Source organism: Streptomyces daliensis (assembly GCF_054782395.1).
In genome coordinates this window covers 202,804-433,489 of sequence record NZ_BAAGSO010000088.1, presented here as the reverse complement: position 1 = coordinate 433,489, position 230,686 = coordinate 202,804, and the positions used below count along the sequence as shown (strand labels likewise).

The following is a 230,686-nucleotide window of genomic DNA, read 5'->3' as shown; positions in this document are numbered from 1 at the left end:
CAGCTCGGCGTCGTCGGTCACCTCCAGGCGCAGCGGGAGGGTGTTGAGGCAGAGTCCGACGACGCGTTCGGCGTCCGGCACCTCGTCGGGCCGCAGCGACATCACCACGCCGAGGACCACATCGTCCCCTGCGGCGCGCTGCCGCAGCAGCACCGCCCACGCGGCGAGCACCAGGCTGTGCAGCGTGACGCGGTGGCGTTCCGCGATGGCCGCGAGGTCAGCGGTGTGCCGCTCGGACAGGTCCGCGACGACGGTGTGCGCTGTCGTGTCCGGGGCGCCGTGTGCCGTGGGGGCGGCGAGGCCGCCGCCGGTGGCACGTCCGGTGCCGGTGCCCGCGAGCGCGCGGGTGCCGGTGCCGGTGGCGGTGTCCGGCTCCGGTGCGAGGTGGGCGCGCCAGAACTCGGCGCCCGCCTCGGTGTCCCGTCCGGCGAGCCAGCGCAGGTAGTCGGCGTAGCGGGGTCCTGGCGGACGTTGCCAGGGGCGGCCCGCGTGCCGGGCCGCGCAGGCGTCGGCGACGTCGCCGAGTACCAGCGGCAGGCTCCAGCCGTCGAGCAGGATGTGGTGGTGGCTCCACAGCAGCCAGCGGCCCGCGTCCCCCGCGTCCAGCCAGTGCCAGCGCAGTGCTCCGGGCCGTGCGAGGTCGAACGGTTCGGCGCGGTCCTCGGCCAGCAGGCGCTCCAGTCGCTCCAGCGCCGCTTCCCTGGTCACGCCGGTCGGCTCGTGCCGCCGCCAGTCCAGTGCGGCGGCGCCGCGCGGATCGGGGGCCGTGACGACCTGCACGGGCGCGTCGAGTTCACCGGCCACGAAGGCCGTACGGAGCACGTCGTGCGCGGCGACCGCAGCGGCCCAGCCCTCCCTCAGCAGTTCCTCGCCGAGTGCGCCCTCGACCTCGAACAGCATCTGGGTGTGGTAGGCGCCCCCGCCCTGCCGGGCCAACTGCCAGGCCAGCATGCCCTGTTGGGCCGGGGCGAGCGGCAGCACATCGGTGGCTCCGGGGTAGCGGGTGAGCAGCGTGCCCAACTGCTCCTGGCTGAGGGTGACATCGGGGAAGTCGCCGGGTACGGCCGTGGCCTCGCGTCCCTCGTCGAGGACGGAGGTCAGGGCTGTCAGGGTCCGGTGGGTGTCACGCATCAGCGCTTCGACGGTGCGGCGCGCGAAGCGGCCGGTGTCCCACTCCCACTCCGTCCACAGTCCCCGCTCGTCCAGCCCCGCGGTGACCTCGATGGCGGGCCCGTCGGTGCGGTGCCGGGGCGCCGCGTACGCGCCGAGCGACTGGTGGGAGGCGCGGGGGAAGAGTCCGGTGTCCTCGGTGTCTCCGGGCGCGGCCCGGTGCGGACCCGTGGTGGCGCCCAGGTAGTTGACGGAGATCTCCGGCTCGGCGCCACCCCGCAGCGCCGGGTCGTCAGCGGACCGCAGCAGCCCGTATCCGGTGCCGCCGTACGGCACCGCGCGCAGTGCCGACCGGCAGGCGCGGAGCGACGCGGCGAGACCGGTGCTGGCGTCGGGGTCGGTGCCGGTGGGGCGGGCCGGGGGCTCCGGCGCTTCCGGCAGGGTCACCGCCAGGGGGAAGACGGAGCTGAGCCAGCCGACGGTCCCCGTCACATCCGCGCGGCCCGGCAGCGGCTCCCTGCCGTGGGTCTCGCGGAGGAAGGTGACGCTGCGGTCCCCCGTCCAGCGGGCCACGGCGCGGGCGACGGCGGTCAGCAGCAGCTCGTCGACGCGCATACCGTGCCGGGCGGTCCCCGTGACCAGGGCCCGCGCCGTCTCCTCGCCGGTCGCGGCGGTCAGCGGGGGCGGCGCGGTGCCGCCGTCCGGGGTGTCCGGGGTGCCCGGGGCATCAGGGGCATCCGGGGCGTCCTCGGGGAGCGGCCTGACCGCGTCCAGTTGCTCCCGCCAGTACGCGCGCTGCCGTACGGTCTCCGCGCGACGGGCCAGCGTCGGCATGCTCCGCGCGAGTTCGCCGAACGGCACCTCCGAGGGAGGGAGCGCGGCGGGCAGGCCCTCGGCGATCCGCTGGTACGCGGTTTCCAGCCCGGCCAGGACGGTCTCCCACGACGCGGTGTCGACGGCGAGATGGTGGGCGGCGAGGAGCAGCACCGGGGTGCCGTCGTCCCGTCGGGCCAGCAGCCCCGCGAGGAGCGGTCCGGTCCGCGGGTCGAGCCCTTCGTGCACGGGCCGGAGCAGTTCGGCCCACTCCTCGGGACGCTCCTCGGGGTGCACCGTCGTTCCGGCGGGGGCGACGGTGAGGGAGGCGAGCTGTTCGCCGGGGGTGCCGGGCGGCAGCAGCGAGAACCGGGGGCCGCCGGGCGCCGCGGCCTCGCCGGTCGCCCCGCCCGTCGCCTCGCCCTCATCCCGCGCACCGGCCAGCCGCAGCCGGAACGCGTCGTGGTGGGAGGCGACGGCGCGCAGCGCGGCAGCGAGCGCCGCCGGGTCGGGGGCGGTGCGGGGCGCGAGGAGCACCGCCTGGTTGAAGTGCGCCGGACCGGCCGGGGTTTCGCACGCGCCCGCACGGGTGAGGAAGGCGTGCTGCGCCGGGGTGGGCCACAGCCCGTCCGCGCCTCCGACGCCGTCCGGCGCGCCCGTCGTCAGGTCCGATAGGTCCGTGGCTCCGACCGGGACGGCGGCTGCCGCGGCGTCCGCGAGTGTGCTCGTCCGCAGCACCTGGGCGATGCTCAGCCGCAGTCCGGCGGCGCGGGCGCGGGCGACGACGCGGATGGCGGTCACCGAGTCCCCGCCGAGGTCGAAGAAGTTGTCGTGCGGGCCGACCGCGCGTGCGACCGGCAGCACCTGTCCCCAGACCGCTGCGAGCCGCCGTTCCGTGTCCGTACGGGGCTCGGCGCCGTCCGTGCCTCCGGTGCCGTCGGAAGAGGCAACGTCAGGCGTCGGCAGTGCTGCGGTGTCCAGCTTGCCGTTGGCGGTCACGGGCAGCGCGGGCAGGGTGACGAAGGAACGGGGCACCATCGCCTGCGGCAGCCGCTCGCCCAGATGGGCGGTCAGCTCGGCCGCACCGGGTGCGGCGGGGCCGCGGGGAACGACGTAGCCGACGAGCACGGTGCGTCGTCCCCCGGTCTCGCGGGGCAGCACCGCGCAGGCTGCGACCCCGGGGTGGGCGGCCAGCGCGTTCTCCACCTCGCGCGGTTCGACGCGGACCCCGCCGATCTTGAGCTGCCGGTCGGCGCGCCCGACGAATTCGAGGGTCCCGTCGGTCCGCAGCCTGGCCAGGTCCCCGGTGCGGTACATCCGCGCTCCGGGACGCGCGGAGTGGGGATCGGGCACGAAGCTCGCCGCGGTCGCTCCGGGGCGCCCCAGGTAGCCGCGCGCCAGCACGTCCCCCGCGACGACGAGTTCGCCGGTCACTCCGACGGGCACCGGCTCGCCGCCCGCGTCCAGCACATACAGCCGTACACCGTCGACCGGGCCGCCCAGTGGCGGCGCTGCCCCCTCACCGGGGCCGGAGGCGGCGAGTTCCGGGGGTACCGCCCAGTGGGTGACGATGATGGACGCCTCGGTCGGCCCGTATGTGTGGTGGAGGCGGGCCCCGGTACCGCGCGAGGTGAAGCGTTCCGGGAGACCCGCGGGCACCCGTTCGCCACCGCACAGCACCGTTCGCAGTCCGGGCGCCGTCATGGCCCCGGTCTCCTCGACGAACCCTTCCAGCAGGGTGGGTACGAGGTGCAGCGCTGTGATGTCCTCCCGTACGACGGCGTCCGCGACGGCGGAGACGTCGCCGTGCGCGGCGTCGTCCAGCACCACCAGCCGGGCGCCGGAGGTGAGGGGGTGGAACATCTCCCAGAGCGAGATGTCGAAGCCCGTCGCGGCGACCTGCAACAGGCTCTCCCCAGGGCGCAGCGGATAGCCGCGCCGCGACCAGCGCAGTTGGTTGGCGAACCCGCCGTGTGTGCAGAGCACACCCCTCGGTTCCCCGGTGGAACCCGAGGTGTAGGTCAGATAGGCGAGCCGGTCCGCCGGGTCCGAGGACGCGGGCACGGATACGGATACGGACGCGGAAGGGGCGGGGAGCGTGGGGAGCGCTGACAGGTCCAGCACCGGGACACCGCGCGTCCCGGAACCGTCCGCCGCACCCGGCCCCGGCCCCGCCGGGCCCCCGGTGATGAGCGCGGCGGGCGCGCAGTCGGCGAGCACAGCGCGGGTGCGGGCCGCCGGGTTGCGCGGGTCGAGCGGTACGTACGCGCAGCCCGCCTGCCAGATGCCCAGGATTACGGCCGGTAGTTCGGCGCACCGTCCGGTGCGTACCGCGACGGGCGACTCGGGGCCCGCGTGTGCCACCGTGCGCAGCCAGTGCGCCACCCGCTGGGCGAGGCCTGCGGTCTGCCGGTAGGTGAGGGACCGTCCGCCGCCGGTCACCGCCACCGCGTCCGGGCGGGCAGCGGTGTGCCCGGCGAACAGTGCGAGCACTCCGGGCGCGGGGTCCGCCGTGCGGCCCGCGCGGACGGTGCGGATCGTGTGGTCCGTGTGATCCGTACGGCCGGTGCGGTCCAGTGCCGCCGTCAGGCGCCGCCGCTCGGCGGGTCCGGTCAGTGGCAGCTCCGCCACCCGGGTGTCCGGGCGGCGCGCCACATGGTCCAGGACGTGCGCCAGCGAGGCCGCGAGATGTTCCACGGCGCCCGGCTCGAACAGGCCCCGCGCGCCGCGCAGTTCGAGCACGAGCCCGCCGTCTCCCCCACCGCCGTCGCCGTTGCCGCTGCCGTCCGCGCGGGCTGTCAGCTCCAGGTCGAAGACGCCCACGGACGGCGCCGGGTTCAGTGCCTCGGCCGTGAGACCGCCCCCGAACGGCGGGGTGTGCAGCGCGTCCTCGTCCTCCAGGTCGAAGACGGCCCGTACCAGCGTCCGCTGCCGGGCCCGCTCCCCCGCCGCGTACTGCTCCAGGATCCGCTGCGCGGGCACGTCCTTGTGCTGGAAGACATCGAGGACGGCGGCACGGGTACGGTCCACCTGCTCGGCGAACGTCGCGTCGCCGGGCACGGGGGTGCGTACCGGCAGCACGTCCACCAGCGGGCCCACCACCGAGGCGTGGGAGGGCGTGTCGCGGTCGGCGACGGGGGTGCCCGTCACGATGTCGTCCTGGCGGCAGCAGCGGGCCAGCCAGACGTGCACGGCGGACAGCAGCACCATGAACAGCGTGGCCTGCCGCGCCCTGCCCAGTCGCCGCAGGGCTTCGGCGGTCGCGGACGGCACCGGTACCCGGCAGGTGTGCCGCCCCGGCCCGGGTCCCGGTCCCGGCCCGGGTCCCGGTCCCGGCCCGGGTCCCGGTCCCGGCTCGGCGCCGGGACGGTGCGGTCCGGTGGGCAGCTCCAGTCGCGCGGGAGCCCCTTCGAGGTGCTCCCGCCAGAAGCGGAGCCCGTCCTCGTCGGGCTGCCGCGCTGCGGACGCGGTGGCGAGCGCGCGGAAGCTGCCCGGCGCGGGCAGCGGGACGGCGGCGCCCTGCGCGGAGGTCTCCGCCGCGTAGAGGGCGGCGAGTTCGCGCTGGAGCAGCCGCGCTGACCAGCCGTCGGCGGCGATGTGGTGCAGCACCAGCGCGCACACGTGGTCGTCGTCCGCGAGCCGGACCAGCACCGCCCGTACCGGAGGTTCGCGCAGCAGGTCGAAGGGCCGGTCCACGATGCCGCGCAGCAGCTCAGCCAGTGCTCCGGGCCGGTCGGTGAGGCCGTCGCCGCGGTGGTCGGCGGTGGTCGGCCGTGGGAGCGCGTCGGACGGCAGCAGGCGGAAGACGGGGGCCTCGCCGGAGGCGTCGAGCACCCCGCGCAGCGCGTCGTGCCGCTCCAGCAGTCGCGGCACGGCGCGTTCGAGCGCCGCCCTGTCCAGGGCGCCGCGCAGCCGCAGCAGCACCGGGGTGTGGAAGGGGAGGCCGGGTTCGGCCTCGGTGCGCAGCCAGATCGCCAGTTGCGCCGCGGTGAGCGGCACCGTCCCGCCCGCCCGGTCGGCGCCGTCGGTGGCGGCGGCCTCCTCCCCTGCCTCCACAGTGCCGTCGGCACACACGCCCGCGTCCGCCTCCGTGACCGGGAAGCGGGCGAGCAGTCCTGCGACGGTGGGCGCGTCGAAGAGTGTCCGCACCGTCACCTCGGGCAGCACGTCCCGCCGCATGTGCCGTACGAGTTCCATCGCGAGGAGGGAGTTGCCGCCCAGGTCGAAGAAGTCGCTGTGCGGGCCGACTTCGGCGGTCCGGAGCGTCGCGGCCCACAGCGCGCACAGCCGCCGCTCCCGCCAGGTGCGGGGCACGTTGTCGGCTGCGGAGACCGCTGCCCCGTCCCGGACGCCGGTCTCCTCCGTGCCGGGCGGCGACTCGGCGGCCAGGGCGCGGTGGTCGGTCTTGCCCGCCGGGGTGCGCGGCAGCCGGTCCCGTACGACGAACGCCGACGGTGTCATGAAGGCGGGCAGCCGCGCGGTGAGGTGGGCACGCAGTCCGGCGGCGGTGACACCGTCGCGCGCGGCGACGTACGCGACGAGCCTCGGCGCGGCGGACGCGACGGTACCGTCCGCCCCGTCGAGCGCGCCCGACCCGTCGGAGCGGACCAGCACGGCGGCCTCGTCCACGGCAGGGTGCGCGGTGAGCACCCGTTCCACCTCGTCGGGTTCGATGCGGAACCCCCGGACCTTCACCTGCCGGTCGGCGCGCCCCAGAAAGTACAGTTCGCCGTCCACCCGCCTGGCCAGGTCCCCGGTGCGGAACATCCGTCCGCCCGGCACCGGCGAGTACGGGTCGGGCAGGAAGCGCGCCGCGGTCAGCGCGGGCCGGTGGGCGTAGCCGCGGGCGAGGCCGGGACCGGCCAGGTGCACCTCGCCTGTGGTGCCGTCCGGCACCGGATGGCCGTACCGGTCCAGGAGATGGATGCGGGTCCGCGCGGTGGGGGCGCCGACCGGTATCGCGGCCGGGAGGACGGGACGCGCCGCGGGGCCGAGTTCGGCGGCGGTGACACCGATGGTGACCTCGGTCGGCCCGTACGCGTTGACCAGCCGCAGCGCGGGCCGGTCCGCGTTGCAGGCCCGCCAGCGCGCGACCGTGGCCGCGCCCGCCTGCTCACCGCCGATGACGCAGAGCCGGATCTCCTCCGGGAGCCGCGCGCTCTCCTCGGCGAGCAGGCCGGTCAGCTCCGTCCAGTATCCGGTGGGCAGATTGACCACCGTCACGCCCGTGCGCGCGCACTGGGCCAGGCACTCCTGCGGGGACAGCGCGGCCTCCGCCGAGCGCAGCACGAGGGTGGCACCCGCGCGGAGGGTGGGGAACACCTCCTCCGCCATCACGTCGAAGGTCGGCGAGGCGAACTGGAGCACCCGGTCGCGCGGTGTCAGCGCGAACGCCTCGCACGCCCAGCGGACGTGGTCGGCCAGTGCCCCGTGCTCCACGACCACGCCCTTGGGTTCGCCCGTGGAGCCGGAGGTGAAGATGGTGTACGCGGGATCGTGGGCAGCGGGGGCCGGGCCGGGGTCCTGTGAGGACCGGTCGTGCTCCGGAGCCGGGTCACCGGCCGCCGGTGCCGGGTCACCGGCCGCCGGACCCTGCGCTGGGCAGCCGTCGGCGTCCACGGTGAGGACGGCGGCGCCGGGTACGGCGAACCGCTCGGTGTGCGCGGCGGCGGTGACCGTCAGCCGGGTTCCGCTGATCTCCAGTTGCCTGTGTACGCGCTCGTCCGGCTCCGCCGGGTCGAGCGGCAGATAGGCGGCGCCGGCGCGCAGCACCCCCAGCAGCACCGCGAACAGCGCGGCGGACCGGGGCAGGCACACGGCGACGGTGTCCCCGGCACCGCAGCCCTCCGCGCGCAGACGGGCCGCCACCTGGTCTGCGCGGCGCTGGAGCTGCGCGTAGCCGACCTCGGTGTCACCGTCGACGAGGGCCACGCCGCCCGGGTTCCGCCGCACCGCCTCGGCGATCATCTCCGTCACCGGGAGGAGCGGCGCGGTATCCGCCGCCTCCGGCGCGGGCAGCCCGTACGAGTGTGGGGGGACGTGCGGCGTGGCGAGCGGGACGTCGCCGATGCGTGCGCTGCCGCCGTCCGCGGTGAACGCGTCCAGCAGCGTGCCGAAGGCTTCCGCGAGCACCCCGGCCGCCGCCTCGTCGAACAGGTCGCGGCTGAACTCCAGCTCCAGCGCGAGGCTGTCGGGCAGTTCGCGTGCGACCAGGGTCAGGTCGTAGGCGGTGACCGGTGCGGGCGGCCTGACGGGTTCGGCGGTGCAGCCGGGCAGCGCCGCCTCCACGCCCGCCGACTCCTCCCACGCCAGCATGAACTGCACCAGCGGGTGGTGGCCGGCGCTGCGGTGCTGGCCGAGCGCGGCGGCGAGCCGTTCCACGGGAACCGCGTGGTGCTCGTACGCCTCCAGGACCCGGCCGCGGGTCTCCGTCAGCAGCTCGGCGAAGCGCGGGTTGCCGCGCAGATCGGCGCGCAGCGGCACCGTGTTGACGAGCATGCCGACCACCCCGTCGGACTCCGACAGGTCGCGGTCGGCGACGGGGGCGCCGACCACCAGATCGTCGGCGGTGGAGAAGCGGTGCAGCAGCACCTGGAACGCGGCGAGCAGGAAGACGAACGGGGTGACGCCCCGTGCCACGCAGGCCGCGCGCAGCGCCGCGGCCCGTTCCGGAGCGAGCTGCCAGGCGACGAGCCCGGCGCGGTGCGCGGGCTCGGCGGGCCGGTGCCCGCCGACCAGCAGCTCGATGTCGAACTCCGCGCCGTCCAGGCGCCGCCGCCAGTGCTCGACCTCGGCCGCGGCCCGCTCCTCCTGGCGCCGCACGGCCGCCGCGTGCCCCAGGTGGGCCGCTCCGGTGTCCGGCAGCACCGCGGCCCGGCCCTCCAGCGCTGCGGTGTACAGCTCCCGCAGCTCCCGGAACAGCACCTCGACGGACCAGCGGTCGCAGACGATGTGGTGCAGTACGAGCACGAAGACGTGGTCGTGAGGAGAGAGCCGCAGCAGGCGCGCCCGCAGCAGCGGTGCGGAGGCCAGGTCGAAGGGGTCGGCCAGCAGTTCCGCCAGCCGTGCGGCGAGGCGTTCCTCGCCCGGCAGGCCGTGGGAGCCGGAGGCGTCAGCCGAGGGCACGGTGTCCGGTCCGGGCGAGGGGGCGGTCAGGTCCTCCACCGCGAAGGGCAGCGGCACCTCCACCGCAGGGAGGATCCGCAGCCGGGCCGTGTCGTGCTCGACAGCGCCGCACAGCATCGCATGACGGTGTGTCAGCTCCACCAGCGCGTCCCGCAGCACCTCCGCGTCCAGCGGGCCGCGCCACCGGGTGGCCACGGGGACGTTGAAGGCGCCTGCGCCCAGGAACTCCTCCTCGAACAGCACCCGTTGCTGCGCGTTCGACAGCGGCAGCCACTCCGGCGCGGTGGCAGATGCGTCGGTGTCAGGTGCGTCGGCGCCGCTGAGCGTCCCGCCCGTGCCGGGCTGCGTGACGGGCTCCGTCCCGGCCGCCGGTGCCGCCGCCCGCATCGCCTCGATCCGGCGGGCCAGTTCGGCGACGGTACGGCCTTCCATCACGTCGGCGAGCCTGAGCAGCACACCGTGGTCGCGCCAGACAGCGGTGAGGGTGCGGGTGGCGACGAGGGAGTGGCCGCCGAGGGCGAAGAAGTCGTCGTCCGGCGACACGCGGTCGACGTCGAGCAGTTCCTCCCACAGCGTGCACAGCGCGCGTTCCAGCGCGCCGTTCCCCGTACGGCGGTCCCCGCTCCCGTCCCCGCCCCCGTTCCCCGTACCTGACGTGTCGGTGTCCGCCGGGTGTACGGCCGCAGCGCGCGATGTCTCCGCGCGCAGTGCGCCGGTACGGAGTGCCTCCGTGCGCAGCGCCTCGCGGTCGGTCTTGCCCGCGGGCCCGAGCGGGAAGGTCTCCCGCACCACCCAGCGGGTCGGCACGACGGGGCGGGGCAGGCGGACCGCGAGGTAGGCGCGAAGGTCACCGCGGAGCGCGCCCGCCCAGCTCTCGTCGGCCGCCTGTTCGCCCGCCGCCACGAACGCGACCACGGCGGGCCGTCCCGCGCGGTCGTCGAGCAGTTGGACCGAGGCGCGCCGTACGGCGGGGTGCCGGTGCAGCAGGCCCTCGATCTCCGCGGGGTCCACCCGATGCCCGTGGATCTTGAACTCCTCGTCGGCGCGGCCGAGGAACTCCAGCCTCCCGTCGGGCAGATAGCGGGCCCTGTCCCCCGTCCGGTACAGCCGTTCCCCGGCGTCGCCGCCGTGCCCGCCGTCGCCGTCCGGTACGGGGCCGAAGCGGGATGCCGTACGGCCCGGGGCCCCGTGGTAGCCGCGGGCCAGCGGGTCGCCGCCGAGGGCGATCTCGCCGGGGCTGCCGACCGGGACGCGTCGGCCGTCGGGGCCGAGGAGGACGACGGTGGTGTTGCTCAGCGGCCTGCCGAGCGGCACGCCCCCCTCCGGCCCGCCGCCCGGGTCCGGGTCCGGGGCCGGGTCCGGGGCCGGGGCCGGGGCCGGGCCCGTGTCCCGTACGGCTGCCGCGTCGCACACGTCGTGCAGCACGGTGATGGTGGCCTCCGTCGGCCCGTACGCGTGCACCAGGGTGCCAGGACAGCAGGCCAGGAAGGCGTCGCGCAGCGCCGGGCTGACGGCCTCGCCGCCGCAGACGGCGAGGCGGAGCGGCAGTTGCTCTCCGGGGCCGCAGGCGCGGGTGAGTTCGCCCAGTACGGACGGGACGAAGTGGGCGACGGTGACGCCCTGGGCGCGCAGCAGCCTGGGCAGGTAGGGCACGATCCCGTGCTCCCGGTGCTCGGCGACGACGAGCCTGGCCCCGGCCAGGGGCGCGGCGAGAAGCTCCCAGAGTGAGATGTCGAAGCCGGGTGACGCGCACTGGAGCAGCACGTCGTCCGGGTGGAGCGGATGGTTCTCCTGCCACCACGTCATGCGGTTGACCAGGCCCCGGTGGGTGACGACGACGCCCTTGGCGGGGCCGGCCGAGCCGGAGGTGTAGAAGACGCAGGCGGCCCGGTCCGCCGTGGCGGCTCCGGCCTCCCGCTGTCCCTCCGCGCCCTCGAACGGCCAGGGTTCGGCACGGCCCCCTCCGGCCGGATTACGGGAGCCGGTGCCCTCGGCGTCTCCCCCGGACCCGTCGAAGCCGTCAAGGCCGTCAGGGCCGTCAGGGCCGTCGGAGCCCGCGCCGTCCTTCAGGATGAGGAGCGGTCCGTCCCAGCGGATGTCCGTTCCTGCCGCGGCCAGCACGGCAACGGGCCGTACGTCGTCGAGGATCGCCGCCGTCCGTTCCGGGGGCCACTCGGGGTCGAGGGGCACGTACACGCCGCCCGCCCGGAACACCGCCAGGCAGGCCACGAGGAGTTCGGCCGAAGCGGGCACCGACACCGCGACGGGCGTCTCCGCGGTGGCCCCGGCCGCCCGCAGCGCGCGGGCGAGGGCCGCGGTGCGGGCGTCCAGTTCGCGGTAGGAGAGGGCACGGTCGGCGCACACCACGGCGGTACGGTCCCCGCCGGTGCGCAGCTGGCCGGCCAGGGCGCCCCACAGATCCGCCGGGTTCCGCGCGATCCGCGGACCGCGTTCCCAGCGCCGCAGCGCCGCACCCGCCGCGCTGGCGGCCACGGCGGCGGGCGCGCCGGGGTCGAGGCAGACCGCCACCGCCGCGCCGAGGCCGTCGGCGATCTCACGGAGCGCCGCGTCGTCGTAGACGGGTTCGCCGCCGCCAGCGCTGGAGTGCAGTCGCAGCGTTCCCGCCGACGCGTCCCACACCACGGTCAGTGGACGCGGGCCCGCCAGCAGCCGGGGGGTGACCGGTTCGCCGTCGGTGAGCAGCACTTCGACGGGGAGCGGGCGGGGCGGCGGGGTGAGCAGGTGCCGCCCCGGCAGGTCGTGCGGCCGTACGCCCCTGCGCAGGGCACCGGGGGTGCGGCGGCCGACGTCCCTGACGACGTCGCCGACGGTGTCGTCCGGCCCGGGCGCGAGCGTGAACGGCACGCCGTCGGTGAGGAACGCCTCAAGACCGGCCACGCGCCGCCGCGTCGCGGTGCTGGACAGGGCCACGGACACGGGGGTGCGTGTGCTGCCCTGGCCGAGGTGGAGCAGCAGCGCGGCGAGCACCAGGTCCCGGGCGGCGTGTGCGCCGGTTCCGTGCCGACGCGCTGCGGTGCGGGCGAGGTCCGCGGGCAGAGGTACGGGCACCCCGGCGGGGGCGCCGGGCGACGCACCGTAGCGCGCGGCGACGGGCGGGTAGGCGGCTACGGCGCGGCCGAGCTGCCGTACGCAGTACGCCTCGTGGGGTGCGGCCTCCGTGACGGCCGCGGCGAGGCGGGCGCGTAACGCCTCGTCCGGCGCGGGAAGCACGTCGCCGGGGGCGAGTCCCGCCGCCGCGAGCACGTCGGCGGCCGTGTGCCGGGTGCCGGAGTGAGCGGTCAGGGTGTGCACCCGGATGTCCTGGCCCGCCGTCGCGATATCGGCGCACCCGGCGGGACGGGCGCACCCGGCAGGACCGGCGGAAAGGGCAGCGCCGGACGTCTCCCCGACGGCCAGCAGGGTTCCGGCGGGCCGTCCGGAGCGCCCCGGGAGTACCTCGATCTCCTCCACGGTCCAGGAAGTGTCCCCGCCGAACCACGCCTTCGCGGTGCCGAAGGTGTTCACGACCGGCCCGAAGTGGTGGGCGCGTACCGTGCGGGCGAGTTCCCGCGCGTCGGCCGTCCAGGTCAGCAGCCCGCCGCCGGGGGCGCGGCGGTCGCGTCCGAAGTACGTGCGACGCGTGGCGTCCTGGGGGCGCGGCGCGGGACCGTCGCCGCCGTCGCCGAGGTCCGCGATCAGTTCGCGGAAGAGGGTGAGGGCCAGTTCGTGGCAGGCGAGGTTGACCTGGTAGGCGGTGTCGTCCGGGCCGACGGGGAAGGTCGCCTGTTTCAGGATGCCGCCCGCGTCGACGTCCTCGGCCATCAGATGCCAGGTCACGCCGTGGGACGTGGCCCCGTCCAGCAGTGCCCAGGACGTGGCGTGCACCCCGGCGTACCGGGGAAGCGGCGCGTCGTGGAAGTTGACGGCGAGCTTCCTCGGCAGCGCCAGCACCTCGGGCGGGAGGACGGTGCCGTTCACCACACTCACCAGGTGGTCGAAGCGGGCCTCCTCGGAGTCGCGGTCGAGCGCGGCGAAGTCCGGCAGCGCCGCGATGCCGTGCTCCTGGGCCCACGCCCTTACCTCGGGGCTGGACGACACCACGCAGGCGACACCGTCGCCGCGCTCCAGCACCGCCTCAGCGCAGCGCATGGTGAGCACGGCGGTTCCGACCAGGCAGTAACGCGGACGGGAAGCGTCACGGGACACGAGGCACCTCGCCCTCTCGGCACACGGACGCCGCCCTCCCACGGGGCGACGGTGGAACGGACGGATCTGGCGCTGGGCCCGCGGATCCGCTGAGCTGACGGGCGGGCGGGCCCTGGTGGCGCGGAGCTGCCGGAACCGGGCCTGGCCCGGGGTCTCGGAGCGGCATGTCGTGGCAGGGCACGGACCGGCGCGAAGCGGGCGGCTCGGAGGAGGCGAAGGAAGCGGAGGAGGAGGAAGGCGCGGCCGGGGTCTTGAGGGGGGTGCGGGTGCCGCTAAGGCCGGGGGCCGATCTGCCCCCCGTTCTCGACCTCGACCACGGTGATCGCCATCGTCTGGCAGAGGTCCGCCGCGTCGAGCGCGGCCTCGTCCGGTTCCACGTCGGCGGCCACCACCTCCGCGGTGTCGCCTTCCAGACGGAACAGATGAGGGGCGATCCCCGCGCACACCCCGGAGGCGGCGCAGGAGTCCGGATCGACCTCGACGTGCCAGCTCATGGGGTCACCATCCGATCGGCATGACGCGCGGTCCGCGTACCAGCATCTTGGTTTTCCAGGTGATGTCGCCCGCGAGGCGGAGACCGGGCATCCGGTCCAGCATCACCCGCAGGGTCTCCTGGAGTTCGACCCGGGCCAGGGCCGCGCCCAGGCAGTGGTGCACACCGTGGCCGAAGCCCACGTGGTGCCGGTCGTTGCGGTCCAGGACGAGGGCGTCGGGGTCCTCGAAGCGTTCCGCGTCGCGGTTGGCGGCGCCGAACGCGACCAGGACGGGCTCTCCCGCGCGCACGCGCGTGCCGCCGACCTCGACGTCCTCGGTGGCGTACCGCACGCGCCCGCCTCCCGAGCCCGTCGAGACGTAGCGCAGCAGTTCCTCGACGGCCGCAGGTATCAGACCGGGGTCGGCGCGCAGCCGCTCCCACTGCTCGGGTTCCTCGATCAGGACGTAGAGGAAGTTGGAGATCTGCGACGCGGTGGTCTCGTGTCCTGCGACCAGCAGGCTCACCCCCAGGTCGAGGAGTTCCTCCTCGCTGAGCCTGTCGTCGTCCACGCGGACGGCGATGAGCGCGCTCACCAGATCGTCGCGTGGTGCGGCGCGGCGCTTGTCGTACAGCTCGGTCATGTAGGACTGGAGGCCGGTCCTGCTGGCCTCGAATTCCTCCTTGCTGAGCCGGTTGGTGGAGAGCGCGTCGTCGCTCCACTGCCGGAACCTGGGCCTGTCCTCCAGCGGCACGCCGAGCAGTTCGCAGATGACCGAGACCGGCAGCGCGAGCGCGTAATGCTCGACGAGATCCACCGGCGGGCCCATCGCGAGCATCGCCCCGACCAGTTCCTCCGCCCTGGCGCGGATCGCGGGCCGCATCTCCTCCACCCTGCGCGGCGTGAACGCCTTCGCGATCAGGTTCCGGATGCGGGTGTGGTGCGGCGGGTCGGAGGAGAGGATCCCGGGCGGCGGCTGGACGGGCTGGGTGCGCGGGGCATCGTGACGCGCCGCCTCCTCCCGGCTGAAGCGCGGATCGCCCAGCACCGCCCGTACGTCGGCGAACCGAGTGGCGAGCCAGGCGGGTTCGCCGTAGGGCAGGCGTACCCGGGTCAGCCGGGGGTGCGCCAGGGCATCGCGGTAGCGCTCGTGCAGTGTCAACCCCTGCGGATCGTTGAAGGGGTATGCCAGCGGGGCTAATCGAGCGTCCGCCACAATCGTCCTCCCCCATCTCACGTCTTACGTGATTGAACGATTCCTGACGCTAAGCTCGGCGCTCCCCGGCGTCAATATGCCTTCGCGTTCCGGAGCCGTCGAAGGTGCGATTCCGCAGGTCGGCCCGAGAGGCGAGGAGTCCCGAAGACGCCGCGAGTCGAAATACTCCGTTCACATTCCCCGGCGCTCCCGACGGGGATTCCCGCTGCCCTACGAGGCACCGGCGGAGGAATTCCCGGACGGCGGAGAAGACGCCCATGAGGAGTCCCCCAATGTGAGTTGACGTGGGCTTATGCCATCCGGCCCGCTTCCGCGACGTCCCCCGGGAACACCTTTCCTCCTCCCTCCGGAGACGGCGCCGGCCCCTCCCCCACGGGCGGGACGACAGCGCACCACGGAAATAATTCCGGGCGGCCGGTTCGCTGGGAACGAGGGTGAGACATAAAGCAATAAGAGGAGCGAGAAAAGAAGAGTGAAATGAAATAGGGGTACGGATTGATAGGGGTCGCGACAGAACAGGGGGAGGGCACCGGGGTGTGCGGGCACGGATCGGCGACGCCCCCCGGCCTCCTGGCGATGACGGGCACACCCATCGTCCGTGACGGCTGGGACGACCCGAGGAAGCCCGTCGGCACCGGCCCGTTCCGGTTCGCCTCCTGCACGGCCGGACGCAGCTTCACCGGCCGCCGCTTCGACGACCGGCGCACCGTCCTCGAACAGGTCGCCCGCACCGCCGTACAGCTGCGCGGCCTCACCGCGCGGGAGGCCGAGCGGCAGGCCCGGCACCTGTGGGAGCGGCTCGGACTCACGTCGGAGCACACGACGCGGCACGCCGCCGCGCTGTCCAGCGGCGAGCTGCAACGTGCGGCGCCGTCGAGGCCGTAGCAGGCCGAGCAACCCGGCGCCAGAGGGTGTCTTCACAGCCCCTGGAAGGTCGGGCGACGGCCCTCGCGACATGATTTTGGGCCCGGGCGCCGTGCTCTGCACGGCGCCCGGGGCCCTCCCCCGTGTGTCCCGCTGCGGCCTCCGACGGCCGGGTACCGGCCGCTCCCCCGAAGTGGCCCGGCCAGATGGCCGGTCCGCGAGCCTTGAAGGGATCACTGGTAGGGACAGTAACGAGAGTGCCGTCCGGCCGTATTGGAAAAATGTGACCTGCCGGAGCGCCCCGTTCAGCGGGCCAGCGCGCCCTCCGCCCAGCGGGCCGCCGCCACCTGCCCTGGGGTGGTCTCGGCGAGTGCGCGGAACTCGCGGTTGAGGTGGGCCTGGTCGTAGAACCCGCAGGCAGCCGCGACCGCGGTGGGGTGCGTGTCCTGGGCGGTGAGCAGTCCCACCGCGCGGTGGAAGCGCAGCACCCGTGCGGCGGCCTTCGGCGCGAGGCCGATCTGCTGGGTGAACCGCCGCACCAGATAGCTCTGGCTCCAGCCGACCTCGGCGGCGATCCGGGAGACGGGCACCGTTCCGCCCGCGCCGACGAGCAGCCGCCAGGCGTGGCGCACCTCGGGCGCGGGGTCGGGGCCCTGCTCCAGGCGGGCCAGCAGGGCACGGTCCAGCAGGTCGAACCGGGTGGTCCAGTCCTCGGTTTCCGCCAGCCGCTCCACCAGCAGGCGGGAGCCGGGGCCGAGTACGTCGTCGAGTTCGACCACGCGGTTGGTCAACTCGCTCATGGGCAAGGCGAAGAGCCGGTACGCGCCGATCGGCGTCAGCTCCAGGCGGATCGCCTCCTGGCCGCCGGGGTGGGACAGCACCCGCGGCCCGTCCTCCAGTCCCGCGATCAGCGAGCCGACGGCGCCGCCGCTCCTGCTCTCCTCGTGCAGCCTGCGCACATGCGCGAAGGGCTCCCGCAGGTTGATCACCACCACGGCCCGCCCGGTGGGGACGAGCCGTACCTGGTACGGGAGGGGTCGGTCCGCCTCCCAGTAGCCGACGTAGCTGTGCAGGTACGGGCGCAGCCAGGGCGGCCAGGGCCGCGTCACCCGCCACCTGCCGCCGACCCAGGTGATCCGCAGTCCTCCGATTCCGGCACCCGACACGGATCTCTCCTCCGCTGGCGACAGGGCCCGGCGGTGTGAACGCCGGGCTTGGTGATGCTCGTTGGATCAGCCTTCACCAGCGTAACGTCCCCGCGAGCCGCCGCAGTTCACCTGCCCGGCCCGTGATCCATACAGCTAGTCTCCGGTTCCATGCGGCTGGCCTCCGGATCCATGCGGCTGGTCTCCGGCGGACGCCCAGAAGGACGCGGGCAACGCCTCCGCCTCGACGGCGGCCTGCCGCAGTTCCGCGGCCATCGGCTCCAGCGCGGTGTAGACCGGGTCACCGTCGGCTGCCAGGTGCTCGATGACGGCGGCGTTGGTACGGGCCCGCGCGGGCACCACGCCGGCGAACGCCGTGCGGTCGCCGTCGTAGCCGTACGCGTCGAGCAGCAGGTGCAGCCGTCGGCGGCGGTCCTCGAACGCGGTGAACCCCGTCCGCTCGGCCCATCGACGGGCGTGCAACGGCACCCAGGTCAGCGCGACGAACGCCAGCTCGAACTCGCGCGACGAAGGCCCGGCCGTGTCCCAGTCGAAGAACCCGGCCAGCTCGCCCTCGTGCCACACCGCGTTCCACGGGGCGGCGTCGTGGTGCCCGATGATCAGGCCAGGCTGCCATGTCTGTCCGGCGAGCCATCGCGCTTCGGGCGGCGGTACGAAGGATTCCGTCGCGTCGTGCAGCCGACGGACCCATCTGCCCACGCTCGTCAGCGCGGCGTCCGAGTACACCCACGCGGGCCAGGGAAGGTCCTCGCCCGCGGTCTCGCCCGCGAGATGCGACAGGATCTCGCGCCCCTGCTCGTCCGTCCCCAGGACCCGGGGCGCGCCGCGGAATCCCACGGCCTCCAGATGGCGCAGCGCCGCGTGCACGGCGGGCGTCCACGGCTGTACGGGGCGGTGGACGGCGTCGCCGATGCGCACCGCGCCCACGGTACGGCCGCCGGGCAGCCGCTGTTCCTCCATGACACGGTTGTACCGCTCGTCGAGCCGCCGCGCCTGCACACGTTCCGGCCACTGTGCGGACGTACGGACGCGCGGACGTTCTCAGCTCGTCAGCTCACCAGCTCGGGTGCGAAGTAGTCGCGCAGCCGGGCGATCTTCCCGTCCCGCATGCGGAAGATCTGCACCAGCGCGACCGCCACGTCCTCCTCGGTCCTCCCGTCTCCGTCGAAGACCGTGTCGATCTCGGCGATGAACACGTCGGGATCCAAGGTGGTGTGCAGTACATATCCGGACTTATCAAGGTTCGGCGCGCGGTCGTCCCCGGTCTGTCGCGCGTAGTACGCCGCCATCGCGCGACGGATCTCCTCACGCCCCACCAGCCTCCTGGGGAAGGCGGCGCCGACGGGCATGAGCGGTGCCTCGAAGACACCGTCCTCGGTGAACTGCTCGGCGAGGGCATCGGCGTTCCGGGAGATCGTCCCGGCGTAGAGGTAGCTCTCGAAGATCTCCCGCGGTGTTCGCGACATGACGGCCTCCCAAGGGTCGGACGCGGAAGGCCACCACACCACAGCGCGGCTCGCGGGAGGGCGGTTTCCGTGAACGACCGCGGTGCTCCGCCCGGCCCGCAAGGCTCTGACGGGCACTGATACGCGTGTCCGATCGTTCAGGTGTCGAGTGTGTATTCGAAATGCCGGTGAGCCGCGGCCTACAGAAGGAGGACACGTTGTCGTATCCGGAAGACCCCTATCCGCCCGCACAGGGCCGGAGCCGTAAGGGCAGACGGTGGGCGTTCGGCGTCCTCGCCCTCGTCGTGTTCGTGGCGGGCGGCGGCTACGCGGGTTATCGCTTCCTCGCCGGCGGGGGCACCGATCCCCGCGTCACCGAGGCCACGGACCGTCTGGAGCCGTTCCTGCAAGCGTGGGAGAAGGGGCAGGCGGAGGAGGCGAGCACCTACACCGACAGCCCGGACGCCGCCGAGTCGCTTCTGACGTCGGTGACGACCAACCTCGACCCGTCCCGGACGAAGATCACCACCGGAGAAGGCGAGCTGCGGGGCGAGGACGAGGTGCGGGTGCCCTTCAAGGTGTCGATGCGCATACCGGGCGTCGGCACATACGCCTGGGACTCCCGGGCACGGCTGAGCGAGCGGGCCGGGGAGTGGACGGTGCTGTTCTCGACGCCGACGGTCCATCCGAAGCTGCGGTCGGGCCAGACACTCGCGCTCAGCAGCCAGGGCAACAGGGGGAAGATCCTCGACCGCGACGGCGGCGAACTGGAGGCCGCCTCGCTCACCGGCACGGTCGACCCGGAGAGCGGCAAGGGCGTCTCCGGACTCCAGTCCCGCTACGACGAACGGCTCGCCGGGGGCGACGGTCCGCGGAAGGCGGTGGTGGCCGCCGACCGGCAGAGCGGGGAAGCCGTGCGGACGCTCTCCGGCCCGAAGGGCAGCAAGGGGGACAAAGGCAACAAGGGCGGCAAGGACAGCGAGAGCGGCAAGGGCCGGTCGGTGCGCACGACGATCGATCCGAAGGTGCAGCGCGCCGCGGCCGACGCCCTGTCCGGGGTGGAGAAGACGGCGGCGATCGTCGCCGTCGATCCCAGTAACGGGCACATACTGGCCGCCGCCAACAAGCCCGGCGGCATGAACCGGGCGCTGACCGGCCGCTATCCGCCCGGCTCCACCTTCAAGGTCGTCACCACCGCCGCACTGCTGGAACAGGGGCTGCGGCCCGACGATCCCGCGCCCTGCCCGAAGTACACCAGCGTCGACGGCCAGCGCTTCGAGAACCAGGACGAGTTCGCGCTGGCGGAGGGCTCGACGTTCCGGGAGGTGTTCGCGCGGTCCTGCAACACCTACTTCGTCGGCGCCCGCGGCAAGCTCGCCGACTCCGCGCTGCGCGACACCGCCCGTGCGTTCGGCATCGGCGGCGAGTGGGACGTGGGCGCCACCACCTACGACGGCGAGGTCCCGGTCAACACGAGCGACAACGACAAGGCCGCCGCCGTCATCGGCCAGGCGCGGGTGCAGGCATCCCCGCTGGTGATGGCCTCCCTCGCGGCCACCGTCAAGAAGGGCACGTTCGCCCAGCCGGTGCTGGTGCCGGACGGGGTGCGCGAGAAGTACCGGGCGCCAGAGAACCTCAGCCCCGAAGTGATCGCCGACCTCCGCTCGTTGATGCGCTCGACGGTGACGTCGGGTTCTGGCCACGCCCTCAAGGGCCTGCCGGGAGAGCCGCACGCCAAGACCGGCACGGCCGAGTTCGGCACCGAGGACCCGCCCCGTACCCACGCCTGGATGATCGGCTACCAGGGCGGGGACGACCTGGCCTGGGCCGTGCTCCTGGAGGACGGCGGATCCGGCGGCTCAGACGCCGGGCCCGTGGCGGCCCGGTTCCTCAAGAACCTGGGCTCCTGAAGAACCCCGGCTTCTGAAGCCGCCGCTAAGATCCCGCCAAGATCCCGTCGGGCCCCCGCCGGGCCCGGGCCCGGCCGTGCCGCACGACGCGCTCAACCCGCCCGGAACGGCACCCGACGAGGAAAGAAACACAACAAGGAACAGGAACGAGAACAACCGTGAGTCTCAGCACCACCGCACAAACCCGCCCCTCCCGCCGCAGGCTCCTAGCCCTCGGCGCGGGAACGGCCCTGGCCACCCTGGTACCCGCCGCGCACACCACGGCGTCCGCCGCCGCGCCGGGCGGAAAGCTCTCCGGCCAACTGCACGCTCTGGAGGAGGAGTACGCCGCTCGGCTGGGCGTCTTCGCCCTCGACACCGCCTCGGGCGCGACGGTGTCCTACCGCGCCGGCGAACTCTTCCCGATGTGCTCCGTGTTCAAGGCCCTCACCGCCGCGGCCGTCCTGCGAGACGTGGACCAGCACGGCGAGTTCCTCGCCCGGCGCATCCACTACACCGAGAAGTTCGTCAAGGACTCGGGCTACATACCGGTCACCGGGAAGCCGGAGAACATCGCCCAGGGCATGACCGGCGCCGAGCTGTGCGCGGCGGCCGTCAGTGAGAGCGACAACGGCGCCGCTAACCTGCTGCTGCGCGAGCTGGGCGGCCCCACCGCCATCACCCGCTTCTGCCGCTCCCTCGGGGACGACACGACCCGCCTCGACCGCTGGGAGCCGGACCTGAACAGCGCCGAGCCCTGGCGGACCGAGGACACCACCAGCCCGGAGGCCGTCGGCAGGACCTTCGGCCGTCTCCTCGTCGGCCGCGCGCTCGCGCCCCAGGACCGGGAACGGCTGCGGGACTGGCTGATCGCGAACACCACCAACACCGAGCGCTTCCGCGCGGGGCTGCCCGACGACTGGATCCTGGCGGACAAGACGGGCGGTGGCGCGCAGTACGGCGTGGCCAACGACGTGGGCGTCGTCCAGCCGCCCGGGCGTGCCCCGCTGGTGCTCTCGATCCTCTCGACGAAGTACGACCCGCAGGGTCCGACGGACAACCCGCTGGTGGCCAGGGCCGCCGCCCTCGTGGCCGCCGAACTCACCTAAGGAGCCCGGCGCCCGCACCGCCCCGGCACCCCGGCGCGCTGACGGCCGGGGCGGTGCGGGGCGAGGCTGTGCGGGCGCGGCCCTGTGCGGAACTCGCGGGTCGCACCGTGTGCGGTGTGGGTCAGGGCCGACGTGCCCACGGCGACCCGGATGCTCAGCGAGGGCCTGGAGGCGTGGCTGCGCGAGCTGAAGTCCGCCGCCGAAGCCCGCGCCCACGGCCCGTCGCACCGACCCGCGAACCGGCCCCGCGGGCTCGGGCGTCGGGCGCCATGCGGTCTCGCGGTGCGGCCACCACCGGTCCGCCGGCCCCCCGTCACCGGATGAGGCCGAGCTCCGTTGCGGCGGCGACGGCGGCGGTGCGGGAGGCGACGCCCAGCTTGGCGTAGACGCGGACGAGATGGGACTTGACGGTGCCCTCCGTGAGGTGGAGCCGGGCACCGACGGCCTGGTTGGACAGGCCCTCGGCGACGAGCGCGAGCACCTCGCTCTCGCGCCGGGTGAGGGCGGTGCCGGGGGCTCGCAGCCGGTGCATCAGCCGGTCGGCGACGGCCGGTGCCAGCGTGGTGCGGCCCACGGCGGCGCTGCGCACGGCCGCGGCCAGGTCCTCCGGCGGCGCGTCCTTGAGGAGGTAGCCGGTGGCACCCGCTTCGATGGCGGGGAGGGTGTCGGCGTCGGTGTCGTAGGTGGTGACGATCAGCACGCGGGGTGCGCCGGGGCGCGCTGTGACGGCCGCGGTGGCCTCGGCGCCGTTCATTCCGCCGCCGAACTGGAGGTCCATGAGGACGACGTCGATACCGCCCCGCGCCGCGCGGACGACGGCCTCCTCGGCGGTGGCGGCCTCGGCCACCACATCGATGCCCTCCTCGGTCTCCAGCACGGCGCGCAGCCCCGCCCGCACGACGGGGTGGTCGTCCGCGAGCAGCAGGCGGATCGGGGCGGGGGGTTCGGTCACGGGCGGGCCTCGGTCATCGGGTCGGCGGCGGGCGTGTGCAGGGGCAGCCGGACGGCCAGGGCGGTGCCGTGGCCGGGCACCGACTCGACGGTGAGGGTGCCGCCGAGGGCGTGGGCGCGGTCGCGCATGGCGGCCAGCCCGAACCCGTAGTCCCGGGCGCCGGGCAGGCGGCGGGGGTCGAAGCCGTGTCCGTCGTCGGCGACGTCCATGGCGACGTGGTCACCGAGATAGCTGAGGGCGACCTCCGCAGTGGTGGCCCCCGCGTGCTGGACCGTGTTGGCGAGGGCCGACTGGGCGATGCGCAGCAGCGCGATCTCGTGCGCGGTCGGCAGCGGTACGGGGTCGCCGGCGAGGCGGAAGCGGGCGGTGAGCCGGTGGTCGGCACCGGTGCTCGCGCACAGCCGTTCCAGCGCGTCGACGAGGGTGGTGTCCTCCAGCGCGGGCGGGGCGAGCGCCGCGACGAAGCGGCGGGCCTCGGCGAGATTGTCGACGGCGGCCCGTCGCGCCTGGCCGACGTGGCGTCCCGCGCTCTCCGGCGCGTGTGGCAGTGCGCGCTCGGCGGCGCGCAGCAGGAGCTGGATGCTGGACAGGCCCTGGGCGAGGGTGTCGTGGATCTCGCGGGCCAGGCGCTGCCTCTCGGCCAGCACACCGGCCGTGTGCTGGGCCCTGGCCAGGTCGGCGCGGGTGGCGGTGAGCTGCTCGATCAGGCGCCTGCGCTCCTCGCTCTCCCGGTACAGGGCCTGGTACCCCCACACCACGGCCACCGCCACGGCGGCACCGAGCGCGGGGCCGATCACCATCGCCGCGCCGATAGTGCCCCGGTGGGCGGCGAACCCCGCGATCGCCACCGCCGCGGTGGCCGCCACGGTGGCCGGTGCGGCGCGGCGGGGCAGCAGATGGAGCTGGAGGAAGTAGAGGGGGAACGCCACCCACACCCCGTCGGCGGTGAGTGCCAGCAGCACCAGCCACGCGGCGCCCACGGCCGCCAGCCACAGCGCGGCGGCCCGCCACGAGCGGCGCACTCGCGGCAGCACGGGGCCGACCGCGTAGACCAGACCGCATCCGACGGCCGCGACGACGACCCGTCCGGCGTGCGCGCCGCCCTCGGCGACGGCCCGGCCGGCGGCCAGCACGAGCAGGCCGATGACCAGCAGGTGCAGGCACCAGGTCAAGGCACGTGTGGTGGGGGTCAGTGGTGTGCCGGGGGCCGGGGCGGGGGCGGTGGTGTTCACAGTCCCTCCACCCTAGGGAAAGGTCCCCGGCGCGGCCTCCATCGAAAGTTGCAACCGGCGGGCCCCCTTTCGACGCGCCAAGTGCGGCCCTGCGCCAGATGCCCGCGCGGGCACCGGCGGCGACGGTGGAGAGGTACCACTTCCACCCATGAAATGGCAGGTCAACGCCGTGTTCGTCGCCTGGAGAGACGTGAGGTTCGCCAAGGGGCGCTTCGCCCTGATGGGAACCGTCGTCGTACTGATCACCCTGCTGGTCGGGCTGCTGTCCGGGCTGACCGCCGGGCTGGGGCAGCAGAACGTCTCCGCGATCACGGGGCTGCCCGCGAGCCGGATCGCTTTCGGCGCGCCGGGCGAGCGCGTAAGCGGGGACGGGGGCGGAAGCGGCGACGGGGGCGAGGAGCTTTCGTACGCGAACTCGGCCGTCACCGAGAAGCAGTGGCGGCGCTGGGCCGAGGTCCCCGGCGTGCGCGGCGCCGAGCCGCTGGGCATCACCACCACGAGGGCCACCGCCGGGCAGAGGAGCGCCGGGGTGTCCGCTTTCGGCGTCCGGCCCGGTTCCGCGCTCGCCCCCTCCCCCGGCGGCGGCGCGATCGACGACCGCTCGGTGGTGCTGTCCGCGACCGCCGCCGACGAGCTCGGCGTCGGGACGGGCGACACCCTCGCGCTCGCCGGGCGCAAGGTGACCGTCGCGGCCGTGAGCGGTGACGCCTCCTTCAGCCACACCCCGGTCGTGTGGACCAGCCTCGGCACCTGGCGAAGCACCGCGCCCCCCACTCACCAGGCCACCCGTGAAGCCACCCGCCAGGCCGACGGTGAGGACGGGGCGACCGCCACCGTCATCGCCCTGAACCCCTCCCCCGGCACCGACATCGCGGCCGCCGACCGGGCGGCGGGCACCGTGACGGTCTCCAAGGAGGACTCGCTGTCCGCGATCGGCTCCTACACCTCCGAGAACGGCTCTCTCCAGCTCATGCGCGGTTTCCTGTTCGCGATCTCGGCGCTGGTCGTCGGCGCCTTCTTCACCGTGTGGACCGTCCAGCGCAGCGGCGACATCGCCGTCCTCAAAGCGCTGGGCGCCTCGACCGCCGACCTGCTCAAGGACGCGCTCGGCCAGGCCGTCGTCCTGCTGACCGTGGGCACCCTGCTCGGCACGGGCGTCGCCGCCGGGCTCGGTGCGCTGCTCGCCGGTGGCGCGGTGCCGTTCCTCCTGACCCCCGCCACCGTCCTCGTCCCGGCGGCCGTGATGGTCGCCCTCGGCGCGCTCGGTGCCGCCCTGTCCGTCCGCCGCATCACCTCCGTCGACCCGCTGACCGCGCTGGGGAGCGCCCGATGAGCCTGCACCTGAGCGACATCACCCTCACCTACCCGGACGGCGACTCCCGCCTGACCGCGCTCGACCATGTCTCCCTCCATGTCCCCGAAGGCAGCCTGACCGCCGTCGTCGGGCCCTCGGGGTCGGGCAAGTCCAGCCTCCTCGCGGTCGCCGCCACCCTCATCGCCCCGGACGCCGGTACCGTCACCGTCGACGGCACACCCACCACCGGCATGACGCGCGCCGAACTCACCGCCTTGCGCCGCCGCACGGTCGGCATCGTCTTCCAGCAGCCCAACCTGCTGCCTTCCCTCACCGCCGTCGAACAGCTCCAGGTCATGGCGCGGATCGACGGGCGGAAGCCGCGCGGCGCCCGCGAGCGGGCCATGGAGCTGCTGGACACCGTCGGCCTGGCCGACCAGGCGGGGCGGCGCCCCCACCAGCTCTCCGGCGGCCAGCGCCAGCGGGTCAACATCGCCCGCGCGCTGATGAACGACCCCACCGTGCTCCTCGTCGACGAACCGACCAGCGCCCTCGACCACGAGCGCGGCGCCGCCGTCGTCGGCCTGATCGCCCGGCTCACGCACGCGCGTGCCGTCGCGACCGTCCTGGTCACCCACGACCGCGCCCACCTCGCCTCGGCCGACCGGATCGCCGAGGTCCACGACGGGCGTCTCCGCCGCACCGCCACGGTGCCGTGACCCGCCGCCCCGCCCGTCCGCCCTGCCGGAGGCGGAGAATGCCGGTGACCGACGGAACGGCGGCCGACGGAGGGGGTTCGGGATGCGGGCGGACGAAACGGTGGTGCCGGGCCGGAGGCACTGGCCCGGCGGGTAGCCGCGTGGCACGCGCTCTGCCGGGACTTCGGGGTGCCGCCGAAGGCGGCGGCCGTCCGGTTCCCCTTCGGCCACCCCTCGGTGGCCTGCGTCGTGGTCGGGGCACGGACGCCCGACGAGGTCGAGGACACCGTCCGCATGCTCGCCCACCCCGTACCGGGCGCGTTCTGGGCCGCCGCGCGGAAGGCGGGGCTGCTGCCAGCCGGGGTGCCCCTTCCCGCGGAGTGACCGGGGTCCGCGGCGAACGGATCCGCAGTGGGCGGCTGCGGTGAGGGGGCGAGGGGCGGGGTTGCGGCTCAGACCGTGCCGGTACCGGCGGCGGTCTCCCGCAGCAGGTCCATCACCGCCCGGGCACGGGCCGTGTGGGTCATGCCTCCCACGGAGGCGATCTTGACTTCGAGCGGGGGCCCGCCGTCCCGCAGCTCCAGCTCCGCGACCTCGCCGCCGCCGTAGGTCTGGCCCGTCGCGGGACGCTGATTGAGCACGGAGTACCCGAGCCCGCGTGCCACCAGTGAGCGCACGGTCTCATAGCTCTGGGTTCGGTAGCGGACGTCGGGCGCGGTTCCGGTGGCGGCCACCAGCGAGTGGAAGTAGTCGCGGCTGTGGGGCAGGTCCAGCAGCACGAGCGGTTCAGCGGACAGTTCGCTCAGCTCCACGCTGCCCCGCGCGGCCAGCGGATGACCGGCCGCGACGATGACGTAGGCGGGGGCGATGGCGATCGTCTCGGTGTGCAGGTTCTGCTCGGCCGTCAGCCCGAGGCCGTAGGTGAGGGCGAAGTCGACGCGTCCCGCTGTCAGCGCCTGGACGAGCTGGTCCGTCTCCGCCTCGACCACGCCGATCTCGACGTCAGGAAAGCGCGCGGTGCACTCGCTGAACAGGGGCGGCAGGTAGTAGGGGGCCAGGGTCACGAAGCAGCCGACGGTCACAGGGCCCGAGAGGGTCCCGCCGTCCCCTCGCGCCTCCTGCTCGACCTCGCGGGCGCGGGCCAGCAGGTCCCTGGCCTGCTGCCGCAGCCGCTCCCCCGCAGGGGTCAGGGTCAGCCCCCGGCCCCTGCGGCGGATGAACAACTGCACCTGGAGGTCCCGCTCCAGGCTGTGCACGGCGGCGGACACGGCCGACTGCGCGATGTGGAGTTCCAGCGACGCCTCCGTCATCGAGCCGCGCTCGGCCGCTGCCAGGAAGTAGCGGAGCTGTACGAGGGTGAAACCCGACGGTGACGTCATACGAGACCTTCGTGCCAGATGAACCGTGTCCGCGCCCGACCCTATGCGGAGGAGGGTGAGGAGGGTGGTGTGCCGGGCACGTCCTCGGGGCGCAGCAGTGCGGAACCGGCGGTCTCCTTCAGGGACAGGGCCGCGACGAGGCCGACCACGGCGAACACCATCAGATACGGTCCTGGCACCAGTGTGCTGCCCGTCGCGGAGATGAGCACGGTCATCAGATAGGGCACGGTGCCGGCGAACAGCGCGGCGGTGATGTTGTAGGCGACGGACAGTCCGCTCTGCCGGGTGCGGGTGGGGAAGACCTCGGCCGACCACACCGCGTAGGTGCCGAGGATCGCCGCCAGGATCACGCCGAGCAGCAGACCGGCGGCCCACGTTCCGGCGAGCCCGGTCCGCATCAGCAGGAACGCCGGGGTGGAGACGAGCAGCAGGGCCACCGTCGCTCCGATGAACACGGGCTTGCGGCCCACGCGGTCGGAGAGGGTGCCGAACAGCGGCACGAGCACCAGGCCCAGCAGGGAGATGACGGTGGACAGCAGCGCCGCGCTGTCGGCCGAGTGGCCCAGGTGGTCGGTCTCGTAGGTGACGAGGTAGGTGAGCACCGCGTAGAAGGGGACGTGCATGGCCGCCATCAGGCCGGCCGCCTGGAGCAACTGCCGCTTGTGGGAGCGGAGCAGTTCGCGCGCCGGACTGTGCGGGACGGTGTCGTTGGCTTCGAGCGCCCGGTACTCCGGCGTGTCCTCGATCTTGTTGCGGATGATGAAGCCGATGACGCCGAGCGGCCCGGCGACGAGGAAGGGAACACGCCAGCCCCAGGAGGTGAGCTGCTGCTCGTCGAGCCCGGTGGACAGCAGCAGGAAGACGAAGGACCCGGCGAGGAAGCCGACCAGGGAGCCGACCTCCAGCCAGCTCACGCCGAACCCGCGACGGCGCCGGGGCGCGCTCTCGGCGAGGAAGCTGGCCGCGCTGCCGAACTCGCCGCCCGCCGCGAAGCCCTGGACCAGGCGCAGGACCACCAGGAGTACGGGCGCCGCGATCCCTATCGACGCGTAGCCGGGGAGCAGGCCGATGGCCAGGGTGGCGCCGGACATCGTGAAGATGACCAGGGACAGGGTGCGTTTGCGGCCGATTCTGTCGCCGAGCGGTCCGAAGACCAGGGCTCCGATGGGCCGGATGCCGAACGAGACGGCGAACACGCCGAACACGGCGAGCAGCCCGCTCGTGCTGTCCTCGGCCGGGAAGAAGACGGTCGCGACGGTACCGGCGAGATAGGCGTAGGCGGCCCAGTCGAACCAGTGGACGAACACGCCGATGGCGCCCGCGGCGACGTTCCTGCGCAGGGCGACCGCGTCGACGGCCGCCTCGGTCCCAGGCTCGGTCCCGGCCTCGGGCTCGGCCTCGGCAGTCGTCGTGGCGCCGCTCTTACGGGTGGGCATACGCGCCTCCTTGTGGGGATGGGTGGAGTGGCCGGAGCTGTGCGGGTGCCGTCGGCCGCCGTGTCCTCAGTGCGCGCGCCGACCGGCCGACGCGCCGGGGCCCACGTCGCCGCCCGGGCCCACGTCGCCGCCCGGGCCCACGTCGCCGCCCGGATCCACGCCGCTCCGGTCCACGCCGGTCCAGGCCAGCGCGGTCGCCCCGTCGAGCAGGGCACGCTGGGCCGTCCCGCCCACGCAGTACGCGGCGAACTCGTGCTGGTGGTTGGTGGCGGGCAGGGAGCCGATGCCGATGTAGGGGTGGATGGCGGGCACCACCTGCGAGACGTTGCCCATGTCGGTGGAGGCGCGGTTCATCCGCGCCGCCTGGCCGGGCGGCGCGAACTCACGTCCCAGGGCGAGGGCGTTCGCCCGGTAGTGCCCGAGCGCGGTCTCGTCCGTGCGGAACTCCGCGTACGGCTTGCTCTCCGGCTCGATCACCAGGTCGCAGCCGGTGGCGAGTGCCCCCGCCTCGAAGGCCCGCATGACGCGCGGCTCCAGCTCGGCCAGTTCGGCGAGCGTCTCGGCCCTGACGTACCAGCGCCCCGACGACCGTTCCGGGATGGCGTTCGGCGCGTCCCCCGCGTGGGTCACCACGCCGTGCACCCTCGCCGAGGACGGCAGTTGCTGGCGCAGCAGCCCGATGGCGACCTGGGCCACGGTGAAGGCGTCGGCGGCGTTGACCCCGGACTCGGGGTAGGCGGCGGCGTGCGCCGACCTCCCGGTGTAGGAGACCTTGGAGTGGCTGACCGCGAACGGGCGGGCCTCGGCGACGTCGACCGGCGCCGGGTGCACCATCATCGCGAGGTCGGCCCCGGCGAAGGCACCGCGCTCCAGCATCTCGATCTTGCCGCCGCCGCCCTCCTCGGCCGGGGTGCCGTAGACCTCCACGGTGAGTCCGGCGTCGTCGGCGACGGCGGCCAGGCCGAGCGCGGCGCCGACCGCGCTCGCCGCGATGAGGTTGTGCCCGCACGCGTGCCCCAGCCCCGGCAACGCGTCGTACTCGGCGCACAGCGCGATCCGGACGGGCCCGCTGCCGAACCGGGCGCGGAACGCGGTGTCCAGGCCCAGATAGGACGAGGTGACGTCGAATCCGGCGCGGTCCAGCAGTTCCGGTACGCGCGCCGCCGCCCGGTGCTCCTCCCAGGCGGTCTCCGGGTCGGCGTGCAGCCCCTCGGAGAGGCCGGTCAGCTCCGCTGCCCGGCGGGCGATCGCCTGCCGTGCCGCCTCCTTCAGCGCGCTCATCACAGGTCTCCCGGGACGCCGTACGAGGGGGAGGACGCGGGGTCGAGCCCGCGCCGGACATAGTCGTCCCGCTGCGGCAGCCACACGTCGAGGAGTTCGCCGAGCCGGTCCAGGGGGTCCTCGGCCCAGTCCACCCGCAGGTCGGTCACCCGCCAGCCCACGTCCGCGACGACCGCCAGCCCCGCCGAGTACACCGGGCCCTCCTCGCCGCCCGCCGCGACGGCGGCCTTCATCGCGGTCACCAGCCGCTCTTCCAGCTCCCCCGTGGCGGCGGCGTAGGCGTCGAGGAGGACGCCGGGGATGTGCTCGCCGGAGAGCATGTTGCCCGCCGCCACGGCGCCGTCCGCCGTGGCCGAGGCGTGTGTGCCCAGCGTCCGCGGTCCGCTGTAGGCGTGGCCCGGCCCGGACCGGCCGAGCGCGGTGAGCTGGCGGTAGGCGATGGTCTTGGCATTCCGCTCCGCGCCGGTGACGTCCGCGAGGGCCCGGCGCGCGTCGCCGTGGTCCGCCAGTCCGTCGAGCAGATCGGTGCCGAGCGTGGGGTCGGTGATGTTCTGCGACGTGGCCGCGCCGGTTCCGGGCCGCAGATGGACGACTCGCGCCGCGACCGCCGGGCTCGACGAGCTGGCCGCGATGCCGAACCGTTCGCCGTCCCGTACCACCAGGGAGAACGTCATGCCCGGTCCTCCTTGGGGAGCACGGCCACGGCGTCGATCTCGCACAGCCACTCCGGACGTGCCAAGGCCGACACCACAAGACCGGTGGAGATCGGGTGGACGCCCTTGGTCCAGCGGCCCACGGTGCGGTAGACCGCCTCCCGGTAGCGGGGGTCGACGAGATAGATGGTCAGCTTGACCAGGTGCTCCATCCGGCTGCCCGCCTCTTCGAGCAGCATGCTGATGTTCGCCATGGCCCGCTCGGCCTGCGCCTCTGCGTCACCGATGCCGACGGACTCGCTGGTGTCGAGGTCCTGGCCGATCTGGCCCCTGACGTACACCGTGTCGCCCGCGACGACGGCCTGGCACAGGTCGTTGTCGAGGTTCTGCTCGGGATAGGTGTCGCGGGTGTTGAACGGACGGATCCGGGTGTGCCCGCCCGCGACGATCGGGGCCCTCGCCGGGCGGCCTTCGCTGGTGGAGGTCATCATCCGCTCCTTTCCTCAGTTCTTCGACGACGCTCGCGCGGCGCCGGACGGGTCGGTGGTGCTGCCCGGATCGGTGGTCCCGGTCAGGCCGGGGGTCCCGGGCAGGTCCGTGGTGCCGTACGCGAGGTAGCCGCGCCGGGTCGCGATGTGGTCGGCGACGTACCTGGCGTCGTGCCAGACACCCCAGATGAAGCTCGACCCGCGGCGCGACAGCCAGGGCAGGCCGAGGAAGTAGACGCCGGGCTCGCGGGACACTCCCCGCCGCTGGTCGGGGCGGCCGTTCTCGTCGAACGCGTCGACGTCGAGCCAGCCGTAGTCGGCGGCGAAGCCCGTCGCCCAGACGATCGAGGTGACCCCTGCCCCGGCCAGGTCCAGCTCCAGCCTGGGATCGGTCACACACTCCGGGTCGGGCCCGAGGACGTGTGCCTCCGGCTCCTCGGGGAGGTCGAGCCCGTTGCGCTCGACGTACGTGTCGGCGGCGCGGAGGAGGTCGAGGTACTTGGTGTCGCCGAGCGCGATGTTCGCCGCGAGGTCGGGTGCGAAGCGCAGTACGCCGTCGTCGCAGGACGCGGTCATGCCGACGAGTTCGATGCCGTCGGCGGCCAGGGCGCGGAAGTCCACGGTGTGGCCGCCACGCGCTCCGCTGACCGCGATGGTGACATGTGCGGCGCCCTGGGGCGGCGTCTCCGCGTCCCACAGCCCGAGCACACCGAGCCACCAGCAGAAGTCACGTCCGCGGTATGTGCGCGGAGGACGGTCGTGCGGGCCGACGGAGAGGAGGACCCGACGCCCTGAACGGCGCAGCTCGTCGGCGATCTGGACACCGGACGAACCGGCCCCGACCACCAGGACCGTGCCCTCGGGCAGTTGCTCCGGGTTGCGGTACCCGCTGGAGTGCAGCTGCACGGGGACGGCGCCGTCCGGGACGAGCGGCGGGATCACGGGCCGCTGGAACGGCCCGGTCGCGGCCACCACGAACCGTGCGTCGAGGGAGCCCTCCGACGTCTCGACCCGGAAACCGGGCCGTCCGGTGTGCCTGCGCACCGAGGTCACCTCGACACCGCACCGGACAGGGGCGCCGATCTTCTCGGCGTAGGCGACGAAGTAGTCCGCGACCTGTTCCTTCGAGGCGAAGGCGTCGGGCGCGACGTCCTGGAACTCCAGCCCCGGGAACCGGTCGTGCCATGCGGGACCGTTCGCGACCAGGGAGTCCCACCGCTCCGAGCGCCACCGCTCGGCGATGCGGTGCCTCTCCAGGACGACGTGCGGTACGCCGTGGGCGCCCAGGTGCTCGCTCATCGCCACACCGGCCTGACCGGCGCCGACGACGACCACTTCGGTCTCTTCACTCGACAATGTCCACCTCCACTCAGGCGGTGGCAGGCCCGTGCTGCGTCGGCCTTGCCACCGCACGAGACATCCTTGAGTGCGGGTGGAGTTCTGTCGAACAGATGTTTCCGTTGTGAGCGATCTGATTTTCCGATGCGGGCGCGTGCGCGCGGGACCGCGACCGGAATGGGCGGCCGGTCGCGGCCCCGTGCACCTCGGCCGACGGTCAGCTCCGGCCGGGTCAGGTCAGGTCAGGTCAGGTCAGGTCAGCCGATGTTCACGTTCGAGGAGAAGGAGTCCACCGCGAGCCCCGTGCCGTTCTGCCACGGCTCGAAGCCCGCCTGAATGCTCGTCAGATACCAGGACGACTGCGCGAGGCCGCGGGCCACGGCCTGGTCGACGAAGTCCATGACATCGAAGTTCCAGGCGGATATCGCCGAGGGCGCCACGAAGGAGATGACGTTGTTGGAGCCGTTGTTGCCGGTCCACACCTCCCAGTTCCGCCCCGCCACGCTGGCGGTCCCGGCCTGCGAACCCACCGGCTGGACGGGCCCGACCCTGTTGAACCAGATCATGATCTCGGTCTGGTTCACACCGTCGGTCTTCGGTTGCGGGTCCAGCCAGATGTCGTACGAGGCGTTGTAGACCGCGTCGCCGACGTACCGGTACGAGATACCGCTCGGCGCCGAAGCGATCGAGCCGATCCGCGCCGGCAGCGCCGTACCGGGCGAACACCGGGTGTAGTGGCAGCCGTTGAAGATCGACGGATACGACTTGGGCGCGCCCGTCGTCGGCACGGAGCCGTCGGCACGGGTGACCTGGAACCCCGTCGACGTGGTGTTGACGCACTGCGGCTGGCTCGTGCCCCAGCGGTTGTTCTGGACGATGTAGCGGCCCTGCACGGTGGCCGCGCCGTACTGGTCGCAGATCTCGGCGGCGTGCGCTGCGGGTGCCGTCGTGAGCGCCATCGTCGACGAACCCACGAGTGCAAGCAGGATCATGACAATGCGGGAGGTGCGGCGGGGGCGTAACGGGAACGGACGCATGGGGCATCCCTCCGGGGTGGGGGTGGGCGGACACACTGGGAGCGCTCCCACTAGCACCCGGACTGTAGAAGCGCGTTCAGAACCTGACAAGACTCACGGCAAGAGCTGTTTCCTGCCTTCCGAGAGTGAACGCAACCGCCGCCGTCGTGCGCGGACCACGCGAAGTCACTCTTCGGCAGCCCCCGTGGAGCGGCCCAGATAGGTGAGGGGGCCGGGGTCGGCGACGGGGAGGACGTGGAAGCCGAGCCGGTCGTAGAAGGCACGGGCCGCGGCGTTGGCGGTGACCATGCCGAGGTGCACCCTCGGCACGCCCGCGTCGGCCAGCGCCCGCAGGAAGCGGTGCATCAGGGCGCGTCCCAGGCCGGAACGCTGGTGGGAGGGGAGCAGGTCGATGTGCAGATGCGCTGGGTGCCCCGCGAGTTCGGGCAGGACCATCCGCTCGGGGTGGTGCATCAGCGCGACCATCTCGTCGTGCGGTGTCCAGGTCGCGGGCGTGGACGCGGGCCCTGCCCCGGACCCGGGCCCGGACGTGGGCGCCGGGTAGCGGTCGGCGAACCGGGGCAGCCACTCGGCGCGGTAGCGCTCGACGAACCGCGCGGTGTCGGCGGTGCCGAGCACGTACCCCACGGCGCGCCCGCCGTCCTCCACGACGAACGCCAGCTCCGGTTCCAGACGCAGATACGGCCCGGCGAAGATGCTGGGCAGCAGTTCCGGGTCGGGGTACAGGTCGCGGGAGTCGCCGCCCTCGTGCCCGGTGCGTACGCACACGTCGTACACCGCGGCACGGTCGCCGGGCCTGTAGGGCCTCACGCGCGGCGCGGACGGGGCGGATAAGGCGGACGGGGCGGCCTGGACGGACGAGGCGGCCGAGCCGGAAGGCTCACCCGGAACGGAAGAGGCCGACGAAGCAGGCGAGAGCGCGGACATGGACCGCACCCTGCCGTACGTGAGAGCGCTCCCACAATGCCCGCGCGCCCTCCACCTCGGCGGAACACCGCGAACACCCCATCGGAGAACCGCGGAACACGATGAGGCCGGTCCGGGCTCTTGACGGACGGAGTCCCCGTTGCCACTCTGCTCACCGAATTCGTCAACGCACTGAACGTATTCCTCCTGTGCCGGTTCACCCCGCTGCCGCCCGCACCCGCAGAGAGGCCATGCGCCATGCCCGAACGGTTCGACAGACGCAGCTTTCTGACGAGCGCCACGGCGGTCGCCGCGACCGCAGCCCTGCACACCTCCTTGCCGGGCACCACGCAGGCCGCCCACGCCGCGCACCCCGCGGCCTCCGGAAGTGCCACGGACCCCACGGACCCGGCGCATCCCGGCACCACACTGCCCGGTGACACCTACATCAGCCACCGTCCGGGCCCCGGTCGCTTCCCGCTCACCGCCGACGGCGAGGCCCCGCCGCTGCTGGTCCACGAGGACGACCACTCCGGCGTCGTGCGGGTGGCCGGGGACCTGCGCGACGATCTGGAGCGGGTCACCGGTGTGCGGCCCCGCGTACGGGAACTGACCGGTCCCGGCCCGCGCGCGGCGGACGCGGAGACCGTGGTGCTCATCGGCACCCTCGGGCGCAGTCCGCTGATCGACGCGCTGGCCGACCAGGGCCGCATCGACGTCTCGGAGGTCGAGGGCCGGTGGGAGACCTCGCTGCAACAGGTCGTCGAGGATCCGCTGCCCGGAGTGCGTCAGGCCCTGGTGATCGCCGGAAGCGACCCGCGCGGCACCATCTTCGGTGTCTACGACGTGTCCCGGCGCATCGGTGTCTCCCCCTGGTACTGGTGGGCCGACGTGCCCGCGCGGCGCAGCGAGGCGCTGTACGTGCTGCCCGGACGGCACACCCAGGGCACCCCCGTGGTCAAGTACCGGGGCTTCTTCATCAACGACGAGAACCCCGCGCTGGGCGACTGGGCCCCCGCCTACTTCGGCCCCGGCGAGGCGGAGGGCTACCCCGGCGGGCTGACCAGCGCCTTCTACGCCCGTGTCTTCGAGGTCCTGCTGCGGCTGAAGGCCAACTACCTGTGGCCCGCCGTGTGGGGCCGCGCCTTCGCCGAGGACGACCCGGACAACCACGCCACGGCACGGCGCTACGGCATCGTCATGGGCACATCGCACGAGGCCCCCATGATGCGCGGGATCGAGGAGTGGAACCGGCACGCGGTGCCCGCCAAGCGGGACGAGAACGGGGAGATCACCGAGCCGGGCCGGGACCCGTACGGCGGCACGGGCGAGTGGAGCTTCGTGCGCAACCGGCGTGCCATCGAGGCGTATTGGGCCGACGGCATCGAGCGGATGGTGCGCGAGGACTTCGAGGGTGTGGTCACCCTCGGCATGCGCGGCAACGGCGACGTGAGTCTCCCGGACGGCGACGGCATCGAGCTGATGCGGGAGATCATCGCCTCCGAGCGCGAGGTACTGGCCCGGGTCACCGGCGAGCGCCCTGAGACGGTGCCGCAGGTGTGGACGCTCTACAAGGAGGTGCAGCGCTACTGGGACAAGGGGCTGCGCCCGCCCGAGGACGTCACCGTCGTCGTGCCCGACGACAACTGGGGCAACCTGTGCAAGCTGCCCGACCCGGTGCGCGACGCCAGGACCGGCGGCTTCGGCCTCTACTACCACTTCGACTACGTCGGCGACGGGCGCAACTACAAGTGGGTGGACACCAACCCGCTGCCCAACATCCGCGACCAGCTCCACCAGGCCCACGCCTACGGCGTCGACCGGCTGTGGGTGGTCAACGCGGGCGATCTGAAGGAGATGGAGCGCCCCGTGCAGTTCTTCCTGGACTGCGCCTGGGACCCCGCGCGCTGGGAAGCCGACCGCCTGGAGGCGTGGGACCGCGCCTTCGCCACCGAGAACTTCGGCCCCCGCCACGCGCACACCCTCGCCGCGATCCTCGACGGGTACACCGCGCTCCAGTCGCGTCGCAAACCGGAACTGCTCAACCGCCGCATCACCGTGGACCCCGACAAGGACCTGTCCACCGACGAAAGCGCCGTGCTCTACGACGACACCGCCAGCCCGTTCAGCCTCACCAGCTACCGGGAGATCGAACGCGTCACCCAGGAGTGGCGGGAACTCGGTCGGCGCGCCGAGCGCCTGGGCGCCGTGCTGCCCGGCGCCGACCAGGACGCCTACTACCAGTTGGTGCTGTACCGGGTGAAGGCCGGCGCCAACCTGTACGCGCTGCGCGAGGCGCAGTTCACGCATCTGCTCTACGCCGAGCAGGGGCGGGCCGCCACCCGCGCCTACGCCGACCGCACCCGCGCCCTCTTCGCCGCCGACCAGGCACTCTCCGACCGCTACAACAACACCGTCTCCGGCGGGAAGTGGCGCGGCTTCCAGAGCCAGCCGAAGATCGGTTACGGGGACGTGGAGCGGTACGGGCCCGACGCCGGATGGCAGCAGCCGCAGACCCCGGACCATGTCGCCCTGCCCGACGCCCTCTACCCCCACCTGCGCGACGTCCCCCTGCCGCGGGAGGCCGCGCTGGGCGTCTCCGTCGACGGCTCCGCCTCCTCGTGGCCCCGGGACGGCGCCGAGCAGGCGGTGCTGCCCGAGTTCAGTCCCTACCAGAACCGGCCGGCGCAGTACCTGGAGGTCTTCAACCGCGGTACCGCGCCCCTCACCTGGCGCGTGACCTCCGCCGAGCCGTTCGTCACCGCCACCCCGGACCGGGGCACCCTCTCCGGGGACGGCGACGGCTCGCAGACGCGGGTGCTCCTGCGGGTGGACTGGCGCCGCGTGCCCAAGGGCACCACCCGGGTCCCCCTCACCGTCACGGGCGGCGACGGCACCCGCCTCGACGTCACCGCCGTACTCCAGCAGCCCGGACTGCCCCGCCGCCGTCGCAAAGGCTTCCTGGAAGCGGGCGGCTATGTCTCACTCCCCGCCGTCGGCCACACCCGCGCCACCAGCACCGACACGGCACGGTGGCGGCGCGTGCCCGGCATCGGCAGGACCGGCGACGGCATGGAGCCCTTCCCCGTCACCGCCCCTTCCCAGCGCCCCGGCGCCGGGCCCTGCCTGGAGTACGAGGTCACCCTCGTCACCCACGGCACCGTCGAGGTGACCGCCCACCTCTCCCCCAGGAACGCCGCCCTCCCCGGCCCGGACCAGCGCGACGGGCTGCGCTACGCCATCTCCTTCGACGGCCAGCGCCCCCAGACCGTCAACATCACCCGCGCCACGGGCTCCGATCCCGTCATCCTCAACCGCCAGTGGGAACGCAACACGTCCGACAACGTCAACCGCACCACCACGCGCCACACCCTGCCGTCGGCGGGAACCCACACACTGAAACTGTGGATGATCGACCCCACCGTCGTCGTCCAGCACCTCGTCATCGACACCGGCGGCCTCCAGCCCTCATACCTCCCCCCGCCCCCGAGCCTCCGCCGCACCTGACGCGGACCCCGGGCCCGGCCGCCTCCCCCGACTCCGGCTGCGCGCGGACTCCACGGGCCCGGCCCGCGAAGGTCGCAGGCCGGGCCCGTGGAGTCGTCGCGCGGTGGTGGAGATCAGGCGGTGCCGTCGGCCCGCTTCAGGCGCAGCGCGGAGACGAGGAAGAAGACACCCCCGAGAAAGGCGTACCCGGCGAGAGCGCCCAGCGAGGCGTCGTCGCCGCCCGCCTGTGCGAAGAACGAGGCGCCGGCGAGGGTGGAGATGGCACCGCTGGCGATCATCGGCCACTGGCCGCCGATCCGGCGCCGCAGGGCGCCGACGACGAGCTGGACCACTCCCGCGGTGACGGCCCAGACACCCCAGACGCGCAGGACGGCGGGCACGCCGGACGTGGCGGCGACGGCCAGACCGAGGGCGGCCAGCGCACTGAGCGCGATGTTGGCGTACAGGCCCCGGAGCGGACCGCCGTTCGCCCTGGCGGACCGCACGTCGACGATCGCGGCCGCCACGTCGAACAAGGGATAGACCACGAGCAGCGTCGCGCTGAGCGGGCCGACCTCGGAGGCGGTCGCGAACAGCAGCGCTGCCCATGCGGCGGCGAAGGCGAAGCGCAGGAAGTACAGCTTGCGCAGGGCAGCGGGGGCCACGGGGGTGCCGGTGGTGGCGGGAGCGACGAGAGTGTCCACGGAAGTGCCTTTCGGGCTTGGGGCGGTGGGGCGCGGGAACGGGAACGGAACGGGAAAGCGAGAGGGAGAACGTTCGGTCTCGTTGAGATGATGCGCAGGGTGACCGCCCTGCGTCAAGACCGATCGTTCTGTCTCGCGTACGGGTAGGGTGAGGGCATGACGACGCGGACGACGACGGAGAGCGGCAGCGACAGGACCTCACCGGCGCGCATGCGGCTGCTCACCACGGCGACGCGGATCTTCTACGCGGAAGGAATCCACTCCGTCGGCGTCGACCGGATCATCGCCGAGGCGCAGGTGACCCGCGCGACGCTCTACCGGCACTTCTCCGGCAAGGAAGATCTCGTCCTCGCCTATCTCGACCAGGCCGACCAGGCGATCCGCCGGCAGGCAGCCGATGCCCAGGCGGACGCCGCCAGCGCCGCCGAAGCCGTGCGCGCCGTGGGCAGATCCATCGCCGAGGGCATTCGGAGCGAGGGCTTCCGAGGGTGTGCCTTCCTCAACGCGGTGGCCGAATACCCCGACCCGGCCCATCCGGTGCACCAGGCCGTCCTCGCGCACCGGCAGTGGTTCCTGGAGACCGTCACCGGCCTGCTGGCGCGCATCGGCGACACACCCGCCGACGCCGACGGGCGGCACCTGGTGATGCTGCGGGACGGCGCCATGGCCGCCGGATGCCTCTTCGACCCGGAACTGATCTGCGACACCTTCCTGCAAGGTCTCGAAGACGTGGTGCGGACCCGCACACGGGCATCGACTCCGGGGAGCGACCCGGGCCCGAGCTGAACCACCGGATTTCCCCGGCCGGTTCCGGAGCCATGTCCCGACGGCCGCCGGAGGGCGTGCTCCGGCGACTCAGGACCGGACCGGTGGGCGGTGGCAAGTGCGCGGCCGTCGCGCCGCATCGGCGCGGCCCCGGAACGGGTATACCGCAAGGGAGCGGCACTTCCCGCCGCCGCGACCGGGGGGTTCGCACCATGGCAGAAGGCGCCGTCGTTCCGCGCGCGGCCACGGCGTCGCCGCGTGAGCACCGCGGCCGCATAACAATTTCCCGTTTTTCTCCCCGTACGCGAAGATGCCACAGGGCCCCCTGCGGGGGCCCTTATCCGCGGCCGAGGCCATACGACACTTCTGCGAGGTACCCACCACCATGAACGACGCTGTGCACGCCGCGGCTGCGGCTCCCGAGCGCGGCCACGCGCCACCACGAGCGCCCATGCTCATCGGTGTGCTGGTCGTCTCGGCCTTCGTGATGATCCTGAACGAGACGATATTGAGCGTCGCGCTGCGCGACCTCAGTCTCGACCTCGGCATATCCACCACCACCGTGCAGTGGCTGACCAGCGGGTTCCTGCTGACCATGGCCGTGGTCATCCCGACCACCGGCTTCCTGCTGGAGCGCTTCACCGCCCGCCAGGTCTTCCTGGCCTCACTGGCGCTCTTCAGCACGGGCACCCTCCTGAGCGCCCTGGCCCCCGGGTTCGGGGTGCTGATGACCGGACGCGTGATACAGGCGGGCGGCACCGCCGTGATGCTGCCGCTGCTGATGACCTCGGTGATGCGCCTGGTGCCCGCCGAGAAGCGCGGCGCGACGATGGGCACGATCGGCATCGTCATCGCGGTCGCCCCGGCGCTGGGTCCGACGATAGGCGGCGCGGTGCTGGCCCAGCTCGGCTGGCGCTGGATGTTCTGGTTCGTGCTGCCGCTGTCCGTCGCCGCGCTCGTCCTCGGCGCGGTCTGGATGCGCCTGGACAGCCGGACGCGGAAGGTGCCGCTGGACGTGCTGTCGGTGCTGCTGTCGGCCGTCGGCTTCGGTGGCGTCCTCTACGGTCTCGCGTCCGTCGGCGAGTCCGGCGGCGGGGAGCACGCGGTCGCCCCCTGGATGCCCGTCGTGGTCGGCCTCGTCGCGCTCGCGGTGTTCGTCGCCCGTCAGCTGCGGCTGCAACGCGCCGAGCGGGCACTGCTGGACCTGCGTCCCGTCACCATCCGGCCCTTCCTCGTCGCGCTGATTCTCTCGGCGCTGCTGTTCATGTGCCTGCTGGGCGTGGGGTCGATCCTGCTGCCCCTCTATCTCCAGACCGTGCTGGACACCAGCACCTTCGTCAGCGGCCTGGCCGTCCTGCCCGGCGGGCTGGTACTCGGGCTGCTCGGGCGCCCGGTCGGGCGGCTCTACGACCGCGTCGGCGCGCGCCCGCTGGTGATTCCCGGCGCGCTGGCCATGGCGGTGTCGCTCGGGCTGTTCGCCGTTCTCGGCGAGGGCTCGCCGCTGGCCGCCGTCGTCGCCATCCACATCCTGCTCATGGCGGGTCTCGGGCTGATGATGACGCCGCTGATGACCGAGTCCCTCGGCTCACTGCCCGACCACCTCTACTCCCACGGCAGCGCGATCCTCTCCACGCTCCAGCAGGTCGCGGGGGCGCTGGGCACTGCCCTGTTCGTCACCGTCGCCTCCGTGAGCGCCGCCGACTCCTCCGCCGGGCCCGACGCGACGGGGCTGCGCGCCGCGTTCGTCGTCGCCGCGGTCATCGGCGCGCTCGCGCTGGCCGCCTCCCTGTTCGTCGGCCGCACCCCGCGCGCTGCCGGTCTTCCCGTGGCCGCCACGGCGACGACCGGCGACGACGCCGACACCGCGGCGGAGGCGGAGACCGAAGCCGGCCCGGAGAGCGACGACGCGCCCCGGGCCGCCGTCTCCGGCACGACTCCCCGGCCGTGAGCGGGGCGGTGGCCGGGGCGCGACGCGCGCGCTGCCCCGGCCACCGGCCGTCGGCTACCGGTCGGCGGACTCCTCGGCGTACGAGGCAAGACCGTCGGCCATCCGCTGCATGAAGCGCGTCAGGTACCACCGCCAGAACGGCCCCGAGAAGCGCAGTTTCGGCTCGAAGGACCCCGTCCAGGTGATGTCGGTGCCGCCCTGCGGTGCCTCGGTCAGTTCGACGGTGCCCAGGTAGGAGCGGAACAGGTCGCCGGTGTTCTCGTACACGAAGCGCCGGTCGGTGACCAGCTCGACGATGCGTTCTCTGGCCATTCCCCGGCCGGTGCGGAAGATCCGGGTGTCGCCGACCTGCTGCCACTCGTCCGGATCGCCGCCGCCCTCGATCTCGGCGGCGTCGATCGGCGACCACGAAGGCCAGGTCCCGGCCCGGACGAGCAACGAGAACAGTGCTCCCGGGCTCGCCGGGGAATGTGCGGTGACGGTGTAGGTGTACGGCATCCCGCCACGCTAGGCCGCCCCGCCCACGCGGGACATGCGCGCGATTGCGCTTCTGTCGGTCACTTCTTGCGGTACGCCGACGGCCGCAGGCCGACGTGCGTGAGGAACGCGGAGGAGAGGCTTCCGGGGCTGGCGAAGCCGCAGCGTGCGGCGATCTGCCCGACGGTGAGCGCGGTGCCGGTGAGCAGTCGCCGCGCCTCCTCGATCCGCAGCCGGGTCAGGAACCGGTGCGGTGTCTCACCGGTGGCGTCGCGGAAGACGCGGATGAAGTGGTAGACGCTCAGCCGCGCTTCGGCGGCGAGGTCGGCGACCGTCAGCGGGTCGGCCAGCCGCTCCCGCATGACGGCGACGGCTCTGTCGACCGCCGCGTGCTCGGGGCCCGGCGAACGCCGCTCACGCCCGCGGGTCAGCAGGTGCGTCACCAGGAAGGCCGCGGCCGACTCCGCGTACAGATCGGGCGCGTTCCCGGCGGCGGGCAGCGCGCGCATGACGTGTTCGACGGCCGCGTCCCCCGTGCCCAGGCCCGCGGCGAGCGCCTCGAAGTCCGGTGCGGGACCGCCCATTTCGACCGCCGCACGCTCGACCACGGCCCGGGGTATGTGCACCTGGACGCTGCGCATCGTCGACGTCGTGCGGTAGCTGCGCACCGTCGGGCGGCCGGGGACCATGAGTTCCAGTCGCCCTGGGGTCCAGCGGCGCCGGGCCGCTCTGCCGTCGCCGTGTGTGCGCATCACCGCTTCGCCACGCGTGCAGAGCACGAGGTGCAGATCGGACACACCGGGCAGGGGCAGCGCCTCCGCCTCGCGTGCGTGGGTGAAGCTCTGCACGAGCAGCGACCGCCAGCCCGCTTCGTGCCAACTGCAGTAGGTGCGCCGCACGAGCGTCGACGTGTCGAGACCCGCGTACGGCGCCAGGTCAAAATCAGCCGTGTCGAACACCCCGCTAGCCTACGTGCGGTTTCGCGCGCCGGCCCGGGCGCCCGGGGTGCCCGCTGCCCGCGCCCAGAGCGAGGGGTGTCGGCCGCGCACCGGGCTGAGTGCCTCCAGGCGCTCGGCGAGATCGAGCAGCTGACGGTCGCTGTTCCAGCGGCCCACGAGCTGGACCCCGATGGGCAGTCCCCCGGCCGTCGCGCCGAACGGCAGTGAGACCGCGGGAAGCCCCGTCAGGTTGAAGGGGACGGTGGCCCGCATGACAGCCCGCGCGGGCAGCTCCTCGCCGTCGGCCGTCAGCGTCGGCCGGGCGTGGAGCGGCGCTGGGACGACGGCGACCGGGGCCAGCAGCACGTCGAAGCGGGCGAACCAGCCGCTGAAGTGCGCGCGGAGGCGTTCCACGGTGCGTTCGGCGGCGAGATACCGGTCGAGGTCCCCCACGGGAGCCGCGAGGGCGGCGTCCAGGGCCGGGTGCAGCGCGGTGGTGCGGTCGCCGTCGCCGGTGATCTCCCGCAGGTAGGGCACGATCTCGGGGCCGAACAGATGGGCCGAGACGCGGGTGCAGTCGGTGTCGGCCAGCCACGGCAGCTCGGCGGGCGCGACGTCGGCGCGTGGGCCGCCGGTGAGGGTTCCGAGGGCGTCCGCGGCGGCTGCCACCGTGGCCCTGACCTCCGGGTCGATCGGCCCGAACGCGTCGGTGTTCCAGCCGACGCGGATGGCGCTTCCCGCCGCGTCGGGCCACGGGGTGTCGGCGATTCCCGTCGCGTACGGGTCGAGCCCGTCCGGCCCCTGGAGGATGCTCAGGGCCAGCTTCACGTCGCGGATGCTGCGGGCCATCGGGCCCGCGTGCCACCAGCGCAGCAGGCGCGGGGGGAAGTGCCCGGTCACCGGTACCCGGCCGTGGGTGGGCTTGATCGCGGCGATGCCCGTGTCGTGGGCCGGTCCGCGTACCGAGATCGCGACGTCGCTGCCGAGCCCGAGCGGCGACATCCCGGAGGCGATGGCGGCCGACTCGCCGCCGCTGGAGCCTCCGGGGGTGCGGTCGGGGTCGTACGGGTTGAGCGAGCGGCCTGCCACCAGGTTGTCGGACTCGGTCCAGTAGGACATCTCCGGCAGGTTCGTCTTGCCCAGGACGATGGCCCCGGCCGCGCGCAGCCGGGCGACGGCGGTGGCGTCGCGCGCCGGCACCCGGTCAGCGAACAGGAGGGAGCCCCGGGTGGTCCGCAGCCCCTCGGTGTCGAACGAGTCCTTGACCGTGACGGGTACGCCGGACAGCGGCCCGGGCCGGGGGTCGCGCGCTTCCTCCAGCGCTTCCTCGGCCCGTACCGTCACAAAGGCGTTGACCTGCTCGTCGACGGCCCGGATCCGGTCGAGATGCGCGGCGACGACCTCCACAGCCGACACCTCACCGCTCCGGATCAGCTCCCGGAGTTCCACCGCGTCACGCCAGATGATCTGTTCAGTGTTCACGGTCCCAGTCAACACCCGCCCGGCGCGGCGGTGTCCGTCGTGCGTGGTGCCCGGGGCGCGGCCCGGTCCCGGCCGTCGGCGAGGACAGCAGCGGTCACCACGTCACCAAATCACCCCGCGAACGCCCCCGCCGGGCCACGTCCCCCGCAACCCCCGCTCAGGCGGTCTCGTCGCCGTCGTTCCAGAAGTCGTCACGGGGGAGCTGGAGGTGGACCTCTGTGCGCCGGGTGGAGGGTGAGAAGCCGCTGCTGCCCTGGGAGGGCGGCTCCTGGCAGAGGGTTTCCACGAGTTCGACGAGGTCCTGTACCGCCTTCTCCGCCCGCCTTTTGCGGGTGACGATCTCCGCTCGGATCTCCCGCAGGTTGGCGTTGGCCAACTCCGCTCCCGTGACCGCCTGACGTCCCTCTTGCGCCTCGGCGATGGCCGCCAGCACATGCTCCAGTTCCCCACCGGTGATCTCGCACGCCTGGCGCAGCGCGTCGAGGCCCACGTCGAGACCCGCGGATCTGCGTTCCCTCCGCAGTGTCTGTTCCAGGTCGTCGCACAGTTGATGAAGGTTCTGGGCCGCGGCTTGCATCCTCTTGAGCTGCCCGTCGTAGTCGCTGGCCCGCATGGCGTCCCGCGAGCGCCGCAGTTGCTCGTCCGCCTTCTCTTCCCAGTCCTCGAAGAACCTGGCCAGTGCGGTGCTGAGTCTGCTCACGGTGCGGCCTGGGCCAGCGGGTCAGCCGACCTCGTCCGGCCACAGTTCATGGCCGTAGCCGCGCAATCGGCGTCCGGCCCGGCGCAGCAGTCGGAGGATCTCCGGGGGCGGGGTGGTGGTGTCGAGGCGGAGCACCAGGTTCCCGCTCTCCAGGAGCTGGTTGCGCAGCAGCCTGCTGTCCAGGCCGGTCAGGGAGTCCGCGAGGTGTGTGGCCCTCTCGCAGAGGCGGTGCGCGAGGAGCAGCAGCCGGGGCCCGCTCGCGTCGGCCGGCAGACGGTCGATGTCCGCCAGGAGCGCGACCAGTCCGGCCGCTCCGCCGGTGGTCTCCCGCCGTGGACGCGGGAAGCGGAGCACCTTGGCGCCGGGCGGGTCGCCCGGTGCCGGTGACGGTGACGGTGACGGTGACGGTGACGGTGACGCGAGGTGTGGCAGTGGCCGGCGGTTCTCGGCGCACACCTCCGTGGGCGACGTGGTCCGGTTCTCCCCTCGCGGGCCCGCACCGTCCACGAACGCCCGCGTGGCGAGTGCGGCGACTTCCACGAACCACCACCGGTCGCCGGGGTCCAGGTCCTCGCGTGCGGCGTAGCGCAGGGCGAGCCCGACGAGGACGAGGTGGTTCTGCCTTCTCCAGTCGCTCGGGGCCGAGTGGCGGCCCGCCGCCCAGTCCAGGGCCGTGCGGTGAATCTCCCGCGCCACGGCCCGGTAACCCGCCAAGGGTGCGGGGGCGGGGCATTCCAGGGGCGTGGCCATCAGTTCGGCGAGGCCGCTGCGGATCGCGCTGTGCGGGACGAGACCTGGCAGCCACTCCGCCGCCGTGGACAGCAGCAGACGCATGGGGTCGTGCGAGAGAGGCCCCTTGCCGTCGTAGTGGCCCAGGTCGATGAGCTGGAACCGCTCGGACTCCACGCGCTCCTCCGAGCGCGGGAGCAGCACGTTGCGCACATGCAGGTCTCCATGGCTCCTGCCGAGGAAGACGTCCGTCTCGGTCGGCCAGTCGGCCTGATTGCCCGCCAGCAGCGCGAAGGGGCTGGGAAGCGCCTGCGCACGTCCGGGGATCGTGAGGTGCCGGCGGGGAGCGTCGAGGGAGATACCGGCCTCGTCGAGGAACGCGGTGATCCGCGGCCGGGTGAGCCGGGCGCCGCCGAGGAAGCCGTCGAGGAAGGTGTGCGGCTCGTAGGTGACGATGTCCGAGCCCGCGTTCCAGTCGTCCAGGAGCGATCGGACGATGGCCTGGCAGTAGGCGCCGTAGCCTTCGTCGTCCACCACGTCCACCAGCCTCGGCGCGCGTGTCGGACCGAGGTCGTCCAGCGCCACCCGTTGCAGATGGATCCACCAGGGCTCGTCGTCCGTCGACAGGGTCCCGTCGAACTCCAGCGTGATGAGATGGGCGCTCCGGAACTCCGGGGGAGCCTGTGCGAGTGCCGCGCGGGCCCGTTCTGTTTCGCTCTCTCCGGTGGCGGGGGGAACGAGCCGCAGGACCAGGTGGCGCCAGTCCGTCCGGTCCAGGGTGTTCTGGGAGCGCACCACCGCCACGTGCGCTCCGCTACCGCCCTCGGTCAGCCACCTCACGAATTCCAGCTCGAACCGCTGGCCGCGCAGCCACCGCTCCAACTGCCGCGTCACAGAGAGGAATTCGTCCTCATCGCCGCGCCGGTGCTCCGCGTGCCAGCGATCGCGGTTCCTGAGCCTGCGCGTCCCGCCCGCCTCGGCCATGGCCCGCAGTATCGCCAGTCCGGCCACTCCTGACAATCGTCCCGGCCTCCTCTACCGTCGAGTTCCGGCGGACTCCCGGCAGGAGGATCCCGTGACACAGACGGCTCGACGGGGCTCGGCGTCCGGGGAGGGCGGGCCGGACGCCGCCGAGAAGCTGGCCCTGCTCAAGTGGCACCTCGACCGCTACGACCGGCTCCGGGTCTCCACCGCGTCCCGCGCGGCGGTGGTGCTCAGCGCCGGAGCGATCCTGTCGGCGGGCGACGCGGTCCTTCTCACCCGGCTTCTGGAAGGGACCGACCCGCACCTCGACAGCCGGCTGGCGCTCGTCTTCGGCCTGGGCCTGCTGGGCAGCATCGGCCTTCTCGTCCTTTCGCTGGTCCACGCCACCGGTGTCCTGGTCACGCTCAAGGCCAGTCGGGACGTCTCCGCCGACATGCGTGATCTGCCGTCCGGGCTGATCTTCAACGACTCCGACACCGTGCGCGAGCTGGCCACATTCGACGACTTCAAGGCCACCGTCGACACGCAGGACTACCCGGCGATGGTGCGGGCCGTGCAGGTGGAACTGTGGATCGGCATCCGCCAGCACCGGCACCGCTATCTGCGTCTCCGCGCCGCAGCGCGCATGCTCCGCTGGGCGGCGGCGGTCTTCCTCCTCTCGGCCGGGGCCTTCGTCGTCACCGTCCTGGCCCATGCCGCGACGCGATGACGTGTCACGTCGCGGCACGCCCGGGCTCCGGCGGCGCTGGGGCTCCGGCACGGCGGGCGGGCCGCTACGCGGTGGGCGCGGCTACCCTTCGAGGGTGACACGACACCCCACCTCGACGAACGCGCGGCGGCCCGCGAACCACGGTCCGAAGGCCGCGGCGCGAAACCGGGCAGCCCTGATCGCCGCAGCCCGGGAGATCTACGCCGAGCACGGCCTGGACGCCCCGCTCTCCGCGATCGCGCGCCGGGCCGGGGTCGGGCAGGGCGTGCTGTACCGGCACTTTCCCGACCGGGCCGCCGTGGCGAGCGCGGTGCTGGAGGAGAACGTGCTCCAGATCGAGCAGGCGGCCACGGCGGAGGACGCGACCCTCGCGGGCGTCCTCGGCGTGCTGACCTGGCATCTGACGGAGTCGGCCGCCTTCATCAGCCTTCTGCACACCGACGGCGCCGGGCGCTCCGGCACCCGTGAGTACGCCATGGCGCTGTCGGGGCGGGTCGAGCGCGCCCTGCGGGGGCATGTGCCGGACGGCCACCCGCTGGGCGGGGAGGGCGACCTCATGCTCGCCGTCGCCATGGTCTCCGGTGCCGTCAACGGCCCCACCCGTGACGAGCGCGAGCGCCGCGCGCTGGCGGCCTGGCGGCTGCTCGGTGTCGGGGTGGGACCGGTGCGGCCTTTCGGCGGGTGAGTGCGGCACATGTGCCGGGGGCGGGGGGCGGTGTCAGCCGCCGTTGGACTGCCGGGTGCCTTCCGCCAGCGCGTCGAAGGTGTAGAGGTATCCCCCCGCGGGTCCGCTGACGGTCATGTACGCCTTGGTCCCGCCGGGTGTGATCGCCACGTTCGTCGCCGACTCCAGCCCCTTGGCCCCTGCGGGCACCTCGACCGTCGCCAAGCGCTTGCCGTGCTTGTCGTACACGGCCATCGCGGGCCTGCCGTGCAGTGCCTGGTAGAGGTTGCCGTCCGCGTCGACGGCGATCGAGTCGGTCTGGGCGAGCCCGCCGTCGACGCGGACGGCGGTGTGCCGGGACGTCACCGCGCCCTTGCCGTCGAGGCGCAGGTAGGAGATCCGGTTCTGGGTGAGTTCGCTGATCCACAGCCCCCGGTAGTCCGCGTCGAAGGAGACACCGTTCGTCGCGGCCAGTTCCCCGGCCAGGACGGTGGCCTTCTCGCCGTCGCGGCCGATCCGCACCACGCGGCCGTGCTCCTCATTCTCGGTCAGACCGCGTGAGTCGCTGACGTACAGGTTGCCCTCCTTGTCGAAGGCGATGTCGTCGGGGTTCATCTGTGCTCCGTCGACCTCGCCGGAGAAGAAGGTCCGCCGGTCGCCGCCGTCCGGGGCGAGGCTGACGATCTCGCCGTGTGCGTAGTCGGTGAGGTAGAGCCGTCCGTCGTGCGGGCTGAACTGCGCGGAGGTGTAGGCCCCGCGGTCGTCGGTGTGGACCTGCCGTGACGTCTTCTTCGCGACGTCCACGCGCAGCACCTTCGGCTCGCCCGGGGGCGCGGTGACATCGACGACGAACAGGTCGCCGTCCTCGCCGAACGTCGGGCCCTCCAGCAGGGTCATCCCGGTCCCTTCGTGGACCTTCGTCAACTGCATGACCTTGTGCGCGCGGAGGGTCCTGCCCTCGCCGGCCGCGCCGGTGGAGGCCGCCGCGTCGCCGGAGACGGCGGTCTCCGTCCCGCATCCGGTGAGGGCGAGCATGCCTGCCGCGGCGAGCACGGCAAGGGATCGCATCGGGCGTCGTCTCATGAGGGGGCACCTTCCTGTCCGCCGTGTGCGGGTGGCGCGGCCGGGAGCGGAGCGGCGGGCCCGCGCCGGAGGGCGCGGGCGCGCGTCGTGTCCGGGTGCCGCGGTGCACCCACGCTGCAACCGGACAGCAGTGTCCGGTCCTTGCTACCGTAGCGGACGACCACGCGTACGGGGCAGCCCGCACGACACTCGGCGTCACTCGCGCACGCCCGCACGCGACCCCCACCGCAGCGGATCCCGCAAGCGGATCCACCACAGGAGAGAGGCCCCGCATGACAGCTCCTCACGTGCCGACCCCCGCCGAACTCGCCGCACTGAGAGAGCGCTACCGCCTCGAACGCGAGCGGCGCGTCCGGCCCGACGGGCACCGCCAGTACCGCGACACCGACGCCGAGTTCGGCTACTACGCCGCGGACCCGTACGCGGAGGAGCCCGCCGCGCGCGAGCCGCTGCGTGACACGGTCGACGTCGCCGTGGTCGGCGGCGGCTTCGGCGGCATCCTCGCCGGGGCGCGGCTGCGGCAGCGGGATGTGGAGCGCGTCCGCGTCGTGGAGAAGGGCGGCGACTTCGGCGGCACGTGGTACTGGAACCGTTACCCCGGCATCCACTGCGACGTCGAGTCGCACGTGTATCTGCCCATGCTGGACGAGACCGGATACGTACCGGAGTGGAAGTACGCCCCGGGCGAGGAGATCCGCCGCCACGCGGTACGCATCGCGCGGCAGTACGACCTCTACTCCGGGGCCCTGTTCTCCACCGGTGTCACCTCGCTGACGTGGGACGAGGCATCCGAGACCTGGATCGTGGCCACCGACCGAGGCGACGCGTTCCGCGCCACGTACGTCGTCACCGCGACCGGCACCCTCTCCGAGCCGAAGCTCCCCGGCATACCCGGGATCGAGGACTTCGCGGGGCACACCTTCCACACCTCGCGGTGGGACTACGCCTACACCGGCGGCACCCCGGACGGCGGCATGACCGGCCTCACGCACAAGCGCGTGGGCATCGTCGGCACCGGGGCCACCGGGATCCAGGTCATTCCGATGCTGGCCGAGGACGCGGCACACGTCTACGTCTTCCAGCGCACACCCTCCACCGTGGATGTGCGCGGCAACCGCCGCACCACGGTGCAGGACGTGGGCGCCGACCGCGAAGGGTGGGCGCACGAGCGCCGCGAGAACTACCTCCGCATCGTCTCCGGCGAGAGCGTCGAGGAGGATCTCGTGGCGGACCAGTGGACGGTCTCCGCCGGTCTCCTGGAGAAGCTGCTGCCGAGCTTCCGGCGCCCGAGCTTCAAACGCCCGGCCGACAGGGAGGAGTTCGAGGCCGCCTACGAGACCGCCGACGCCGCGAAGATGAACGAGCTGCGCACCCGCGTCGAGCGGGACGTGACCGACCCGGGCACGGCGGAGAAGCTCAAGCCCTGGTACCGGTACGCCTGCAAGCGTCCCACCTTCTCCGACAAGTACTACCCGGCGTTCAACCGCGACAACGTCACCCTCGTCGACACCGCCGACACCCACGGCATCGGGCGCGTCACCGGGAACGGTGTGGTGGTCGGCGACACCACGTACGAGCTGGACTGCCTGATCTTCGCCACGGGGTTCTCCGTCGGGACCTCCGGGATCCACTCCGGCAAGCTCCCCGTCCACGGCCGGGGCGGCGCCCGGCTTCTGGAGACGTGGGCGCGGCAGGGACCGCGCACCCTGCACGGCTTCACCAGCAACGGCTTCCCCAACCTCATCCAGATGGGGTCGCTCCAGAACGCCAGCAGCGTCAACTTCACCCACATCCTGGACGAGCAGGCCGTCCACGCCGCCGCCCTCGTCGCGGGCGCCGAGACGAAGGGCGCGGTCATCGAACCGTCCCGCGAGACCGAGGACGCCTGGCTCGCCACCCTCGCCGAGGACGCACCCGACCACGAGTGGTTCCACGCCGAGTGCACCCCCGGCTACTACAACCGCGAGGGCCGCGGCAGGCCGAACGGCCCCATCGCCTACCCCTACGGCGCCGTCGCCTTCCATGAGCTGCTGAGGCGGTGGCGCGAGGAGTCCATGGGCGAGGTCCTCCAGGCCAGGACCGTCGCCGGGCCTTAGCATCAGGGGACTTTCACCGCCTTCACGCCGCCGGGCGCCCATCTCCCTTCTCCGGTCCTGCGCCGCCTGCTCGTATGGAAGTGCGGACTGGCAAGGGAGTTCCCCCCTCCACCGCACAGCCAGCGGAGATTCCCACCGCCGTTCGCGCGCAGTCCGAGCACACGCCCAGGACCGAGCGCCACCGAAGAGGGAGAGAGGGTGCGAACATGCTCGCGGTCGTCCGGGAGACATCGGGACGGGTACGTGTGGCGCAGGTCGCCGACCCTGTGCCGACGGCCCCCGGAGACGCCGTGGTACGCGTCGTGCTGGCCGCGGTGTGCGGCACCGATCTGTGGGGCTTCCGTGGTTTTCCCGCTGTGCCGCCAGGGCCGCGCGCGGGCCACGAGTTCGTCGGGGTGGTGGAGGACACCAGCCGCGATGTCCGGACGCTGCGCCGCGGGGACGTGGTACTCGCCCCCTTCTGGTGGGCCGACGGCACATGCCGGGCGTGTCAGGAGGGGCTGCCAAGCTCCTGCCCGCGGGGCGGCATGTGGGGCGGCGAACACGACGGTGGCCAAGGGGAAGCAGTCCAGGTGCCGTTCGCGGACGCGACGCTGGTACGCCTGCCTCTGACCGAGGACGACGAGCGGCTTCCCGCCGTGCTCACCTTGGCGGACACCATGGTCACGGGGACGCACGCCGCACTGTCGGCGGGCGTCGCACCGGGGTCGTCGGTGGCCGTGATCGGAGACGGGGCTGTGGGTCTGTGTGCCGTGCTGGCGGCGCGGCGCGCGGGGGCCGAGCAGGTCGTGCTGCTCGGCCGGCACGCCGAACGGGTCGCGCTCGGCGAGGAGTTCGGGGCGACCGATGTGGTGCGGGAGGCGGACGAGGCGGGACGGGCCGAGGTCCGCGAGCTGAGCGGCGGACACGGCACCCGGTGCGTCCTGGAGTGTGTGGGCACGCAGCAGGCGGTGGACACGGCGCTGGACGTGGTCGCGGACGGGGGAGCCATCGCGCTCGTGGGTGCTCCGCACGGCGCCTTGAACGACCTCTCGCCCGTCTTCCTCCGCAACCTCACCGTCAGCGGTGGTCTCGCCCCGGCCCGGGCTCTGATCCCACCACTCCTCGACGATGTGCTCTCCGGCCGTCTCGACCCCTCCCCGGTCTTCGATCTGACCGTGCGCCTCGACGAGGCACCCGAGGCGTACGAGGCCATGGCCTCGCGTACCGCGCTCAAGGCACTGATCCGCAGATAGGTGTCACCTTCCGGGGCGTCGTACGAGTGACCGTGCCAACAGGGAGCGTGGACGAGGATGGCTGTTCTGATCACATGTGCTTCGGGGTCGCTCGGCCGGGCCACCGCGCACAGCCTGGCCTCGACGGGGCTGCACGTCGTTCCCGCCGCCCGCGAACCCAAGCGCATCCCCTCGGCCGGTGCGGGGAAGGAGCAGCCGCGCTGTGTGGACTACGACGCGCCCGAGGGGTTCGCCGCGGCCTTGCGCGGTGTCACCCACGTGCTCCTGATCGCACCTCCCGCCGACCCCCTGGGATACCGGCGGGTCGTCCCCTTCATCGAGGCCGCCGTGGCCGCGGACGTGCGGCACCTCGTCATCAACTCCGCCGTCCAGTCAGGGCACGACGAGGAATTCTCCCTGCGCCGTATCGAGCGGGCCGCGGAGACCTCGGGCTGTGCGTGGACGCATATCCGCTCGCAGTGGTACATGAGCAGTCTCACCAGCGGGGTCTTCGCCGAGATGGTGCGGACGGGAGAACTCGCGCTGCCGATGGGTGCGGGACGTACGGCCGTCGTGGACGTGCGGGACGTCGCCGACGTGATCGCCCGGGTCCTGACCGAGCCGACCGCACACGCGGGCGCGGTCCACACGGTCACCGGCCCCGAGGCACTGGACTGGCACACGATCGCGGACCTGTGCACGCGCTGTCTCGGCCACGCGGTGCGGTACCGGCCCGTGAGGGAGGACGAGTACCGCCGGGGGAGCCGTGCGGCGGGCATACCGGACAGCGCCGTGGACATGCTGCTGGGCCTGTTCGCCTCCACCCGCACCGGCCACGCGGCACGCGTCACCTCGACCGTGCGGCGGCTGACCGGCCACGCGCCCCGCACCTTGCGGCAGTGCCTCACCGAGACCGGCTGACCTCGTCCCCGGCGCTCCGCCGTACACGGTTCCGCGCCCGCATGCGCGCGAACACGCCGTTCCGCCCACCGGCCCTGACGTGCCTGTACGCGTCCGCACACGCCCGAAATACCCGACATCCCGAGTACGAGGAAGCCCAAGGAGTCACCGCATGCCGTCGGCCACCACCCCCGCCTCGCAGTCCGTGGATATTTCCGGCGCGCCACTGGAGCTCGCGCATCTGGAGCGCGCGGCCACTCCGGTCGACGTGCACATCGACGCCGCCGTACGGGAACGGGTCACGGCTTGCCGGGACTTCGTCGGCAGCTCTCTCGACGAGGGCTGCCCGGTCTACGGGGCGACCACCGGCTTCGGCCCGCTGGTCACGTTCAGCGGGCGGGAGAACCCCGCCGAACAGTGCGACAACGCCCTGGCACACCTGGGCGCGGGGCAGGGGCGGGACCTGGACCCCGCGGTGGTGCGCGCCGCGATGCTCGTCCGGCTGCGTTCCCTGTGCCAGGCACGGTCGGGGGTGTCCCCCGAGGTCGTGGACGCGCTGGCCGCGGCGCTGGGCACGGACTTCTGTCCCTCGGTGCCCCGGCTGGGGTCCCTGGGCGCCAGTGGCGATCTGATCCCCCTGTCGTACATGGCACGCGCGCTGCGGGGTGAGGGCCACGCCTATACGGGCGGCGAACGACTGCCGGCGGACACGGCGTTGGACCGCTGCGGGCTGCCCCCGGTGGAGCTGGACGGGAGGGACGCGCTCGCGCTGGTCAACGGGACTTCGCTGACCGCCGCCGCAGCCGGTCTCGCCGCCGCCGCCCTCCTGCGTGCCCGTACCGGCGCCGTGTTGCTGTCCGCGCTGCTCACCGACGTGCTGGGCTGTTCCCCCGCCTTCCTCGAACCCGAGTTGCTGGCGGTCTTCGGGCACGGGGACGTGGTCCGCGTCGGCGCCGAGCTGCGCAGCCGTCTGGAGGGCCTGGTCCCTTCGGGCAACCGGGCGTTGCAGGAGCCCTACAGCATCCGCTGCACCCCGCAACTGATCGGGGCCGCCCACTCGGCCCTGGCCTACGCCGCCGGTGTCGTACGCGACGACTTCAACGGCGTCAGCGACAACCCGCTGTTCTTCGCCGAACAGGACCTGGTGGCGCACGGCGGCAACTTTTTCGGTCAGCCGGTCGCCTTCGCCTCCGACCTGTTGTCGACGTCGGCCACGCAACTGGGCAACCTCGCCGAACGGCAACTGGACCTGCTGATCGACCCCCGCCGCAACGGAGGTCTGCCGCCCATGCTGGCCACTCAGCCGGGACGGCAGCACGCGTTGCAGGGCGTGCAGCTCGGGGCCACCGCGATGGTGGCGGAGATGCGCCGCTCGGCCACACCGGCCTCGATGCAGAGCCTGCCCACCAACTGGCACAACCAGGACGTCGTCCCGCTCGGCACCCAGGCCGCGCTCAACGCGCTCGACCAGGCGCACCTGCTGCGTCTGCTGCACGGTTCGCTCGCGGTGGCCTTGCGCCAGGCCGTCCACGCAGGCGGCCGCGCGCCGACCGCGCCCCGCTGCGCCGGTCTGTTCGACTCGCTGGCCGGCCTCGTTCCCCCCGTGGACCCGGACCGCCCGCTGGAGGAGGACGTGCGCCGCGCCGCCGACCTCCTCGACCGCATGGGCGAGCGGGCATCCACCGCGGCGTGACACCGGACGCTCACCGCGCGCTGCCCCGTCGGACCGCTGTCGGCCGTTCACACTCCAAGGAGACCCCATGCCCGCACACCACCCCGGACTCGCCCTCCCGCGCCTCGCGACCACCCCGGCGGTGACGCGAAACCGGGGAAGCACAGGGACCTGCCACCGGCTGCCACCGGCCGGCCGGTTCGCGTCCGTCGCCCCCCTGCTGCTCGACATGCCCGGAGCGCCGTCCACCGCGTGTACCGGCCCCCCGGCGCGGCACCGTGGTACGGCCGACGCGGACCTGGAGCTGCTGCTGCGGGCTGCCGAGGGGAACCGGGCCGACCGGCTGCTGCCCCCGGAGGATCCGGACGCCCGAGCCCGCTACCGCTGGATCGTGGGTCACCACGCTGCCTTCGCGGTATGGCAGATGCACATCCGCGTTCTGAAGGCCGTCGCCGAGACGCCCGAGCCGTCCCAGCACACCGTCCGTCTCGCGGCACACCTGTACGACGTGTATTCCGTGCTGTTCCTGTACACCGGAAGCTGCTCGGCCGAACGGTACGCCGCCACCGTGCGCGCCGACATGATGGCGTGCGACGTGGCCTTCAGCGGCGAATGGGCCCGCGACCACCTGCCCATTCCCCCGCTGCTGCGCCGGATCCGTGACCGGCACCCCGCGTCCCTGGTCGACGAGGTGGCCGAGGCCGCCAAGCACAACCACCGGGTGCACATGGCGGTGGCGAAGAAGCTCGTGCCCGACGGTGCCTCGCTGCTCCAAGAGGCGGGCCGCCGCTCCGGTGGCGCCCCTTCGGAGGACGAACTCGCCCTGTACGACAGCTACTTCCGCGTCCGGCGCACCCCGGTGTGCCGCGGTTTCTTCACCGCGCAGCTCACCCGGCTGCTCGCCCAGTGCCTGTGCGACATCGCCGTCCACGGGCTCAACGACGCGGACGCCGCCCCGGCCAGGCTCGGCACCCAGCAGAACGCGAGCATCGAACGGCTCGAACGCGAAGCGGTCGGCATCCTCACCGGGCTCGCCGCCTGGCTGTCCTCCCCCACCGCACCGAACCAGCCCTCCACGGCCGCTCCGGCCCCGGAGGAAGGAGCCCGTATGAGCACCGCCGACGACATCAAGACCGTGTCCATGACCCCTCCGCTCTACGACTACCTGCTCGCGCAGGCCGAGCCGCCCACTCCCGTCCAGACCCGGTTGATCGACCACACCCGCGCCCTGGGCGGGCCCGCCGAGATGCAGATTCCACACGAGCAGGGCGTCTTCCTCACTCTCCTGGTCCGTCTGACGCGGGCCCGGGAGATCGTCGAAGTGGGCACCTTCACCGGGTACTCCACGCTCGCCCTCGCTCTGGGGCAGCCGGCGGACGGGCGGGTGGTCACCTGCGACACCTCCGAGGAGTGGACCGGAATCGCCCGCGATGCCTGGCAGGCCGCCGGGGTGGCCGAACGCATCGAGGTACGGCTCGGCCCCGCCGCCGACACGCTGCGGGAACTTCCCGACCGGCAGTGGATCGACATGGCTTTCATCGACGCGGACAAGCCCGGCTACCGCGACTACTGGGAGGAGCTGGTGCCCCGGATGCGGCCCGGCGGGCTGCTGCTGGCCGACAACGTGCTGTACGGGGGAGAAGCCGCCGACCCCGAACCCACCGGCAACGCTTGGGCCATCAGGACCTTCAACGAGCATGTGCGCGACGACGACCGGGTGGAGGCCGTCATGCTGCCACTCGCCGACGGCCTCACCCTCGCCCGCAAGCGCGATACCCCGCGCCCGGGCCGCACACGGTCCGTAACGGAGAAGACCTCATGACCGCGCCCGGCCGAGGCGGCCCGCGCATCGCACCCCATGCGCCCACCGGCCGCACCGCGGTGATCGACTGCCGGACCGGCGAGCGCACCAGCTACGGACAGCTGGCCGAGGCCGTCGACGGGTTCGCGAACGCGCTGGTGCGCCGTGGCCTGCGTCCCGGGGAAACCGTCGCACTCGTCCTGGACAACAGCGCGGTCTTCGCCGCCGCCTACCACGGCACCCTGCGGGCGGGAGGAACCGTACAGCCTCTCGACCCCCTCGCTCCGCCGGCCATGTGGGCCCAGGCCATGGACGCGGCCCAGGCCCGATGGCTGGTGGCCCCCAGCGCCGTCCGGCAGCGACTGAACCGGCTGGCTCCGCCCCGCTCGGCCCGGCGCACCGTGCTGGTCGACGCGGACGGCGACGGCGACGGCGACGGCGGTCCGGGGCAAGGGCCGATCGGCTGGAGCCGTCTGATCGCGGAAGAACACCAGTCGGTGACCCTGCCCGACGCCACTCCCGACACGGTGGCCCTGCTCGCCTCCTCCAGCGGCACCGGGGGCCGCACCAAGCAGGTGGCCGTCACCCGGCGCAACCTGGCGGTCAACCTGGAGCAGATCCACAGCCGACACCACCTGAGCGACACGGACGTGGTCATGGCCGTCACTCCCTGGCGGCACATCTACGGGATGCAGATGGCGATGAACCACACGCTGCACGCCGGAGGCACCCTCGTCGTCTGCGGCCCGCCATTCCGCTTCGAGGAGTTCCTCCAGGCCGCCGAGGAGCACCGCGCCTCCCTCGCCTACCTGGTGCCCGACATCATCGGACGGCTGGCCTCCGAACCAGCCGTGGACCAGCACGATCTCAGCGCCCTGCGCGCCGTGTTCTCCGGCGGCGCGCCGCTGCCCCCGTCGGTGGCACGGGAGTGTGCCCGTCGCCTGGACGTCCCCGTCCTCCAGGGATACGGCATGACCGAGGCAGGCTGCACCCATCTGACCGGCGACGGGACACACGCCCCGCCAGGCTCGGTGGGGCGGCCCCTGCCGGACACCGAGACGCGCATCGCTGAACCTGACACCGGCCGCGCCCAACTGGTGGGAACCGAGGGTGAGTTGTGGGTCCGTGGTCCGCAGATCAGCTCCGGCTGCCTGGAGGGCACCTCCGGTACGGTCGCATCGCTCACCACGGACGGCTGGCTGCGCACCGGGGATCTGGCCCGCGTCGACGCGGACGGGAACTGCACCATCACCGGCCGCCGCAAGGAACTGATCAAGTACAAGGGGCACCAGGTGGCGCCCGCCGACCTCGAAGCCGTTCTGCTCACTCACCCCGCCGTGGCCGACGCGGCCGTCGTGGGCGTCCCGGACCCGGCACGCGGTGAACTTCCCAAGGCATACGTCGTGCTCCACCGCGACATCCCGCTGAACGACCTCGTCGACTACACGAGCGCCCGTGTGCCGCCCCATATGCGGGTGCGGCTGATCGAGCAGGCGCAGGCCCTGCCGCGGAACGCCGCGGGCAAACTGCTGCGCCGCGACCTCGCGCCCGCCCGCGAACCGGCCGCCACCGCCGAACCTTCCGGACCTTCCGGACCGGTGCAACCCTCCGAGGAGCTGCCCGTCCGGCCCCTGGACGGCCGTACCGTCCTCATCACCGGCGCGGGCCGGGGCCTGGGCCGCTTCCTCGCCGACGCGTTCGCCGACGCCGGGGCCCGCCTCGTACTGACCGGCCGCGACCCGGGGACGCTGGCCGAGGCGGAAGCCGCACTCGAAGCACGCGGCACACCCGTCCTGACCGTACCCGCGGACCTCACCGACCCCGCCGCGATGCCCAAGGCGGTCGAATGCGCCAAGGACACCTTCGGCACCCTCGACATCCTGGTCAACAACGCCGGAGTGCCCGGCCCTCACGGCCCCCTGTGGGAGGTGGATCCCGAGGAGTGGCAGCACACGATGGACGTCAACGTCGTCGGCACCGCGCGCGCCTGCGGAGCCGCGCTGCCCACCCTGGCCACGGGGCGCGGCGGGCGCGTCATCAACATCGCCAGCGAGGCAGGCCGACACCGCTGGCCGCACGCTTCCGCCTACTCCGTCTCCAAGGCCGCCGTCATCAAGCTCACCGAGAACCTCGCGGCCGAACTCCGTCCTCACGGCATCCCGGTGTTCAGCTTTGATCCCGGTCTGCTGGACCTCGGCCTGATCCGCGACCACCTCGACCACCATCCGACCGGCGATCCCTGGACCGACCGTATCGGGGAGTGGATTCTCACCCAACGCGACGAGGGCCGTTTCACCCCGCCCGAGCATGCGGCCCACGCCCTGCTGCGGCTGGCGGACGGCGACGCCGACCACCTGTCCGGGCACTACATCACCCCGGACACGGAACTCTCACCTGCCGGGCAGCAACAGGCGGGGACAGGAACGGACCAGCAGCACCCCACGGAAAGGACACCACGATGAGTTCCGCCCCCGCCCCCGCCCCCGCCTCGGACACGGACCCGGTCCCGGTCCCGGTCCCGGAGCAGCAGAAGATCATGGAGCTGGCCTCCGGCCTGTGGGTCTCCAAGACCCTTTCCACCGCTTTGGACATCGGTCTGTTCGATGCCCTCGCCGACAAGCCCGGCAGCACCGTCACCGAACTCGCCGCACGCCTCGGCCTCGACCGGCGTCCCGTCCGCTCTCTGACGACCGCCTGCGCCGCCCTCGGTCTGCTCGCCAAAAAGGACGAGCGGTGCTTCAACACCCCCTTGTCCGCTCGGTATCTGGTCCGCGCCGCCCCCGACTACTTCGGCGGCTGGGTGGAGATGCTGGAGCGGCACGACTACCCCGGCTGGATGCGCCTGTCCGACGCGTTGCGCACCAACAGGCCCACAGCATGGGACCCCGACCACCAGCAGTCGCTGTTCGACGACGCGAATCCGGCCGTCCTGGAGACCTTCTGGGAGGCACTCTTCTCGGTCTCCACCGTCACGGCCCGGCAATGCGCGCGGCACGTGGACCTCGGCGACGCGACGGCCCTCCTCGATGTCGGCGGCGGAGGCGCCGCCTGGGACATCGAACTGTGCCGTATCCATCCCGGCCTGCGAGCAGCCGTCTTCGACCTCCCCTTCGTCTGCCGGCTCACCGAAACGAAGATCGAGAAGGCGGGCCTGGGCAGCCGTATCTCCACCGTCTCCGGCGATTTCTTCGCCGATGAACTCCCCTCCGGCTACGACACCGTCCTGCTCTCGTCGATCCTGCACGACTGGGACGCGTCAGCGAACCAGGCCATCCTCCGCGCATGCTTCGCGGCCCTCCCTCGGGGCGGACGACTCGTCATCGCCGAACTCTTCGTCGACGACACCGAGGACGGCCCCCTCGACGCCGCCCTGATGGGGCTGGCCATGCAGGTGGAGACGTGGGGCCATGGCATCACCAGCCGGGAACTCACCGACTGGCTCGGCCGGACCGGCTTCACCGGCATGCGCAGGGAACACTTCACCGCGCCCACCGCCAACGGAGTCGTGATCGCTCACAAACCCTGACACCGCCTTCTCACTGAGGTGCCCCGGCTCCTCCCCTCCTCCCTCCCTCTTCCGGGCAGGCCCCCATGACACACAGCACTCCTTCTCCCGCTCCTCCCGCTTCTCCCGCTGACCTCGCGGTGGACGTCCTCACCCGCACCTTCCTCCGGCTGGAACAGCACGCCCCGGAACCCTCGGACATGTACTACGGGTTCCTGCTGCGCATGGCAGGCACGGCGCCTTCCCTGGCGGCCCTGCGCCGGCACATCGCCCCGAAGCTCACCGCCCTGCCCGCCCTCACCCACCGCCTCCTCCTGGACGGCGACCAGGTCCGCTGGAAGCCAGACCCCGGCTTCGACCTCACCCACCATGTGCGTGCCCTGCCCCCCGGCCCCGCCACGCCACTCACCGCCCAGACTCTCCTGGCCTCCGGGCCCGACGAGACCAGGCCCCGCTGGCACCTGTGGCTGCGTCCCGGACCGACGGGAAACGGCTGGGCCCTGTACTACCTCGCGCACCACGCCGTACACGACGCCACTGCCATGCTGCACACCCTGCGCGTGCTCCTCGACGACACCACGCCCCCGCCCCCGGCCACGGAACCGGCGGGCTCCCGGCGTCGGGGCCCCCTGTTCTTCCTGCTCCCTGACGTGCTGCGCACCTGTCAGCCGGCACCCCCGTGCCGCCCTCGGACCGAGTCCGGCGCGACACGGCACGCCCTCGCCCATGACTCCGTCGATGTGGCCGGTCTGCGCGAGACGGCCCGAAGTGCGGGAGTCACCACCAACCAGGTTCACCTCGCCGCGATGGGACAGGCCCTGGCCTCGTGGCCGCCGGACTCTCCGACCCGCACACCCCCGCGCTCCGAGCGGCGCCCGGCCTGGGCCCTGATGCCCGTCGAATTCCGCCCCCGCGGACCCCAGGAGCCGCAGCCCGGCGGAGGAAACAGGTTCGGGTTGGTCCGGCTGCCCCTCCCCGGAGCCCTCCCGCGCTCCGCACGGCAGCTCCGTGCCGCTACCGCGCCCGCCCGCAGGAAGCGCGTCAACCGCCGCAAACAAGCCCTGCGATCCCTCATGGAGGACACACCCGGCAGGATCGCGGAGTGGCTGCTGGCCCGCGTCACAGATCCCCGACGCAGCGCTCTGACCATCTCCAACGTGCACGTGCCGCGCCCCATGTCCGCGCTCGGGACCCCCGTCGAAGAGATCGTCGCCATCCCCTGGCTCCCCCCTGGACACACCTGCTTCAGCCTCCTTGTGAGCTACAACGGCAAAGCCGCCCTCTCCGTCCTCACCCGCTCGGCCGCTCCGCACCCCCGGCACCTCACAGACGGCTGGAGGCGCGCTGTCGACGCTCTGCGGTCGCTGGAGCGGTCGGCGGGCCCGGGGGCACGAAGCTGAGGACGACGGGTCAGGAGGGCAGGGCGGATTCCCGTAGCGGCCCCGCGGCGGGTGGCACGGGCGGCGGTTGGGGCGTGGTGCGTATCCGCGTCCTCAGCGTCAGGGCCAGCCAGACGATGCCCGCGCCCGCGACGACCTGCGCGAGCGCCCCCGCCACATCGGGCAGCAGCGAGGCGAAGCCGGACGGCACGGCGGTGAGCGTGTAGAGCCAGGCGCCGCCCCCGTAGCCCGCGCGGATCAGGGCCGTGCCGAACAGCAGGGCGCCGACGGTGAACACGAGGCCGGCGGCGAGGAAGACCGGGAGCGTGGGACCGCTCTCCAGCAGCTTCTCGACCTGACGGTCGGAGAGTTGCGAGAGGGCGTAGGCGCGGGTGACGTCGATGCCGCAGACGAGCACGAGCCCGCAGAGGTTGAGCAGGAAGCCCCAGTCGAGCAGGCGCCCGGCACTGCCCGCTCCGGCACGTGCGACGACGTAGAGCCCGGTGATCAGCAGCACGCCGAGCAGCGGGACGAACACGCCGAGGGTGTTGGGCAGCGGATGTTCGTTGCCCGGCAGGTCGACGGCGGCCGAGTCGGCCGCGAGGAACAGTCCGGCGGCGATCCCCGCACCGGCCGCGAACGTCAGGACTTTCGGTGCCACCACGGTCATGGTGCCCTCCGAAGGGTAGGCGACAACTATGCCTCACGACGGTATACCGCTTACCGACGTAGTGGCTAGAGGTGGCCGCCGTCCACGCCCTCCGGGTGCCCGTCGCTCAGAGCCGGACCGACTCACGGATCGACCGCCGTGTCACCAGCCACGCCAGCACCAGCCCCGAGCCCATCAGCAGCCAGCGCAGCAGCAGGACGCGCCGCTCCGCGCCGAGCGGCGCCGCCAGCGCCTCACCGAGCGCGCCGAGATCGCTGACGACCAGCCGCGCACACCACACCGTCGCGCCCATCGCCGCGAGCCGGGGGTCGTACCAGCCGAGCACCAGCAGCGCGGCGGGCACCACACCGGTCAGCGCCACGGACACGGCGGCACCGGCCGCCTCGCTTCCCACCGCGAGCGCCAACGGCCAGCCCGCGCACGGTACGAGGGCCACCGCCACGCCACTCCCCCACCTGGCCCGAACCGGCGGTGGCATCCCCGCGCACAGCCCCGCGACGGCCACCGCACACGCCCCGCCCACCCCGTCGGCCCCCGCCGCGAGCGCGCCCGTCGCACCGGCACCCGCGAGGAGGACGGCCACGACGCGGCCCGCCGCCCCCGACGTCCCGAGGGCACCCGGCACTCCGAGCGCGCAGGCTCCGGCAAGGGCGAGCGCGACGGCGGAGGCGGCGAGCACGGGCGTCGGGGCGGGCCGGTCCGCCCATATCCGCGCGGCGGCTGCGACGAGCAGGAGCACGGCGCCGAGGTGGACGCCCTGCCGCCACACCAGGGACGCGGCTCCCCCGGTCCGGTGCCGGGACCGCGTCCTCAGCACGAGGCCGCACAACGCGGCCAGTTCGCCGCACCGGTCACGCGTCCCGGCCCCGGACCCGAGTTCACGCGCCGTCAGCGCCACCTCGTGCCGGAACTCGGGCCCGACACCCTCCAGCCACCCGGTGAGCCGCCCGACGGCCCGCTCGTACGCACGCAGCGGACATGCCCCCCGTAATCCGCGTGCCCCGTCCGAACCGCCGTCGCCGCTCATGGCGCCTCGATCCCGAGCCGCGCGTACGCGAGCCGCGCGTTGGCGGCGAGCCGCCGTGCCTCGTCCAGGAGGAGCGCCTGCCCCTCGTCGGACAGCCGGTAGTAGCGCCGCGCGGGGCCGCCCTCGCTGCGCTCTCCGTCGAAGACGACGTGCCCCTGCGACTCCAGCCGCTCCAGTGCCCCGTACAGCGTTCCCGCGCGGAGCACGACGCGCCCCTCGGACATCTCCTCGACGGCCTTGATGATCCCGTACCCGTGCAGCGGTCCGGCGCCGAGCGCGGCGAGGACGAGGAAGGTGGGCTCACGCAGCGGTGCCGATTCCGTCATGCCACGACTGTACCGACGGCTGTACCGGCCGCGGGTGTACCGGCCGCGGATATACCGGCGGGCCGCTGCGGGAGCCCTGCGTCCCGGTCCTACATCCAGGCCGTCGACCCGTCCGCGCGTACCGGGACCCGGCGGGTCCAGGAGACCCAGTCGTCGGTGGCGAGCGCCTCCTCGTCGATCTCGATCCCCCAGCCGGGCCGCTCTGGCCGCAGCTCCAGATGGCCGTCGACGGGGAGGTAGGGGTCGGGGCACCAGGAGGTGTCGTCGGGTTTGAACTCCAGGATGCCGAAGTTCGTGGTGGCCGCCGCGAAGTGCACGTTCGCGGCGGTGGCGAGCGGGCCCATCGGGTTGTGCGGGGCCACCGTGACGTAGTGGGCCTCGGCGAGGGTGGCGATCTTGACCATCTGGGTCAGGCCACCGACGACGCAGATGTCGGGCTGCACGATGTCCGTGCCGCCCGCGGTGAGCAGTGCGAGGAACTCGTGCGGGGTGTAGAGCGATTCGCCGGTCGCCAGCGGCACCTGGAGTTCCGACCTGATGCGGGCCCAGGACGGTATGTGCTCGGGGCGGATGGGCTCTTCGAGGAACAGCGGCTGGTGCGGGGCGAGGGCCGCGCCCAGCTCGACGGCCTGGCGCGGCTCCCACAGGCAGGCGTGTGCGTCGAAGGCGAACTCCCACTCCTCGGGCAGTTCCTCCCTGATCCGGCCGAAGTAGTCGCCCAGCGCGCGGACGACCAGACCGTAGCGGGTGCTGTGCAGGTCGCGCCGGTAGGGGCTGAGCTTGAACGCGGTGAAGCCGAACCGCTCGTGCAGTGCCCCGGTCGTCTCGCGCAGTCGGGGGAGGTCGGGTGCCGAGTAGAGCCCGGCGTAGACACGCACCCGGTCGCGGACCGCGCCGCCGAGCAACTGGTAGACGGGCACCCCGAGTGCCTTGCCGTTGATGTCCCACAGTGCGTGGTCGATGGCGGCGACGGCGGCCGTGCCGAGTGCGCCCGGCGGGAAACGGGAGGACTGGAGCAGGAACTGATTGACGGCGGCGGGCCGCAGCGGGTCCATGCCCCTGATCTGCGCGAAGAGGTGGTCGAGCAGGGGCGGGTAGGCGAGGTCGGGGCCGTGGTTGTAGACCTCGGACCAGCCCGCGAGACCGGTGTCGGTGGTGATCTTCACGAGGACGCGCGGGCGGTCGCCCACGCGTTGCCGGTAGGTGTGCAGTGTGTCGATCTTCATGCGGGCTGCCGCTCCGTCTCCGTCGCGTCGAGGGCGGGCACGAGTGCTCGCCAGGGCCGTATGGACTCGGTGACCTCGGCGGCCAGTTCCGGGGCCAGGCCGTGGCTGGGCGCGCGCACCTCGCGTCGGCACAGCCCGAGCTGGTGCATGGCCTCCTTGACCACGGACACGTTGTTGGCCGAGCGGTCGCGGGCCCGCAGGTCCTCGAAGTGGCGTACGGCGCGCCAGACGTCGGCCGCCTCGTCGTAGTCGCCGGCGCGCAGTGCCGCGAGCATCCGCAGCGACACGGCGGGGGCGACGTTGACCAGGCCCGAGGTGAAGGCGCGGGCACCGGCCTGCCAGTAGGCGGGTGCGTAGGATTCGGCCAGGCCCGCGATCCACAGCAGGCCCTCGCCCGTCGTGCCCTCCCCCGCCGTGCCTGCCCCCGCCCGCTCCTCCGCCATGGCCTCTTCCGCCCGTGCCCTGGTGGTGGCGAACACCACCGGGTCCGGCACGGAGTACTTCAGCCCGACGACGTTGGGTGCCAGCGCGGCGAGGCGTGCGACATGTGTGCCGGAGACGGCCGGGTTGCTCAGATAGGGCAGGACACCGAGTCCGGGCACTGCGGCGGCTATCGCCGCGTTGTACTCGACCCATCCGTCGGCGGCCAGATACGGCACCACCGGCTGGTGGATCATGATCGCGTCGGCTCCGGCGTCGTGGGCGAAGCGTGCGTCATCGATGGCCGTCGCGACGTCGTACCCGACCCCGGCGACGATGGTCGTCGTGGCCGTGCGTGCCTCGACGACGGTGGTCAGCACCTCCCGCCGCTCGGAGGGCGCGAGCGCGTAGAACTCTCCGGTGTTGCCGTTGGGCGTCAGCACCGAGATCCCGTTCGCGATCAGTCGCGCTGCGAGCGCGGCGGTGCGGGCGTGGTCGATACGGCCGTCCTCGCCGTAGGGCACGACCGGGATCCCGATGACGGTGCTCAGCCGTGCGACGAGGTCCTCGGTGTTCAAGGTGGTGCTCACGCGGGGTTCCTTCCCGGTCCGGGGGTGGTGGGGGCGATGACGGCGTCGGCCGGGGTGACGGGTTTGATGTGCACCCAGAACAAGTAGATGGCCGCGCTGACGAGGCAGCAGGCGGCGGAGCCGAGCAGCGGGCCCAGGTAGGAGCCGCCGCCGGCGGTGAGGAAGAGGCCGATCACGATCGGGCTGGTCAGGTTGCCGAGCTGGGAGCCGAAGTTCTGGAAACCGGCGACCGAGCCGACGGTCGCCGGGGACGAGGCGACCTCGGCCGGCAGGCTCAGGATCGCCGCTCCGGCGAAGGAGTGGGCGGCGTTGCTGAGGGTCAGCACGGTCATCAGCACGAGGTTGCTCTCGATGAAGGGGGCGAACCCGATGCAGGCGCTCAGGCCGAGCCCGGAGACGATCGGGACCTTCCGCGCCAGGTTGGTGGAGATCCCGGCCGCCAGCATCCGGTCGGAGACGATGCCGCCCAGGACGGTGGACCCGATGGCGATGACCGCGGGCACCCAGCCGACCATGCCGAACTCGGCCTCGGTGAAGCCCCGGTCGTCGAGGAGATAGCTCGGGTACCAGGTGAGGAAGAACGCGCCCGCGAGGGAGCGGAAGACATACCCCGTGGTCAGCGCCCACACCTGGTTGTCGCGCAGCAGCCGCCGCCACGACACGTCGGCGCCGGAGGTGCCTGCCGGTCCCGACCCGTCGGCGGCCACCATCTCGCCCTGGTCGGAGCGGATGTGTGCCAGCTCGCGCGCGGAGACACGCGGGTGCTGCTCGGGCTCGCGGTAGACGACCAGCCAGCCGAGGATCCAGAGCAGTCCGGCGACGCCGATCACGATGAAGGACAGGCGCCACCCGCCGAGCAGGATCAGCCCGGTCACGACGGGCACGGACAGCGCCGTGCCGATCTGCTGGCCCATGTCGAACAGGCTGGAGGCGAAGGCCCGTTCACGGCGGGGGAACCAGCGCGAGACGACCTTGACGTTCGCGGGCTGTACCGGTGCCTCGCCGACGCCCAGGCCGAGCCGGAACAGCACCACCGAGCCGACACCGTTCGCGAAGGCGGTCAGGGCCGTCCACACCGACCACCAGCCGACGGCGACGGGGTAGATCACCCGGGGCCCGAACCGGTCCAGCAGCCAGCCGGACGGTATCTGGAAGAGGGCGTAGGTCCAGAAGAACGCCGACAGCAGCACGCCCTGCACGGCGGGGCCGATGTGGAATTCCTTGGACATGAAGGGCATGGCGACGCTGAGCGCCGCGCGGTCGAGATACGCGATCGTCAGACCGAGGGCCGAGAAACCGACGATCGTCCAGCGCATGTGGCTGCGCGCGCGGGTGTGTTCAGGGGTGTGCGTGGGGGTGTGTTCAGGGGCGTGCTCATGGGCGGGCCCGGGGGTGTGCTCGGGCACGGCTGGGACGGGCACGCGCCCGTTAGACTGGGGCATCGTTGCTCCTGGTGAGTAACGGAAGCGCTCCCCGGCGGGGAGCGTGGATCTCTGAGGTGCGGCCTGGGATCTTGGCGGTGAACGGGCCGCGCCTCTTTCCACTCATGTGGCGGTCATGGGGTGGGCGTCAGTGAGCGGGCGCCTCCTTCTTCAGGTGCCGGGCCACGAATCCCTCGATGTGGCGCCGGACGAGTGCGGCGGCCTTCTCGGCGTCGCCCGCGCGGACCTGGTCGAGGATCGCGGCGTGTTCGCGGGCCTCCTCGTCCCAGGACGGCATGCGGGCCCAGGAGGAGGCGGACACCAGGGCCGTCTGGTCGCGCAGCCCGTCGAGGGTGCGGACCAGCAAAGGGTTGCCGCAGCCCGCGTAGAGGCCGCGGTGGAAGTCCCGGTTGGCGGTGCTGCGCGACGAGGCGTCCTCGGCCCGCGCGGCCTCCTCCAGCGCCTGGGCCGCCTCGGCGAAGTCCCCGCCCGCGGCGACGCCGCGCCGCACCGCTTCCGGTTCGAGCAGCAGGCGCATGTCGTAGAGCGCGAGCGCGTCCTCCTGGGTCAACGCGCGGACGGTGGTGCCGGTGTAGGGCCGGATGTCGACGAGCCCCGAGCCCTCCAGGGCCTTCAACGCCTCGCGCACCGGCGTCTTCGACACCTGGAAACGGCCTGCCAGCTCACTCTCGACCAGGGGCGTGCCCGGTGTGAACTGCCCATTGAGGATGGCCGCTTTGATGGCCGCGAGCACATGGGCGGTGCGCGACGGCAATGCTCCCGGGCTGAATGCGGGCAGGGGCACTGACCCTCCAGTGGAATATCATACGTCGTATACGATCAGACCGTAGTCCTCCTCGTCGCGCCGGGCAATACGTTGTCCACAAGGGAAATGCGTAACGACGGGCCGCCATGTGGCGGCGCTCCGGGGGCCGTTCCCCTCTCCGGTGCCATGATGATCGCCATCGGCGGGTTCCCGCTCGTGGAACACCTCGTCGGCTGACGGACCCGCCCGCCACGCCCCGCGCACACACACGACGACGTCCGCACGAGGAGAGCACGTGGAAGACCGGACCCAGCAGGAGAACGGGAAGCGGCAGGAGCAGGCGAGCCCGGAGACGGAGGCGCGGATCCGGGGGAGCTTCGGGCGGCAGGGCCTGATGCGTCATCTCGGCGCCCGGATCACACGTGTCGAGCCCGGGTGCGTCCATATCGTCCTCCCGAACCGGCCCGAAGTGACGCAGCAGCACGGCTACTTCCACGCCGGAGCCACCAGCGCGATCGCGGACAGCGCCGGTGGCTACGCCGCCTTCACCCTGTTCCCCGAGAACACGGACGTGCTCACCGTCGAGTACAAGATCAACCTCCTCGCGCCCGCCGTCGGTGAGCACATCGAGGCGGTGGGAACAGTGCTGAAGTCCGGGCGCACCCTGACCGTGTGTCAGTTGGAGGTGTTCGCTCTCCAGGAGGGGCGGCGGAAGCTCGTGGCGAACGGGCAGCAGACCCTGATCCGGGTGAACGGCTCCACGTGACCGTGTGATTTCGTGGCCGTGTGGCCTCGTGACCGTGCTGACGTCGCGTCGCGGCACGGCACGGAACACCGCCGTACGGGGCACCGCGCGGCACGCTCCCGCAGGCACCGCACCTCACCTCTGGCTTTCGGCCGAGCACCCCCTCATCCGCAAGTCGCAGAGGACACGCGCCCCCGCCCCCGACAATGGACCGATGTCCCTCACCTCCCGAAGCGTCTTCGCGGCCCCTGGCGAACAGGGCAGGGGGCGATGGCGCGCCCTCGCGGAAGTGACCGGCGGCGCGCTGCTGATACTCCTCACGCAGGTGCTCCTGGACGGTCTGGCCGACGTGCCCGGCTGGGTTCAGTTCCTCCTGGGTGCCGCCGCCCTCGTTCCGCTCGCCGTCCGGCGCCGCTTCCCTCGCGCGAGTCTGCTGGGTGCCGCCGCCGTCCTGGGCGTGCTGCCCGCTGCCGGGCTGCCTGCCGCCGTGATCGCGTACACCACGGCCAAGCACCTGGTGGTCCCACGGCACCGGACCGCCGTGCTGCTCGCCTCGGCCGGGGCGACGATGCTGGTCAGCACCGTCTTCGCCCAGGCCACCGGGCTCGGCGGCCACGCGTTGGGCCTCACGCTCGGCGGCGTGCTCGCCGCCACCACGCTGATGGTCCCGGCGCTGGTGGGCGCCTCGGGCGGGCAGCAGGAGCGGCTGCTGCGGGCGCTCCAGGAGCGGGCCACCGCTGCGGAGGCGGCACGCCGTCTCGTGGACCGCGAGTCGCGGACACAGGAGCGGTCGCGGATCGCCGCCGAGATGCACGATCTGGTCGGCCACCGGCTCAGCCTGATCTCCCTGCACACGGGCGGTCTGGAGATGGCGCTGCGGAACGAGTCGCCCGAGCTGCGCGAGGAGGCGGTCCTGGTGCGCCGGGCCGCCGGGGACGCGATGCGGGAGCTGCGCGAGGTGCTGGGTGTCCTGGGTCCGCTGGGCCGGGACGACACCGGGAGCGGCACGCTGACGGATGCCACGGGTACGCGGTCCGACGTGGAGGCGCTGGCCGAGGAGTCGCGGTCCGGCGGCATCCCCGTCGACCTCGACTGGGAGGGCCCCGACCTGGACGAACGTCCGGCCCAGGTGCGGCGCGCGGTGCACCGGGTGGTGCGCGAGTCCCTGACCAACGTGCACCGCTACGCCACCGGAGCACATGTCACCGTGACGGTCACCCACACCGACGGCCAGGTGACGGTGCTCGTACGCAACGGGCTCCCACCGGTGGCCCCCGAGGCCGCCACAGGACTGGGCTCGGGGCGCGGCCTCGTCGGACTGCGGGAACGCGTGACACTGCTCGGCGGCACCCTGGAGACGGGCCCGACGACGGCCGGGGGCTTCGCCGTGACGGCACGGATGCCCGCGCGTCCGGAGCCGGGGGTGGGGGTGGGGGTGGGGACGGGTGCTGGTGGGGGTGCGGGGGCGGCCCGGCCTGACACATCGTCACACGTGTCGCCGGGCACACCGGACCCGTCGGACCCGTCGGACCCGTCCGACCCCGAGCACCACGCGCCCGGCGTCCGTCGGCCGAGAACCGTGCGTGTCCTCACCGGGTTTCTCGGCCTCGCCGGGGTGGGCGTGATGATGCTGGGCGGCCTCCTCCTCGTCAGCGCGGCGAGCCCGCAGCCCGCACCGCCCGAACCCGAGGAGCCCCGGATCGGGATGTCCCGCGAGAAGGTGGAGGACTCCGTGTACGGGGACGACACCACGGCGCGCGCGGCGGCGACGGGCCACGAACCGCGCCGTCCGGAGAACGTGACGGACTGCCTCTATCCGATGGTGCCCCTTGAGGACTTCGAGCCGTCGGCCGAGGACGGGGGCGAGGGCGAAGGCTCGGCATCCGGGGAGCCCACGGACGCCACCGACCCCGACCCCGTGGAGGGCCCGGGCCACCTCAGGATCACCCGATACTGTTTCCGCGGCGACACGTTGGCCGCGATCGACCGCTTCACCGTTCCGGTGGTGTCGCAGACACCACCGTGGGAGTCCCCTTGACCGAGAGAACCGATATGACCGAGCTTCCTCCGTCCGACGACCACCCCGTCAGGGTCCTGCTCGCGGACGACGAGGAGATGATCCGGCACGGCGTCCGCCTGATCCTGCGGCATGCCGACGGCATCGAGGTGGTCGGCGAGGCGAGAAACGGCGAGGAGGCCGTGCGGGTCGCCGCCGAGACATGTCCCGATGTGGCGCTGATCGACATCCGGATGCCCGTGCTCGACGGGCTCGCCACCGTCGAGCGGCTGCTGGCCCTCCGGCCACGGCCGCAGGTCGTCATGCTGACCACGTTCGGCGACGAGGAGAACGTGACCCGCGCGCTGCGGTCAGGTGCCACCGGCTTCCTCCTCAAGGACGAGGGCCCGCAGGAGCTGATCAGCGCGGTGCGGGCCGCCGCGACGGGCGACGCGGTCCTCTCCCCCGGAGTCACCGGCACCGTCATCGCGCGCATGCTGGGCGGCGTCGCCGGTACGCCGGGGACCGGGAAGGCGTCCGGGGCCGCCTCCGACGCCAGCCCCGAGCGACGGCTGGCGGCGCTCACGGGCCGGGAGCGCGACGTCCTCGCGCTGCTGGGCCGGGGCCTGGCCAACGGGGAGATCGGCCAGGAGCTGAACATCGGTCTGGGCACGGTGAAGACCCACGTCAGCGCCATCCTGGAGAAGACGGACACGGACAGCCGGGTCCAGGCGGCGGTACTGGCGTACCGCGCGGGGCTGCTGTCCTGAGCGCGTTCTCCGACATGACGTCCCGTTCGCCGACCTCGGGCCGGACTCCGTCATGGGCATCGCCATCCGTGGCAGCCTGCCACTCCACCGCGCTCGATCTGCTCACGCAACGCCTCGCCTGAGCGGGGCCTATCCGGGGCATATCAGGGCGCGTAGTGCGGGTTGCCGGTGATCTGCGGCCCGTATGCCTGGAGGGTGAACGGGTGTATCCAGCCGGTCTTCCCGTAGCTGCGCTGTGCGGCGTTGTCGTGCCGGACGCCCTGTTCGCCCATGAGGTGGGCGCAGTCGGCGCAGGCGGGCTGGGTGGTCCGGATGATCGCCCTCGCGCCGCCGCCGTCGCCCCACACCTTCATGATCCTGCATTCCGCGTGGTTCGCGGTGGTACCCACGTAGCCGGGACACACCTCAACGGCCGTCGGGAACCAGCCCGGCAGGGCCGCCGTGTTGGCTCTCAGGTCCTCCACGGCGTCCCAGATGTCGTTGAAGAAGGCCGGGCGGTTGGCGGACGACGACGAGAGGTACAGGGTGTTGCCCAGCAGCCCGCACCCCGTGTTGCCCTGTCTGATGTGCCAGACCGACGCGATGGACTCCAGGAAGGACGCCTCGTCGGCCAGGCTGATGGTGGTGTGCTGCGGCGCCGCCTGCGGGGCGAGCGGGAGTTGCGGGGGTGCCTGCTGGACTCCGGGGTGGACGTCGAAATCCTCCTGGAGGATGTCCATCACGTCGTCCCACGAGACGCGCTCGTCGTCCTCGGTGAGCACGTCGACCACCAGCTCCACGTACGCCCGCACATCGGGATGGAACTGCTCGACGAGTTCGGTCAGCAGCCCGCTCTGGGCGAGTCTCTCCCGGCTGATCCGCCTGTCACGGGCATCGGTGAAAACGCGCTGCACCGCGTCCGTGCGCGTCGCGCCCCCATGATCCGTACCGTGCTCGGCCGCCGCGGCTCCGGTGACGGCCGGTGCGGGCCCGGAAACGGCCCGCGCCGCACCGGCCGCCGCCTCGCGCTCGAAGCGGTCTCCGGGGTCGGAGACCGCCAGCCCGTCCCCGGTGTCGGTGCCCGCGACCGGACCCTGCCGCTGCTGGATGACATGGATCAGCTCGTGGGCGAGGGTGTCCTTGTCCGCGCCGCCCTCGCCGATGACGACGTGGCTGCCGGAGGTGTAGGCGCGCGCCCCGATCTCGGCGGCGGAGCGCTGCGCCGCCGGGCCGGTGTGCAGGCGTACGTCGGAGAAGTCCGCGCCGAGCCTGCCTTCCATGTCCGCCGACACCGCGGCGTCCAGTGGCCGTCCGGGGCCGCGCAGCACGTCGTGGACGGTGGAGCGCCGCACCGGAGGCACCGGAGCTTGGTGGCCGCAGGAGGCGTCGTGCGTGTGCCGCTCGCGCTGGAGCATCCGGATCACCGCCGCGTTGCCCATGGCGAGCCCTCCGGCGAGTTCCGCCGGGGCTACACCGCCGGAGCCACCGTCGGCGCCGCCGCCGTCGCCGCCGCCGTGGGGGAACAGCTCCAGCAGGCGGCCGTCAGGGCGCATCGCGTTGACGAACAGCCGGTCGCCCACGCAGGTGATGCCGTTGGGCACCCGCACCTGGTCGGAGACGGCCGTGTACTCGCCCCGGGGACTGCGGCGCCACACGATGCCGGGCACGAGGTCGGCGATGTACATCGAACCGTCCGCGCCGAAGGCGAGGTCGTCGGGCGACCGGACGGGGCCGTCCATCGGGACCACGACCTCGATGTCGGCGGTCGCGGGGTCGACGGCGCTGATCTGTCCGGCCAGATACTGGGCCACGTAAAGACGGCCGTCGGGCCCGAACGCGACACCGTTGGACCCCCACAGCGGGTTGGCCTCCAGGAGCCGCCGCACGCGCCGGCGGGTGCCGGACGCCGGGCCGCCACCCGCCGGGTCCTGCCCGTACCTGCTCGGCGGTGTCGCCGTGTGCTCCGCCATCCGTTCAGGCACCTTCCTCGCCGGTCGCGGCGAGGACGTCGGTGATGCCGCCGTTCTCGCGCCACCTCTTGAGGAGAGCGTGGAAGGCGACGGGGCCGTCGCCGAAGGCGCGGAGGCCCCGGCGCGGGTTGCCCTCGTTGTTGTAGTAGCCGGGGGTGCACTCGGCGTGGAACTGGTACAGGTCCACTGCCTTTTCGCGGAGCGTGCGCTGCCAGCCCTCCTCGGCGTCCGCCGTGGGCTCGATCTCCCGCGCACCGCGCCGACGGGCCTCGGCGACGACGTGTGCGACGTGGCTCGCCTGCTCGTCCAGGATGTGCACGTAGTTCACCGAGGCGGCGTTCTGGAGCGGGCCGAGCTGGAAGAGATTGGGGAAGCCGCGGGTGTAGAAGCCGTGCAGAGTGCGCGGGCCCTGGGCCCATGCCTCGAAGAGGTTGACGCCCTGCCGCCCGGTGACGGGGATCGCGCCGGACAGGATCCCGGAGGCGCCGACCTCGAAGCCGGTGGCGAAGATGACGCAGTCCACCTCGTAGGAGGTGCCGCCGACGACGACGGCGTTCTCGGTGATCTCCTCCACGCCGTGGGTGTCGGCGGTGTCCACGAGGGTGACGTTGGGCCGGTTGAACGTCTGGAGGTAGTGGTCGGAGAAGGTGGGCCGCTTGCACATGTAGCGGTACCAGGGTTTCAGTGCCTCGGCCGTGACCGGGTCGGCGACGATCTCCTCGACGCGGGTGCGGATCTCGTTCATCTTCGCGAAGTCGGCCAGCTCGTAGGCGCGTTCGCGTTCGGCCTCCGGCAGCTCCCGCCCGTCGTGGGTGCTCGGGATGAGCTTGCGCTGCAACCGGGCTGTACTGGTCCAGCCGTCGTCGACGAGGTCCTCCTCGGCCTGGCCGCCGGTGACCAGGGTGAGGAAGTTCTCCATCCGCCGCCGCTGCCAGCCGGGTTCCAGGGTGGCCGCCCACTCCGGGTCGACGGGCCGGTTGGCGCGCACGTCCACCGAGGAGGGGGTGCGCTGGAACACGAACAGGTGCTCGGCGTCCGCGCCGAGGTGGGGCACGCACTGGATGGCGGTGGCGCCGGTGCCGATGACGGCGACGCGCTTGTCGGCGAGCTTGTGCAGGTTTCCGTCGGCGCTGCCGCCCGTGTAGGCGTAGTCCCAGCGGCTGGTGTGGAAGGTGTGCCCGGTGAAGGTCCCGATTCCGGGGATGCCCGGCAGCTTCACCTCGCTCAGTGTGCCGGAGGCCGTGACGACGTACCGGGCCCGGATGCGGTCGTCCCTGTCCGTGTTCACCACCCATTCGGAGGTGTCGTCGTCCCAGTCCAGGCCGGTCACCAGGGTCTGGAAGCACACGTCGCGGTACAGGTCGAAGTGGCGCGCGACGGCCCGTGCGTGCTGCCGGATCTCCTCGCCCGGCGCGTACCGCCACTTCGGTACATAGCCGACCTCCTCCAGCAGCGGCAGGTAGATCGACGCCTCGATGTCGCAGTGGATGCCCGGGTACCGGTTCCAGTACCAGGTGCCGCCGAAGTCCGAGCCCTTCTCGATCACCCGGATCGACTCGACCCCGGCCTGCCGCAGCCGCGCCCCGGCCAGCAGCCCGCCGAAGCCACCGCCGACGACGACCACCTCGACCTGGTCCGACAGCGGCTCGCGGGTGAACCCGCCGTCCGCGTAGGGGTCTTCGTCGTAGTACCCGAACTCGCCGGTGACGCGCTGGTACTGGCGGCTCCCGTCGGGCCGGATCCGGCGGTCCCGTTCCGCGCGGTACCGGGCCCGCAACGCGTCGAGATCGAGGCCGAGTCCGGCCTCCCGCACGTCGCGCGGATTCGGGTCGGCCGGGGCGTGGGGGGCGGACATCCGGGCTTCCTTCTCTCGGAGGGAAACGCGTCCGACTACGCGCGCGGAGCGCGGACGTCGAGGCGGATCCGCAGCGTCGCATAAATTTTTCTCACCGTGCAACATTTCCCCATGGGTGATTTTCCGCCTAGGTTGGGCCCTCCGGATTGCCGTCGGCCATCGGATCTAAGCTAGGGCGGTCATGAGCACTGGCCTGCGTGAACGCAAGAAGGAAGCGACGCGTCGTTCCCTGCACGACGCCGCCGTCCGCCTCGCCCTGGAGCACGGGGTGGAGAACGTCACCGTGGAGGCGATCGCCGATGCCGCGTTCGTCTCCCGCCGCACGTTCTCCAACTACTTCGCCAGCAAGGAACAGGCGCTGTTCCACCGCGACAGGACGCAGGTGGCCAGTCTCGTCGCGCATGTGCGGGCCCGACCCGACGACGAACCGCCGGTGCGGGCGCTGCTGCACGCCGCCGAGCGGATGCGCGCCGAGAGCGCGGAGCGCGACCGGGACGCGGGACGCGACGGGGAAACCGGGCGCGGCGGGGACACGGAGCGCGGCGGGGGCACGCGGCGCGCCGTGGACGGGAAGCAGTACCAGGAGCTGCGCCAGCATCCGGCCCTGCTCAGGGAGCTGGCCGCCACCTACACCGCGATCGAGCGCGATCTCGCCTCGGCCCTCGAACCACGGCTCCCCGCGGGGCCCGACGCGGCCCTGCACGCCCGGATGCTGTCGGCGTCGTTCCTCGCGCTGCTCCGCGTCTGCGGCCAGGAAGCCTTGGAGAACCCCGACCGCGACCCGCTGGACCTGCTGCGCCAGGCCATGGAGCTGACGAGCCAGGGCACGTCCTGACGGAGCCCCCGTCCGGGCGTGGGCCCTCGTGAGCCCCGCACTCCCTCACGACGGCACCGGGGACGCCTCGGGAAGCGGCGTGCTGCCGCCGAAGTCCGTGCACCCCTTGTCCCCCGACTTCAGCTCCCAGCACGCCTTGACGTCCTGCGGCGCTGGCGCCCCCAGCATGAAGGTGAAGGCGGCCAGGTTGGCGTCGTCGGGCACGGTCTCGTCGTAGGTGCGGCCGTCCTCGCGTACCAGCTCGATCCGGTCGCCGGGATGCGCGGACTTGATACGTGCCCACGCGGCACGGCACACGCTGCTGTAGCGGACCTCCACATACGACTTCTCGGGCTGCTGCGCCGCCGAGGTCCACGCGTCACCGCCGCAGCCCTTGTCCACGGGGTCCTTGCCGTCGCACGTGGAGCCGTGGCACTTGGCCTTCACGCCCTTGACCGGCTCCTCGGTCGGCGTGGCGCCCCCGGCGGCCCGCTGCGCACCGCCCTCGTCGTCCCCCGTCGGAACCCCGACGACCACCCCTGCCGCCGTGACCACCACGCCGACCGCGAGTGCCGCGAGGAGCAGCCGGTTGCGGGACGGCCTGCCGGGCGCCCCGGTGCCGCCGACGGGCCCCGGGCCCACCGGACTCGGCTCCTCCTCCGCCGGGCCCGGTTCCTCCCGCGCCTCGTCGGGGCCGTCGGGCGCGAGCGCCCTGCCCCGGCCGCTCCAGGCGGCCTCGGCCAGTTCCCACAGCGCCAGCAGCCGTGCGGCCTCGACGTCCGGCCTCGCGGCGAGCGCCTGCACCGCCTGGAGCGGCGGGAGTTGGCCGCCGTTGAGATACCGCTCCCAGGACGACTTGCTGTACGCCGTGCTCCTGGCCAGCTCCGCCAGGCTGATGCCCAGCGTGTCCTTCGTACGCCGCAGCTCTTCGACGAGACGCCGTACATCGGGCTCCAGCGTGTCGGGCAGCGCCCTCCAACCGTTCATCTCCTCGGTCCTCTTTCTCTCGGGCTCGCACGGTTCTCTGGTTCAATTCCGGGTGACGGCGCGGCGGACGAATGCGCGGACGACGGGGACAACCGGGACGACGGGGACGACGGGAAGGTCACATGTCCTTGCGGATGGCACGCACACTCACCGTCCTGCTGGCCCTGACCGGCTGCGCGGGAGGCGCCCAGGAAGACGGGAGTCGGCCCTCCCCCTCCGAGCGCCCGGAGCACCGGTACGTGAGCGGGGGTGGTGCGCTCGCTGACGACTGGTCGGACGAAGGACTGCTCGGGGAGAATCTGCCGACGCACAGCGATCTCGTGGCCATGTGGCAGACGGTGCTGTGGTCGGACGGCTACCTCAAGCGCTCGGGGATCGACTGCCACTACGCCAAGGCCACCCGTGAGGCCACCCGCACCTGGCAGGGCAACCGTTCCCTGCCGGCCGACGGCATCGTCGGCCCGCAGACGTTCGCCGCCGCCGGGGAGCGGCTGGTCCGCCGCGAGGGCATGGTGATCTACCGGGGCGAGCAGCACGCCGTGTCCTTCCGGCGCGCGGACGACGGCAGGTACCTGGTGGAGGACTCCGGCACCTACAAACCGCTGCGGCGGGACCGGGCGACGCTGGAGGTGTGCGCGAAGGCGAAGGGCTGAGCGGGCCCTCGGCGGTGACGGCCGTCGGCGCGCGGGTAACAGCCGTCGGCGCGCGGCCTGTTCGCGACGGCGCCCCATCAGTCGGTCCAGGCCCGGTCGCCGGAGTCCACGCAGGACTGGTGCCCTTCCAGCACGGCGCACACCTGCACGTTCGCCCCGACCTCGGCGCCGACGGCCGCCATGCGCGTGCGTTCCGTACCGGCGTCGGCCCAGAGCTGCCCCGAGCCTCGGGTGCTGAGTGAGAGCCCCTCGACGCCGTCGGCCGGGGTGACCTGGCCCCACACCGCACGGCAGGCGGCGCTGTGGAAGACCTCGACACGGTGCTGCCTGGTGTCGTAACGGCCCAGTGCCTGGCCGTCCTTGGCACAGCCCGTGCGCACGGGGTCCCGCCCCTGGCAGCGTGCGCCCGTGCAGCGAGGCGCCGCCCGCGCGGGGTACTCGCCCGTCATCTCCGGGGGGACGGGCCAGGGCCATGCGGGGCGGCCGGCCGGCTTCCCCTCGGAGCCGGGCACTGTGGCGAGGAGCAGCAGGACGAGAACGGCAACCGTCCAGCGGAGCGCTCCGGTTCCGGCCCACCCGGCCCACCCGGCTCGTCCGGCCCGTCGAGCGTGTCCGGCCCGTTCAGCGTGTCCGGCCGGGCCCGCGGGGCCGCCGGGCGTCAGGACGGCGGTGGAGACGGGTCCGGCGGCGGAGACGGGTCCGGCGAGGGGCGGGGTACCCGGGGTACCGGGCTCCCCTCCCTCACGCGCCCATGCCTCGGCGGCCGACTCCCACAGCACTCTGAGCCGGACCCTGGCGGGTTCGTCGAGCCCCGCCAGCTCGCCGAGCGCGGCGACGGCCTCCCAGGGCGGGAACGCGGCGCCGCTGAGATAGCGCTGCCAGGACGAGGCGCTGGAGGCGGTCTTGCGTGCGAGGGCGGCGAGGCTGAGCCCGGTGCGGTCCTTCAGCAGACGCAGCCGTTCCACGAGGCGCCGTACTTCAGGGCGCACCTCCACGGGCAGTGGACGCCACCGTGCCATCAGCCCTGCCGACCTCCCGTTCCGCCATCCCCGGCCTGGCGCGCGGGAACGGCCCCGCGGCGGAGCGCTGCGCCGCGCCCGTTCACCGGGTCCTACGCGCCACGCGGGCGCGTGAGTTCCCCGGGCGACCAGTGAATCGTTGCGGCGGTCCGCGTCCGCTGGTTTCCGGTCAGGGCCGACGAGGCGGAGGCGCGGTCCGGCGAAGCGCCAGGCACACGGCCCGCGCGACGCCCGTCGAGGCGTCCCAGTACGACCCGCCGGGGCGCACCAGGCGATGCGTCATCGCAGGTCAGACGGGCGGGACGGGGCGGGCTTCCCGTTTTCTCCCGCGGCTGCGCTCCCGCGTTGCCCATGCCGGGGAGGTCCGCGAACCATGAGCGGCACGCACCGGGCGTACCTGTTCAGGGCGCCCGTACCTCTCTTCCAAGGAGCGCAAAATGACCAACCGTCATCACGGCCACGACGACGACTCGTGGTCCTGGCAGCGCCGCGTCTGATGTCCGTCCTCGCGTCGTACCGGGGAACGAAGCACGTGGTGTCCGCCGCCGGATCGGGGCGGACGGCAAGGGCGGCGGCGGAGGGCCGCCCCTGCGGGCCCCGGGCGCGGGGATCCGCCGGTCGGGGGGCCGGCGGAATCCCGTAGCCCGTGCCGTCGAATGCCGTCGAATCGCCCGCCGAGCTGGTCTCGGCGGGCGGTTCGACGCGCAGGTCGGCCGGATACCGCCGTGGGACGGGCCAGAAGACGCGCGCGCCCGTGGCCTCGTGAACATGTGGCCGTGCTCCGCCGTATGGATGGAGTGGCAGGGCGGCCGCGGTTCGGCCGCCCCACCGCACGGTCCCGCTGCCGTTGGCCCCAGTGCGGACGGCCGAGGATCGTCAACTCGTTGGATGAAGGGAATCCGAGGACTCATGCCTCCCGAAATTGTTGGTCGTCGAGGTTCTCTGGCCGGCAGGCGGTTCGGTATCGGAACGCAGCCCCTCACATTCGGCCGCAAGGCGGCGAACAGTGTGGTGATCGGCGAGGTGAGCATCTCGCGGTTCCACGCCGAGGTACGCCGCGAGGGGCACGGCTTCGTCCTGTACGACCTGGGAAGCAGCAACGGGACCTTCGTCAACGGGGAACGCTTGACCTCCCGCGTGCTCCAGCCCGGCGATCTGATCACGATCGGTGAGGAGACGTTCCGCTTCGAGGCGGCCGGTCCGATGGAGACCATCATGGACCTGTCCGTGCTCCAGGCGCTCACGCCGCCCCCCGCCGAGGAGCCGGTGCCGGTGCTCAGGGTCACGGTGTCGGGCGGCGGGCCCGTCGGCCTGGCCTTCGCCCTGCTGCTCGAATCCCTCCTCGGCGCCCAAGTCGCCCTCACCGTCTACGACGGGCGCTGGACCCGGGCCGGGGGCAGGGTCGTGTGGAAGGACGAGAAGCAGGGCAACGTACGGCGTCAGCAGGTCGTCACGGTCCAGAGCCGCCAGTATCTGAACCTTCCCGAGGAGGTCCGGGCGAGGCTGTTCAGGAGCGGCACGTACACCGAGATGTGGCCGTCGGGCCCCGACTCGATCCGCGGTTGCCACCCGCGGAACATCCGGATCGCCTACGTCGAGGACACGCTCCTGGAGATGGCCAACGAGAAGCCGGACCGCATCCGCCTGGTCCCCGAGCGGTTCGACCCGGCCGAGCACGGGCGGCGAGCGGCGTCGGACCACGTGCTCGCCGTCTGCGAGGGGAGCCGCTCCCGCACACGCGAGCACTTCGCCGAGAAGTTCGGCCGCGCGGACAAGTCCATCTACTCCCTGGAGGGCGAGCATCTCCAGGACGTGGTGCTGGGTCTGCGGGTGAGGTCGGGGCTCCCGGACCCGATGTCCGTGCTGCTGACCGTGGCACAGAACCGGTTCCTGCTGAACTCGCAGCACGGCGAGGGCTTCCTCAACATGCGGCTCACCGACGAGGAGGCCAGGGAGGTCGTGGGCATCGACCCCGTCCGGCAGGTCTTCGAGGAGTGCGTCGCCTCCCGCCCGTGCGTGATGAACCGCGGCGAGGACGGTGACTTCCGCTGCGACACCCACAGCACCCTGTTCCTGCCGGCACTGCTCAAGGGATCGGCGCTGTGGAAACGAGTGAGGGAGGGCCTGAGGCTCTTCGCCGTACCCGAGTCCGACCTGACGGCCGTCACCGCGTTCAGGCTGGACATGGTGCAGCGCCCCCGGTTCACCGCGCGGCTGCACCCCAGGACGCCCGCGAGCCCGGGCACATACGGATTCCTGCTCGGGGACGCCGCCAACGCCATCCACTTCTGGCCCGGGCGCGGCCTCAACAGCGGCCTGGGCTCCGCCATCTCGCTCGCCCGGTCGCTCAGCGGCACGTGGCGGGGGCGGCCGTTCCGCGACGCGGACTTCGTCCGCCACGAGGCGGCCATGTCGATGCTCCAGTACCGGCACAAGAGCCGCGCCTGGAACTCCATGATCACCACGGATGAGAACGGGACGACACGCGCCATCAAGGACCGGATCCAGCAGGGCATCACCGAGTCCGCGGAGGGGAGCCCGGACCGGCAGGCCGACCTGGAGGCTCTCATGGGGCAGCTACGGGCGATCCGCGCCCGCCTGGCCCCACGGCTGCCCGGGACGCCCGACGACGCGACCCTGCTGGAGCACCTGTCTGCGCTGGACGGCCAGACCCTGCACACCTTGGTCCGCAGTGGCGCGTGGGACACACAGACCGTGGGCGGCGAAGAGGTCGACATCGACATCTTCTACCCCGAGGAACGGCGGCTGGACCCGGCCCTGGCGGGGTGAAGCCCGCACACCCCGACGCGCCCGTGCACGACGAACCGGTGCCGTCCCGCTACGCGTTGAAGGTCGGCGACATCGACGTGACGGTGATCAGCGACGGCACACTCCAGACAGCCGCCGAGACGTTGGCCGCCAACGTCGCCAGGGCCGACCTGTCGGCCTGGCCACGCTGCCGACCGCCCTCGGTCACCGGGCGCGGGAGGGAGCGGGAGGGAGGGGCGGCCGACCCCCGTGCGGTCGCCCCTCCGTCGGCCCCGCGCCACCTCGCAACTCCCGGCGCCGCAAAGCTCCCGCCGCCTCGGAGCCGCAGCCTCCGGGGCCCACCACGGGCGGGCGCGGAGACGGACCGCCCCCCGCTGCCGTTCCGTCGACGGCCCTGTGATGCGGGCCGCCTGCCCGTGCCGTGGTGGACCCCTCGGCTCCCCCGCTTCCCCCGGGGCCCGGCTGCTCCCCCGAGCGCCGCCGTTCCTCCGAGGGAAGACGCGACGCGCGACGCGCGTCGTGCGAACAGCACGCTACGCACCGGCCGTATCAGCTCCGTAGCAACGGCGTAGCGCGGCCGGGAGCGTCCTCGCCCGGCCGCGCTGCGTCCGTCCACCGCCGTCTCCCGCACGCCGTGGTCTACGTCTGCGCCGCGGTGTCCCCGTCGCGCCGCAGCCGCAGTTTCAGCCGCGCCGCCTCGCGTGTGTTGAGGTCGTCCAGCAGCGCCAGGGCGCGGTCCTCGGCCGTACGGGCCTGCTCGGCGCGGCCGAGGCCGTCCAGCGCCCTGGCGAGCAGCGCGTGCTGCTCGGCCACGGCGAAGGGGTCGAAGGGCTGCTCGGCCGCATGCCCCAGGCCGCGATCGGCCCAGCGTGCCGCTTCCTCGAACTCCCCCAGCCGCAGGTGGTATTCGGCGAGCGAGCCCGCGGTGGCGATCTGGTACTGCGCCAGGTCGGCCGCCTCGTAGTTGCGCACCAGCAGATGGCGAGCCTGCTCGTAGTCGCCCAGGTGGAGGTGGCAGCGGCCCAGGTTGTTGCGCAGCGAGTAGGCCACACCTTCCGGTCCGTGCGTCTCCACCTCGCGCAGCGCCTCGTTGCCCACCTCGACGGCCTCGTCCAGCCGTCCGGCCGAGGCCAGGCAGGGCACCAGGTTGCTCATGGCGCCCACGGCCTCCTCGTGCATGCCGTGCGACAGGAAGAGGCTGATGGCGCGCCGCAGGAGCCTCGCCCCTGCCGCTCCTTCGCCGCGCTGGCCCTCCACCTTGCCGAGCTGGGCGAGGGCGACGGCCTCGGCGCGCCGGTCGCCCCTTCGCCCGGCCACCCTCAGCGCGGTCTCGCACAGGCGTCGCTGGGCGCGCCAGCTCAGGCGGATGGCGAAGTAGCTCTCCAGCGCCCGCGCCGCCTCCAGCGCGAAGTCGGACAGCGGTCTCAGCGGACTCAGCGGACTCGACGGCCCCGGCGGCCCCGGCTGTCCGCCGTCGAGCGGAGCGTCCTCGCCCGCGCGACGGGCACCCCGCGGGTCCCCTCCCTCTTCCTCTTCCTCGTACGCCCCGGTGTCGTACTCGGCGCCCGAGAGCTGGTCCGCGAGGGACAGCACCTCGTCGACGGCACCGTCCGCCCAGGCCAGCGCCTGTTCCGTACCGTCGAAGGAGAGGCCGCCGGGGAAGTGGCGCGCGCCCTGCCGGTAGCGGCGGGCGAAGTTCTCGTCGAGTCTGAGCGGCCCGTTGACCCGGTGCAGCGAACCGAGGTACCAGCAGGAGAGCCGCCCGAGCGCGGCCCGTGTCTCCTCCGGGGGCAGCAGGGCCGCCTCGCGTGTGGCCACCGCGCGCACCAGATCGTGCAGCGCGTACGCGCCGGGCTGCGGGCTGAGCGCGATCTGCGCGTCGGTGAGCCGCTCCAGCGCGAGCCGTGCGTCGCCCGGTTCCCACCCGGCCAGCCGGGCGGCCGACTCCGCGCTGTGCCGGGTGACCGCCGCGGCCCCCAGCAGCGGGAACAGGGCCGCGGCGCGCTCGTCGTCCGGGGCGCCGCTGCCCGCCAACTGGTCGATGCTGACGAGGAGGCTGGCGCGCACGTCGCGGTCCGCCACGACGAGCTGGTCCAGCCGTGCGCGCTCGTCGCGCAGTGTGGACGCCCAGTCCCCGGCGCTCCAGCACGGCCGGGAGGCCATGCGGGTGGCGATGAGGTGCAGCGCGAGCGGGAGCCGTCCGCACAGGCACACCAGTTCCTCCCAGTCCCCCTCCTCGCCCGCCTCGGGAGCGCGGCCCGAGACGGACCGCACGAGGGCGGTCGCGTCCTGGGTGTCGAGCACGTCCAGGTGGAGGTGGTGGGCGCCCGGCAGGCCGAGGAGCACGGTGCGGCTGGTGACCAGGCACGCGGACTCCGGCTGCGCGGGCAGCAGGGCCGCGATCTGCGCGGTGCTGAAGACGTTGTCCAGGAGCACCAGCACCCGCTTGCCTTCGAGCCGTTCGCGGTAGAGCGCGAGCGCGGTCTCCTCGTCGTGGGGTGCGGCGTCGCGGGGCACACCGAGGGCTGCCAGCAGGCGGCGCAGCGCCTCCTCTGTCTCCAGGGGGGCGCGGTGCGGGTCGGCTCCGCGCAGGTCGACGTGGAGCAGCCCGTCGGGGAACCTGTCGGCGACCTCCCGCGCCGCGCGCACGGCGAGGCTCGACTTGCCGACCCCGCCCGGCCCGTCCAGGAGACAGAGCGCGGGCGCGTCGACGGCACCGGTGAGCCACTCCCTGACGCGGGCGAGTTCCACGCCGCGCGCGACGAAGGTGGGGATGCCCGCGGGGAACGCGGCGCGGGGCGGGAGGGGCGGCGGGGGCGGCGGGGGCGGTTCCGTGGCGGCGGGGGACGGCGGCGCTGGCGCGGGCGGTGTTCCGGGCCCGGGGGCCCGTACGTCCGGGTGGTCCGGCGCGGTGTCCGTGTCCCCGCCCGGCGGCCCCGGACCCGGCGCGCCCTGGCCCCGCTCCCCCGGCTCGGAACCGGTGCGCCATTCCATGAGTGCGGGGTCGCCCCGCAGGATGGCGGCCTCCAACTCCCGCAGTTCCGCGCCGGGTTCGATGGCCAGTTCCCCGACGAGGGTGTCGCGCGCCGCACGGAAAGCGGCGAGCGCCTCCGCGCTGCGTCCGGCGCGGTGCAGGGCGAGCATGAGCTGCCCGGTGAGCCGCTCCCGCATCGGGTGCTGGCGGGACGTGGCGAGGAGTTCGTCGATGACGGTCGTGTGTTGCCCCAGGAGCAGGCGGAGCGCGAAGCGCTCCTCGCACGCGGTCAGCCGCAGTTCCTCCAGCCGTGGCCGGTGCACGGTCAGCAAAGGGCAGTCTCCGATCCCGCCGAGCGGGCTGCCCCGCCACAGCGCCAGCGCCTCGTCGAGCAGTGCGACGGCGCGTTCCGGGTCGCCCGCGGCGAGTTCGCGTGAGCGCAGCAGGAGTTCCTGGAAGCGGCCGAGGTCGGTCTCCTCCCGCTCGGCGAAGAGCTGATAGCCGCCCGCCACGGTACGGATGCGCTCGTCGGCGACGACCTTCCGCAGCCGCATCACATAGTTGCGCAGTGTGGTGCGTACGGAGGCGGGCGGCTGTTCGCCCCACAGTTGGTGCGCCAGATCCTCGACGGGGACGACCCGGCAGGGCCGCAGCACCAGTGCCGCGAGCAGCCCGCGCAGCATCGGCGCGCTCAGCGGCAGCGGTTCGCCGTCCGCTCCCCGCACCTCGGTCGGACCCAGCACACGGAACTCCAACTCCGCGCCTCCGTCCCCTCTTCGTGGTTCATCTGCCCGGCGGCGGCCGACGCTACCTTTCTACCGTCTTTGGCCAACTGCCGAACCCGCGCTCCGAAGTGGGCGGGTCCGAGACAAACCGGCCGCCCATCCCGGGCAAGAAACCGGACAACATTCCGCCGCACGACCTGGACGCTCAGCAATTCAGACGGAAAGTCAACAAAGGCGGATGCGACCCGCGACAGAAAGGAACAGGGTTTCTATTTGCCTTTCTTTCCCCTCGTCATGGGCCAGTCCGAAAACTTTCGGCGCGGTCGGCCGTTGCGCGGCTTCGCAATCGCACGCTTCCGCCCGGGGGAGCGACGAGTGGTCGATAGCGGTCGCCCCGCATGGCAGAACGGGCGGTTCCGCCCCCGCCTCCGCCGGTACCGGAGGCGCGTCCGGACGTGTGGCAGTCAGGACAACACCGCCCGGACGAGCGGCTGCCGGAATCTCCGGCGGCGACGACCGAACGGTCGCGGCGGCGGCGGATGCGGACACAGCGCCGCCGTCGGCGCCTCGCGATGCGTTCCGGCCAGCTCCTCCCGTCCGGTGCCTCAAAGGTCCTATCTTGTTCCTCGTCTTCGGGGGCTGACAGGCGCTGTGAACTGGATCGCTCGCCTGGAAGAAACACCGGAAGCCGATCAAGGAGCGCACGTGCTCACGACCAGGACCGTGCCGACGGGCCCGCGGCCCGCCTCTCTCCGGTACGCGAGGCCGGTTACGGCTTCGCGCTTCGCGTCCGCGACACCCGCATGTCACGGGGACGGTTCCCCCGCTTTTCCGGGCACACGTCACCGTCGCGCCCGTCCAGTACGCCGAATGAGCCACGGACCCCGCATTGGCGGCTGAGACCGGCCATCGCACGGCAAACGGTGAGTGCGTGCGCGCGGGAAACCGTATGCCTGATGAGGACGAGACGGGTCTGCGGCGCCGGGACATCAGCCCACCGGACGGCCGGGCGGAAACGGAGAGGGGGCGGATCCGCGCGCGGCCGCCCACAGGCGGCCCCGGACGACCTGTTCTGTGAACCGCACCGTCCCACCCCACCACATCGTGATTCGGAGCGTCATGGGTCCTCACGCACGATCGTCGCCACAGGTGCGCGGCCGGGAACAACAGCTCACACAGATCAGCGCGGATCTGCACAATGTGAAGAGCACCCGGCGGAGCAAGGTCCTCCTGGTGGAAGCGGCGCCCGGTGCGGGCAAGACCCGCCTTCTCATGGAGGCCCTGGACCTCGCCGACAGGAGCGGTTTCACGTCCGTCAACGGCGTATCGCCCGGCCCCGACACCGCTCCCGGCGCCACCCCAGGGACCGCTCCGCCATCCGGCGGCACCCGGCCCCGCACACCGCGCACGCCACCCGCACCGCCCGCGCCACCCACGTCGCACACACCGCACACACCGCACACCGCCGAGGGCGGCTTCCCCCACCCGGGCGTGTCCTCGGCCATCGAGGCGGCACGCACCCGGCTGCGCGACGACGCGGAACACCTGCGCACCCTCGTCGTGCTCGACGACCTGCATCTGGCGCACCCGCCCGCGCTGACGGCGCTGTGCGATCTGATCCTGGCGCTCAGCGGCCGTCCGGTCCTCTGGCTGCTCGCCTACACCCCGGGCAGGGACGGCGCCTCGTACGAGCCGGTGCGGGCCGCTCTCGGCAAGCTCCGGGGCAGGCTGCCGGTGGAACCGGTGCCGGAGCTGGGCCCGCTCGCAGGCGACGCGCTGGCGCAACTGGTCGCCGACCGCACAGGAGCCGTGCCGGAACCGGCGCTCCTCGCCCTGGCGGAGAGTCTCGACGGCACACCCCGCGCGGTGATCGAGCTGCTGCGCGGGCTCATGGAGGACGGCGACATCCGCGTGGTCGACGGCACCTCGCGGCTGGAGCCGGGGCCGTCGGGGAGCGTGCCCGCCGGGACAGGGGCCGGAGCGGGGGCCGGGGCCGGGGCCGGGGTCGCTCTGCCCGCGCTGGTGCCGAAACGCTTCGCCGCGCTGCTCCAGGAGGAGCTGCGGTCGCTCTCGGAGCCCACCATGAAGGCGCTCAGGCTGGCGGCGGTGCTCGGTTCGCCCTTCGCGCCCGAGGACCTGTCGGCCATGCTCGGGGAGGCTCCGGTCGGCCTGCTGGCCGCGGTCGACGAAGCCGTCTGCCGGGGGCTCCTGGTCTGCGGTGAGCACGACATCTCCTTCCGCAGCGAGCCGATCTGGCGCGTGCTGCTCGACTCCGTGCCGCCGCCCATGTGCGCGCTGCTGCGCCGTCAGGCCGCACAGATGCTGCGGGCGCGGCCCGACGGCGTCGAACGCGCGGCCCTCCAGCTCATCCACATCGCCCAGCCGGGCAACGACGAGGAACTGGGCGTCATCGCGGAGGGCGCCCAGCGGCTGCTGGCCTCCGATCCGGCGACCGCGGCGGCGCTGGCGACCCGCTCCATGGAGCTGCTGGCCCCCGGGCAGGCCGAGCGGGTACGGCTGGCGAAGACGGCGGTCGAGGCGTTCACCTGGGCGGGCGACCTGGACCGGGCGATCGCCCTGGCCGAGGAGACGGTCGACGAGGCCCAGAGGTTCACGGTGCCCTTCTCCGCTTCGCTCGCCGAGGACATCACCGCGCTGCAAGCGGCCAGGTCCGCCGCGCTGTTGCTGCTGGGCGACGCGCACAGGGCGCACCGGGCCGCGCACGACGCGCTCGCGGCGCAGGAGGGCGGCTTCCCGCACCGCGAGCACCACGAAGCGCTGATCACCCATCTCGCCGCCTCCTGTCTGACGGGCGACAGCACCGCGGCCGACCGCGTGCAGCGGATCCTCGGCGCGCCCGACCGGCACACGCAGTCCGTGCGGGTCGGCGCGATGACCTTCCACGCGTTCGGCCAGTGGCGCGAGGGGCAGGTGGGCGACGCGGTGGGGACGCTGCGCAAGGCCGTCGCGCTCGACCGCGCGGGCGAGGACGGGCAGCTCCTCGACCCCCGCTGGTTCCTGGCCTTCGCGCTCACCAGGACCGACGAGTACGAGGAGGCGGCGGAGGCCGTCCAGTGCACCGTACGGTCGGCGGCGGCGGAGACGGGGACACTGGCCGCCGCCGTCCCGGCCGTGCTCCGGGCACCGCTGCACCTCGCGCAGGGGCGCCTGGACGAGGCCGAGGAGACGGCCCGTACCGGGGTGGGCGCGCACGGCCCGTATGTGCCGATGCTCGCTCCGCAGGCGTGGCTGGTGCTGGCCCTCGTCGCGCTGCGGAAGGGGGCGCTCGCCCAGGCCGAGGACCACATCAAGACCCTGGAGAAGGACTTCCCGCAGCATGCCTCCAGCCCCTGGTGGGCCGCACGCCTGCTGCTGAACGCGCAGTTGGCCGAGGCGCAGGAGGGCTCCGAGGCGGCGGCGAAGGTGCTGGCGGAGATCGGCGCGCACGGCGGGGCGCTGCGCGAACTCGTCCTGGAGGACCCGGCAGCGGCCGCCTGGTGTGTGCGCTGCGCACGCGCTGCCGGTATGCCGGACATCGTGCGGACGGTGGTAGACACCACGGAGTACCTGCGCACACGCAACCGTCGTGTCCCCGCGGTGCTCGCCGCCGCCATGCACGCCCGCGCGCTCGCGGAGGGTGACGCGGACGCGCTGGCGCAGGCCGCGCTGCTGCACCGCAACCCGTGGGCACGGGCCGCTGCGGCCGAGGACCACGCCGGTCTGCTGCTCGGCCGCGACGACCACGAGGGCGCGATCGGCGCGCTCGACCGTGCGATGGGTGCCTACGGCGCGCTCGGCGGGGAGCGGGACGCGGCACGTGTGCGGGCTCAACTGCGCGGGCTCGGGGTGCGGCGCAGGCACTGGTCGCACGCGAAACGGCCGGTCTCCGGCTGGGAGAGCCTCACCAAGACGGAGCGGAAGGTGGCGGAGCTGGTGGCCGACGGGCTCACCAACCGGCAGGCCGCGCGCCATCTGTTCATCTCCCCGCACACGGTGGGTTTCCACCTGCGGCAGATCTACCGCAAGCTCGGCATCCGCTCCCGTACGGCGCTGGTCCGGCTCAAGGCATAGCTCCACTCCGGTTCAGGGCATGGTGCTCCCGCTCAGGGCATGGTGCTGCGGCTCCGGGCATAGTCCTCCGGCCGCTCATGCCGCGCGCTCCTTCAGCGGCTCCCACCACGGGCGGTTGGCGGCGTACCACGCGACGGTCTCCGCCAGGCCCCGCTCGAAGGGGACACGCGGCGCGTAGCCGAGTGCCCGCAGTTTGCCGTCGGCCAGGGAGTAGCGGCGGTCGTGGCCCTTGCGGTCGGGCACACGGGTGACGCGCCCCCAGTCGGCGCCGAGCGCGTCGAGCAGCCGGGCCGTCAGTTCCAGGTTGGTCAGCTCGGTGGTTCCGGCGACGTGGTAGACCTCGCCCGGCGCGCCGCGCTCGGCGACGAGCCGGACGGCCCGGCAGTGGTCGTCGACGTGTATCCAGTCGCGCACGTTGCCGCCGTCGCCGTACAGCGGCACCTCCCCTCCGTCGAGCAGGTTGGTGACGAACAGCGGGACGACCTTCTCCGGGTACTGGTAGGGGCCGTAGTTGTTGCCGCAGCGGGTGATGCTGACCGGCAGTCCGTGTGTGCGTGCGTAGGCGAGCGCGATCAGGTCGCCGCCCGCCTTGGCCGCCGCGTAGGGGGAGTTCGGGGCGAGCGGGGCGCTCTCGTCCCAGGAGCCGGTGCCGATGCTGCCGTACACCTCGTCGGTGGAGACGTGGACGACTCTCGGGGTGCCCGCTTCGAGGCATGCCCGCATGAGGGTCTGCACGCCCAGCACGTTGCTGCGGACGAACGCGTCAGCGCCGGCTATCGACCGGTCGACGTGTGTCTCGGCGGCGAAGTTGACGACGACGTCATGGTCCGGGAGCACCTTGCCGAGCAGTCCGGCGTCGCAGATGTCGCCCTGCACGAAGGTGAGCCGGTGCTCGACGGGTTCCAGGTTGGCCGGGTTGCCCGCGTACGTCAGCTTGTCGAGGACGGTCAGCTCGTCCTCGTCGGCGAAGGAGCGCACGAAGTGCGAGCCGATGAATCCGGCGCCGCCGGTCACGAGGATCCTCATGAGCCGACCTGCACCTTGCTGTGGTCGCCGAGGACGAGTCGGTGGGCGCGCAGGATGCGCGGGGTGGAGGTCACCTCGACCTCGCGGCCGATCAGCGAGCGCTCGACGCGCCGCACCCCGACGATGGAGGCGCCGCGCAGCACGATGGAGTACTCGACCTCGCTGTCGACGACCGCGCAGTCGCCGTCGATCGAGGTGAACGGGCCTACGTAGGAGTCGCGGATCCGCGAACCGGCCGCGACGACCGCGGGGCCCACGATCCGCGACCCGGTGACGGTCGCCCCCTTCTCGATGACCACCCGGCCGATCAGCTCGCTGGAGCGGACCTCACCGGAGCAGTCGGCCTCGACACCGTCCAGGACCAGGCGGTTGACCTCCAGCATGTCGGCGACGTTGCCGGTGTCCTTCCAGTAGCCGGACACGAGGGTGGAGTCCACGCGGCAGCCCGTGTCGATCAGTTCCTGGATCGCGTCGGTGATCTCCAGCTCGCCGCGCCACGAGGGTTTGATCCGGCACACGGCGTCGTGCACACGGGCCGTGAACAGGTAGACGCCGACGAGTGCGAGGTCGCTCTTGGGGTGCTCCGGTTTCTCCTCCAGTCCTGTCACCCGGCCGCGCGCGTCCAGCTCGACGACGCCGAAGGCGCGCGGGTCGGACACCCTCGTCAGCATGATCTGCGCGTCCGGGCGGTTCCTGCGGAACCGGCGCACGAGCGCGCTGATGCCGCCGACGATGAAGTTGTCGCCGAGGTACATCACGAAGTCGTCGTCGCCGAGGTAGTCCCTGGCGATACGCACGGCGTGGGCCAGGCCCAGTGGTGCCTCCTGCGGGAGGTAGGTGACGTCCAGGCCGAACCGCGAGCCGTCGCCGACGGCGGTCTCGATCTCGGCGGCCGTCTCGCCGACGACGATGCCGACCTCGCGGATGCCCGCCTCGGCGATCGATTCGAGGCCGTAGAAGAGGACCGGTTTGTTGGCGACGGGCACGAGCTGCTTCGCGGAGGTGTGGGTGATCGGCCGCAGCCGGGACCCGGACCCTCCGGCGAGCACGAGCGCCTTCATCGGCGTCCCTTCGCCGCGGCGGGGCAAGGGCGGCTCGCGGCCACCGGTGCGTCGGTCTCACCGGTCGCGACGGTCTCGACGGTACGTGCCATCGTCTCCCCCACTCCCACTCCCACTCCGTATCCGTATCCGAGGACGGCCTTCACGCGAGCACGGCGGGCAGGACGCTCATCCGGCGGATCATCCACTCCGACTCCCACTCGACGGCGGTGCTGTCGCTCAGCCGCGCCCGCGGGAAGCGGCGCAGGAAGCTGCCCACCGCGATCTGCGCCTCCAGGCGGACCAGTGAGGCGCCGATGCAGTAGTGCATGCCGAGCCCGAAGGTGAGGTGTCCGTGTCCCCGACGTTCGGCGGCGAAGCTGTCGGCGTCCTCGTCCGGCTCGCGGTTGGCCGCCGCGATGCTGACCTGGACCGGGGAGCCCTTGGGGATGAGGTAGCCGCCGAGGTCGATGTCCTCCAGGGCGAAGCGCCAGGTCGGGTGCGGGAACGGCGGGTGCACCCGCAGTGCCTCCTCGACCCACGCCTTGATGTCCTCGTCGGTGCGCGGGCGTTCGTCGGCCGGCCGCCGCAGCGCCTCGTACAGCGAGGCGGAGATCAGGCTCCCGGTCGTCTCGTAACCCGTGATGATCATCCCGACGGTCCAGACGACGGCCTCGCCCTCGGTCACCGCGTCCGGCCCTTCGGCGGCCTCCAGGAAGCCCGTGATCACCCCGTCGCGCAGCGGTGCCGGGTCGCGCACCCAGCCTTCGACGGCGCCGAACAGCGCCCCGACGGCCTCGGTGCGTGCCGGGTAGTCGGAGGAGTAGAGCATGACGTCGGTGATGCCGCGCAGCCGCCGTTCCGCCTCCAGTGGCAGGCCGAGCATCTCCGAGATGAACGCCAGCGGGACCTTGTGGGTGTAGTCCGTGACCACGTTGACCTCGGCGGCCTCTCCGGACCGTGAGCGCTCCAGCTCGTCCAGGAAGCCCTCGACCTTGACGGCGACCCGCTCGCCCCACCTCTCGGTGTTGCGGGGGCTCAGCACCGGGGCGTGCACCCGGCGGATGCGCGCGTGGTCCTCGCCGTCGCTCATGATCATGGCGCGGGCGTACTCGGGGGGCGGCTGCGAGCCCACCATCAGGCCGGGGCGGCGCATGAAGTCGGGGACGAGGGTGATGTCCTTGGCGAGCCGGGGGTGGGTGAGCGCCTCCTTCACCAGCTCCGGGTCGCACACGACCCAGGCGTGCTGGCCCAGGTAGGGGATGCGGACGACGGGCGCGACGCGCGCGGCGGCCAGCAGTTCCGGCATGCAGTCGAAGGGGCCCGGGTCCACGGGCATGGCCGTCTCCGGCGGGTTCTTCAGACCGGCCTGAGTGTCCTCCGTCTCCTGCTTGTTCTGCGCGTCGGTCTGCGCGTTCTGCTCGCCGGTCTTCGTGGTGACGTTCACCGTGTGACACCTCCGGTGGGGATCTGGCCCTGATAACCGGCCATGGACTCGATCAGTTCGGCGGCCCTTCTGGGGGCGTCGCGGGTCTGGTGTTCGACGGACAGCGCGTGTGCCCGGCGCCGGTAGCGTGGGTCGCCGAGCACGGTGGTCACCGCGTCGCGCAGGCCGGTCTCCGACACGGCACGCCCCCGCAGGACGACACCGGCCCCGGCCCACTTGACCCGCGCCGCCACATCGGGGTTCTCCTCCGAGCGCGGTGCGACGACCAGGGGCACACCGTGGGCGAGGGCCGCGTTGACGCCGTTGTAGCCGCCGTTGGTCACCATCACGTCGACGTGCGGCAGCAGGTGCGGGTAGGGGACGAACCGCTCCAGCCGCACGTTGTCCGGCAGTGGCCGTATCCGGTGGACGTCGAGGCCGCTCCCGGTGGTGACCACGACGAGGACGTCCTGGTCCGCCAGCGCCCGGACGGCGGGGACGAGGAGCCAGTCGACGTCGTTGGCCGTGGTGCCCTGGGTGAGCAGCACCACGGGGCGTCCGTCGTGCAGTTCCTCCCACCAGCCGGGCGGGTCGAAGTCGTCCGGGGGCGGCCCGTGGAGGCCGCCCACGAAGTGGGTTCCCGGGAGCAGGTCGCTGCGCGGGAACTCGAAGGAGGGCACGGTGCCCATCAGATAGAGGGACGGCGGGCGCGCGATGTTCTCCATGGCGCCCGTGTCGAGGCGGGGCAGGTTCACCAGGGCACGTGTGCTGTCGGCCTCCCGGCGCAGGCCGCGCATCATCACGTGGTCCCCGAGCCGTCGCAGCAGCGCGTTGCGTACCCGCCCCAGCGGCGACGAACGCGGCGGCAGGCCCCGCCCGAGCGGCGCTGTGTCCCTGCTGCCGAGGATGTAGACGGAGTTGTTCAGCCAGGCCAGCGGTATCCCCGTGTGCTCGCTGGCGAAGCACGCGCCGTAGCACATGTCGTCGGAGAGCAGGCAGTCGGCGGGGAAGCGTTCGAGCACCGCCAGCAGGTCCTTCATCTGGCCCGGCGCCGTGCGGTAGAAGATGTCCCGGATGCCGGTGGTGAAGCTGGCGAGCCCGGTCAGCCCGGCGTGGCCGGGAAACGCCTCCTCGCGGCTCTTGCCGCCGTAGTCGAGCCGGGCGCTCATGGGCTCGAAGTGTGCGCCGGTGCGCTCCACCCGGTCCCGGAAGGCCCGCCCCGTGTACCACCGCACCTCGTGCCCGCGCCGGGTCAGTGCGCGGGCGACCTCGACCATGCTGACGATGTGTCCCGGTGCCGGGGTGGTAGCGATCAACACTCGCGTCAACGTCGCCTCCGTCGGAGTCACGTGTCACCGTTTCTCGGCCGCTCTCGGTCGCTCTCCGGCCCCTCTTGGCCACTCTCGCCGCGCGGGCCCGGGTGCTCGCCGGGTCCGTCCGGGCACCCGTCGGGTGTGTCCGGGCACTCACCGCCCGGCCCTCCGGTGACGCACGTCAGCATTGCCCCACTCAGGGCCGTACGGTGCGGCGCGGCCAAAACCCCGCGCGTTCGCGTGGGGTGGCGCCGCCGTGCCGCACCGATCGGGTGCCCGAACCGTCGGTCATCCCGCCCGTGCGCGGGTCCGCTGGGGGATACGAACGGTGCCGCGCGACGCAAACAATTGCCGACAGCAATCCCCGGCAACGCCCTTTCCGGGACCGGGAACGGCGCTGGCGTTCATCCAGGACATGCATCCGGCCTTGGACATCGCGTACTGGAGGAAGAACCTGTGACGGCACCCCTGAAGGAGATGGACGGGCCGGACGGCGCCATCGGTGGCCCGAAAAAGGTCACCGTCATCGGCGCCGGTATCGCCGGTCTGGTGGCGGCGTACGAACTGGAGCGCCTCGGACACGACGTCCAGGTCATCGAGGGCAGCCACGAGATCGGCGGACGCATCCACACCCACCGCTTCCCCGGCGGCGGCCGGACCGGTCCGCTCGCCGAGCTGGGCGCGATGCGCATCCCCGCCGGGCACCGGCTGACCATGCACTACATCGCCGAACTCGGCCTCCAGAAACAAGTGCGCGAGTTCCGGACGCTGTTCTCCGACGAGGCCGCCTACCTCCCCACCTCCTCCGGGTACCTCCGGGTGCGCGACGCGCACGAAACCCTTGTCGCCGAGTTCGCCGCGAGGCTGCCGGACCGGAACTACCAGGACGACACCCTGCTGTTCGGTGCCTGGCTGGACGCGAGCATACGGGCCATCGCACCCCGGCAGTTCTACGACGGGCTGCACGACGACATAGGCGTCGAACTCCTCAACCTCATCGACCACTTCGACCTGACGCCGTACCGGCACGGCAGCGCGAAGAACAGGATCGACCTGCACGCGTTCTTCGCCGACCACCCCCAGGTGCGCTCCTTCTGCCCGCCCCGCCTCGAACGCTTCCTCGACGACGTGCTCGACGAGACCAGCTCCACCATCGTGCGGCTGCACGACGGTATGGACGCGCTCCCCCGGCAGCTCGCCGCGCGCATCCGGGGGCCGATCTCGACCGGCCAGGAGGTGGTGGGTGTCGACGTCCGGGACGACGGAGTGGTCCTGCGCATCCGCCAGGGCCTGAGAACCGTCACCAGGACCTGCGACTACGTGGTGTGCACCATCCCGTTCACGGTGCTCAGGACGATGCGGCTGACCGGCTTCGACCAGGAGAAGCTGGACATCGTCCACCAGACGAAGTACTGGCCGGCGACGAAGATCGCCTTCCACTGCCGCGAGGCGTTCTGGGAGAAGGACGGGATCAGCGGGGGTGCCTCCTTCACCGGCGGACATGTGCGGCAGACCTACTACCCGCCCGCCGACGGCGATCCGGCACTCGGCGCTGTGCTGCTCGCGAGCTACACCATCGGCCCTGACGCCGACGCGCTCGCCAAGCTCGGCGAGGCGGAACGGAACGCGGTCGTCGCCAGGGAACTGAGCGTCATGCACCCCGAGTTACGGCGCCCCGGCATGGTCCTGGGCGTGGCGGGCCGGGCCTGGGGCGCGCGCCGGTGGTCGTGGGGCGCGGCCACGGTCCGCTGGGGCCAGGAGGCAGCGCTGCGCGAGGCGGAGCGGCGGGAGGCGGCCCGGCCGCAGAAGGGGCTCTTCTTCGCCGGTGAGCACTGCTCGTCGAAGCCCGCGTGGATCGAGGGCGCGATCGAGTCGGCGATCGACGCCGCGCACGAGATCGAGTGGTACGAGCCACGGTCGAGCCGTGTGTTCGCCGCCAGCCGGACGTGCCGCTCGCAGGAGCCGTCGTGAGCGTATTCGACGTGCCCCGTCTGCACTTCGGCGGAACGGCGACGACACACCTGCCCACGGGCGCGCGCAGCGGCCTCGTCGACCTCGCGACGAACACGGCGCTCACCGAGGACGGGCGGCCCTTCCCCGCGCACCGCCCGCCCGGCGAGTACCACGACCACCTCGACCGGCTGGGGCCGAGGTACGACAGCACGGGCAGCGCGGCGCCCGACGGGGCCTTCAGCGCGGTCAAGGGCGAGGACTTCGCGGGCAACGGGCACTTCGCGATCGACGCGCGGATCATCGGCGTCGAGGAGCGCGCGGGGGACGTCGACACCGCCGATCCGCTGGTCGGCCGCGGTGTGGACATGTGGGGGCACTACAACGAGTACCTCGCCACGACGGTCAACCGGGCGCGGGTCTTCGACGTCGACCCGTCCTCCGAGTGGACCACGACGCTGATGGTGGGTCAGTTCTGCTTCGGGCGCGCGGGACGTTCCCACGACGTGGGGTACATGGCCACCGGGAACGTCCACGGCTTCTCCCCTCCGAGGTGGCACAACGCGGGGCACGCGCCCCACGCGGCGGACGAGGGGCACTGGCTGGCGGGGCGGCTGCGCCGGTCCGTGGTCCACCAGTTCGTCGTGACCGAGGAGGAGCTGACCTGGCTCGACGAGGCGGAGGTGTCCCCGGCCGTGCGGCGGCTGCGTGCCACGGTGGCCTCCGGGGAGAGCGGCGGCCTGGTGGTGCAGTTCGCCCTCAGCCACCTGGCGGCGCCGCAGGCACCCGACCTGCCGGGCAGGTGGCGGTTGCGCGGCACGGTGGCGCCCTGGTACCCGCACGAGCCGCGCACGTACCCGGCGGGGCGGCTGCTCGTCCCGGAGCGCGGCGCGTCCGGGCGGGAAGCGGGCGGGCGGGAGGCGGGCGGGCGGGAAGCGGGCCGACTGCACAACCTCTGCGTCGAGCTGACGGACGAGCACGTCACCCTCAACATGGTCACAGCCCTGCCGGAACATGGTGCGGCGGCCGGGGCCGGGCTCCCCGCGCCCGTGGATGTCGGTGACCTCGAACTCCGCACGGCGGACAGCGACTTGCTCGTGGCCCGGATACCCCGCCAGGCGTACCTCGGCGACGCGTACGGCCTGGCGGGCGGTCTGGTCACGGTGCCGGGCGAGCTGCCCGCCGAGGCCGCTGCCGGGGAGGCACTGTGCCTGGTGAGCACAGGGCCTGGCGGCACGGTGACGCGGCTGCGCGAGAAGGAGGTCAATGTCCAGGCCGACGACGCGTGTCTCTTCCTGGAGCACCCTCGCGGCCCGGACGACGCGGAGCACGACGTCGAAGTGCTCGTGCGCTCCTACGTACGCGGCCGACCTGCCGCCGTCGGCGGGATCGGCGTGCGGCAGTTCTTCAACCCCCGGGCCCTGCCGTGCGACCCGGCCGCGCGCGACCCCGAGGCACGCTGCTCGGACGTGGACATCGTGCGGGTGCGCGCGGGCCGAAGGGACGGCTCCGGTGCGTGGTCGAGCACCTGCGCCCTGGAGACGGACGCCGCCGGCCTGGGGTGGTTCACCCTGCGCGGCGCCTCGGCCGGTACGGCACGTGTGCTGCTGTCGGCGGACGACGGTGACCTGCCGTGCGACGTGGACCTCCCCGGCTCCGCAGCGCTCGGCCACGACCTCGGCGACACGCTCGGCTACTGGCCCGGCGCCGGGTACCTGTCGGTGCGGGTGCTCCCCGACGACTGGCGGCTGGCCGGGACCGGCGGGGACGAGGCGACCTTCGACCTCGTCTACGCGGAGGTGTTCGCGTTCTACGAGCACCTGTACTCCTTCATGAAGGCGGAGGTCTTCAGCCTGGCCGACCGGTGCAAGGTGGAGACGTACGCGAAGCTGATCTGGCAGATGTGCGACCCGCGCAACAAGGCGAAGACGTACTACATGCCGCCGACGCGGGACCTGTCCGAGCCGAAGGCACAGCTCCTGCGGACGTTCCTGCGCGCCCAGCAGGTGCCGGACGCGGTCCTTCTCACCGAGCCCGCGGCATCCCTCCCGAGGAGTCGGATCACCACCCGCGGCAGGCTCGTCGCGGTGCTGCGCGACGCGGCGGCGATCGAGCTGGCCGTCATGCTCCAGTACCTCTACGCGGCCTACTCCGTGCCCGCCCACGGCGCCGGTGCGCAGTATGTGCGACGGGGCATATGGACGCCCGAGCAGCTCCGGCTCGCCTGCGGCGACGGCGGGGAGACGCGGGACGAGGGCATTCGCGGCATGCTGCTGAACATCGCCCGCGAGGAGATGGTCCACTTCCTCCTCGTCAACAACATCCTCACCGCGCTGGGCGAGCCGTTCCATGTGCCCCGCGTCGACTTCGGCACCCTGAACCAGGAGTTACCGGTGCCGCTGGACTTCTCCCTGGAGGGGCTGGGGCCCGGCAGCGTGGAGCGGTTCACGCGGATCGAGCGGCCGGAGGGCCTGGTCGGCGAGGTGCGGCGCGGCGACGCGGCGGCGGCCCCCGCGACCCGCGACGACCGGCACCCGTACGGCTCGCTGAGCGAGCTGTACGCGGACATCAGGGAGGGCCTGCACAGCGTCCCGGACCTGTTCCTGGTGGAGAAGGGCAGGGGCGGCGGTGAGCACCACCTCTTCCTGCGCGAGTCGGTCAACCGGCACCACCCCGACTACCAGTTGGAGGTGGACGACCTGGCCAGCGCGCTGTTCGCGATCGACGTCATCACCGAGCAGGGGGAGGGCGGGGTGCTCGGCCCGTACTCCGAGGGGGAGCCCGGTGTGGCCGAGGAGTCGCACTACGCCGCGTTCCTGCGGATCTCCGAGCTGCTGCGCGGCACCCCGGACGCACACCACAGCGCCGGTGCCGAACGGTGGAGCCCGGCCTACCCCGTCGTGCGGAACCCGACCCTCGGGCAGGGCAACCCGGCCATGGAGACGGTCACCGACGAGGAAGCACGCTCGGTCATGGAGCTGTTCAACCGCGCCTACTTCATGGCGCTCCAGCTCATGGTGCAGCACTTCGGCGAGCGCCCTGACGGGAGCCTGCGACGGTCCGACCTGATGAACGGGGCCATCGACATGATGACGGGTCTGATGCGTCCGCTGGCGGAACTGCTGGTGACGATGCCGTCGGGGCGCCGGGGCATGACCGCGGGCCCTTCGTTCGAGCTCACCGAGCAGCCCGCACCCGTCTCCCGCCCCGACGTGGCACGGCGCGGCATCGCGCTGCGCCTGGATCACCTCGCGGCGGCGTGCGGCAAACACCCCCTGGTGCCCGCGCGCGTGGGCGAGATGTGCGCGTTCTGGGCCGACCACTTCCGGCCACCGCGCCCGTAGAGCCCCTGAAGTGCTCTTGGGCCACGTGCCTGGAGCCGCGCCGACACACCCCGCGCCGACACACCGCCGACCGAAGGAGACCGCATGTCATCCGCGACGCTGCCGCGGTTCGACCTCAAGGGCTGGGACCGTAAGGACATCGCCCACCCCTACCCGGTGTACCGGCGCTACCGCGAGGCGGCACCGGTACACCACGTGGCGCCGGAGGCGGGGAGCGGCCCCGGCACCGGCACCTTCTATGTCTTCTCCTACGACGAGGTCGTCCGAGTGCTCACGGACCGGCGCTTCGGCCGGAACGCGCGGGCGGCGTCGGGCGACACCGGAGCGGCGTCCGGGACGGCATCCGGGCCGGTTCCCGCCGCGTACGCGACCCTGCGGGCCGTCGTCGAGAACTGGCTGGTGTTCCTGGACCCGCCACGCCACACCGAGCTGCGCTCCCTGCTCGGTGCGGAGTTCTCCCCCAACGTCGTGACCGGTCTGCGTCCCCGCATCGCGGACCTCGCGCACGGGCTCCTGGCCCGGCTGGGCGAGATGGCCGGAAAGGCCGGAGGGGCCGGAAAGGGGGAGGCCGATTTCGTGGAGGGCTTCGCGGCGCCGTTCCCCGTGCTCGTCATCTCCGAGCTGCTCGGCGTCCCCGAGGAGCACCAAGGGTGGCTCCGCGCCAACGCGGTGGCCCTCCAGGGTGCGAGCAGCACCCGGTCGCGCGAGGGCACGGACAGCTACGCGCGGGCCGAGGCGGCTGCCCGGGAGTTCGACCGCTACTTCCGCGATGAGATACGCCGACGCCAAGGGGAGGACCGCGACGACCTGCTCACCCTCCTCGTCCGCGCCCGCGACGGCGGCGCACCGCTGAGCGTGGAGGCGATCGTGGGCACCTGCGTCCATCTGCTGACCGCCGGACACGAGACCACCACCCACTTCCTGTCGAAGGCCGTGCTGACGCTGCGCGCACACCCCCGCGTCCTCGCCACGCTGCGCGACGCTCCCGGGCTGATACCGGGAGCCGTCGAGGAACTGCTGCGCTACGACCCGCCCGTGCAGGCGGTGACGCGCTGGGCGTACGAGGACACCCGCCTCGGTGGCCTGGACGTGCCGCGCGGCAGCCGCGTGGTCGCCCTGCTGGGCTCGGCGAACCGGGACCCCGCGCGCTTCCCGCACCCCGACGTGCTCGACGTGCGCCGTCCCGCCGACCGGCACCTGAGCTTCGGACTCGGCATCCACTACTGCCTCGGCGCGACGCTGGCCCGTGCCGAGGCGGAGATCGGCCTCGGCACGCTGCTGGACGGCCTCCCCGGGCTGGGCCACGGCGTCCAGCGGGTCGAGTACCCCGACGACATGGTCTTCCACGGACCGTCCCGCCTGGTGCTCGGCCTCTCCGGTGCCCCCCGGCCCGTCCGGCCGCCCGCGAGCGACGGCGGCACACCCACACCGGCACTCTCACCGGCAGCAGCGACACCGACACCGGCACCTTCACCTTCCCCGTCACCGACGCCGCACGAAGAGAAGGCACCCATGACACACCAGCCCGACGCCACCCCCGACTCCGTCGGCCACACGTACGACGTGTTCGCCGACGCGGGCGCCTCGAACGCCCTGGGCGGCAACATCCACGTGGGCTACTGGGAGGAGGACGATCACGAGGTCCCGATGACGGAGGCCACCGACCGCCTCACCGACCTCGTCGCCGACCGTCTCGCCCTCGGTCCCGGCCGGCGGCTGCTCGACGTGGGCTGCGGCAACGGCCTCCCCGCCCTGCGCATCGCGAGTGCGCACGGTGTCGGCGTCACCGGCATCACCGTCAGCCAGCAGCAGCTCGCCCAGGCGGAGAAGGAGGCGGAGGGCTCCGAAGCGCGCGGCCGGGTCTCCTTCCGGCTCGCCGACGCCATGGCTCTCCCCTTCGACGACGGTTCCTTCGACGGCGCCTTCGCCATCGAATCGCTGCTGCACATGCCCGACCAGGGCGCGGCACTGGCGGAGGTCCGCCGCGTCGTGCGGCCCGGCGGCCGTCTCGTCGTCGCGGATCTGTGCCAGCGCGAACCCTTCACCGGTGCCGACAAGGACGTGCTGGACGGGATGCTGGACGTGTACGAGATCGCCGGGATCAACACGCCCGACGAGCACCGCGCACGCCTGGCGGAAGCGGGCTGGGAGCTGCTGGAGCTGACGGACATCGGCGAGCGCGTCCGCGCCAGTTTCGGGCACGCCTCGGCCGCCTTCCGGGGGCTCGCCGCTTCCCTCGACGCCGAGGCGGCACAGCACCTCACCACGGCGGCCGGCCTGATGGAGACCTTCGGTAAGCACCCGCACGCGGGCTACGTCCTGATCACCGCGCGGCGGCCCTGACCCGACGAGCGTGCTTGCCCGTCGCTCCGACGGCCGGGCGCACACCGCCTCCGCTCCGCCACCCCGCAGACAGGGAGTCCCCGATGTCGTCTTGCCTGGGCCCACCGCCCGCCGCCACCGCCCTCGCCCCCGTGTCCGCCCCCGCCATGACCACGTTGCGTGCGCGCGAGGACCGCGAGCAGGCCGACCGTATCGCCCTGTCCGCCGCGACCACCCGAGGTGCGCACCTGCGGACCGAGGACGTCCGCGCCTGGCTCGCCGAGCGCCGCCGCGCCCATGTCTTCCAGGTCGACCGCATACCGTTCGCGGAGCTGGACGCGTGGGAGTTCGAGCACGGCACCGGCAACCTCGTACACCGCAGCGGGCGGTTCTTCACCGTCGAGGGCATGCACGTGGTGGAGCACGACGGGCCCTACGGCGACGGCCCCTACCGGGAGTGGGAACAGCCCGTCATCAGGCAGCCGGAGGTGGGCATCCTCGGCATCCTGGCCAAGGAGCTGGACGGGGTGCTGCACTTTCTGATGCAGGCCAAGATGGAGCCGGGCAACCACAATCTGCTCCAGCTCTCCCCTACCGTGCAGGCCACGCGCAGCAACTACACCAGGGCCCACCGGGGCATGGACGTCAAGCTCCTGGACCACTTCGTGCGGCCCGATCCGGAGCGTGTCCTGGTCGACGTGCTCCAGTCGGAGCAGGGGTCGTGGTTCTTCCACAAGTCCAACCGCAACATGCTCGTCGAGACCGTGGACGAGGTGCCCGAGCTGGACGACTTCCGCTGGCTCACTCTCGGGCAGATCGCGCGGCTGCTGCACGAGGACGACATGGTCAACATGAACGCCAGGACCGTGCTGTCGTGTGTGCCGTATCCGGACACCACACCCGGTGCGCTGCTGAGCGACGCCCAGCTCCTGTCGTGGTTCACGGGCGAGCGGACCCGGCACGATGTGCGGGTCCGTCGCATACCGCTCGCCTCCGTGCGCGGCTGGAAGCACGGTGTGGAGACGATCGAGCACGAGGACGGCCGCTACTTCAAGGTCGCCGCCGTCTCCGTACGCGCCGGCAACCGCGAAGTGGTGGGCTGGACACAGCCGTTGATCGAGCCCGTCGGCATGGGGGTCTCGGCGTTCCTCGTGCGCGAGATCGGCGGGGTGCCGCACGTGCTGGTGCACGCGCGTGCCGAGGGCGGCTTCCTGGACACGGTCGAGCTGGGCCCGACGGTCCAGTGCACACCGGGCAACTACGCCCACCTCCCGGCCGCTGACCGGCCGCCCTTCCTCGACGCGGTGCTCGAAGCGCCCGCGTCGCGCATCCGCTACCAGGCCGTCCACTCCGAGGAGGGTGGCCGCTTCCTGAACGCCAGGAGCCGCTACCTCGCCGTCGAGGCGGACCCTTCCGTGGTCCCCCTCGACCCGCCGCCCGACTACGCCTGGGCCACCCCGGCGCAACTGCGGGCCCTCACCCGGCACGGGCACTACCTCAACGTCGAGGCCCGCACCCTCCTGGCCTGCCTCAACGCCGTGGCGGCCCGGACCCGAGAAGGGATGTGACATGCAGCGCACACCGTCGTCCACCTCCGCGACCCCCGCGAACTCCGCGGCCCCATCCGCGACCTCCTCCGCGGCCCCCGCACCGCTGATCACCGTGCTGGGCGCCTCGGGCTTCGTGGGTTCGGCCGTGACCCGCGCGCTGGCGCGCCGCCCCGTCCGCCTGCGTGCCGTGGCGCGCAGGCCGAGCACACCCCCGCCGGGCCCCGCCGAGACCAGCGTCGTCACGGCCGATCTCACCGACCGTTCGGCGCTCGCCGAGGCGGTCGCGGGGTCCGACGTGGTGGTGCACCTGCTCCTCGCGGACGGCGGCTGGCGCGCCGCCGAGAACGATCCCGGCGCCGAGCGGGTGAACGTGGGGGTGATGCGGGACCTCGTCGACGTGCTGCGCCCCGGCCCCGGTCCCGGCGACGCGGCACCCGGCGCGGCACCCCCGCTGGTGGTGTACGGCGGCGCCGCCTCGCAGGTCGGGGTGCCGCCCCGTGAACCGCTCGACGGCAGCGAGCCCGACCACCCCGGAACCGCCTACGACCAGCAGAAACTGACGGCGGAACAGATACTCAAGAAGGCCACGGCCGAGGGCTCGGTGCGCGGCGTCAGCCTGCGGCTGCCCACCGTGTTCGGTGAGAGCGCGGTGCCCGGCGCCGACGACCGGGGTGTCGTGTCCGCCATGGCGCGACGGGCGCTCGCGGGCGAGCCCCTCACCATGTGGCACGACGGCACGGTGCGGCGCGATCTGGTCCATGCCGAGGATGTCGCGGCAGCGTTCACGGCCGCGCTCGACCACCCCGACCCCCTGGTGGGCGGCCACTGGCTGATCGGCGCGGGCCGTGGCGACGAGCTGGGCGAGGTCTTCCGGCTCATCGCCCGTGCCATGTCGGCGCACACCGGGCGGCCCCCGGTCGCCGTGGAATCCGTGGCACCGCCCTCGCACGCGCCCGGGACGGACTTCCGCAGCGTGACCATCGACTCCTCCCTGTTCCGCGCGGCCACCGGCTGGCACCCGCGGATCCCGCTCTCCGAGGGGGTGCGCCGCACCGTCGCCGCGCTGGCCCGGCAGCAGCAGGCGGAGGAGGCGAGCGTCCGGTGACCGCACACATACCCCGCCCCGGTCACCGGCACCGGACACCGGCACCGGCACCGCAGCTCACGGCACACACCCACCGCAGGCGGCGCCCGGCCGGAACACGGCTGTCCACCAGTTCGCCTGTCCCCTGTTCGCCGCAGTCCGAGGAAAGGCTGACTGACGCATGACCACGCGTGTATGGGACTACCTGACGGAGTACGAGGCCGAACGTGCGGACCTTCTCGACGCCGTGGAGACGGTCTTCCGGTCGGGGCAGCTCGTGCTCGGCGAGAGCGTGCGCGGCTTCGAGACGGAATTCGCCGCCTACCACGGCGCCGGACACTGCGTCGGCGTCGACAACGGGACGAACGCCGTCAAGCTCGGTCTCCAGGCGCTGGGGGTCGGTCCCGGCGACGAGGTGATCACGGTGTCGAACACCGCCGCGCCGACGGTGGTGGCCATCGACTCCACGGGGGCCACCCCCGTCTTCGTCGATGTCCGCGAGGACGACTTCCTCATGGACACCTCCCAGGTCGCGGCGGCGATCACCGAGCGCACACGGTGCCTCCTCCCGGTGCACCTGTACGGGCAGTGCGTGGACATGGCCCCCTTGAGGGAGCTGGCCGACCGGCACGGGCTGGCGATCCTGGAGGACTGCGCCCAGGCACACGGTGCGCGGCAGGGCGGCACCCTCGCGGGCACGACCGGCGACGCGGCGGCCTTCTCCTTCTACCCGACCAAGGTCCTCGGCGCGTACGGCGACGGCGGCGCGACGCTCACCTCGGACGACACCGTGGCGCGGCGCCTGCGGCGGCTGCGGTACTACGGCATGGAGGACCGCTACTACACCCTGGAAACCCCTGCCCACAACAGCCGTCTCGACGAGGTCCAGGCCGAGATCCTGCGCCGCAAGCTGCGGCGGCTCGACACCTACATCGCGGACCGCAGGGCCGTCGCGCGGCGCTACGCCGACGGTCTCGGAGACACCGGCCTCGGACTTCCGCGCACCGTGCCCGGCAATGAGCACGTGTACTACGTGTACGTGGTGCGGCACCCCCGGCGCGACGACATCATCGAGCGGCTCAGGGCCTACGACATCCACCTGAACATCAGCTATCCGTGGCCGGTGCACACCATGACCGGGTTCGCCCACCTCGGTTGCCCCGAGGGCTCGCTGCCGGTCACCGAGGCGCTGGCCGGGGAGATCTTCTCCCTGCCGATGTACCCCTCGCTCTCCCCCGACGTCCAGGACAAGGTCATCCACGCGGTCCGCGAGGTGCTGGACACCCTGTGACACCCCGTTGTGACACCACGTCAACTCCGCTGTCCCGCCGAGCCGTTCACCGCGCCGCCCACCGAGCCACGGGAGCACATATGCAGGCACACGCACTCGCCGTCGAGGGGGCGCTCCAGTTCACGCCCCGCGTCTTCCCCGACGAACGGGGGCTGTTCATCTCGCCGTTCCAGGAGGAGGCGTTCACCGAGGCGCACGGCGCCCCGCTCTTCCACGTCGCGCAGACCAACCACAGCATGTCCCGGCGCGGCGTGGTGCGGGGAATCCACTACACCGTGACGCCGCCCGGCACCGCGAAGTACGTCTACTGCGCGCGGGGCAGTGCCCTGGACATCGTGGTCGACATCAGGGTCGGTTCGCCCACGTTCGGGCGGTGGGACTCGGTGCTGATGGACCAGCGGGATCACCGTGCCACCTACCTCCCCGTGGGGGTGGGCCACGCGTTCGTGGCGCTGGAGGACGACACCGTCATGTCCTACATGCTCTCCGAGAGCTATGTACCCGCGAACGAGCTGTCCCTGTCCGTCCTCGATCCGGCCCTCGGGCTGCCCGTGACCGTGGACACCGAACCAGTCCTCTCCGAGCGGGACCGTGCGGCGGTCACCTTCGCCGAGGCGCACCGGCAGGGGCTGCTGCCCGACTACGCCCGGTGCCAGGAGATCGAGCGGGCCCTGGCCCCGGACACCGCGGCGACGACAGTGCCCGCGGAAGCCTGACGGTCCCGTACCCCGCTCCGTCGCCCCCTGTCGCCCCGTCGCGTACCACCCCGCACCTCCCGCACCCGTCGACCGAAAGGCCGCTGCCATGACCGACACCGCCCAGACCCTGCCCGAGCCGGAAGCCGTCGGCAAGCTGTACGACCAGCTCACGCTGAGCGCGATGAAGGACGGCTCCTTCAACACCAACGTGCACATCGGCTACTGGGACACACCTGACTCCGAGGCAACGATCGAGGAGGCGATGGACCGGCTCACCGATGTGTTCATCGAGCGCATGAAGGTGGACGAGACGTCGCACGTCCTCGATCTGGGCTGCGGTGTGGGCGGCCCCGGCCTGCGGGTCGTGACGCACACCGGTGCGCGGGTCACCGGCATCAGCATCAGCGAGGAGCAGATCAGGACCGCCAACCGGCTGGCGGCCGAGGCCGGGGTCGCCGACCGCGCGGTGTTCGAGCACGGCGACGCGATGAAGCTGTCCTTCGCGGACGCGTCGTTCGACGCGGTGATGGCCCTGGAGTCGCTCTGCCACATGCCGGACAGGCAGCAGGTGCTCAGCGAGGTGGCACGGGTGCTCGTGCCCGGCGGCCGGCTCGTACTGACCGACGTGTTCGAGCGCCACCCGCGCAAGGAGGTGCGGCACGTGGGCATCGACAAGTTCTGCCGCGATCTGATGTCCACCACGGCGGACATCGACGACTACGTCGCACTGCTCCACCGCTCGGGCCTGCGGCTGCGCGGCATCCTCGACGTCACGGAGCAGACCACGCTGCGCCTCGCCGACGAGCTGGCGAAACTGGCGGCCGTCGAGGAGCGTCCCGCCGCCATGAACGAGGGCAACTTCGACTTCGCCGACGACTCCTTCCGGCCCTCCGATCTGGCCGGTGTCGACGACTTCGGCTGCCTCCTGGCCATCGCGGAACGCCCGTGACGCGTCGCTGACACGCCACGCCGGGAGGGCCCCCGTGTGCCCTCCCGGCGGCACACCCACCGCTGCAGGCACGCGGCCGGCACCTAAGTCCGAACCGCCCCCGAAGAAAGGCAGGACGAGATGACGCATTCCGGTGAGCGGACCGATGTGCTGATCGCGGGCGGCGGCCCGGTCGGGATGGCGCTGGCGCTGGACCTGACGTACCGCGGGATCGACTGCGTGGTGGCCGACGCGGGAGACGGCACCGTCCGGCACCCCAAGGTGAGCACCATCGGTCCGCGCTCGATGGAACTGTTCCGCCGCTGGGGTGTCGCGGACGCCGTCCGCGACGCGGGATGGCCGTCGGAGCACCCTCTCGACGTCGCCTGGGTCACCCGGGTCGGCGGCCACGAGGTCTACCGGTACCGCCGTGGGACGGCCGGGAACCGCCCGGTCTTCGCGCACACCCCCGAGCCCGACCAGATCTGCCCGGCCCACTGGCTGAACCCGGTGCTGACGCGGGCCGTCGGTGTCCACCCCGACGGTCCGCTACGGCTCCGTACCACCGTCGACCGTGTGGTGCGGGCCGACGAGCACGTCGACGCCATCCTCACCGACCACGCCACCGGCGAGACCCGCACCGTCCGGGCGCGGTTCCTGGTCGCGAGCGACGGCGCCTCCTCCCCCATCCGCCGGTCCTGCGGCATCGAGGCGCCCGCACGGCACCGCACGCAGATCTTCCGCAACATCCTCTTCCGCGCCCCCGAGCTGCGGGAACAACTCGGCGACCGCGCGGCGCTCGTCCACTTCCTCATGCTGTCCTCCACCCTCCGCTTCCCCCTGCGCGCGCTGAACGGCAGCGACCTGTTCAACCTGGTCGTGGGCGTGGACGACGACACCTCCGACTCCCCCGGTGCCGAAGGCACCGCCGACACCACCCGCCATGCCGACGCGCTGTCGCTGATCCGCGAAGCCCTCGCCGTCGACACCCCCGTGGAGCTGCTGAGCGACGGTGAGTGGCATCTGACGCACCGCGTCGCGGACCGGTACCGGGCGGGGAACGTCTTCCTCGTCGGCGACGCCGCGCACACCCTGTCGCCCTCCGGCGGTTTCGGGCTGAACACCGGCATCGCCGACGCCGCCGACCTGGGCTGGAAGCTCGCCGCCACGCTGGACGGCTGGGCCGGGCAGGGGCTGCTCGACACCTACGAGACCGAGCGCAGGCCGATCGCCGTGGAGAGCCTGGAGGAGGCCAACCTCAATCTGCAACGCACCCTGCGCAGGCAGGTGCCGCCCGAGATCCATCTCGACGGGCCGGAGGGCGAGCGGGCCCGCGCGGAGATGGCGGAGCGGCTGGAGAGCAGCGGCGCGCGACGCGAGTTCGACGCGCCGGAGATCCATTTCGGACTGCGCTACCGCTCCCCCGCCATCATCGAGGACCCCGACGTGCCGGTTCGCGACGGCAGGCCCGACGCGCACTGGCGCCCCGGCAGCGAGCCGGGCTACCGCGCCGCGCACGCCTGGTGGGACGCCGCCACCTCCACGCTCGACCTGTTCGGACACGGCTTCGTCCTGCTGCGCTTCGCGGAGCACGACGGACTCGCGGGCCTGGAGCGCGCGTTCGCGGAGCGGGGCGTGCCGCTGACGGTGCGTCACGGGGGTGACGGGGAGGTCGCCAAGCTCTACGAACGGTCCTTCGTGCTGGTCCGTCCGGACGGTCATGTGGCGTGGCGCGGCGACGATCTGCCCCGGGATCCGGCGGCGTTCGTCGACACGGTGCGGGGTGGGTGACGCGGTGCGGTGGTGGGTGACGCGGTGCGGTGGTGAGTGACGCGGTGCGGTGTGAGCGCGGCGGGGGCACGCTGAGCGGCTGAGCACCGCTCCAGGGACCGCACCAGGTGGCGCACCGAATTGCGCTCGCGGGCCCGTTCCGCGACGTGGAAAGATCGGGCCCATGCCCGATTTCGCGACACCTCAGCAGCTCGCCCAGCGCACCTCAGCCGCCCTCGGCGCGGCTGTCGGCGCTGGGCGTGATCTCGGACTCGACGTGAGCGGTGCCAAGGTGCTCCACGACCTGTTCTCGGTCGTCGTCCACCTGGCACCCTCGCCTGTCGTCGCCCGGATCCCCACCGTCCTGCCGCACTCAACGGACCTCGGCGCTCTGACGCACCGTCAGCAGGCGGAACTGGACGTGACGCAGTGGCTCGCCGGCCAGGGAACCCCTGTGATCCCGCCCAGCCCTCTCGTGCCGCGTGAGCCCGTTCAGCGCGACGGGTTTTCGCTCACGTTCTGGCAGTTCGTCGAGGAGGACCGGGACAAGGAGCCCGACTACGTCGCGAACGCCGAGATCGTCGCCGACCTGCACGCCGCGATGCGCGCGTACCCCGGCCCGCTGTCGTTCCTGTCCGCCGCCGAGCCGCACTTCGTGACGGAGAGTTTCGCGCTGCTGGAGGCGCGCCCCGACCTCCTCGCCCCTGCCGACCTGGACCGCGCACACCGCGAGTGGCAGGTCCTGGAACCCCTCGTGCGCTCCCGCACGGCCTTCGAGGAGAGGTTCCCGGGCATCGATCTCCAGCCCGTCCACGGTGACTCCCCGCCCGCGAACATCTTCCACGGGGTGGACGGGAACCTGTACGCCGACTTCGAGCTGGTCACGCTGGGCCCCGTCGAGTGGGACCTGGCCTCTCTGGGGCCCGACCTCGAATCCGCCTACAACCGCGGTGCGCGACGCAACGGTATGCGGCCGCTGAACGAGGACGTCCTGGCCTTCGTGAACGCGGTGGGGATGCTACGTGCCCTCTGCGCCCTCGCGCTCGCGCCGCAGATGCCCTCGTTGCTGGAGTACCTGAACCCGGCCGTCGACCAGTGGCGGACGATGCCGTTCGCGGGCGGCCTGGCCGACTGACTCCCCGGCACGCACCAGAAGGGTTGACGGTGGCGTGCGGTGGCTCTACGTTCGGGCGACACTGTTCGAAATGACGGGGAGCGTTCGAAATACCGGACATAGGAGCCGCGTCATGACCCGTAGCCACGCCCTGTTACCACGCCGCCTCGCCCTCAGAGCCGCCCTCAGAGCCGTGCAGTTGCTCGTGGCCGCCCTGCTCGTCCTCACCGTCGCGGCCCCCTCGGGCACCGCCACCGAGGCGGCCCCCGGCGCTCCCCCGAGCGACGCCGCAGGCGCGGCGGTGGCCGCACGTTCCACGGCCGCCGCCGGGACGTTCACGAACCCCGTCGTGTCGCAGAACGGCGCGGATCCCACCGTCATCCGGTACGCCGGTTACTACTACCACCTCGGCACCACCTGGGCCTCGCACTGGGAGATGCGCAGGGCCACCACCCTGGGTGGCCTGAAGACCGCCGCCCCCACCACCATCTACCGCGAGACCGCGGCCTCCCGCTGCTGCAACTTCTGGGCACCGGAGCTGCACCGGCTGAACGGGCCCAACGGGCTGCGCTGGTATCTGACGTACAGCGCGGGCGTGTCCGCGGACATCGACCACCAGCATGTCCACGTGCTGGAGAGCGCCGGGAACAACCCGCTCGGCCCGTACACGTACAAGGGGCAGGTCGATCCGTACGGCGACAACCGGTGGATGATCGACAGCAGCTATCTGACGCTGCCCGACGGCCGCCTCTACATGCTCTACTCCTTCTGGGAGGGCGGCACGCAGAACCTGTACGCGGTCAGGATGAGCAACCCGTGGACCCCGACCGGCAGCGCCGCACGCATCGCCACCCCCACCCACTCCTGGGAGAAGTCGGGAGGCAGCGTCAACGAGGGCCCGGTGATCCTCCAGCACGGCGGCCGGACCTTCCTCACCTACTCGGCCTCCCACTGCGACACACCCGACTACAAGCTGGGGCTGATGGAACTCACGGGCTCCGACCCCCTGGCCGCGGGTTCCTGGCGCAAGTTCTCCAGCCCCGTCTTCCAGCGCAGCGACGCCAACGGTGTCTACGGCCCGGGCCACAACTTCTTCTTCCCCTCGCCCGACGGGAAGGAGGTCTGGATGGCCTACCACGCCAACTCCAAGTCGTCCGACGGTTGCAGCGGCACCCGCACCACCCGCGCCCAGAAGGTGAACTGGAACGCCGACGGCACCCCCAACTTCGGTACACCCGTGTCCACTTCGGCGGTGCTGGACGAGCCGTCCGGCACCGCGGGGCTCAAGGAGTGACGACGCCCCCGTCATGCCGAGGCGGTGTCGCACCACGCCCGCACCGTGCGTGTCCGCGCACGTGGTCGCGTCCGCGCGGTGCGGCACCGTCCGCCCGGGGCAGCCCGCTCCGTCGCCGAGAACACCCCCACCACTCGCCACCTTAGGCTTACCTAAGTTACCGTGAACCCGGCCCCTGGCGGCACGTCAGCACACCAGGGGCGCATCCAGCGAAAACGTGCGGGACAACAGGGGGCGACATGACCGCGACGGACACAAACAGCCACGGCAGCAGCGACAGCGACAGCCACGGGCAGGGCACCACGACGGGGCAGCCCCCCGAAGGCGCCGAACGAGCGGCCCTGATGCAGATGGTCTTCGGGACGGTGGCGGCCCAGACCCTCGGCGCCGCCGCACGGCTCAAGGTGGCCGAACACCTCGGCGACGGGGAACGCGAGGCCGCCGACGTGGCCGCCGACTGCGCCGCCGATCCCGGCGCGCTGCTCCGCCTGCTCCGCGCGATGACGGGCCTGGGCCTGGCAACCGAACCTCGGCCCGGCGTCTTCGCCCTCACCCCGCGCGGGAAACTGCTGCACCCACAAACCCCGGGCTCCTTCGCCACCCTCGCGCAGGTCTTCACCGAACCGCTGATGGTCCGTTCCTTCGAGCGGCTCGCCCAGTGCGTCCGCAGCGGTGAGCCCGCCTTCGATGACACCTTCGGCACCAGTTTCTTCGGCTACCTGGAGCAGCATCCCGAGCTCTCCCGGCAGTTCAACGCGGCCATGAGCGAGGGCACCCGGGCCACCGCCGCCGTGCTGCCCGACCACTACGACTTCGGTGCCTTCTCCACCGTGGTGGACGTGGGCGGTGGCGACGGCACCCTCCTCGCGGCCGTGCTGCGGCGCTGGCCCGCGACGAAGGGCGTCGTCTACGACTCGGCCCAGGGCCTCGCCCAGGCAGCCGCCACCATGGAGGCCGCCGGGGTGGCCGACCGGTTCACCGCCGTGACCGGCGACTTCTTCGCCTCCGCGCCCGAGGGCGGCGACCTGTACCTCCTGAAGAGCGTCCTCCACGACTGGAACGACGAGCAGTGCGCCACCATCCTGCGCCATGTGCGCGGCGTCCTGCCCGAACACGGCCGCCTCCTCCTCGTCGAACCGGTCCTGCCCGACACCACGGACCCGGGCACGGCGCTCAGCTACCTCAGCGACCTCAACATGCTCGTCAACCTCGGCGGCAGGGAACGCACAGCGCGGGACTTCACCGATCTGTGCCTGCGGACCGGCTTCACCGCCCCCACCATCACCCCGCTGCCCCGGCCCAACACCTTCTGCCTCATCGAGGCCGCGCCCCGCTCCGAGTGACGCCCTCAAGGTCCTGGGACTCCGGGATCCCAGAGCCCCGGGACCGCAGCCCGCCGATTGGCGCTTTCCGTACTGACGCCCCCTCCCCGGCACCCCCACAATGACAGGCACATGGCATGCCATGCCCTGACATGGCATACGGGGAGGGAACATGAATCCGCACCGCGCCGGAAGACCCTCGCGTGCGACGTCCCGCGCGAGGCTGCGCACAGCCGCCTCGGCCGTCGCCGTACTGGCCCTGCTGCTCGGCTGGTTCGGTGCCGCCGGGCCCGCCGCGTACGCGCAGGAGCCGGGCGGCACGGACACCGGCAGCCGCACCGCCGTCCAGGCCACCGTGGTACGCGGCGGCGACACCCTCTACAGCGACATCGGGACACGCTGCGTCGTCGGCTTCAACGCCCGTAACTCGACGGCCTACTTCGGGATGATGGCGGGGCACTGCGTCCAGGGCGCCAGCCGCTGGTACGCCGACGCGGCCCGGACCGTCTTCGTCGGCACCACCGCGGGTTCGAGTTTCCCCGGCAACGACTACGCGCTCATCCGCTACTCGAATTCCTTGGTGGTCTTCGCCGGAGAGGTCTCGCTCGGCTCCACCGGCCAGACACGGGACATCACCGCCGCCGCCAACCCGACCGTGGGCCAGAGCGTCTGCCACGTCGGCCGGACGACCGGATACCGCTGCGGCACCGTCACCGCCGTGAACGTCACGGTCAACTTCCCGGAAGGCTCGGTCAGCGGGCTGTTCCGCTCCAACATCTGCGCCGAGCCCGGCGACATGGGCGGCCCCGCCTTCTCCGGCAGCCTCGCGCTGGGCCTCATCATCGGCGGCAGCGGAAACTGCACGACGGGAGGCGTCACCTACTACCAGCCGGTCGTGGAGTGGCTGTCGGCCTACGGGGTCTCGATCTACTAGGGGCAGGGCCTCCCCACCCTGCCGGACCACCGGCCGCCGGGCTACCGGGGCGTCAGCACACGGAATTCGTTGCCGTCGGGGTCGGCCATCGTCACCCCGTCGGCCGCCCCGTCCCCCCGGCCGTCGCCGGTCCGCTTCGCGCCGAGGGCGAGCAGGCGCTCGACCTCGGCGCGCTGGTCACCGTCGGCGGGCGGCGCGACGTCGAAGCGGAGCCGGTCCCTGCCCTCCCTCGGCATCAGCGGCGGGCCGCCCCATGTGACCTTGGGTCCGCCGTGCGGCGAACGGATCGCGGTCTCCTCGTCCTGGTCCCAGACCAGTGGCCAGCCCAGCGCCTCGCTCCAGAAGTACCCGACCGCCTGTGAGCCGTCGCAGGCGAGTGCGCCGATGAAGCCGCAGTCGGCGAGGAAGTTGTTGCCCGGTTCGATGACGCAGAACTCGTTGCCCTCCGGGTCGGCGAGCACCACATGGGGTTCCTCGGGGCCCTGCCCGATGTCGATGTGCCGTGCGCCCAGTTCCAGTGCCCTGGCCACCGTCTGCCGCTGGTCCTCCAGGGAGGTGCTCGTCAGGTCGAAGTGCATCCGGCTCTGGCCGCTCTTCCCCTCCGTGGACGGGAGGAAGCGGAGCCGGAACCCGGTGTCGTCACCGGGCACGAGGACGACGCCCTCGTCCGGCTCTCCGGCCGTCTCCCAGCCCAGGAGCCCGGACCAGAACCGTGCCAGCCGCGGCGGCTCGTCCGCGTCCCAGCAGAGCGCGAACAGGTGACTCGCCATTTCCGAACCTCCCCCGGTCCGCTGACCGGCCGCCGTCGGCACGGCGCCTCGTCAGCCCCTCGGGCGGGAGCCTAACCGCGAGCCGTGTCCCGCGCAGCCGAGTATTCGGCGGCTGCCCGAGAGGCCGTCACCTCCTTCGCGTTATGCAATCGTGACCTTCGCGCATTCCCTTCGGCACCTCGCGCGAACAGCGGAAACGCTCTGACGTGCGGTTCCGCGCTGCCGTCGGACGCTCCGGATTATTTTTCCGTGGTGTTGACGAAAATCAGCGGGCCTTCGCATGCTGAGCGGCATGCCAGGCCAGGACGTGCGGGACTCGTCGGGCCGGGCCGGGCCAACGGGCGTATTCCTCGACGACGCAAAGGACGTGACGGATGACCAGTTCCGAGAACGGCTCACACCTCGGCAGACGGTCCCTCCTGGCCGCAGCAGGCTCCCTCGGAGCGGCGGCGGCGCTGCCCGCGACCACCGCGCAGGCGGCGCAGACCGAACCGTCGGCGCAGACCGCACAGCAGATCGCACAGGGGAAGGCCGTGCCCCGGGGCCGCCACCCGGAGAACCTTCCCGAGCCGGAGCCCTACAGCCTCGCCGACGCGCGTACCGACCTGTGGCCGCGCGAGGACAACTCCTTCGTCCTCCCGCTCGAACTGAGGCCCCGTGACAAGGAGCGCGGCCAGGTCTGGATGCGCGACACCTACGTCAACTGCTTCGTCGTCGACGGCCGTCCGCTCTACGTCGCCACCGGCACCACCCGCGTGCCGGGCCTGGAGGCGGCGGCCCCGTGGAACGACGGCATCTTCGTGTGGACCTCCCGTTCCCTGCGCGGGCCGTGGAAGCTCGCCGACACGAGCGGCATCCGGCCGGGCGCGGAGAAGGGCAAGGTGTGGTCGCCCGAGTTCGCCGACGAGAACAGGCCCGGGCGTACGGTCGTCGCCGACTGGCAGCGGTACTGGCACGACGACGAGTTCGGCAAGCGCGGCCAGGCGTGGGCCCCCGAGCTGCACTACTTCCGCGACACGTGGTACCTCGTCGCGTGCATGGGCGACCACTCCCGCAAGGTGGGTTCGTTCCTGCTGGTGAGCGAGGGCGGGGTCGAGGGCCCGTACCGGCTGATCGAGGGCAACCTGGACAAGCCCTTCGGCGACCCGTTCATCGGCGGCCCGAAGTTCATCGAGCCCGGCGCGTACCACCACATCGACGGCAGCCTCTACAGCGAGGGCGACGACGCGTGGCTCGTGCTGCACAACGATCTGTACGCGAAGTTCCGGGACGACATGGAGGACATCGTCCCGACGACGGACCTCCCCGCTTTCCGGCAGACGCGCTACTCGCCGGAGCCGTATCTGGAGGGCGCCTACGTGTTCAAGCACGGCGGCAAGTACTACCTCCTGCACGCCGCGTGGGACCGGACGTCGATCGACCGCTACGGCAGCCCGCGCTACGCCTACGATCCGCCCGGCGACGGCCGCGTGCAGTATCAGTACGACGCGGTCGTCGCCGTCTCTGACACCTTCGAGGGTCCCTATTCGAAGCGGTGGACCGCGGGTGTCGGCGCCGGGCACAACAACTTCTTCGTGGACCGCGACGGCGAGCTGTGGGCGACCTTCTTCCGCAACCCGAACTTCGGCTACTGGTCGGACCCGTCGCGCCTCGCCGACGCCGCCGTCCCCGGTGTCGTGCGCGTGGAGTGGACGGGCCCGCGCGGCAACCGCCTGTACGTCAAGCGCCGGAACCGGGGGCACTGAACCGGGGGCACGAGGGCTCCGGGGTGGCGTGCGATCATCCGTGCCGCTGAATAATCGATTCCCATCGGCAACAACGTCGTGCGAGGGTCGGCCCGTGACTGTCTCCCGAAACGGGCCTGCCCCACGGCACTCGCTCGACCTGCTGCGCTGGCAGTTCGACCTGACGTGGTCGCTGTTCGAGTACCACTTGGAGAGGCTCCAGCCGGACGACTTCCTGTGGGAGCCCGCCGCCGACTGCTGGACGGTACGCCGGGCCGATGACGGCGCGTGGGTACCGGACTGGGCGGAGAGCGAGCCTGACCCCGTTCCTGTGCCGACGATCGCCTGGCTGAGCTGGCACATCGGCTGGTGGTGGAGCGTGACCATCGACCACGCCCACGGCAGAACGGCCCGGGAGCGCGGTGACGTCATCTGGCCGGGCGCGGGCGAGCCGACCGTCGAGTGGCTGCGCGGTCTGCGTGCGCAGTGGCTGACGGCCCTGGACCAGCTCACCGATGACGGCCTGGAGGCCACCGCACCGTTCCCGTGGCAGCACGACCCCCGGCACACGGTCGCCCACATGGTCACCTGGGTGAACGCCGAGCTGATGAAGAACGCAGCGGAGATCGGCCAGCTCCGCATGCAGCGGGCGGTCGGCCGGCCGCCGCACCGGACCGAACGCACCACCGGCCGCCCGCCGACGGCCACGGGCTGACGGCCCGGGGCCGTTGCCGCTCCTGGTGGTCGGCGGGTCGGTCCGGTGGGTCGGTCGGCCGGTCAGTCGGCGGGTTCGCTCTCGAACGCCGAGAGTGTGGTGTCGTAGTCCGTCTCCACGTCGTACATGGGCGTCATCCAGTGGAAGAAGTTGTCGCCCCGCTCGCGCAGCAAGTCGTAGAGCGTACGGGTCAGTTCGGCCCGTACCTCGCGCAGTTCGGGGTGGTCGTAGCGGTTGTGCAGTTCGTCGGGGTCGGCGGCCAGGTCGTACAGCTCGTTGCGCGACTCGGGGTTGACCACCAGTTTGTGGCGGCGGGTGCGCAGCATGCGCTGGGGGTACGGGAAGTGGTGGCCGTGGAACTCCGCGAGGTGGTGTTCGTCCCACTCGGGGTGTTCGCCGGTGGCCAGCGGCAGCAGGCTGCGGCTGTCCACAGCGGGCTTGGTGTCGCTGCCCGCGAGGTCGAGGATGGTGGCGGCGCAGTCGGTGAGCGAGACGAACTCGTCGCGGACCTGCCCCGCAGGACCGCCGGGGACCTTCAGCAGGCCGGGGATGCGGTAGATGTCCTCGTACATCGCCGGGCCCTTGTCGTGCAGCCGGTGTGCGCCGGTGAACTCGCCGTGGTCGGCGGTGAAGAACACCGCGGTGTGCTCCTCCAGACCCAGCTCGCGTACCGCGTCGAGGATCCGTCCGATCTGTTCGTCGATGAGGGTCACATAGCCCCAGTAGACGGCGATGAGTTTGCGGCTCTCCTCCAGCGGCATCGTGTCGAAGGCCCACAGCTTGCTGTAGTTGCTCTGCACCGGGGGCTTCGCGGCGAAGGTCTCGCTCACCGAGGCGGGCAGTTCGACCAGCGCGGGATCGTACATGTCGTAGTACGCGTCCGGGAGGATGTAGGGCAGGTGGGGGCCGAAGAAGTGGGTGGCCATGAAGAACGGCCGGTCCTCCCCCTCCTCCGCCTCCTCCCCTGTCCCGGTGACCGCTCCGGGCCCCGTGACGCCGCCGCCCACTCCGTCGGCCACCCAGCGGCGCAGCATCTCGATGGTGCGGGTGGCGAGGTAGTGCTCGAAGGTCGCCTCGACCGGCTGGTGCAGCCGCGCGGCGAGGAGGTTGCCGGGGCTGCCGTTGGGTGTGGTGCCGCGTACGGGGTCGGTGATGCGGTACGGCGGCAGGCCGTTCTCCTCCAGGTAGGCGAGGTAGTCGGGGTGGTCCACGGGGTTGTGCCAGCCCGCCAGGTCCGGGCCCTCGAAGCCGTAGTCGGCCGCGGTGCGCCGCACACCGCCGTGCCACTTGCCCATCAGCCCGAGCCGGTAGCCCTCGGAGCGCAGTTGCCCGGCGAAGGTGAACTGGTCGTCGGCGAGGTCCTCCAGATATCCGACGTTGCGCTCGTAGTTGGCCAGCAGCTTGTGCCGGAACGGCGCGGCGCCGGTGAGCAGGCTGGCGCGGGCCGGGGTGCAGATCGCGGTGGGGGTGTAGAAGCTGTCGAAGCGGGTGCCCTCGGCCGCGAGCCGGTCCAGGTTCGGGGTGCGGACGTGCGGGTTGCCGTAGGCGCCGAGGGTGTCCACCCGGTGCTGGTCGGTCATGAGGAAGAGCATGTTGGGGCGCACGGGGACCCTTTCGGTTCGGCCGTCCCGGGGTCAGCGGGGGCGACCGGGGCGGGGGACGTCGCGGGTGGCCGGTGCGTTGTCCGCCCGCTCCGCCGCGGCCGAGGGCGCGCGTCCACGCGGGCGTCCGTCGTCACCGCCGCGTGGTGGGGCGATCTTGACCAGTGCCACGCGAGGCATGTTCCGACCTGCGCGAGATTTATGTCAATAGTGCGAACATAATTGGGCGGCCAGGGACCGCTCCCCCTGGCGGCCATGGGCGGGACGGCCCCGCAACGGCGGCGCTGCGGCGCCTTGTCCGGGCCCGCGGGGGCCGGAAATCTTTTTGTTCCGACTCATTGACGAAAAACCGTGGCGCTCTCCATGCTGTGCGGCATGCAGGCACACGACGGTCCGCTCACGCGGCTGCGCAAGAGCCATGAGCAGTCCGTTCTGGATCTCCTCCGTAAGCACGGCCCCCTCAGCCGGGCCGAACTGGGCGCGCACAGCGGCCTGTCCCGCACCACCCTGTACGACATCGTCGCCGGTCTCGTGGAGGGCGGAGCGGTGGTCGCCGCCACCCCTCCGGCCGAGGTACGCAGGCGCGGGCGGCCGGTCGAGAAGCTCAGCCTCAACCCGGATGCCGGGGAGGCGATCGGCATCGACTTCGCCCGTCGCGCTGTCCATGTCTCGGCGATCAACGTCGCCCACGAGATGATCGGTTCGGCCAGCGAGGCGCACGCGCCGGGACTGACCTGGTCCCAGCGGGCCGACATCGCGGAACGTCTCCTCGGCTCGCTCGGCGGCGCTCCCCCGGACGACGAGGCGGAGCGCGGCACGTCAGGCGCGTCCGGTGCGTCGGGGGCGTCGGGGGCGTCGGGGGCGTCCGGCCGAAGGCCAGCACGGCGCGGCACCCTCCGGCTCGGCGCGCTGAGCGCGATCGGGGTCGGCGTGGTCGGACCGATCGGCGACGTCGGGGATGCCGGGGATGCCGGCGGCTCCGGTGCTGCCCCCGGGGCACAGGCCCCGTCGCCCGGCGCCGCCGAAGGCCCGACGGGCCTGTCCGGTCTGCTCCGCGAGCGGTTCGGCGTCCCGGTGCTGATCGACAACAACACCAGGCTCGCCGCGCTCGCCGAGGCGGTGTGGGGCGCGGCCTCCGACGGCGGCGACGTCCTGTATCTGCGGCTGTCCCACGGTGTGGGCGGCGGCCTGGTCGTCGGCGGCTCGCTGCACCGGGGAACGCACGGCATGTCGGGCGAGTTCGGGCACATCACCGTCGACCCCGACGGCGCGCCCTGCGAGTGCGGCGGCACCGGCTGTCTGGAGACCGTCGCCTCGCTCGACGCCGTCCTGCACCGCTACCGCGAGGCCGGAGGCACGGCCGGGGGCTTCCCCGCGTTCCTGGCCGCGGCCGAGTCGGGCGACCCGGTCGCGCTGACGGTGCTGGAGCGGGCGGGGACCGACATCGGTACCGTGCTCGCCGCCGTGTGCAACGCGGTCGGTCCGGGCGTCATCGTCATCGGCGGCGAACTCGCGGACGCCGGAGACGCCCTGCTCGAGCCCGTCAGGCGGGCCCTGCACACCCATGTGATGCCGATGGTCAGGGACCGCGTGCGCGTACGGCGGGCCGCCCTCGGCGAAGCCGGCAGCGCGCTGGGCGGCATCGCCCTCGTCCTCCACGAAACCCCCCTGCTCTCCCGCTATCCGCAGCCCGTCACCGAGGAGCACGCGTGAATCCAGTGAGGCACCCATGGCCGTGATCGTCCCTCCCGAGAAGACCACCGTGGCGCAGCCGCCGCAGCCCTCGCAGCGCGCCGCACGCTCCTCCCGGCGACGTCCGCTCGTCCTCAACGCCCTCGCATTGGTGGCCGGTGTCCTCGTCTGGGCGGTCGTGGCGGCGCTCGGCCTGGTCGAGAACCTGCCCACTCCGGCGGCCGTGGCGGGCAAGGCCGGGGACATGGTCGCCGACGGCACCCTCGCGACCGACGTGCTCGCCAGCCTGCGCCGGGTCTTCCTCGGCTACGCGCTCGGCGTGGTCGTCGCCGTGCCCGTGGGCTTCCTCATGGGCTGGTACCCGACGGTGCGTGCCGTGGTCGAGCCCTACATCCAGTTCTTCCGCACCATCCCGCCGCTCGCCCTCATCCCGCTCACGGTCGTGCTGCTCGGGATCGGCGAGGTGCCGAAGATCGCGGTCATCTACCTCGCCTCGTTCATGGCCTGCGTCGTCGCCTCCTTCCAGGGCGTGGTCGACGTGGACCGCACCCTCATCAACGCGGCCCGGGTCCTGGGCGCCTCGGACCGGGTCATCTTCGCCAAGGTGGTCGTCCCGGCCTCCACGCCGTTCATCCTCGTCGGCATGCGCATCGGGCTCGGCGCCTCGTGGGCCACGGTGGTCGCGGCGGAGCTGATCGGCGCCCAGGAAGGGCTGGGGTACCGGATGCAGAAGGCGTCCACCTGGTTCGAGATGGACACCATCTTCGTGTCCCTCATCACCATCGGCGTGCTCGGCCTCCTCATGGACCGGCTGCTGCTGCTCGCCGAACGACGGCTCACCGGCTGGCAGGAGCGACGATGAACAGCAAGATCAGCTTTCGGGACGTGGTGAAGACCTTCCCGCTCAAGGGCGCCGAGTTCACCGCGCTGGACGGGGTGTCCCTGGACATCGCTGACCAGGAGTTCGTCACCGTCGTCGGCCCGTCCGGGTGCGGCAAGAGCACCCTGCTGAGCATGGCCGCCGGGCTCCAGGAACCCAGCTCGGGCCAGGTGCTGGTGGACGGGGAGCCGGTGACGGGGCCGGGCCCTGACCGGGGTGTGATCTTCCAGCAGTACGCGCTGTTCCCCTGGCTGACTGTGCGTCAGAACGTGGAGTTCGGCCTCAAGCTCGCCGCCGTCTCCGCCGAGGAGCGGCACCGCAGGGCCGCCGACGCGATATCCCTCGTCGGGCTGGAGGACTTCGCCGACGCACTCCCGAAGACGCTGTCGGGCGGCATGAAGCAGCGCTGCGCCATCGCCCGCGCCTACGCGGTGGATCCGCGCGTCCTCCTCATGGACGAGCCGTTCGGCGCGCTCGACGCCCTCACGCGGGTGCAGTTGCAGGACCAGCTCCTGGCGACGTGGAGCCGCGAGAAGCGCACCGTCCTGTTCATCACCCACGACGTAGACGAGGCGGTGTACCTGGCCAGCCGTGTGGTGGTCATGGCAGCCAGGCCAGGGCGCGTCCACCGCGTCATCGACGTGGACCTGCCCTACCCACGTACCGAGGAGATCCGCCTCTCCGCCGAGTTCCGGCAGATCCGGAACGCGGTGTGGACGTCCGTCTACCACCAGGAGGACGCCGCGCCCGCCGCGTGAGCGCCTCACAGCGCCTCACCGCACACCACACCACCGGCCTCGCCGGACACCGCCGCCTCGTCCCTCTCCGGGGCACGCCCACACCCACGCCCACACCCACGCCTCCGCCCCGTCACCTCCCCTCCCTGATAGGACACCTCCGCCATGCCCGGAAGCACCCTCCGCCGCACGTTGTCGGCGCTCTTCTCCGTCACCGTCCTGACCCTCGCCATGAACGCGTGCTCGACGGGAGCAGCCGAGGACGACAACACCGTCGACTTCGGCTACATAGGCGACTACAACGGCGCCTCCCTGCTGGCCATCGCCCAGAAGCAGGGGCTGTGGAAGAAGCAGGGCCTCACCGCGAAGACGAAGGTGTTCAACAACGGCCCCGTGCAGATCCAGGCACTCGGCTCCGGCGATCTCGACTACGGCTACATCGGCCCCGGCGCGATGTGGCTCCCCGCCTCAGGCAAGGCCAAAGTGGTGGGGGTCAACACGTTCACGTACGCCGACCGCGTCATCGCCCAGCCCGGCATCACGTCGATGAAGGAGCTCAAGGGTAAACGGGTCGGTGTGCCCGAGGGCACCTCAGGCGACATGATCCTCAACATGGCGCTGGAGAAGGCCGGGATGACCACGAAGGACATCCAGAAGGTCGCCATGGACCCGTCCACCGTCGTCTCCTCCTTCACCTCCGGGAAGATCGACGGCGCGGGCATCTTCTACCCCTCCATCGACACCATGCGGAAGAAGGTCCCGAAGCTGGAGGAGGTGGCCAGCACCAAGGACACCGGGGACATCTTCCCCACGGCCTTCGTCGCCGGGAACAAGGTGCCGGAGTCGAAGAACACCAAGGTCGTCAAGGTGTTGCAGCAGGCCAACGACTGGCGCGAGAAGCACCCCGAGGAGACCATCGCCCTCACCGCCAAGATGCTGGACGTGAGCAAGGCGCAGGCGACGGCCGACGCCTCGCACGTGGAGACACTCTCCACCGACGAGCTGGCGGCGAAGACGAAGAACGGCGAGCTGGACCGCTGGCTGAAGAAGCTCGGAGACTTCTTCGTCCACAACAAGCAGCTCGCGGAAAACCCCGATCCCTCCGACTACTACCTGGGTGACCTCTACCAGAAGGTGCACTCCGGCTGACCGGCCCCGCAGGCCCCGTCACCCCCGTGACGGGGTGGCGGCAGCCGCGTAACGGCGCGCCAGGTGCGCGAAGGCGTCCCTCAGCTCGGCGGGTCCGACGACCTCGATGCCGGCGTCGAACCTGCCGAGGGACGCGGCCAGTCCGGGCCACGACCACGAGCCCATGACGAGCCGGCAGCGGTCGGGGCCGAGTGCCTCGACGACACCGTCGGGCGTGTAGCGGGACACCTCGGCGGCGGGCAGGTCGAGGATCACCTCGCCTCGGCAGGGCCAGTCGCCGCTGCCGTCGACGCCCCGGAACCTGTTGGCCACAAAGGTGGCCACCTCCCCTCCGGGCACGTCACGCGGGGTGAAGCGGGGCCCCGTGGGAGTGCGCGGGGTGATGCGGTCCGCGCGGAAGGTGCGCCAGTCCTCGCGGTCGAGGTCCCAGGCGACGAGGTACCAGCGCCCGCCCCAGGTGACGAGGTGGTGGGGCTCGGCGCGACGCGGCGCGGGCCCGGCACGCCCACCGTCGGCGGTTCCCCCGTGCCCTCCTGTTTCCCCGGCTTCCCTGGCTTCCCCGGCTCCCGGCGGAGGAACCGGGGTGTAGTCAAAGCGCAGTACCTCGCGGGCGTGGACCGCGGCGCTCAGTGCCATGAAGACACCGCTGCCGACCTGGGGGTACGGGCGTGCCTCCGGCCGCTCGACGGCGGTGACCTGGAGTGTGTCGATACGGCGGCGCAGCCGTGCGGGCATGACCTGCCGGACGGTGGTCAGCGCGCGTGCCGCGGCCTCCTGGATGCCGACACCCGTCGTCGTGGCGATCTGGAGCGCGACGGCGAGGGCGACGGCCTGTTCGTCGTCGAACAGCAGCGGAGGCAGTTCCGAACCGGCGTCGAGCCGGTATCCCCCGTCGGGCCCCTTGAACGTCACGATGGGGTAGCCCAGCTCCCGCAGCCGGTCGACGTCGCGGCGCACGGTGCGCGGGCTGACGTCCAGCCGCTCGGCCAGCAGCGCACCCGGCCAGTCCCGGCGCGCCTGGAGCAGGGAGAGCAGCGACAGCAGTCGCGCTGATGTCTTCGGCATGGGTCCCATGCTGCCCGAAGAAGCGGACACACCCTGACCTCTTCCCCTGCGACTGTGTGATCACAGGGCGAGGCCGGAACGGGACGTGCGGACGTCACCCGACACACGCACTCCCACTGGACGCACGCACCTCACCGGACGCGTCCGGCCGCGCCCTGGCAAGCCGGATCAAGAGACAAGGAACCGTCATGTCCGTCAACACTGTGACCCACCTGAACTTCCGGGGCGACGCCCGCGCGGCGCTCGACTTCTACCGGTCCGTCTTCGGCGGAGAGGTGGCCGTGGTCACGTACAAGGACGCCGGAATCGTCCAGGAACCGTCCGAGGCGGACCAGGTGATGTGGGGCCAGGTGGCCTCCGGCAACGGCTTTCGTGTGATGGCCTACGACGTGCCCTCGCGCATGCCGTGGGACCGGGGCGAGAACGCGTTCTTCGTGTCGGTGCGCGGTGAGTCGGCCGACGAGATCACCACGTTCTGGGAGAGGCTCGCCGAGGGCGCGACCGTCGTCCAGCCCCTGGCTCCCGCGCAGTGGGCGCCCCTGTACGGAATGCTCAAGGACCGGTTCAGCGTGACCTGGGTACTGGACGTCGTCAGCGAGTACAACGCGGGCTGACCGGCACCGCCCGGGGGCGGGCTCCCCGTGCCGCGCCCCCGGGCACACCACCCGACCCACCACGCGGACACGCAGACACCCAGACCACGCAGACACCTGGACAAGGACCCACAGTGAAGACGCGCGAGCTGGTGTTCGGCCAGGCGGGCAACACCGGCCTCGGACCGATCGACGTGTCCTGCACCCCACCCGACCCGATCCACACCTCCCCGCGCCGACGCCCGGCCGAAGAACGGAGCGCCGCATGACCCCGACGAGCCGGACCACCCCGAGGACCGTCCTCGGCACCCGTGCCCTCAACCGCGCGACACTCGCCCGGCAGTTGCTGCTCGACCGCGCCCGCCTGCCGGTCCTCGACGCCGTGGCACACCTGGGCGGCATCCAGGCACAGGAGCCGCAGGAGCCCTTCGCCGGACTCTGGTCGCGGCTGGACGCGTTCACCCCGGCGGCGCTCTCGGACCTGCTGACGGAGCGGCACGTGGTGCGGACCCACCTCATGCGCCGCACGGTCCATCTCGTCACCGCCGACGACGCCGTGGCCTGGCGGTCCCGCCACACGGCCATGCTGCGTCAGCGGGTGCTGGGCACCTACCGCCGCGAGCTGGACGGTGTGGACCTGAACGAGCTGGCGGCGGCGGGCCTGGCCGTGATGTCCGACGACGAGCCCCGCTCCATGTCCGAGCTGGCGCGGGCGGTCGCCGCGCGCTGGCCCGCTGCCGGGGCGCGGCCACTGGGCGAGATGCTGGTCGCCGCGCTCCTGCCGACGGTGCAGATGCCGCCGCGCGGGGTGTGGCGTACGAGGGCGGGGGTGCGCAACGTGCTGCTCTCCTCGTGGCTGGGCCGCGAGATCGACCCGCCGTCCGACGACCCCTCCGATCCGGTGGGCCAGGCACTGGTGCGACGCTATCTGGCCACGTTCGGCCCGGCCGCCTCGGCCGACCTGCGCGCCTGGTGCGGCCTCGCCGGGCTGCCCGCCGCGGTGGCAGCGCTGCGCGACGAGCTGGTCGTCTTCCGCGACGAGCGGGGCCGGGAACTGCTGGACCTGCCCGACGCACCACGCCCCGACCCCGGCACACCCGCGCCGGTCCGCTTCCTCCCCGCCTTCGACAACGCGATCCTCGGCTACCACGACCGCGGCCGGATCATCGACGACGCGCACCGTGGTCTGTCGGTGGCCGGTGCGCGTGTGGTGCTGGTCGACGGGCGCGTCGCCGCGACGTGGGACGTCGAGGACGGCACGGTGGCCGTCACCCCGCTGCGTGCCTTCTCGCGGGGCGAGCGTGACGACGTCGGCGAGGAGGCGCTGGCGCTGGCGGCGTTCCTCTCCGACGGGGAGAGTCAGCGTGTGCGGGTCGCGGGGGCGCCCGGCTGAGGAGTCCCGTCGAGGGGCAGGCCAGGCAGACCAGGCAGACCTGCGGCTGCGGACACCCTCCGGTCCGACGGCGTTGCCCAGGCCGGAAGCCAGACCGTCCCGGGAGAGGGTGTCAGGCTTGCGAGGTGGCGGATGACGGCCCGCAGCCCCGGGTGCGGGTGTGTGCCGGGGAACATGAGGGAGAGGGGGTAGGCGAGCGTCGGGTTCACGATCGGGACGCGGCGCAGGCCGCTGCCCGTCGGCCAGGTGTAGCGGTCGCGCGCACCGACGAGGGTGGCCACGTCGGCGGAGTCCGCGAGCGATTCGAGCAGCACCTCGTCGCCGAAGTGCGGGCCTGCCGCGTCGATGCGGAGGTCGAAGTCGGTGGCGAGCTGATCGTAGAACTCCGCCCATTCGCTCCGGGGCGCGATGCCCGGCACCCAGATGCGGAGCCCGCGCAGCTCGGGTGGTGTGAGTGTGTGCGCCGAGGCGAGCGGATGCCCGGGGCCGACGAGGAGTTCCAGCGGGGAGTCGAAGGCGTGGATCATCCGCACGTCGGGCGGCAGTGTGGCCGGATCGGTGACGGTGCGGAACGAGGCGTCGATGTCGCCCGCCTGGACGGCGGCTGCCACCACGTGCGGGTCGTCGACTCTGAGCGTCACCACGTCGAGGCCGGTTCCGGGGTGTGCCCGCCAGTAGTCGTGCAGGACGACGGCCTGTGCGCTGCGCAGGCCGAGAACGTCGATCCGCAGGGCGCGTGAGCCCGGCCCGACCGCGGCGACTGCGCGGTCCGCACTCGCGACGATGCTCCGTGCGTGCGGGAGGAACGCCTTCCCGTCAGGGGTCAGTTCGACGCCTCGCGCTGTCCGTGTGAACAGGCGGGCCTCCAGCCGTCGCTCCAGGGCCGCGATCCGCTTCGAGACCGCCTGCTGTGTCACGCCCAGCTCGTCGGCCGCGTGCCGCAACTGTCCGGACTCGGCCGCCCTGACGAACGAACGCACTGCCTCGGTGTCCATGGGTCCAGCCTATGTACGTCCAACTGATGGTTGTGGCTCGTCGGCAGGTGGTTGTTTGCGCCTGCTCCGGTGCGGCCGGTGTGATGCGGGGGCTCACACACCGGTGGTCGCTGAGGAGACATGTGCGCGTGAAGTTGGGGTCCGATTTCGGCTGGCTGTGGTCGTCCTACGCCGTCAGCACGTACGGCACATGGGCGGCCTTCGGTGCGTTCCCACTGATCGCGGTGCGAGTGCTGCACTCTCCCGTGTTCGCGGTGTCGCTGCTGGAGGCGGCCGGGCTCGCCGTCGCGGCGGTGGCCGCGTTCCCGCTGGGGCCGTGGGTGGAGCACAGGGCCAAGCGTCCGGTGATGATCGCCATGGATCTGGCCCGGTGCCTCGCGATGGTGAGTGTGCCGGTCGCGTACGCCCTCGGCTTGCTGTCGTACGTCCAGCTCCTGGTCGTCTCGGTCGTCTCCGGGACCGCGAGCATCGCCTTCGGCGCCGCGTCCGGCGCGTATCTGAAACACCTCGTCCGAGGCGATCGCCTCCTTGTCGCGAACGGGAGGTTCGAGGGCACGCACTGGGTGGCGACGGCGGCCGGCCCGCCTCTCGGCGGGGCACTCATCGGGCTGCTCGGCCCGGTCGTCACCGTCATGGCCGACGCCCTCAGCTATCTGCTGTCCGCGCTCGGCGTCCTCCGCATCCGCGGAGGCGACGTCGCGGCACCCCGCGACCCGGCCGCCGGGACGCGCGGAGCGCGGCTGCTCACCGGCTGGCGCCGCATCCTCCACGACCCCGCACTGCGCGGCCTCTTCCTCAACTCGATCCTCGTCAGCGGCCTGATCATGGCCACCGTGCCGCTCCTGGCCCTCCTCCTGCTGGGCGAGTACCACTACCCGGCCTGGCAGTACGGCCTCGCCTTCGGCATCCCGGCACTCGGCGGCTTCGCGGGCGCCCGCCTCTCCGCGCGCCTCGTGCGGCGCTACGGGCGGTACCGGGTGATGTCGGTCTCCGGATGGCTGCGGTCGCTCTTCCCGCTCGGTCTCGCGTTCATCGGGCCCGGTGTGCCCGGGCTCCTCACCGTGATCGTCGTCGAGGCCCTGCTGATCACATGCATGGGCGTCTTCAACCCGGTCTACGCCACGGAACGCCTGCGCCGGACTCCCGCGCGGCACGCAGCCCAGGTCCTCAGCACATGGAGCGTGAGCAGCAAGCTCGTACAGGCCGCCATGATGGTGGCCTGGGGCGTCCTCGCCACCCTCACCGGCCCCCTCACGGCGATCACCCTCTCCGGCCTCCTCCTGCTGGCCACCCCGCTCCTGCTGCCCCGACGGGCACACCTGTCCGGCCCTGAACCGTCGTTTCGCGGTGGCGGGGCGATGAGATGAGCGCAGGCGAGAGGGTGCACACGGCTTTCGCAAAACTCCTATGCAAAGGTTCTTTGCATCCCTAGAGTGTTTCAGCATGGTCAGCTATGAACGCCCGGTCCACCGGCTCGACGCCCGTTCGCTGCGCGCGGTCGCGCATCCCCTGCGGATGCGATTGCTGGGGTCCTTGCGGGAGTACGGGCCCGCGACCGCCTCTCAACTGGCCGCCCGGCTGGGCGAGTCGAGCGGGGCCACCAGTTACCACCTGCGGCAGCTCGCCGAGTACGGCTTCGTCCGAGACGATCCCGAACGCGGCACCGGCCGGGAACGGTGGTGGAAGTCGGCACACGAGGGAACCCGGATCGACAGCGTCAACGAGTTCTTCGATCACACCGACCCCGAGGTACGGGGTGCGCTGCACCTGTTCCTCCAGGAGATGGCAGCGCACCACGCGCTGGAACTCGCCTCCTTCCTCGGCACCTTCCAGGAGTGGCCGACGCCGTGGCGCGAAGTCTCCGACGTCAGCGACTTCCAGCTCAGCCTGACGCCCCGGCAGGTACGGGAGCTGACCAGTCGGCTCCATGAGGTCGTCGAAAGCTACCGGGACAGCGGCGTGGAGGCTGCGCGGAACGAGCACGACGAGCACGACGAGCACGGCGAGCGCGACGGGCAAGCGGAGCACGACGAGCAGGCCGAAACCGTCCGCATCCACCTGCATGCCTTCCCCCGGCCACCCGAGGTGACGGCATGACCCACGACCCCGAGGCGTACTTGCTCCTCAGCCACGTGCGGTCTTGCGAGCTGCGCACGGCGGCCGACGCACACGCCCTCGCACGCCGCGCGGCTGCTTCCCCGCGGCCGTGGCGGCGCTGGTCATGGCTGCGCGACCGTGCCGGATGGCTCCTGATCCAGATGGGGCTCCGGCTGGTCCACCCGCCCACGGTGGTGAGGACGGCGCGGTGGTGAGAACGGCACGGTGGTGAAACCGGCGCCGCGCGGCCGCTGATCCACGCGGTGCCCGCCCACCGCCCCGAACCCGGCGCACGCGCGCGAGGCGTTCACGCTCCATCCCGGGACGGGGTGCGAGCGGCCCGTCTCTATCCCTGGGTGGAGTCGGCTGTCCGCCTGTGGCCGGAGGCCCGCGAGGACCCTGCTCGCTAGCCTTGAACACATCATGGAACGAACCGACGACCGGCTGCTGCCGGTCCTGCTGCTGGCTGCCCAAGCCCTGGTGTGGCCAGGTGCCGCGCTGCTGCTCGGCGCCACACCGGCGACCGCCGATCTCCTCGCGGCGATCCTGGTCGACACTCTGGTGACGGCCGCGCTGTGCGCGCGGCGCACCAGGCCCGTGCCCGTCCTGGTCCTCGTCGTCGCCGCCTGCGCCGTCGGCGCTGGCCCGCTGCCCGCCGGCGCAATGGCGGTGCTGGGCACCGCGGGTGTCGCCCTCGCGCTCCTCACGGTGGCGATGGAGCGCGACACCACCACCGCTGTGCTGTGCGTGGCCACCCTCGCCGTCTGGCAGGTCATATACAACATCAGCCTGCACGGGCTCGGCGAGCGCCAGGGCCTGGACCTCGTCCTGACGGCCCTGCTCTACGCCGCCGCCTGCGGCACCGGTCTGCAACTGGGGCGGCTGCGCACCGCGCGCAGGACCGCCGAGCAGCAGCGGCACCGGGCCCAGGCCGAGCGGCACCGTCTCCCCGCGGCCGAGCGCCGTCGTATGGAGCGCGAGTTGCATGACGTCAGCGCGCACCACCTGACGGCCGTCGTCGTCACGACGGAGGCGGCGCTCGGGCTCGGCGAGCGGCGTCCGGAACTGGTGGGTGAGGCGCTGCGGTTCGCCGCCGACACGGGCCGGACGGTGACCCGGGCCCTCGGTGCGGTGCGGGCTCCGACGGCCCGGGTGGAGGACGTCCAGGAGCCGGAGGAACGGATGCGGGCCCTGGTGGACGGGTTCCGTTCCCTGGGACAGCCCGTCACCTGCGACATCGAGGCACTGCCGGAGGGGTCCGTCGGCGACGCCGCGTACGGGATCGTCCGCGAGGCCCTGACGAACGCCGTGCGCCACGCCTTCGGCGCCCCGACGACTGTGCGGTGCTCCTACGGCGAGGCGAGCACGGAGATCGTGGTCACGAACGCGGCCCCCCAGACTCCCGAGGGCGGCACCCCGCACGGTGCGGGTCTCGGCGGCGGACGCGGGCAGACGATGCTGCGCGGCCGGGCGCGGGAGGCGGGCGGCACGCTGACGAGCGGGCCGACGCCCGACGGAGGGTGGGAGGTGCGCGCGGTGCTGCCGGGGCGGGCCGCGGTGCCGCCCCCGGCGTCCGTCCCACGGTCCTTCCGTGTCGCACAGTTCGCCGCCGCCTTCGGTCTGTGTGTGCAGCCTCTGGTGCCTCTGGCCGTCATCCGGGGCGAGGAGGCGTCGAGCGGCCCCGGTGTCTCGGCCGGTGTGCTGTTCGCGCTGCTGGCCGGGGCGCAGGCGGTGGCGCTGCTGTGGCTGCGCCGCGCGCCACGCACCGCGTCGGGCGCGCTGCTCGTCCTGGCCGCGCTGTGGCCCGTCGCGATGGCCGAGGGCGGGTACGCGGGGCCGGTGTCCCTCCCCCTGGCCTTGAGCGGGCTCGCCACCTGCACGATGCTCGCCGTACACGCGGCACGCGGGGCGTCGAACGGCCACGCCGCCGAGCGCGGTGATGACGCGGCGAAAGGGGCGGCTGCGAAGCGCGCGGTGCCGAACCGGGAGGTGCTGAACCGGGACTCTGGCGAGCAGTCCCCCCGGAACACCTCCGCCAAGGGCCGTACGACGCGCACGTACGCGCACACGGTCCGCCGGTTCGCCGGAGGGCGGCCGTGGGTGTTGCCGGCGGCGGCCGTCGCGGTGCACACCGTCGCCGCTGCCTTCGTGGTTCTCGCCCGGGACGGTGGCGGCGTGTCCGCCGGGACGGTGGCCGCGAGCGCCGGCGCGGTGTCGGCCGCCGCGGCGGGCGTGGCCTGCGCTGTGGGTGCACGGTACGGGCAGCGGGAACGGAGTGAGCGGGGCGCGCACGAGGACCGTCTCACCGCGTGGACGCGGGAAGCGGTCCGCGAGGCATGGGCCGAACGCCGCCGCATCACGGCCGGGCTGGAGACCACCGTGCTGTCACGTACGGCCGAGGTGATCGAGGAGGCGGAGGCGGGACGGTTGCCGCAGGCCGCGCAGCGGGCGCGCGACGCGCTGGCCGCCATGCGCACACTGCTCGACGCGGTACGCGACGGGCAGGAGCACGGCGAGCTGCGGCCGCAGCCCACGCTCCAGGCGCTGGACCTGCTCGCCCACCAGTGCCGGGCGACCGGCCGCGAGGTCGAGGTCCATGTCTCCGGCCGGGTGCCGGAGCAGCTGCCGGCCGAGGTGGATCTCGCGGCCTATCGCGCCGCCGAGACGATACTGACGGCGGGCGAGCCGGTGGGGGCAGAGGGCCGCCCTACGCCCACCGCGCTCGCGCTCGACGTCGCCGACGACGCCCTGCTTCTCACCGCGACCGGCGCACACCGCGCCACCCGGCCCGCGGTGCGCGAACGCCTGGCCACGCGCGCCGCCGCGCTCGGTGGCATCCTGACCAGCGACCCCGAGGCGGGCACGGTCCTGCTGCGCCTGCCCCTGGGCCCGCCACATGCCGCCCCCGCCACTGGCGGGAGCCCCGCACCCGCGCCCGGCGAGAGCCCCACTCCCGCTCCGGAGCACACGAACCGCACCCCGGACGGGGCGCACGAGGAGGAACCCCGATGACGCTCACGGTGATGGTCGTCGACGACCAGATCGTCGTACGCGCGGGCTTCGCCGCCGTCATCGACGCCGAGCCGGACATGAGCGTCGTGGGCGAGGCGGGCGACGGCGCCACCGCGGTGCGCCTCGCCGCCCAACTCGCGCCCGACGTCGTGGTGATGGATGTGCGGATGCCGGAACTTGACGGCATCGCCGCCACCCGGATCCTGACCAGCGGGGAGAACGCCCCTCGCGTCCTGGTGCTGACCACGTTCGATCTCGACTCCTATGTCTTCAACGCACTGCGCGCCGGTGCCTCCGGCTTCCTCCTCAAGGACGTGCGGGCCGGTGAACTCCTGGACGGCATCCGGACCGTGGCCGCGGGGGACAGTGTTCTCGCACCCTCCGCGACCCGCAGGCTCATCGGCCACTTCGCCGACAGCCAGCCGGACCGGCCCTCGGCCGACAGGGACGCGGGCGTCCTGGACCGGCTGACGGCGCGGGAGCGCTTCGTGCTCACCCTGATCGCTTCCGGCCTCAACAACGCGGAGATATCGGAGGAGTTGAACATCACCGTCGGCACCGTCAAGTCCCATGTGAACGCGCTGCTGCGCAAGCTGGGGCTGCGTGACCGGGTCCAGGCCACGATTCTCGCCTACGACCTGGGGCTGGCCCGACCGAATCCGCCCGGCACCCACCTCTGACGGCCTTCCTGCCCGACCGCCCACGCACTGATCCGTAGCACAACGCATCGGCCGTCGGCCCGTACACACCGCCCGGTACCGAGCGGACACCAGCCATGACCAGCACCATCACGATCAACACCACCACGACCAGCACCACCGCACACGAGGAGCACACCACCATGAGCAGCGCCAACCCGTCCCGTTCCGCCGTGCGTGTCGTCCGTGACGCGCTGAGCACCGTCCTCGCCCGCGTCTATCTCGTCGCCTGCCTCGCCCTCCTCCTCTGGGCCCTCGTGATGGGGAACATCGATTCGCCGGACGCCTCCCTGGCCGGGGTCTGGCCGGTGTTCGCCACCGCGCCGGTCAGCCTCGTCCTGCTGGTGCTGCCGGATCACGCCTCGATGCTGTTCGTCGCCGTCGGTCTCGGCGCCCTGGTCAACGCCGTCTTCATAGGCTGGTGCGTCCGTGCCCTGAGCGGCCGTCGCGACGGCACGACGTCGGCCGGGCAGCCCGGCACCCGCCGCTGACCCCACAGGCTGCGCCGTCAACTCACGATCGGGGGAACGTAAGTGCAGCGTGGCGTGGGGGCGTGGGCGGGGTCGAGGGCCTTGTGCACGTGGTCGAGCGCGACCGGGTCGTAGGGAATTCCGAGGTGCTCGGTGTGGTCCTCGGGGCACTCGTCCTGGAGGGTGATGTTGCGTACCGTCGCGCCCGGTCCGGGCTTCAGGTACTGGTTCTGGTAGGGGGTGGCGATTTCGTCGTACCGGGAGACGACGGTGGTGTAGGCGATGCCCGGCATGGTGTCGCCGCCCCTGTCCAGGCGGCGGTTGACCGCAGAGCCGATGGCCTGGTCCGGCACGGCCTGGCCGAGAGTGGCCCCCACCGCGCCCAACAGGCCGAGCTGCTCGGCAAGGGTCATGAGCCCGCTCGCCGTGCTGCCATGGTTGCTCGGAGCGATGCCGATCAGGCGGTGCACCTTGTTCTTCCACGGCGCGGCCCGGTCGGCTCCGCCCTCGTACTTCAGGTACCAACGGGGCAGCACGCCGCCGCCCTGGGACCATCCGACGACGTCGACCTGGCGAGCGCCGGTGGCCGCGCGCACCTTGTCGACATAGGCGGCGACTTCCTTGGCGGAACGCGGGATGGCCGCCGTGGCCTTGAACACCGAGCCCCGACGGGCACCGAAGTTGAGCGCGAAGACGCAGAAGCCCGCCCTCTTCAATTTGGGAGACAGCTCGTTCCAGGAATTGAAGGCGTTGGTGAAGGTGCCGTGGAGGAGCACCACGGGGCGCGGATGGGCGGCGGTGGGGCGGCATCCCCAGTCGTTGGCGCCGGGAGGCGAGGCGTCGGGGCGGCTCAGCGAGGCGATGAGGGCTACGGGGAAGGTGTCGATGCCACGAGGTACGGGGGCCGGGGCCGGGCCGCTGCCCGGCCGTGTCCCGGCAGCAACGGCACCGGCCGTGGGGAAAGTGAGGGTGAGAGCGATACCGGCGGCGAGGACACCCAGTCGGCGGGTACGGCGGTGCACGGTGATTCCTCCTGGCGGAAAAGGACTCCGGGAGGCTCACAATCACCTTCTTATTCTTTGAAATGGCAGGAGGAACACTCCAAGTCACTGGAACAGCGGGATAAGTATCGTTATTGCGCCGTGCGACGCGTCAAAGGGCCACGTGGCCTCGGCCGCCGGAGGCATGTGGTCCGGGGGTGGTGCGCGGGGATTGACGGGTGTTCAGGCTGCGCCGATAGTTTGTGGGAGCGGTCCCACAGGCCGCTGGCAATACGGCGGCCTTCCCGGAGACGCCCCCCCCCGACGCCCTGCCTCGGCCGTTCAGCCGGGGAGCGAGGAGGAGCACCGCCCCCGGGAGCACCGCTCGTCGCGGGACGGGCCGCCGCCGGGCCCTGAGCGCTGCCGCCCACCTGGTACGGGCGGACCCGCCCTGCCCCGACAGCGCCAGGACACGGAGGGACGCGCGCCCCATGGCCGTCGCATCAGAGCCGATGCCACGGCAGGCACAGCAGTCATTCCCTCATACCCGCAGCCGGGAAGGGTCATGGACGTGGCCAACAGACGCACGAACACCGTCAGCCGTGTGAACAACGTCAGAGGCACGAGCGGCGCGAGCGGCGGGAACGCCGCCGGAGCCGGAGGTGCCACCAGGACCGGGCACCTGCCCGGGGCCAGGCACGTGCCCGGGCCCGGGCGCCGGGGCGTGGCCCGGCGCACCGGCGCCGCCCGCAGGATGATCGGCACCCTCGTCGCGGCCCTTCTGCCCATGCTCGCGGGAATGCTGATCAGCGCCCCCGCCGCCTCCGCCGCCCCAGCCACCCCTACCGCCACCCTCACCGAGGTCACCAGCTTCGGCAGCAACCCCAGCAACCTCCGGATGCACCTCTACGTGCCGGACAGCGTCACCGAACGGCCCGCGGTGCTGGTGGCCCAGCACTGGTGCACCGGCACCGGACCGGTCTTCTACGCCAACACCGAGTTCGCCTCGCTGGCCGACCAGTACGGCTTCATCGTCATCTATCCGTCCGCCACCCGCAGCGGCCAGTGCTTCGACGTGTCCTCCCCCGAGGCGCTGCGCCGTGGCGGCGGCAGCGACCCGGTGGGCATCCGCTCGATGGTCGACTACGTGACCCGCGCCTACGACGCCGACACGGAACGCGTCTTCGTCACCGGTGTCTCCTCCGGCGCGATGATGACCAACGTCATGCTGGGCAACTACCCCGACGTGTTCGCGGCGGGTGCGGCGTTCAGCGGCGTGCCGTTCGGCTGCTTCGCCACCACCGACGGCTCCGGCTGGAACAGCGCCTGCGCCAACGGCACGATCACGCACACCCCGCAGGAGTGGGGCAACCTGGTCCGCGGCTCGTATCCGGGCTATACGGGTCCCCGCCCGCGGATGCAGATTTGGCACGGCACGGCGGACGACACACTCCGCTACCCGAACTTCCAGGAACAGATCAAGCAGTGGACCGACGTCCACGGCGTCAGCCAGACCCCGGCCATGACCGACACGCCCCAGCCCAACTGGACACGCACCCGCTACGGCGGCACCGGTGACCAGACTCCTGTGGAGGCCATCAGCCTGCAGGGCGTCGGCCACAACCTGATCGCCAGCGGCATGGCGGCCCGCGCGATCCACTTCTTCGGCCTCGACGAGGACGGCCCCGGGCCCGGCCCGGATCCCGAGCCCGGCGACTGCAAGGTCGCCGTCACCACCAACACATGGAACAGCGGCCTGACCGCCTCGGTCACGGTCACCAACACCGGTACAGCGCCCGTCAACGGCTGGTCACTGGGCCTCACTCTCCCCGGCGGCCAGAAGATCACCTCCGGCTGGAACGCCACGTTCAGCCCGAGCGGCGGTCGAGTCACCGCGACCAACGCCGCGTACAACGCCGCCATCGCGCCCGGCGCCAGCGTGAACATCGGCTATCAGGCGACCCACACGGGCGACTCGGGGCCGCCCACCGCCTTCGCCCTCAACGGCTCGTCCTGCACGACGGCCTGACGGCGCGCGCCGCCAGACCCCGGCCGGCCACCCGGCCCCGACCCCGGCCGCGGTCCCGTCCCGAGGGACGGGACCGCGGCCCTTCCCCCGCGCCGCCTCCTCCCACCTCTCACGCGGTCACCGCCCGCGCCGTCCGTCTGGAGACACCATGCGCCGTGCCACACGCCGTACCGTCCTGACCGGAGCCGCCGCCACCGCGGCCGGTTCCCTCCTCCCGACGCCCACCGCCCAGGCCGGGACCAGGCGAGAGGGTGCCGCAGCCACAGTCCCCCCGTCCGCGCGGGAACGCGCCCGCGTCGTCGCCGAGGAACGACGGGACGCGCGCACCCTGGACGTCACCATCGCCTCGCCCGCACTGGCCGGGAACACGACGGTCCGGCTGCTCCTGCCGCCGGGCTGGCGACCGGGCACACGGCAGACCTGGCCGGTGCTGTATCTGCTGCACGGGGCCTGGGACGGCTACGACTCATGGACCCGGGAGACGGACGTCGCGGACTTCACCCGGAACACCGGAGTGCTCGTGGCCATGCCGGACGGCGGCCGCGCGGGCTTCTACAGCGACTGGTGGAACGGCGGAACCGGCGGCGCACCACGCTGGGAGACGTTCCACCTCGCTGAACTGCGCCGGATTCTGGAACGGGACTACGGCGCCGCGCGGGCGCGCGTCATCGCGGGCCTGTCCATGGGCGGCTTCGGCGCCCTGTCGTACGCGGCCCGCCACCCGGGGATGTTCCGCGCGGCGGCCTCCTACAGCGGGGTGCTGCACCCTCCGTACACCGGACCGCACGAGCCCAGCGCCTACGACGGCCCGGCGTTCCTCCGCATGATCCTGGAGGACAACGGCCTCGACCCGCTGGCGCTGTGGGGCGATCCGAAGGCCCAGGCCGACGTGTGGGCGGCGCACTCCCCCGTGAACCTCGCTGCGCGGCTGACCCGGACCCCGGTCTACGTCTCCAGCGGCGACGGCACCCCGGGCCCGCTGGACCCGGCGGGCAACCCGCCCGACCTCGACGTCGAGCCGCTGTGCGAGATCATGAGCGCAGCGCTGGTGCGGAGGCTGCGCGGTCTCGGCGGCGATGTCACCGCGCACTTCTACGGGGCGGGCAGCCACCTCTGGGGCTACTGGGAACGGGAGTTGCACGCGTCCTTCCCGATGCTGATGGACGCGGTGGGAGTCCGGTGCCGGTGACGGCGGCGGCGGCGCGCCCACGGTGGACGGCCACATCGCCGGCACGTTCGCGCTCAACGGTGCACGGCGGTGACGTCGACGTGGGCCGGTGCGTACCGGCAGGGCTCCGTAGTGGACTTCGGATGCGCGTAGGCGTGAGCCGCGCGCAGAGGTCAGCCACGTACAGCCGCTCGGCGCACCGTGTCACGGCGGGCCCCCTCCATCTGCAACCGGAGCCCCACCAGGGCGAGATGGAGCAGGGGCCTGCCCTCGGGGCGGCACTCCGGCGATGGCGGCGCCCCGTGGGGTGCGCCAGCGCGCGGGGCGCGGCGCCCGGCTGCCCGGGGTCGAGGTGGTCGTCGTACAGGAAGAGCCACAGCACCGCCTCGCCCGTCGGCTCCAGCAGCGGAGGGGCGGCCGTGGGAAACATGCGGGCGACAAGCCGCGCGTACCGTCCCGCGCGCCATTCGGCCAGCGCGTCCTCCGGCACGCCGCCCCACCGCACGGCCCACCGTTCCAGGTGTTGCGTCAGCCTGTCGGAGTGCTCGTTGACCCGGGAGGGGGGAAGGGGAGGTTCCGCCTCGGAACGGCGCATCGGGGCGTGGTGGCGGGGTCCGTGGTCACCATGCGACTCCCTCCTGGGAAGCGGGTCGGTTCCCGCCCGCGCGGCGTGTGAAGGGGGCGGCGTACGCAGGCACTCCGGCCCACGGTGCGGGGACCTGTTCGTCGGTCTCACCGCCGTCGGGGACGGGAAACGGGCGGACGTGCCGCGGGGGTGATGGAGTGGAGGGACTCGTCGGCGGCAGGAGGCCGCGGCCGTTGGCCCGCTCTGCGAGCGGGTGAGCGTGTGGTCAGCCGAATCGGCCGCCAGACCGCGATCACGATGCGTCTGGCGGCCGGGCCGTGCGGCCGGAGCGGGCGGAGCGTCAGACGAACAGCGAGAGCAGCAGGGCCATCAGCAGGCCGCAGACGCTGACCAGGGTCTGGATCGCCGTGTGTGACTTGGTGGCCTGGCCGAGGGTCATGCCGAAGGACTCCTTGACCAGCCAGAAACCGGCGTGGTTCACGTAGTTGAGGCCGATCGAACCGGCACCGATGGCGACGACCAGCAGGGAGTTCTCGACACCCCCGCCGTGGTCCGCCATGGGGCCGAGTATGCCGGTCGCCGCGACGATGCCGACGGTCGCCGAGCCGGTGGAGAAGGACAGCACCAGGGCGATCAGCCAGCCGAGCAGCAGCAGGTTGAGGTGCGCGCCGCTGGCGGCCGACTCGATGGCCTTGCCGATCCCGGAGTCCTCCAGGACCTGGTTGAACGCGCCGCCGCCCGCGATGATCAGCAGGATTCCGGCCACGGACTTGATGCTGTCGGCCAGTGACTCCCGTACCTTCTCGGGCGGCTGTCCGCTGCGGTAGCCGAGGGCGAAGAGCGCGAACAGGAACCCGGCGAACATGGCGATCACCGGCTCACCGGTGAAGGTGAGTACGTGCCGTACCGGGCTGGACTCGTCCAGCGCCAGTTCCGCGACGGTGCGCAGCAGCATCAGCACCACCGGCACCAGCACCGCGGCCAGGGCCCAGCCGAGCGGGACCCCGCCGGGCCTCGGGGACGCGGAAGCGGTCGCACCGTGCGGCTCGGCGCTGTCCGCCTGCGTCTCCGTGGTCGTGTTTGTCGTGGCCGTACCGGTGAACTGTGCGACCAGTTCCCGGTCCGGATTGACGGCGAGCCGCGGCGCGATCCAGCGCCCGTACACCGGGCCGGAGAGGATGATGGTGGGCACCGCGCAGATCAGGCCGACCAGGATGGTGGTGCCGAGGTCGGCGTGCAGACCCTCGACTCCGATCAGCGGGCCCGGGTGCGGCGGCACCATGCCGTGCAGGGTGCACAGGGCCGCGATGGTCGGGGTGGCGAGGTAGACGTAGGGCGAGCCCTTGACCTGACCGCTGTCCTGGAGCCGCCGCGCGACGCTGAAGATCAGCGGCAGCAGCACGATCAGCCCGATCTCGAAGAACATCGGGATGCCGATGACGAACGCGGCCCCGGCCATGTACCACGGCAGCGACCGCACCCCGGCCCGGTCCACGATCACGCGCGCGATCCGTTCGGTGGCACCGGAGTTGGCCAGCAGCCGGCCCAGCATCGCGCCGAACGCCAGCGTGACGCCGACGTCGCCGAGAATGCCTCCGGCGCCCTTCTCCAGCGACTCGGCGATCTGCTCGGTGGACAGACCGGCCACCAGCGCCACACCGACCGACACCAGCATGAGCGCCACGAACGGGTGGAACCGCAGCCGCGAGTTGATCAGCAGCACCAGCACGCCGATCGCGACGGCGAGCGTGACCAGCAGCAGCCACGCGTGCCCCGTCACGACCGCCGCCCTGCGGCCACAGCGCCACGGACTGCGGTGCGCGAGGAGCGTCCGGGGAGGGCGGGGCGGCTGAGAGTGGTGGTACGGGCGGTGCCGTCGCGCCACGCTGCGCGCGGTATGAGCATGCGGACTCCTGATGAGGTTGCGGCTCGTGCTGCGACGCTCCCGGCGGTACGGCCCGGTCTGGCCCGTACCGCTACCGTGTAGGCCGTCGCCGCGCGGGTCCCGAGGGGCCGGGCGGTGCGGGCGGGACCACGGTCGCGTCGCGTGTGTCCCAGGCCGGGAAGCTATCCGCCGGGCCCATCGGCTTTGAAGCATTCGCTCGCAACCCGCGAAACCGCTGTTCCGTGAGTTGTGTGCATTCTGCTCAGCGCACGCGGCGCGGCTAACGTGGGAGCGGTGAAACCCGCACCGCCCCCGCCCGCCACCACCGCCTCCCCCACACCTGCCGCGTCGGCCGCACCCTCCGCAGCGGCCACGCCCACCCGCCGCCCGCGCGCGTGGCCGTGGCTCCGCCTGCGCACCCGCACGCTGCTGCTCCAGTGCGCGGTCGTCACCCTGGTCGTGGGCACGGCCTTCGGCGCCTTCGCGTGGGACAGCGAGCGGCGGCTCACCCGCGAGTACCAGCAGCGCGCGCTCGCCGTCGCCCGTACCGTCGCCGGGGAGGCGGGCGTGCGCGCGGCGGCGGCCCGCTGGTCGAAGGCCGCCGACCGGCCCGGCGGCGGCGCCGCGCACGCCTCGCGCGCCACGCTCGCGGACAGTTGGCTCAACGCGCGCGCCGAGACGGTGCGACGGCGCACCGACGCACTGTTCGTCGTCGTCACCGACGACCACGGCACCCGCCTGGCCCACCCCGACCCGGCGGAACTGGGCCACCGGGTGAGCACCGACCCCTCCACCGCCCTCTCCGGGCACGAGGAGCTGGCCCGGCACCGCGCCCACCTCGGCGAGGAGGTGGTGGCCAAGGTCCCGGTGCGCGCGCCGGGCTCGCGCACGGTCGTGGGCGAGGCCAACGTCGGCGTCTCGGCCCAGGCCGTACGGGCCGAGCAGGCCCGTGTGCTGCTCAGCGGTCTCGGCTGGCTCGTCGCGGCACTGCTGGTCGGCCTCGCGGCCTCCATGCTGCTGGCGCGCCGCTGGAAACGGCTCACCCTCGGCCTGGAGCCGGAGGAGCTGGCAACGCTGGTGCAGGAGCAGGAGGCCGTGCTGCACGGCATCGGCGAAGGAGTGCTCGCGCTGGACGCCGAGGACCGGGTGACGGTCGCCAACGACGAGGTCCGCACGCTGCTGGGCGTCGAAGCGGCTCCCGGCACCCCCGTCGCGGCGCTGGGGCTGACCCCGCGGGTGCGCGCCGTGCTGCGGGAGCCGGACGCCGGGCGCGCTGTCATGGCCGTCGTACGGGAGCGGGTCCTCGTGGTGTCCGCGCGGACGGTCCGGCGCGAGGGCCGCAGGCTCGGGACGCTGCTCACCGTCCAGGACCGTACGGCCGTGGAGTCACTGACCCGGCAGCTCGACGCCGTACGCACCATGAGCGCCGCGCTGCGCGCGCAGCGGCACGAGTTCGCCAACCGGCTGCACGTACTCTCCGGCCTGGTGCACTCCGGGCAGCCGACGGAGGCCGCCGGCTACCTGGACGGGCTGCTCGGCTCGGGGCCGCTCGGCGAGACCCTGCCCGACCTCGGCCCCGAGAGCGTGCGGGACTCCTCGCTGCGCGCCTTCCTGTCCGCGAAGGCCGCTGCGGCGCGCGAGCGCGGGGTCACCCTGGTGCTGGGCGGCGGCACATGGGTGCGCCGGACGGTTTCCGCACCCGTCGACGTGACCACCGTGCTCGGCAACCTCGTGGACAACGCCGTCGACGCCGCGCACGGCGGGCGGCGCACTCCGCGCCGGGTGGAGGTCGAACTCATCGGCCTGGACGACACCCTGCTCGTCACGGTCGCCGACAGCGGCGACGGTGTGGCCGCCGCGCGGCGCCAGGACCTGTTCGACGAGGGTGTGTCCACCAAGGAGCCGGACGCCGAAGCGCTCGGCGAGCGCGGCGTCGGCCTTCCCCTCGCCCGCCAGATCGCCCGCGCCCGAGGCGGCGACCTCCGGCTCACGGAGCCAGGAGCCCCGCCCGAACCCACGGCGCCCGGCCCGGCAGGCGGGCCCGGAGCCGGAGAGGCCCCGCCCTCTGCGGACGCGGCCGGCTCGGAGACCGAATCCGGTACACCCGGTCCGCCCTGTCCGGACGACCGCGTGACCGGCGGGGCCGTCTTCGTGGCCCGCCTCCCCGGGGTGCTGGCGGCCGACGACGACACTGCCGTCGAGGACGACGGCGGCCCCGGCACGGGGGACGGCTCCCGTACGGACGCAGGGCTGGGCACCGCACCCGGTGCCGACCCCAACAACCCCGCAGCCCATCCCGACGACGCCCCTCCGGAGCACCCCGCATGAGCACCACTCCCCCGCCGCCACCCTTGCGGCAACCGCTGTCCGTCCTGGTCGTCGACGACGACTTCCGCGTCGCCGGCCTGCACTCCGGCATCGTGGCGGAGACACACGGCTGCACCGTCGCCGGTACGGCCCGCTCCGCCGACGAGGCAGCACGGATCGCGCAGCAGGCCCACGCAGCCCAGGCGCCCATCGACCTCGCCCTCATCGACCTCTACCTGCCCGACCGCTCCGGACTGGAACTGCTGCGCACACTGCCCTGCGACACCTTCGTGCTGAGCGCGGCGGCCGAGGGACGTACGGTGCGCACGGCGATAGCGGCGGGCGCACTCACCTACCTGATCAAACCCTTCGCACCGGACACGCTCGCCGCACGGCTCCGAGGCTATGTGCGCTACCGGCAGCTCACCGACGCCGAGACCGTCGACCAGGAGGCCCTGGACGACGCACTCGCCGCCCTCCGCGCACCCGGCGGCAACAGCCGCCGCACCTCCACCGCCGCACACGCCGTGACCAGGGAACTGGTACTCGGCGCCGTCCAGGACGCCACCGGCCCTCTCTCAGCGGGCGAGGTCGCGGCCCTGGTCGGCGTCTCCCGCGCCACCGCACAGCGGTACCTGGCCGACATGGTCGGCCGCGGCCTGCTCCGGATGCGCCTCCGCTACGGCGCCGCCGGACGCCCGGAACAGGAGTACCGAGTACCGTGAACACCCCTCGCCTCGTGAGACCTTGACGGTCACACCGCGTATGGACGCGGCGATGGCCCAACCGTCAGTGCGTTCCGGGCAGTTGATCGTCCACACCACAGCGGAGGGCGGCACCGGTCGGCCGCTGCCGCCCTCCGCTGTGGTGGTCGGGCATCGGGCGCCGCGCGACGTGGTTCGCAGTGTGCAGAGGACGAGGTCCAGCGTCGCGGTGCTCGCGAACGCCAGCCACTTCGCCGGTCCCGGGGTGAGCAGGTTCGCGGCGGTCTCACCGGCCGCCCTGTGCTCGTCGCTGGCCACGACCTCAGTCACCGCCACCGGCACGGTGCCGCGGATGTCGGGCCTGGTCCGCAGGGCCACGGACGCGAAGGTGCCGTGCCGTTCGCGCCAGGTGATCCGCTCGACGGGGCCGTGGCCGTCGTCCAGCAGCAGACGCAACCGGCCGGTGGGCGGCCTGCCGCTGTCGCCGTCCTCCTCGGTGGTGAACGTGAGCGTCCGGTCGTCCGTCCGCTTCTCGGAGCCCGGCCGGTGTGCGCGCTCGGTGCCCCGGTACTCCCGCGTCGTGCCGTCGACGCTACGCCGGTGTCCGTGGAAGACCCCCGTTCCGCCCTCGCCGTCGAACGCGATCACGGCCTCGGCTCCGCTCTCGGACCGCCAGGCCAGCTCCGCCATTCCGGAGGGCTCTCCCCGGTCCAGCCGGACCGTTAACGACCCGCTCTGCCGGCACCGGCCTCCGATACGCACCTCGGTGTCGTAGACGACGGCCGGGGCGCCGGGAGCCTCGTCGGCGCCGGTCGGTCCGGTCGGCAGAGAGCCGGACTGGTCGTGCATGGGGTGCTCCAGTGAGGTTGGTCGTCGGGTGCGTCGCACGCCGCGCCCGCCGGTCCGCCCTGCCCTGGTGGCACGCGCGGACCGGCTGGTGCGGAGAACTGTCACATACGGGTCCGACACCTGGCCCGGTGCACGAACGGCGTCGGCCCGCGCCCCCTCGCCCCCCCTGCCACGCCACGCTCCCCCGGCCTCGCCTCGTCGGAAAACCACGGGCGCGCCCCGCGAAGGCGCGTGAACATGGGGCATGCGCCCGGACGACTGGCACCTCATCCACGACGTCGACACCTTTCTGGCCCGCGCGGGAGACTTCCTGCGCTCACGCCCCGCCCCGCACACCATCCCTCTGACGGTGACCGAGACACTGCGCACGCGCGGCCCGCACACATACGGCGCCGAGGACCCCGTCTTCGGCATCCTGGAGAGCGCGGGCGAGGTCCGCGCGACGTTCTTCCGCACTCCGCCCCAACGTCTGAACCTCACCCCGCTCACTCCCGACGAGTCCGAAGCGCTCGCCCGTCGTCTGGCCGCCCTCGGGCACACCGTCCCCGGTGTCGGCGCGGACCGCGACACCGCCGCGGCCTTCGCCACCGCCTGGCAGCGGCACACCGGCGCGGCACCGAAGCTCCGCGAGCGCCAGCGGCTGTACCGCCTCGGCACCCTCGCCGCACCGGAGCCGCGCCCCGAGGGCCGGGCGCGGGTCGCGGGCCCGCAGGACCACGAGCAACTCGTGCGCTGGCACCGGGAGTTCGACGGGGCCATCGGCGCGACCCTGTCGACGTCCGACGGCTCCTGGGCCGACGCGCGCATCGCCGACGGACGTGTCACGTTCTGGGAGACACCGGACGGCACCCCCGTTTCCATGGCGGGTGTGACGCCGATGGTCGCGGGACAGGTCAGGGTGTCCCCCGTCTACACCCCGGCCCCGCTGCGTGGCCGCGGCTACGCGGGCGCCGCGACGGCCGAGGTCAGCCGGGCGGCGCTGGCGGCGGGCGCGGCGGAGGTGCTGCTGTTCGCCGACCTGGCCAACCCCACCAGCAACGCCCTGTACCGGCGGATCGGCTACCGCCCGGTGACGGACTTCGCGGTGTACGACCTCTAGGAACGCCACCGGCCGACGCACCGGTCAGGGGCAGGGGACACCCCGACACGCCACCTCCCGCCGCGCTGGTGGTACCGGATCCGGCCTCCCCCAGTGTTCACCGCACGGTGACCACGGCCTTGCCCCGGGCGTGGCCCCCCTCCACATGGCGCACACCCTCCGCCGTGTCGGCCAGCGGATAGGTGCGGTCGACCACCGGGGTCAGTTCGCCGGACTCGATGAGCACGGTGACGGCGAGCAGGTCCTCGTGGGCCGGCCCCGCGGGGACCGCGGGAAGGATCGGGCGGAGCCGCTGCCGGACGAACGCGTTGGCCGCGGCCACCCGCAGTGTGGAGCCCACCGCGCCGAAGACGTGCCCTGGCGATCCGCCGCCGTTGGCGACCAGGGTTCCCGTCGGGGTGAGCACCCGGCGCAGTCGGCCCGGCGGGTGGTTGCCCACGTTGTCCAGGATCACGTCGTAGCGCACGGGCCCCGCGGTGAAGTCCGCCTTGGTGTAGTCGATGACGTGTGCCGCGCCCAGTGAGCGCACCAGCTCGACGTTGCGGGCGCCGCACACCCCGGTGACCTCCGCGCCGAGGGACACGCCGATCTGCACGGCGAACGAACCCACGCCGCCCGCGGCCCCGTTGACCAGCACGCGCTGCCCGGCCCGCGTACGGCCCACGGTGCGGATGCCGCGCAGCGCCGTCGCCGCCCCCACCGGTACGGCCGCGGCCTGTTCGAAGGTCAGCTTCGTGGGCTTGGGCACCAGCAGCTCCGCCGGGGTGCACGCGTACTCGGCGAAGGAGCCCTGGCAGAAGCCCAGCACCTCGTCGCCGGGCTGGAGTCCTTGTACTCCGGTGCCGACGGCCGCCACCTCTCCGGCCGCGTCGAGGCCCGCCACCCGGTGCTTCGGCCGCGTCAGCCCCATGCCCCCGGCCAGCCGTGCCACGTACGGGTCGCCGCGCATCATGTGCCAGTCGTACGGGTTGAGCGCGGCGGCACGCACCCGTACCAGTACCTCGCCCGCGCCGGGTTCGGGCCGGTCGGTGTCCGTCAGCCGGAGGATGTCCGGCGGGCCGAAGCGTTCCTGGACGATCGCCTTCATCGGGTCTCCCCCCACCTCGTGAGCGATGGCCGCTCGCTGTCCCCTTGGGCTACGGCGTACACCATCGGGTCCTGGTGCGCCAGCACTGCGGCACGGCCACTGCCGCGACGGCACGGCCTCGCGGGGCCCTTCGGCGTCCGCCTCGTGTCCTGGGCCTTTTCGGCAGGGCTGAAATGCCTTGTCGGCCAGGGGCGTGTCCTGGAGTCTGAGGCGGCGGGCCGGTGCTCGGCACCTGCGCCGGACCGCGACGACGATGGAGCCGTACCGAAGACATACGTGGGGGCAGACATGCGATTCCGAGTGAAGCTCAGCATGGCGGCGGGGGTGGCCGCTCTGGCGCTGTCCGGTGTCTCCGCCGCTCCGGCAGCGGCGGCGGACATGAGTGTCCAGGCGTATTCGTGCAACATCACGGAATCCAACGGCCCCACCATCGAGGACTCCAAGTACCACGCCGGGTACTACAGCGGAGAGACCGTCCAGCCCTCCTCGACGTCCGTCTCCGCCGCGGGCAAGGAGGCGCAGTGCCTTCTCAAGTACAAGGGATACAGCCCGGGCACCGTCGACGGGATCTTCGGAAGCAACTCGCAGTCGGCCACGAAGAAGTTCCAGACCAGGGTCAACGAGCTGTGCAAGAGGAAGGTCCTGGATGTGGACGGCAAGGTCGGCCCCGCCACCTGGCCGTATCTGCGCCAGGTGTACGTCTGCTGGGACGAGAACAACTGACGGGAACCGCGCCGGAAGGCCATTCCCAGGCCGTCGTGCGGCGGGCGGGGGCACGCCGCACGACGGCTGTTCAGCGGCCCGTCGAACCGTCGATCCGCTCGCGGAGGATGTCGGCGTGGCCCGCGTGCCGGCCGGTCTCCTCGATCATGTGCACCAGGATCCACCGCATCGAGGGCCCGGGGCCCCGTCGCGCGGGCCGCGGCGCGGGGAGGGTCAGGTCCGGGCAGGCGTCGATGACCTCGTTGGCCCGCTCGACGCTCTTCCGGTAGTCGGCCAGCACACCGTCGACGGTGTCCTCCGCCGACGGCCGCATCGTCGCACGCCAGTCGTCGGCGTCCTCTCCGAGGAAGGCGAACCGTTCGACGGACGCCAGATGCTTGAGCAGCCCGAGAAGGCTGGTGCCCGAGGGCACGCCGCTCTCTCGGACGTGTGGTTCCGGTGTGCTCGCGACCTTGTCCGCGACCGAGTTCCGCAGATAGTCGAGGAAGCCTCGCAGAGTGGCCTTCTCGTCGGCGCCGGTCGACGGGGGGCCGGTGTCCTCCGTGCGCGGGCGGTTCCGGGTCTGGGGGCGGGTCGTGGACCGGGCCTGGGGGCGGGTCCGGGTCCGGGGGTGCTGTGCACCGTTCTCCGGCATCGGGTCACTCCGTTCCGGTGGTGTGCTGGATGAGCAGGACGTTGTCGGTGACGGTGGCGGTCTCGCCCGCGGGTCCGGTGGCCCGCCGCTGGGGCATGTCGGCGCGCAGGACGGACCACCGCGCGGGGTCGAGAGCGAGTTCGGCGGCGACCTCGTCGGGTGTGGGGTAGTGGATGTCCGGGTCCTGGTTCCACGACCAGGGCGCGGTGGATCCGTGGTCGACGATCAGCAGCAGGCCACCGGGCCGCAGGGCATGTGCGGCGGTGCGCAGGACCCGGCCGCGGAGCAGCGGGAACGGGGTGTGGAAATACTGGGCCGAGACGAGGTCGAACGTACCGTCGGGGAAGCTGCTGCCCAAGTCGTGCTGTTCGGTGACGACCCGGTCCCCGATGCCCAGGTCGCGGGCACGTTCCCGTACCCCGTCGACGGCGGTGGCGGAGATGTCCACGGCGGTGACGTGCCAGCCCAGTTGGGCGAGCCAGATGGTGTCGCCGCCCGCGCCGCAGCCCAGGTCCAGCGCCGTGCCCGGGCTCAGCGGTGCGGCGGTCCCGGCGAGCAGTGGGTTGACGCGTGCGCCCCAGGTGCGCTGGGTGCGGTAGTGGCGTTCCCAGAACAGCTCGGCGTCCTGGCTGCCCGCCTCCGTGCCGTTGTCCGCGGCATCGGTGCTGGGCCGTCGGCTTCGGGTGGAATCCATGTGCGGTGCCCCTTCGTGTGCGTCGGCCGGCGTGCCGAGCGTGTTCCGCTGCGTGCGTTCGGCGCCGGTGAGGTACCGACAGCATTGGCGCCGCCGTTCCCCCCTTGCAAGAAAAGTTGCGGATCCGCATCATCGGGTCATGGACAACCCCTCGGAAGACGTCTTGGCCGAAGTCGGGCCACGGCTGCGTGCGCTGCGCCAGGCGCGGGGCGCCACGCTGGCGGCGCTGGCCGACGAGACGGGGCTCACGGCGAGCACCCTGTCCCGCCTGGAGAACGGCAGGCTCCGCCCCACGCTGGAGCAGTTGCTGCCCCTGGCACGGGCGCACGGTGTCCCGCTCGACGATCTCGTCGCGGCGCCGCCCACAGGTGACCCGCGCGTGCATCTGCGCCCTGTGCGGCGGTCGGGGCTGGTGATGGTGCCGCTGACCAAGCGGGCAGGCGGCATCCAGGCGTACAAGGTGATCCACCCGCCCATCGGCCGGGCACCCACCATGAAGCTCCAGACCCATGAGGGGTACGAGTGGTTCTACGTCCTCGACGGACACATCAGGTTCGTGCTCGGCGAGCAGGAGTTCCGGCTCGGGGTCGGTGAGGCCGCCGAGTTCGACACCCGCGTACCGCACTGGATCGGCAGCGCGGACAGCCGTCCCGCCGAAATGCTCGCCCTGTTCGGGGCGCAGGGCGAGCGCGCCCATCTGGCACCGTCCGCGCATCCCCACTCCTGACGGCGCTCGTCGCGCGTGACGGGTCGTTAGGGTGCCAGGTGGAGACCGGTGCGGTGGGCGACCGGTGCGTGTGCGAAGGGGTGACCGAGTGAGCGAGTACCGTCCCGAGGGCGGCGACCCGGCGTGCTGGGCCGGGCTGGTGTGCCCGGAGTGCGGGGCCGTCAGGGAGACGACGGATCCGCGGGCGCCGTGTCCCCGTTGCGGCGCCGTGCCGGACACGGACCCGGATACGGACGCGGGCACGGACACGGACACGACTCCGGGCCCGGTGTCCGAGGCCGCGCCGGGGCCCGAGGGGCCGGGGCCGGAACCCGGGACCGGAGCCGGGCCCGCCGCGCGGCCCGCAGCGCCGTCACCACGTACCCGGCGACGGGACCAGGACCAGAACCGGAACCGGGTTCGCGACCGCGACCGTGACCGCGATCCGGCGACGGGACGGGCCCAGAACGCCCGCCCCCGCGACGGGCTCGGGCGCCCCCTCCCCTACGGCTCACCGGGCGTCGCCCGCGCCCCGGAAGGTCTCGTCCGCACCCCGCCGGAGACCCTGTCCGAGGCCCAGCGCCTCATCGACACCGGCATGCCCTTCCACGCGCACGAGGTCCTCGAGGACGCCTGGAAGACGGGACCCGACAGCGAACGCGCCCTGTGGCGGGCGCTGGCCCAGTTCGCCGTGGGCCTCACCCACGCAGCCCGCGGCAACACCTCCGGTGCCACCTCGCTGCTCCTCCGCGCCGCCGACGGCCTCACCGCGTTCACCGACGACCCGCCGCACGGCATCGACATCGCGGCGCTCACCACCTGGGCCCGCGAGGCCGCCGCCGCCCCCAGCACGGACCTCACCCCTCCTCCGCTGCGCCGCCCGGAATGAAACGCGGCGGCGATGCGGAATGGCGCTTTCCATATCTTGTCGCGTACATGCAGCAGTGGGACGCTCCCCGCGCTGAGCCACCCCGGCAACAACAACGCCGACAAGAACAGGGAGAACGAGGATGTCCGAACGACACACGCCGGAACGATGGGTCCTGGCATTCGACGGCACATGCGGCACATGCGCGGCGGCAGTGCTACCGCGGTGGCTGCACCCTCGTCGAGAACGACTGCGGCACCGGCTGGCTCTTCGACTGCAACGGCCTCTGCTCCTTCCAGGGGCCTCCCCGGCCGCTACGGCGTTCGGCGGCCACCCGCCTCGGAGTGAGGGCCGCTCCGGGCGGTCCCGTCGCGAGGCGAGGAGACCGCCCGGAACATCGCGTCGCACCGAGCCTCGTCGGCCGGTCCGCGAGTGCCACTGCCACGTCGGCGTCGCTAGCGGGCGAGCGTCAGAGACGGATCGCGCCCCTCGCTCACGGGAACTCGCTCGGCCGGAGGCACGTCCGTAGGGGCATGGGCAAACAAGTCGGGTCGAGCGGCGCCGTCGGCTGTCTGGTGGCGGTCACCGCCGCCGTGGCCGGGCTGGGCGTGTGGAGGTACGGGGCCGGGCCCGGTCTGCGTGGCGGCTTCGAGGGCGAACGGGACTGGAGCCTGCTGTACGTGGAGTTGCCGGTCATGCTGCTCGGTGTCCCCGCGGTCACGCTGGCGATCTGGCGGCTGACCAGCTCTCTCCTGAGCCGCCGGGCGGCGGGGCGGGGCGTACGTGCCGTGGTGTCGGCCGCGGCTGTTTGCGTCACCGTGGCGGCGCTGGCCTGGGCGAGCCTGGCCTGGCTGGACGCGCGTGTCGCGTCCTTCACGCAGCCAGAGTGACGGCCTCCGGTCACCCGTGCATCCTCGCGGGTCACCCGCGCACGGCTCCGCCGCCCGGTGCGGCACCGGCGCACCCTTCGCCGCTCACTCCGGTCAGGAGCGCGCCGTCCGTCGGCTCACAGGGTCCCCGAGGTCAGGTGGCCGCCTGGTCGAGGCGGCCTCCGTCGTAGAAGCCTCCGGCGCTGTAGATGAGGGGCGGCCGTTCGGAGGAGGTGGCCTCCACGACGCGTCCGACGAAGACCGTGTGGGTGGCGGTCTGTATCCGCTCCTCGATACGTGCCTCCATGGTGGCCGCGCTGTGGTCGATGAGGGGTGAGCCGTGTGCGGCGCGGGTCCACCTCAGTCCGGCGAACTTGTCCTCGCTCTTGCGCGCGAAGACGGACGCCACCGGCAGCTGGTCGGCGGCCAGGATGCTGATGCCCATGTGGTGTGCGCGGAACAGCGGCTCGTAGGTGGAAGACGTCCGCTGGACACAGACCATGACCAGCGGCGGAGTGACCGAGAGACTGCAAAAGGCGTTGACGGCCAGGCCCCGGGGACGGTCGCCGTCCATGGCGGTGACGATGGTGACACCCGTCGCGAACTTCCGGTGCACACCCTTGATCTGCTCCTCGGGCACCTCCTGCGGCACCTCCTGCAGCACATCCTGGGGCACGCCCTGGGGTATGGCCCCCGCGTCCTCTGCCGTCGCTGCTCCTGCCGTGGGGCTCATGCCGTGACCGCCTTTCCGTCGCGCTTTCCGCCGAGCGTCTCGAACGCGCTGCTGAGGGGGATGATGCCGAGGGCGTGCAGCATCTGCCGGGGGTCCCAGGTGACCCACTCCTCGGTGATCATGCCGTCGTCCACCGTCGAGAAGGTGGCGCCGGAGACCGTGAGCCGGCGTCCTGTGGGAGGCACGTCGAGCAGCGGGCCCGTGTGGGTGCCGCTGCTGTGCCAGCGGATCGCCAGCCGGTCGCCGTCGCGCACATAGTCGTCGATCACGGTCCGCAGGTCGGGCATGCCGCCCCGGGACGCCGTGATGCCCGCCTTGAGGTCCTCCAGTCCCTGCTCGGTGCGGCCGTGTCGGATGTATCCGGGGGTGAGCAGCCCGTCCAGCGCGTCGGTGTCGCCGTGGTTCCAGGCCGCTTCCCACACCCTGCCGACCCGGCTCTTCAGGTCGATGCCCATGCCGTGCCCTCCTGTTGCTCGCGGGATCTGTGGTGTGCCAGGAAGTTACGAAGAGCTTTCTTGCATGTCAATGGGATCGGCGCCCCGATCACCCTCCCACGGCCCGGTTCTTGTCCTTCTGAGCCTCTGAACTGGGCTTACCGGCAAGGGATCAAGCGCTTCTCTTCGACCCCTTGACCGACTCGGAACGTCGATCCTATGTTCCTCTTGCATGCAAGAGACGGCCTAATCCGCATGGATGAGAGGCAGATTGATGCGTTTTTCGATCTTTCACGCGCTCGGGGCCCCCGGGCAGCTCGGCGACTACCACCGCCTGATGCGGGAGGCCCGCGAGTACGCGGTCGCGGCGGAGCAGGCCGGTTTCTGGTCCGCCTGGTACACCGAGCACCACTTCGGCCACGAGGGCCAGGAGCTGACGCCCAACCCGGTGCTGATGGGCGCCGACATCGCCGCACGCACGGAGCGGCTGCGCATCGGGCAGGCGGCGAGCATCGCGACGTTCTGGCACCCGCTGCGCCTCGCCGAGGACCTCGCCCTGCTGGACCAGCTATCGGGCGGACGGGTCGAGGTCGGCGTCGGACGCGGTCTCTACGGGCGGGAGGCGGTGAACCTCAACCCGGCGGCCGACCCGCGCGACCAGGAGCAGAACCGTGCCCTGTTCGAGGAGACGATGGAGGTCATGCGCAAGGCGTGGTCCGGGGAGTTCTTCGACCACCACGGCCGCTTCTTCCGGTTCCCCGAGCCCGGGGTGCGGTGGGACCACCCGCTGTCACCGGCCACGGAGGAGTTCACCACCGACGGTGTCATCGACAAGCTGAAGGTGGTGCCGCAGCCGTACCAGCGCCCGCACCCTCCGCTGTGGCAGGTCATCGACTCGCCACGGTCCATCGAGTCCTCGGCGCGGCAGGGCATCCAGGGCATCTTCTGGCTGCCGCCGGTCTCCGCGCTCAAGGAGCGTTTCGCGCTGTACCAGCGCACGGCGTCCGAGGCGTCCGGGCGCCCGTACGCCCCCGGTGAGGGCCTGGCTCTCGTACGCGACGTGTACGTGGCCGACACCATGGAGCAGGCCCGCGCCGAGTTCGAGCACGCGCTGATGCAGACCTACCAGTGGGTGACGCACTGGCGCGGCCTGTCGAACCTGATGGAGGCCGGTGAAGAGCTGGGCCCGCAGCACGAGTTGAGCTTCGACTTCCTGGACGAGCGCAACCTGCTCGTCGGCACGCCCGAGCATGTGGCGGGGAAGATCGAGGAGCTGCGCGACGAAGTGGGCCTGGAGCACCTGATGCTGTGGACCACCCACCCGGGCCTGCCGCACAAGCACGCCATGCGCAGCCTGGAGCTGTTCTCCGAGAAGGTGCTCCCCCGGTTCTCCGGCGAGGGGGACCGTCCGTGAGCGGCATCCGCCGGGTGGTCTCCTCCTGCGAGGAGCTGACCAGCGAACTGGGCAGCGCCGTGCACCAGCCCGTACGGCGCGGTGCGGTGGCCATCGCCGTGCGCAACCCGTGGGCGGGACGCGGCATCGTCGAGGATCTACAGCCCGAGGTCGAGGAGCTGGCCCCCGTCCTGGCCAGGGAGATCGCCGACCGGCTCACGGCCATGCTCGGCGGTGCGGAGTCCGTCGCGTCCTTCGGCAAGGCGGCGCTGGTGGGCCTGGACGGCGAGGCCGAGCACGGCGACGCGCTCATCCACACCCCGTACTTCGGGAACATCCTGCGCGAGCTGCTCGACGGCACCTCGATCATCGCCTTCAGCGAGGAGCGCTCCCCGGCGGGGGCCACCGTGACGGTGCCCATGTGGCACAAGACGGAGGCCGCCACCCGCTCGCACTACGCCACCACGCAGATCCGGGTGCCCGACGGGCCACGGCCCGACGAACTCGTCATCACCGCGGCGGCGGCCACCGGACCACGGCCCAACGCCCGCATCGGCGACCGCCGCACCGACCCCGCGGTCACCCTCAACACCGTGAGCGCCCCGCACGCCCCGCACGCCCCGCACGACGCGAACACCTCGCACCCCGCGCACGCCCTGGAAGGACAGCGATGAACCTCCGCAAGACCATCACCCTGATCGACGAGGTGCACACCGAGGGCGGCGAGCCCGTATCGCCCGCCGCGCGCACCGCCGTCGTCGCGGCCGTCATCGGCAACCCGTGGGCGGGCCGGGGCTTCGTGCGCGACCTGGCGCCCGGCATCGACGAGGTGGCACCCCGACTCGGCGCGCTGCTCGCCCCGTTGGTGGTCAAGGCGCTGGGGCAGCCGGTCGAGGCGTACGGCAAGGCGGCCGTCGTCGGGCTGAACGGCGAGGTCGAGCACGGCTCGGGGCTCATCCACACCCTCAAGTTCGGCGACCACTTCCGCGAGGCCGCTTCCGCCACCACCTTGCTGCCCGCGCTGGAGAAGGTGGCCTCGGCCGGCACCGTCTTCGACATCCCGCTCAAGCACATCACCGACGCCACCGTGCGCTCGCACCACCAGAGCGTGGAGGTCCGCATACCCGACGCGCCCCGCGCCGACGAGATCGTCATCGCGCTCGCCGCGGCGGCGCAGGGGCGGCCCCAGGCCCGCCTGGCGCCCCTGGCGAGCGAGCAGTGAGCGGCGGGCCGACGACCGGTGCGGCAACCGGCGCGGCCGGGGAGACAGGGGCCGCCGGGGAGACACCTGCGGCCGAAGGCGCGCCGGTCGCCACGATCGCCTACGAGGACCACGGCCGGGGCACACCCCTCGTGCTGCTGCACGGTGTCGGCCTCGACCGGCACATGTGGGACCGCTGCCTGCCCGCACTGGCAGCGCGGCACCGGGTCCGCGCGGTGGATCTGCGGGGCCACGGCGCCTCACCCGCCGCCGCCCCCGGGCTGGCGCTCGCGGACATGGCGCGCGACGTACTGGCGCTGACCGACCGCCCGGCCCACCTCGTCGGCTTCTCGCTCGGCGCGCTGGTCGCCACCGAAGCCGCGCTGCTGGCGCCGCGTTCGGTGGCCTCGCTGACCGTCGTCAGCTCCGTGGCCCGGCGCTCCGCCGAGGAGCGCGAGTCCGTGCTGCGGCGGCTGGACGCGGCGCGTGAGGACTTCGCCGCCTCGGCCGACGCGGCGCTCGACCGCTGGTTCGCCCCACCGTGGCGGGCACGGGATCCGCGACTGGCCGAGCGGGTCAGGGAGACGCTCCTGGGCCAGGACCGCGCCTCCTATCTGGCCTGCTACGAGGTGTTCGCGCACGCCGACGCCGAACTGTGGCCCCGGCTGGGCGGCATCGGCGTGCCCACCCTCGCCGTCACCGGGAGCGAGGACCCCGGCTCCACGCCCCGGATGACGCGGCGGCTCGCGGAGGCCGTTCCCGGCGCCCGGTACGCCTTCGTCGCGGGCGCCCGCCATCTGCTGCCGCTGGAAGCACCAGAGACCTTGTCGAACGAAATCATCCGACACACCACGGAGGTGGACCGTGCCGACGGCACCGCCACGCCATGACCACTACATCGATGGCGCCTGGGTGCCTCCCGCCGACGGCGCCTACCTCCCCAGCACCAACCCCGCGACGGGCCGGGTCTGGTACAAGAGCGCGCGCGGGAACGCGGAGGACGCCCGGCGTGCCGTGGACGCCGCGGCCACGGCGTTCGAAAACCCGGCCTGGCGCGACCTTCCCCAGCCCCGGCGCGGCGCGCTGCTGCGCCGCTTCGCGGAGCTGATCGGGGAGCACGCCGAGGAACTCGCCCGCACCGAGACCCTCGACAACGGCAAGCTGCTGACCGAGATGCGCGCCCAACTGGCCAGCCTGCCGGAGTACTTCCACTTCTACGCGGGCCTGGTGGACAAGCCGCACGGCGAGACCGTCCCCGCCGCGCGCAGGGAGATCCTCAACTACACCGTGCGCGAACCGCTCGGGGTGGTCGTGGCCATCACCCCCTGGAACTCCCCGCTGCTGCTGACGGCCACCAAGATCGCCCCTGCGCTGGCGGCGGGCAACACGGTGGTCGTGAAGCCGTCGGAGCACACCAGTGCCTCCCTCCTGCGGCTGGTGCCGCTCTTCGAGAAGGCGGGCTTCCCTCCCGGGGTGGTCAATGTGGTGACCGGGTACGGCGACGAGGTCGGCGCCGCCCTGGTCGAGCACCCGAGGGTCGCCAAGGTCTCCTTCACCGGAAGCACGGGGACCGGCTCCCGGATCGCCGCGAGCTGTGCGTCCCGCTTCGTGCGCACCACCCTTGAGCTGGGCGGCAAGTCGCCCAACATCGTCTTCGACGACGCGGACGTGGCCAACGCGTCCACGGGCATCGTCGCCGGTGTGTTCGCCGCCGCGGGCCAGACGTGCGTCGCGGGCAGCCGCGTCTTCGCGCAGCGCGCCGTCTACGACGAGGTGGTCGAGCGGGTATCGGCCAGGGCGGGGGCCATCCGGCTCGGGGACCCCCTGCTCCCTGAGACGCAACTGGGGCCGCTGGCGATCGAGAGCCAGCGCGACCGGGTCGAGGAGTATGTGCGCCTCGGGCGCTCCGAGGGCGCACGTGTCACGGCGGGCGGGCAGCGCCCGGCCGCCGGACCGGGCCTGGCCGAGGGCTACTTCTTCCAGCCGACGGTCTTCGTCGACGCGGTCAACAGCATGCGCCTGTGCCAGGAGGAGATCTTCGGCCCCGTGGTGGCCGTCATGCCGTTCGACACCGAGGACGAGCTGATCGGGCTGGCCAACGGCACGGAGTACGGGCTCGCCGCCGGGGTGTGGACGCGCGATCTCGCGCGCGCCCACCGGGTGTCCGCACGGCTGGACGCGGGGACGGTGTGGGTGAACACCTACCGCTCGATGTCGCCCATGTCGCCGCGCTCCGGCTTCAAGTCCAGCGGCATGGGCATCGAGCACGGCACCGAGGCCATGCGGGAGTACACCCGCCTCAAGAGCGTGTGGATCAACACGGACGAGGGCCCGGCCGAGGACCCGTTCGTCCTGCGCTCATGACGGCCCCATGACGGACTCTTGGCGGGTCACGACGGTATGTCCGGCGTGGCGGCGCCGTCTGAGTCGGAGTCGGAGGACTGCGTGTCGAGGCTGTCCATGAGCGCCCGGTGGCTGGCCCGTACGTGCTCGCGCATCACGCGCTCGGCCCCCTCGCCGTCCTTGGCCTGGACGAGTTCGAGCACGTGGTGGTGCTCGGATTCCGAGCGGGTCGGGCGGCCCGGCTGCGAGAGCGAGGTGTGCACGAGACGGTGGTAGGCGAGTTGGTTCATCAGCGTCCTGTAGTGCTCGGCGAGCTTGGCGTTGTCGGCTCCGCGCATCACCAAGTCGTGGAACTCGTGGACCAGTTGGGCGTACTGCTCCTGATCGCCCTTCGCCACGGCCGCGTCGGCACGCTCCAGGTTCTCCTCCAACTGCGCCAGCTCGGGAACCCGGCCGCGCTGGGCCAGCAGCCGGGCCGCCGCCCCCTCCAGCAGCTCCTTCATCTGGAACAGTTCGGTGATCTCGCGCCGGGAAGGTGCCGAGACGAACGTGCCCACCCGGGGGCGGATCACCACCAGTCCCTCCGTCTGCAACTGCTTGAGCGCCTCGCGCACCGGCGTACGGCTCACCCCGAACGCCTCCGAGAGCACGATCTCCGAAAGACTCGTCCCGGGAGCCAGCTCGCCCGAGATGATCCGGCCGCGCAGCTCGCTGATGACGCGGCTGCGGACGCTCGTGCCCCCCAGGGGCTGCTTACGGAAGGCCGACCTGGCAGCTGAAGTATCTGGCATGGCACAACAAGCTAGAGAGCACCTTCCCGCGCGTCAAGGCGATGACCGTCGGCCGCTGAAAGATCCGTACACTCTTGGCTGATAGCCGCAGTACGGGCCGAAAATCGCGGTCGCCCACACTCGCTCGCGCGTACCCGCCGCAATCTTCCGACTGGTATGCAACACCCTCGTCACACCCTCCAGGGAGCCGCACATGAACCCCGTGTCCACGGGTCTGCCCGACGCAGCGCAACCACCCGATCTCGGTTACCGGGACAACATCGCCCAGGTCGAGCCCTATGGCATCGACCACATTCCCGACGCCGAACGCCACGGCAAACCCAGCTCCCAGTTCTTCATCTGGTTCGCCGCCGGGCTGAACTTCCCCATCATGCTGCTCGGGTTCAGCGCCGCGTCCCTCGGCCTGTCCATGACCGCCGCGGTGACGGCCATCGTGACCGGGGCCCTCGTGGGCGCCGTCGCGATGGGTGTGCTGTCGCGCATGGGCGTCCACCTGGGTGTTCCCCAGCAGATGCAGGCCCGGGGGCCCCTCGGGTTCATCGGCAACCTGCTGCCCGTGGCCTACATCAACGTCTTCGCGGGTGTCGGCTGGGCCGCCGTCACCATCATCCTCGGGGGCAAGGCGCTCGGTGTACTGATCGGCGTCCCCTTCTGGATCTGCGCGGTCATCCTGGCGGCGCTCCAGCTCACCGTCGCCGTCTTCGGCTACAACATGATCCACTACCTGGAGCGGATCCTCACCTTCGTCCTGCTGGCGCTCTTCGTGCTGGTCACGGCCGTGTCGCTCCAGCGTGGCAGTTCCTTCCTCGAAGCCGACCCGTCGGCCTCCGGCTACACGGGACCCACCGGCGGCTGGGTGACCCTCGCCGGGCACTTCCTCGCCTTCCTCATCGCCTGGCTCCCCTTCGCCTCCGACTACTCCCGCTATCTCCCCTCCACTCCCCACATCAGCCGCCGCGCCGGTGTGCTCACCGCGCTCGGCAACTTCCTCACCCTCTCCTGGCTCGGTGTGACCGGCGCCGTCCTCGCGGGCGCGTCCGACTCGACGGATCCCATCGTCGCGCTCAAGGAGCTGACCGGGCCGTGGGCGGTCCCGGCGATGCTCGCCATCCTCCTGTCGTCCTTCTCCCAGAACTTCCTCAACGTCTACGGCGGTGCCATCTCGCTCCAGACCCTGGGCCTGCCCTTCCGCCGCAGCACGTGTGTCACCCTCATCTGTGTCGCCGCGCTCGGTGTCAGCCTCTGGGCGGCCGACGGCATCTACACCTCCTTCGAGGTGTTCCTCAACCTCACCGCCTACTTCATCGCCCCCTACGTGGCGGTCCTGCTCATGGACTACTACGTCGGGCCGCGCAAGGACCGCTCGCGCATCCCCGAGCTGTTCGACCGCAACCGCCTCTTCGAATGGGGCTTCGTCGCCTGGGTCGCGGGCGCCCTGGCCGCGGTGCCCTTCTGGAAGTCGCACGTCTACACCGGCTTCGTCGCGGCGAGCCATCCCGAGTGGGGCGAGCTGTCCTACTACGTCGGCTTCGCCGTCGCGGCGCTGGTCTACCTCGCCACCCGGAAGCTGCCGCCGCTGTGGCACCGCTCCCCCGGCCCGCGCCCCGTGGACGGGAAGCCGTCGGGCCGCGCGGCGGACGAGGAGAACCGGTCCACGACGGACACCGTGAACACGACGGACGCGACGGACGCGACGAGCGGCTGACCCGTCCCCTCGGGTATCCGCCCCTGAGCTGCGGCCCGGCGCGTATACCCTCGCCACGAGTCCCCGGTACCGAGTCCCCGAGCCCGATCCCCCGTCTCACGAGGAGTCCTCATGCCGCAGATCACCGTCGACCACTCCGCAGTGCTCACCCCCGTCCTCGACCAGGCCGCCTTCGCCAAGGACCTGCACACCGCAGTGATCGAGATCGCTTCGGCCAAGCCCGAGGCGTGCAAGACCCAGTTCCGCCCCAGCGCGTTCACGGCCGTCGGCCACGACACCGAGGGGCACGCGGTCCTCCACGTCGCGATCGGCCTGCTCGCCGGACGCACCGACGAGACCAAGGCCCGGCTGACCGAAGCGGTGCTGGAAGTGGCCCGTCAGCACGTAAGGACGGAGGGCATCGCCCTGCACGTCTCCGCCGAGACCCGCGACCTCGACCCCTCGTACCGCAAGTTCGACGCCTGAGACTCTCCGCACCGGGCCGCCCGCCCCCGTCGTGGCGGGCGGCCCGCGCGGACGGCGTCATCAACGTGGTCGTCACCGTCACACGTAAGCCAACTTAGGCTACCCTTACTTCCCCGAGGGCAGACGGTCGGGACCGTGACCGCACGAGGGGGAGGGGATCGGCGCATGGCCTCAACTACCGGCGCGGCAGCGCATGTTCAGGGACGCACGGAGTGGGTGCCCACGCGTCACGGGCGCACGCTGCACGCCTTGGTGCTGCCAGGCCCCACGGACACCGGCACACCGACCGTCGTCTTCGAGGCGGGCGCCGCCGCCACCCGTTCCTCCTGGGCGCTGGTGCAGCCCCTCGTGGGCACGTGGACGCGGGCCGTCGTCTACGACCGCGCCGGTCTCGGCCGCAGCCCCACCGACCCGGACTCGCGCACGATGCGCCGCATGGCGGACGACCTCCACGATCTGCTCGACCACTTCGGGCCCGGCCCTTACGTGCTCGTCGGACACAGCGCGGGCGGCCCGCTCGTCCGCCTCGCCGCGGCCGGACGCCTCGACCGGATACGCGGCCTGGTGCTGGTGGACCCGACCGACGAGGGCGCGGACATGCTCTTCGGGCCAGTGTTCCGGCGGGCCGAACGCGCGGCCATCGCCGTCAACCTGCTGCTGGCCAGGCTGCGGCTGCTCGGTCTCGCCTACCGTTCGACGGCCGCTCCGCTGCCCGAGGACGCGCGGCGCGACATGAAGCGGGACGGGTTCACCGTCGGCCTGGTCAAGACGCACCGCGCCCAGGCCCGCACCTTCCTCGACGAACTCGCCACGTTCCGCGACACCCCGCCCGAGCTTGCCGGTGTGCCCGTCACCGTCATCTCCGGCGCGCTCACCGGCGGCGGCATGAACAAGGCCGCACGCCGCGCCGCCAACGACTCGCACGCCCGCTTCGCGGCCGGGTCCGCGCACGGCAGGCATGTGCTCGCTCCCCGGTCCGGGCACTACGTGCCCCTCACCGACCCCGGCCTCGTCGCCGAGGAGATCCGGCTGATCGTCACCACGTCCCCGGCCACGTGACATGACACCCTGACCGCCGTGGCAGCCCTTGGCAGGGCGACACGTGGCAGGACGGACACATGACGGGGCGGCTTCAGGCGGCCGGAGGACCGGTCGGACCAGGTGCCGGTCCCGGTGCCGGAGGCGCCCCACGGCGGAAGGCCGCCCAGTGGCGGGTCTCGGTGTCCGAGACCTCCTCCACCTGCTCCAGCAGACGCTGCCGGGCCGCCTCGTCCCGCCCCGTCTCGCCGAGAAGCTGATAGCGCCGCACCGCCGTGTGCAGCCGCTGCCACGCCTCGGCAGCGATCACATAGCGCTCCGTGTGGTGGAACACCTGCCGAAAGCCGCCGATGAAGACCATCGCGCCCGCCACCGCCGCCGTGAACAGCGAGGGCGCCCGGAGTCCCGCAGCGACCACGGTGGCCGCTCCCATGGCCAGCGAGCCCAGTTCCACGCACCAGTGCCACCGCCGGGAGCGGTCGCGGGTACGCGCGTACCACCGCAACTGCTCCAGGGCGTAGGAGAGCACCGGGTCTCCGTCGTCCGCGCCCGAGGGCGCCCCCGTTCCATGTGTCCGCACCCCCGCATGCTGCCCGCAACCGGCACGCGCGCGCCACCTGTTGAGGACACCACCTGTACGCGCACACCGTGCGCGAGGACGCCTGCCCGGGAGGGCAGCGACACTGCCCGCCCGCCCCTACCGCCGTCGGCGCACCGTGCCGTATCCATGACGGGCCACCTGTCGCCCCTGCGGAGAGGTTCCGGATGCGTGCGCACGAGTCGGGTGAGGCCGTCGGCCAGGAGCGGTCCGGCGCGGCACCGAACCCTCGCCGTCCCGCCACCACCCGTACACCTGACGTCGCCCGTACATCTGACGTCGCCCATGAGCCGGACGCCGCACCCTCCCCCGCTTCGGTCCCGGCCTTGCAGCGCAGCATGGGCAACGCGGCGGTCACGCGGATGCTCCAGACCCGGCGGCGGGAGGCCGCACCCACCACCGGCACGCCCGTGGTCCAGCGCGTGACCAGCCCCGCCGAGGAACAGTTCAACAAGGCGGGGTACTCCCTGGCGTTCCTGTCCGTGCCCGCCGAGGAGTTCGGTGAGGACGGGGCGGCCCCCGACAAGCCGGACACGGCCCGTGTGGGCCGGCCGAGGGCCGGGGAGATCGAAATCCTCCGCACGCCGAAGGACTGGGCACCACCGCCGGCGCGGGGCCGTCGGGCCCAGCCGCAGACCAGCATCAGGGCCAAGTTCCGCTCCTCGTTCTTCACCTACGAGGTGGAGCTGGTCAACGATCCCCAGGGCGCCTCGCACGGCAACCCGAGCCTCATCGATCTGAACGCGCCCTTCGAGATCCGCTCCTGGGTCCTCCGGGGCTCCCAGGGCAGGTCGCAGGGCAGGACGTACGCCTTCGGCGACAGGTGGGCCCACAACCCGGTCTACTGGGCCGCGGCGGGCGGTTTCGACCGGCAGCAGGCCGAGAAACTGGCGGACAGCCACGGTCTGGACCCGGACACGGAACTGCTCACGACCGACGACGACTTCGACGAGCACCGTCTCCTCCCCCACACGGACAGCCAGCCGTTCCTCTACTACGTACCGCAGAGGCAGGACCCGAGGTTCAGGACGGACAACCGTCAGTTCCTGGGGGCGCCGGAGTTCGACGCCCTGCCGGGCCCCAAGCGGAACGCCACGGCTGTCTCGGTCCCGCCGGAGGTGGACCGGAGGGACGGGGGCCGGAGCACCGCCAAGGCCATGGGGAACACACAGGCGCACCAGTGGATGGGGCCCGGGATGGGCGGCGCACCAGGCGTGCTCGCGGCGTACGAGTGGTGCCATCTGATCGGTGACGGGGACAACGGCCCCGACATCTGGCAGAACCTGGTGATCGGTTCCAACGCGGTCAACACCGAGCAGCTCGCCATGGAGACGGCGCTGCGGCGGCACGTCACACGGCTGCGCTGGTACGGCTACGGCATCCAGATGCGCGTACAGGCCCAGATGGAACCGGCTCCCGAACAGACCAACCCGGCCACCGCCCTGCCGTCGGTGACGGAACCGCTCAAGGCGCGCTGGATCAGCTACCACATCTCCATCGTGCCCCTGGCCACCCCCGACACCGACCGGCCCGTGGCCGACGTCCACCGTCAGATCATGGACGCCGACCGCGGCACGATCACCGAGGCGGAGTTCTCCTACCTCCACCACGAGGTGCACAACAAGATCAAGGCGGCGATCGACACCGCGGTCGCCGCGGGCCCCGCAGCCGGTGGCCCGGCACCTGGTGGCCCCGCGCCCGGTGGCCAGGGCGGGGGCGGCCCGGCGAACCCGCTCGCGGGCAGCCTGACGTGACAGGGGCGGGGGCGGGGACGGGGACGGGGGCGGCAGGCCGCGGCTCCCGCCGACCGACACGGCCCGTCGGCGAACGCCGTGGTGGGCGCGGACGGACGTAGCATGCGCAGGCATGATCACGATGTCCGACGAGAGCATCAGCCCCTTCCGCGTCAGCATCCCGCAGGACGAGCTGGACGACCTGCACGCGCGCCTGGACCGCACCCGCTGGCCCGATGAACTCCCCGGCGTCGGCTGGGCGTACGGGATTCCCCGCGGCTACCTCAAGGAACTCGTGCGGTACTGGCGGCACGAGTACGACTGGCGCGCCGCCGAGGCCGAGCTGAACGAGTGGCCGCAGTTCACCACCAGCATCGACGGTGCACACGTCCACTTCGCGCACATCCGGTCACCGGAACCGGACGCCACCCCGTTGCTCATGACGCACGGCTGGCCGGGCTCGATCGTCGAGTTCACCGGCATCGCGGGCCCGCTCACCGACCCGCGCGCACACGGCGGCGACCCGGCCGACGCGTTCCACCTCGTGCTGCCGAGCATCCCCGGCTTCGGGTTCTCAGGGCCGACGCGGGAGCAGGGCTGGGAACCGCAGCGGGTGGCCGCCGCGTTCGCCGAGCTGATGAAGCGCCTCGGCTACCGCCGGTACGGGGTGCAGGGCGGCGACTGGGGAGCGGGCATCTCGCGGGAGATGGGCCGTACGCTGCCGGACGAGGTCATCGGCGTGCACCTGAACCTGCTGCCGAACGCGGCCATGACGCGGGAGCCCGACGCGCGGTCGCTGGACACGCTGACCCCGCACGAGCGCCGCCGCACACTGGCCTCCTGGAAACGCTTCCAGGAGTGGAGCCGCGACCGTCAGGGTTACGCGGACATCCAGTCCACCCGGCCGCAGACACTCGCGTACGGCCTGACCGACTCACCGGTGGGCCAACTCGCCTGGATCGTCGAGAAGTTCAAGGACTGGACCGACTCACGGGACCGCCCGGAGGACGCCGTCGACCGGGACCAGATGCTGACGAACGTGATGCTGTACTGGCTGACCGGCACGGCCGGATCGTCGGCGCGCATCTACTACGAGCGCGCACACGCACACTACTGGGGTGCCCCGCCCGAGCCGTCCACCGCGCCGACCGCGCTCGCCGACTTCCCGTGGGACAACTACATCCCGCTGCGGCACATCGCGGACCGTACGAACAACATCGTGCGGTGGACGGAGTACGACAGGGGCGGGCACTTCCCGGCCATGGAGCAGCCGGACCTGCTGACCGGCGATGTGCGGGCGTTCTTCCGGGCACTGCGCGAGGAGGGCGGCTCCTGGCGAGGAGCCAGTGTGCCTACTTGACGTGCACGATCTGGATCAGGTTGCCGCAGGTGTCGTCCAGGACGGCGGTGGTGGCCGTGTCCATCTCCAGCGGGTCCTGGGTGAAGGCCACCCCGAGCGCACGCAGCCGGTCGAACTCGGCGCGTACGTCGTCCACGGCGAAGGAGGTGACCGGGATGCCGTCCTCGGCCAGTGCCGTCTTGTACGCCTGCGCGGCGGGGTGGCCAGAGGGCTCCAGCAGCAGTTCCGTGCCTTCGGGGTCCTCGGGCGAGACCACCGTCAGCCACCGGTCGGTGCCCAGCGGGACGTCGTGCTTCTTCACGAAGCCCAGCACGTCGGTGTAGAAGCGCAGGGCCTTCTCCTGGTCGTCGACGAAGACGCTGGTGAGGTGGATTCTCATGGGGTGCTCTCCGGTGCCTCGGGGGGTTCGTGGGTGCCGGGCGGCCTGAGCCATCGGGTCACGATGTGCTCAAGCGGCCCGGTGTTCAGATCGTGGAACTTGTAGCGGCCCTGGCGCCGCACGACGACCAGCCCCGCGGATTCCAGTACGGCCAGATGCTGGCTGATGCCCTGCCGGGACAGGGAAAGCCCGTGCTTGGACACCAGCCGCGCGCATATCTCGAACAGACTCTGGCCGTCCCGCTCCGCCAGCTCGTCGAGGATGCGCCGACGGGTGGGGTCGGCCAGCGCCTTGAAGACATCCTCCGCCATGACCACCACCATAGGCAAGTAGCGACTTGCCTATCAAGCGGGGTACCCATGAGGTACTCCACGAGAGGCACGCCTCGCCGCCTCACTCCTCCAGGGCCCGCGCGATGCGGTCGAAGTCCGCGAGGAGGTCGGCCAGGCGCCCGTCGGGGACAGCCTCGACCATGCGCGCCTCGACGGCGTAGACGGCCGCCTGCGCGTCGCCGAGCCTGCGCCACCCCTCGCCGGTGAGGCGGGCGGGCCGCGCCCGGCCGTGGTCGACGGTGTCGGGGCGGCGGATCAGGCCCGCTTCCTGGAGTCCGCGCAGCACGACGTTCATGGACTGCCGGGTGACGAAGGTGGCGCGGGCGAGTTCGGCGTTGGACATGTCGGGCCGCAGGGCGAGGACCTCCAGGCAGGAGTACTGCGGGACGGTCAGACCGTGCTCGCGCAGCGCCTTGTCCATGGCGCCGCGCAGGGCGGCGTGCGCGCGCTTCAGGCGGTATCCCACATGCTCCGTCACGTCCTTGGCGGGGTGCGGCGGTTCGGCTCTCCTGTCGTTCTCCATGTCAGCATTTTGACATCCAGGAGCGCCGAGCCTACTGTCGGGGATGTCAAAGTCCTGACATCCCCTGGTGGCCCACACCGCCAGTGACCCGAGGAGAACCCATGACGATCAGCATCGACGGCCCCGACTTCGTCGCCCTCCAGGTGCGCGACCTGGAGGCGGCAGCCGCCTTCTGCGAGAAGCACCTCGGACTGCGCCGCACCCCCGCCTCGCCCCCCGGCGCGGTCGTCTTCGACACCAAGCCCACCCCGTTCGCCGTGCGCGAGCCGCTGCCCGGCACCGACCTCGACGCGGGGCGCCCCGGCCTGGGCGTCGCGCTCTGGTTCTCCACCCCCGACGCCCAGGGCCTGCGCGACCAGCTCACCGAGGCGGGCGTCGAGGTCCTGACCCCGCTCAGGGACAGCCCGTTCGGCCCGATGTTCTCCTTCGTCGGCCCCGAGGGCTACGTCCTGACCGTCCACGGAGCCTGACCATGACCGCCGCCTCCTTCACACCCGCAGGACCGTTCTCCCTCGCCTCGTCCATCCGGTTCCTGGAAGGCTTCACCCCCGCCTCCTACGACGGCGCGGCCGACGGAGTGCTGCGCCTGGCCTTCCCCTCCGACGACGCCGTCTCCGTCATCGGCTGCGCGGTGCGGCAGGAGGAGGCGGCGGCGGACGGGCGGCCCGGCACCGTGCGCGCGGAGTTCACCGTCCACGCGGACAGCGACGCTGGCAGCGGTGACGGCGGTGACGGCGGCGGGGCCGCCCCGCTCCCAGCACACACCGGCGCAGGTGAAGCCGCGCGGGCCCAGCTCGCCCGCATCCTCTCCCTCGACGTCGACGGCACGGGCTTTCCCGCCCTCGCCGAAGCCGATCCCATCGTGGCCGGTCTCCAAGCCGACTATCCGGGGCTGCGGCCCGTCTGCTTCCACTCGCCCTACGAGGCCGCCGTCTGGAGTGTCATCGGCAACCGCATCCGCAGGACCCAGGCGGCTGCCATCAAGGCCCGTCTGGCGCGGGAGCACGGTCGCGCCGTCGACGTCGCGGGGCAGCGGCTCCACGCCTTCCCCGCCCCGGCCGTGCTGCGCTCCCTCGGCCATGTGCCCGGACTGACCGGGATCAAGGTCGAACGGCTCCATGCCATCGCCGAGGCAGCCCTCGACGGACGTCTCGACGCCGCCGCGCTGCGCGCCCTGCCCACCGAGCAGGCACTCGCCGCGCTCAGGGAGCTGCCGGGCATCGGCCCCTTCTCCGCCGAACTCGTCCTCATCCGCGGCGCGGGACACCCCGACGTCTTCCCGTCGTCCGAACCCCGGCTGCACCGGGCCATGGCCTCCGCGTACGGCCTCGACGACGCCACCGCCGCCTCCCCCGGCCGGCTCGCCCGGATCGCCGACGCCTGGCGCCCGTTCCGTAGCTGGGTGGCTCTCCTCCTGCGCAACCGCGCCCAGGAGGAAACGGCGGCCACTTGAACGGCCTCGTGAACAGCCTCTCGGACACCCCGGGAAAATTTCTCAGGAAATCCCGGACGCCGATGTCGAGAACCCTCGATCGGCTCCGTCTCCATGGTGAACGCGACCACAATGGGGCGCACCCGTACCGAGGAGAATCACCATGGCCAAGTACCTGCTGCTCAAGCACTACCGCGGCGCCCCGGCTCCGGCCAACAACGTGCCGATGGACAAGTGGACGCCCGAGGAGATCTCGGCCCACATGCAGTACATGAAGGACTTCGCCGCCAGGCTGGAGGGGACCGGCGAGTTCGTCGACGGTCAGGCGCTCGCCCCCGAGGGGGCGTGGGTCCGGTACGACGGCGAGGGCCGTCCGCCGGTCACCGACGGCCCGTTCGCCGAGACCAAGGACCTCATCGCGGGCTGGATGGTGATCGACGTCGACAGCTACGAGCGCGCCGTCGAGCTGGCCGGGGAGCTGTCGGCCGCCCCCGGTGCGGGCGGGAAGCCGATCCACGAGTGGCTGGAGCTGCGCCCGTTCTACGGAGTGTCGCCCACCATCACGGAGTGACCGCGCCGATGAACGAGGCCCTGCTCCGGAGCCTCACCCCGGGTGTGCTCGGAATCCTCGTCCGCCGCGGAGCCGATTTCGCGGCAGCCGAGGACGCCGTGCAGGAGGCGCTGGTCGAGGCGGTCCGCGTCTGGCCGGACGGCGAGCCGCGCGACCCGAAGGGCTGGCTGGTCACCGTGGCCTGGCGCCGGTTCCTCGACGCGACCCGTGCGGACGCCGCCCGGCGGCGGCGCGAGGACCTCGTCGACGAGGAGCCGGCGCCGGGGCCCGCGCCCGCGGTGGACGACACGCTCCAGCTCTACTTCCTGTGCGCCCATCCGTCGCTGACGCCGTCGTCCGCTGTCGCGCTCACGCTGCGCGCCGTGGGCGGGCTGACCACCCGTCAGATCTCCCAGGCGTACCTCGTGCCGGAGGCGACGATGGCGCAGGGGGCGCCCCCGGCCGAAGGCTGGGGGAGGATCAGCCGGGCCAAGCGCACCGTTTCGAATGTGCGGTTCGACCAGCCGGGCAACGTGGCCACCGTGCTGCGCGTCCTGTATCTGGTCTTCAACGAGGGCTACTCGGGCGACATCGACCTCGCCGCCGAGGCCATCAGGCTCACCCGGCAGCTCGCCGCCTCGATCGACCACCCCGAGGTGGCGGGGCTGCTGGCCCTCATGCTGCTCCACCACGCCAGGCGCGCCGCGCGTACCGCGTCCGACGGCAGCCTGGTGCCGCTCGCCGAGCAGGACCGCGCGCGGTGGGACACGGAGTCGATCGCCGAGGGTGTCGCGACCCTTCAGGCGGCCCTCGCCCGCGACCGGCTGGGCGAGTTCCAGGCCCAGGCCGCCATCGCGGCGCTCCACGCCGACGCGCTCACCGCGGAGGAGACGGACTGGGTGCAGATCGTCGAGTGGTACGACGAACTGGTGCGGCTGACCGGCAGTCCCGTCGTCCGGCTCAACCGTGCCGTGGCCGTCGGGGAGGCCGACGGGCCGCGCGCGGGGCTGGCGGCGCTCGCGGCGCTGGACGATTCCCTGCCCCGCCACACCGCCGTGGCCGCTTACCTCCACGAGCGCGACGGCGACGAGGCGAAGGCGGCACGGCTGTACGCCGAGGCGGCCCACAAGGCGCCGGACCTCGCCGAACGCGACCATCTGACGCGTCAGGCCGCCCGTCTCAACGCCCGGCTCGACGCCCGCCGGAGCGGCTGAGGGAGCGGCTGAGGGAGGCCGTCGGCGGGGGCCGCCAGAGCGGGGACGGGCCGGGCGGTCTGGCGTCAGTTCACGGCCGGGCCCTCCGGGCCCCCCGGGTCCTTCGTCAGCGCGTCCATGAGCAGGCCGACGAGCCGACGGGCCTGCTCGCGCGTGCCGTACTGCACGGAGTAGGCGACGCCACCCATGAGGAACAGGACGTCGTCGGAGGTGACGTCGCCGCGCAGACTGCCGTCCCGCGCCCCGGCCTTGAGGAGCGCTTCGACGGCGTCGGTGAGGAGCGCGCGGCTGTCGGCGTACGGGTCGACGCCGGAGGCGATGACCGCGTTGAGCGCGGCGGACATGCCGATCTTGGCCGTCGCGTAGTCGAGGAAGTGCTCCATCCACTTCCGGGTGGCCTCGGCTGCCGGGTGCTCGGCGAGGAGATCGGCCGCCCTCGCGCACACACTGGTGAGCTGGTGGCGGTAGGCGGCGTCGATGAGGGCCTCCCTCGTCGGGAAGTGCCGGTAGAGCGTGCCGACGCCGACGCCCGCCCGCTTGGCGATGGCCGCGGGCGCGGTCTCCAGCCCCTCGTCGGCGAAGACCTGCGCGGCGACCTCCAGGAGGCGTTCCCGGTTCTGGAGCGCGTCGCTCCTGGTCCGGCGGGGGGTGGCGGGCATGGGGGTTCCTCCGGCGCCTGTCCTCGATTGCTTTCCGGAACGTGTTCCGCTTAACCTCTAACCGGAACGCATTCCGTTACCACTCTACTCCGGGAGCCCCCATGTCCAGTCCCGCCTCCGCCCCTGCCTCCTCCCCCGCCGAGCAGGGCGTGCGCCGCTGGTTCGTCACCGGGGCCTCCGGCGGCCTGGGCCGCCACCTCACCGAGCACGCTCTCCGGCACGGCGACCACGTCACCGCCACGGTCCGCGGCGCGGGGGCCCTGGACGGCCTGCGCGAGACGTACGGCGACCGGCTGACCGTCGAGATCCTCGATGTCGCCCGGCCCGCCGACGTCGACGAGGTGATCGGCAGGACCCTCGGCGCGGGACGGGTGGATGTCGTGGTCAACAACGCCGGATACGCGGTCGTGGGCGCCGCCGAGGAGATGACCGTCGAGCAGATCCGCGACCAGATAGAAGTCCTGCTGCTCGCCCCGATACTCATCACCCGCGCGTTCCTCAAGCCGATGCGCGAGCAGGGCGGTGGCCGGATCATCCAGATCTCCAGCCTGGGCGGCCAGGTCGGCAGCCCCACGCACAGCGCCTACCACGCGGGCAAGTGGGGGCTGGAGGGCTTCACCGAGAGCGTCAGCCGCGAGGTCTCCGGCTTCGGCATCCACCTCACCCTGGTCCAGCCGGGCGCCACCCGCACCGGCTTCGGCTCGGCCCTGCGCTACACCGTCGAGACGGACGCCTACCGCGACAACGCCGTCGGCCGCACGCGGCGCTTCCTGGAGTCGGCCGACGAGAGCGTCTTCACCGGCGACCCGGCCAAGCTCGCCGCCGTCATCCACGAGACCACCCGGCACCCGGACCCGCCGCTGCGCCTGGCGCTCGGCTCCGACACCTACGAGGCCGTCCACTCCGCGCTCACCGAACGGCTCGGCGCGCTCGAAGCCCAGAAGGACCTGGCGGCCTCCGTCGCCTTCACCCGCTGATCCGGTGCCGGACCAGCGGGTGAGGCGTCGCGGGCCTCGGCCGTGTCGTCAAAATTTCGTCTGTGGGGCGGGGCCATGCACGCACATCTGCTGCGTTGTCAGTCGTCGGCGACGACGCAGTTGCCGCCGTTCAGGGCGAAGCCCGTCGGTGGTGAGGTGTTTCCGGCGTGACCGGCCAGATAGCCGAGTTCGACGCTCTCCCCCGGCTCGATCGTCCCGTTGTACGAGGCGCCGTCCGCGGTCACGGCGTTGCCCTTCTGGGTGAAGGTGGCGCCCCAGCCCGAGCTGACGCTCTGGCCGCCCGCGACGTTGAAGGCGAGCTGCCAGTCGCTGACCGGGGTGGTGCCGGTGTTGGTGAGGGTGATCTCGCCCTTCAGGCCCGTGCCCCAGGCGTTCCCCGAGTACGCGACCCGGCAGGTGCTGGTGCGCTTGTCGAAGGAGACGCGGTGCAGGCCGCCTGGCAGGTCGTTGACGACGTACAGTTCGCCGTCCACCGTGGCGCCGAACGAGGTGACCTGGGTGGGCATCTCCCCGATCTCGGCCTGTTCGTAGCCGCCCTCACCGTCGGAGCGCAGCGCCCACACGGTGTTGGAGCAGTAGTCGGTGGCGAGATAGGTGCCGCCCACGAGGTCCGCGTACTCCTTGCCCCGGTACACGGTGCCGCCGATCACCGAGCAGCCGCCGGTGTACGGGGAGTAGGTGAAGACCGGTGCGGTGTGCTTCTCGCCGGGGAGGCAGTGGGTCTCGTCGAAGACCTCCCACCCCTCGTAGCAGGACCAGCCGAGGTTCTTGCCGCCCTCGCCGCGCGCGAGGTGGTCGATCTCCTCCCAGCGGCCCTGCCCGACGTCGCCGATCCACAGCGAACCGTCCGCGCGGTCGAAGGAGAACCGCCAGGGGTTGCGCACTCCGTACAGCCAGATCTCGCCGCGGGCGCCCTCCTTGCCGACGAAGGGGTTGTCCTTGGGGACGCAGTAGGCGAGGTCGCCGCAGGAGCGGCTGACGTCCAGGCGGAGGATCTTGCCGAGCAGGGTGTCGAGTCGCTGGCCGCTGCGGAACGGGTCGCCTGAGCCGCCGCCGTCGCCGATGGCCCAGTACAGGTATCCGTCGGGCCCGAAGGCGAGCTGGCCGCCGTTGTGGTTCCCGTACTCGGCGTGCTCCTGGCTGAGCAGCACCTCGGGGTCGCTGCCGTCGAGCCGCTGGCGGGCGAGGGTCACGGCACCGTCGGGCAGCGCGGTGTACGCGAGGTACAGCTCCTGGCTCTCGGCGAAGTCGGGGGCGAGCGCGATGCCCAGCAGCCCGCGCTCGTTCGCGGAGGAGTCGATGCGCGAGGTGAGGTCGAGCAGCGGTTCCTCGGCGAGTCCCGTCTCCGGGTGGTAGACGCGGACCCGGCCGGGCTTCTCGACGACGAACAGCCGGTCCGTGCCGTCGTCGGGGGCGACGACGGCGGTGGGGCGCCGCAGCCCCGAGGCGACCTGCGTGGTGGTCGCGGTGACCTCGGCGAGCGGCACGCGGCCGGTGTCGGCCGCTTCGGTGGCGGAGGCGGGGTTGGGGGCCGGGGCGGGTGCCGCGGTGGCGGCGGGCGAGAACAGCAGCAGCGCGAGGGCGAGCAGCAGGCCGGATAAGGACGAGCGTCTTCTGGACATGTCGGCTCCGGGGGGCGGGGGCTTCTTGGTGACGGACGGCACGAGAACGCCGTCCGCACAGCGGAACCCGGCGCTCCGATGCCTCACTTGGGAACGTAGCGGCTCCCCCGCCCGCACACCAGAGCCCCCTCGGCCCTTCCGTGTCCTCCCGGCCCCCGCGCATCGTCCGTCTCGCGGGGCCGCACCTGGGGGGGCTCGGCGTACCGCGCCCCGCTCAGGTGACGCTGATGGCGCCGGTGACGAGGGCGAAGACGATGCAGGCAAGGGAGACGAGGACGCCCCAGCGCAGCGCGTGCTTCTGGAAGTCGAGGTCTCCCGTCGCCTGATCGACTATCTGATGTCCGGCGAGGTCCAGCCCGGCGACCGCACCCCGTCGGAGCGGCGGCTGACCGAGATGCTCGGGGTGAACCGGCCCACCGTGCGCGAGGCGATCAAGTCGCTCGGCTTCCTCGGCCTGCTGGAGATCCGGCAGTCGAGCGGGACGTACTTCCGCGGCACCGACTCCGACGCGCTCTACCGCCTCTTCGAACGGGGGCTGGTCCTCGGCGAACGGGGCGCTCGCGACATGGTGCGGGCCCGCGCCGAGCTGGAGGTGGTCGTCGCCGGTCTGGCCGCGCGGGCGCGCGACGAGGCGGGCGTCGAACTGCTGCGGGACCGGCTGACGAGGATGCGGGAGTGCCCCGACGAGGAGTTCCCCGAGGCCGACACCGCCTTCCACGCGGCCCTCGGCGAACTGGCCGCGAACACGGTGCTGCGGGACATGCTCAAGGGCATGCGCGCGATGATCCAGCGCGGCTGGGTGGAGCACACCGGGACGGTCCGGCCCCGCGAGGTGGCCTACGGCGAACACGTTCCGATCTACGAGGCGGTCGCGCAGGGCGACGCCGAGGCCGCCCGCGCGGCGATGGCCCGCGGCACATGGAGGGCGCGTCCCGGCGCCTGATGAAGGCCCCGGAGCAGCGCAAGGGGTAGCGGGTGCGGGAAAGCGGGTGCGGGAAGCGGCGGGATGTGGCGACGCGCCGGGCCGCTTCCGGCGCCTCGCGGCCCCACACGAGCGCAACCGGTTTTCCGGTTTACCGGTCACGTCTACAGTGGCGGCGCGGCACCCGCCCCGAAGCGCTGCCGCTCCCCCATCCCGGACCTGCTTCCCCGCTGTCACGAGGCGTTCCCGCGCCGACCGGAGCGGGCCGCGGGCCCGTGGTCGGGACCCTTGCCGGTCCCCGCCCACCGCGAAGAGGAAGAAGCCGGTAATCGAACCCCACCCTCTGGTCGCCATGATCCACGCCGTGCCGACCGCGCACCGTATCGCCCAGGAGGCGTTCGCGCGGGAGTTCCCGCAGGCCACGGTCTGGAACGTGCTGGACGACCGCCTGCTGGACGACGCCCGCTCGGCAGGCGGGCTCACCGATGTCCCGCACCGCCGCATGCTGCGCCTGATCGGCCACGTGATGGACGGCGGCGCGCAGGCCCTCCTGCTGACCTGCTCCTCCTACGGCGAGGTGGTGGACACCGCCCGCGCGCTGCGGGACGTGCCCGCCCTGAAGTCCGACGAGGCGATGTTCAAGGCCGCGCTGGCGGGACCGTACCGGCGCATCGCCGTCGTCGCCTCCACGCCTCCCGCCGTTCCGGCCGCCTTCGGCCAGCTCGAAGCGCTCATCCCCTCGGTACGCGCTGGCCGACCGCTCGACGTCGTGTCAGCGCTGAGCGAAGAGGCGGCGGCGACGGACGACCCCGAGGCGATGGCCCGCCATCTGGCCGAGGCCCTGCACGCCGTCGAGGGCGCCTCCGGAGGCACCGGCGTCGACGCGGTGCTGCTCGCGCAGTACTCGCTCACCCCGGCACGCGAAGCGCTCGCGGCGCTGGTGGGCGTACCCGTGCTGGACGGCGCGGGCGCGGCCGCACGCGAACTGCGCGGCCTGCTCCGCACCCCCGGCGACGGCGCCGTCCTCGTCGTCGACGGAGGCGGCTCCCTGCGCACCGCGCTGGTCGGCGACCTCATCGCTGGCGCCGCCCAGGACAACGGATGGGCGGGTCTCGTCCTGCACGGCGCCGTCCGCGACAGCGTCGCCCTCGCCGGCCTCCGGCTCGGCATCAAGGCCCTCGGCACGGTCCCCCGCAAGAGCGCCAAGGAGGGCGCCGGGGCGGACGAGAAGACCGAGGCGGCCGCCACGGTCTGACGGCTCGGGTCCGACGGCTCGCGCGAGCGCCGCGCCCCACCGGATGACGGTTCCGGTGGGGCGCGGAGCCGGTCGGATCAGGACCCGTGTCCGGGCCCGCACGCGGGCCGGAGGGCAGTACGGCCGGCTAGCAACTGCCGTTCGACTCCGCGAGCCCCTTGCCCGCTCCCGCCGTCCTGCTCACGATGTTGGGCACACAGCTCGTCTGGTCCAGGCTGTAGGAGTAGGGGATGCTCACCGAGGTGTTGGACGCCGGATTGGGACCCGCCGGGTTGTTCTCGTCGCCGGGGCTGGACCAGGTCACGTTGTCGAAGGTGTTGCCGCTGACCTGCCAGTATCCGGCTTCGTCGGTGTAGAAGGTGCCCAGGACGTCCTTCGAGTCCTCGAAGTAGTTGCTGTCCACCTTGGCACGTGCCCCGGCACGGGAGTTGATGCCGGACTCGTTCAGGCTCACATAGTGGTTGTTGTACATGTGGGCGATGCCGCCGCGCAGCAGGGGCGCGCGGGAGTCGATGTTCTCGTACTTGTTGTGGTGGAAGGTGACGAACCCGTTCGAGACGTCGCTCTCGCTGGACCCGATGAGCCCGCCACGGCCGGAGTTGCGCAGGGTGCTGTAGGACAGCGTCACGTACTGGGTGTTGTTCTTCATGTCGAAGAGGCCGTCGTACCCCTCGTCCTCGCCGCCCGAGGCCTCCAGGCTGACGTGGTCCACCCACACGTTGCGGACGTTCGACTCCATGCCGATGGCGTCACCGCCGTTGGAGGTGGGCGAGCCCGACTTCTTGACGTTCTTGACCGTCACGTTCTGGATGATGATGTTGCGGGACTCGCGGATGTGGATGCCCAGCTGGTCGAAGACGGCACCGCTGCCGACGCCGACGAGCGTGACGTTGCTGATCTGCTTCAGCTCGATCACTCCGGAGGCGGTGTTGCAGCTGTCGCCCGACACCTTGCTGGTGTTGCCGTGGTTGATGGTGCCCTGCACCTCGATGGTGATCGGGGTGCTGCTGCTCGCGCGGTTGCACAGGGCCGCGTGGATCGCGGTACCGGTGCTGGCCCGTACCGTCTGCCCGCCCGCGCCACCGGTGGTCCCGCCGTTCTGCGACGCGTAGCCGGAGGCACCGCCTGCCGCCGACGCCTCGGGCGTCGACACGACCGCGCCGGTCACGCCCGCGAGGGCCACCGCCGTCAGGACCGCGCAGAGTCGTGGTGCGACTGGTCTTCTCATCCTGGTCTCCCCATTCGTCGTCGATTGCCGGGTGCCGTTGCCGCGGCCGTTCAGGTGGCCGGATCGCGTCCACCGACCAGCCACCCGGTGGCGGCCCGGCCGCCCCGGATGTGAGTGCGCTTCTCCTCGCGGGCCGGACCGGCGATCGCGCCGCGGTCCTGGCCTTCGAACCCTGAACTCCGAACTCGTCAGCGGCGATTGCGAGATCGCCATGACGGACCGTCATGTGTCATGACAGCGCTTTCCCCATGCCGTTGCCTGTGCACTGCGCTGTTCGGCCATACTTGTGGCGGCGCTTGTGATCCGTAGCAGCTCACGCGCACGGCCATAGCGCCCGTCTCGGCGGTCGCCTCCGTCGATACGAGCCTTCACGTCGGAAAGCGCTTTCTGCCCGCGCAGAATAGAGCCCCGCCTGTTCCACTGACAAGGCTCTGTTCGGCTCGGCTTCGACTGCGTCTTCCGCGCGGCAGCGGTGAGTGCCGCGGCGCGTCACATGAGTGCGCCCTCGCGGTGGGCCGTCGTCGTGCGGCTCACCGCGAGGGCGGTTTCTCAGGGGTGGTGCGTCAGGGGGCGTGTCAGGGGTGGTACGTCAAGTGCGGCGTCCGCGCCCCGCTCTCTGACGGGCACTCAGACCCGTACGTCCTCCCGTTCGCGCTGTGCGGGCACGGGCCGCTCCTGGAGTTTCTCGCCCTCGATGTCGAGGTTGGGCAGGGCCCGCTGCAAGGGGCGCGGCAGCCACCAGGCGGCGCGGCCGAGGAGCGACATCGCCGCGGGCACCAGGGTCATGCGGACGACGAAGGCGTCCACCAGCACACCCACGGCCAGTGCGAAGCCGATCGACTTGATGATCGGGTCCTCCATGAACACGAAGCCGCCGAACACCGAGGTCATGATGAGCGCCGCGGCGGTCACCACACGCCCGTTGTGGCCCAGGCCGTTGACGGTGGCCTGGGACGCCTCGGCGCCGTGCACATAGTCCTCGCGCATACGGGAGACGAGGAAGACCTCGTAGTCCATGGCCAGGCCGAAGAGAATGCCGATGAGGAGGATCGGCAGGAAGCTGACCAGGGGCCCCGAGGTGTCGAGGCCGACGAGGTCGGCGAGGTGGCCCTGCTGGAACACGGCGACGGTGATGCCGAAGGTGGCACCGACGGTGAGCAGGAAGCCGAGCGCCGCCTTGATGGGGACGAGGATGGAGCGGAAGACCAGCATCAGCAGCAGGATGGACAGGCCGACCACCAGCAGCAGGTAGACCGGAAGGGCGTCGGCCAACTGCTCGGAGACGTCGATGCCCAGTGCCGTCATGCCGGTCAGGGACACCTCGGCGCCCTTGACGGCCGCCACGTGTTCGCGGATGTCATTGACCGCGTCCTCGGTGGCGGAGGCGGTGGGGCCCTCCTTGGGGATGACCGCCAGGAGCGCGGTGGTGCCCTCCTTGTTGAGCTGCGGCGGGGCGACCGTGAGGACCCCGTCGGTCTTCTTGATCTCCGCAGCGACCTGCTTGACCGCGGCTCCCGTCGACTTGGCGTCGTCGCCGGAGACGACCGCCAGCAGCCGTCCGTTGAAGCCCTCGCCGAAGCCCTCGCTGGTGAGGTCGTACGCCTTGCGCGCCGGGGAGTCGCTGGCGGCTGTGCCCGCGTCGGGCAGGGCCAGCCGCATGTCCTGGGTCGGCAGTGCGACGGCGCCCAGGCCCACGACGCCCACCAGGAGCAGCGGTATGCGGGCGCGCAGGACGGTGCGGCCCCAGCGGAAGCCGAACGCTTCCTTGGCGGCGCTGCCGCCGTCGCCCGGCTCCTCGCCGTCGCGCTGCTTGTCCTGCTTAGCGTCGCGCTGCTTGCGCGGCAGCACCCGCTGTCCCACGAAGCCGAGGATCGCGGGCAGCAGGGTCAGGGCGACCAGTACGGCCAGCGCGACGGTACCGGCGGCGGCCAGGCCCATGACGGTGAGGAAGGGGATGCCGACCACGGAGAGGCCCGCCAGGGCGATGACCACGGTGGCACCGGCGAAGACGACCGCGGAGCCCGCCGTCCCGGCGGCACGGCCCGCCGCCTCCTCGGGCTCGACGCCCTCGGTGAGGAAGTTTCGGTAGCGGGAGGTGATGAAGAGCGAGTAGTCGATGCCGACGGCCAGCCCGAGCATCAGCGCCAGGATCGGCGCGGTGCTGGTGAGTTCGATGGCACCGCTCAGCGCGTACAGGCCCGCCATGCCCGCACCGACGCCGATGAGGGCGTTGAGCAGGGTCATGCCAGCGGCCACCAGCGAGCCGAAGGTGATGACCAGCACCACGGCCGCCACCAGGACGCCGAGGATCTCGGTGGAGCCGACCTCCACCTTGTTGGTCATCACCTCGCCGCCGTGCTCGACCTGGACGCCCTTCGCGTCCGCTCCGGCCTTCTCGAAGTCGGCCCGCTGCGCGTCGGTGACCTCCTGGGCGCCGGTGTCGAACTGGACCTGGACGAGGGCGTAGCGGCCGTCGGGGGACACCGACCTGGCCTTGAAGGGGTCGACGGCCGCGGTGACGCCGTCCACGCGGGCGGCCTGCTCGACCACCGGGGCGACGTCGGCGGGTGTGAGCTTCTCACCCTTGGGGGCGGCGATGACTATGGAGCCCGTCCCTCCGCTGGCCTGGGGAAACTCCTTCTTGAGGGAGTCCATGGCCCGTTGGGACTCGGTGCCCGGCATCTCGAACTGGTCGGTGGTCTGACCGCTGAAGGCCGCGGCGGCGCCGCCCAGCAGGGCGAGCAGCAGCAGCCAGAGCGCGACTACGCGCCCGCGGCGGCGGAAGGAAAACCGGCCGAGCCGGTGCAGCAAGGTCGCCATTACAGAAGATATCTCTCTGTTGCAGGTTCACCGGGGGTGGTGGTCGAGCGCCCGCAGGGCGCTGCAAATCATCTGGTCACGCAGCATCTCGTCCGGTACCGGCACATCACTGGCGCTGGTCACGAAGACCGCACCGATCACCATCCAGGCACCCACCAGCGCCTCGGGTTCCGTGCTGTGACCGGCCAGCGAGGCCAGCAGCCGTTCGGTGAGGCCGGGGATTCCGGACAGCGCGGAGTTGTTCAGCATCTCGGGGAGGTCGCTGAACAGGAGCTTGACCTCGCGCCGGTAACGCAGCGCGAGGTCCACATAGCCGGTCACGGCCGCCTCGACCGCCTGATCGCCCGTCAGCCCGGCGAGGCTCGCGTCGAGTTCGGTGAGTCCTTGCCCGGCCGGTGTCAGCAGCTCGGTGAGTATCGCGTCCTTGCTGGTGAAGTGGTAGAGCAGCGATGCCTTCGAACAGCCCACCTCGGAGGCGATGTCGTGGAGCGACGTTCCCCGGTACCCGTGGATGACGAAGAGTGCGAGGGCCGCCTCCAGGATGTGCCCGCGCAGGGCGGATGCGGAGCGTGCCATGACCCAACAGTAACTGTCCGATCGGTCAGCCCTGAACGATCGGACAGGCCCCGCGTGTGTCCTTCGCCACTTCCGTCAGTCCGGGGCCGACGAACTCCGGGGAAGAGCGCTCCCGTCCGGGGTCTCGAACCGTCGGAACGGCCGCCGCGGTGCGGGTGGCCGTTCCCTCCCCCGTTCCCCGGGCGGGAGTCGCTGTTCTTCCCGTGCGACGGATGGTCCGTCCGTCGTGGAAACCGTAGAACGCACCGTCCCCGTGGCCAATGCGCACAGTGCTCAATTCCGGGGGCTGGTTGTGCACGGTGCTCAGTCGGACCGGATCGCCGTGATGCGCAGCGCGTGGACGACGTCGTGGGTGCCGGCGCCGGTGGTGAGCAGATCGCGGCTGAGTCCGGCTTCGGCGGTGTGCAGGTGGGCGCGGACGGTGTTGCGGCTGATGCCGAGGCGGCGGGCGGCGTGCTGGGCGTCGGTGTTGGCGTCGATCCACGCCTGGAGTGTGCGGCGTTGCGGGTCGCGGAGGGGCCGGAGGAATGTCCGGGCCCACGCGACGGCACGTTCGGTGCGCAACAAGTCCTCCAGCGCGGGGGGCCGTTGCTCCTCGCCCGGCTCAGGGACGGCGCGGGCGCCGGTGACGGCGAGGGCCAGGTGAAGGGCGGCGCGGGAGCGGACGTCGTTCAGGTCCATGCCCAGGGCCCGTTCCGCGCGTCTGATGTGGGCGGTGACGGTGTTGCGGCTGAGCCCGAGCAGCCGGGCCACCGCCGACCGGGGTGCGGCCGTGAGCAGGCGGGTGACATCGCGGGTGACCGTAGGAAGGGGGTCCAGCGGGCGCAGTACGGCGCGGGCCCAGGCGAGGGCGGGCGCACCGGGGAGGACGCCGCCCAGCGGTGTCCGGCCCTGGTAGGCGGCCACGCGGCCCGGTGTGGTGCGGGCGACGGCCAGTGCGTGGGCGGCCTGGCTGTAGGCCCCGGCCGTCGCGTCGAGCGCGTGCGTGCCGCTGATGCCCAGTGCGTAGCCGGGGTTGTCGCGCACCAGGCGGTGCAGCGCCCCGGCGCCACCGTGCGCCGGACCGTCAGGGCCGTCAGGGCCGTCCGGGCCGTCCGGGCCGACCCGGCCGTCCGGGTTCTGGTCGCCGGTGCCGTCCGTACCGTCGGCGCCGCCCATGTCATCGGTGCCGTCGGCGGCGTCGGCGATGAGACAGATCAGGTGCTCCTTGAAGGCCGGGCACTGCACCATGAGATCCGCGCCGTGGTAGCCGGAGGGGTCCTGGTGCGCCCGGACGATCCGCTCGCGCTCGGCGGGCGGGCAGTGCAGCAGATGGACCCGTAATCGCCCGGCCTCCAGCAGCGGCGGTACGGCGCCGAACGTCATCCGTCGGGCCAGCGCGGGCTCCCCCGCCATCAGCGCGGTGAGCACGGCGAACCGCACCTGGCGCGCCTTCTGCTGGAAGCCGCTCCAGGCCCGCTCGCCGTCCTCGGCGCGGCGCAGGAGGGTGATGACGCTGCCGGTGTGCGAGAGCAGCGCGCTCTCCTCCGGACCGGGCGCAGAGCGGGCTGCGGCCACCAGCAGCAGCCGCGGCTCTCGCGTACCGAGGGCTTCGCAGCGCACGTGCCAACCCCCGGCCTCGGTCGCGGCGGCGGCCAGGCTGCCGCCGGACAACCGGGCGAGCAGCGGCGCGACCCGGCGCAGCACCTCCGAGGGGAAGCCCGCTGTGCACCACCTCGGCGTAGCCGAACCCGCCTCTCCGTCCTCGCCGCTCTCCCCGTTCTCCGTGACGAGTGCGATGTGCGCGCCGGTGTGCCGGTGCGCCCAGTCCAGCACCTTCTGGACGTCCGGCTCGTCCGCACGGCACGCCTGACGTCGCACCTCGCGCAGCAGCCCGTCGAGCCCACCTCCGTACCCGCGCGGCTCCGCCACGTCCACCACGGTCCCCACCCCCTCCGCCGACGGCCCCGGACGGCGCACGGACCCGTCCGGATGCGGACGGGAGCGCCCAGGACCGGCGATTCAGCCGATGACGCCCCGCTCTCCGCTCACCATCCTCCACGGACAAGGACAACCGCACACCCCGTACGCACACACGCTCCACGCGAGGACACACATCGCACGACGCCACACCACGGCACGACGACACGACGAGAGGAGACATACGCGCATGAGCGCATGGCCCAGAGCATCCCGGATCCTGTTGGCCGCACTGGTCACCGCCACCCTGACCGGTGGGGTGGCCGACGCCGTCCCCCGGTCCTCCGCACCCCCGGCGACCGGGGTGCCGGTTGTCCAGGGGCCCGTTCCCGGCACGGTACCCGGCGATCCGAAGGCCCCTGACGTGGAGGACACCTACCCCTGGATGTCCACCGATTCGGATCTGGCCGCCGCCGGGTACGTGGAGGAGGAGTTCTCTCTGTCGGGCGAGGCCGACGGCTACAGCACCAGCGGCGAGGCCGTCGCCTCCGACGTCCCCTACACCACCCGCATCGTCGTCCGCCGCCCCGCCGACCCCGCGCGCTTCAACGGCACGGTGCTCACCGAATGGCAGAACGTCACGGCCGGGTACGACATCGACGCCCTGTGGTCGCCCGAGCAGATCATGCGCGAGGGCTATGCCTGGGTCGGTGTGTCGGCCCAGCGCGTGGGCGTGAACCAGCTCCGCGGCTGGAGCCCGGCGCGCTACGGCGGCCTCGACGTCACCGGAGAGGGCCGCTTCAACGCCGACGAGCTGTCCTACGACGTGTTCGCGCAGGCGGGCAAGGCCCTGCGCTCCCGTGCGGGCGTCGCGCCTCTCGGGCCGCTGCGGGCCAAGACGGTGCTGGCCGTGGGTGCTTCACAGTCCGCGGGCCGGATGACGGTCTACTACGACCATGTCCTGCCCAATACGGAGCCCGTCTTCGACGCCTACGCCAACATCGTCGGCACCGCGCCCTCGCGCAAGGGCGACGAACCGGTCTTCCACGTGCTCTCGGAGACCGACGTCCGCAGTCCGGCGCGACGTCCCGACGACGACCGGTACCGGCGCTGGGAGGTCGCGGGAACCGCGCACTCCGGCTGGCACGGCCAGGAGTACCGGGCGTCGATCCTCGCCCGCGACCTCGGCGAGGCGCCTACCTACGACTGCGACCAGCCGCCCTTCAGCAGGGCCCCGCTCCACCATGTGATCGCCGCCGCCTACGGGCATCTGACGCGGTGGGCCGAACGCGGCGTCGAGCCGCCGTCCGCACCCGCGCTGGAGTTCACCGCCGACGGCAGCAAGGCCAGGGACGAACTGGGGCTGGCCCGGGGCGGCATCAGGCTGTCCCAGGTCGAGACGCCGATCGCGCTCAACACCGGCGACAACTCGGGGGAGACCTTCTGCGTCCTGTTCGGCACCCACCGCCCCTTCGACAAGGCACAGCTCGACGAGCTCTACCGCTCGCACAGCGGCTATGTCTCCGGCGTCCGCCGCGCCGACACACGTAACGTACTGACCGGCTATCTGCTCCCCGGCGACGCCCTCAAGAACCTGCGGGAGGCGGCCGACTTCGACCTGGACAACCCCTGACCCCGTCGCGCGGTGGGGGCCGAGGGCACTGCCCTCGGCCCCTGCGGCCGGGCAGCGGCGGACACCGCAGCGACTCGCGACGACGGTCAGCGCGGCGCCAGCTCGACGCGCGCCGAGACGGGAAGGTGGTCGCTGCCCGTGGCCGGCAGGGTCCGTACGCTGGCCACGGTCCCCGAACGCGCCATGACCTGGTCGATCCGGGCCGCGGGGAACCCGGCGGGGAAGCTGAAGGCGAAGCCCCGTTCCGGGGTGTTCAGCCGCGAGGTGAGCGGGTCGAGGCCCCGGTCCTCCACCGTGCCGTTCAGATCGCCGAGCAGGAGCACCCTCTCCAGCCGCTCCGCCGCGACCGCCGTGCCCAGCAGCCCGGCGCTCTCGTCCCGGGGCCCTGAGGTGAGGCCGCCCGCGCCGAAGCGGACCGAGGGCAGATGGGCCACGTACACCGCGACCTCGCCCCGCGGTGTCCGCGCCGTCGCGCGCAGGCCGCGGTTCCAGTCGGCGCCGAAGCCGCGCGGCCTGATGTCCACGGCGCGCGTGTCCGTCAGCGGGTACTTCGACCACAGCCCGACGGTGCCCTCGACCACATGGTGGGGGTAGTCGGACGCCAGCGTCTTCTCGTAGCCGGGCAGCGCGGAAGGTGTCACCTCCTCCAGCGCGATGAGCTGCGGCCCGGCCGCGGCCAGGGCCTTCGCGGTGGCCACCGGGTCCGGGTTCACGTCGCTCACGTTGTGCTGGACCGCCGTGATGCCGAGCGTGCCCTTGCCCTTGCCCTCGTCCTTGTCCTTGCCCTCGTCGCCGTCGACGGGCAGGAGCAGCGCGCCGAAGAGGCCCGCCCACGCCAGCGCGGGCGCCAGCACCGCGGCCAGCGCGGTCCACGAACGGCGCAGCAGCGCCAGGACGAACAGCACCGGGACCGCCAGGCCCAGCCACGGCAGCAGCGCCTCCAGCAGGCTGCCGAGCCGGCCCACCCCGTTGGGGACGGCCGGGTGGCACACCAGCAGCGCTGCGACGAGGACCGCGAGCACGGCGAGCACACGTCCACGGGTCCATGGGGTGCGGCCCTTCGCGTCGGTCCCCCAGGTCCAGCGGTCGGGGGAACGGGGCGCACGCGGTCCGCCGCGTCCGCCGCGCCGGGGGGATCTTCCTGCCGCGCCGGTCCCCGCCCCCGTACCCGTCAGGGCACTGTTCGTCCGTCCCACCGCGTCCCGCCTCTCTGTCCCGGGCCCTTGCCCGGCTCTCCCCTCCCTCCGGCCGGGAGCGGGCGTCATCCGCCAGAACGACAGTGCGCGCACCCCGCGTTCCCGGGTGCGCGCACTGCCGCACGACGTTCACGACACCGCCACCGTCACCGGGCTCGCCGGGTCCCCGGAGGGGGACGCGGATCCTGCCCGGTGGAGGCTCAGCCACTCACCGGCTGAGGTTCAGCCGCTGAGCGACCACTCCAGCGGTGCCTTGGTGTAGCCACGGCTCAGCTCGACGGCGGCGGCCTTCTGGCCCTCCGGGATGAGGAAGGCGCTGCAAATCCTCTCCGTCTGGCCCGCGCTGACCTTCTTGGTGGTGTCGGTCGCCGGGCAGTTCGGCCACTTGGCCTCGCCCATGATGACGATGAGAGCCTTGGTGCGCTCGTCCTTGTCCGTCTTGACGATCAGATCGTCGTCCATGTCGCCGAGTTCCATGGTCTTGCCGCTCTCGTGGGTGATCGTGGACCACACGTACACGGGGACCTGGGGGCCGTCCTTCTTGTCCTTCTCCAGGCCGGACTTGTCCATGTCGGCCTTCGTGCCGGTCTCCACCTTCGTGGGGGTGACCGTGTACTCGGCGCCCTTGGACGCGCTCTCGTCGCTCACCTGGATCGGGCTCGTCTCACCCAGGGTGAACTTCGTCTGGTCCTCCGAGTCCTCCGACTCCGCACTGCCGCCGGAGGCGGACGACTCGGAGGAGCCGCCCTTACTCTTGCCCGAGCTGGAGGCACCGCAGCCGGTCAGGGCCACCGCCAGCACCACAGCGCCCACAGCCGCCGGAACGGCACGAGTCCACGTGCGCATCTCTTTCCTCACTTTCCCCGTTATGTCCCCGCTGGGCGGCTGGACGGCACGAGCCCTCACAGCCGACCCCTTGTCAGGGGCACGATCTTGCCAGAAGACAACTCTCCGCTTGCACGGAGGGGTTGCCAACGCGTTCCCGCGGAGGGTGGGCGCGCGGGGACCGGCGGAGACGCACACGAAGGTGCTTGCCGGGAGGCCGGGAAGCGCCGGTCAGCCGAGGTTCTTCTGCTGCACGTCCCATTCGGTGGAGCACAGGCCGCAGTCGGACCCGACGAACTGCGCCCTGCTGGCCGTGTCGCCCTTGAGCTGCCACTTCAGCCAGTGCCCGCCGACCCGGCCGAACTCGCCGCCGTTCGGCTCGTCATAGGTGCCGAAGTGCCCTACGTCCAGATTGCCCATGAAGGCGGGCAGGCCGGACGGCAGTTTCCTCCAGTCGTCCATCGCGTTCTCGTACGCGATGTCGGTGGGGCCGCCCACGAAGTAGGCGACCGGGGTGTGCAGTCCGCGCAGCAGGGAGTCCTGGGTGTTGCTGAGCAGCCCGCTGTTCCACAGGGCCACGGTGGTCAGACGGGGGTCGTCGGCCACCTCGTAGGTCTCGATGCCGCCGCAGGACTGGCCCATCACGGCGATCTTGATGGTGTCGATCTTGCCGTAGTACTTGCTGGTGCGACGGGAGCTCTCCGCGATCGCCCAGTCGATGGAGTCGGTGAGCATGTCGGAGCTGGTCGACCCCGAGCCGCCAGGGCGCCCGTTCGCGATGACGAGGAAGCCGTGCGAGGCCCACTCGGTGAGGATGTTCTCGAACCAGGTGCCGTCCGCGCGGCAGGCGCCGTTGCCCCACGCGACGATCGGCAGCTTGGTGTCCGAGGGGAGGGTGTCGGGCCGGTAGATGGTGTGGTTCGTCAGCCGCAGAGTGGTCTCGTAACCGGCGGAGTAGGGGCCTGAGCCGCCCAGCGCTGCGGGCGGGGAGCCGGGCGCCGCGCTCGCGCCGCCCGGGCCGATGACCGCCGCGGTCAGCGCGCCGACCAGGAGGAGGACGCTGAGCATCGCGGTGCGTAATCGCATGGGCTTCTCCCTTGATCCGAGGGGGTGGATGGGGTGCCCCGCACCTGGAGACGGTGGCGCATGAGCCCCGCACCCTGCCAGGGACATCGCGGGAAACAGGTGAAATTGCCGATGCCGCGGTGATCGGCGCGGGGGACGTCCCGCACGGGTGCCGTCGCGCCTCACCTGGGGTGTTCCGGCACTTACGGGGTGCGCGCGACGGACGGACCCGCCCGGCTCGGACCGGGTGAAACTTTACCGTCGAACGCATTGTCAACAATTTAGTCGGCGATTAGGTTGGCATGCGAGCCGCTCAAGGGAGACCCCCTCAAGGGAGGCACCGGGGCCGGAGCGCGGCACGTCCACGGGCGGCCGTCCCGCCCGCCCCGCTCGTCCCGCCCGCCCCGTACGCACCCCACGCCGTGGGCGCGACCGCCCTCTCACCCGGCCCGCGCCCGCCCCGCAAGAGCACGAGGAACAGCAATGATCATCGACTGTCACGGTCACTACACGACGGCGCCGCCCGCGCTGGCGGCATGGCGCGACCGGCAGATCGCCGGGCTCACCGACCCGGCGGTCGCACCCGTGCCTGCGGAGCTGCGGATCAGCGACGACGAGCTGCGCGAGAGCATCGGGCCCAACCAGCTCCGGCTGATGGACGAGCGCGGCATCGACATGACGGTCTTCTCGCCCCGCGCGTCGTTCATGGCACACCACGTCGGCGACTTCGCCGCCTCGTCGGCCTGGGCGTCGCTGTGCAACGAGCTGTGCTACCGCGTCAGCAGGCTCTACCCGGAGCGCTTCGTCCCCGCCGCGATGCTGCCGCAGTCCCCCGGCGTCGACCCGGCCACGTGTGTCCCGGAGCTGGTCAGGTGCGTGGAGGAGTACGGCGCGGTGGCGGTGAACCTCAACCCCGACCCCTCGGGCGGGCACTGGACCGCGCCGCCGCTGACGGACCGCTCGTGGTACCCGCTCTACGAGAAGATGGCCGAGTACGACATCCCGGCGATGGTCCACGTCAGCACGAGCGTCAACCCGGCCTTCCACACCACCGGCGCGCACTACCTCAACGCCGACACCACGGCCTTCATGCAGTTGGTGCAGGGCGACCTGTTCGCGGACTTCCCCACCCTCCGCCTGATCATCCCGCACGGCGGCGGCGCCGTCCCGTACCACTGGGGCCGCTTCCGCGGGCTGGCGATGGCGCTGGGCAAGCCGCCGCTGGAGGAGCACGTCCTGGGCAACGTCTTCTTCGACACCTGTGTCTACCACCAGCCGGGTTCGGATCTGCTCTTCGAGGTCGTGCCCGCCGAGAACATCCTCTTCGCCTCGGAGATGATCGGCGCCGTGCGCTCCGTCGACCCGGACACGGGCCACCACTTCGACGACACACGCCGCTACGCCGAGGCGGCCGGGCTGTCCGCTGACGACCTGTCAGCCATCCAGGAGACCAACGCCCGCTCCGTATACCCCCGCCTGGACGCGCTGCTGCGGCGTCAGGGCCGCTGACCAGAAGGAAGAGCACGATGCACGAACTCGGAGTCGTCCACCGCAGCATCACCCGCCCGGCACGCCCGGACGTCGAGGCGCTCGCGCCCTACGGTGTCAGCACGCTGCACGAGGCCATGGGACGCCTCGGCCTGATGCGCCCCTATGTGCGGCCCGTCTACCCCGGGGCCAGGCTGTGCGGGCCCGCGGTCACCGTCCTCCTCCAGCCGGGCGACAACTGGATGATGCATGTCGCCATCGAGCAGCTCCAGCCGGGCGACGTGCTCGTGGCCGCCTGCACCACCGAGTGCGAGGACGGTTTCTTCGGGGACCTGCTCGCCACCTCGGCGCGTGCGCGAGGCGGTGCGGGCCTGGTCATCGACGGCGGGTGCCGCGACGTGGCCGACCTCCAGGAGATGGACTTCCCGGTCTTCAGCCGGGCCGTCAACTCCAAGGGGACGGTCAAGGCCACGCTCGGTTCGGTGAACGTGCCGGTGGTCTGCGCCAACGCGCTCGTTCGTCCCGGGGACGTGGTGGCGGCCGACGCGGACGGTGTGGTCGTCGTCCCCGTCGAGCGAGTCGCCGAGACCGCCGAGGCCGCGCGGCGGCGGGAGGAGAACGAGGCGCGCAAGCGCGAGCGGCTGGCCGCGGGCGAGCTGGGCCTCGACATGTACGGGATGCGCGAGCCGCTCAAGGCCGCGGGCCTGCGCTACCTGGACTGATCCCCTCCCAGGGCCGGTCCCCCGGACCGGCTCTCCGGGGCCACCGGCCTCGGCGACCGCCCCGGCACACACGTCGCGACGGGCCCGCGCGGCCGTGCGGCCGCACACCCCGTTTCCCGGACCCGCACACCACAGCCCGCACTGCACCTCACCTCACTGCACCGCACCTCACCTCACTGCACCGCACCCCACCGCACTGCACCGCACCGCGCCAAGGAGCCGTCATGAGCGCCCTCTCCCCCAAGACACCGGGCTGGCTGGACTGGTACCCAGAGCCGTCCGAGCCCGCTCTCGCCCTGCCGCCCGGAAGTGTGGACGCCCACTGCCACGTCTTCGGCCCGCAGGCGACGTTCCCCTTCGCGCCGGAACGCAAGTACACGCCCTGCGACGGCGGCAAGGACGAGCTGTTCGCGCTCCGCGACCACCTCGGCTTCGCGCGCAACGTCATCGTGCAGGCCACCTGCCACGGCGCGGACAACAGCGCCATGCTCGACGCCGTCTCCGCGTCCGGGGGCCGGGCGCGGGGCGTCGCGACCGTACGGCCCGATACCGGGGAGGACGAACTGCGCGCCCTGGACGCGGCCGGTGTGCGCGGTGTGCGGTTCAACTTCGTGAAGCGCCTGGTCGACGCCGCGCCCACCGAGCAGTTGCGCACGATCGCCGAGAAGGTCGCACCGCTCGGGTGGCACATCGTCCTGTACTTCGAGGCCGCCGACCTGCCCGAGCTGGAGCACTTCTTCGGCGCGCTGCCCACCCCGCTGGTGGTGGACCACATGGGGCGCCCCGATGTGACCCGGCCGTCCGACGGGCCGGAGTTCTCCCGCTTCCTGCGCTTCGTCGAGCACCACGACGTGTGGGTCAAGGTGACCTGCCCCGAGCGGCTCAGTGTCACCGGGCCTTCGGCCCTGGACGGTCAGAGGCACTCCTATACCGACGTCGTCCCCTTCGGCCGCCGCGTCGTCGAGGAGTTCCCCGACCGTGTCCTGTGGGGCACCGACTGGCCGCACCCGAACCTCACAGGGCACATGCCCGACGACGGGCTCCTCGTCGACGGCATCGCACAGGTGGCCCGCACCGAGGAAGAGCGCCACAAGCTGCTCGTCGACAACCCGATGCGCCTGTACTGGCCCGACGAAGCCGTCTGATCCCCCGCCCCACCGAGCTCCCCGAAACGGTCCCTCACATGCAGCCCGTACCGCACGCACCACACGTACAGCACGTACAGCACGCGAACTCGCAGAACCGGCTCGACCGGCTTCCGGTCTCCCGGTTCCACAAGACCACTCTCCTGGCCATCGCCTTCGCCTACTTCTTCGAGTTCGCTGACATCAACAGCTTCGCCACCACCGCACCGAAGCTGATCGACCTGTGGGGCGTGACGGTGGATCAGGTCGCCTATGTGACCTCACTGTCGTTCGTCGGCATGTTCTTCGGCTCGATCGTCGCCGGTGCCCTGGCCGACCGGCTGGGGCGCAAACGGGCCCTCCTGCACACCACGATGTCGTTCGGCATCTTCTCGTTCATCTCGGTCTTCTCCTGGGACATCGTCTCGCTGGGTGTCTTCCGCGTGCTCACCTCCGCGGGCCTCTCGGCGATGACGGTGGTGGCCGTCATCTACGTCAACGAGATGTATCCGGCCCGCGTCCGCGGCAAGTACCAGGCGTACGCCATCGTCATCGGCATCTGCGGCACCCCCGCCACCAACCTCATCGCCAGCGGTGTCGTGCCGCTGACCGACTGGTCCTGGCGCCTGGTCTACCTCTGGGGCTCCCTCGGCATCCTCCTCGTGCTCTTCACCCGGCATCTGAAGGAGTCGCCGCGCTGGTACGAGAGCAAGGGCGACCACGCCACGGCGGACGCGGTGCTGCGGGAGATCGAGACGCGGGTGGCGGCGGAGAAGGGCCCGCTGCCCGAGCCCGCGGCCCCCATCGAGCAGGCGCCGATCACCAAGCAGCCGCTGCGCATGCTCCTCCAGAAGAAGTACCTGTACCCCACCCTGCTGCTCACGGTCCTGTGGGTGACGCAGACCATCGGCTTCTTCGGCTATTCGAGCTGGGCGCCGACGCTGCTGTCGAAGGAGGGCTTCAGCGTCGAGAAGTCCGTGTTCTACGTGGCACTCACCACCGTCGGCGCGCCGCTGGGCTCCTACCTGGCCGCGCTGGTCACCGACCGGTTCGAGCGCAAGTGGTGTCTCGTCGCCTTCGGCACCGTCATCGCCCTGTGCGGCCTGCTGTACGGGCTGACCTTCAACCCGGTCCTCATCATCGTCTTCGGCTTCCTGGTCAACCTCTTCGAGCGGGGCTACACCGCGCTCGGCTACGCCTACTCCCCCGAGCTGTTCGACACCCGCAGCCGCTCCCTGGGTACGGGCATCTCCTACGGTCTCGGACGGCTGTCCAACGCCGCCGGACCCCTCATCGTCGCGGCCCTCTACAACAGCAGCGGCTACCAGAGCGTCTTCTACTTCATCGCCGGGAGCTGGATGGTGGGCGCCGTGGTGCTGGCCGTCTTCGGTCCCCGCACGCGCCCGTCCCGCGCGGCGGGCGAGCGGCAGGGCACAGACGCGGACGCGCCGCGGACCGGCCGCTCCGGTCCCTCCGCACCAAGCGTGCCCTCGTCCAGCTCGTGACGCGGACGGCGCGCGCCCGGGCGGCCGACGGCCACCTCACCGAGGACACGGCCCGGCGGGTGGCCGCCACGGCGCGACGGGCCTCCCGCGTCCGGTAGCGGGGCGGCCGGGCGGCGCGGTTCGTGGCACCGCGCCGCTCAGGAACGCCCCGCCGCCGGTGCGTCGGTGCCCGCGCCCGTCAGCACCTCAGCCGCCGCCCGTCCGGAGGCGGCGGTGGCGCCGTGCGTGAAGATCTGGGCCGCCCCCGGGGCGACGGTGACGGCGCCCGGCAGGCCCATCTCCACCACGATCGCGTCGGGGCGCGCCGTCGTGAGGTCCTTCAGTGCCCGGCGCATCCACTCGTGGCGCGCTGCGTCCCTGACGACGACGACCAGGGGGCGTCCTGTGGCCGGTTCGAGTGCGCGGGTGCGCAGGACGGGGGCCTCCAGGGCGGCGTCCTGTGCGTGCAGTTCCTGGGGGTGGACGCGTACGGAGGTGGTGCCGGGGAGCCGTTCGGTCAGCGGCGCCGCGACGCCCCAGGGGGTCTCCTTGCCGATGGCCAGGTTGGTGGTGGGCGCCAGCTCGACGACGTGCGGCGGGGCCGAGAGGGGCAGGACCTCCCGCGCGGAGCCGGTCAGCCGGACGGCGCGGCGCGCGGCGACGAAGCCGATGCCGTCGCCGGGCGCTTCGGCACCGCCGTCGGTGTCGGCCGAGCCGGTCCGCGCCAGCCCTGTGGACCAGTCGGCGAACGCGCGCACCCGCTGCGCCGCCTCGGCCAGCCGCTCCTCGGTGAGGTCCCCGGAGACCACGGCGTCGGCGAGGGCACCGGCCAGTACCTGGACGACGGACTCCTCCGCGCTCTCCCCGCCGACGCACACGGCGTCGGCCCCCGCGGCGACGGCCCGGACCGTGGCGCCGTCGATGCCGTAGCGGTCGGCGACGGCGCCCATCTCGATGGCGTCGGTGACGACGAGCCCGTCGAAGCCGAGTTCCTCGCGGAGCAGGTCGTGGAGGATGCGGCGGCTGAGCGTCGCGGGCAGGTCGGGGTCGTACGCCGGAACCAGCAGGTGGCCGCTCATGACCGCGCGGACGCCCGCGTCCAGGGAGGCCCGGAAGGGCGGCAGCGCCTGGGTGGCGATCTCCTCGCGGCCCGCGCCGTAGCGGGGCAGGCCGTGGTGGGAGTCGACGGCGACGTCGCCGTGGCCTGGGAAGTGCTTGGCGCAGGCCGCGACGCCGGCGGACTGGAGGCCGCGGATCCACGCCGCAGCGTGCCGGGAGACCGCCTTGGGGTCGGCGCCGAAGGACCTGACGCCGATGATCGGGTTGTCCGGGTTGGAGTTGACGTCCACGCTGGGCGCGTAGTTGAGGCTCACCCCGGCGGCACGCAACTGACGGCCCAGGTCGGCGGCGACGGACTCGGTCAGCTCTGCCTCGTCGACGGTGCCGAGCGCGAAGTTGCCGGGCCGGGAAGAGCCGGTGGCCGACTCGATGCGGGTGACGTCCCCGGCCTCCTCGTCGATGGCGACGATCAACGCGGGGTTCTCCGCGCGCAGTTGCTCCGTGAGCCGGGCGACCTGCTCCGGGGAGACGATGTTGCGCGAGAAGAGGACGACGGAGGCCAGCCCGTCCGCGATGTCCCGCAGCACCCAGTCCGGCGCCTCGGTGCCCACGAAGCCCGGCTGGAGGACGGAGAGCGCGAGGCGGCGCAGCGCCGCGCTGTGGTTGCTGGAGGACATCGAGCAGCCTTTCGACAGAGGGCGGCGTACCGAGGTACCGATGGCCTCGCGCCGACGCGACATCGATTTTTCTCTTGGTACGGACCAATGAATTCCCGGCTAGGCTACCCACCCCTGTCAAGAGGGACACCATTGAGCGGCCCCGCCCGGGCGAACCCCTCTCCCGGCCCGGGATGTGCACTCATGTCCCGCAATAAGCGGACGCGAAGGTTGTTGTTGACAGGGTGAGTTGGTCTAGTCCAACGTTACGTGATGCGCGCGCCGCCCTCCGGGGCGGAAGTGACGCACGGGCCCCACGGTGGACACCATCACGCGACCACACACTCTTGGAGCACCACATGCCGCCGTCCGGATATCTCCACCGCGCCCCCTCGGACCGCCCCTACTTCAGCTCGGACGGCGAGACCTACCTCGCGCAGACACCCCTGCGCGACCTGGACAAGACACGCCCCCTCCGCGTGCTGTCCGAGGAGGACTTCGCCTTCTGGCAGACCTATGGCTACGTCGTGGTGAAGCAGGCGATACCCGCCTCGTCGGCGCGTCGACTGCTGGACTTCGCCTGGGAGTTCCAGGGCCTCGACCCCGACCGCCCCGACACCTGGTACGAGGAGCGCGAGTTCCGCTCCGACCTGGACCGGGACCTGCACGTCTACGGCTTCGTCGAGGCGTACCAGCACCAGCTCATCTGGGACAGCCGCCAGACACGGCGGGTCTACGACGCGTTCGTCGACGTGTGGGACTGCGAAGAGCTGTGGGTCACCCTGGACCGGCTCAACCTCAACCCGCCCAACGTCAAAAACCGCAGCCGCGACCTGATCGCGCCCGTGGAGCGCGGATTCGACATCGAGCTGCACTGGGACGTGGACACCACGCTCGGTGTGCTGCCGCAGCGGGTCCAGGGAATCATCGCGCTGAACGACACCCGTCCCGAGTTCGGCGGCTTCCAGTGCTGCCCCGAGCTGTTCCGCCAGTTCGAGCGGTGGCGGGCGCTCCAGCCCGAGGGCCGCGACCCGATCCGGCCCAGCATCGACCGGGAGCGGATGCCCGTCGTCCGGCCGGACCTGGAGGCGGGCGACCTGCTGATCTGGAACGGGCTGCTGGCACACGGCGTCGCACCCAACACGTCGGAAAACGGCGTGCGCTCTGTCCAGTACCTCTCGATGATGCCCGCGCTGGAGACCCACGAGGAGCTGCGGCGCTCGCGCGTCGAGTCCTGGCGCACCCTGAGCACCCCGGACTGGAACGCCACGCTCCTGGGCGACGCCACCAAGCACGAGTCCCTCCGTTACGGCCGCGCCACCCTCGACCCGCTGGGCGCCAAGCTGCTGGGCCTCGACTCCTGGCACCCGGAGGACCAGGGCCTGGCCCCGGCCCGGCCCCGGGCCACCGGGGAGGACCGGCTCACGGGGGACGGGCTCGCGGGGAACGCACTCACGGGGGACGAGGCATGCGCAGAATCTGTCTGACCCTCCCCACCAACAGGCTCTGCGACGAGACCATCGCGGCACTCGGCGAGGAGGCGGCCTACGCCGCGCGGCACTTCGGCGTCGAGGTGCACCTGCTGATCCTGGACTCCTGCGCGGCGCCCGCTTACGCGGCACACGCCGAGGCCGTGCGCCGTCTGCCCCGCGATCCGCGCATCGTCGTGCACCACCTCGACGAGGCACGGCAGCGCGACTTCCTGCGGGAGGTGACCGGCGGCGCCGGGACCAACAAGCCCGAACTGCTGCTGGACCTGCTGCTGCCCGCCGCGCTGTCCTACGGCGCCTGCACCGACCGCGCCTTCCTGATCAGCCTCGCGCTCGGCTGCGAGTCCGTGCACCGCAGGGACTCCGACAGCCGGTACCAGAGCATCGACGGCACACCGGTCTTCCCCGTCCACCACGAACTCCTCGCCCTGGGCAAGCGCGCGGCCGACGCCGCGCACGCGGTCTCGCGCACCGCGCTGGACCAGCGGCAACTGGAGCGGAAGGTGGCGATGGCCGGCAGCTCCTTCGTGGGGGAACTGTCCGTGGACATCGGCGAGATACAGCGGGCCGACCCGGACGTCTACCACGACATGGTCGGCCTGTGGGCACCGGCGCACTGGTCGGCCGAGCAGAAGCGGAACCTGGTCGCCGAGTCCTTCCGCGGGGCCGGGGACGAGGCGTTCACGGAGGACGACTCGACGCTGACGCTCGTCGACCCGATGCGCGTGGACATGTGCAACATCGCCTTCCACGACGTCCACACCCGGGTGCCGCTGCCGCCCGCGACCGACACCATCGGCAGCGACTACTTCCTCCTCCACCTCGTCCACGACGCGGGGCTGCCCGGGGTGCTGCACAACCGGAACATCGTGAACTTCTACACGGGCGAGCGGCGCACGGACGCGGGCTTCCTCGCGTACCAGACGCGCTTCGTGAAGTTCCTGCTCTCGATGCTCTACTTCCACTTCATCTACGACCGGCTGGCCGAGGCCGGGCCCGCGCTGCTCGACGAGCGGGGCCGGTTGCGCGCCGCCGCCGTCGCCCGCTACGCGCGGGAGAGCACCCTCCTGGACCGCGCGGAGAACGTCGCGAAGCTGGAGAGCCTGGACATCTCCTACCGGAAGCTGGGCGGCCGGTACGCGACGTTCGCCGACCTTCTGGCGGCGCGCCGCGAACGTCTCCTGGACGAGGCGCAGCGCGACATCGAAGACTTCGCCCTGCTGACGGAGTCCTGGGACGCGCTGGTCGGCGCGGCCAGGGCCACTCCCCTCCCGCCGCCCCCGCCCACGTCCCCGCCCGCATCCCCGCCCGCATCCCCGTCCGCGCCGCGTCGTACGGAGACGGCGGAGTGAGGCCGACGGTGCCGCCCGTGGGGCCCGCGCACGGGGCCACACGGGTACGGCACATCGCCGCCGGGGACTGGGAGGAGATCGTGGCGCTGGAGTCCGGCGCCTATGCCGGGCTCGGCCTGTCCGAGGGCCGCGAGGCGCTGCGGTCCCGCGCTGACGCCTCGCCCGCGACCTGCTTCGTGCTGGAGGCGGGCGCCCGGCTGGCGGGCTATGTGCTGGCGCTGCCCTACCCGGCCTTCCGCTACCCGGACCTGGACCGCCCGGAGGACGTAGCGTTGCCGCCGGGCCCCACTGGTTCCTCCGGCCCTTCCCTCTCCTCCGGCAACCTGCATCTGCACGACATGGTGATCGCCGAGGACCTGCGCCGCAGGGGCCTGGCGCGGCATCTGCTGCGTCATCTCGTGCTGACCGCCCGCGCGCTGGGGTACGAGCGGATCTCCCTGGTCGCCGTCGGGTGCAGCGAGCGGTTCTGGGCCGCACGCGGCTTCACGGCGCACGCCGGGGTCCTCTCCTCTGACGGCTACGGCCCGGACGCCGTCTATATGTCGCAGCCCCTGGTGGCCCTTCCGGACGGGGCGCCGGAGCCCGTCGGCGTGGCGGTGGCGCCGCGCGGCATCCCCGTGCGAGACGAAGTGAGCTGATGCACGTGTTCCGTGTCCGTGACCCCTTCCACCGCGGCCAGTTGGCGATCGCCGCGCTGTTCTGCTCCCTCGGCTTCCAGTACGCCACCTGGGCCTCCCGCATCCCGGCGCTCAAGAGCGACCTGGAGCTGACCGCGGCCGAGGTGGGCGTCCTGCTGATGGCCGCGGGAGCCGGGGCCGCCGTGTCGTTCCCCCTGGTGGCCCTGCTGATGCGGAAGCTGGGTTCGCGGCGGCTCGCGCTGCTGTCCAGCCTGTGCCTGACGCTGCTCCTGCCCGCCCTCGCCGCGGCGCCGAACTACCCGGTGGCGCTGGCGGTGATGTGCGCCGACGGGCTCTTCGTAGGCGGCCTCAACGTGGCCATGAACGCGCAGGGCGCCGCCCTGGAGTCCCGCCACGGGCGCAACGCCATGGCCAGGCTGCACGCCACCTTCAGCGCCGGTTCCCTGCTCGCGGCCCTCCTCGCCTCCGGCACCACGGCCCTGACCCCCTCGGTCACGGCCCACTTCGCCGCCGCCGCGCTCCTCCTCGTGCTGCTGGGCGCCTGCGCCCGTACCGGTCTCCTCACGGACGACGGGCCCGCGCGGGACGGGAAGGAGAACGAGGCGGGCGAGGGGAGCAAGGGGAGCGGGGGCCGCCGCAAGTGGAGCCTGCCGTCCCGTATGACGCTGTGGATGTGCTGCGCCATGGCGTTCGGCACCGTCACCGAGGGCGCCATGAACGACTGGTCGGCGCTGTATCTGAAGGACGTCGCGAAGGCGTCGGCGGAACTCGCGCCCATGGGCATCGCGGTGGTCTCGGGAATGATGGTGGTGGCCCGCCTCTTCGCCGACGGCTGGCGCGCGCGGTGGGGCGACGGGCGCGTGGTCCTGTGCGGCAGTGTCCTCGCCGGGACCGGGCTGGCCCTCGCGCTGGTGACCGGTGGCGTGGTGCCCGCGCTCGCCGGGTTCGCCTGCGTCGGCCTGGGGATCGCGGCGGTGACCCCCTGTGTCTACGTCGCCGCCGCGAAGCAGGGCTCGGACGCGCTGACGCTCGTCGCCGCGATGGGCACCACGGGCCTGCTGGCCGGGCCCCCGCTGATCGGGTTCATCGCCCACGCGAGCAGCCTGGTGTGGGGTATGGGCGTGGTCGCCGCCTCGGCGCTCGTCGTCTCGGTGTGCGGCACGCGGATCCGGTGGACGCCGACGGCGGCCGAGCCGTCCGCCGCCGCCTCCACTTCCGCCTCCGACGCCGCCTCCGCCGATGAGCGCCCCGGCCAGGTCCCGGCCTGAACCGGCGCTTACCGCCTGGCGCGACGCCTGAACCGTCCCGTCGCGTCCCGTCGCGTCAGGCGCAGCTCATCCAGCCGATGTCGCGGACCTCGATCTCGCCGTCGAGAACGGCGTACTGCAACCAGGAGAAGGGCCCGAACGCCTCGCGGACCTCCATGCCGATGATCTCCCGCACGTCGGGGAAGCTGCGCGGGGCGCTCTGCGCCTGCCCCAGCAGCTCCAGCACCTCCATGCGGGCCTCCTCGTCCGGCAGGGCGGCCATCACCTGGACCGCCAGCTCGTCCATCACAACCCCGTGCATGCGTTACCCCCGTGTCGGTCGGTCGTCCCGGGTGTGACCGTACGAGGGTGAAGACGTTTCCGCGCCCCCTGTGGATGACTCGGCACGCCTCTGTAGCGAGACCGTCGAACACGGCGGGCGCCCCCCTTCCGCGAGTGACGCGCGTCCTCGCCCGCGCTACTGGCCCGCGCGTGACGGCTGTGGTCGACTGTTTCAGCCGACTGGTCAGGAGGATGATGTGCAGAGCGCTTCGGATTCGACGCCGCCGCAGATCGACGCGAGCGTGCCGCACTCGGCGCGGATCTTCAACTGGTGGCTGGGAGGCAAGGACAACTACGCGGTCGACCAGATGGCCGGGGCGCGGATCCTCCAGACCTTCCCCGGCATGGCCGACCTGGCGCTGGCCGGACGGCAGTTCCTCGGCCGGACGGTGCGTCATCTCACCGAGGAGGAGGGCATCCGGCAGTTCCTGGACATCGGCACCGGTCTGCCGACGGCCGACAACACCCACGAGGTCGCCCAGCGCAGTGCCCCCGACTCCCGCATCGTGTACGTCGACAACGACCCCCTGGTCCTCCACCAGGCACACGCGCTGCTCACCAGCACCCGCGAGGGCGCGTGCGCGTACATCGACGCGGACGTGCACGAACCGGAGCGGATCCTGCGGCTCGCGGAGCGGACGCTGGACCTGGAACGTCCGGTCGCCGTGGTGCTCATGGGCATCCTGGCCCACGTCCAGGAGTACGAGGAGGCCCGCTCCATCGTGCGCCGTCTGATGGAGCCGCTGCCGCCCGGCAGCTTTCTCGTGGTCCGGGACGGCACGGACACCGACCCGGACTACGCGGCGGCCCTGGAGTGGTACAACGCCAACAGCGGCGCCGTCCCGTACATCCTGCGCGGACATGAGGAGATCGAGGGCTTCTTCGACGGTCTGGAACTCCTGCCGCCCGGCCTCGTCTCCTGCCCACTCTGGCGCCCGGAGGCGGCGGAACCCGGCACGCGGAGGGCGGAAGAGGCGGAGGAGCCCGCCGTACTGGGCGGCGTCGGCCGCAAGGCACTCCCCTGACGACACTCCCTGCCGTCGGCCTACCGTCGGCTCCGCATGAGCAGATACAGGAAGTAGGGGGTGCCCACGACGGCCGTCATCAGGCCCGCGCCGAGCTGCGCCGGGGCGATGACCGTGCGGCCGAGCAGGTCGGCGACGCCGACGAGCGCCGCGCCCAGCAGCATCGCCACCGGCACGGTGCGCACGTGCCGCCGTCCCACCAGGGCGCGTGCCGCGTGCGGGGCCACGAGGCCGACGAAGCCGATCGTGCCCGCCGCTGCGACGGCCGTCGCGCTGAGCAGCACGCTCAGCACGAGGAAGCCGAGCCGCCCCCGGGCCAGGCGCAGGCCCAGCAGCCTGGGCGTGTCCTCGTCGAGCGAGACGAGGTCGAGTTCCCCGCGCCGTACGGCCGCCACGGCGGTGCCCGCGACCAGCACGAGCGCGAGGGGCACGAGGTCGGGCAGCCCGCGCCCGTAGGTCGAACCCGACAGCCAGGTGAGGGCCTTCGTCGCGTTGAACGGGTCGGTGAGGACGATGAACAGGCTGATGAGCGCCGTCGTCCCGGCCGACACGCCGACGCCGACGAGGACGAGCCGGTTCTGCTGGAAGCCGCCCCGCGCGGCGAGCCCGAAGACGAGGGCCGCGGTGAGCGCGGCTCCGGCGAAGGCCGCGCCCGCGACGCCCCAGGCCCCGGCGGCCGGGAGCGTGGTGACGACGAGGACGGCGCCGAGCGCGGCGCCGCCGGAGACGCCGAGGACGCCGGGCTCCGCGAGGGGGTTGCGGGTCACGGCCTGCACCAGGGTGCCCGCCAGTGCGAGTGCCGCGCCCGCGAGGAGCGCGGCGAGCACGCGCGGCACCCGGGTGTCGAGGACGAAGGTGACGCTCTGGGCCGCCCGCCCCTGCGCCCAGTTGGCGACGTCGCCGAGCAGGAGCTTGGTGTCGCCCAGCAGCACGGCGGCGACGGTCACGCCCACGAACACGACGGCGAGCGCGGCCACGGTCGCCAGGAACGCGGCCCGGCTCGGGATGCGCAGCCGGTCGGGCGTCGCGGCGCCTCCGGTGTCCCTGACCCGTACGGCCATCACGACGAGGAAGACGGCGCCGACCACGCTGGTGACGACTCCCGTGGGCACCGCCACGGCGGTCTCCGCCGTGAGGACCGCGCGCAGGAGGACGTCGGAGCCGAGTACGAGCGCGGCGCCCGCGAGACCGGCGACGGGGACGTTCACGCGCGACCGGACCAAGGCCCGGTACCGGCGGCCGAGGGGACGCAGGAGCGCCGGGGCGCACAGTCCGACGAACCCGATGGGTCCGGCGAGGGTCACGGCAGCGGCGGAGAGCAGCGCGGCGAGCACGACGACCGTGACGCGGGTCGCCCTGACCGGGACGCCGAGCCCGCGTGCCGCGTCGTCCCCCAGCGCGAGGGCGTCGAGGCGGCGCGCGAAGAGCAGCAGCCCGACGAGTCCGAGCAGCGCGACGGGCGCCATGCCGGTCACGCCGTCGAACCCGTTCTGGCCGATGCTGCCCTGGTTCCACTGGTAGAGGCCCTCGGTCCGCTCGGGGAACAGCAGGAGCAGCGCCTGGGTGAGGGAGCCTGTGCCCAGCGCGAGAGCGCTTCCGGCGAGGACGAGCCGGACGGATCCGGAGCCGGTGCCGGGCCCTGACAGCCCGAGGACGACGGCGGCTGCCGCGAGCCCTCCGGCGAACGCGATGCCGGAGGAGGCGAGGAAGGGCACCGAGATCCCGGTGGCGGCGAGCAGCCCGAGGGACAGGTACGAGCCCGCGTTCACGGCGAGGGTGTCGGGCGCGGCGAGCACGTTGCGGCTCACGGCCTGGAGCGCGGCGCCCGCCATGCCGAGGCAGACGCCGACGAGGATGCCGGCGGCCATCCTCGGCAGGCGCGAGGCGATGACGACGGACGCGTCGCCCGGGTCCGCGTGCCCGGTGAGCGCCTTGCCCACCTCGGCGGCTCCGACGGAGGCGGTGCCCTGGGTGATGTCGAGGACGGCGAGGCCCGCGACCAGGAGCGCGAGCGCGGCCGTCACCGCGACCGCGCCCACCGTGGACGCGGCCGTGGAGGTACGGGGTACGGAGGTGGTTGCGGTGACGGCCACGGCGTTACTTCGTCAGCGCGTCGACGACGGCGTCGGCGTAGGCTCCCATCGACCCGGGGCCGCCGAACATCCAGATGCCATCGGGCAGCTTGTGCACGTTCCCGTCCTTCACGAAGGGCAGCGACTTCCAGACCTTGTTGTCGGCCAGCTCCTCGCCGAAGGGGTCGCGGCTGCCGTCGTCACCGGCGATGTAGGCGAACTGGACGTCGTCGCCGAGTCCGGTGAGCCCTTCGACGTCGGTGGTGGCGAGCCCGTAGCTCTTGTCACCCTTGTTCTTCCAGGGGTTCTTGAGGCCGAGGTCCTCGTTGACGGCGCCGATGAGGGAGCCGCTGGTGTAGGGGCGGATCGAGACCTGGTTGGAGGCGACGTAGCCGTCGGCGAAGGCCAGTTCCGTCCCGTCGAGCCCGGCCTTCTCCAGCTTCTCGCGGCCCGCGGCGATCTTCTCGTCGAACTCCTTCTTGACGGCGTCGGCGCGCTTCTCCTTGCCGGTGGCCTCGGCGATGAGGTCGAGGTTCTCCTTCATCCGGCCGACCTGGCCGGAGGCGTCGGCCGAGCGCACCTCCAGGACCGGGGCGATCTTCCGGAGCTGCTTGACGGCGGAGGCGGTGAGGTCGGTGGTCGCGACGATCAGATCCGGTGAGAGGGAGGCGACCGTGTCCATGCTCGGCTCGCCGCGCGTGCCGATGTCCTTCGGGGAGTTCTTCAGCGGGACCGACGTGTTCCACGTCTGGTAGCCCTTGACGTCGGCGACGCCGATGGGCTCGACGCCGAGAGAGGCGAGGTTCTCGACGACGTTCCACTCGGTGCCGACGACCTTCTCGGCGGGGCCGTCGAGGGTCACCTTCTTGCCGGAGGCGTCGGTGAGCGAGATCTTGCCGTCGGCGGAGTCCGCGCTGTCGGCGGCGGGTTCGGTGGTGCCGCAGCCGGCCAGGACGAGCACCGCGGCGGTGGCGGTGGTCGTGGTGAGGAGAAGGCGTCTCATGGGGTGGTGCTCAGCCTTTCGCTTCGCGTGTGGTGGCGGCCGATCGCGCGAGTTCGCAGTTGGCCGGTCAGGGGGTCGGTGTCGACGTCGACGCGGATGCCGTAGGTACCGGTCAGCCGCTCCGGGGTCAGCACGTCGGCGGGTGCGCCGTCGGCGGTGATCCGTCCGTCGTGGAGCAGGGCGATCCGGTCGGCGACGGCCGCCGCCTGGTCGAGGTCGTGCAGGACGACGCCGACGGCGATGCCGTGGTCGTCGGCCAGGTCGCGGATCAGGTCGAGGAGTTCGACCTGATAGCGCAGGTCGAGGTAGGTGGTGGGCTCGTCGAGGAGGAGCACGCCGGTCTCCTGGGCGAGGCAGCTCGCGAGCCACACGCGCTGGAGCTGGCCGCCGGAGAGGTATTCGGCGCCACGCGCGGCCAGCTCGGTGACGCCGGTCATCTCCAGCGCGCGGTCCACGGCGGCCCTGCCGCCGGGGTCAGGCCTGCCCCAGCGGCCCCGGTACGGGTAGCGGCCGAAGTCGACCAGGTCCCGGACGGTGAGACCGCTCGGGGTGGGGCGGCCCTGGGTGAGCAGCGCGACGTGCCGCGCGAACTCGCGGGAGCTGAGGGCGAGGCCGTCGGTCTCCGTATCGAGGGTGAGGGTGCCGGCGCGGGCGGACTGCAACCGTGCGAGCGTGCGCAGGAGCGTCGACTTCCCGCTGCCGTTCGGGCCCACGAGCGCGGTGACCTCGCCCGGCCTGAGCGCGAGCGCCGCCTCGTGCACGACGTCGACGCCGTCGTACGCCACGGTCACACCTTCGGCTGCCAGTGCGCGCCCACGCGAACGGGGAGCGGCGGCAGCATGATCGCCAGCCCTCATGGTGGGTTAGCTTAGCCTAACCTTAATGTTGCGGATTCGAGTGGTCCGGAAACGCTGGGGCGGTCCGGACGCGGCCCCTGCCCGTATGACCTCGCGATTCAAGAAGCCCGCAAGGTTCCTCCAAGGTCCGTCCCCCAGGGTGCTCCGCAGGAGCCGGAATTCCCCGGCGAAGAGGGACCGGGGACCCCTCAGTGGGCGCGGCGGGCGCACGGGAGACGTCCGCCCTCCGGGGGGCCGGGACCGAGGTCCCGGAAGGCCGTACCGGAAGGATGACCCAGATGAATCTCCGTCGCGCTTCTGTCGCGGTGCCGCTGGCACTGGCGGCGTCGTTCGCCTTCACGGGGCAGGCGTTCGCCGACACACACACGTACACACAGGGCACGTACTACACGGTGCGGGTGAGCAACACCCAACTGTGCATCACGGACCAGGAGGCCGATGGGCGGCGCGTGGTGGTGCACGCGACGACCGGCCAGACCGCGTGGATGGTCACCGACCTGAACGGGGCAAACAACGGCTACACGTGCGAGGACATCAGTGTGGCCTCGGGCCAGACGGTCACCCTGGATTCCTGGCGGCAGAACGGCGAGGACGTGTCGACGTACGACCAGTACCGGCACAAGTCGGTGACGCTGTAACGGGGCGGCGGGTGGCGGGACGGGGCTCGGGCGGACGGGGGCGTCGGAGTGCGTGCCGCCTTCCGCTCCGGGGTTCAGCCGATCGATCCCCAGGCACGGTACGGCCGTTGGGGCTCGGGGGTGTGCTGGGCCGCGGTGGGTGTGCGGCGGCTGCGGGAGCGGTGCCCGAGGAAGCCGATGAGGCCGGTCACGAGCCCCACCAGGAACGGGAGGACGAGCACGCCTGCCATCACCAGCATGCCGATGCCGCTGCCTTTCTCCCCATCCCGCAGGGCGCCGACGCCCGCGACGGTGAAGATCGTGACGAACGTGAGCGGAGGCAGCAGCCACGGCCACCAGTTGGGCTCGGGAGTGCCCCGGAGAGCCGCGTACCAGTAGCGGGCGCACCACCAGGCGACCACGAAGGCCGAGAGCGCGGCGGCCGCGAAGCCGGTCATGGGCAGCGGGCGGTCGGTGGTGTGCGCGGCCACGCCGGAGAACACCACCCCCAGAAAGGCCATGAAGGGAGTCAGCATCCCGCCGACCACGAGGCGGTGACGGCGTGAGCCACTGAGGGCATTCGACGGTATGAACATGACCACGCACCCTAAAGCCCGGTCCGCCCCGGCCGGTCATGCCGGTCGGGCGCCGTCACCTCACCCGACTGGCTCGGTGAACGAGAGAGTGCGGCGATGCGTGCATAGCGTGGGGACGCCGGATACGTCCCCTCACATGGAGGTCGTCATGCAGGAACTGCCTGGTATCGGACTTCTGATTCTCACCCTGCTCTCGGATGAGGTGCTCACCGTGCCGCAATGGCGCCTGGAGCTTGCCGCGGGCGACAACGACTGACCGATGGCATCGACCCACACACCAGATGCGGCGGGCCCTCCGATCGCGGGCGGCCCGCCGCATCGGCACGTCTCCCCCACTTCCCCTGCCTCCCCCGCCTATCCCGCCGCCGCCCGCACTCAGGTCGCCGACGAGTTGCACGGCCGACGTGTGCCCGACCCGTACCGGTGGCTGGAGGACGACGAGGGCGCGGACTGCGAGCAGTGGCTGGCCCGGCAGGACGAGCTGTTCACGTCGCACGCCCCGGCCTGGCACACGCGCGGATACTTCCGGGCCGCGCTGGAGGAGTTGCAGGGGCTGGGCGGGGCGCTCGTGCCCGTGGCGACGCCGCCCCTCTTCCGCGGGCGGCGCCGGTTCTTCCTGCACCGCGAGGCGAGCGCTCAGCTTCCACGGCTGCTGGTGGCGGACGACACCGAGGAGGGGGGCGGGGAGGGCGCCGAGGACGGGGCCGGGGACGGCGCCGACGCACGGATCCTCGTCGATCCCATGACGGTCGACCCGGACGGGCCGACGTTCCTCGCGGCCTGGCGTCCGTCGTGGACCGGCCGGCTGCTGGCCTGCCAGCTCACCCGCCGGGGCAGCGACAGCCCCGAACTGCGGGTGCTGGACGTGGCCACCGGCCGGGTCGTCGACGGTCCGCTGCACCCGGAGCGCGTCACACCGGTGGCGTGGCTGCCCGACGACAGTGGCTTCTACTACGTCGCACGGGCCCCCGGCGCGGGAACCGGAACCGGAGCCGCCGCGCGCTGCGTGCGTCTGCACCGGATCGGCGCCGATCCCGCCACCGACCCGGTCGTCTTCGACACCGTGCACCCGCATCTGTCGGTGTCCCTCGGCGCCGAAGGACGGTGGCTGACCGTCAGCACCGCACCCGGCGCTCAGGCGGGCAACGACCTGTACCTGGCCGACCTGACGGATCCGGCCCACCCCTCACACCTCACCGACCCCGCCGCGCCCCGCTTCCTGCTGATCCACCAGGGCGCCGAGGACGGCAGCGGCGCCCTGGTGAAGTCCGGCCCGCGCAACCTGCTCTACGCGGTCACCGACGCCGACGCGCCGCGCGGCCGGGTGTGCGCCGTCGACCCCTCGCGTCCCCGGCGCGAGGAGTGGTCCACCCTCGTCACACCCGGCCCTGACGCGCTGCTGACCTCGTGCACCGCGCTCACCACCGGCCCGGACAGCGGCGAGGTGCGGCTGCTGGTGGGGACGATCCGCCGGGGCGCCGCGCGCCTGGCGCTGCACGACCTCACCGGCCGCAAGCTGTCCGACGTACCCACCCCCGGCACGGGCCCTGGCACGATCAGCAATCTCAGCACACCGCCGGGCTGCGCCGACCAGGCGTGGTTCACCTACACCGACTTCGTCACCCCGCCGACGGTCCACCGCTACAGCGTCCGGCAGGGCCGCTGCTTCCCGGAGCCGCCCGGGCCTGCCACGTCCGCCCTTCCGACGTCCGCCCTTCCGACGCCGGACACGTCGACGCAGGCGCCGGAGGTGCGGCAGATCACCTACCGCTCCGCCGACGGCACCGAGGTGGACATGTACGTGATCATGCCGCCCGACCCGTCCGACGAGCCACGGCCCACGATCCTCACCGCGTACGGCGGTTTCGGCGCGCTCGCGGCCCCCGCCTACTCACCGGCCATCATGGCCTGGGTGCGGGCCGGTGGCCGGTACGCGATCGCCGGTGTGCGGGGCGGCGGCGAGCACGGCACCGAGTGGCACGCGGCCGGCAGCGGTCTGCGCAAGCCCACGTGCTTCGCCGACTTCGCCGCCGCGGCCCGCCACCTCGTCCGGGAGCGGTTCACCAGCCCAGACCGCCTGGCCATCAAGGGCGCCTCGCACGCGGGCCTGACCGTCGCCGCCGCCTTGACCAGCGACCCCGGTCTGTACGCGGCGGCCGTCTGCTCCGACGCCCCCACCGACATGGTCCGCTACCCCCGGTTCGGCCTCGGCCCGCTGTGGGCGCCGGAGTTCGGCGTCCCTGACCGGCCCGGTGACCTGGACGTGCTGCTGAGCTACTCGCCCTACCACCGCGTCGAGTCCGGCACCCGCTACCCGGCCGTCCTCCTCACGGGCGGCCGGACCGACCCCCGCGTCGGCGCCGCGCACCTCCGCAAGTTCACCGCGGCGCTCCAGCACGCCACGGCCTCGCCCCGGCCGGTCCTGCTGCGCACCGAAGCCGATGTCGGCCACGGCCAGCGCACCGCTTCGCGCTGGGCCGACCTGACCGCCGACACCCTCGCCTTCTGCGCAGCGCACACCGGCCTGACACCAGCCATGACGCAGGCGTCAGAGCGTGGGTGTGACCCGGTGTGACCCGGTGGGGTGACACACCGTCACCCCACCGGCACACATGCACCCGTCGGCCCGTCGACCCGTCAGCCGGTGGCGGACAGCGCTTCCTTGCCCGTGCCGCCCGCGCTGATGCGACGGGCCGTCAGTGCGGTGAGGGCGATGAAGACGGTGGAGAGCAGTGCGGCGAGGGCGAAGGCCGTGAACCCCCAGCCCTCCGCTTCGCTCGCGATGAGCTGACCGCCGAGCCACGGTCCGAAGACGGCCCCGAAGCGGCCCATCCCGGACGTCCAGCCGACGGCCGTCGCGCGGGCATCGGCCGTCGAGCGCCCGGCGACGGCCGCGTAGATCATGGCCTGGGCGCTGAAGAGGAACAGTCCGGTGAGGAAGACGAGCACATAGGTGAGGGCGAGCGGCATGTGGACGCCGAGGGTGTAGACGCCGACGGCGGTGAGCGCGAACCAGACGGCCGCGACCCGAGGGGCGCCGAAGCGGTCGGAGAAGCGGCCCGCGACGAGCATGCCCACGATGCCGCCGAGGTTGACGAGGACGACGAAGGTGAGCGAGGAGCCCAGCTCGTAGCCCTGGCCCCGCATCATCGTGGGCAGCCAGGTGCTGACGCCGTAGACGAGCAGCAGGCCGCCGAAGGAGGCGAGCCAGAACAGCAGGGTCTGGGCCCACAGGCCGCCCCGGAACAGTGCCGCCAGTGCGCTCCAGCGCTCGGCCGCCGCCGGGCGCTCCGTCTCGGCCGCGGGGAGCGGCACGTCGTAGCGCAGGGCCAGTTCGCGGGCCTCGGCGGCGCGGCCCTTCGCCAGCAGGAAGCTCGGCGACTCCGGGAGGAACCTGGCGACCAGCGGCACCGCGACGACCAGCGGGGCGACACCCACCCAGAAGGCGGCGCGCCAGCCGAGCGGCTCCACGATCCACAGGGCGAGGAAGGCGGAGAGGATGCCGCCCGCCTGGTGCGCGGTCATCAGCAGGCCGACGGTGAGGTTGCTGCGGCCCTTAGGCGCGTACTCGGAGACCATCGTGATCGCGGTGGGCAGCAGCCCGCCGAGACCGACGCCCGCGATGAAGCGGCCCAGGCCGAAGGCGGTGACGCCGGGCGCGATCGCGCACACCCCGGAGGCCAGCGAGAAGACCGCGGTGCTGACGAGGATCATCTTCTTGCGCCCGACCCAGTCGGTGACCGTGCCCGCGCACAGGGCGCCCAGCAGCATGCCGAAGGTGGCGTAGCTGCCGATGGTGCCCGCCGCGCCCGCTTCGAGGCCGAGGGCCTTCTGCTCCAGCATGTGCGGCAGCACGGAGCCGTAGATGAACATGTCGAGGCCGTCGAAGAGCACGACCATCCAGCACAGGCCGATCACGAGGGTGGTCAGCCGTGCGCCGCGGGCCGGTGGAGCGGGTGAGGAGGACATCGTTGTTTCCTCTCGTCCGGAGGGTGTCAGGTCGGTCCAGCCCAGGTCAGGGCACGGGCGGTGTGCCGTGTGTGTGGAAGGACTCGATGGTCTTCAGGCCCCACGCCTGGCCCTTCGCCCGCTCGGCCTCGGTCCAGGTGATCAGCGGCCAGTCGGGAGCCAGCACCAGCCGGGTGAGCGGGTTGCACAGCTCGACGCGGTTGCCGCCGGGCTCGTAGACGTAGAGGAAGAACGTCTGCTGGATGGCGTGCTTGTGCGGTCCCGTCTCGATGAACACGTCGTTGTCGAGACACAGGTCGGCGGCGCGCAGGATGTCCTCGCGGGTGTCGGTGGCGAACGCGATGTGGTGCAGCCGCCCGCGCGTGCCCGTCCAGTCCGAGGTGTAGACGAGGTCGTACGACTTGTTGGTGAACGTCAGCCACTGTGCGGCGAGTTCGCCGGTGTCGAGGACGATCTGCTCGGTGGGGCGTGCCCCGAGCACCTCGCGGACGAAGGTGGTGTTGGCGGCCACGTCGGACCCGAGGAAGTTGACGTGGTCCAGCCTGCGCACCCCCACGCCCTGGACGGGCTTGGCCTGGGGCTGGTTCTTGAGGCCGGGGCGCAGCTCGTCCGGTGCCTCGTACCACTCGCTCTCCCAGTACAGGGCGAGTTCGTGCCCGTCGGGGTCGCTGGAGACATACACCGGGCCCAGGCCCGGCTCGCCCTCCGCCCAGCGGCCCTCGCGCCCCGCGCGCTCCAGCTCCGCCACCCTCCGCCGCAGTGCCTCCTCGCTGGAGGTGCGCAGCGCCGTACGGCGGACACCGGAGGTGGAGTGGGCCGTGAGGACGAGGCTGTGGTGCTCGTAGTCGTCGAAGGTGCGCAGGTAGACGGAGTCGCCGGAGCGGCCGTTCTCGGTGAGGCCGAGTATGCGGGTGAAGAAGCCGACGCTGCCGTCCAGGTCCGGGGTGAGCAGTTCGACGTGGCCGAGGTGGGCGATGTCTCCGAGGGGCGGGGTCATGGCGGGCTCCTTGAGGGTGCGCGGGTGTGGCGCTGGAGGGGGTGCGGGTGCGGGTGGTGGCCCCACGGCGGGCCAGGGGTGCGATGTGCGGGGCGGTGCGCGGGGCGGGCGCGCGTCAGGCGGGGTGCGTCGGGGGTGTGCGTCAGGCGCGCGGGGTGTCGGCCGTCGTCGTCGCGGGGGCGGCGGGCCGGGCGAAGACCGTGCCGTCGAAGATCTTCCGGGCCGTGCGCACCACACCGGTGCGGCGGGCGCGTGCGGTGCCCTCGGCACCGTCGGCGCCGGTCCCGGCCTCCACCTCGGTCTCGACGTCGAGGAACCCCGTGGGGTGCTCGACCCGCACCCGGCTCCCCTCGTCGGGGAGTTGGGCGATGTCCTCTCCGACGCCGCCGGGGACGCGCAGCCCGGCCGCGACGCTCGCGGCACCGAGCACCCCGATGGAGGTGTGGCAGCGCACCGGGATGAAGGTGCGGGTCATGACCGCGCCGCCGGACTCGGGCGGGGCCAGCAGGCTGAGCTTGGGCACGGTGGTGTCCGACACGTCGCCGAGTCCCATCAGGGGGCCCGCCGCGAGCCGGATCGCCCGGAGCCGGTCGGCGAGGCCCCGGTCCTTCTCCAGTTCAGCGGGGCTCTCGTAGCCCGAGATCCCCAGCGCGGAGGCCGGGATCAGGACGGTGGGCATGCCGTTGTCCACGCAGGTCACGGGCGTGCCGTCGAGGGTGTCGCGGGCGTTCCCCGTGGGCAGCAGCGGACCGGCGCCCTCCGGGAACTCGATCAGCACAGGGGCCGCGCTCCCCGGCACCCCGGAGATCTCGGTGGAGCCCGCGTAGGCGACACGTCCGCCGGGTGTGGGGAAGGTGGCGGTGGCGAGGTCGCCGGTGTTGAGCATGCGGATGCGTACGGAGGTGTCGCCGTCCGACGGGGCGACCAGTCCGCGTTCGACGGCGAAGGGTCCGACGCCCGCGAGCAGGTTCCCGCAGTTCTGGCGGTCCGTCACCTCGGCGGTGTCCACCCCGACCTGGAGGAAGAGGTAGTCCACGTCGGCGTCGGTGTCGTCCTCGGCCGAGGGTGACACCACGGCGACCTTGCTGGTGAGGGGGTGTGCGCCGCCCAGGCCGTCGATCTGGCGGGGGTCGGGGCTGCCCATGACGCGCAGCAGCAGTTCGTCGCGCGCGGAGGGGTCGTCCGGCAGGTCTCCGGCGAGGAAGTAGGCGCCCTTGGAGGTGCCGCCGCGCATCAGCAGGCAGCGCACCTCCTCGGCCTCGGCGGCTCCGGCGGCTGCGGGCGCCGGTGCGGGTGTGTGTGCGGGGTGCGCGGGCGCGTGGGCTCGTGTCATCGCTGGTATCTCCTTGCTGGACAGGACAGCACCCACCCCGGCCACACCGGCCGACCGCGCGACGTGCCGGACACCGCGCGACGCGTCAGTCCCGCAACGCTTCGATCACGCTGCCGAGGTGGGCGCGGACGGCCGACTCGGCCGCCTGCGGATCCCTGGCCCTGATCGCCTCGATCACGGCCAGGTGCTCGTTCAGTGACTGCTGGGGCCGCCCCGGCCTCAGCGCCAACTGGAAGCGGTGCCGCACCAGTTGGGCGTTCAGCCGCTCCAGGAGTTCCACGGCCGTCCGCTGGCCGGAGAACTCCCTGACGCGGGTGTGGAGTTCGTGGTTCAGCTCGGAGTAGGTGACGGGATCGCCGTCGGCGACCGCCTTGGACATGGCGTTGCCCAGGTCGGTCAGCTCGTCGAGCTGGTCCTCGGTGGCGGAGACCGCCGCCTTGGCCGCGCACAGCCCCTCCAGGGCCATGCGGCACTCCGTGATGGCCACCGCCTCCTCGACGGTGACCACCCGCACCCGCGACCCCCGGTTGCGGATGCGCTCGACCAGCCCTTCGGCCGCGAGGTCGATCAGCGCCGCGCGGATGCTGGCGCGTGTCACGCCGAACTGCTCGGCGAGCTCGTTCTCCACCAGCCTTTGGGCCGGCACCATCTCGCCCCGCACGATCGCCTGCCGGAGCTTCGTCAGAGCCAGCTGCTTGGCCTGTTCTCCGCTGCTCGGACCGGCTTGCTTCGGCATGCGCCCTCCTGAGTGAGTGCCTGTCGAACCTAAATCTAGAGCAACAGAATTGTCAACGATTTTGTCCTCAATACATCGGCCCCGACGACCCCGCCCGCACACCCCTCGCGCCGACGGCGAGGTGCCGGGACCCGGCGGCCCCGGCACCCGAGCGCGCGGACGTGCGGACGTGCGGACGCGGCCTCAGCGCGCGGGACGCCGCCCAGGTCCACGTCTCAGACGACGATGACCCGGCGCCCGCGCGTGTGACCGGCCTGACTGTCGACGTGCGCCGCCGCGGCCTCGGCGAGGGTGTACGACTTCTCGACGGGGATGTGGAGCTTCCCCCGCGAGATGAGCGCCGCGGCCTCGGCGAGCGCGTCCGGCACACTCCCGGCCACACCCGAGAACCGGACGCCGTGCTCCGGCGCGCCGAGGTCGGCGATGGAGATCACCTTCTGCGGATCCCCGGTCAGCTCGACGAGTTCGCGGATCACACCCGAACCGGCCAGATCGAGCGCCGCGTCGACCCGGCCGAGCTGCCGCACCCGCTCGGTCCAGCCCTCGCCGTACGTCGTCGCGAGGGCGCCCAGGCCGCGCAGATAGTCCTGGTTCGCGGCCCCGGCCGTGCCGATCACCGTGATGCCGCGCTCGCGGGCGATCTGGAGCACCGCCGAGCCGACTCCCCCGGACGCGCCGCTGACCAGCAGCGTCTGCCCGGGCCGCACACCGACCTCGCGGATGATGCGCAGCGCGGTCTCCACCACGGAGGGGTACCCGGCCGCCTCCTCGAACGTCAGCCCCTCGGGCATCCGGGCCCAGGCCGACAGCACGGCGAACTCGGCGTAGGTGCTGGCGCCCTCGCCGAACACGAGGTCACCGGTCCTGACCCCCTCGACGCCCTCTCCGATCTCGTCCACCACCCCGGAGGCGTCCAGCCCGACTCCGGAGGGCAGCACGGTCGGGTGCGCCCCCAGGACCTGGCCCTCGCGGACCCGCCAGTCGACGGGGTTCACGCCTGCGGCGCGTACGGCGATACGTATGCGGCCGGGGCCCGCGTGGGGCTCCTCGGCGTCGATGAGGTGCAGCACGTCGGGACCGCCGAATTCTGCGAAGCTCACTTTCTTCATGCGGACGACCGTAGCACTAACGGTTAGCATTTCGAAACGGATTCGTTTTTGTGCCTGATAGCCTCGGCGCATGACCGTGCCGACCGGACGCCGTGAACGCAAGAAGGCCGCGACCCGCCAGAAGATCGCCGATGCCGCCCTGCGGCTCTTCCTGGAGCGCGGGTACGAAGCGGTGGGCATCCGCGATGTGGCGGCGGAGGCCGACGTGGCCGTCACCACGCTCTTCTCCCACTTCGCCTCGAAGGAGGCGCTGGTCTTCGAACAGGACGAGGACTTCGAGCAGCGCCTCACGCGGGCGGTCACGGGGCGGGCGCCGGACGAACCGCTCATCCCCGCGCTGCGCCGCGAGGTGCTGGCCCTGGTGCGCCACTGCACGGCGGACAGCGCGGCACCGGTCTGGCACATGATCGACACGTCGCCCGCGCTGCGGGAGTACGAGGAGTCGATGAGGCTGCGCCACGCGGAGTCGCTGGCGGTAGCGCTGGCCGCCGACCCCGGCCTGCCGCAGACCACGACGGCCTGCCGGGCGCTCGCGAGGTTCGTGATCGACGCCTACGCGCTGGCCCGGGAGGCGGAAGAGCCGGAGGCCGCCGTGGACGAGATCTTCCGGATGATCGAGGCGGCCTGGGAGGTCGCCTGACCTTCTCGTCACCGTACGCGGGAAGTCGTACGCGGAAGACCGTACGCGGGGAACTGGCCCTCCAGGCTGCGCAGTGCAGCGCACCGGACCGGAACTGAGGAAGAGCGCATGAAGCCCGTCGTGATCGCCCTGGCCGTGGCCGCCGTCCTGGCGGTGGGAACGGTGGGTGCTTACCGCCTGCTGGACAACGTCTCCGTCGCCACCGCGACCGGAACCGGAGGCGGAGGCGGAACCGACCGCATGGTGCCGCGTGCGGAGGTCGAGAAGCAGGCCGAGGAGAACTTCGCGCGGCCCTTCTTCGAGGAGGCGCCGAAGTCCGTCAGTTGCCCGCGCGGGCTGCGCGCGAAGAAGCTGGACACCGTGCGGTGCACCGCCGTCTTCGAGGACGGGAGCAAGCCGATGCTGATCTCCGTGACCGGGGTGCAGGGCGACAAGGTGAGCTTTGACTACGGCGTCGAGGAGACGTCCCACGGCGGCGGGACGGGGAAGAGCGAGTAGCGACCCCGGCGGGCGCTACCGGCATGGTGTGTGCGGTGGGTGGCCGGTTCAGGCGTCGCCGACGACGCCGCAGCGCCACGCCCAGGCGGCGATCTCCACCCGGTTCCGCAGCTCCAACTTGCCCTGGATGCTCGCCAGATGGGACTTGACGGTGGAGAGCGACACATACAGCTCGGCGCAGATCTCCTGGTTGGTCCGTCCTACGGCCACCAGCCGTGCCACGTCCAGCTCCCGCTGCGTCAGCGGACCCCCCGAATCCGCGGCGCCCCCGGCACCCGTGGCACCGTCGGGCCCGGCGGCGGGCCCCTCCCCTATCCGCTCCAGGAGCCGGACGGTCACGGCGGGCGAGACCAGCGCGTCACCGCGTGCCGCCGCCCGTACGGCCTCCACCAGCAGTCCGGGGCCCGCGTCCTTCAGCAGGAAGCCGCAGGCGCCGCCGCGCAGCGCCCCGTACACGTAGTCGTCCTGGTCGAAGGTGGTCACGACCACCACGCGCAGCGGAGCGACGGCCTTCGGGCCCGCGAGCAGGCGGGTCACCTCCAGCCCGTCGAGCTTCGGCATCCGGATGTCGACGAGGCACACGTCGGGGCGCAGCCGCCTGGCCAGTTCCACGCACTCGGCGCCGTCGGCCGCCTCGCCCACGACCTCTATGCCGGGCTGCGCCTGGAGGATCAGCCGGAAGCCGGTGCGCACCATGTCCTGGTCGTCGGCGATCAGGACACGGACGGGTTCGGCTGATCCGCTGCTGCTGGTCATGCGGGTGATCCTGCCACAGCGCCGCGCACGGGGAACTCGGCCCTCAGCGTCCAGCCGCCGTCCTCGGCCCGGCTCGCGTGCAGCGTTCCGCCGACGGCCTCGGCGCGCTCGCTCAGCCCGACGAGGCCCAGGCCGCCGCGTCCGCCCAGGGGTTCGGCGTGCGCGGAGGTGTGCCGGGGCGGGGGCGCGTTGTACACCTCGACGCACAGCAGGTGCGGGGCGGTGTTCCGCTCGCCCTCGGACTTCCGGCCCTCTCGCCCGCTGTCCGCACCTCCTCGGGGCTCGTCCGCCAGGGCGACCCGTACGGTGACGGAGGGGGAACCCGGCGCGTGACGGCGCACGTTCGTCAGCGCCTCTCGTACGACGTTGCGCACCGAGGTCTCCACCTCGGGCTCCGCCCGCGCCTGCCGGGCCTCGGCCGCGACCTGGAGGGTGGCGGGCGCGTCGCGTTCGGAGAACGCGGCGACCAGTTCGGCCAGCTCCGCGTACAGCTCCCCCGGCCGCACGGCGCGCACCTCGTCCTCGCGCAGCACCCGTACCAGCTTGCGCATGGACTCCAGGGTCTGCGACCCGGCCTCCTCGATGCCGCGCAGCAGCGGGTCCACCTGCTCGGGTGCGGTCTCACGGATCGTACGGGCCGCCTGCGCCTGGACGACGATGCCCGTGACGTGGTGGGCGACGAAGTCGTGCAGCTCGCGGGCGAGCGCGAGGCGTTCGTTCTGGCGTACGTCGACGACGGCGCGCCGCCTGCGGGCGTCGAGCCCGCGCAGATAGCAGCCGAGGCCGACGGCGCCGCCCGCGAGGAACGTCAGGAGGAAGGAGAAGAAGACGTTGCTGCTCTCGTCCATCCTCATCGGCGCCGCGATCACGGCGGTCCCGAGCGCCGCGCACAGCGCGGCGGCCAGCCAGGGCCGCGCCACCTCCCTGGCCGTGAGCGCCACCAGAAGCAGCAGGCAGAACGTCTCCAGCATGCCCCAGCCCGCGACGAGCGGCGGCATGGCCCTGAACTGAAGCAGCGTCATCGCCCAGGAGACGAGCGCGGCGGCGCCGACGCGCCACGTCAGGGCGGGACGAGCCCCTGACATCAGCAGCACGCTCGCCGCCACCAGGCCAGGGACCAGCCACCACCACACATGGGGTCCCTCCAGGCCCGTGGCCGACTCGACGCTGAACACGTCGAGCACCCACGTCAGGCCCATGATCACCCACAGCGCGGTGAGCGCCGCGCGGCGGGGCAGCCGCGGGGTGGCAGTCCGGTCGTCCGTATCTGGCATGTCACGTACCTCTCGCACACGGAGCAGCGTACGCAAGGCGATCATCCGGCGGGCCCGGCCGAAAGGACGAGGCCGGGGCGGTGAACCGGCCGGTCGGCCGAGCCGGATATGGAAGGCCAACCTTCCGCGCGCCGCACGCGTCTCCCCCGTACACGCACACGTACGCGGCATCGGAGGCATCGCCGTACGAGGCGGGGCACAAGGGGAACAGGGGAACAGGGGGAACAGATGGTCGCGTGGATCGTTTTCGGAGGGGTGTTCCTGGTCGTCGCCGCGCTGATCACGTGGATGATCGCGAGGCCGCCGAACCTCGCCCCGCACCGCCCCGATCGGCACCCCTGGCGGCGCGGCCACCGCTCCGGCACCCGGGCGTGGACGTCTGGCGGCAGCACCCACGCCGATTCCGGCCTGGGGGACGGGAAGGGCTTCGGGGGTGACGCCCCTGGGGATCACGGGGCGGGCAGTTGCGGAAGCGGAGGCGGCTGCGGGGGTGGAAGCGGAGGCGGGGGCTTCTGAGCCGGACACCGCACCCCGCGCCGGAGGCGGCCGGGTTACCGCTCGGCCGTCTCCGGCAGTCGCAGGCCGTGGCAGTCGCGCAGCTCGCTCTGGGACTTCGCGAAGGCGGTCAGCGCCTTGCGCATCTCCTTCTCGCTGTACCGGCTCTTGTCCAGCGCGCGGTCCTCGCTGTCCGAGTCGTCCTTCTCCCTGTCCACCCACAGCTCGAACCCGGCGGGTCTGCCCTCGCATGTGGCGGTGGCCCAGCCCCTCTCGCCGGTCAGCCACGGGGTGACGGCACGCGTGCCGCCCTCGCCGTCGGAGGTGCCGTCCATACGCGCCTGCCGCTGCATCCGCGCGGGTACCCAGTCCCCGTACCACGCGTTCAGCTCCAGCACCGTCCGCTGAGGGTCGCCGTCCCCGTTCTCGCCGCTCGGGCGGACGGCGCAGCTCACCATGGGCGCGGGGCTGTCGGGCGTCCCCATCTCCACCGTCCAGCCGTCGCCCTGGAGCGGGCCGCGTGCCAGCGCCGCACAGGCGGTGCCCGCCGTGCCGACGGGGCGGACGGTCTTCGCCGCCACGTTCTCGGCGGGCACCGGAAGCGGCTCGCTGTCGCAGCCGAGCTTCTCGGACGCCTTGTTGGCGAGCGCGACGCCGGGACGCAGCAACCGCACGGGGTCCCTGTCCAGGCCGCCGCCGTGGACCTCGACCACGAGGCGGGCGGCGCGGCCCGTGGCGTCCTCGCCGAGGCCGGGGCAGGAGGGGGTGAGCACGATGCCGGTCAACGTGCTCTCGAAGCCGGGCAGTCCCGCGGGCAGTGCGGCACGCGGACGGCCGCCGTCGTCGGCGAAGTGCCGCACCAGTTCGGCGTCCACGTCGTCACGGCTGGTGACGGCCTCGACCTCGACGACCCGCCCCCGCTCCACGGTCGTCACCTCGCAGTGGTAGCGGCCGAGTTGGGCGTCCGTGTGCGACTCGGAGGAGGCCAGGTGCTCGTCCGGGTCGCCGGAGAGGGCGCGCAGGGAGTCCAGGCCGCCCTCCGGCAGCCCTTCGTCGCAGGCGCCGGACTCGATCGCCAGGTCCTTGACCGTGGGGGCCGCGAGCCATCCGGCGGCGCCGAGCACGAGCACGCAGACGGCGGCCCAACCGGCGATCCGCTTGCGGCGCCGTCGCCGGTCGCTCTCGTCCTGGAGTACGCGCCAGCGCTCGCGCTGCTCGTCCGAGTACGCGAAGACACCGGCCTGTCGGGACGACGCCTCCGTCTTCTCCGACTCCCCCGACGCCTCCGACTCCCCCGTCACTTCAGCATCACCCGTCACCCGGGCACCGTATCCCAGCTCGCACACCTGCCCGATAGCGCTTGTGGGGCGGAGGCTCAGGCCAGGAGGGCTCCTACCTGAAGCTCCTCAGCCACTTGCGCGACTGGTAGACCCCCGCGGCCAGGGCGATGACGCCGAAGCACATCCACATGAGGGAGGCCAGGACCGCGCCCACACCGGTCTCCCGGAACACACCCGGGCTGCCCACCATGTTCTCCGTCACGTCCAGTTTTCTGCCGTCCGGGTAGTCACCGGCGTTCTCCAGGGTTCCGCTCCTGCGGTCCGCTGCCTCCCCGCCCCGGGGCACGAAGCCGCCGTCGCACTCGTAGTCGGAGTTCTTGCTGCTGGGGTTGTTGTCGGTGCAGTACGCCACGGTGAACGTGCCCCGCTCGCCTGCCAGTCCCGTGGCCTGCGCCCCCTGGACGACGTTGACGACGACGGCCGCGGCACCGCCCACCGTGAGTACGAACCCGAACAGCAGCCCCAGCACCCGCCATCCCCACGCGGGCCTCTTCTTTCCGCGCTGCTCCGTGTCCTTGTCCCTCGTGTTCGCCGACTCGCGCGCTGTCTCAGTGGTCACCCGAGCACCCTAGAGGGCGAGCCGGGCGCGGCGCCCCGTCACCCCATGACGGTCTTCGGTATCACTTCCGCCAGGTCAGCGGCCAGGTCGCGCGCCACCGCGACAGGGTGGTACTGCACGAAGAGGTGTCCTCCCGGATAACCGCGGGACGTGAACGGCGCGGTGGTGTGTCCTCGCCACGGAGCCAGCTCTCCGGAGCGAACTGCCCTCGGCCTGGTCCAGCGCCCGTAAGGTGCGCGCCGCGACTGCGGCTACGGCTCGGGCGTCAGGCGGACGGGCAGGCGGGTGACGTCGTTGCCGATGTCGATGTCGGCTGTCACGAAGTGCAGGGGCAGATGCATGAGCGGCGAGTGGAGCCGCAGCGTCTCCTCAACGGCGTCCGGCCAGCGGGACGGGTCGTTCCGGAGAACGGCCAACTACCCGGGGTGGGCGAGGAGTTCCCGCACCGCGTGGTCCAGGAGCGCGACGGTGGCCTCGCTTCCGACGCCGGTCATGAGGATGAGCGTCGAGACCAGCGCGGACTCGCTGAGCCGGTGGTGGTCGTGGCCGTCGCTGGTGAACATGGACCGCACGTCGACGAAGCTGTAGAGCCAGGCCACGGCACCTGGCACATAGCCGGGCCAGGACTTCCGGGCGTCCTTGGAGACGTGGGGGTGGGTGAGCAGCCGCCGGGCGATGTCGCCGCGGGTGACGGACCAGGCGATGACGTCGCCCGGCAGCCGGACGCGGACGGCGGGTCCGGCCGCGCGGAGTTCGTCGGCCTGCTCGTGCAGTCGCGGAGCTCCGGCGCTCTCCAGCGTGACGGGTCCGGGTTCGGATCCGGTGCGGATCACGGGGTCCGGTGCCTGTGCCTGTGCGGGGGTCGCTCATGCGGTGCCTCCTCGGGTGGTGCGGGTCACGGCGGGGCGACCGGGCCGGGCCCGGTGCCGGCCCTGGCCGCGGAGGCGCTGGAGACAGGCGGTGCTGCCCCGCACGGTAGGCGCGGCACCGGGCCACTCGGCGGGAACGTACAGGCGCCTGCGCGGGCCGCACGGCCACACATGAAGCGCCGCGGACGTACGCTTCCGGCCCATCCGCACCGGAGGCCCCAGAGTGCGCATGCCCCGTACAGGCAGCCCCCCGTTCCGGCGTACAGTCGGTTCGCCCCGGGCCGCGCAGGTCCCGGTGGTCTCAGGCTTTCGGGACCCCCAGCAGGAGCTGCCATGGCCACAGCGCGGGAACAGCCGGACTGCTCACCAGCCCTCCCAGGGCAGCGGACCGGGGACGGGCCGCCCGACGCGTCGCGCGCCGCGGACCGTCAGCGGCGCATCCGCCGCCGCCTGGAGCGGCTGATCGGCATCGCCGCGACCGAGGGCAACGAACTGGTCCCGCTGCGCAACGGCGACGAGATCTTCCCCGCCATGCTGGACAGTGTGCGGGCCGCCGAGCACACCGTCGACATGATGACCTTCGTGTACTGGCGCGGCGACATCGCCCGGCAGTTCGCCGAGGCGCTGGCCGAGCGCGCCCGCGCTGGCGTGCGGGTGCGGCTGCTGCTCGACGGCTTCGGCAGCAGGCCCATCGAGCAGCGGCTGCTGGACCTGATGGAGCGGGCCGGGGTCGCGGTCGCCTGGTTCCGCAAGCCCGCGCGGCTCTCGCCGTTGAAGCAGAACCACCGCTGCCACCGCAAGGTCCTGGTGGTCGACGAGGCCACCGCGTTCACCGGCGGGGTCGGCATCGCGGAGGAGTGGTGCGGCAACGCCCGTAACGAGCACGAGTGGCGCGACACCCACGTCCGGGTACGCGGCCCTGCGGTGGACGGCATCGCCGCCGCGTTCGCGCAGAACTGGGCCGAGTGCCACGACGAACTCTTCGACGAACGGGACCGGTTCATCGAGCACTCCGCCAGCGGCCGGTCCGTCGTCCAGGTGGTGCGCGGCTCGGCCAGCTTCGGCTGGCAGGACATGCAGACCCTGCTGCGCGTGCTCCTGGAGTCGGCCGAGGAGCGCGTCCGCATCGCCACCGCCTACTTCGCGCCCGACGCCTTCTTCGTCGGCCTGCTGTGCGCGGCGGCCCGGCGCGGTGTCACCGTCGACATCCTGCTGCCAGGACCGCACACGGACAAGCGGGTCTGCCAGCTCGCGGGGCAGCAGCACTACGAGGAGCTGCTGGCCTGCGGGGTGCGGATATGGCAGTACCAGCCCACGATGATGCACGCCAAGGTCATCACGGTGGACCAGGTGGTCTCCCTCGTCGGCTCGTCGAACGTCAATCGGCGCTCCCTCGACCACGACGAGGAGGTCTCGCTCGCGGTGCTGGACGAGTCGTTCACGGGGGAGCTGGACGCGCACTTCGAGGAGGATCTGGCCGTCAGCGAGCTGATCCGGCCGGGGAGATGGAAGCGGCGGCCGGTCGCCCAGCGGCTGCTGGAGGGCGCTGTGGCCCCCATCCGCCGCTTCCTCTGAACCGGTTCAACAATGGCCGGTCCGTGAGGATCGGCCTCGCGTCCTCCCTCGTTAGCATCGCTCTGCCGAACCGACGGGGGTTGCTGAAGTCCCGCGAGCACTGGGCCCGGTCCGCCCCCGACACCGCGACCCCGATCCCCCGCACAGGGCGGACGGGGATCTGGAGGAGGACCCCTGATGCGGCCCGGACTGACGCCCTACGCCCAGCAGTTCACCCCCGGCACACTCGACCCGCGGGCGATCGCCGGGGCGACGGAGTGGGCCCGCGGGTTCGGCGCGGACAACCCCCGTGTCCTGCGCTACATGACCTTCTTTCCGTGGGTCCACCCGGACATCGTCCCGGAGCGGCAGGAGATCCTCGCGAAGATCTACGCCTTCTACCGCTTCTACGACGACTTCAACGATTCACTCCACTCCGACCTCCGCACCAGCCGCACCGTCGCCAACCGGATGATCGGCATCCTCGACGGCGAGAAGCCCGCTCCGGACGCCGCCGCGGTCCTGTGGATGTTCCACGGTCTGTGGCGGGAGCACGAGGAGGTGTGCCCGCCGGAGTTCCTCGCCCGCACCTCCTCCCACTGGCGCCACTATTTCGCCACCCAGAGCAACTACCACGCGATGCGCAAGCCGGACTACCCGTGGGACCTGGCGGACTATCTGAGTCTGCGGATCGACAACGGCGGGCTGCATGTGGCCATCTCCCAGGGCGAGCTGGCCAACACCGTCCACATACCGGCGCACCTCTACCGCATGCCCTCCCTCGTCACCATGCGGCGCCTGACGTACTACTGCGTCATCCTGACCAACGACCTGTACTCGGCGCTGCGCGACGAGAAGACCGGCGACCACCGCAACCCCGTCGCGCAGCACATGCGGCACGAGCACGTCGGCCGGGAGAAGGCCTTCGCGTTCGTCCAGGACCTCCTCTTCGAGTACAGCGCGCGGCTCCACCGCATGCCGGAAGCGCTCGAACACGAGATGGAACTGCTGGAGCTGACGGGCGAGGAGCGCGCGGTGGCGCGGACCGCGGGGCGCAACTGCCTGAACCACAGCGACGGTTACGAGGCGTGGGCCAGCCACAACGAGCCGCATCTCGCCACGCCCGACGCCGACCCCGGCATCGCGCTGCGCCCTCTGGCGGACGTGCCGTGAGTACCGTCCCGTCGGCGGCGCCGCACGGGCATGCCGTGAGCCCGATCCCCACCGTTCCCGGCGCCCTGCCCCTCCTCGGACACACCGCCCGCCTCGCGGCCGGCCCGCTGGCGTTCCTGGAGGCGCAGCGCCGTCAGGGCGACATCACCCGCATCCGGCTCGGCCGCCGCCCCGCGTATCTGCTGAACCATCCCGGTCTGGTGCGTGCTCTGCTCACCGCGCCGACGCGCCAGTTCGACCGGGGCGACATCTTCCGCGAGGGGCGCGGTCTGCTCGGGGAGGGGCTCGCGGTCGCCGACGGGGAGCACCATCTGACGCGTCGGCGCACCGTCCAGCCGCTGTTCCAGAAGTCCCGGCTGCCCGACCACTTTCCGGCCATGGCCGAGCACGCCACGGCCCGTGCCCGGTCCTGGCGCGCTGGACAGCGCTTCGCGCTGAACGCGGAGATGACCGACCTCGCGCTGACGGTCATCTCCCACACCCTGTTCGGCGCCCCGCTGTCCGACCACGATCTGCGCACGATCCGCCGTCACCTGCCGGGCTTCTTCCAGGGCGTCGCCTACCGGGGCTACGGCCCGCGCGCCCTGCTCGACGGCGTGCCGACCCCCGAGCGGGCCCGCTACCGCGCCGCCGTGACGACGTTGCGCGCGATGTTCGAGAAGCTCGTCGCCGCGCACCGCGACAGCCCCGCCCTGGCGGCCATCGGCGAGGGCGCCGACGAAGCGCAGCTCGTGGACGACGTCGCCTCCCTCGTCACCGGAGCCCACACCACCGCCAGCACGGCAGCGTGGGTCTTCCACCTCCTCGACCGCCACCCCGATGTCCGCGCGCGGGTCCGCGAGGAGGCCGACACCGTCGTGGGCGACCGGGACGTGCGCCCCGACGACATACCCCGCCTCACCTACACGGGGCACGTGCTCACCGAGACGCTGCGCTACTACCCGCCGGTCTGGCTCTTCCCTCGTCGCGCCACCGTTCCCGTGACGCTGGGCGGCCACGAGTTCCCCGCGGGGACGCAGCTCTTCTACAGCCCCTACGTCATCCACCGGGACCCCCGCTTCCACCCCCGTCCCACCGTCTTCGACCCCGGCCGCTGGACCGGGGCCCGCGCGGGAGCGTCGCCGCACCGCACCGCCTACCTTCCCTTCGGCGCGGGCGTCCACGGGTGCCCCGGCGGGGACTACGCGCTGGCGGAGCTGGTGCTCCTCGTCGCGGCGGTCGGACGGCGATGGCACCTCCGGCCCGACGCCCGTGCCGTGCCCCGCCCCAGGACCATCCTCGCGCCCTCCCCCGTCACCGTCACCGTCGAGCCGCGCGCCGCCGCGCGGACGGTCTGACGGGACCGTGCCTCGACGGCACGATGGTGTGGCGGTGCGGTGGTCACCCGTCCGACGCCGGCGCCTCCGGGGTCAGGTACCGCTCGGCCCACCGCGCGAAGCCGGTGAGCGGGATGCCCAGGGCCCGCGCGTCCTCGGGGCGTGCGGGCTGGCCGACCTCGTTCAGCCACGCGTGCGAGGCGACGAACTCCGGCGCCCCGGCGGCCAGCGCCTCGTCCACCGTCATGGAGGGGGCGGTCAGCTCGACGCCCAGCGCGTGGGAGAGGACTTCGGCGACGCGGGTCATGGGCGCCCGCTCGCTGGCCAGTTCCAGCTCGACCCCGTGGAAGCGCTCCGGGTCGGCGAAGGCCGCGGCGGCAGCGGCACCGATGTCGTCGACGGCGACGAGCGCCAGCACGGTATCGGGCCTGATGACGGTCACCAGGCCGCCTTCGGGACCCTTCGGGAGCAGATAAGTGCCGGGGAGGAGGTTCTCCATGAAGAAGCCCGGCTTGAGGAGGGTCCAGCGCCGGAAGCCCGCCTCGCGGACCCGGTCCTGGATCGCGCTCTTGGTCTCGAAGTAGTGCTCCATCGACGCCCAGCGGCCCTCGTCCCAGCCGGGCACCTCGCGGTGCTGCCCGGCGCCGGAGACGGAGGTGTGCACGAACTGGGCCACTCCCGCCTCGCGTGCGGCGTCGACGAGGTTGCGGCCCTGCACCCACTCGGAGTCGCCCTGGAGGTCCGCCAGGTCGGGCAGTTGCACGGAGAAGACGGCGCGGGCACCCTCGGCGGCCCGGCGCACGGAGTCGAGGTCGAGGAGGTCGCCGGTCACCAGCTCGGCGCCCAGCGCCGCGACCGCGCGGGCACGTTCGGTGGACGGGTCGCGTACCAGGGCCCGTACGGGCACGTCCGCCGCGAGCAGCGCACGCGCTGTGGCGCCGCCCTGCTGACCGGTGGCGCCTGTGACCAGGACGGGTGCGGGATCTGTGGGCATGGGTGCTCCTCGGATGGTGTGCGCCGTGGGACGGCGGGCGGAACGCGCGGCAGTCCGGCAGGAGTTGACTGCGGACCCTTAAACGGCGGGGCCCGCCACTTACCGTTCCGCTACGATACGGAGGACCCCGCCACTTAGCAACCCGCCCGGAGGTGACGCCATGCCCGCGCAGTCCACGGAGTCCACGCATTCGACGCGGCCCGCACAGCCCGCACAGCGTGCGGACGCCCGTCGCAACTACGCGCGCATCCTCGCCGTGGCCGTGGACGAGGTCGCCGCGCACGGCGCCGACGCCTCCCTGGAGCAGATCGCCCGCACGGCGGGCGTCGGATCGGCCACCGTGCGCCGCCACTTCCCCAGCCGCTGCGCACTGCTGGAGGCCGTCTTCCAGGAGCGGATCCAGGGCCTGTGCGCACGCGCCCACGAGCTGTCCGGGGCACGGAATGCACGGACCGCGCTGCTGGAGTGGCTGAGCGCGCTCACCGTCTACGCCGCCGACGCGCGAGGGCTAGCCACAGCCCTGACCAGGGAAGGGACGGACGAGCAGGGCCACCCCAGCACCTGCGCGACGCGGTTGGGCGAGGCGGGCGAGCCGCTGCTGCGACGCGCGGCGCGGGCCGGAGCGGTGGCGCACGGCGTAACCGTCCCGGATCTGCTCACGCTGATCGCGGGCATCGTGCTGGCCACCGAGCACCTCCCGGACCCCGCCGCCGAGGCGGACCGCCTGCTCGGCCTGGCCATGGCGGGGATCAGTCCGCGAGGATGACGGCGAGTCACGGGTCGCAGGTCACAGGTCGCAGGTCACAGGTCACGACACACGAGGAGTCGCGGTGAGCCCTGAAACGGCACCTTCCCGGGCGGCCGAAGAGGAGCTGGTGAGCATTCCGGCGGGCGAGATCGTCCTGCGGGACGAGGGCACGAGGACGGAGTGGAAGGCCGAGGTCCCGGCGTTCCGGCTGGCGCCGTACCCGGTCACGCGCGAGCTGTACCTCGCCGTCCGTGGCGAGGCACCGTCGAGCGGCACGGGCCCCACGAGCGGCGCTGACCTCACGAGCGGCGGCGGGCCGCGGACGCCGGTGACCGAGGTGTCCTGGATGGACGCTCTACGGTTCTGCGACCTGCTCTCGCGCGAGGCGGGCCTCACTCCGTGCTACGTGACGGGCGACGACCCGGATGCGCTCGACGTCGTCCGCGACGAGGCCGCCGACGGCTACCGCCTTCCCACCGAGGCCGAGTGGGAGTACGCGTGCCGCGCCGGGACCCCGGACGTGCGCTACGGAGAGCTGGACGAGAGCGCCTGGCACCGCGGGAACTCCGGTGACCGGGTGCACGACGTCGCCACGAGGGCGCCGAACGCGTGGGGCCTGCACGACATGATCGGCAACGTGTGGGAGTGGTGCTGGGACCTCTACGATCCCGCCGTCTACGGCCCGTACCGCGTCTTCCGGGGCGGTGGCGCCTACGACCACCCCCGGGCGTGCCGTGCCTCGTGCCGCCGCAAGAGCCACCCGACCTTCCGCATCGACGACCTCGGTTTCCGCCTCGCCCGCTCCGTGTGAGCTGTGAGCGGGGGCGCGACGCCCGGGCCGCGTCAGCCCAGCACCAACTGGGCGATGGCCGCGCCGCCGACCACCACGATCAGGCAGCGCAGCAGCACAGGGCTGAGACGGCGGCCCACCGTGGCACCGAGCCGCCCGCCCACGGCGGATCCGGCCGCGAGCAGGGCGACGGCCGTCCAGTCGAAGTCCGCCCGCCAGAGGAAGAACAGCGCGGCGACACCGTTCACGACGGCGACGAGCACGTTCTTGACGGCGACGAGCCGCTGCATGGGTTCGTCGAGCAGCGTGCCCATCAGGGAGATGTAGATGATGCCCTGGGCCGCCGAGAAGTAGCCGCCGTAGACGCTGGCCAGCCCCACCCCCGCCAGCAGCCCTGGACCACCGTGCGCCGACAGGGGGCGCCCGGTGCGTGCGCGGCGCCGCCGCACGGCGCGGCTGATGCGCGGCTGGAGGACGATGAGGAGCAGCGCGAGCCCGACCAGGACCGGCACGATCATCTCGAACGCGGCGGCGGGCAGTGCCAGCAGCAGCACGGCACCGGCGAGCCCGCCGAGCACCGCGCCCGCCGTCAGCCTGAGGATGAGGCGGCGCTGCCCGCGGAGTTCCTTGCGGTAGCCGATGGCTCCGCTGACCGAACCGGGCACCAGGCCCAGCGCGTTGGAGACCGTCGCGGTGACGGGTGGCAGGCCGACGGCCAGCAGGACGGGGAACGTGATCAGTGTGCCCGAGCCGACGACGGTGTTGACGGCTCCGGCCCCGAGTCCCGCGGCGAGGACCGCGCACATCTCCCACACCGTCACGCCGCGCCCTCCCGCACCGGGCGGAACGGGGCGAGGGCGAGGGTGAGGGCAAGGGCGGGCCGAACGGTGGTCGTGGGCGTGCCGCCCCGATGTGCGAGATCCATGGCAGCGATCGTACGGAGGTGACACTTCGGTGGCGGCCGAAGTGTCCCCGTCGCCGGGTATCTTGCTCGGGCGACGGGCCGTTCCGGGAACGGCCCGGGGTCACCGCTCCACAGGGCGTCACAGGCAAGGATCCGCACATGGGCGCACACGACGCGCAGGGTACGCACGGCAGACAGGAGACGCGGGACGCGCTGGACGCACCCGACCCGCAGGGGACGTCCAAGCAACTGCGGGCGATCAGCGACGAGTTGTCGGGCCGCTTCTACGAGCGGGCCGACGTGGTGCGGACGCTGCTGGTGACACTGCTGGCCGGACAGCACTCGCTGGTGCTCGGTCCGCCGGGAACGGCGAAGTCCGAGCTGGCCAGGGAGCTGACGGGCAGGATCGAGGGCGCGTCCTACTGGGAGATCCTGCTGTCCAAGTTCACGGCGCCGACGAGGATGTTCGGCCCCGTCGACGTCGCCGCGCTGGCCAGGGGCGAGTACCGCCAGATCTACGACGGCCGCGCCACGACCGCGCATGTCGCGTTCATCGACGAGATCTTCAAGTGCTCGACGGCGGCACTGAACGAGACCCTGGGCTACCTCAACGAGCGGATCTACCACCCCGAGAGCGGCGGCGCACCGATCCGCTGCCCCCTGATCGGTGCCATCACGGCGAGCAACGAACTGCCCGCGGGAGAGGACACGGCCGCGATCTACGACCGGCTGCTGGTGCGGATCGAGGTCGGGTACCTGGCGGACCCGTCGAACTTCGCCGCGCTGATCCGCTCCGCCGTCGGCCGCCCGACGGCACCGGCCCGTACCACCGTCGAACTGGCCGCGTTGCGGCACGCCGTGACCGAGGCCGTCCCGGCCGTGGACGTCCCCGACGGGATCGTGGACGCGGTGTGCACACTGCGCGCCGCGCTGCGCCGCAAGGAACTCATCGCCTCCGACCGCCGCTGGCGGCAGGCGGTGGGCCTGCTCCAGGCTTCCGCTTACCTCGACGACCGCACGGCGGTCGCCGAGACCGACCTGTCGGTGCTGACGCATGTGCTGTGGGACTCCCCTGCCGAGCGGCCGACCGTCGAGCGCGAAGTGCTGCAACTGGTCAACCCCGACGCCAAGGAAGCGCTCGATCTGGCCGACGCCATCGAGGAGTTGGAGGCCCAGCTCGACGCCATGGCCGGGCAGTCCCGCGAGGCGCTGAGCGAGTGGGTCATCACGAAGGCCCATCACACGCTGGCCACGGCGGGGAAGCGTCTGGAGAAGCTGCGCGCGGAGGCGGCCGGCGCCGGGCGCTCCACCGCCGCCGTCGACCGTGTCATCGGCCGCCAGCGCGCCGTCCGCACCCGCGTGCTCACCGAGGCCCTCGGCCTGGACGCGAGCATGGTGCAGTCCCAGCTCTGAGCGACGGCGGGAGCGCGACGGGGCGGTACGGGTGTGAAGGTGACGGGACGGGAGCGGGGCCATGGACGGGACACCGGGCGAGCGCGACGAGCGGACGGACGGGGCCGCCGCGCCGACGAGCGGGGCCGGGGCGTGGCAGGGTCCGTCCGCCGAGCCTGCCGGGCGGCACACCAGGGCCGTGGTCGCGGACCGCTCGGACCGGAACGTGTGGGGTGACCTCTACGCACGGTCGGCCGCGCTGCGCGAGCTGGCCCGGGAACTGAACGAGCACCACGACGACGCCACCGGCCTCCTCAGCGACGTGTTCCTGGCCGCCTACCAGGCCGCGCCACGGTTGCGCGAACGCGCCGAGATGGCCCCCTCCCGGCTGGCCCGCCACCGGATCGTCACCTCGCTGGTGGCATCGCCGGAGTTCGCCGAGCTGCGCCGGGAGACCGTCGGCGACCCCTACGCCGCCGCCATGGCCGTACTCGCCCGCGCCACCGAGCTGCGCCGGATGCTGGAGCGTTCCCCGGGCGGCGGGGAGCGGGCGGCGCGGGCGCCGAGGGCCCGGCGGGGCGACGGGGGCGAGGCGGCCTCCGTCGACGGGGCCGCCCCCATGGGCGGGGCACACCAACAGGCCGCCGACGGGGCCGACATGGCCGACGACAAGGGCGACGGGGCCGACGAGCACGGCGCCGTACCGCCCCCGGCCACCCCCGCCCCCGCGCGGCAACCCGCGCGAGGCGCCGCCCCGCAGGCCCCCGCGACCACGGACGCGGCACCGGGGCACCGAGCCGCCACACGCAACGCGGCGGCGAAGCACGCGGCGGCCACCCGCCATGAGGCCGCGCTGACGCGGACGTGGGGGTTCGACGCCGCCGAACTGGAGCGGCTGCCCTGGGACCAGCGCGCCCGGCTCGCGGAGCGGCTGCGTACCGGCCGACTCGCCCAGTGGGCCGAACTGATCGGCCGTTTCCGCCGGATGGCGGGCGGCGAGCGCGCCCGCAAGGTGGAGAACACGGCCGGGGAGCTGATCGGCGTCACACTCGGCGACGACCTCTCCCGCGTCATCCCCTCCGAGCTGGCCCACCTCGGTCTGCCCGCGCTGCGTGCGGTGTTCGCCGCGCGCTACGCCGCGGGAGAGCTGATGCTCTACGACCACCAGGGGGAGCAGAACACGGGACGGGGTGCCATCGTCGCGTGCGTGGACACCTCGCACTCCATGTACGCGGCGGGACCCGGCGGGGTGACCCGGGAGGCGTGGGCCAAGGCGTGCGCCCTCGCGCTGCTGGACCAGGCCCGCCACGCCCGACGTGACTTCGTCGGCATCCTGTTCTCCGCCGCCGACAAGCTCCAGGTCTTCCGCTTCCCGGCCGGCCGGCCCGCGGGCATCGCCGAGGCGCTCGACTTCGCGGAGACCTTCCTCGGCGGCGGCACCAGCTACCAGTCGCCGCTGACGGCGGCAGGTGAGCTGCTGGAGGAGGAGTTCAACGACGCGGCGCGCACGCGCGGCGACATCGTCCTGATCACCGACGACGAGTGCGGCGTCACCGAGGAATGGATGCGCGGCTGGAACGACGCCAAGCGCCTGCTGGGCTTCCGCGTCTTCGGCGTGGCCATCGGCGCCCCGCGAGCCGCCGAGACCGGCTCGGTCCTGGAGTCCCTGTGCGACAACCTCCGCACCGTCGAGGACCTCACCGACGTCCGTACCGCCGCCGACCTCTTCCGCGTGATCTGATCCGTCGGCGAGGGCGCGGTGCCTGCTGCGGCTGGGCCTCGGGCGGGACGGCGGCCGTGGCGTTCAGCGAGCCGCAGGGGTCCGGGGGTTTCGCCGACGTGAGGGCGGCTGTCGGGCGATGGTTCGTGCTCACGGCCTCACGTGGGTGAGGAAAGTGGTGCGGCTGGGGCAGGTGGTGTGGGGGAGGTAGAGCGCGTGGAGTGGCACATGGATGGGGGGTTCGAGGGTGAGGATGTGTGCTTTGCCGCCCGCGGCGGGGCCTGGTGGTGTGGTGACGAAGGCGATGTGCTGGGTGCCGATGACAGCCGTGACGGGGGGTGTGCCTTGGCGGGCGGTGCGCTCGGTGTCCGGTTCGAAACCGGCCTGGCGGCAGTGCCCGATGAGGAGGTCGGTGTAGTGGGAGTGGCCGGGGGTGCCCCAGACCATGAAGGTCTCGGTGGCGAGTTCGGGCAGCGTCACACTGGTGCGGTGGGCGAGGGGGTGGTCGGAGGCGACGGCGATGTGCAGGCGCTGGTGGCAGAGGGTAGTGCGGGTCATGCCGTGCACGGGCGTCATCCCGCGGCACAGGCCGATGTCGAGGTCACCGGCGAGGAGGGCGGCGGTCAGCTCGGAGGGGTAGCGCTGGTGGACCTCGGGGGTGATGCCGGGGTGGGTGTCGGTCACCGGGGCGAGCAGAGTGACGAGTTCGTCGCCGGTGACGGCGGGGGTGTAGCCGATACGGAGCGGCTGGGTCTCGCCGCGTCCGATGTGCCGGGCGCGGTGCAGGGCGGCGCGGGTCATGCCGTCGAGGACGCGGGCGTCCTCGATCAGGGCCGCCCCGGCGGGCAGGACGGTGACACCGGTGCTGCCGCGTTCGAGCAGGGATACGCCGACTTCGCGCTCGAGGACCTTGATGGAGGTGGACAGGGCCTGCTGGGACAGGTGGAGGCGGGCGGCGGCGCGGGTGACACTTCCTTCCTCGGCGACAGCGATCAGATGGTCGAGTTTGTTCAGGTCCAGTCGCACCTCAACTCCTCGCGGCTCGACGGTGGACGGTGGACGGTGAAGAGGTTGGCCGCCGGCGTGGCGGCCACGGCCAGACCCATGCCCAGGACGGCGCCGCCGATTCCCAGAGCGGGTGCGCTGAAGCCCAGGGCCGGCACCACGAGTGCACCAGCGGCTACCAACAGGGCGTGCCCCACGGCTCCGGTACGGGTGGCCCGGTGCAGTACCGCCAGTGTCAGGAGCGCGATCGCCACGGGGACGGCGACCACGAAGGTCAGGTCGAACAGCAGCTCCAGCGGCGTCGACGCCCGGTGCCCCCCAAGATCCCGTCCGCGCATCATGCGCCGCAGTGGTTCGGCCGGGGTGGCGTCGGCCTGGCCGCTCATCACACCTTCCCTCCGCGTTCGACAGGCGTCACCGGCCGGAAGGGATCGGTCAGCGGGTGGTGTAGCCGCCGTTGGGGAACATCGTCTGGCCGGTGAACCACCAGCCTTCGGTGGCCAGGAACCTGATGATCGGGACAATGTCCTCGATGTGGGTGAGCTGGTTGCCCATCGCCTGCGACTTGTGGAACTCCACCCGCTCCGGCGTCTCCTGCGGGTAGAAGAACGGCGTGTCCATCGGCCCCGGAGCCACCGTGTTCACGGAGATCCCACGGTCAGCGAACTCCTTGGCCGCCGCCCGGGTGAAGTGCTCCAGCGGTGCCTTGCCGCCCGCGTAGGTGGAGTAGCCGTCGGTGAAGGCGGCCAGCAGCGACGTGCCCAGGCTGATGATCTTGCCGTGGTCGTTCAGCCGTCGTCCGGCCTCCTGGATGAAGAAGTACGCCGCCTTGGCGTTGATGCCGAACATGCGGTCGTACTCTTCCTCGGTGGTCTCCAGGATCGGCTTGCGCAGCACCATCCCGGTGGTGTTGACCGCGATGTCGGCGCCTCCGTAGGTGTCCACCGCCGTGTCGAAGAGCCGCCGCACGTCGGCGACCTTCGTCAGGTCCCCCTGGACGGGGACGGCCTGCCCTCCGGCCTCCCGGATCGCCTTCACCGTCTGCTCGGCGTCGCTCTCGGAGCTGTGGTAGTGCACGACCACCTTCGCCCCGGACTCCGCGAATGTCCTGCTGATCAGCCCGCCCAGGTTCTTCTCGCCACCGCCGACGACGGCGACCTTGTCCCGCAGCGTGTACTCGGTCATGCTCCGCACTCCCTCTCGTCCTTGCTGGTGATCGGCTTGATCACGCGCTACGGACGAGCCTAGGCGGACATTCCGGGCATCGGGTAACAGAAGTTCCGGGTCGCTCCACAAACATCATCGGTACCCCCGGTCGGCGGACCGCCAGGGCCGGAGGGCGACGGTCTTTGGTGGCCTGCTCCACAGTCCGGGCGTACCGGGGCCCGGCCCGACCGGGCCGGGCCCCGGTGCTGTCTCGGCCTGGGTCAGACGTTGACGCCGAAGTCCTGCGCGATGCCGCGCAGGCCCGAGGCGTAGCCCTGGCCGACGGCGCGGAACTTCCACTCGGCGCCGTT

The 230,686-nt window shown here is 72.5% G+C and carries 186 protein-coding genes and 3 pseudogenes (1 of these 189 cut by a window edge); 101 read left to right on the top strand and 88 right to left on the bottom strand.

Translation table 11 applies throughout. The annotated features are described in order from the left end of the window. The 3 genes from ACYVOO_RS21275 to ACYVOO_RS21265 form a co-directional block, all read right to left on the bottom strand. Positions 1 to 13,254, bottom strand: partial view of an amino acid adenylation domain-containing protein gene (locus ACYVOO_RS21275; protein ID WP_461017241.1) — the 5' portion only. The gene continues 375 nt to the left of window position 1, outside the view; 13,254 of the gene's 13,629 nt are visible here — the first part of the coding sequence; it begins with the start codon at positions 13,252 to 13,254; its stop codon lies beyond the left edge, outside the window. Between the two features lie 272 nt (positions 13,255 to 13,526). After that, on the bottom strand, positions 13,527 to 13,748 hold the full coding sequence (locus ACYVOO_RS21270; protein ID WP_461017240.1) for a ferredoxin: 222 nt from the start codon (positions 13,746 to 13,748) through the stop codon (positions 13,527 to 13,529). Positions 13,749 to 13,752: 4 nt separating this feature from the next. After that, positions 13,753 to 14,943 (bottom strand): cytochrome P450, encoded by a 1,191-nt coding sequence (locus tag ACYVOO_RS21265; protein ID WP_461017239.1) that lies wholly within the window; start codon positions 14,941 to 14,943, stop codon positions 13,753 to 13,755. Between the two features lie 576 nt (positions 14,944 to 15,519). Between ACYVOO_RS21265 and ACYVOO_RS21260 the strand changes: the two genes are divergently transcribed. Then, positions 15,520 to 15,828, top strand: a complete 309-nt coding sequence (locus tag ACYVOO_RS21260; RefSeq protein WP_461017238.1) for a hypothetical protein — start codon at positions 15,520 to 15,522, stop codon at positions 15,826 to 15,828. Between the two features lie 284 nt (positions 15,829 to 16,112). Here ACYVOO_RS21260 and ACYVOO_RS21255 read toward each other — a convergent pair whose 3' ends face one another. The 3 genes from ACYVOO_RS21255 to ACYVOO_RS21245 form a co-directional block, all read right to left on the bottom strand. After that, a complete protein-coding gene (locus tag ACYVOO_RS21255) occupies positions 16,113 to 16,973 on the bottom strand; it encodes a helix-turn-helix domain-containing protein (protein ID WP_453343975.1) in 861 nt (286 codons plus the stop codon). A 135-nt stretch (positions 16,974 to 17,108) separates the two neighbouring features. Beyond that, positions 17,109 to 17,933, bottom strand: coding sequence for a phosphotransferase (locus tag ACYVOO_RS21250; protein WP_461017237.1), 825 nt, complete (start codon positions 17,931 to 17,933; stop codon positions 17,109 to 17,111). A gap of 89 nt (positions 17,934 to 18,022) precedes the next feature. Further along, the gene (locus ACYVOO_RS21245; protein WP_461017236.1) at positions 18,023 to 18,439 is read right to left on the bottom strand and encodes a nuclear transport factor 2 family protein; all 417 of its coding nucleotides are present in this window, start codon (positions 18,437 to 18,439) and stop codon (positions 18,023 to 18,025) included. A gap of 197 nt (positions 18,440 to 18,636) precedes the next feature. Here ACYVOO_RS21245 and ACYVOO_RS21240 point away from each other — a divergent pair, with 197 nt between their 5' ends. Then, positions 18,637 to 20,328, top strand: a complete 1,692-nt coding sequence (locus tag ACYVOO_RS21240) for a penicillin-binding transpeptidase domain-containing protein (RefSeq protein WP_461017235.1) — start codon at positions 18,637 to 18,639, stop codon at positions 20,326 to 20,328. 158 nt (positions 20,329 to 20,486) lie between these two features. Next, a complete protein-coding gene (bla, locus tag ACYVOO_RS21235) occupies positions 20,487 to 21,416 on the top strand; it encodes a class A beta-lactamase (RefSeq protein ID WP_461017234.1) in 930 nt (309 codons plus the stop codon). Positions 21,417 to 21,729: 313 nt separating this feature from the next. Here the strand turns inward: bla and ACYVOO_RS21230 are convergent, their stop codons facing one another. Beyond that, positions 21,730 to 22,368, bottom strand: a complete 639-nt coding sequence (locus ACYVOO_RS21230; protein ID WP_461017233.1) for a response regulator — start codon at positions 22,366 to 22,368, stop codon at positions 21,730 to 21,732. Continuing rightward, on the bottom strand, positions 22,365 to 23,600 hold the full coding sequence (locus ACYVOO_RS21225) for a sensor histidine kinase (protein WP_461017232.1): 1,236 nt from the start codon (positions 23,598 to 23,600) through the stop codon (positions 22,365 to 22,367). Before ACYVOO_RS21225 ends, ACYVOO_RS21230 begins: the two co-directional genes overlap by 4 nt. A gap of 169 nt (positions 23,601 to 23,769) precedes the next feature. Here ACYVOO_RS21225 and ACYVOO_RS21220 point away from each other — a divergent pair, with 169 nt between their 5' ends. The 3 genes from ACYVOO_RS21220 (at position 23,770) to ACYVOO_RS21210 (ending at position 25,976) form a co-directional block, all read left to right on the top strand. Continuing rightward, positions 23,770 to 24,933, top strand: a complete 1,164-nt coding sequence (locus tag ACYVOO_RS21220; protein ID WP_461017296.1) for an ABC transporter permease — start codon at positions 23,770 to 23,772, stop codon at positions 24,931 to 24,933. Continuing rightward, positions 24,930 to 25,613 carry an ABC transporter ATP-binding protein gene (locus ACYVOO_RS21215; RefSeq protein WP_461017231.1) on the top strand — a complete coding sequence of 228 codons (684 nt, stop codon included), beginning with the start codon at positions 24,930 to 24,932 and terminating at the stop codon, positions 25,611 to 25,613. Before ACYVOO_RS21220 ends, ACYVOO_RS21215 begins: the two co-directional genes overlap by 4 nt. Positions 25,614 to 25,733: 120 nt before the next feature. Beyond that, positions 25,734 to 25,976, top strand: coding sequence for an aldo/keto reductase (locus ACYVOO_RS21210; RefSeq protein WP_461017295.1), 243 nt, complete (start codon positions 25,734 to 25,736; stop codon positions 25,974 to 25,976). A gap of 68 nt (positions 25,977 to 26,044) precedes the next feature. Here ACYVOO_RS21210 and ACYVOO_RS21205 read toward each other — a convergent pair whose 3' ends face one another. The 8 genes and pseudogenes from ACYVOO_RS21205 to ACYVOO_RS21170 all read right to left on the bottom strand — a co-directional run bounded on the left by ACYVOO_RS21205 (position 26,045) and on the right by ACYVOO_RS21170 (position 33,981). After that, positions 26,045 to 26,971, bottom strand: a complete 927-nt coding sequence (locus ACYVOO_RS21205; protein ID WP_461017230.1) for a LysR family transcriptional regulator — start codon at positions 26,969 to 26,971, stop codon at positions 26,045 to 26,047. 41 nt (positions 26,972 to 27,012) lie between these two features. Continuing rightward, positions 27,013 to 28,407: an MFS transporter gene (locus ACYVOO_RS21200; RefSeq protein WP_461017229.1), complete on the bottom strand. Its 1,395-nt coding sequence runs from the start codon at positions 28,405 to 28,407 to the stop codon at positions 27,013 to 27,015. Positions 28,408 to 28,473: 66 nt separating this feature from the next. Further along, on the bottom strand, positions 28,474 to 29,688 hold the full coding sequence (locus ACYVOO_RS21195; protein WP_461017228.1) for a M20 family metallopeptidase: 1,215 nt from the start codon (positions 29,686 to 29,688) through the stop codon (positions 28,474 to 28,476). Then, positions 29,688 to 30,362, bottom strand: coding sequence for a DUF1028 domain-containing protein (locus ACYVOO_RS21190; RefSeq protein WP_461017227.1), 675 nt, complete (start codon positions 30,360 to 30,362; stop codon positions 29,688 to 29,690). The genes ACYVOO_RS21195 and ACYVOO_RS21190 overlap by 1 nt, the downstream gene beginning before the upstream one ends. Further along, positions 30,359 to 30,829, bottom strand: a complete 471-nt coding sequence (locus ACYVOO_RS21185) for a RidA family protein (protein WP_461017226.1) — start codon at positions 30,827 to 30,829, stop codon at positions 30,359 to 30,361. Before ACYVOO_RS21185 ends, ACYVOO_RS21190 begins: the two co-directional genes overlap by 4 nt. Positions 30,830 to 30,844: 15 nt before the next feature. Continuing rightward, positions 30,845 to 32,185 carry a flavin-containing monooxygenase gene (locus ACYVOO_RS21180; protein ID WP_461017225.1) on the bottom strand — a complete coding sequence of 447 codons (1,341 nt, stop codon included), beginning with the start codon at positions 32,183 to 32,185 and terminating at the stop codon, positions 30,845 to 30,847. Positions 32,186 to 32,427: 242 nt separating this feature from the next. Continuing rightward, a pseudogene (locus tag ACYVOO_RS21175) lies at positions 32,428 to 33,204 on the bottom strand (GH12 family glycosyl hydrolase domain-containing protein); the annotation flags it as partial. Between the two features lie 165 nt (positions 33,205 to 33,369). Next, complete coding sequence (locus ACYVOO_RS21170) at positions 33,370 to 33,981, bottom strand: GNAT family N-acetyltransferase (protein ID WP_461017224.1); 612 nt, start codon at positions 33,979 to 33,981, stop codon at positions 33,370 to 33,372. A gap of 387 nt (positions 33,982 to 34,368) precedes the next feature. Between ACYVOO_RS21170 and ACYVOO_RS21165 the strand changes: the two genes are divergently transcribed. Next, complete coding sequence (locus tag ACYVOO_RS21165; protein WP_461017223.1) at positions 34,369 to 37,617, top strand: glycosyl hydrolase 115 family protein; 3,249 nt, start codon at positions 34,369 to 34,371, stop codon at positions 37,615 to 37,617. A 113-nt stretch (positions 37,618 to 37,730) separates the two neighbouring features. Here the strand turns inward: ACYVOO_RS21165 and ACYVOO_RS21160 are convergent, their stop codons facing one another. Further along, positions 37,731 to 38,300, bottom strand: coding sequence for a hypothetical protein (locus tag ACYVOO_RS21160; protein WP_461017222.1), 570 nt, complete (start codon positions 38,298 to 38,300; stop codon positions 37,731 to 37,733). Between the two features lie 156 nt (positions 38,301 to 38,456). Here ACYVOO_RS21160 and ACYVOO_RS21155 point away from each other — a divergent pair, with 156 nt between their 5' ends. Further along, complete coding sequence (locus ACYVOO_RS21155; RefSeq protein ID WP_461017221.1) at positions 38,457 to 39,086, top strand: TetR/AcrR family transcriptional regulator; 630 nt, start codon at positions 38,457 to 38,459, stop codon at positions 39,084 to 39,086. Between the two features lie 364 nt (positions 39,087 to 39,450). Further along, positions 39,451 to 41,013 carry an MDR family MFS transporter gene (locus tag ACYVOO_RS21150; protein ID WP_461017220.1) on the top strand — a complete coding sequence of 521 codons (1,563 nt, stop codon included), beginning with the start codon at positions 39,451 to 39,453 and terminating at the stop codon, positions 41,011 to 41,013. 54 nt (positions 41,014 to 41,067) lie between these two features. Here ACYVOO_RS21150 and ACYVOO_RS21145 read toward each other — a convergent pair whose 3' ends face one another. The 5 genes from ACYVOO_RS21145 to ACYVOO_RS21125 all read right to left on the bottom strand — a co-directional run bounded on the left by ACYVOO_RS21145 (position 41,068) and on the right by ACYVOO_RS21125 (position 46,359). Then, positions 41,068 to 41,511, bottom strand: coding sequence for an SRPBCC family protein (locus ACYVOO_RS21145; RefSeq protein ID WP_461017219.1), 444 nt, complete (start codon positions 41,509 to 41,511; stop codon positions 41,068 to 41,070). Positions 41,512 to 41,570: 59 nt separating this feature from the next. Continuing rightward, on the bottom strand, positions 41,571 to 42,449 hold the full coding sequence (locus tag ACYVOO_RS21140) for a helix-turn-helix domain-containing protein (protein WP_461017218.1): 879 nt from the start codon (positions 42,447 to 42,449) through the stop codon (positions 41,571 to 41,573). 9 nt (positions 42,450 to 42,458) lie between these two features. After that, entirely contained in the window at positions 42,459 to 43,910 is a 1,452-nt protein-coding gene (locus ACYVOO_RS21135) for an amidase (protein ID WP_461017217.1), read from the bottom strand. 157 nt (positions 43,911 to 44,067) lie between these two features. Beyond that, entirely contained in the window at positions 44,068 to 44,610 is a 543-nt protein-coding gene (locus ACYVOO_RS21130) for a hypothetical protein (RefSeq protein WP_461017216.1), read from the bottom strand. 21 nt (positions 44,611 to 44,631) lie between these two features. Continuing rightward, the gene (locus tag ACYVOO_RS21125; protein WP_461017215.1) at positions 44,632 to 46,359 is read right to left on the bottom strand and encodes a hypothetical protein; all 1,728 of its coding nucleotides are present in this window, start codon (positions 46,357 to 46,359) and stop codon (positions 44,632 to 44,634) included. Positions 46,360 to 46,414: 55 nt separating this feature from the next. On the opposite strand from ACYVOO_RS21125, the gene ACYVOO_RS21120 reads away from it, so the two are divergent. Both ACYVOO_RS21120 and ACYVOO_RS21115 read left to right on the top strand, forming a co-directional pair. Continuing rightward, positions 46,415 to 47,032 carry a hypothetical protein gene (locus tag ACYVOO_RS21120; protein ID WP_461017214.1) on the top strand — a complete coding sequence of 206 codons (618 nt, stop codon included), beginning with the start codon at positions 46,415 to 46,417 and terminating at the stop codon, positions 47,030 to 47,032. A gap of 94 nt (positions 47,033 to 47,126) precedes the next feature. Further along, positions 47,127 to 47,717, top strand: a complete 591-nt coding sequence (locus ACYVOO_RS21115) for a TetR/AcrR family transcriptional regulator (RefSeq protein ID WP_461017213.1) — start codon at positions 47,127 to 47,129, stop codon at positions 47,715 to 47,717. Positions 47,718 to 47,750: 33 nt separating this feature from the next. Here ACYVOO_RS21115 and ACYVOO_RS21110 read toward each other — a convergent pair whose 3' ends face one another. After that, positions 47,751 to 48,779, bottom strand: a complete 1,029-nt coding sequence (locus ACYVOO_RS21110; protein WP_461017212.1) for an SMP-30/gluconolactonase/LRE family protein — start codon at positions 48,777 to 48,779, stop codon at positions 47,751 to 47,753. Positions 48,780 to 49,051: 272 nt separating this feature from the next. On the opposite strand from ACYVOO_RS21110, the gene ACYVOO_RS21105 reads away from it, so the two are divergent. From ACYVOO_RS21105 to ACYVOO_RS21070, 8 genes are all read left to right on the top strand, one after another. After that, positions 49,052 to 50,875 (top strand): flavin-containing monooxygenase, encoded by a 1,824-nt coding sequence (locus ACYVOO_RS21105; protein WP_461017211.1) that lies wholly within the window; start codon positions 49,052 to 49,054, stop codon positions 50,873 to 50,875. Positions 50,876 to 51,081: 206 nt separating this feature from the next. Continuing rightward, the gene (locus tag ACYVOO_RS21100) at positions 51,082 to 52,110 is read left to right on the top strand and encodes a zinc-binding dehydrogenase (RefSeq protein WP_461017210.1); all 1,029 of its coding nucleotides are present in this window, start codon (positions 51,082 to 51,084) and stop codon (positions 52,108 to 52,110) included. A gap of 57 nt (positions 52,111 to 52,167) precedes the next feature. Further along, positions 52,168 to 53,010 (top strand): NAD(P)H-binding protein, encoded by an 843-nt coding sequence (locus ACYVOO_RS21095; protein ID WP_461017209.1) that lies wholly within the window; start codon positions 52,168 to 52,170, stop codon positions 53,008 to 53,010. A 151-nt stretch (positions 53,011 to 53,161) separates the two neighbouring features. Continuing rightward, positions 53,162 to 54,682 carry an HAL/PAL/TAL family ammonia-lyase gene (locus ACYVOO_RS21090; RefSeq protein ID WP_461017208.1) on the top strand — a complete coding sequence of 507 codons (1,521 nt, stop codon included), beginning with the start codon at positions 53,162 to 53,164 and terminating at the stop codon, positions 54,680 to 54,682. Between the two features lie 67 nt (positions 54,683 to 54,749). Further along, positions 54,750 to 56,483, top strand: coding sequence for an O-methyltransferase (locus tag ACYVOO_RS21085; RefSeq protein ID WP_461017207.1), 1,734 nt, complete (start codon positions 54,750 to 54,752; stop codon positions 56,481 to 56,483). Then, positions 56,480 to 58,924, top strand: coding sequence for an SDR family NAD(P)-dependent oxidoreductase (locus tag ACYVOO_RS21080; protein ID WP_461017206.1), 2,445 nt, complete (start codon positions 56,480 to 56,482; stop codon positions 58,922 to 58,924). The genes ACYVOO_RS21085 and ACYVOO_RS21080 overlap by 4 nt, the downstream gene beginning before the upstream one ends. Continuing rightward, entirely contained in the window at positions 58,921 to 59,988 is a 1,068-nt protein-coding gene (locus ACYVOO_RS21075; protein ID WP_461017205.1) for a methyltransferase, read from the top strand. The genes ACYVOO_RS21080 and ACYVOO_RS21075 overlap by 4 nt, the downstream gene beginning before the upstream one ends. 65 nt (positions 59,989 to 60,053) lie before the next feature. Further along, on the top strand, positions 60,054 to 61,367 hold the full coding sequence (locus ACYVOO_RS21070; protein ID WP_461017204.1) for a WS/DGAT domain-containing protein: 1,314 nt from the start codon (positions 60,054 to 60,056) through the stop codon (positions 61,365 to 61,367). 10 nt (positions 61,368 to 61,377) lie between these two features. Here the strand turns inward: ACYVOO_RS21070 and ACYVOO_RS21065 are convergent, their stop codons facing one another. The 7 genes from ACYVOO_RS21065 to ACYVOO_RS21035 form a co-directional block, all read right to left on the bottom strand. Continuing rightward, positions 61,378 to 62,007 (bottom strand): hypothetical protein, encoded by a 630-nt coding sequence (locus ACYVOO_RS21065; RefSeq protein ID WP_461017203.1) that lies wholly within the window; start codon positions 62,005 to 62,007, stop codon positions 61,378 to 61,380. 115 nt (positions 62,008 to 62,122) lie between these two features. Beyond that, positions 62,123 to 63,043 carry a hypothetical protein gene (locus ACYVOO_RS21060; protein ID WP_461017202.1) on the bottom strand — a complete coding sequence of 307 codons (921 nt, stop codon included), beginning with the start codon at positions 63,041 to 63,043 and terminating at the stop codon, positions 62,123 to 62,125. Beyond that, complete coding sequence (locus ACYVOO_RS21055; protein ID WP_461017201.1) at positions 63,040 to 63,369, bottom strand: PadR family transcriptional regulator; 330 nt, start codon at positions 63,367 to 63,369, stop codon at positions 63,040 to 63,042. Before ACYVOO_RS21055 ends, ACYVOO_RS21060 begins: the two co-directional genes overlap by 4 nt. Positions 63,370 to 63,458: 89 nt before the next feature. Beyond that, positions 63,459 to 64,595: a mandelate racemase/muconate lactonizing enzyme family protein gene (locus ACYVOO_RS21050; protein WP_461017200.1), complete on the bottom strand. Its 1,137-nt coding sequence runs from the start codon at positions 64,593 to 64,595 to the stop codon at positions 63,459 to 63,461. Beyond that, positions 64,592 to 65,593 (bottom strand): dihydrodipicolinate synthase family protein, encoded by a 1,002-nt coding sequence (locus ACYVOO_RS21045; protein ID WP_461017294.1) that lies wholly within the window; start codon positions 65,591 to 65,593, stop codon positions 64,592 to 64,594. The genes ACYVOO_RS21050 and ACYVOO_RS21045 overlap by 4 nt, the downstream gene beginning before the upstream one ends. An 8-nt stretch (positions 65,594 to 65,601) precedes the next feature. Further along, a complete protein-coding gene (locus ACYVOO_RS21040; protein ID WP_461017199.1) occupies positions 65,602 to 67,047 on the bottom strand; it encodes an MFS transporter in 1,446 nt (481 codons plus the stop codon). A 127-nt stretch (positions 67,048 to 67,174) separates the two neighbouring features. After that, positions 67,175 to 67,801, bottom strand: coding sequence for a GntR family transcriptional regulator (locus tag ACYVOO_RS21035; protein ID WP_461017198.1), 627 nt, complete (start codon positions 67,799 to 67,801; stop codon positions 67,175 to 67,177). A gap of 385 nt (positions 67,802 to 68,186) precedes the next feature. Here ACYVOO_RS21035 and ACYVOO_RS21030 point away from each other — a divergent pair, with 385 nt between their 5' ends. The 3 genes from ACYVOO_RS21030 to ACYVOO_RS21020 all read left to right on the top strand — a co-directional run bounded on the left by ACYVOO_RS21030 (position 68,187) and on the right by ACYVOO_RS21020 (position 71,303). Further along, positions 68,187 to 68,558 (top strand): PaaI family thioesterase, encoded by a 372-nt coding sequence (locus tag ACYVOO_RS21030; RefSeq protein WP_461017293.1) that lies wholly within the window; start codon positions 68,187 to 68,189, stop codon positions 68,556 to 68,558. 193 nt (positions 68,559 to 68,751) lie between these two features. Next, positions 68,752 to 70,575, top strand: a complete 1,824-nt coding sequence (locus tag ACYVOO_RS21025) for a sensor histidine kinase (RefSeq protein WP_461017197.1) — start codon at positions 68,752 to 68,754, stop codon at positions 70,573 to 70,575. Positions 70,576 to 70,589: 14 nt separating this feature from the next. Then, positions 70,590 to 71,303 carry a response regulator gene (locus tag ACYVOO_RS21020; RefSeq protein ID WP_461017196.1) on the top strand — a complete coding sequence of 238 codons (714 nt, stop codon included), beginning with the start codon at positions 70,590 to 70,592 and terminating at the stop codon, positions 71,301 to 71,303. A gap of 143 nt (positions 71,304 to 71,446) precedes the next feature. Here ACYVOO_RS21020 and ACYVOO_RS21015 read toward each other — a convergent pair whose 3' ends face one another. Both ACYVOO_RS21015 and ACYVOO_RS21010 read right to left on the bottom strand, forming a co-directional pair. Beyond that, the gene (locus ACYVOO_RS21015) at positions 71,447 to 73,252 is read right to left on the bottom strand and encodes an eCIS core domain-containing protein (protein ID WP_461017195.1); all 1,806 of its coding nucleotides are present in this window, start codon (positions 73,250 to 73,252) and stop codon (positions 71,447 to 71,449) included. A gap of 4 nt (positions 73,253 to 73,256) precedes the next feature. Continuing rightward, positions 73,257 to 75,107 carry a flavin-containing monooxygenase gene (locus ACYVOO_RS21010; protein WP_461017194.1) on the bottom strand — a complete coding sequence of 617 codons (1,851 nt, stop codon included), beginning with the start codon at positions 75,105 to 75,107 and terminating at the stop codon, positions 73,257 to 73,259. Between the two features lie 181 nt (positions 75,108 to 75,288). On the opposite strand from ACYVOO_RS21010, the gene ACYVOO_RS21005 reads away from it, so the two are divergent. Further along, positions 75,289 to 75,942 (top strand): TetR/AcrR family transcriptional regulator, encoded by a 654-nt coding sequence (locus ACYVOO_RS21005; RefSeq protein WP_461017193.1) that lies wholly within the window; start codon positions 75,289 to 75,291, stop codon positions 75,940 to 75,942. Positions 75,943 to 75,987: 45 nt separating this feature from the next. Here the strand turns inward: ACYVOO_RS21005 and ACYVOO_RS21000 are convergent, their stop codons facing one another. After that, a complete protein-coding gene (locus ACYVOO_RS21000) occupies positions 75,988 to 76,908 on the bottom strand; it encodes a helix-turn-helix domain-containing protein (RefSeq protein WP_461017192.1) in 921 nt (306 codons plus the stop codon). 134 nt (positions 76,909 to 77,042) lie between these two features. On the opposite strand from ACYVOO_RS21000, the gene ACYVOO_RS20995 reads away from it, so the two are divergent. Then, complete coding sequence (locus tag ACYVOO_RS20995) at positions 77,043 to 77,561, top strand: peptidoglycan-binding domain-containing protein (RefSeq protein WP_461017191.1); 519 nt, start codon at positions 77,043 to 77,045, stop codon at positions 77,559 to 77,561. Positions 77,562 to 77,638: 77 nt separating this feature from the next. Here the strand turns inward: ACYVOO_RS20995 and ACYVOO_RS20990 are convergent, their stop codons facing one another. After that, on the bottom strand, positions 77,639 to 78,580 hold the full coding sequence (locus ACYVOO_RS20990; RefSeq protein WP_461017190.1) for a helix-turn-helix domain-containing protein: 942 nt from the start codon (positions 78,578 to 78,580) through the stop codon (positions 77,639 to 77,641). A gap of 888 nt (positions 78,581 to 79,468) precedes the next feature. Between ACYVOO_RS20990 and ACYVOO_RS20985 the strand changes: the two genes are divergently transcribed. Beyond that, positions 79,469 to 81,370 (top strand): FHA domain-containing protein, encoded by a 1,902-nt coding sequence (locus ACYVOO_RS20985; protein WP_461017189.1) that lies wholly within the window; start codon positions 79,469 to 79,471, stop codon positions 81,368 to 81,370. 618 nt (positions 81,371 to 81,988) lie between these two features. On the opposite strand, the gene ACYVOO_RS20980 is transcribed toward ACYVOO_RS20985, so the two are convergent. Further along, entirely contained in the window at positions 81,989 to 85,066 is a 3,078-nt protein-coding gene (locus tag ACYVOO_RS20980; RefSeq protein ID WP_461017188.1) for an AfsR/SARP family transcriptional regulator, read from the bottom strand. Between the two features lie 1,131 nt (positions 85,067 to 86,197). Here ACYVOO_RS20980 and ACYVOO_RS20975 point away from each other — a divergent pair. Continuing rightward, complete coding sequence (locus ACYVOO_RS20975) at positions 86,198 to 89,119, top strand: helix-turn-helix transcriptional regulator (protein WP_461017187.1); 2,922 nt, start codon at positions 86,198 to 86,200, stop codon at positions 89,117 to 89,119. A gap of 75 nt (positions 89,120 to 89,194) precedes the next feature. On the opposite strand, the gene rfbB is transcribed toward ACYVOO_RS20975, so the two are convergent. From rfbB to ACYVOO_RS20955, 4 genes are all read right to left on the bottom strand, one after another. Further along, positions 89,195 to 90,145, bottom strand: coding sequence for a dTDP-glucose 4,6-dehydratase (gene rfbB, locus ACYVOO_RS20970; RefSeq protein WP_461017186.1), 951 nt, complete (start codon positions 90,143 to 90,145; stop codon positions 89,195 to 89,197). Beyond that, positions 90,142 to 91,206 (bottom strand): glucose-1-phosphate thymidylyltransferase, encoded by a 1,065-nt coding sequence (locus ACYVOO_RS20965; RefSeq protein WP_453344033.1) that lies wholly within the window; start codon positions 91,204 to 91,206, stop codon positions 90,142 to 90,144. Before ACYVOO_RS20965 ends, rfbB begins: the two co-directional genes overlap by 4 nt. Positions 91,207 to 91,348: 142 nt before the next feature. After that, the gene (locus ACYVOO_RS20960) at positions 91,349 to 92,632 is read right to left on the bottom strand and encodes a cytochrome P450 (RefSeq protein WP_461017185.1); all 1,284 of its coding nucleotides are present in this window, start codon (positions 92,630 to 92,632) and stop codon (positions 91,349 to 91,351) included. Beyond that, positions 92,629 to 93,930: a glycosyltransferase gene (locus ACYVOO_RS20955; protein ID WP_461017184.1), complete on the bottom strand. Its 1,302-nt coding sequence runs from the start codon at positions 93,928 to 93,930 to the stop codon at positions 92,629 to 92,631. The genes ACYVOO_RS20960 and ACYVOO_RS20955 overlap by 4 nt, the downstream gene beginning before the upstream one ends. A 450-nt stretch (positions 93,931 to 94,380) precedes the next feature. Here ACYVOO_RS20955 and ACYVOO_RS20950 point away from each other — a divergent pair, with 450 nt between their 5' ends. The 13 genes from ACYVOO_RS20950 to ACYVOO_RS20890 all read left to right on the top strand — a co-directional run bounded on the left by ACYVOO_RS20950 (position 94,381) and on the right by ACYVOO_RS20890 (position 113,525). Then, on the top strand, positions 94,381 to 95,895 hold the full coding sequence (locus tag ACYVOO_RS20950; RefSeq protein WP_461017183.1) for a flavin monoamine oxidase family protein: 1,515 nt from the start codon (positions 94,381 to 94,383) through the stop codon (positions 95,893 to 95,895). Next, positions 95,892 to 99,218 carry a ferritin-like domain-containing protein gene (locus ACYVOO_RS20945; protein ID WP_461017182.1) on the top strand — a complete coding sequence of 1,109 codons (3,327 nt, stop codon included), beginning with the start codon at positions 95,892 to 95,894 and terminating at the stop codon, positions 99,216 to 99,218. The genes ACYVOO_RS20950 and ACYVOO_RS20945 overlap by 4 nt, the downstream gene beginning before the upstream one ends. A gap of 84 nt (positions 99,219 to 99,302) precedes the next feature. Continuing rightward, a complete protein-coding gene (locus tag ACYVOO_RS20940) occupies positions 99,303 to 101,561 on the top strand; it encodes a cytochrome P450 (RefSeq protein ID WP_461017181.1) in 2,259 nt (752 codons plus the stop codon). Positions 101,562 to 101,644: 83 nt separating this feature from the next. Further along, positions 101,645 to 103,108: an NDP-hexose 2,3-dehydratase family protein gene (locus ACYVOO_RS20935; RefSeq protein WP_461017180.1), complete on the top strand. Its 1,464-nt coding sequence runs from the start codon at positions 101,645 to 101,647 to the stop codon at positions 103,106 to 103,108. A gap of 1 nt (position 103,109) precedes the next feature. Then, on the top strand, positions 103,110 to 104,195 hold the full coding sequence (locus ACYVOO_RS20930) for an NAD-dependent epimerase/dehydratase (RefSeq protein ID WP_461017179.1): 1,086 nt from the start codon (positions 103,110 to 103,112) through the stop codon (positions 104,193 to 104,195). Positions 104,196 to 104,355: 160 nt separating this feature from the next. After that, positions 104,356 to 105,465 carry a DegT/DnrJ/EryC1/StrS family aminotransferase gene (locus tag ACYVOO_RS20925; protein ID WP_461017178.1) on the top strand — a complete coding sequence of 370 codons (1,110 nt, stop codon included), beginning with the start codon at positions 104,356 to 104,358 and terminating at the stop codon, positions 105,463 to 105,465. A gap of 80 nt (positions 105,466 to 105,545) precedes the next feature. Beyond that, positions 105,546 to 106,181 carry a dTDP-4-dehydrorhamnose 3,5-epimerase family protein gene (locus tag ACYVOO_RS20920; RefSeq protein ID WP_461017177.1) on the top strand — a complete coding sequence of 212 codons (636 nt, stop codon included), beginning with the start codon at positions 105,546 to 105,548 and terminating at the stop codon, positions 106,179 to 106,181. Between the two features lie 88 nt (positions 106,182 to 106,269). Next, positions 106,270 to 107,112 carry an SAM-dependent methyltransferase gene (locus tag ACYVOO_RS20915; protein ID WP_461017176.1) on the top strand — a complete coding sequence of 281 codons (843 nt, stop codon included), beginning with the start codon at positions 106,270 to 106,272 and terminating at the stop codon, positions 107,110 to 107,112. A 120-nt stretch (positions 107,113 to 107,232) separates the two neighbouring features. After that, a complete protein-coding gene (locus ACYVOO_RS20910; protein WP_461017175.1) occupies positions 107,233 to 108,882 on the top strand; it encodes an FAD-dependent monooxygenase in 1,650 nt (549 codons plus the stop codon). Between the two features lie 163 nt (positions 108,883 to 109,045). After that, positions 109,046 to 109,996, top strand: coding sequence for a phosphotransferase (locus ACYVOO_RS20905; protein ID WP_461017174.1), 951 nt, complete (start codon positions 109,046 to 109,048; stop codon positions 109,994 to 109,996). A gap of 112 nt (positions 109,997 to 110,108) precedes the next feature. Then, the gene (locus ACYVOO_RS20900) at positions 110,109 to 111,269 is read left to right on the top strand and encodes a glycoside hydrolase family 43 protein (protein WP_461017173.1); all 1,161 of its coding nucleotides are present in this window, start codon (positions 110,109 to 110,111) and stop codon (positions 111,267 to 111,269) included. Between the two features lie 239 nt (positions 111,270 to 111,508). After that, positions 111,509 to 112,612: a methyltransferase gene (locus ACYVOO_RS20895; RefSeq protein WP_461017172.1), complete on the top strand. Its 1,104-nt coding sequence runs from the start codon at positions 111,509 to 111,511 to the stop codon at positions 112,610 to 112,612. Between the two features lie 151 nt (positions 112,613 to 112,763). Continuing rightward, a complete protein-coding gene (locus ACYVOO_RS20890) occupies positions 112,764 to 113,525 on the top strand; it encodes a S1 family peptidase (RefSeq protein ID WP_461017171.1) in 762 nt (253 codons plus the stop codon). A 41-nt stretch (positions 113,526 to 113,566) separates the two neighbouring features. On the opposite strand, the gene ACYVOO_RS20885 is transcribed toward ACYVOO_RS20890, so the two are convergent. Next, complete coding sequence (locus ACYVOO_RS20885; protein WP_461017170.1) at positions 113,567 to 114,295, bottom strand: VOC family protein; 729 nt, start codon at positions 114,293 to 114,295, stop codon at positions 113,567 to 113,569. 374 nt (positions 114,296 to 114,669) lie between these two features. On the opposite strand from ACYVOO_RS20885, the gene ACYVOO_RS20880 reads away from it, so the two are divergent. Both ACYVOO_RS20880 and ACYVOO_RS20875 read left to right on the top strand, forming a co-directional pair. Then, a complete protein-coding gene (locus ACYVOO_RS20880) occupies positions 114,670 to 116,040 on the top strand; it encodes a family 43 glycosylhydrolase (protein WP_461017169.1) in 1,371 nt (456 codons plus the stop codon). Positions 116,041 to 116,134: 94 nt separating this feature from the next. Next, complete coding sequence (locus tag ACYVOO_RS20875; RefSeq protein WP_461017168.1) at positions 116,135 to 116,734, top strand: DinB family protein; 600 nt, start codon at positions 116,135 to 116,137, stop codon at positions 116,732 to 116,734. A 62-nt stretch (positions 116,735 to 116,796) separates the two neighbouring features. Here the strand turns inward: ACYVOO_RS20875 and ACYVOO_RS20870 are convergent, their stop codons facing one another. After that, entirely contained in the window at positions 116,797 to 118,314 is a 1,518-nt protein-coding gene (locus ACYVOO_RS20870; protein WP_461017167.1) for a sulfatase-like hydrolase/transferase, read from the bottom strand. A 384-nt stretch (positions 118,315 to 118,698) separates the two neighbouring features. Here ACYVOO_RS20870 and ACYVOO_RS20865 point away from each other — a divergent pair, with 384 nt between their 5' ends. The 4 genes from ACYVOO_RS20865 (at position 118,699) to ACYVOO_RS20850 (ending at position 122,793) form a co-directional block, all read left to right on the top strand. Further along, positions 118,699 to 120,048 carry an ROK family transcriptional regulator gene (locus ACYVOO_RS20865; protein WP_461017292.1) on the top strand — a complete coding sequence of 450 codons (1,350 nt, stop codon included), beginning with the start codon at positions 118,699 to 118,701 and terminating at the stop codon, positions 120,046 to 120,048. Between the two features lie 16 nt (positions 120,049 to 120,064). Beyond that, positions 120,065 to 120,889, top strand: coding sequence for an ABC transporter permease (locus tag ACYVOO_RS20860; protein ID WP_453344053.1), 825 nt, complete (start codon positions 120,065 to 120,067; stop codon positions 120,887 to 120,889). Beyond that, positions 120,886 to 121,665 carry an ABC transporter ATP-binding protein gene (locus ACYVOO_RS20855; protein WP_461017166.1) on the top strand — a complete coding sequence of 260 codons (780 nt, stop codon included), beginning with the start codon at positions 120,886 to 120,888 and terminating at the stop codon, positions 121,663 to 121,665. The genes ACYVOO_RS20860 and ACYVOO_RS20855 overlap by 4 nt, the downstream gene beginning before the upstream one ends. A gap of 144 nt (positions 121,666 to 121,809) precedes the next feature. Continuing rightward, positions 121,810 to 122,793 carry an aliphatic sulfonate ABC transporter substrate-binding protein gene (locus tag ACYVOO_RS20850; protein WP_461017165.1) on the top strand — a complete coding sequence of 328 codons (984 nt, stop codon included), beginning with the start codon at positions 121,810 to 121,812 and terminating at the stop codon, positions 122,791 to 122,793. 18 nt (positions 122,794 to 122,811) lie between these two features. On the opposite strand, the gene ACYVOO_RS20845 is transcribed toward ACYVOO_RS20850, so the two are convergent. After that, a complete protein-coding gene (locus ACYVOO_RS20845; RefSeq protein WP_461017164.1) occupies positions 122,812 to 123,858 on the bottom strand; it encodes a helix-turn-helix transcriptional regulator in 1,047 nt (348 codons plus the stop codon). Between the two features lie 188 nt (positions 123,859 to 124,046). On the opposite strand from ACYVOO_RS20845, the gene ACYVOO_RS20840 reads away from it, so the two are divergent. From ACYVOO_RS20840 to ACYVOO_RS20830, 3 genes are all read left to right on the top strand, one after another. Continuing rightward, the gene (locus tag ACYVOO_RS20840) at positions 124,047 to 124,472 is read left to right on the top strand and encodes a VOC family protein (RefSeq protein ID WP_461017163.1); all 426 of its coding nucleotides are present in this window, start codon (positions 124,047 to 124,049) and stop codon (positions 124,470 to 124,472) included. A 113-nt stretch (positions 124,473 to 124,585) separates the two neighbouring features. Further along, entirely contained in the window at positions 124,586 to 124,720 is a 135-nt protein-coding gene (locus ACYVOO_RS20835) for a hypothetical protein (protein WP_461017162.1), read from the top strand. Then, entirely contained in the window at positions 124,717 to 125,844 is a 1,128-nt protein-coding gene (locus ACYVOO_RS20830; RefSeq protein ID WP_461017161.1) for a winged helix DNA-binding domain-containing protein, read from the top strand. The genes ACYVOO_RS20835 and ACYVOO_RS20830 overlap by 4 nt, the downstream gene beginning before the upstream one ends. On the opposite strand, the gene ACYVOO_RS20825 is transcribed toward ACYVOO_RS20830, so the two are convergent. Then, the gene (locus ACYVOO_RS20825) at positions 125,811 to 126,839 is read right to left on the bottom strand and encodes a LysR family transcriptional regulator (RefSeq protein ID WP_461017160.1); all 1,029 of its coding nucleotides are present in this window, start codon (positions 126,837 to 126,839) and stop codon (positions 125,811 to 125,813) included. The genes ACYVOO_RS20830 and ACYVOO_RS20825 overlap by 34 nt on opposite strands. An 83-nt stretch (positions 126,840 to 126,922) precedes the next feature. Here ACYVOO_RS20825 and ACYVOO_RS20820 point away from each other — a divergent pair, with 83 nt between their 5' ends. The 6 genes from ACYVOO_RS20820 (at position 126,923) to ACYVOO_RS20795 (ending at position 133,137) form a co-directional block, all read left to right on the top strand. Next, entirely contained in the window at positions 126,923 to 128,206 is a 1,284-nt protein-coding gene (locus ACYVOO_RS20820) for an MFS transporter (RefSeq protein WP_461017159.1), read from the top strand. Between the two features lie 76 nt (positions 128,207 to 128,282). After that, the gene (locus tag ACYVOO_RS20815) at positions 128,283 to 128,936 is read left to right on the top strand and encodes an ArsR/SmtB family transcription factor (protein WP_461017158.1); all 654 of its coding nucleotides are present in this window, start codon (positions 128,283 to 128,285) and stop codon (positions 128,934 to 128,936) included. Further along, positions 128,933 to 129,151: a hypothetical protein gene (locus ACYVOO_RS20810; RefSeq protein ID WP_461017157.1), complete on the top strand. Its 219-nt coding sequence runs from the start codon at positions 128,933 to 128,935 to the stop codon at positions 129,149 to 129,151. Before ACYVOO_RS20815 ends, ACYVOO_RS20810 begins: the two co-directional genes overlap by 4 nt. Positions 129,152 to 129,359: 208 nt before the next feature. Next, positions 129,360 to 131,948 carry a sensor histidine kinase gene (locus tag ACYVOO_RS20805; protein WP_461017156.1) on the top strand — a complete coding sequence of 863 codons (2,589 nt, stop codon included), beginning with the start codon at positions 129,360 to 129,362 and terminating at the stop codon, positions 131,946 to 131,948. Beyond that, complete coding sequence (locus ACYVOO_RS20800; protein WP_461017155.1) at positions 131,945 to 132,628, top strand: response regulator; 684 nt, start codon at positions 131,945 to 131,947, stop codon at positions 132,626 to 132,628. The genes ACYVOO_RS20805 and ACYVOO_RS20800 overlap by 4 nt, the downstream gene beginning before the upstream one ends. 95 nt (positions 132,629 to 132,723) lie before the next feature. Then, positions 132,724 to 133,137 (top strand): SCO4225 family membrane protein, encoded by a 414-nt coding sequence (locus ACYVOO_RS20795; RefSeq protein ID WP_461017154.1) that lies wholly within the window; start codon positions 132,724 to 132,726, stop codon positions 133,135 to 133,137. A 17-nt stretch (positions 133,138 to 133,154) separates the two neighbouring features. Here the strand turns inward: ACYVOO_RS20795 and ACYVOO_RS20790 are convergent, their stop codons facing one another. After that, positions 133,155 to 134,138, bottom strand: coding sequence for an esterase/lipase family protein (locus ACYVOO_RS20790; RefSeq protein WP_461017153.1), 984 nt, complete (start codon positions 134,136 to 134,138; stop codon positions 133,155 to 133,157). Between the two features lie 712 nt (positions 134,139 to 134,850). Between ACYVOO_RS20790 and ACYVOO_RS20785 the strand changes: the two genes are divergently transcribed. After that, positions 134,851 to 136,125, top strand: coding sequence for an extracellular catalytic domain type 1 short-chain-length polyhydroxyalkanoate depolymerase (locus tag ACYVOO_RS20785; protein ID WP_461017291.1), 1,275 nt, complete (start codon positions 134,851 to 134,853; stop codon positions 136,123 to 136,125). 148 nt (positions 136,126 to 136,273) lie between these two features. After that, on the top strand, positions 136,274 to 137,314 hold the full coding sequence (locus ACYVOO_RS20780; protein WP_461017152.1) for an alpha/beta hydrolase: 1,041 nt from the start codon (positions 136,274 to 136,276) through the stop codon (positions 137,312 to 137,314). Between the two features lie 905 nt (positions 137,315 to 138,219). Here the strand turns inward: ACYVOO_RS20780 and ACYVOO_RS20775 are convergent. Beyond that, positions 138,220 to 139,659: a GntP family permease gene (locus ACYVOO_RS20775; RefSeq protein ID WP_461017151.1), complete on the bottom strand. Its 1,440-nt coding sequence runs from the start codon at positions 139,657 to 139,659 to the stop codon at positions 138,220 to 138,222. 399 nt (positions 139,660 to 140,058) lie between these two features. Here ACYVOO_RS20775 and ACYVOO_RS20770 point away from each other — a divergent pair, with 399 nt between their 5' ends. Both ACYVOO_RS20770 and ACYVOO_RS20765 read left to right on the top strand, forming a co-directional pair. Further along, positions 140,059 to 142,092: a sensor histidine kinase gene (locus tag ACYVOO_RS20770; RefSeq protein WP_461017150.1), complete on the top strand. Its 2,034-nt coding sequence runs from the start codon at positions 140,059 to 140,061 to the stop codon at positions 142,090 to 142,092. Next, the gene (locus ACYVOO_RS20765) at positions 142,089 to 142,796 is read left to right on the top strand and encodes a response regulator (protein ID WP_461017149.1); all 708 of its coding nucleotides are present in this window, start codon (positions 142,089 to 142,091) and stop codon (positions 142,794 to 142,796) included. Before ACYVOO_RS20770 ends, ACYVOO_RS20765 begins: the two co-directional genes overlap by 4 nt. A 546-nt stretch (positions 142,797 to 143,342) precedes the next feature. Here ACYVOO_RS20765 and ACYVOO_RS20760 read toward each other — a convergent pair. Beyond that, positions 143,343 to 143,624, bottom strand: a pseudogene (locus tag ACYVOO_RS20760) (hypothetical protein); the annotation flags it as partial. Between the two features lie 244 nt (positions 143,625 to 143,868). Between ACYVOO_RS20760 and ACYVOO_RS20755 the strand changes: the two are divergent. Continuing rightward, on the top strand, positions 143,869 to 144,723 hold the full coding sequence (locus ACYVOO_RS20755) for a GNAT family N-acetyltransferase (protein WP_461017148.1): 855 nt from the start codon (positions 143,869 to 143,871) through the stop codon (positions 144,721 to 144,723). A 97-nt stretch (positions 144,724 to 144,820) separates the two neighbouring features. On the opposite strand, the gene ACYVOO_RS20750 is transcribed toward ACYVOO_RS20755, so the two are convergent. Continuing rightward, positions 144,821 to 145,810, bottom strand: coding sequence for an NAD(P)-dependent alcohol dehydrogenase (locus ACYVOO_RS20750; RefSeq protein ID WP_461017147.1), 990 nt, complete (start codon positions 145,808 to 145,810; stop codon positions 144,821 to 144,823). A gap of 288 nt (positions 145,811 to 146,098) precedes the next feature. Here ACYVOO_RS20750 and ACYVOO_RS20745 point away from each other — a divergent pair, with 288 nt between their 5' ends. After that, entirely contained in the window at positions 146,099 to 146,533 is a 435-nt protein-coding gene (locus ACYVOO_RS20745; protein ID WP_461017146.1) for a peptidoglycan-binding domain-containing protein, read from the top strand. Between the two features lie 70 nt (positions 146,534 to 146,603). Here the strand turns inward: ACYVOO_RS20745 and ACYVOO_RS20740 are convergent, their stop codons facing one another. Both ACYVOO_RS20740 and ACYVOO_RS20735 read right to left on the bottom strand, forming a co-directional pair. Then, complete coding sequence (locus tag ACYVOO_RS20740; RefSeq protein WP_461017145.1) at positions 146,604 to 147,167, bottom strand: DinB family protein; 564 nt, start codon at positions 147,165 to 147,167, stop codon at positions 146,604 to 146,606. 4 nt (positions 147,168 to 147,171) lie between these two features. After that, positions 147,172 to 147,861, bottom strand: coding sequence for a class I SAM-dependent methyltransferase (locus ACYVOO_RS20735; protein ID WP_461017144.1), 690 nt, complete (start codon positions 147,859 to 147,861; stop codon positions 147,172 to 147,174). Between the two features lie 139 nt (positions 147,862 to 148,000). Here ACYVOO_RS20735 and ACYVOO_RS20730 point away from each other — a divergent pair, with 139 nt between their 5' ends. The 3 genes from ACYVOO_RS20730 to ACYVOO_RS20720 all read left to right on the top strand — a co-directional run bounded on the left by ACYVOO_RS20730 (position 148,001) and on the right by ACYVOO_RS20720 (position 150,325). Next, the gene (locus ACYVOO_RS20730) at positions 148,001 to 148,588 is read left to right on the top strand and encodes a helix-turn-helix domain-containing protein (protein ID WP_461017143.1); all 588 of its coding nucleotides are present in this window, start codon (positions 148,001 to 148,003) and stop codon (positions 148,586 to 148,588) included. Positions 148,589 to 148,676: 88 nt separating this feature from the next. Continuing rightward, complete coding sequence (locus ACYVOO_RS20725) at positions 148,677 to 149,456, top strand: DUF309 domain-containing protein (RefSeq protein WP_461017142.1); 780 nt, start codon at positions 148,677 to 148,679, stop codon at positions 149,454 to 149,456. 512 nt (positions 149,457 to 149,968) lie between these two features. Further along, positions 149,969 to 150,325 (top strand): hypothetical protein, encoded by a 357-nt coding sequence (locus ACYVOO_RS20720; RefSeq protein ID WP_461017141.1) that lies wholly within the window; start codon positions 149,969 to 149,971, stop codon positions 150,323 to 150,325. A 133-nt stretch (positions 150,326 to 150,458) separates the two neighbouring features. Here the strand turns inward: ACYVOO_RS20720 and ACYVOO_RS20715 are convergent, their stop codons facing one another. Next, the gene (locus ACYVOO_RS20715) at positions 150,459 to 151,037 is read right to left on the bottom strand and encodes a flavin reductase family protein (RefSeq protein ID WP_461017140.1); all 579 of its coding nucleotides are present in this window, start codon (positions 151,035 to 151,037) and stop codon (positions 150,459 to 150,461) included. Next, on the bottom strand, positions 151,034 to 151,492 hold the full coding sequence (locus ACYVOO_RS20710; RefSeq protein ID WP_461017139.1) for an ester cyclase: 459 nt from the start codon (positions 151,490 to 151,492) through the stop codon (positions 151,034 to 151,036). Before ACYVOO_RS20710 ends, ACYVOO_RS20715 begins: the two co-directional genes overlap by 4 nt. A 253-nt stretch (positions 151,493 to 151,745) precedes the next feature. On the opposite strand from ACYVOO_RS20710, the gene ACYVOO_RS20705 reads away from it, so the two are divergent. Genes ACYVOO_RS20705 through ACYVOO_RS20685 form a run of 5 tightly spaced genes read left to right on the top strand, consistent with a single transcriptional unit; the run spans position 151,746 to position 156,429 of the window. Beyond that, positions 151,746 to 152,885 carry an LLM class flavin-dependent oxidoreductase gene (locus tag ACYVOO_RS20705; protein WP_453344082.1) on the top strand — a complete coding sequence of 380 codons (1,140 nt, stop codon included), beginning with the start codon at positions 151,746 to 151,748 and terminating at the stop codon, positions 152,883 to 152,885. After that, a complete protein-coding gene (locus ACYVOO_RS20700; protein ID WP_461017138.1) occupies positions 152,882 to 153,538 on the top strand; it encodes an amino acid synthesis family protein in 657 nt (218 codons plus the stop codon). Before ACYVOO_RS20705 ends, ACYVOO_RS20700 begins: the two co-directional genes overlap by 4 nt. Further along, positions 153,535 to 154,086 (top strand): amino acid synthesis family protein, encoded by a 552-nt coding sequence (locus ACYVOO_RS20695; protein WP_461017137.1) that lies wholly within the window; start codon positions 153,535 to 153,537, stop codon positions 154,084 to 154,086. Before ACYVOO_RS20700 ends, ACYVOO_RS20695 begins: the two co-directional genes overlap by 4 nt. Beyond that, the gene (locus ACYVOO_RS20690; RefSeq protein ID WP_461017136.1) at positions 154,083 to 154,955 is read left to right on the top strand and encodes an alpha/beta fold hydrolase; all 873 of its coding nucleotides are present in this window, start codon (positions 154,083 to 154,085) and stop codon (positions 154,953 to 154,955) included. The genes ACYVOO_RS20695 and ACYVOO_RS20690 overlap by 4 nt, the downstream gene beginning before the upstream one ends. Beyond that, positions 154,930 to 156,429 (top strand): aldehyde dehydrogenase, encoded by a 1,500-nt coding sequence (locus tag ACYVOO_RS20685; RefSeq protein ID WP_461017135.1) that lies wholly within the window; start codon positions 154,930 to 154,932, stop codon positions 156,427 to 156,429. The genes ACYVOO_RS20690 and ACYVOO_RS20685 overlap by 26 nt, the downstream gene beginning before the upstream one ends. 26 nt (positions 156,430 to 156,455) lie before the next feature. Here ACYVOO_RS20685 and ACYVOO_RS20680 read toward each other — a convergent pair whose 3' ends face one another. Then, positions 156,456 to 157,199: a GntR family transcriptional regulator gene (locus ACYVOO_RS20680; RefSeq protein WP_461017134.1), complete on the bottom strand. Its 744-nt coding sequence runs from the start codon at positions 157,197 to 157,199 to the stop codon at positions 156,456 to 156,458. Positions 157,200 to 157,392: 193 nt separating this feature from the next. Between ACYVOO_RS20680 and ACYVOO_RS20675 the strand changes: the two genes are divergently transcribed. The 3 genes from ACYVOO_RS20675 to ACYVOO_RS20665 all read left to right on the top strand — a co-directional run bounded on the left by ACYVOO_RS20675 (position 157,393) and on the right by ACYVOO_RS20665 (position 160,428). Further along, entirely contained in the window at positions 157,393 to 158,904 is a 1,512-nt protein-coding gene (locus tag ACYVOO_RS20675) for a purine-cytosine permease family protein (protein ID WP_461017133.1), read from the top strand. A 111-nt stretch (positions 158,905 to 159,015) separates the two neighbouring features. Next, entirely contained in the window at positions 159,016 to 159,369 is a 354-nt protein-coding gene (locus ACYVOO_RS20670; RefSeq protein ID WP_461017132.1) for a 5-carboxymethyl-2-hydroxymuconate Delta-isomerase, read from the top strand. Between the two features lie 216 nt (positions 159,370 to 159,585). Then, entirely contained in the window at positions 159,586 to 160,428 is an 843-nt protein-coding gene (locus tag ACYVOO_RS20665) for an alpha/beta fold hydrolase (protein ID WP_461017131.1), read from the top strand. Between the two features lie 73 nt (positions 160,429 to 160,501). On the opposite strand, the gene ACYVOO_RS20660 is transcribed toward ACYVOO_RS20665, so the two are convergent. Next, complete coding sequence (locus ACYVOO_RS20660; protein ID WP_461017130.1) at positions 160,502 to 160,987, bottom strand: DUF4231 domain-containing protein; 486 nt, start codon at positions 160,985 to 160,987, stop codon at positions 160,502 to 160,504. A 185-nt stretch (positions 160,988 to 161,172) separates the two neighbouring features. On the opposite strand from ACYVOO_RS20660, the gene ACYVOO_RS20655 reads away from it, so the two are divergent. Next, positions 161,173 to 162,759, top strand: a complete 1,587-nt coding sequence (locus tag ACYVOO_RS20655; RefSeq protein ID WP_461017129.1) for a hypothetical protein — start codon at positions 161,173 to 161,175, stop codon at positions 162,757 to 162,759. A gap of 112 nt (positions 162,760 to 162,871) precedes the next feature. Continuing rightward, a complete protein-coding gene (locus ACYVOO_RS20650; protein WP_461017128.1) occupies positions 162,872 to 164,098 on the top strand; it encodes an epoxide hydrolase family protein in 1,227 nt (408 codons plus the stop codon). Here ACYVOO_RS20650 and ACYVOO_RS20645 read toward each other — a convergent pair. The 3 genes from ACYVOO_RS20645 to ACYVOO_RS20635 form a co-directional block, all read right to left on the bottom strand. Next, positions 164,091 to 164,477, bottom strand: coding sequence for a VOC family protein (locus ACYVOO_RS20645; protein WP_461017127.1), 387 nt, complete (start codon positions 164,475 to 164,477; stop codon positions 164,091 to 164,093). The genes ACYVOO_RS20650 and ACYVOO_RS20645 overlap by 8 nt on opposite strands. Further along, positions 164,474 to 164,788: an ArsR/SmtB family transcription factor gene (locus ACYVOO_RS20640; protein ID WP_453344095.1), complete on the bottom strand. Its 315-nt coding sequence runs from the start codon at positions 164,786 to 164,788 to the stop codon at positions 164,474 to 164,476. Before ACYVOO_RS20640 ends, ACYVOO_RS20645 begins: the two co-directional genes overlap by 4 nt. Positions 164,789 to 164,870: 82 nt before the next feature. Beyond that, the gene (locus ACYVOO_RS20635; RefSeq protein ID WP_461017126.1) at positions 164,871 to 165,332 is read right to left on the bottom strand and encodes a MarR family winged helix-turn-helix transcriptional regulator; all 462 of its coding nucleotides are present in this window, start codon (positions 165,330 to 165,332) and stop codon (positions 164,871 to 164,873) included. Positions 165,333 to 165,433: 101 nt separating this feature from the next. Between ACYVOO_RS20635 and ACYVOO_RS20630 the strand changes: the two genes are divergently transcribed. The 4 genes from ACYVOO_RS20630 to ACYVOO_RS20615 all read left to right on the top strand — a co-directional run bounded on the left by ACYVOO_RS20630 (position 165,434) and on the right by ACYVOO_RS20615 (position 168,528). After that, the gene (locus ACYVOO_RS20630; RefSeq protein WP_453344097.1) at positions 165,434 to 165,802 is read left to right on the top strand and encodes a VOC family protein; all 369 of its coding nucleotides are present in this window, start codon (positions 165,434 to 165,436) and stop codon (positions 165,800 to 165,802) included. Positions 165,803 to 165,804: 2 nt separating this feature from the next. Further along, positions 165,805 to 166,785, top strand: a complete 981-nt coding sequence (locus tag ACYVOO_RS20625; protein ID WP_461017125.1) for a DNA-3-methyladenine glycosylase family protein — start codon at positions 165,805 to 165,807, stop codon at positions 166,783 to 166,785. Between the two features lie 142 nt (positions 166,786 to 166,927). Further along, positions 166,928 to 167,335: a YciI family protein gene (locus ACYVOO_RS20620; protein WP_461017124.1), complete on the top strand. Its 408-nt coding sequence runs from the start codon at positions 166,928 to 166,930 to the stop codon at positions 167,333 to 167,335. Between the two features lie 8 nt (positions 167,336 to 167,343). After that, positions 167,344 to 168,528, top strand: a complete 1,185-nt coding sequence (locus tag ACYVOO_RS20615; RefSeq protein WP_461017290.1) for an RNA polymerase sigma factor — start codon at positions 167,344 to 167,346, stop codon at positions 168,526 to 168,528. A 65-nt stretch (positions 168,529 to 168,593) separates the two neighbouring features. Here ACYVOO_RS20615 and ACYVOO_RS20610 read toward each other — a convergent pair whose 3' ends face one another. Continuing rightward, positions 168,594 to 169,187, bottom strand: coding sequence for a TetR/AcrR family transcriptional regulator (locus ACYVOO_RS20610; RefSeq protein WP_461017123.1), 594 nt, complete (start codon positions 169,185 to 169,187; stop codon positions 168,594 to 168,596). A 101-nt stretch (positions 169,188 to 169,288) separates the two neighbouring features. Between ACYVOO_RS20610 and ACYVOO_RS20605 the strand changes: the two genes are divergently transcribed. Then, on the top strand, positions 169,289 to 170,164 hold the full coding sequence (locus tag ACYVOO_RS20605; RefSeq protein WP_461017122.1) for an SDR family oxidoreductase: 876 nt from the start codon (positions 169,289 to 169,291) through the stop codon (positions 170,162 to 170,164). A 98-nt stretch (positions 170,165 to 170,262) separates the two neighbouring features. Here ACYVOO_RS20605 and ACYVOO_RS20600 read toward each other — a convergent pair whose 3' ends face one another. Beyond that, the gene (locus ACYVOO_RS20600; protein ID WP_461017121.1) at positions 170,263 to 171,807 is read right to left on the bottom strand and encodes a PQQ-dependent sugar dehydrogenase; all 1,545 of its coding nucleotides are present in this window, start codon (positions 171,805 to 171,807) and stop codon (positions 170,263 to 170,265) included. Positions 171,808 to 172,099: 292 nt separating this feature from the next. Here ACYVOO_RS20600 and ACYVOO_RS20595 point away from each other — a divergent pair, with 292 nt between their 5' ends. Both ACYVOO_RS20595 and ACYVOO_RS20590 read left to right on the top strand, forming a co-directional pair. Beyond that, complete coding sequence (locus ACYVOO_RS20595) at positions 172,100 to 172,750, top strand: FadR/GntR family transcriptional regulator (protein ID WP_461017120.1); 651 nt, start codon at positions 172,100 to 172,102, stop codon at positions 172,748 to 172,750. Between the two features lie 331 nt (positions 172,751 to 173,081). After that, a complete protein-coding gene (locus ACYVOO_RS20590) occupies positions 173,082 to 173,984 on the top strand; it encodes an RraA family protein (protein WP_461017119.1) in 903 nt (300 codons plus the stop codon). 130 nt (positions 173,985 to 174,114) lie between these two features. On the opposite strand, the pseudogene ACYVOO_RS20585 reads toward ACYVOO_RS20590, so the two are convergent. The 4 genes and pseudogenes from ACYVOO_RS20585 to ACYVOO_RS20570 all read right to left on the bottom strand — a co-directional run. After that, positions 174,115 to 175,212 (bottom strand): annotated as a pseudogene (locus ACYVOO_RS20585) (pectate lyase family protein); the annotation flags it as partial. A gap of 627 nt (positions 175,213 to 175,839) precedes the next feature. Further along, positions 175,840 to 178,032, bottom strand: coding sequence for an MMPL family transporter (locus tag ACYVOO_RS20580; RefSeq protein WP_461017118.1), 2,193 nt, complete (start codon positions 178,030 to 178,032; stop codon positions 175,840 to 175,842). Positions 178,033 to 178,059: 27 nt separating this feature from the next. Further along, the gene (locus ACYVOO_RS20575) at positions 178,060 to 178,608 is read right to left on the bottom strand and encodes a TetR/AcrR family transcriptional regulator (protein ID WP_461017117.1); all 549 of its coding nucleotides are present in this window, start codon (positions 178,606 to 178,608) and stop codon (positions 178,060 to 178,062) included. 303 nt (positions 178,609 to 178,911) lie between these two features. Beyond that, positions 178,912 to 180,519 carry a helix-turn-helix domain-containing protein gene (locus ACYVOO_RS20570; protein WP_461017116.1) on the bottom strand — a complete coding sequence of 536 codons (1,608 nt, stop codon included), beginning with the start codon at positions 180,517 to 180,519 and terminating at the stop codon, positions 178,912 to 178,914. A gap of 238 nt (positions 180,520 to 180,757) precedes the next feature. Between ACYVOO_RS20570 and ACYVOO_RS20565 the strand changes: the two genes are divergently transcribed. Beyond that, entirely contained in the window at positions 180,758 to 182,140 is a 1,383-nt protein-coding gene (locus ACYVOO_RS20565) for an alpha/beta hydrolase domain-containing protein (protein ID WP_461017115.1), read from the top strand. Between the two features lie 86 nt (positions 182,141 to 182,226). Here the strand turns inward: ACYVOO_RS20565 and ACYVOO_RS20560 are convergent, their stop codons facing one another. From ACYVOO_RS20560 to ACYVOO_RS20550, 3 genes are all read right to left on the bottom strand, one after another. Then, positions 182,227 to 183,171: an endonuclease/exonuclease/phosphatase family protein gene (locus ACYVOO_RS20560; protein ID WP_461017114.1), complete on the bottom strand. Its 945-nt coding sequence runs from the start codon at positions 183,169 to 183,171 to the stop codon at positions 182,227 to 182,229. A 387-nt stretch (positions 183,172 to 183,558) separates the two neighbouring features. After that, entirely contained in the window at positions 183,559 to 184,182 is a 624-nt protein-coding gene (locus tag ACYVOO_RS20555) for a hypothetical protein (protein ID WP_461017113.1), read from the bottom strand. A gap of 210 nt (positions 184,183 to 184,392) precedes the next feature. Next, the gene (locus ACYVOO_RS20550; RefSeq protein ID WP_461017112.1) at positions 184,393 to 185,247 is read right to left on the bottom strand and encodes an alpha/beta hydrolase; all 855 of its coding nucleotides are present in this window, start codon (positions 185,245 to 185,247) and stop codon (positions 184,393 to 184,395) included. Positions 185,248 to 185,709: 462 nt separating this feature from the next. Between ACYVOO_RS20550 and ACYVOO_RS20545 the strand changes: the two genes are divergently transcribed. The 4 genes from ACYVOO_RS20545 to ACYVOO_RS20530 all read left to right on the top strand — a co-directional run bounded on the left by ACYVOO_RS20545 (position 185,710) and on the right by ACYVOO_RS20530 (position 190,065). After that, positions 185,710 to 186,735 carry an amidohydrolase family protein gene (locus ACYVOO_RS20545; protein ID WP_461017111.1) on the top strand — a complete coding sequence of 342 codons (1,026 nt, stop codon included), beginning with the start codon at positions 185,710 to 185,712 and terminating at the stop codon, positions 186,733 to 186,735. 17 nt (positions 186,736 to 186,752) lie between these two features. Next, positions 186,753 to 187,436 carry a 4-carboxy-4-hydroxy-2-oxoadipate aldolase/oxaloacetate decarboxylase gene (ligK, locus tag ACYVOO_RS20540; protein ID WP_461017110.1) on the top strand — a complete coding sequence of 228 codons (684 nt, stop codon included), beginning with the start codon at positions 186,753 to 186,755 and terminating at the stop codon, positions 187,434 to 187,436. A 224-nt stretch (positions 187,437 to 187,660) separates the two neighbouring features. Continuing rightward, positions 187,661 to 188,581, top strand: a complete 921-nt coding sequence (locus ACYVOO_RS20535) for an amidohydrolase family protein (protein WP_461017109.1) — start codon at positions 187,661 to 187,663, stop codon at positions 188,579 to 188,581. A 38-nt stretch (positions 188,582 to 188,619) separates the two neighbouring features. After that, positions 188,620 to 190,065 (top strand): MFS transporter, encoded by a 1,446-nt coding sequence (locus ACYVOO_RS20530; RefSeq protein WP_461017108.1) that lies wholly within the window; start codon positions 188,620 to 188,622, stop codon positions 190,063 to 190,065. A gap of 137 nt (positions 190,066 to 190,202) precedes the next feature. Here the strand turns inward: ACYVOO_RS20530 and ACYVOO_RS20525 are convergent, their stop codons facing one another. Beyond that, the gene (locus ACYVOO_RS20525) at positions 190,203 to 191,780 is read right to left on the bottom strand and encodes a glycoside hydrolase family 3 protein (RefSeq protein ID WP_461017107.1); all 1,578 of its coding nucleotides are present in this window, start codon (positions 191,778 to 191,780) and stop codon (positions 190,203 to 190,205) included. Positions 191,781 to 192,118: 338 nt separating this feature from the next. Here ACYVOO_RS20525 and ACYVOO_RS20520 point away from each other — a divergent pair, with 338 nt between their 5' ends. The 4 genes from ACYVOO_RS20520 to ACYVOO_RS20505 are packed head-to-tail and all read left to right on the top strand — an operon-like array spanning position 192,119 to position 196,507. After that, positions 192,119 to 193,246: a phytanoyl-CoA dioxygenase family protein gene (locus ACYVOO_RS20520; RefSeq protein WP_461017106.1), complete on the top strand. Its 1,128-nt coding sequence runs from the start codon at positions 192,119 to 192,121 to the stop codon at positions 193,244 to 193,246. Next, the gene (locus tag ACYVOO_RS20515; RefSeq protein ID WP_461017105.1) at positions 193,228 to 194,601 is read left to right on the top strand and encodes a DUF6271 family protein; all 1,374 of its coding nucleotides are present in this window, start codon (positions 193,228 to 193,230) and stop codon (positions 194,599 to 194,601) included. Before ACYVOO_RS20520 ends, ACYVOO_RS20515 begins: the two co-directional genes overlap by 19 nt. Continuing rightward, positions 194,598 to 195,239 carry a GNAT family N-acetyltransferase gene (locus ACYVOO_RS20510; protein ID WP_461017104.1) on the top strand — a complete coding sequence of 214 codons (642 nt, stop codon included), beginning with the start codon at positions 194,598 to 194,600 and terminating at the stop codon, positions 195,237 to 195,239. Before ACYVOO_RS20515 ends, ACYVOO_RS20510 begins: the two co-directional genes overlap by 4 nt. Beyond that, positions 195,239 to 196,507, top strand: a complete 1,269-nt coding sequence (locus ACYVOO_RS20505) for an MFS transporter (RefSeq protein WP_461017103.1) — start codon at positions 195,239 to 195,241, stop codon at positions 196,505 to 196,507. Before ACYVOO_RS20510 ends, ACYVOO_RS20505 begins: the two co-directional genes overlap by 1 nt. A 55-nt stretch (positions 196,508 to 196,562) precedes the next feature. On the opposite strand, the gene ACYVOO_RS20500 is transcribed toward ACYVOO_RS20505, so the two are convergent. Further along, positions 196,563 to 196,808 (bottom strand): hypothetical protein, encoded by a 246-nt coding sequence (locus ACYVOO_RS20500; protein ID WP_461017102.1) that lies wholly within the window; start codon positions 196,806 to 196,808, stop codon positions 196,563 to 196,565. 217 nt (positions 196,809 to 197,025) lie between these two features. Here ACYVOO_RS20500 and ACYVOO_RS20495 point away from each other — a divergent pair, with 217 nt between their 5' ends. Then, positions 197,026 to 197,853 carry an SAM-dependent methyltransferase gene (locus tag ACYVOO_RS20495; RefSeq protein ID WP_461017101.1) on the top strand — a complete coding sequence of 276 codons (828 nt, stop codon included), beginning with the start codon at positions 197,026 to 197,028 and terminating at the stop codon, positions 197,851 to 197,853. Positions 197,854 to 197,873: 20 nt separating this feature from the next. On the opposite strand, the gene ACYVOO_RS20490 is transcribed toward ACYVOO_RS20495, so the two are convergent. Genes ACYVOO_RS20490 through ACYVOO_RS20480 form a run of 3 tightly spaced genes read right to left on the bottom strand, consistent with a single transcriptional unit; the run spans position 197,874 to position 201,785 of the window. Further along, a complete protein-coding gene (locus ACYVOO_RS20490; RefSeq protein ID WP_461017100.1) occupies positions 197,874 to 199,946 on the bottom strand; it encodes an iron ABC transporter permease in 2,073 nt (690 codons plus the stop codon). 4 nt (positions 199,947 to 199,950) lie between these two features. Then, positions 199,951 to 200,928, bottom strand: coding sequence for an iron-siderophore ABC transporter substrate-binding protein (locus ACYVOO_RS20485; RefSeq protein WP_461017099.1), 978 nt, complete (start codon positions 200,926 to 200,928; stop codon positions 199,951 to 199,953). After that, entirely contained in the window at positions 200,925 to 201,785 is an 861-nt protein-coding gene (locus tag ACYVOO_RS20480) for an ABC transporter ATP-binding protein (RefSeq protein ID WP_461017098.1), read from the bottom strand. Before ACYVOO_RS20480 ends, ACYVOO_RS20485 begins: the two co-directional genes overlap by 4 nt. A gap of 278 nt (positions 201,786 to 202,063) precedes the next feature. Between ACYVOO_RS20480 and ACYVOO_RS20475 the strand changes: the two genes are divergently transcribed. Then, positions 202,064 to 202,423, top strand: coding sequence for a hypothetical protein (locus ACYVOO_RS20475; RefSeq protein WP_461017097.1), 360 nt, complete (start codon positions 202,064 to 202,066; stop codon positions 202,421 to 202,423). 74 nt (positions 202,424 to 202,497) lie between these two features. On the opposite strand, the gene ACYVOO_RS20470 is transcribed toward ACYVOO_RS20475, so the two are convergent. Continuing rightward, entirely contained in the window at positions 202,498 to 202,938 is a 441-nt protein-coding gene (locus tag ACYVOO_RS20470; RefSeq protein ID WP_461017096.1) for a hypothetical protein, read from the bottom strand. A 319-nt stretch (positions 202,939 to 203,257) separates the two neighbouring features. Here ACYVOO_RS20470 and ACYVOO_RS20465 point away from each other — a divergent pair, with 319 nt between their 5' ends. Next, complete coding sequence (locus tag ACYVOO_RS20465; protein WP_461017095.1) at positions 203,258 to 205,573, top strand: prolyl oligopeptidase family serine peptidase; 2,316 nt, start codon at positions 203,258 to 203,260, stop codon at positions 205,571 to 205,573. A 62-nt stretch (positions 205,574 to 205,635) separates the two neighbouring features. Here the strand turns inward: ACYVOO_RS20465 and ACYVOO_RS20460 are convergent, their stop codons facing one another. The 5 genes from ACYVOO_RS20460 to ACYVOO_RS20440 all read right to left on the bottom strand — a co-directional run bounded on the left by ACYVOO_RS20460 (position 205,636) and on the right by ACYVOO_RS20440 (position 211,142). After that, a complete protein-coding gene (locus ACYVOO_RS20460; RefSeq protein ID WP_461017094.1) occupies positions 205,636 to 206,967 on the bottom strand; it encodes an MFS transporter in 1,332 nt (443 codons plus the stop codon). 46 nt (positions 206,968 to 207,013) lie between these two features. Continuing rightward, positions 207,014 to 207,964 carry a catechol 2,3-dioxygenase gene (locus tag ACYVOO_RS20455; protein ID WP_461017093.1) on the bottom strand — a complete coding sequence of 317 codons (951 nt, stop codon included), beginning with the start codon at positions 207,962 to 207,964 and terminating at the stop codon, positions 207,014 to 207,016. Positions 207,965 to 208,106: 142 nt separating this feature from the next. Beyond that, the gene (locus tag ACYVOO_RS20450) at positions 208,107 to 209,297 is read right to left on the bottom strand and encodes a 4-oxalomesaconate tautomerase (protein WP_461017092.1); all 1,191 of its coding nucleotides are present in this window, start codon (positions 209,295 to 209,297) and stop codon (positions 208,107 to 208,109) included. 85 nt (positions 209,298 to 209,382) lie between these two features. Continuing rightward, entirely contained in the window at positions 209,383 to 210,033 is a 651-nt protein-coding gene (locus tag ACYVOO_RS20445; protein ID WP_461017091.1) for a GntR family transcriptional regulator, read from the bottom strand. A gap of 215 nt (positions 210,034 to 210,248) precedes the next feature. After that, positions 210,249 to 211,142, bottom strand: coding sequence for an NADP-dependent oxidoreductase (locus tag ACYVOO_RS20440; RefSeq protein ID WP_461017090.1), 894 nt, complete (start codon positions 211,140 to 211,142; stop codon positions 210,249 to 210,251). Positions 211,143 to 211,212: 70 nt separating this feature from the next. On the opposite strand from ACYVOO_RS20440, the gene ACYVOO_RS20435 reads away from it, so the two are divergent. Together ACYVOO_RS20435 and ACYVOO_RS20430 are read left to right on the top strand one after the other, a co-directional pair. Next, positions 211,213 to 211,782 carry a TetR/AcrR family transcriptional regulator gene (locus ACYVOO_RS20435; RefSeq protein ID WP_461017089.1) on the top strand — a complete coding sequence of 190 codons (570 nt, stop codon included), beginning with the start codon at positions 211,213 to 211,215 and terminating at the stop codon, positions 211,780 to 211,782. A gap of 108 nt (positions 211,783 to 211,890) precedes the next feature. After that, the gene (locus ACYVOO_RS20430) at positions 211,891 to 212,280 is read left to right on the top strand and encodes a DUF4333 domain-containing protein (RefSeq protein WP_461017088.1); all 390 of its coding nucleotides are present in this window, start codon (positions 211,891 to 211,893) and stop codon (positions 212,278 to 212,280) included. A 48-nt stretch (positions 212,281 to 212,328) separates the two neighbouring features. Here the strand turns inward: ACYVOO_RS20430 and ACYVOO_RS20425 are convergent, their stop codons facing one another. The 6 genes from ACYVOO_RS20425 to ACYVOO_RS20400 form a co-directional block, all read right to left on the bottom strand. Next, positions 212,329 to 213,036 carry a response regulator gene (locus ACYVOO_RS20425; protein ID WP_461017087.1) on the bottom strand — a complete coding sequence of 236 codons (708 nt, stop codon included), beginning with the start codon at positions 213,034 to 213,036 and terminating at the stop codon, positions 212,329 to 212,331. Then, positions 213,033 to 214,310 (bottom strand): sensor histidine kinase, encoded by a 1,278-nt coding sequence (locus tag ACYVOO_RS20420; RefSeq protein ID WP_461017086.1) that lies wholly within the window; start codon positions 214,308 to 214,310, stop codon positions 213,033 to 213,035. Before ACYVOO_RS20420 ends, ACYVOO_RS20425 begins: the two co-directional genes overlap by 4 nt. Before the next feature lie 551 nt (positions 214,311 to 214,861). Then, entirely contained in the window at positions 214,862 to 216,124 is a 1,263-nt protein-coding gene (locus ACYVOO_RS20415) for a hypothetical protein (RefSeq protein WP_461017085.1), read from the bottom strand. Positions 216,125 to 216,197: 73 nt separating this feature from the next. Beyond that, on the bottom strand, positions 216,198 to 216,704 hold the full coding sequence (locus ACYVOO_RS20410; protein WP_461017084.1) for a hypothetical protein: 507 nt from the start codon (positions 216,702 to 216,704) through the stop codon (positions 216,198 to 216,200). Positions 216,705 to 216,955: 251 nt separating this feature from the next. After that, a complete protein-coding gene (locus ACYVOO_RS20405; protein WP_461017083.1) occupies positions 216,956 to 217,120 on the bottom strand; it encodes a hypothetical protein in 165 nt (54 codons plus the stop codon). Beyond that, positions 217,121 to 217,537, bottom strand: a complete 417-nt coding sequence (locus ACYVOO_RS20400; RefSeq protein WP_461017082.1) for a hypothetical protein — start codon at positions 217,535 to 217,537, stop codon at positions 217,121 to 217,123. A gap of 369 nt (positions 217,538 to 217,906) precedes the next feature. Between ACYVOO_RS20400 and ACYVOO_RS20395 the strand changes: the two genes are divergently transcribed. From ACYVOO_RS20395 to ACYVOO_RS20385, 3 genes are all read left to right on the top strand, one after another. Then, positions 217,907 to 219,148 carry a phospholipase D-like domain-containing protein gene (locus ACYVOO_RS20395; RefSeq protein ID WP_461017081.1) on the top strand — a complete coding sequence of 414 codons (1,242 nt, stop codon included), beginning with the start codon at positions 217,907 to 217,909 and terminating at the stop codon, positions 219,146 to 219,148. A 177-nt stretch (positions 219,149 to 219,325) separates the two neighbouring features. Next, entirely contained in the window at positions 219,326 to 220,300 is a 975-nt protein-coding gene (locus tag ACYVOO_RS20390) for a terpene synthase family protein (protein WP_461017080.1), read from the top strand. Positions 220,301 to 220,335: 35 nt separating this feature from the next. Continuing rightward, entirely contained in the window at positions 220,336 to 221,637 is a 1,302-nt protein-coding gene (locus tag ACYVOO_RS20385) for a cytochrome P450 (protein ID WP_461017079.1), read from the top strand. Between the two features lie 43 nt (positions 221,638 to 221,680). On the opposite strand, the gene ACYVOO_RS20380 is transcribed toward ACYVOO_RS20385, so the two are convergent. Continuing rightward, positions 221,681 to 222,610 carry an NmrA family NAD(P)-binding protein gene (locus ACYVOO_RS20380; RefSeq protein ID WP_461017078.1) on the bottom strand — a complete coding sequence of 310 codons (930 nt, stop codon included), beginning with the start codon at positions 222,608 to 222,610 and terminating at the stop codon, positions 221,681 to 221,683. A 160-nt stretch (positions 222,611 to 222,770) separates the two neighbouring features. Here ACYVOO_RS20380 and ACYVOO_RS20375 point away from each other — a divergent pair, with 160 nt between their 5' ends. Beyond that, a complete protein-coding gene (locus tag ACYVOO_RS20375; RefSeq protein WP_461017077.1) occupies positions 222,771 to 223,376 on the top strand; it encodes a TetR/AcrR family transcriptional regulator in 606 nt (201 codons plus the stop codon). A 64-nt stretch (positions 223,377 to 223,440) separates the two neighbouring features. Continuing rightward, a complete protein-coding gene (locus ACYVOO_RS20370) occupies positions 223,441 to 224,169 on the top strand; it encodes a formylglycine-generating enzyme family protein (RefSeq protein WP_461017076.1) in 729 nt (242 codons plus the stop codon). A gap of 32 nt (positions 224,170 to 224,201) precedes the next feature. Here the strand turns inward: ACYVOO_RS20370 and ACYVOO_RS20365 are convergent, their stop codons facing one another. Then, positions 224,202 to 224,969 (bottom strand): sulfite exporter TauE/SafE family protein, encoded by a 768-nt coding sequence (locus tag ACYVOO_RS20365; RefSeq protein ID WP_461017075.1) that lies wholly within the window; start codon positions 224,967 to 224,969, stop codon positions 224,202 to 224,204. A gap of 296 nt (positions 224,970 to 225,265) precedes the next feature. Here ACYVOO_RS20365 and ACYVOO_RS20360 point away from each other — a divergent pair, with 296 nt between their 5' ends. Continuing rightward, on the top strand, positions 225,266 to 226,465 hold the full coding sequence (locus tag ACYVOO_RS20360; RefSeq protein ID WP_461017289.1) for an AAA family ATPase: 1,200 nt from the start codon (positions 225,266 to 225,268) through the stop codon (positions 226,463 to 226,465). A 61-nt stretch (positions 226,466 to 226,526) separates the two neighbouring features. Further along, complete coding sequence (locus ACYVOO_RS20355) at positions 226,527 to 228,185, top strand: VWA domain-containing protein (protein WP_461017074.1); 1,659 nt, start codon at positions 226,527 to 226,529, stop codon at positions 228,183 to 228,185. Positions 228,186 to 228,314: 129 nt separating this feature from the next. Here the strand turns inward: ACYVOO_RS20355 and ACYVOO_RS20350 are convergent, their stop codons facing one another. The 4 genes from ACYVOO_RS20350 to ACYVOO_RS20335 all read right to left on the bottom strand — a co-directional run. Further along, on the bottom strand, positions 228,315 to 229,190 hold the full coding sequence (locus tag ACYVOO_RS20350) for a LysR family transcriptional regulator (RefSeq protein WP_461017073.1): 876 nt from the start codon (positions 229,188 to 229,190) through the stop codon (positions 228,315 to 228,317). Beyond that, positions 229,175 to 229,555, bottom strand: a complete 381-nt coding sequence (locus ACYVOO_RS20345) for a hypothetical protein (RefSeq protein WP_461017072.1) — start codon at positions 229,553 to 229,555, stop codon at positions 229,175 to 229,177. Before ACYVOO_RS20345 ends, ACYVOO_RS20350 begins: the two co-directional genes overlap by 16 nt. A 49-nt stretch (positions 229,556 to 229,604) precedes the next feature. Next, the gene (locus ACYVOO_RS20340) at positions 229,605 to 230,354 is read right to left on the bottom strand and encodes an SDR family oxidoreductase (protein WP_461017071.1); all 750 of its coding nucleotides are present in this window, start codon (positions 230,352 to 230,354) and stop codon (positions 229,605 to 229,607) included. Between the two features lie 242 nt (positions 230,355 to 230,596). Continuing rightward, the coding region (locus ACYVOO_RS20335; protein ID WP_461017288.1) for a TerD family protein at positions 230,597 to 230,686 on the bottom strand (90 nt) is incomplete at its 5' end.

Coding starts and splice junctions, on each gene's coding strand:
- ACYVOO_RS21270 (WP_461017240.1), bottom strand. CDS start 13,748: ATGAGCTGGCACGTCGAGGTCGATCCGGACTCCTGCGCCGCCTCCGGG.
- ACYVOO_RS21260 (WP_461017238.1), top strand. CDS start 15,520: ATGACGGGCACACCCATCGTCCGTGACGGCTGGGACGACCCGAGGAAG.
- ACYVOO_RS21250 (WP_461017237.1), bottom strand. CDS start 17,933: ATGGAGGAACAGCGGCTGCCCGGCGGCCGTACCGTGGGCGCGGTGCGC.
- ACYVOO_RS21245 (WP_461017236.1), bottom strand. CDS start 18,439: ATGTCGCGAACACCGCGGGAGATCTTCGAGAGCTACCTCTACGCCGGG.
- ACYVOO_RS21215 (WP_461017231.1), top strand. CDS start 24,930: ATGAGCCTGCACCTGAGCGACATCACCCTCACCTACCCGGACGGCGAC.
- ACYVOO_RS21205 (WP_461017230.1), bottom strand. CDS start 26,971: ATGACGTCACCGTCGGGTTTCACCCTCGTACAGCTCCGCTACTTCCTG.
- ACYVOO_RS21200 (WP_461017229.1), bottom strand. CDS start 28,407: ATGCCCACCCGTAAGAGCGGCGCCACGACGACTGCCGAGGCCGAGCCC.
- ACYVOO_RS21195 (WP_461017228.1), bottom strand. CDS start 29,688: ATGAGCGCGCTGAAGGAGGCGGCACGGCAGGCGATCGCCCGCCGGGCA.
- ACYVOO_RS21190 (WP_461017227.1), bottom strand. CDS start 30,362: ATGACGTTCTCCCTGGTGGTACGGGACGGCGAACGGTTCGGCATCGCG.
- ACYVOO_RS21185 (WP_461017226.1), bottom strand. CDS start 30,829: ATGACCTCCACCAGCGAAGGCCGCCCGGCGAGGGCCCCGATCGTCGCG.
- ACYVOO_RS21165 (WP_461017223.1), top strand. CDS start 34,369: ATGCCCGAACGGTTCGACAGACGCAGCTTTCTGACGAGCGCCACGGCG.
- ACYVOO_RS21155 (WP_461017221.1), top strand. CDS start 38,457: ATGACGACGCGGACGACGACGGAGAGCGGCAGCGACAGGACCTCACCG.
- ACYVOO_RS21150 (WP_461017220.1), top strand. CDS start 39,451: ATGAACGACGCTGTGCACGCCGCGGCTGCGGCTCCCGAGCGCGGCCAC.
- ACYVOO_RS21145 (WP_461017219.1), bottom strand. CDS start 41,511: ATGCCGTACACCTACACCGTCACCGCACATTCCCCGGCGAGCCCGGGA.
- ACYVOO_RS21110 (WP_461017212.1), bottom strand. CDS start 48,779: ATGAGACGACGCCCGATGCGATCCCTTGCCGTGCTCGCCGCGGCAGGC.
- ACYVOO_RS21105 (WP_461017211.1), top strand. CDS start 49,052: ATGACAGCTCCTCACGTGCCGACCCCCGCCGAACTCGCCGCACTGAGA.
- ACYVOO_RS21100 (WP_461017210.1), top strand. CDS start 51,082: ATGCTCGCGGTCGTCCGGGAGACATCGGGACGGGTACGTGTGGCGCAG.
- ACYVOO_RS21095 (WP_461017209.1), top strand. CDS start 52,168: ATGGCTGTTCTGATCACATGTGCTTCGGGGTCGCTCGGCCGGGCCACC.
- ACYVOO_RS21090 (WP_461017208.1), top strand. CDS start 53,162: ATGCCGTCGGCCACCACCCCCGCCTCGCAGTCCGTGGATATTTCCGGC.
- ACYVOO_RS21085 (WP_461017207.1), top strand. CDS start 54,750: ATGCCCGCACACCACCCCGGACTCGCCCTCCCGCGCCTCGCGACCACC.
- ACYVOO_RS21080 (WP_461017206.1), top strand. CDS start 56,480: ATGACCGCGCCCGGCCGAGGCGGCCCGCGCATCGCACCCCATGCGCCC.
- ACYVOO_RS21075 (WP_461017205.1), top strand. CDS start 58,921: ATGAGTTCCGCCCCCGCCCCCGCCCCCGCCTCGGACACGGACCCGGTC.
- ACYVOO_RS21070 (WP_461017204.1), top strand. CDS start 60,054: ATGACACACAGCACTCCTTCTCCCGCTCCTCCCGCTTCTCCCGCTGAC.
- ACYVOO_RS21060 (WP_461017202.1), bottom strand. CDS start 63,043: ATGAGCGGCGACGGCGGTTCGGACGGGGCACGCGGATTACGGGGGGCA.
- ACYVOO_RS21055 (WP_461017201.1), bottom strand. CDS start 63,369: ATGACGGAATCGGCACCGCTGCGTGAGCCCACCTTCCTCGTCCTCGCC.
- ACYVOO_RS21050 (WP_461017200.1), bottom strand. CDS start 64,595: ATGAAGATCGACACACTGCACACCTACCGGCAACGCGTGGGCGACCGC.
- ACYVOO_RS21040 (WP_461017199.1), bottom strand. CDS start 67,047: ATGCCCCAGTCTAACGGGCGCGTGCCCGTCCCAGCCGTGCCCGAGCAC.
- ACYVOO_RS21030 (WP_461017293.1), top strand. CDS start 68,187: ATGCGTCATCTCGGCGCCCGGATCACACGTGTCGAGCCCGGGTGCGTC.
- ACYVOO_RS21025 (WP_461017197.1), top strand. CDS start 68,752: ATGTCCCTCACCTCCCGAAGCGTCTTCGCGGCCCCTGGCGAACAGGGC.
- ACYVOO_RS21020 (WP_461017196.1), top strand. CDS start 70,590: ATGACCGAGCTTCCTCCGTCCGACGACCACCCCGTCAGGGTCCTGCTC.
- ACYVOO_RS21015 (WP_461017195.1), bottom strand. CDS start 73,252: ATGGCGGAGCACACGGCGACACCGCCGAGCAGGTACGGGCAGGACCCG.
- ACYVOO_RS21010 (WP_461017194.1), bottom strand. CDS start 75,107: ATGTCCGCCCCCCACGCCCCGGCCGACCCGAATCCGCGCGACGTGCGG.
- ACYVOO_RS21005 (WP_461017193.1), top strand. CDS start 75,289: ATGAGCACTGGCCTGCGTGAACGCAAGAAGGAAGCGACGCGTCGTTCC.
- ACYVOO_RS21000 (WP_461017192.1), bottom strand. CDS start 76,908: ATGAACGGTTGGAGGGCGCTGCCCGACACGCTGGAGCCCGATGTACGG.
- ACYVOO_RS20995 (WP_461017191.1), top strand. CDS start 77,043: ATGGCACGCACACTCACCGTCCTGCTGGCCCTGACCGGCTGCGCGGGA.
- ACYVOO_RS20990 (WP_461017190.1), bottom strand. CDS start 78,580: ATGGCACGGTGGCGTCCACTGCCCGTGGAGGTGCGCCCTGAAGTACGG.
- ACYVOO_RS20985 (WP_461017189.1), top strand. CDS start 79,469: ATGAAGGGAATCCGAGGACTCATGCCTCCCGAAATTGTTGGTCGTCGA.
- rfbB (WP_461017186.1), bottom strand. CDS start 90,145: ATGAGGATCCTCGTGACCGGCGGCGCCGGATTCATCGGCTCGCACTTC.
- ACYVOO_RS20965 (WP_453344033.1), bottom strand. CDS start 91,206: ATGAAGGCGCTCGTGCTCGCCGGAGGGTCCGGGTCCCGGCTGCGGCCG.
- ACYVOO_RS20940 (WP_461017181.1), top strand. CDS start 99,303: ATGTCATCCGCGACGCTGCCGCGGTTCGACCTCAAGGGCTGGGACCGT.
- ACYVOO_RS20935 (WP_461017180.1), top strand. CDS start 101,645: ATGTCGTCTTGCCTGGGCCCACCGCCCGCCGCCACCGCCCTCGCCCCC.
- ACYVOO_RS20930 (WP_461017179.1), top strand. CDS start 103,110: ATGCAGCGCACACCGTCGTCCACCTCCGCGACCCCCGCGAACTCCGCG.
- ACYVOO_RS20925 (WP_461017178.1), top strand. CDS start 104,356: ATGACCACGCGTGTATGGGACTACCTGACGGAGTACGAGGCCGAACGT.
- ACYVOO_RS20920 (WP_461017177.1), top strand. CDS start 105,546: ATGCAGGCACACGCACTCGCCGTCGAGGGGGCGCTCCAGTTCACGCCC.
- ACYVOO_RS20915 (WP_461017176.1), top strand. CDS start 106,270: ATGACCGACACCGCCCAGACCCTGCCCGAGCCGGAAGCCGTCGGCAAG.
- ACYVOO_RS20910 (WP_461017175.1), top strand. CDS start 107,233: ATGACGCATTCCGGTGAGCGGACCGATGTGCTGATCGCGGGCGGCGGC.
- ACYVOO_RS20905 (WP_461017174.1), top strand. CDS start 109,046: ATGCCCGATTTCGCGACACCTCAGCAGCTCGCCCAGCGCACCTCAGCC.
- ACYVOO_RS20900 (WP_461017173.1), top strand. CDS start 110,109: ATGACCCGTAGCCACGCCCTGTTACCACGCCGCCTCGCCCTCAGAGCC.
- ACYVOO_RS20895 (WP_461017172.1), top strand. CDS start 111,509: ATGACCGCGACGGACACAAACAGCCACGGCAGCAGCGACAGCGACAGC.
- ACYVOO_RS20890 (WP_461017171.1), top strand. CDS start 112,764: ATGAATCCGCACCGCGCCGGAAGACCCTCGCGTGCGACGTCCCGCGCG.
- ACYVOO_RS20885 (WP_461017170.1), bottom strand. CDS start 114,295: ATGGCGAGTCACCTGTTCGCGCTCTGCTGGGACGCGGACGAGCCGCCG.
- ACYVOO_RS20880 (WP_461017169.1), top strand. CDS start 114,670: ATGACCAGTTCCGAGAACGGCTCACACCTCGGCAGACGGTCCCTCCTG.
- ACYVOO_RS20870 (WP_461017167.1), bottom strand. CDS start 118,314: ATGACCGACCAGCACCGGGTGGACACCCTCGGCGCCTACGGCAACCCG.
- ACYVOO_RS20865 (WP_461017292.1), top strand. CDS start 118,699: ATGCTGTGCGGCATGCAGGCACACGACGGTCCGCTCACGCGGCTGCGC.
- ACYVOO_RS20860 (WP_453344053.1), top strand. CDS start 120,065: ATGGCCGTGATCGTCCCTCCCGAGAAGACCACCGTGGCGCAGCCGCCG.
- ACYVOO_RS20855 (WP_461017166.1), top strand. CDS start 120,886: ATGAACAGCAAGATCAGCTTTCGGGACGTGGTGAAGACCTTCCCGCTC.
- ACYVOO_RS20850 (WP_461017165.1), top strand. CDS start 121,810: ATGCCCGGAAGCACCCTCCGCCGCACGTTGTCGGCGCTCTTCTCCGTC.
- ACYVOO_RS20845 (WP_461017164.1), bottom strand. CDS start 123,858: ATGCCGAAGACATCAGCGCGACTGCTGTCGCTGCTCTCCCTGCTCCAG.
- ACYVOO_RS20840 (WP_461017163.1), top strand. CDS start 124,047: ATGTCCGTCAACACTGTGACCCACCTGAACTTCCGGGGCGACGCCCGC.
- ACYVOO_RS20830 (WP_461017161.1), top strand. CDS start 124,717: ATGACCCCGACGAGCCGGACCACCCCGAGGACCGTCCTCGGCACCCGT.
- ACYVOO_RS20825 (WP_461017160.1), bottom strand. CDS start 126,839: ATGGACACCGAGGCAGTGCGTTCGTTCGTCAGGGCGGCCGAGTCCGGA.
- ACYVOO_RS20820 (WP_461017159.1), top strand. CDS start 126,923: ATGCGGGGGCTCACACACCGGTGGTCGCTGAGGAGACATGTGCGCGTG.
- ACYVOO_RS20815 (WP_461017158.1), top strand. CDS start 128,283: ATGGTCAGCTATGAACGCCCGGTCCACCGGCTCGACGCCCGTTCGCTG.
- ACYVOO_RS20810 (WP_461017157.1), top strand. CDS start 128,933: ATGACCCACGACCCCGAGGCGTACTTGCTCCTCAGCCACGTGCGGTCT.
- ACYVOO_RS20805 (WP_461017156.1), top strand. CDS start 129,360: ATGGAACGAACCGACGACCGGCTGCTGCCGGTCCTGCTGCTGGCTGCC.
- ACYVOO_RS20800 (WP_461017155.1), top strand. CDS start 131,945: ATGACGCTCACGGTGATGGTCGTCGACGACCAGATCGTCGTACGCGCG.
- ACYVOO_RS20795 (WP_461017154.1), top strand. CDS start 132,724: ATGACCAGCACCATCACGATCAACACCACCACGACCAGCACCACCGCA.
- ACYVOO_RS20785 (WP_461017291.1), top strand. CDS start 134,851: ATGATCGGCACCCTCGTCGCGGCCCTTCTGCCCATGCTCGCGGGAATG.
- ACYVOO_RS20780 (WP_461017152.1), top strand. CDS start 136,274: ATGCGCCGTGCCACACGCCGTACCGTCCTGACCGGAGCCGCCGCCACC.
- ACYVOO_RS20765 (WP_461017149.1), top strand. CDS start 142,089: ATGAGCACCACTCCCCCGCCGCCACCCTTGCGGCAACCGCTGTCCGTC.
- ACYVOO_RS20755 (WP_461017148.1), top strand. CDS start 143,869: ATGCGCCCGGACGACTGGCACCTCATCCACGACGTCGACACCTTTCTG.
- ACYVOO_RS20750 (WP_461017147.1), bottom strand. CDS start 145,810: ATGAAGGCGATCGTCCAGGAACGCTTCGGCCCGCCGGACATCCTCCGG.
- ACYVOO_RS20745 (WP_461017146.1), top strand. CDS start 146,099: ATGCGATTCCGAGTGAAGCTCAGCATGGCGGCGGGGGTGGCCGCTCTG.
- ACYVOO_RS20740 (WP_461017145.1), bottom strand. CDS start 147,167: ATGCCGGAGAACGGTGCACAGCACCCCCGGACCCGGACCCGCCCCCAG.
- ACYVOO_RS20735 (WP_461017144.1), bottom strand. CDS start 147,861: ATGGATTCCACCCGAAGCCGACGGCCCAGCACCGATGCCGCGGACAAC.
- ACYVOO_RS20730 (WP_461017143.1), top strand. CDS start 148,001: ATGGACAACCCCTCGGAAGACGTCTTGGCCGAAGTCGGGCCACGGCTG.
- ACYVOO_RS20720 (WP_461017141.1), top strand. CDS start 149,969: ATGGGCAAACAAGTCGGGTCGAGCGGCGCCGTCGGCTGTCTGGTGGCG.
- ACYVOO_RS20715 (WP_461017140.1), bottom strand. CDS start 151,037: ATGAGCCCCACGGCAGGAGCAGCGACGGCAGAGGACGCGGGGGCCATA.
- ACYVOO_RS20710 (WP_461017139.1), bottom strand. CDS start 151,492: ATGGGCATCGACCTGAAGAGCCGGGTCGGCAGGGTGTGGGAAGCGGCC.
- ACYVOO_RS20705 (WP_453344082.1), top strand. CDS start 151,746: ATGCGTTTTTCGATCTTTCACGCGCTCGGGGCCCCCGGGCAGCTCGGC.
- ACYVOO_RS20695 (WP_461017137.1), top strand. CDS start 153,535: ATGAACCTCCGCAAGACCATCACCCTGATCGACGAGGTGCACACCGAG.
- ACYVOO_RS20680 (WP_461017134.1), bottom strand. CDS start 157,199: ATGCCAGATACTTCAGCTGCCAGGTCGGCCTTCCGTAAGCAGCCCCTG.
- ACYVOO_RS20675 (WP_461017133.1), top strand. CDS start 157,393: ATGAACCCCGTGTCCACGGGTCTGCCCGACGCAGCGCAACCACCCGAT.
- ACYVOO_RS20670 (WP_461017132.1), top strand. CDS start 159,016: ATGCCGCAGATCACCGTCGACCACTCCGCAGTGCTCACCCCCGTCCTC.
- ACYVOO_RS20655 (WP_461017129.1), top strand. CDS start 161,173: ATGCGTGCGCACGAGTCGGGTGAGGCCGTCGGCCAGGAGCGGTCCGGC.
- ACYVOO_RS20650 (WP_461017128.1), top strand. CDS start 162,872: ATGATCACGATGTCCGACGAGAGCATCAGCCCCTTCCGCGTCAGCATC.
- ACYVOO_RS20645 (WP_461017127.1), bottom strand. CDS start 164,477: ATGAGAATCCACCTCACCAGCGTCTTCGTCGACGACCAGGAGAAGGCC.
- ACYVOO_RS20640 (WP_453344095.1), bottom strand. CDS start 164,788: ATGGCGGAGGATGTCTTCAAGGCGCTGGCCGACCCCACCCGTCGGCGC.
- ACYVOO_RS20635 (WP_461017126.1), bottom strand. CDS start 165,332: ATGGAGAACGACAGGAGAGCCGAACCGCCGCACCCCGCCAAGGACGTG.
- ACYVOO_RS20630 (WP_453344097.1), top strand. CDS start 165,434: ATGACGATCAGCATCGACGGCCCCGACTTCGTCGCCCTCCAGGTGCGC.
- ACYVOO_RS20625 (WP_461017125.1), top strand. CDS start 165,805: ATGACCGCCGCCTCCTTCACACCCGCAGGACCGTTCTCCCTCGCCTCG.
- ACYVOO_RS20620 (WP_461017124.1), top strand. CDS start 166,928: ATGGCCAAGTACCTGCTGCTCAAGCACTACCGCGGCGCCCCGGCTCCG.
- ACYVOO_RS20615 (WP_461017290.1), top strand. CDS start 167,344: ATGAACGAGGCCCTGCTCCGGAGCCTCACCCCGGGTGTGCTCGGAATC.
- ACYVOO_RS20610 (WP_461017123.1), bottom strand. CDS start 169,187: ATGCCCGCCACCCCCCGCCGGACCAGGAGCGACGCGCTCCAGAACCGG.
- ACYVOO_RS20605 (WP_461017122.1), top strand. CDS start 169,289: ATGTCCAGTCCCGCCTCCGCCCCTGCCTCCTCCCCCGCCGAGCAGGGC.
- ACYVOO_RS20600 (WP_461017121.1), bottom strand. CDS start 171,807: ATGTCCAGAAGACGCTCGTCCTTATCCGGCCTGCTGCTCGCCCTCGCG.
- ACYVOO_RS20590 (WP_461017119.1), top strand. CDS start 173,082: ATGATCCACGCCGTGCCGACCGCGCACCGTATCGCCCAGGAGGCGTTC.
- ACYVOO_RS20580 (WP_461017118.1), bottom strand. CDS start 178,032: ATGGCGACCTTGCTGCACCGGCTCGGCCGGTTTTCCTTCCGCCGCCGC.
- ACYVOO_RS20575 (WP_461017117.1), bottom strand. CDS start 178,608: ATGGCACGCTCCGCATCCGCCCTGCGCGGGCACATCCTGGAGGCGGCC.
- ACYVOO_RS20565 (WP_461017115.1), top strand. CDS start 180,758: ATGAGCGCATGGCCCAGAGCATCCCGGATCCTGTTGGCCGCACTGGTC.
- ACYVOO_RS20555 (WP_461017113.1), bottom strand. CDS start 184,182: ATGCGCACGTGGACTCGTGCCGTTCCGGCGGCTGTGGGCGCTGTGGTG.
- ACYVOO_RS20550 (WP_461017112.1), bottom strand. CDS start 185,247: ATGCGATTACGCACCGCGATGCTCAGCGTCCTCCTCCTGGTCGGCGCG.
- ACYVOO_RS20545 (WP_461017111.1), top strand. CDS start 185,710: ATGATCATCGACTGTCACGGTCACTACACGACGGCGCCGCCCGCGCTG.
- ligK (WP_461017110.1), top strand. CDS start 186,753: ATGCACGAACTCGGAGTCGTCCACCGCAGCATCACCCGCCCGGCACGC.
- ACYVOO_RS20535 (WP_461017109.1), top strand. CDS start 187,661: ATGAGCGCCCTCTCCCCCAAGACACCGGGCTGGCTGGACTGGTACCCA.
- ACYVOO_RS20530 (WP_461017108.1), top strand. CDS start 188,620: ATGCAGCCCGTACCGCACGCACCACACGTACAGCACGTACAGCACGCG.
- ACYVOO_RS20525 (WP_461017107.1), bottom strand. CDS start 191,780: ATGTCCTCCAGCAACCACAGCGCGGCGCTGCGCCGCCTCGCGCTCTCC.
- ACYVOO_RS20520 (WP_461017106.1), top strand. CDS start 192,119: ATGCCGCCGTCCGGATATCTCCACCGCGCCCCCTCGGACCGCCCCTAC.
- ACYVOO_RS20515 (WP_461017105.1), top strand. CDS start 193,228: ATGCGCAGAATCTGTCTGACCCTCCCCACCAACAGGCTCTGCGACGAG.
- ACYVOO_RS20505 (WP_461017103.1), top strand. CDS start 195,239: ATGCACGTGTTCCGTGTCCGTGACCCCTTCCACCGCGGCCAGTTGGCG.
- ACYVOO_RS20500 (WP_461017102.1), bottom strand. CDS start 196,808: ATGCACGGGGTTGTGATGGACGAGCTGGCGGTCCAGGTGATGGCCGCC.
- ACYVOO_RS20485 (WP_461017099.1), bottom strand. CDS start 200,928: ATGAGACGCCTTCTCCTCACCACGACCACCGCCACCGCCGCGGTGCTC.
- ACYVOO_RS20480 (WP_461017098.1), bottom strand. CDS start 201,785: ATGAGGGCTGGCGATCATGCTGCCGCCGCTCCCCGTTCGCGTGGGCGC.
- ACYVOO_RS20475 (WP_461017097.1), top strand. CDS start 202,064: ATGAATCTCCGTCGCGCTTCTGTCGCGGTGCCGCTGGCACTGGCGGCG.
- ACYVOO_RS20470 (WP_461017096.1), bottom strand. CDS start 202,938: ATGCTGACTCCCTTCATGGCCTTTCTGGGGGTGGTGTTCTCCGGCGTG.
- ACYVOO_RS20465 (WP_461017095.1), top strand. CDS start 203,258: ATGGCATCGACCCACACACCAGATGCGGCGGGCCCTCCGATCGCGGGC.
- ACYVOO_RS20460 (WP_461017094.1), bottom strand. CDS start 206,967: ATGTCCTCCTCACCCGCTCCACCGGCCCGCGGCGCACGGCTGACCACC.
- ACYVOO_RS20455 (WP_461017093.1), bottom strand. CDS start 207,964: ATGACCCCGCCCCTCGGAGACATCGCCCACCTCGGCCACGTCGAACTG.
- ACYVOO_RS20450 (WP_461017092.1), bottom strand. CDS start 209,297: ATGACACGAGCCCACGCGCCCGCGCACCCCGCACACACACCCGCACCG.
- ACYVOO_RS20445 (WP_461017091.1), bottom strand. CDS start 210,033: ATGCCGAAGCAAGCCGGTCCGAGCAGCGGAGAACAGGCCAAGCAGCTG.
- ACYVOO_RS20440 (WP_461017090.1), bottom strand. CDS start 211,142: ATGAAGAAAGTGAGCTTCGCAGAATTCGGCGGTCCCGACGTGCTGCAC.
- ACYVOO_RS20435 (WP_461017089.1), top strand. CDS start 211,213: ATGACCGTGCCGACCGGACGCCGTGAACGCAAGAAGGCCGCGACCCGC.
- ACYVOO_RS20430 (WP_461017088.1), top strand. CDS start 211,891: ATGAAGCCCGTCGTGATCGCCCTGGCCGTGGCCGCCGTCCTGGCGGTG.
- ACYVOO_RS20425 (WP_461017087.1), bottom strand. CDS start 213,036: ATGACCAGCAGCAGCGGATCAGCCGAACCCGTCCGTGTCCTGATCGCC.
- ACYVOO_RS20420 (WP_461017086.1), bottom strand. CDS start 214,310: ATGCCAGATACGGACGACCGGACTGCCACCCCGCGGCTGCCCCGCCGC.
- ACYVOO_RS20395 (WP_461017081.1), top strand. CDS start 217,907: ATGGCCACAGCGCGGGAACAGCCGGACTGCTCACCAGCCCTCCCAGGG.
- ACYVOO_RS20390 (WP_461017080.1), top strand. CDS start 219,326: ATGCGGCCCGGACTGACGCCCTACGCCCAGCAGTTCACCCCCGGCACA.
- ACYVOO_RS20380 (WP_461017078.1), bottom strand. CDS start 222,610: ATGCCCACAGATCCCGCACCCGTCCTGGTCACAGGCGCCACCGGTCAG.
- ACYVOO_RS20375 (WP_461017077.1), top strand. CDS start 222,771: ATGCCCGCGCAGTCCACGGAGTCCACGCATTCGACGCGGCCCGCACAG.
- ACYVOO_RS20355 (WP_461017074.1), top strand. CDS start 226,527: ATGGACGGGACACCGGGCGAGCGCGACGAGCGGACGGACGGGGCCGCC.
- ACYVOO_RS20345 (WP_461017072.1), bottom strand. CDS start 229,555: ATGAGCGGCCAGGCCGACGCCACCCCGGCCGAACCACTGCGGCGCATG.
- ACYVOO_RS20340 (WP_461017071.1), bottom strand. CDS start 230,354: ATGACCGAGTACACGCTGCGGGACAAGGTCGCCGTCGTCGGCGGTGGC.